We start from the raw sequence: 230,686 nt of genomic DNA, 5'->3' as shown, positions 1-230,686 counted from the left end.
CGAGTCCACTAACACCTCGGAAGCCGTCGACAATTTATGATGCGCAGAGCGAAGGATGCCGATGCGTCGTTGTATAACCGGGCTGTCCAGCTCAATACAGGTTGCGCCAAGTTCGGTCATCTGCGTGCGGCAGAGCGCGGGTACTGCGCTGCCGCCTAGTCCGTTCGCCACCAGTCGCCCGATGGTCACCAGTTGATGGCTCTCCAGTGCAACCTCCAGCGAATGACCACTTTGTACCAGTTGTTCTTCCAGCATCAGACGTACGGCTGAAGGTCGTTGCAGTGTAATGAAATCCAGCGTCAGCAGTTCCTTCCATGTAATTCGCTCCCGGCCTGCGAGTCGACACGTCGGAGGCACAATAGCGATAAACCTGTCCATACCGAGCGGCGTGAAATGGAGGTGACCTGAATAGTCCGGCTCGAAGGCGATCCCCATTTCCACCCGCCCTTCACTCACCATTTCGATGACCTGCTCGTTAATGACATCGTGAACCGTCACATTGATACCGCCATAACAGTCACGAAAGGTTTTGAGTACCGGTGGCAGCACATTAGTGGCAAACGATGGCATTGCCGCAATAGAAATTTTGCCACGTTGCAGCGTAAAGCGCTGACGCATCGCTTCTTCCGTATTTTCCCAGTCTGCAAGCAGTTGCCGCCCCATCGTCAGTAGTGTTTCTCCCTCCTGCGTCAGGGTCACTTTACGGGTAGTTCTCAGCAGTAAAGCTCCTCCCAGCGAATCCTCCAGTCCTTTAATCGCCAGACTCAACGCTGGCTGTGACATATTCAGCCGTTCGCTGGCATGAGCAAAATTCAGAGTGTGAGCTACCGCTAAAAACGCGCGTAACTGTTTGATGCTCATTCTCATTTCTCATTCCTTTAACTTGTTGAATACCTTTAATTAACATTAAATTGATAAAAAAACCCAATGAGTGAGTCACAAATTTAAAATTAACAAATCATTTTTCACCCCCAATGATGTCGGCAAGGACAACTGGAGGGGCAAGTGTATGGCTGGACTGGATAAACGGGTCGCCACCTGGCAAGAAGCGCTGGAAGGACTGACCGATAACATGACGCTGCTGGCTGGCGGGTTTGGCTTATGTGGTATTCCCGAGAATCTGATCGCTGAAGTTCGTCGTCGGGAGGTTCAGGGACTCACGGTCGTGTCTAACAACTGTGGTGTAGATGGTTTTGGCCTCGGCGTACTGCTCGAAACCCGCCAGGTACGCAAAGTGGTGGCTTCCTACGTTGGTGAAAATGCGCTGTTTGAGAAGCAGGTACTCAGCGGTGAGCTGGAAGCGATTCTGACGCCACAGGGTACGCTGGCAGAGCAGTTGCGCGCGGGCGGCGCGGGGATCCCGGCTTTCTTCACCGCAACCGGATACGGCACTCCCGTGGCTGAAGGTAAAGAAGTTCGCGAGTTTGCCGGACGTCCGTACATCATGGAACAGGCGATAACCGGAGATTTCGCGCTGGTAAAAGGCTGGAAAGCCGACTGGTACGGCAACGTTATATACCGCCATACCGCACAGAATTTTAATCCGTTGATGGCGGCTGCCGGGCGCATCACGGTCGTCGAAGTTGAAGAGATTGTTCCTCCCGGAGAGCTGGATCCCGCGGCAATTCACACCCCCGGAATTTTTGTTAACCGCATTATTCAGGGCAAGTTTGAAAAACGCATTGAGCAACGCACCCTACGGCACAAAGGAGCCTGACCATGTTAACGCGTGAACAAATGGCGATGCGTGTCGCCCGCGAGCTGCGCGACGGCTATTACGTCAATCTGGGTATTGGTATTCCGACCCTGGTAGCGAATTACATCCCCGACGGTATGGACGTGATGCTGCAATCGGAGAATGGTCTGCTCGGGATGGGGCCGTTTCCCACCGAAGATGAACTGGATGCCGACATGATCAATGCCGGGAAACAGACTGTTACGGCGCGTAAAGGCGCGGCGATTTTCGACTCGGCGCAATCCTTCGCCATGATCCGCGGCGGTCATGTCGACCTGACGGTGCTCGGTGCATTTGAAGTGGATACCAACGGCAATATTGCGTCATGGATGATCCCCGGAAAAATGGTGAAAGGCATGGGCGGCGCGATGGATCTGGTGGCTGGCGCAGAAAACATCATTGTCGTGATGACGCATGCTTCCAAAAGTGGCGAATCCAAGCTGCTTCCTGCCTGTACCCTGCCGCTGACCGGCGTTGCCTGTATTAAACGCGTGCTGACCGACCTGGCTCTGCTGGAAATCGCTGACGGCGCGTTCATTCTGCGCGAGCGTGCCCCTGGCGTCAGCGTGGACGACATTGTCGCCAGAACCGCAGGCAAACTGGTCGTCCCCGATCACGTGCCTGAAATGCAATTTAACTGAGGAACTGACCATGCAGGATGTTGTTATTGTCGCAGCAACGCGTACGCCGATTGGCAGTTTTCATGGTGCGCTGGCTCCGCTTTCTGCCGTTGATCTAGGGACCGTCGTCATTCGTGCCCTGCTGGAGAAAACCGGCGTAGCGCCAGATCAGATTGACGAAGTTATCCTCGGCCAGGTACTGACCGCAGGTTGCGGTCAGAATCCGGCCAGACAGACTGCGTTACGCGCCGGATTGCCGGTTACCACGCCCGCGATAACCATTAATCTGCTGTGCGGCTCAGGTTTGAAAGCGGTACATCAGGCTGTACAGGCCATACGTTGTGGCGATGCGGAAATCGTGATCGCCGGAGGCCAGGAAAGCATGAGTAATGCCCCTTATTTTCTCGACGGCGCTCGTGCAGGTTTACGTCTCGGCCATGCCAGCCTGAAAGACAGCGTGGTTCATGACGGACTGTGGGATGCGTTCAATGACTATCACATGGGGATTACTGCTGAAAACCTGGCCGATAAATTTGCCATCAGCCGTGAGCAACAGGATGCCTTTGCCCTGCTCTCCCAGCAGAAAGCAGCGGCGGCTATCGAGGCTGGTCGTTTCGCCGCAGAAATTACCCCGGTCAGCGTCCCGCAAGGAAAAAACACACCGCGTCTGGTAGATAGCGATGAGCAGCCTCGCCCGAATACCCAGGCCGACAAACTGGCGCAGCTTAAACCGGCTTTTCGTCCCGGTAATGGCACGGTAACGGCAGGCAATGCGTCATCCTTAAACGATGGTGCGGCGGCGGTGATGCTGATGAGTGCAGCCAAAGCCGCGCAACTGAACCTTCCGATTCTTGCTAGGGTTACTGGCTATGCCGTTTCGGGCGTTGATCCGTCAATCATGGGTATTGGTCCGGTCGAGGCATCGTTGCAGTGTTTGAAACGCGCAGGCTGGACGCTGGATGACGTGGATCTTATCGAAGCTAACGAAGCATTTGCCGCGCAGGCGTTGGCAGTCGGCGAATCCCTGAACTGGAATAGTAACAAAGTGAACGTCAACGGTGGCGCAATTGCGCTTGGTCACCCGATTGGCACATCCGGGTGCCGCATTCTGGTAACCCTTCTGCACGAAATGACTCGCCGCAATGCGACCAAAGGTCTGGCGACGCTGTGCGTCGGCGGTGGTCAGGGTGTGGCGCTGACGGTTGAACGTCCGACAGGAGCACAGCATGCAGACTAATCACATCAGCGTATTGGGTGCCGGTTTAATGGGTGTCGGCATCGCTACCCACTTCGCCCGTTTTTCCCATGATGTCTGGCTTTTCGATACTGATAACAGCAGGATTAATGAAATTACCGCTGTTGCCAACGGCATACTGGATGAGCTCATTGCGACCGACCAGTTTCCCGCCGATGACAAAGAGCAGGTTCTCAGCCGGTTGCACGGAACTACCTCTCTACAGGATATCGCCGCATCGGGATTACTGATTGAGGCTATCCCTGAACGGATTGAACTCAAGCATGCGTTGTATGCGCAACTGGAAGCACTAATAGCACCAGATGCCATTATTGCCAGTAACACCAGTGGCCTGCCGCCCGATGCGCTGGCAGAGAACCTTATTCACCCGGAGCGATTACTGATCGCCCATTTCTGGCACCCACCGCACTTTATTCCCTTAGTTGAAATCGTTCCTGGCTCGGCAACCAGGACAGAATATCTCAGCGAATTACAACAACTGCTGGTCTCGATGCAGCTTGAGGCTGTGGTACTCGACCGTGCTGCGCCAGGTTTTGTCGGCAACCGCCTGCAGTTTGCCTTACTGCGTGAAGCGCTGCATATCGTCAAGAGCGGCATTGCCAGCGCAGAGGTAGTGGATCAGGTAATGCGAGCCTCACTCGGACGCCGCTATGCGATGGTCGGTCCGCTGGAAGCCGCTGATATGACCGGGCTGTCCACCGTGCAGGACATTTGTCGCCACCTGCTACCGGAACTGGCCACCGGCAGTGACATGATGTCACTTGTCGCTGACAAGGTTGCCCGCGGTGATACCGGTTTGCGCAGCGGTCAGGGATTCTATCGCTGGGATGATTCGCGCAAGGAGTACATCCAGCAACGCCGGGAACATCAGCTGCGCTTTGCGCTGAAGCCATAACGTCTCTTTCTGTACCCCACTATAATAATAAGGAGTCATGATGAGTGTATTAATCGCCCTGGCAGCATTGGGCCTGCTGATGCTGGCAGCCTATCGCGGATACAGTGTCATCCTGTTTGCCCCCATCGCGGCATTAGGCGCTGTCCTGCTCACCGAACCGAGCGCCGTCGGCCCCGCCTTTACCGGCCTGTTTATGGAAAAAATGGTCGGTTTTGTGAAGCTTTACTTCCCGGTGTTCTTACTGGGAGCAGTATTTGGCAAGTTAATCGAGTTATCTGGTTTTTCCCGATCCATCGTCGCCGCGGCGATCAACATTCTGGGCCGTCGTCACGCCATTCCGGTGATTGTACTGGTGTGTGCGTTGCTGACTTACGGCGGTGTGTCGCTGTTCGTAGTGGCCTTTGCGGTGTATCCGTTTGCGGCTGAGTTGTTCCGTCAGAGCAATATTCCCAAGCGTCTGATCCCGGCAACCGTCGCGCTGGGCGCATTCTCATTCACTATGGATGCTTTGCCCGGTACGCCGCAGATCCAGAATATTATCCCGACCAGCTTTTTTGGTACTAACGCCTGGGCCGCACCCTGGCTGGGGCTCATAGGTTCGCTATTTATCATTTTTGTCGGCCTGGTCTATCTCGAGCGCCAGCGGCGCAAAGCTCAGACAAAGAACGAAGGCTATGGCACCGAGCTGCTTAACGAACCGGAAACACCGGATAACATTAACCTGCCTAATCCAGTCATTGCGATTTCCCCGCTGATTCTGGTGGGTGTATTTAACCTGCTGTTTACCCGTTGGATCCCGGTCTGGTATGGCACCAGTCATCAGCTGGAGCTTCCTGGCCTGGCCAAGCCAATCACGACTGAAGTCGGGAAAATTACCGCTATCTGGGCAGTAGAGGCCGCGCTGATTTCAGGGATCCTGTTAGTAGTGATTTTTGGTTATCGCAACATCAAAGGCCGCCTCGCCGAAGGAAGCAGAACGGCTGTCGGCGGCGCGATTCTGGCGGCAATGAATACCGCATCAGAATACGGTTTTGGCGCGGTGATCGCCGCCCTGCCTGGTTTTCTGGTGTTGTCCAAAGCGCTGGCGGCCATTCCTGATCCACTGCTCAATGAAGCCATCAGTATTACCACCCTCGCCGGGATCACCGGCTCGGCATCCGGCGGGATGAGCATTGCATTAGCGGCAATGTCAGACACCTTTATCGCTGCCGCACATGCTGCCAACATTCCGTTGGAAGTCTTTCACCGCGTCGCCTCTATGGCCAGCGGTGGCATGGATACCCTGCCGCATAACGGCGCGGTAATTACGCTGCTGGCCATCACAGGCTTGAGCCATCGCCAGGCGTATGGCGGGATCTTCGCCATCACCGTGATCAAAAGTCTGGCCGTGCTGTTTGTGATCGGCGTCTTCTACACCACCGGAATTGTTTAAGGAGAATCACCATGAACTTAACGGGAAAAACAGCCCTGGTTACCGGATCGACCAGCGGTATTGGATTAGGTATTGCGCAGGTTCTGGCGAAAGCCGGGGCCACTTTGATTCTCAACGGCTTTGGTGATGTTGAGGCGGCAAAAGACGCCGTGGCGCAGTATGGCAAAACACCAGGGTATCATGGTGCTGATCTCAGCGATGAAGCGCAAATTGCCGCGATGATGCACTACGCCGAAAGCGAGTTTGGCGGCGTGGATATTCTGGTCAATAACGCCGGGATCCAATATGTCTCACCGGTCGAGACATTCCCTGTAGACAAATGGAATGCAATCATTGCCATCAACCTGTCCTCCGTTTTTCACACTACGCGCCTGGCGCTTCCCGGTATGCGTGAACGCAACTGGGGACGCATTATTAATATCGCCTCGGTGCATGGGCTGGTGGCCTCAAAAGAAAAATCGGCCTACGTCGCGGCGAAGCACGGCGTGGTCGGCCTAACCAAAACCATAGGACTGGAAACGGCGCAGACTGGCGTAACCTGTAATGCGCTGTGCCCTGGTTGGGTCCTGACCCCGCTGGTACAACAGCAGATCGACAAGCGCATTGCCGAAGGCGCAGATCCGGAAGCGGCACGTAACGCGCTGCTCGCGGAGAAGCAGCCTTCACGTGAGTTTGTCACGCCCGAACAACTGGGTGAGCTCGCGCTGTTCTTGTGTTCAGATGCTGCGGCGCAGGTTCGCGGTGTGGCATGGAATATGGATGGCGGTTGGGTGGCACAGTAAGTTATGTATGCCGGATGCGGCGTCGCATCCGGCCTGCATCCGTCAGGACTTCAACTGATAATCCAGGGTAATTTCTGCGTTCAGAACCTGTGACACCGGACATCCGGCTTTCGCCTTCTGGATGATGCCGTCAAATGTTGCTGCATCGATCCCTGGCACGGCAACCTCACTGTGTAATGCCACTTTGGTTATCGCAAAACCCGCATCCACTTTATCCAGAGAAACATCGGCAGTGGTATCAATAGCGTCTGGCGTAAAACCCGCTTCGCCCAGCATTAACGAAAGCGCCATTGAGAAGCAGGCAGCATGTGCAGCGCCAATCAGTTCTTCCGGGTTGGTGCCTTTCGCGCCTTCGAATCGCGTATTAAACCCATAGGGTTGCTGGTTCAGCACCCCACTTTCGGTAGACACGGTTCCTTTCCCACGCTTAATGTCGCCTTCCCAGTGCGCCTGACCTTTCTTATGGATAGTCATTACTGCTCTCCTGTGTTGTCGTCGGAGTTACAAGTATAGGACGCTGAGGCAAAAGCATGTGTCAGATTGGAATGTTCTGCATTCCCTGCTTAAGCATTGACCTTTCAGAGAAAATGACCGACCATCCAGAAAGCCGTTTTTTTATACATCGGCTTTCTATCAGGTTGTATTTCGTCCGATCTTACGCGGACTCGCCCTTGAAACCAGTAACAGGATTAAGGAGTTAGAATGAAATCGAACCGTCAGGCCCGTCATATTCTTGGACTGGACCACAAAATCTCCAATCAACGTAAAGTCGTAACCGAAGGCGACAAATCCAGCGTGGTCAATGCTCCAACCGGAAGAAAACGCCGCGCTGACAGCAAGTAATTTCCTGCACGACATACGGATTAACGAGATAAACACCATTGCAACCGCAGTGGTGTTTTTGCTTATAAAACCCCTTAACCCATTCACAATGCTTTATACTTCGCCCGTTTCCCTGGCAGACAGGCCACATACGATCATAAAGAGTGCCAGGGACGGTTATTCAAAAAAGAGTGAGTGACATGGAAAACGAAACTAAAAAACTGCGTTCCCTTTATATCCCTTACGCTGGCCCGGTACTGCTGGAGTTTCCCCTGCTAAACAAAGGGAGTGCTTTCAGTGTGGAAGAACGACGTAACTTCAACCTGCTGGGGTTACTGCCGGAAGTCGTCGAGACGATTGAAGAACAAGCCGATCGTGCCTGGATCCAATATCAGGGATTCAAAACGGAAATCGACAAACATATCTACCTGCGCAATATCCAGGACACCAACGAAACCCTGTTCTATCGGCTGGTGAATAACCATCTTGATGAGATGATGCCCGTCATCTACACCCCAACGGTAGGTGCTGCCTGTGAGCGTTTTTCTGAGATCTATCGCCGTTCTCGCGGTGTATTTATCTCTTACCAAAACCGCCACAACATGGACGATATCCTGCAAAACGTCCCAAACCACAATATTAAAGTCATCGTCGTTACTGACGGGGAACGTATTCTGGGTCTTGGCGATCAGGGTATCGGCGGGATGGGCATTCCTATCGGTAAACTGTCGCTGTATACCGCCTGTGGCGGCATTAGTCCGGCCTACACTTTGCCGGTAGTGCTGGATGTCGGTACCAACAACCAGCAACTATTGAACGATCCGCTGTATATGGGCTGGCGCAATCCGCGTATTACTGACGATGAATACTACGAATTTGTCGACGAGTTCATCCAGGCCGTGAAGCACCGCTGGCCGGACGTGCTGCTGCAGTTCGAAGACTTCGCACAGAAAAACGCCATGCCGTTGCTGAACCGCTATCGCGATGAAATTTGTTCGTTCAACGATGATATTCAGGGTACCGCGGCGGTAACCGTAGGGACGCTGATTGCCGCCAGCCGTGCGGCAGGAAGCCAGTTGAGTGAACAAAATATTGTGTTCCTCGGCGCAGGCTCTGCCGGGTGCGGGATTGCCGAGCAGATCATCGCACAAATCCAGCGTGAAGGATTAAGCGAAGAAGCGGCCCGCCAGCGCGTATTTATGGTCGACCGTTTCGGTCTGCTGACTGACAAAATGCCGAACCTGCTTTCCTTCCAGACCAAACTGGTGCAAAAACGCGAGAATCTGCAGCACTGGGATACGCAAGAAGATGTGCTGTCGCTGCTCGACGTGGTTCGCAACGTTAAGCCGGACATTCTGATCGGTGTTTCCGGGCAAACGGGTCTGTTTACCGAAGAGATTATCCGCGAGATGCACAAGCATTGTCCGCGCCCGATCGTCATGCCGCTTTCTAACCCGACGTCGCGCGTGGAAGCCACGCCGCAGGATATTATTGCCTGGACTGAAGGTAATGCCCTGGTCGCCACCGGTAGTCCGTTTGCTCCGGTAGTCTGGAAAGATAAGACCTACCCAATTGCCCAGTGTAATAACGCCTATATCTTCCCGGGTATTGGTCTTGGCGTCATTGCCTCTGGCGCATCGCGTATTACCGATGAAATGCTGATGTCTGCCAGTGAAACGCTTGCGCAGTACTCACCGCTGGTACTGAACGGCGAAGGTCTGGTGTTGCCGGAGCTGAAAGATATTCAGACCGTTTCTCGCGCTATTGCGTTTGCCGTCGGGAAAATGGCCCAGCAGCAAGGTGTGGCGGTGAAAACGTCTGCCGAAGCGCTGCAACAGGCGATTGACGAGAATTTCTGGCAGGCAGAATATCGCGACTACCGTCGTACTTCTATTTGACGGTTTTACCCGGCGGCGCCTGCCGCCGGGTGTTCAAAGCTTGCGCGAATCCATAACTTACGATTACACTTTCATCATCGATTAACATTCTGAAAAATAAAAGGAGGTAATTATGCTGTACTGTGAACGTTTCATCGCTTCACATACATTTGGCGATCGCCAGAGCTCAAGCGTTATCGGTATCGTGCTGCGATAACTTCTGCTTGAGCGAAGCTAACTTCTAAATCCCCTTCTCTCGGGCTTACCGGGTTATCGTCAGCGATGTTTGACGAGGCGTTTTCACGCCTGTAACTCTTGAGTAAGCAACAATGAGCACATTACTAACCGCACAATCCTTACACGTTGATACGGCATTCGGCGCGCTTTTCGACGATCTCACCTTTACCCTTAAAAAAGGCGACCGCATTGGGCTAATTGGCTATAACGGCTGTGGCAAAAGCACGTTATTAAAACTGTTGGATGGCACAATTACGCCCACCAGCGGATTAATTGCGCAGGCCAACCACTGTCATCTAGCCCGCGTGGAACAACATTTGCCGGACGACATTCTCCCGCTAACGCTACAGGAGGCGGTTCTTGCCCAGCTTCCCGAACATGAGCGCGCAGCTCAGCAGTGGCGGGTTGAATCGCTTCTCGCTGAAATGGGCTTTACACCGGACAATTTGCATCTTACAACGCGAACTCTAAGTGGTGGGCAGCACACGCGGCTGCTGTTAGCGCGTGCGCTGATGCGTAATCCTGATCTCTTGTTGCTGGATGAACCGGGTAACCATCTGGATTTACCGACATTGCTATGGCTGGAGCAGTTCTTACAGAAGTGGTCCGGTAGTTTTGTGGTGGTATCTCACGATCCGCAGTTACTGGATGCCGTTACCCATGGAACCTGGATCCTGCGCGATCGCACCCTGCACGCTTTTGATCTGCCCTGTAGCGCGGCGCGCCAGGCCCTTGTCGACCGGGACGTCAGCGATGCACTACGCTATAAAGCTGAGCAAAAAGAGATTGACCGGGTCGCCGCCAGCGCCAAACGGCTGGCCACATGGGGACGGGTTTACGACAACGAAGATTTGTCCCGCAAAGCCAAACAGATGGAAAAACAGGTGCTGCGCCTGAAAGACAGTCAGACGGAAGTGACTGCAGGAAGTCAGTGGACACTAACATTACAGGGGGATGCTTTGCGTGCAGACCGTTTGTTGGAGATGACTCACCTGTCGGTCTCGCCGGCGCCAGATGCTGCAACGCTGTTTTCTATCGAAGGTATCAGAATCAAAAGCGGTGACCGCGTGGCGATTGTTGGCCGTAACGGTTGTGGAAAATCATCGCTGTTACGGCTTATCTGGCAGCAATACCAGTCGCAGATGGCGTCCCGTTCACTGGTGTTACACCCTCGTGTCACGCTAGGGTATTACGACCAGACACTGCATCAGCTCGCGGATGACGATTCGTTGTTTGATGCGCTGGAGCCGTTTGCCCCACAGCCTGATGTTCGCAAGATGGCGTTGATTAGTGCGGGCTTTCCGTGGATCCGTCACCAGCAGTTAGTCAGCACGTTAAGCGGTGGCGAGCGTTCTCGACTGCTGTTTGTCGGGCTGACACTCGCCCGCTATAGCCTGTTGATGCTTGATGAGCCGACCAACCATCTGGACATGGAAGGCAAAGAGGCGCTGGCAAAAACGCTGCAGAGCTTTAGCGGTGGCGTGTTGCTGGTCAGTCATGATCGTCACCTTATCAGCCAAAGCTGTAACCGGTTTTGGTTTATCGATGATGGTGAACTCAGCGAATGGCACGATCTGGAAGCGATTAGCGCACGCATTCAGGAAACCGCTGATGAAATAAGCGCCAGTAAAACCCGGGTAAAAGTGGTGCCAGAAATGAGTCCTGACAGCGATGCTGTACTGGAACAGCTTCTGGAACTGGAACAACGACTGGCCTACGATCTCGCGCGCAAGCCAAAACACCAGAAGCCGCAACTTCAGGCGCAATGGCGTAAGGAGATTGAACGACTGAATTCACAACTTGAGTAAACATATTGCCGGATAAGCAAACTTATCCGGCTTACATGTGCAAATGCTCGTGTAGGCTGGATAAGGCAGTAAGCCACCATCCGGTTATTCCTGCGTAGTGCTTTCCAGATATTCCCTGACCTGCTTTTCCTTTTAACCCGTTAACGGCACTATTTTACAAAATAGTGCCCCGTAATGTTGCGTTTAATGGAACACTAATGATAGCGTTCCTCCAGAAGGAACAAGGAAGGCATGAATGATCGTGAACTTCAGGCACAAAGGATTGCGCGACTTGTTTCTTCATGGGCGAACATCAGGCGTTATGGCAGAGCATGTCCGGCGATTACGGCACCGGCTCGCTGTTATTGATGCGGCAAGCAGGGTTACAGACATCAATATGCCCGGTTATAGACTCCATCCCCTGACGGGCGATCGTGGTGGAATATGGGCAATTTCTGTTTCAGGCAACTGGCGCATTACGTTTGAATTCGTCAATGGCGACGCGTACATACTGAACTACGAGGACTATCATTGATGAAAATGGCAAATCATCCCCGTCCGGGAGATATTATTCAGGAAGCGTTGGACGAGCTGAACGTCAGTCTGCGCGAGTTTGCCAGAGCAATGGGGATTGCACCTTCAACTGCAAGCCGGTTGTTAACCGGAAAAGCAACGTTAACACCTGAAATGGCGATCAAACTTTCTGTCGTGATCGGCAGTTCTCCGGAAATGTGGCTCAACCTGCAAAATACCTGGAGCCTCGCACAAGCAAAAAAAAGCGTGGATATTTCACGTCTGCGCAAGCTTACCGTTCAATAATGCACGCTTTATGCTGCAACAGCAGACCGGATAAGCTTGCGCTATCCGGCATGGCATTATTGCTGAGGTTTTTTCTCTTTCCAGGCATCCCAGGCCTGTTTGATTTCTTGCCTCGCCGCGGCGGCGTCGTTAAAACCGTTTAGCTCAACCTTCTTGCGCCCTTCCGGCAGTTCTTTGTACACGCGGAAGAATGACTCCAGCCGTTGCACTTCGATTTTTGGCAGATCGCTCAGTTCGTTGATGTCGTCATAGGTCGGGTCAATTTTACTGGCCGGTACCGCGACAATTTTGTCGTCCTTCTCACCGCCGTCGATCATCTTCAACACGCCAATGGCACGCAGCTTAATCAATGTTCCCGGTGCCAGCGGCGCACGGGTATAGAAAATAACATCCAGTGGGTCACCGTCACCCGCCAGAGACTGGGTAAGTGAGCCATAGTTAGCCGGATAGGCAACCGGCATCGACTGGAATCGATCGGCAACAATAAAGCCGGTTTTAGCATCGGTTTCATATTTAATGATCCCACCTGCCGGGATTTCGGTCACGGCATAAAACTCTTGCGGGTTATTTTCCGGCTGAGGAAATTCAAGGATGTTCTGCGCCTGAGCTGACGCACAAAGAAACAGGCTAACTGCGAGTAATTTTTTTACCAGAAGCATTGTCTTTTACTCTCTATTATTGGAAAGACAACACCTTACGTTTCACAGATGACACAAACATGACGTTTTTTTGGCAAAAAAATGGCGCTACATCGGTAGCGCCATTTTTATCAGCAGAACGTTAATAGGCTATTTCAACCCTTCCTCGTTCTCTTTTTTCGCCTCTTCGCGTTCAACTTCGCGATACCAGCGCGGGTGATGCTTCTTCGCCCAGCGGCGGCTGACCTTCCCTTCGACCATGCCTTTAATCGATCCTTTCACCCAAAATGCCATGTACATATGGATAAGGATGGCGTGCATTAAAATAATGCCTGCCGCGGCGTGGATCAGCAGGCTGTAGCGCACAACCTGCATCGGGAAGAACTGCGCGAAGTACGGACGCCAGATAATAATACCGGTGATCAACAGCACAAAAATCATGCTCATGATTGACCAGAACATCATTTTCTGCCCGGCATTGTACTTACCGACGTCCGCCACTTTGTGTTCATTGCCCTTCAGCACTTCCACAATGTTTTTCAGCCACGGAATGTCTTTCTTATCCGGGATGTTGTGGTGAACAAAACGAACGAACATGAACATCAACGCGACGAAGATCAGCAGACCGAAGAACGGGTGCAAAATGCGCCCCATCTGCGGCGTACCGAAGGTTTGCGTCAGCCATTGCAACGTCGGGAAGAAAAACGAAATCCCCGACAGTGCGACCAGGAAGAAGCAGATCACCACCGTCCAGTGACAGGCGCGGTCGATAAATTTCGTGCGCACAATCATTTTCGACTTACTCATGATGATCCTCCTCGTCGTCGTCCACTTCCTTATTCGGGCCAATACCAATGTAGTGGTAAATCAGTCCGGCGAAGGTGGCGATAAATCCGGCGGCGGCCAGCGGTTTCAGCGCACCTTTCCACAAGTTGATAGAAGTATCAATCTGCGGATCCTTCGGCAAACCGTGGTACAACTCCGGCTGGTTGGCGTGATGCAGAACGTACATAACGTGTGTTCCACCCACACCCTGCGGGTTGTAGACACCAGCATGTTCGAAACCACGTGCTTTCAGTTTTTCCACACGCTGCTCGGCCATTTCCAGCATCTCTTGCTTGGTGCCGAAATGTATCGCCCCGGTCGGACAGGTCTTCACGCAGGCAGGTTCCTGCCCAACGCTGACGCGATCCACGCACAGCGTACATTTATACACGCGGTTATCCTCTTTATTGAGGCGCGGAATATTAAATGGACACCCGGCAATACAGTACCCGCAGCCGATACAATGCTCTGACTGGAAATCAACAATCCCGTTGGCGTACTGGATGATTGCTCCGGCAGACGGGCATGCCTTCAGGCAGCCCGGATCTTCACAGTGCATGCAACCGTCTTTACGAATCAGCCATTCCAGCTTGCCGTTCTGTTCAGTTTCGGTAAACCGCATCACCGTCCAGGACTTGGCGCTGAGATCGGCGGGGTTGTCATACACCCCGACGCAATGACCCACTTCGTCGCGGATATCGTTCCACTCTGAACATGCCACCTGACAGGCTTTACAGCCTATACAGGTGGAAACGTCGATCAGTTTCGCGACTTCTGCTTTGTAATCACGTGCCTGAGGCGGCGGCGTGATGGAGTTTGTTGCGGACCTTTTAATGATGTCCTGCGTTTCCATAGACATATGTTCGCCCCCTTACGCCTTCTCGATGTTAACTAAAAACGCTTTGTATTCCGGCGTTTGCGAGTTTGCATCACCGACATTCGGCGTCAGGGTGTTGGCGATAAAGCCTTTACGCGCGACTCCTTCAAAGCCCCAGTGAATTGGGATCCCCACCGTTTCGACCTGCTGACCATTAACATGCAAGGTGCGCAGGCGACGCGTGACTACCGCAACTGCACGAATAAATCCGCGTTTGCTGCTGACCTTCACATAGTCACCGTTGGCAATACCTTTTGCTGCCGCCAGCGTTTCGCTGATTTCCACAAACTGCTCTGGTTGGGCAATCGCATTCAGCAAGGCATGCTTAGTCCAGGTGTGGAAATGTTCGGTCAAACGGTAGGTCGTACCGACGTACGGGAAGTCCTGTTTATTCCCCATACGCAACGCATCCGCTTCGTACAGACGCGCAGCCGGGTTGGAGATAACGTTCGGGTGCAGCGGGTTAGTTCCCAGCGGCGTTTCCATCGGCTCGTAGTGTTCCGGGAACGGCCCTTCCGCCAGCTTATCGATGGCGAACAGACGACCCAGCCCTTCCGGTTGCATGATAAACGGATTGGTACCACTGCCCGGTGCTGCGTTGTTGAAGTCAGGGATGTCGTTGCCTGTCCACTTCGTCCCGTTCCACTTGATCAACATGCGTTTTGGATCCCACGGTTTACCCTGCGGATCCGCCGAGGCGCGGTTATACAGTACGCGACGGTTCAGAGGCCATGCCCATGCCCAACCCAACGTATTACCCAGCCCTGACGGGTCGGCATTATCGCGGTTAGCCATCTGGTTACCCTGCTCAGTCCAGCTACCGGTATAAATCCAGCAGGAGGATGCCGTAGTACCATCATCACGCAGGAGCGCAAAGCTGTTGAGCAACTGACCTTTCTTCGCAACCAGCACGCCGTTGGCATCATAAAGATCTTCCAGCGCATAGCCGTTATTCTCTTTCGCCACCTCTTCAGAATGCGGCTCGTCTGGTTGCTTATAGTTCCAGCTCATTTTCAGCACAGGCTCGACGCCCTTACCACCTTCAGTGCGATACATCTCGCGCAGACGATGATAAATACCGGCCAGAATCTCGCCGTCATTGCGGGCTTCGCCCGGTGCGTCCTGACCTTTCCAGTGCCACTGCAGCCAGCGACCGGAGTTGGCAATTGAGCCGTCTTCTTCTGCGAAGCAGGTTGATGGCAGACGGAACACTTCGGTCTGGATCGATGCCGGATCGACATCATTAGAATCGCCGTGGTTTTGCCAGAACGTTGAGGTCTCAGTTACCAGCGGATCGATAATCACCAGATATTTCAGTTTGCTCAGCGACTGAACCACTTTGTTTTTGTCCGGGAAGGACGCAACCGGGTTAAAGCCCTGACAGATATAGCCGGTAACTTTCCCGCTATCCATCATGTTGAAGTATTTGATGACGTCGTAGGACTGATCCCACTTCGGCAGCCACTCAAAACCCCAGTCGTTCTCTTTCTGCGCTGCATTGCCGTAGAAAGATTTCATCAGGCTAACGAAGAACTTCGGATAGTTGCCCCAGTAGTTAACCTGTTCGGCCAGCGTTGCTTTTGGTGTGTTCGCCGCCAGATAGGTTTGCAGATCCGCCTGCTTCTCTGACGGCAGCGTCAGATAGCCTGGCAGGCTGGTAGAGAGCAGACCTAAGTCAGTTAACCCCTGAATATTGGAGTGACCACGTAAGGCGTTTACGCCACCACCGGCCATCCCCATGTTACCGAGCAGCAACTGGATCATCGCCATGGTGCGGATGTTCTGCGCCCCTACGGTATGCTGTGTCCAGCCCAGCGCGTACAGGAAGGTCGTGGTACGGTCGGCTGCACTGGTGGAGGCCAGCACTTCACACACTTTCAGGAAGTCGGCTTTCGGCGTTCCGCAGATGTTTTCCACCACATCAGGCGTGTAGCGGGAAACGTGCTGTTTCAGCAGATTCCACACACAGCGCGGATGGCTCAATGTTTCATCACGTTTCGCGTAGCCGTTTTCATCGAACTGGTAGTTCCAGGACGATTTATCGTATTGACGTTTTTTCGCGTCGTAACCGCTGAACAGACCGTCTTCAAAAGCAAAATCATCCCGCACCAGCAGACTGGCGTTGGTGTAGTGCTTAACGTATTCAGCGTTGATTTTGTTATTTTCAATCAGGTACAGCAACACGCCGGAAAGGAACGTAATGTCCGTACCGGAACGAATCGGCGCATAGATATCCGCAACCGAGGCTGTACGTGTAAAACGGGGATCGACAACAATCAGCGTGGCATCATTGTTGTTTTTGGCTTCCATCGCCCAGCGGAATCCCACCGGATGTGCTTCAGCGGCATTACCGCCCATCACCATTACGACGTTAGCGTTTTTGATATCAACCCAGTGGTTGGTCATCGCACCGCGACCAAATGTTGGAGCAAGACTTGCTACCGTTGGTCCGTGTCAGACGCGCGCCTGGTTGTCTACAGCCAGCATGCCAAGTGAGCGCACAAATTTTTGCGTCAGCATGCCGGTTTCATTACTTGCCGCAGATGCACACAGCATCCCGGTTGAAAGCCAGCGGTTTACCGTTACGCCCTGCTCATTCTTCTCAATAAAGTTGGCGTCGCGGTCAGCTTTCATTAGTTTTGCAATGCGGGAGAATGCTTCATCCCAGCTAATGCGTTGCCATTTATCGGAGCCCGGAGCGCGATATTCCGGGTAGCGCAGACGATTCTCGCTGTGCACATAATCCAGTAATCCTGCGCCCTTAGGACAGAGTGCCCCACGGCTTACCGGATGATCCGGATCCCCTTCGATATGGTAAATCGACTCTTTGGCGTTTTTTGCTCCATCACCCAGGCTATACATTAATAGCCCGCAACCTACGGAACAGTATGTGCAGGTGTTTCGGATCTCTTTCGCACGTAACAGTTTATAGTTTCGTGCCTGAGCCAGTGCCATCTTGGGTGCGAAACCCAATGCAGCAACTGTTGTTCCCGCCATACCGCCCGCGCAGATTTTAAAGAATTGTCTGCGGCTGACGTCCATTGCTTTCCTCTTTTTTGCAGGGATGCGTACACTGACATCCTCAAGTTGCACTGAAAGCGGCAACCAGGAAGATGGCGTGTACAACTTCGCGACGAAACTATCAGCTATATCCATAATTTTTTTGCGTCAAATCAATAACGAAACGGTTCCGCTACTAAATAGTGCAGTTTGTTTAACCTTCGTACCCCCAAGGGGTTAGGCAAAAGGTAATTAGTTGGCGTGTTTTAGTGTAAAGGTGCTATAAATTTCAGCTTCATTTTCGCCAGTACCGTGGACTGAAATTCAGCATGACAAAACAAAAAGCAACGTTAATTGGGCTCATTGCCATTGTGTTATGGAGCACGATGGTAGGACTGATTCGTGGGGTTAGCGAAGGACTCGGGCCTGCAGGTGGTGCCGCGATGATCTTCTCATTAAGTGGTCTCCTGCTTATTTTTACTGTCGGATTTCCAAATATCCGCAAAATTCCTGTTCGTTATTTAATCGCCGGTAGCGTACTTTTTGTCAGCTATGAAATATGTCTGGCGCTGGCATTAGGATATGCCGCAACCCGACATCAGGCTATCGAGGTAGGAATGGTCAATTATCTCTGGCCAAGCCTGACAATATTGTTTGCCATATTGTTCAATGGTCAAAAAACAACCTGGTTGGTAATCCCCGGATTAATTGTCGCATTGACCGGAGTCTGTTGGGTATTAGGTGGTGATAATGGACTCAAACCTGGTGAAATTATCAACAATGTTGCGACCAGCCCACTCAGTTATTTCCTCGCTTTTCTCGGTGCATTTATCTGGGCAACATATTGCACAGTGACCAATAAATATGCGAAGGGTTTTAATGGTATTACCGTGTTCGTTTTACTTACGGCAACGAGTTTGTGGGTTTATTATTTTATCACTCCTCAACCAGAAATGGTTTTCAGCACTCCAGTGACCATTAAGCTGTTTACCGCAGCATTAACGTTAGGATTTGCCTATGCAGCGTGGAATATTGGTATTTTACACGGCAACGTGACGGTGATGGCCGTTGGTTCATATTTCACCCCGGTACTGTCGTCTGCACTCGCGGCCGTATTACTCAGCGCCCCACTTTCGTTTTCGTTCTGGCAAGGCGCACTGATGGTCTGTGCTGGTTCCTTGCTTTGCTGGTTAGCAACACGTCGCGCCTGAAAAAGAAGCTGGGCTTTCAGAACCCGGCTACACTATAATCAAATTATGGATAATTAACGTTCATTTAGCTTGCATTTAATGTTTGCATTTGTTTAATTAAATGTTAAATATGTGATTTATTAATCAATAGTCGAAAGTATTGCAATATGAACAATATTCTTTCGCATGCATATATTACACAACCGAAACTAACGTTAATTAAACCATATGCTCCTCAATAGTCCCCCAGGTAAATATATATATCCAGACAAGTCACATATATCGACTAATACAATCAGTTGTATTATGTAGATCTGGATCACACAAATTCAAATATTCCGTAATATTATGAAACTTATTATTGAACTCATACCACAACGTCATTTAAAAATGGTTTGCCATTGACGAACACCTTCGTTTAGCAATGGTTTAGGAATCACACCAAGAAAAAATTATAAGGATTATTTAGAATGAAACTTAAATTAGTTGCAGTGGCAGTGACTTCCCTGTTGGCAGCAGGTGCGGTAAACGCAGCTGAGATTTATAACAAAGACGCAAACAAACTGGATCTGTACGGTAAAGTTCACGCTCAGCATTACTTCTCTGATGACACCAGCAGCGATGGTGACAAAACTTATGCGCGTCTGGGCTTCAAAGGCGAAACTCAGATCAATGACCAGCTGGTCGGGTTTGGTCAGTGGGAATATGAATTTAAAGGTAACCGTTCTGAAAGCCAGGGCTCTGAAGCAGACAAAACCCGTCTGGCATTCGCTGGTCTGAAATTCGCTGAATACGGTTCTTTCGACTACGGCCGTAACTACGGTGTAGCATACGACATCGGCGCATGGACCGACGTTCTGCCTGAGTTCGGTGGTGATACCTGGACCCAGACTGACGTCTTCATGACTCAGCGTGCTACCGGCGTAGCTACTTACCGTAACACTGACTTCTTCGGTCTGGTTGAAGGTCTGAACTTTGCAGCTCAGTACCAGGGCAAAAACGATCGTACAGATGAAGTTGAAGCGAACGGCGACGGTTTCGGTCTGTCTACTACTTATGAATACGAAGGCTTTGGCGTAGGTGCTACCTATGCGAAATCTGATCGTACTGACCGTCAGGTTAGCAATGGTACCAACGGACTTTACGCTTCTGGTCAGAATGCTGAAGTCTGGGCTGCTGGTCTGAAGTATGATGCAAACAACATCTATCTGGCGACCACCTACTCCGAAACTCGTAACATGACTACATTCGGTAAAATCGACGGTATCGCTAACAAAGCTCAGAACTTTGAAGCTGTTGCTCAGTACCAGTTCGATTTCGGCCTGCGTCCGTCCATCGCTTACCTGAAATCCAAAGGTAAAGATCTGGGCGTTTATGGCGACCAGGATCTGGTTGAATACATCGATGTCGGTGCAACCTACTACTTCAACAAAAACATGTCCACCTTCGTTGATTACAAAATCAACCTGCTGGATGACACTAACTTCACCAAAAATGTTGCACAGATCAGCACTGACAACGTTGTGGCTGTTGGCCTGAACTACCAGTTCTAATTTTGTTGTAGCCTGAATGCAAAGCCAGTCCACTTCGGGCTGGCTTTTCTCTTGAAGTAGACTCGGTCATAAGGAGTATGCCGTGCAGACGTTCACAGGTCGTTGTCTTTGCGGACAAAGTCATTTTACCGTTAACGTCGAAATGCTTGATGTCTATGCCTGCCACTGCACGCTATGCCAGAAGTGGTCAGGAGGCATCGCCATGTATCTGGAAGCCAGTGGTCATCCGCTGATGTCGCCAGAGTCAATCGAACCTTCGCACTTTCCCTCTTCAACGCGTGGAGAACGTTTTTTCTGTTCAGGTTGCGGCTGCCCACTGTGGTTTACGCTGACCGACAGCGATCGCTATTTTATTCCGTGGACGTTACTCGAACTTAACGAGGTAGATCGCCGCCGCCTGATTTTAGCGGCAGAAATCTATACTGAAACACAACCTGCGTTCTGGAGACTGACGGGGCAATATGCTCGTCTGAGTGGAAAAGAAGTCGAAGAGATGGATTACCCCTGTCATCTAGCCCACTAGTTATTGACTATTCACCTTCGCCAGACTGAACCACATCCCTACCGCTAACACGATAAGCATGCTGCCAGCGCTGCTCAATGCCACGCTGTGAGACCAGGTAAACGCTTCTCTGGCAGCTGCAAGCAACGCGTCACTCAGGGAAGGTGGAAGCGAATGCGCTAATTGCACCGCCTCGCCCATTGATGATGAAGCGCGCTCCAGTTCCTGCGGATTAAGTCCGGCAGGTGGCAGAATCGATGCGGAAAAACTGCGACTCAGCAACAAACCAAAAATAGCGATCCCCAGTCCGGCACCCAGTTCATAGGCCATAGTTTCGATCGCCCCTGCTGCTGCCGCTTTTTCAGCCGGGGCTGCCGCCATAATAGCTGCGGTTGAAGCCAATAGCGCACTGGCGGCACTGAAACCCAGTAAGGCCATTAAAATCCAGGCTTGTATCTGCTGGGAGCTGAAATCTGTCATTGCCAGTCCGTAAAAGCTGACTGCGCTCAGCGCCATACCTGCCGTTGCTACGCAGCGTAATCCCAGACGTGATACCAACATTCCGGCGATCGGTCCGCTGAATCCGCTCGCCAGCATCACCGGCAACATAAACAGCCCCGCCTGATACGGTGTTAAACCGTGAACAAACTGCAACTCCTGAGCCATCAACAGCTCAAAACCTACCAGCGTTATCATCGCGGTCATGGCCATCACAACGCCGCTAAGGATAATGCGATGCGTAAATAGACGCATATCAATCATTGGGCGCGAAGCAGCAAGCTGGATGCGAACAAACTGCATCAGCAACAGGGCGCCAACCAACAACGTCAGTACAATCACACCGGTCGCGATATGTCCTTTTAACGCAGTTTTGGCGCTATAAACCAGCAACAAGATAGCGACAATCAACATTATCGCATGACCGAAATTTAGCGACTGATCGCGACGTCCTGCCTGGCGCGGAACGTAACGCGCGGTCAATGCCATCACGACCAGAACAATCGGGACATTTATTAAGAATACAGATCCCCAGTAGAAGTGCTCCAGCAGCATGCCGCCGACTAACGGACCAAATGCCGCACCACCGGAACCCACTGCCGCCCAGACACCGAGGGCCATATTGCGGTGGCGTTGCTCGGCAAAGGTCGCACGAATGCCGGCAAGCGTCGCCGGTACGATCATCGCCGCACCGATGGCCAGCACCGCTCTGGTGGCGATGAGCCAGCCGGCAGTAGGTGCAAACGCTGCGGCCAGCGACGCCAGACCAAATAACCCTCCACCCAATAGCAGCAGGCGTTTAAAACCGATGCGATCGCCCAGAGCCCCCATCGGCAAGACCATCCCTGCCATTACCAGGGAATAAATATCGATGATCCACAGTAGCTCGTTACCACTGGCACCCAGCGTCATACTTAGCGTGGGCGCGGCAACGTGCAGCACCGTTGCATCAATCGCAACAGGGATGTAGACCAGCACAATAATCACTAACGTTAACCACTGACGAAACATAAAAATCCCTTCAAACTGAAACTGGACACATGTCCAGCTTTGGCGATCCTACGGAAAATTGAACACATGTCCAACTTTTTTTGTTAGACTGCGAACAACACAGGTACTGGAGGGTGTATGAGCTATTTGAATCGAGATGAACGTCGGGAAGTGATCCTGCAGGCAGCCATGCGAGTGGCGCTGGAGGAAGGTTTTACTGCCATGACGGTGCGACGAATAGCCTCAGAGGCTAACGTGGCAACTGGTCAGTTACACCACCACTTTACCTCCGCCGGTGAACTCAAATCCCTGGCTTTTGTTCGACTGATTCGTACTCTGCTCGATGCTGAACTGGTGAGTGAAGACGCTAGTTTTCGCGAGCGACTGCATTCGATGCTCGGCAGCGAGGAAGGTGGGTTCGAGCCTTACATCAAGCTCTGGCGCGAAGCGCAAATCCTGGCGGATAAAGATCCTGAAATCAAAAGCGCCTATCTACTGACGATGCGAATGTGGCACGAAGAGACAACGGCTATCATTATCCGCGGCCAGCAGGCCGGCGAATTTTCCCGCGCACCGGATGCCGCTGACGTCGCCTGGCGTTTAATCGGTCTGGTCTGTGGTCTTGATGGCATGTATGTGCTGGGTATTGCGGAAATGGCCGATCCCGCCTTCACGCGGCATCTGGATCGTATGATAACTCTGGAACTATTTAGCTGAATTAATAGATGAGTTAACAATACATCTTTTTAAGTTTACAATTAGTAACACTTAAACAACGCGTTATTTCCCCATCACACCGCGCTATTGCACTTTTTTATCTATTCTTTCAGTCAATATTCCTAAAACTTTTCAATAGTTTCTAAAAAGAGCTCGCGCGGCTCTTCCTCTGCCTATTTCTTTTTTTCATGAACGACGTGTGCATGTGAGGACAATATGGCACTACAAAATGAGAAAAATAATCGTTATCTTTTAACTGACTGGAAACCTGAAAACCCCGCATTTTGGGATAATAAAGGTAAACATATAGCCCGGAGAAACCTCTGGATATCAGTAAGTTGCCTGCTGCTTGCCTTCTGCGTCTGGATGTTATTTAGCGCCGTGGCAGTGAATTTAAATAAAATTGGCTTTAATTTCACTACCGATCAACTCTTTTTATTAACCGCATTACCTTCCCTCTCTGGTGCAATATTACGCGTCCCCTACTCCTTTATGGTGCCTATATTTGGTGGTCGCCGCTGGACGATTTTCAGCACTGTAATTCTTGTTATTCCTTGTCTGTGGCTCGGATTTGCCGTGCAAAACACATCTACTCCGTTTGGCGTATTTATTGTTATTGCACTGATGTGTGGATTTGCTGGCGCCAACTTTGCCTCCAGCATGGGCAATATTAGTTTTTTCTTCCCAAAAGCCAAACAAGGCAGCGCGTTAGGCGTTAACGGCGGTCTCGGTAACCTGGGCGTCAGCGTAATGCAATTGATCGCGCCACTGGTTATTTTTCTGCCCATTTTTACCTTTTTGGGCGTACAGGGCGTACCACAGCCTGATGGCTCATTACTGTCGCTGGCTAACGCAGCGTGGATTTGGGTTCCATTGCTGCTGCTCTCAACGTTGGCGGCAGGTATGGGGATGAATGACATCGCTAGCTCAAAGGCTTCTATCGCCTCTCAGTTACCGGTCCTCAAGCGCTTTCATCTTTGGCTGTTAAGCCTGCTGTACCTCGCTACCTTCGGGTCATTTATCGGCTTTTCAGCAGGATTTGCCATGCTGGCGAAAACCCAGTTCCCCGACGTGAATATTCTGCAACTGGCGTTCTTCGGCCCGTTTATCGGCGCTCTGGCGCGTTCTGCAGGCGGCGTTATTTCTGACAAATTTGGCGGCGTACGGGTGACATTAATCAACTTCATGTTTATGGCGTTGTTTAGCGGCCTGCTGTTTCTCACCTTGCCCGGTTCAGGCTCGGGGAGTTTCACCGCCTTCTACCTCGTGTTTATGGGACTGTTCCTGACCGCAGGACTGGGGAGCGGATCGACCTTCCAGATGATTGCGGTGATCTTTCGCAAAATCACAATTTACCGGGTGAAACTGCGCGGAGGCACTGAAGAACAGGCCCAGCGTGAAGCGGTAACAGATACCGCCGCCGCGCTTGGGTTTATCTCCGCTATTGGCGCGGTTGGCGGTTTTTTCATCCCAAAAGCGTTTGGCTCATCCCTGGCGCTGACCGGATCTCCCGTTGGCGCTATGAAAATATTTTTAGTGTTTTACATCGTCTGCGTGCTGGTGACCTGGCTGGTCTATGGCCGCAAATCACAAAAAAAATAACAACGAACATACCGCAGGATCGAATGCTTTTGTCGGCCGGATAAGACCTTAGCCGCCCACAATTTCCTGATAGCAACGCTCTCGCGACTCATCAGGCCAGCAGTTCGGTTCACTGTCGGCAAAATTATCGGAGCAGGAGAAATGTCATGAGTAAACTGTTGGATCGCTTTCGCTACTTTAAACAAAAGGGCGATACGTTTGCCGATGGTCACGGACAAGTGATGCACAGCAACCGGGACTGGGAAGACAGCTATCGCCAGCGCTGGCAGTTCGATAAAATCGTACGCTCAACCCACGGCGTCAACTGCACCGGCTCATGCAGCTGGAAAATCTACGTAAAAAACGGACTGGTCACCTGGGAAACACAGCAGACCGACTATCCGCGCACCCGTCCTGATCTGCCCAACCATGAGCCACGAGGCTGCCCTCGTGGGGCAAGTTATTCCTGGTATCTCTATAGCGCTAACCGTCTGAAATACCCACTGGTGCGTAAACGCCTGATTGAACTGTGGCGCGATGCCCTCTCCCGCCAGCCGGATCCAGTGCTGGCCTGGGAATCCATTATGAACGACCCGCAAAAGTGCCAGAGCTACAAACAGGTACGTGGACGCGGTGGGTTTATCCGGTCAAACTGGAAAGAGCTAAATCAGCTTATTGCTGCCGCCAACGTCTGGACAGTGAAAACTTACGGCCCGGATCGGGTCGTTGGGTTTTCGCCAATTCCGGCTATGTCGATGGTTTCTTACGCAGCCGGAACGCGCTATCTCTCGCTTATCGGCGGGACCTGTCTGAGCTTCTACGACTGGTATTGCGATTTGCCTCCCGCATCGCCGATGACCTGGGGAGAGCAGACCGATGTACCGGAATCCGCCGACTGGTATAACTCCAGCTACATTATCGCCTGGGGTTCCAACGTCCCGCAGACCCGTACGCCAGATGCACACTTCTTCACGGAAGTGCGCTACAAAGGCACCAAGACAATTGCTATTACGCCGGACTACTCGGAAGTTGCCAAGCTGTGCGACCAGTGGCTGGCTCCGAAGCAAGGTACCGACAGCGCGCTGGCGATGGCGATGGGCCACGTGATCCTGAAAGAATTCCACCTCGACAAACCCAGCGACTATTTCCTGAATTACTGCCGTCGTTATACCGATATGCCGATGCTGGTACTGTTGAATGCCCGTGAAGACGGTAGCTATGTCCCGGGCCGGATGATGCGTGCCTCCGATCTCGTCGATGGACTGGGTGAAAGCAATAACCCGGAATGGAAAACGGTTGCCTTTAACAGCGCCGGTGAACTGGTGGTGCCAAACGGTTCGATCGGTTTTCGCTGGGGAGAAAAAGGTAAGTGGAACCTCGAGGCGCTGGCTGCAGGCACGGAAACCGAACTGTCCTTGTCGTTGCTCGGTCAGCACGACGAAGTTGCCGGGGTGGCCTTCCCCTATTTTGGCGGTAATGAAAACCCACACTTTCGTAGCGTCAAGCAGGAGCCGATACTGGTGCGTAAGCTGCCGGTAAAACACCTTACGCTTGCCGATGGCACACTTTGTCCGGTAGTCAGCGTTTACGATTTGGTGCTGGCAAATTACGGCCTCGATCGCGGTCTGGATGACGCTCACAGTGCTCATGATTACACCGAAATCAAAGCCTATACCCCGGCCTGGGGCGAACAAATTACCGGTGTGCCAGCCCGCCATATCGAACAAATCGCCCGGGAGTTTGCGGATACCGCACACAAAACCCACGGTCGATCGATGATTATCCTCGGTGCCGGCGTCAACCACTGGTATCACATGGACATGAACTACCGTGGGATGATTAACATTCTGGTGTTTTGTGGCTGTGTCGGTCAAAGCGGCGGTGGCTGGGCGCACTACGTTGGTCAGGAAAAGCTACGTCCGCAAACCGGTTGGCTGCCGTTGGCCTTTGCGCTTGACTGGAACCGTCCACCGCGTCAGATGAACAGCACCTCGTTTTTCTACAATCACTCCAGCCAGTGGCGTTATGAAAAAGTCACTGCTCAGGAACTGCTCTCCCCGCTGGCTGATGCGTCGAAGTTTACCGGACATCTGATTGACTTCAACGTACGCGCCGAGCGCATGGGCTGGTTGCCCTCCGCGCCTCAGCTCAACCTAAATCCGTTAACCGTAAAAGCGAAGGCAGAACAGGCAGGCTTGTCACCTGCGGATTACACCGCACAGGCACTGAAGTCGGGGGATATCCGCATGGCCTGCGAGCAACCAGACAGCGGTAAAAACCATCCTCGTAACCTCTTCGTCTGGCGTTCAAACCTGCTCGGCTCCTCAGGTAAAGGGCATGAATACATGCTCAAATATCTGCTTGGTACGGAAAGCGGTATTCAGGGTGAAGCGCTTGGCTCAAGCGAGGGTATTAAACCTGAAGAGGTGGAGTGGCAATCGGCGGCTATCGAAGGCAAGCTCGATCTGTTGGTGACGCTGGATTTCCGGATGTCGAGCACCTGCCTGTTTTCAGACATCGTGTTGCCTACCGCCACCTGGTATGAAAAAGACGATATGAACACCTCGGATATGCATCCGTTTATTCACCCGCTGTCGGCGGCGGTTGATCCCGCCTGGGAATCAAAAAGCGACTGGGAGATTTATAAGGACATCGCCAAAGTGTTCTCAGAGGTGTGTGTTGGACATCTGGGACAGGAAACCGACGTGGTGTTGCAACCGCTGCTGCATGACTCCCCGGCAGAACTGTCGCAACCGTTTGATATTCAGGACTGGCGCAAAGGCGAATGCGAACTTATTCCGGGTAAAACGGCACCCAATATTGCCGTCGTGGAACGGGACTACCCCGCCACTTACGAACGCTTCACATCGCTTGGGCCATTGATGGACAAGCTGGGTAACGGCGGAAAAGGTATCTCCTGGAACACCCAGACGGAAGTCGATTTCCTCAGCAAGCTCAACTACACCAAGCGTGAAGGCGCGGCAAAAGGTCGCCCGCTGATTGACACCGCGCTGGATGCTTCCGAAGTGATCCTGGCGCTTGCGCCGGAAACGAATGGTCAGGTGGCGGTGAAAGCCTGGCAAGCGCTGGGCGCAATGACCGGGCGTGACCATACGCATCTGGCGCTAAACAAAGAAGACGAAAAGATCCGTTTTCGCGACATTCAGGCGCAACCGCGCAAAATTATCTCCAGCCCGACCTGGTCAGGTCTTGAAAGCGAGCATGTCTCTTATAACGCCGGCTATACCAACGTTCATGAGCTGATCCCGTGGCGCACGCTGTCTGGCCGCCAGCAGTTGTATCAGGACCATGCGTGGATGCGCGCCTTCGGCGAGAGTCTGGTGGCCTACCGTCCGCCAATCGACACCCGCAGCGTGAGTGAAATGCGCGAAATTCCGCCAAACGGTTTCCCGGAAAAAGCGCTGAACTTCCTGACACCACACCAGAAATGGGGTATCCACTCCACCTACAGTGAAAACCTGTTGATGCTTACGCTGTCGCGCGGTGGTCCGATTGTCTGGATCAGTGAAACCGATGCTAAAGAGCTGGGTATTGAGGATAACGACTGGATTGAAGCCTTTAACGCCAACGGTGCACTGACTGCCCGCGCGGTGGTTAGCCAGCGCGTGCCGCCCGGGATGACGATGATGTACCACGCTCAGGAGCGGATCATGAATATTCCTGGCTCTGAAGTTACCGGAATGCGCGGCGGCATTCATAACTCCGTGACCCGCGTGTGCCCGAAACCCACGCACATGATCGGCGGCTATGCGCAACTGGCTTACGGCTTCAACTATTACGGCACGGTCGGCTCTAACCGCGATGAGTTCATCATGATTCGAAAAATGAAAAATATTAACTGGCTGGATGATGAAGGTCGCGATCAGGTACAGGAGGCGAAAAAATGAAAATACGCTCACAGGTAGGCATGGTTCTTAATCTGGATAAATGCATTGGCTGCCACACCTGCTCCGTCACCTGTAAAAACGTCTGGACCGGACGTGAAGGTATGGAATATGCGTGGTTCAACAACGTCGAAACCAAACCGGGTATTGGTTATCCGAAAAACTGGGAAGACCAGGACGAGTGGCAAGGCGGCTGGGTTCGCGACGTTAACGGTAAGATAAGACCGCGTCTGGGCGGTAAGATGGGCGTCATCACTAAAATCTTCGCCAACCCTGTCATTCCGCAAATCGATGATTACTACGAACCGTTCACCTACGACTATCAGCATTTGCATAGCGCGCCAGAGAGCAAAAATCAGCCCACCGCCCGCCCGCGTTCGCTAATTGATGGCAAACGAATGGACAAAATTATCTGGGGGCCAAACTGGGAAGAACTGCTTGGCGGGGAATTTGAAAAACGCGCCCGTGACCGTAACTTCAAGGCGATACAAAAAGAAATGTACGGTCAGTTTGAAAACACCTTCATGATGTATCTGCCGCGCCTGTGCGAACACTGTCTGAACCCCAGTTGCGTGGCAACCTGCCCGAGCGGCGCGATTTACAAGCGTGAAGAAGATGGCATTGTGTTGATCGACCAGGATAAATGTCGCGGCTGGCGCTTGTGTATCAGCGGCTGCCCATACAAAAAAATCTACTTTAACTGGAAGAGTGGCAAGTCAGAAAAATGCATTTTCTGCTACCCGCGTATTGAATCCGGTCAGCCAACGGTATGTTCGGAAACCTGCGTCGGACGTATTCGCTATCTCGGCGTGCTGCTGTACGACGCAGACCGTATTGAAGAGGCGGCCAGCACTGAACATGAGACCGATCTCTATGAACGCCAGTGCGATGTGTTCCTCAACCCTAACAATCCGGCGGTAATTGAGGAAGCACTGAAACAGGGGATCCCACACAACGTCATCGAGGCGGCCCAGCGGTCACCGGTCTACAAAATGGCGATGGACTGGAAGCTGGCACTGCCGCTGCACCCTGAATACCGCACCCTGCCGATGGTCTGGTATGTGCCGCCGTTGTCACCGATTCAGTCAGTCGCAGACGCCGGTGGCCTGCCGCACAATGGCAATATTCTGCCGGCCGTCGAGTCGCTGCGTATTCCGGTGCAGTACCTTGCCAATATGCTCAGCGCCGGAGATACCGGCCCGGTACTGCGCGCGCTGAAACGTATGATGGCAATGCGTCACTATATGCGTTCGCAAACAGTAGAAGGCGTAACGGATACCCGCGCTATTGAAGAAGTGGGTTTAAGCGTTGAGCAGGTCGAAGAGATGTATCGCTATCTGGCCATTGCTAACTATGAAGACCGCTTCGTGATCCCAACCAGCCACCGTGAAATGGCTCGCGATGCCTTCCCGGAGAAAAACGGCTGCGGCTTTACCTTTGGCGACGGCTGTCACGGTTCCGACACCAAATTCAACCTGTTCAACAGCAGCCGCATTGATGCTATCGATATCACCGAAGTGCGCGATAAAGCGGAGGGTGAATAATGCAAATCCTTAAGATTATCGGACTGCTGATGGAGTATCCGGACGAATTGCTATGGGAATGCAAAGACGATGCTCTACAACTGATCGCCAGCGATGCGCCAGTGCTTACCAGGTTTACAACGGAACTGCTAAACGCTCCGTTACTCGATAAACAAGCTGAATGGTGCGAGGTGTTTGACCGGGGCCGCGCCACCTCGCTTTTGCTGTTTGAACATGTGCATGCTGAATCTCGCGATCGCGGCCAGGCGATGGTTGACCTGCTGGCTCAGTACGAAAAGGTGGGGCTACAACTCGACTGTCGGGAACTGCCGGATCACCTGCCATTGTATCTGGAGTATTTAAGCGTTTTGCCTGAAGCCGAAGCCAGAGAGGGATTACAGAATGTGGCGCCAATCCTGGCGTTGCTTGGCGGTCGCCTGAAGCAGCGAGAGGCACCATGGTATCAGCTGTTTGACGCCCTGCTGACTTTAGCAGGAAGTCCGCTTTCAAGTGACAGTGTCACCAAGCAGGTGGGTGCGGAATCCCGGGATGATACCCGTCAGGCGCTGGATGCGGTCTGGGAAGAAGAACAGGTGAAGTTCATTGAGGATAACGCCACTGCCTGTGACAGTTCACCGTTACAAAACTATCAACGACGCTTTAGCCAGGACGTCGCCCCCCAGTATGTCGACGTCAGTGCGGGAGGCCCGAAATGATACAGTATCTGAACGTCTTTTTTTACGACATCTACCCGTATCTGTGCGGCACGGTGTTTATCCTTGGCAGTTGGCTACGCTACGACTACGGGCAATATACATGGCGCGCCTCCTCCAGCCAGATGCTCGATAAGCGCGGCATGGTGCTTTGGTCGAACCTGTTCCATATCGGCATTCTGGGGATCTTCTTCGGTCATCTGTTCGGCATGCTAACCCCGCACTGGATGTACGCCTGGTTCCTGCCTGTTGCAGTCAAACAGCAAATGGCAATGATTGCAGGGGGCCTCTGTGGTGTGCTGACGCTGGTTGGTGGAGCTGGTTTGCTGGTTCGTCGTCTGACAAACTCGCGAATTCGCGCCACCTCATCCACAGCCGATATTCTGATCCTGTGCGTATTGCTGATTCAGTGTATTCTCGGCCTGACCACTATACCGTTCTCCGCTCAACATCCTGACGGCAGTGAAATGCTGAAACTGGTAGGCTGGGCACAGTCAGTGGTGACCTTCCAGGGGGGCGCGTCTGCGCATCTGGATGGTGTCGCATTGATCTTCCGTGTACATCTGGTATTAGGCATGACCATCTTCCTGCTGTTCCCGTTCACCCGTCTGGTCCATGTGTGGAGCGCGCCGGTTGAATATTTTACCCGTCGCTATCAGATCGTTCGTTCTCGCCGCTAATGCTCTGCGATGCCCGGTGGTGCTTGCACTAACCGGGCATACGTTAGCCATACGAATTTTTGCACGCTATGATGCTTCTCCATCCCAGGGAGAACATCAATGAAACCACAGATTTATCACGTCGATGCCTTTACCTCTGAACCTTTTCGCGGCAATTCAGCGGGGGTTGTATTGCATGCTGATGGCCTGAGCGATACGCAGATGCAGCTGATCGCGCGGGAGTTGCGTCATTCAGAAACGGCATTCATGCTCTCCAGCGATGACAGTGATGTCCGGATTCGCTACTTTACCCCCACAATCGAAGTACCCATCTGCGGACACGCCACCGTCGCGGCTCACTATGTGCGGGCGAAAGTGCTCGGTCTGGGAGATACCACCGTCTGGCAGACTTCTCTGGCCGGTCGTCATCGGGTTGAAATTCACGCTGAAGGCGGCGATCACCGTATCACTCTGGAACAGGGTGCGCCGGTTTTCGAGCCTCCGTTGGAAGGCGAAACGCGTGCGGCAATCATCAGCGCCCTGCACCTGACTGAAAGCGATATGCTGCCAGGGGTACCTGTTCAGGTGGCCTCCACTGGTCATTCAAAAGTAATGATCGCACTGAAGCCAGAGGTCGATATCGATGCCTTGTCCCCGAACCTGTCGGCATTAACAGCACTCAGCCAGCAAATTGGCTGCAACGGTTTCTTCCCGTTCCAGATCCGTCCTGGGAAATACGAAACTGATGGTCGCATGTTTTCACCCGCGATCGGTATTGTGGAAGATCCAGTGACGGGCAATGCCAACGGTCCGATGGGAGCATGGCTGGTTCACCATAATCTGATGGCGCATGACGGAAAATTATTGCGCGTCCAGGGGCATCAGGGTCGCGCGCTGGGACGCGACGGCATCGTCGATATTGCGGTGACCATCCGCGATAACCAACCAGAAAAAGTGACTATCTCTGGTGCTGCGGTGATCCTGTTTCATGCCGAATGGGCGATTAATCTCTGACGAAACAGATAAGCCGGATAAGGTGTTACCCTGTCATCCGGCTATATTCCGCTTCGCGCTATTTTCCTGCCTCCGGATGGGTATCAAACGCAGCCATCACCGTGGCCAGTTCTGCCTCAGTAAATCCGTGTTTTGCATCGTCAACACCCAGATCAAAGCGTTCCTGCAATAGCATATACAGGCTGGCGACATCGGGTACATTCATCTGCTCGACCGCATGACCGTCCTGGTAATGGGTAAAGTGAAAATTGGTTAACGTCAGCTTACCCCCGTCCGGCAGATGGCGGCACATCAGCAGATGATGACGAAAATGCGATTGTGGCCAGTGTGCTGACCAAAAATTGCCCATCACATAATCGCTCTGGTGCTGCATGACGAGATCAAAGTGGTACATTGATTGCCAGTGTTCATGGTGTCGGAACTGCAGGATCCAGTCCTCCCCCTCCTGAATCAGGCGATACTCACCGTGCGGTGTCTGCTGTTCCAGGTTAGCCTGCAACCGAATAGGCGCCGTCAGCGTTTGTCCGCCAAATCCTACGTCGGCAATCCACTGCTCTCCCTGCAACTCAACCAGTAGCAGGCGATGAGTACGTGGCGGCAGGGTTGATGGATTCGCCAGCACCACACGTCCGAGTAAACTGCGCACCGTAAAACCTGTCTCCCGCAGTGCTCGCTCAAGTACTCCGTTTTGTTCAAAGCAATACCCGCCACGACGAGCGTTCACCAGCTTCTCTTCCAGAGCCAGATCGTCGAGCTGTATCTCTCGCGGTAGCAACACATCCAGATTTTCAAACGGAATAGCGGCGTTGTGCAGTAAATGCAGTCTCTTCAAAGTGTTAATGTCGACTGCTGGCGTACCTGACCAGCCAATACGGGAAAAATAGGCTTTTAAAAAAGGCGTCATATAGCGTTCCTGTTTGTTCAATGTTGTACTTATAACGCATTTTTAATTTTACGCCGGCGATTTTGTGCGCTGGGTCTTGTTGTGGGATGACAAAATCGCTAATACCGTTAATTATGACGCTGTTTTTATCTTTCAGAGGAGTCGCCATGAGTCATTTTCATCCAGTTGAATTGCATCATGCCAGTCGGCTGTTGAATCACGGCCCAACCATTTTGATTACCAGTCGGGACTCGACGACAGAACGCCGTAATGTGATGGCAGCAGCATGGTCAATGCCCGTTGAGTTTGAGCCACCACGCATAGCCATTGTGGTGGATAAGACTGCCTGGTCGCGCGAACTCATTGAACGCAGCGGCATGTTTGGCATTGTTATCCCGGGCGTTGCGGCAACCAACTGGACCTACGCCGTGGGAAGCGTGTCCGGTCGTGAGGAAGATAAATTCAACTGCTACGGTATCCCGGTGATAAATGGTCCAGTGCTTGGCTTACCGGTGATAGAGACAAAATGTCTGGCCTGGATGGAGTGTCGCCTGCTGCCAGCCACATCTGCACAGGAGAAATACGACACCTTGTTTGGCGAAGTGGTTTCAGCCGCAGCGGACGAGCGCGTATTCATCGACGGTCGCTGGCAGTTTGATGATGACAAACTCAATACCCTGCATCATCTGGGTGCAGGCACGTTTATTATTAGTGGGAAACGTATCACTGCAGGCGAGTAATAGTGCATTTACCGATGGCAGTGAACGACTGCCATCCTGGTCTTATTTAATCTAAAGCCTAATAATCCCCCCCTTCCTTGCCGATTCATTAACGCCAGTTATAGTTAATCTTGCACTAACCCAAATATCTATTCAAAACACTATCCGTAAAAGCAGCATCCCCCTTAACACTGTACTTCGTGAAGTATCAGAGAGGTTTTACGATGCAACTTAATAGAATCGCGAAATGTTTTATTCTTGCTGGGTTATTAACATCTTTCTCTGTTCCTCTTATGGCCGCAGAAGCACCAAAAGACGCTACTGCATCCACGCAACAAGCTAACAATGCGCTCTACAACCAACTTCCTTTTGACGATAACACTGACTTTACCGATGCCCATAAAGGCTTTATCGCCCCTATCCCCCAGGAAATGATTAAAGGCGAACAAGGCAACGTGATCTGGGATCCGCAGCAGTACACGTTTATTAAAGAAGGTGATAAAGCCCCGGACTCAGTGAATCCCAGCCTGTGGCGGCAGGCTCAGTTAATCAACATCAGTGGCTTGTTTGAAGTAACCGAGGGTGTGTATCAGATCCGTAACCTCGATCTTTCAAACATGACGATTATCGAAGGTAAAGAAGGCATAACCGTTGTCGATCCACTGGTCTCAGCTGAAACAGCTAAAGTCGGTATGGATCTTTATTTTAAAAATCGCGGTAATAAGCCCGTCGTCGCCGTCATTTATACTCACAGTCATGTAGATCACTACGGTGGCGTACGCGGTGTGGTCGACGAAGCGGATGTAAAATCAGGAAAAGTGAAGATCTATGCGCCTTCGGGCTTTATGGAAGCCGCAGTTGCCGAAAATATAATGGCCGGGAACGTAATGAGCCGTCGAGCCAGCTATATGTATGGCAACCTGTTGAAACCTGATACCAAAGGCCAGGTTGGTGCCGGGCTGGGTACCACAACATCTGCGGGTACAGTCACCCTGATTGCACCAACCAATATCATTGAGAAAGACGGGCAAAAAGAGGTTATAGACGGTTTAACCTATGACTTTATGCTGGCGCCAGGCTCAGAAGCTCCATCAGAAATGTTATGGTTTATCGAAGAGAAAAAACTTATTGAATCGGCAGAGGATGTCACACATACCCTGCACAATACCTACTCTTTGCGTGGCGCAAAAATACGTGAACCACTGCCCTGGTCTAAATACATCAATGAAGCCATCGTTCGCTGGGGAGACAAAGCGGAAATCCTGATGGCCCAACACCACTGGCCAACCTGGGGTAATGACAACGTGGTGAAGCTGCTCAAGAGCCAGCGTGACCTGTATCGATACATCAATGACCAGACGCTACGTATGGCGAACGAAGGCCTGACCCGCGACGAAATAGCCGCTAACTTCAAGCTGCCTGATTCACTGGCGCATACATGGGCTAACCGCGGTTACTACGGTTCTGTCAGCCATGATGTGAAAGCTACCTATGTGCTTTATCTCGGCTGGTTTGACGGTAACCCGGCGACGCTGGATGAACTGCCGCCGGAAGACGCCGCGAAAAAGTACGTCGATTATATGGGCGGTGCGGATGCCATACTGCAGAAAGCAAAAACCGACTATGACCAGGGTAACTATCGTTGGGTGGCACAGGTCGTGAGCAAAGTGGTGTTTGCCGATCCGAACAATCAGGCGGCCCGCAATCTGGAAGCTGACGCGCTGGAACAATTAGGATATCAGGCAGAGTCCGGCCCGTGGCGTAACTTCTATCTCACTGGTGCGCAAGAGTTACGTAACGGCGTGGTTAAAGGACCAACCCCAAATACCGCCAGCCCGGATACCGTACGGGCGATGACGCCAGAAATGTTTTTCGACTACCTGGCGGTACATATTAATGGACAGAAAGCCGGTGATGCGAAATCCGTATTCAACATAGACCTCGGTAACGACGGAGGAAAATACAAGCTGGAGCTGGAAAATGGCGTTCTGAATCATACCGCCAATGCTGAAGCGAAAGAGGCTGACACGACTATCACTCTTAGCCGCGATACGTTGAACAAAATCATCCTCAAGGACATAACCCTGAAGCAGGCTGAAGAAAGCGGTGATGTGAAGATAACCGGCGACAGTGCCAAACTCGAGGCTATGCTTGGCTATATGGATAAATTCGAATTTTGGTTCAATATTGTCACACCGTAAATATAATATTAAACGGGCGGCCTTCCCGCCCGTTTAATCTCACATACTGTAGCCCGGTTTTTTTATCAGCGTCGCCATCTGGGGCGCAATTTGCTCATCCCACACAATTTGCCATGCATCCGGCTCAATTTCGGTGAGCGCCACGCTCACCGAGCTCTCTTTACTTTGCAGATGGCGAATGATGACCTCGGTTATATCCGCAGCCAGCGCGGATTTTTGTTCGTCATTCAGGTCGCGGGGAAAACATTTAATATCCACGTGCGGCATAGCAGGTTCCTTATTGTCTGTATTCGGGCAGGTATCTTATGCGGACTCTCGTTCTACCAGATGGAAGCCAACATCAATAATATCGTCATCACGCGCAATATTTTCAATACGGTCGGCAAGCAGCGAGGCGGCACGTTGTCCGATAGCGCGTCGGTCTACGCTGACTGTGGTAATCGAGGGCCGATTGCTGGCGGCAAAATCGAGATCGCCAAAACCAATCACCGCTAAATCTTGCGGGACCCTCAAACCACGGCTTTCTGCCTCCATGATAGCCCCCTGTGCGAGAGTGTCTGAACTACAGACAATGACGTCAAACTCACCCTCGGTAAAAAGCTGGGTCAGGCCACTACGACCAAGGGACAAAGAGGCCGGAAGCGGGACATCCACTTGTGGGACAGAGGAAATCTCATGTCGGCTCAGAACATCGCACAACCCTTGTTTACGCTGACCCGCCCGACGATCGGCCGTCCACAGTAAACCAGGACGACGATAGCCTTTCTTAATGATGTATTCCGCCACTGCCTGCCCCACTTTTTCGTGAGAGAACCCCACCAGCATGTCGACAGGCGTTGGCGTTAAATCCCAGATTTCCACCACCGGAATGGCAGCATTCAGGATCACTTTTTTCAGCTCAGCAGTATGGTGGATCCCGGTGAGTACGATGCCATCAGGCCGACGTGATAACAGTGCAGCCACCAGTTCGGCTTCGGTTTGCTGCGTGTATCCGGCCACACACAACAATATGTGATAACCACGCTCAGCCAGTTCATCACTCAACGACTGGATAGTATCAACAAACATGTTGTTGTTTATTTGCGGCACCACCACAGCAATAAGTTTACTTCGACGTGACGCCAGCCCCCCTGCCAGAGCGTTAGGAATATAGCCCGTAGCGCGCACGGCAAGCATCACTTTTTCTACCGTTTTCGGCCGTACCAGTTGCGGGGTATTCAGTGCCCGACTCACCGTCATAGGAGACAACCCAGCGGTACGGGCAACATCTTCCAGCGTGGGTGCGCGCGAAGGTCTGGAGTTTTTCACTGTCGATGCCCTTGTAAAAATCGCCGATTAAGTTGTGCATTATTCATCATGAAATCAACCAATGCCAGCGGCCTTCTTTTTTACGCTGAGAAAACAGCGGCTTAGCATAGCTTTATCACTTGATAATGTTAACGCAATCATTTGTATTTGTGCATTTTCACACAAAGTATTGGAATGTGACATTACTTACAATAGCACGGCCTTTTATCTCTTGGTTTGTGATCGATTGTTCAAATCAAAAGCAATTCGCTGGCTTAATGATTGCGCCACCATTAAAAATGTTAGCGCAATCATTTATTCATCAACAGGAGAGAATAATATGTCTTTAAGTGCTAATTCCGACGCCGTAACCTATGCCAAAACGGTGAATACTAAAACCGCTGCTGAAACCGGCGATCGTATTGAGTGGGTTAAGCTATCTCTGGCATTTCTTCCGCTGGCAACGCCAGTCAGCGATGCAAAAGTGCTTACGGGTCGCCAGAAACCGTTAACTGAAGTGGCGATTATCATCGCGGAGATCCGCAGTCGTGATGGTTTCGAGGGCGTAGGATTCAGCTATTCCAAGCGTGCGGGTGGCCAGGGGATTTATGCCCACGCGAAAGAAATTGCCGATAACCTGCTGGGAGAAGATCCAAACGATATTGACAAGATCTACACCAAGTTACTGTGGGCAGGCGCTTCCGTAGGTCGTAGTGGAATGGCGGTACAGGCCATCTCCCCTATCGATATTGCTCTGTGGGATATGAAAGCCAAACGCGCAGGCCTGCCGCTGGCAAAACTGTTGGGCGCACACCGCGACTCCGTCCAGTGTTACAACACCTCTGGTGGATTCCTGCATACACCGCTGGATCAGGTGCTCAAAAACGTCGTTATCTCTCGTGAAAACGGTATTGGCGGTATCAAGCTGAAAGTCGGACAACCTAACTGTGCCGAGGATATTCGCCGTTTAACCGCAGTGCGTGAAGCACTGGGCGATGAATTCCCGCTGATGGTGGACGCGAATCAACAGTGGGATCGCGAAACGGCTATCCGCATGGGTCGTAAAATGGAACAATTCAATCTGATCTGGATTGAAGAGCCGCTGGATGCCTACGATGTAGAAGGTCACGCACAGCTTGCCGCCGCGCTTGATACCCCTATTGCCACCGGTGAAATGTTAACCAGCTTTCGCGAGCATGAACAGCTGATCCTCGGTAACGCCAGCGACTTTGTACAGCCAGATGCGCCACGTGTAGGCGGCATTTCACCCTTCCTCAAAATTATGGATCTGGCCGCCAAGCATGGCCGTAAGCTTGCCCCACACTTTGCAATGGAAGTTCACCTGCATCTGTCTGCCGCCTACCCGCTGGAGCCATGGCTGGAACATTTCGAATGGCTGAATCCGTTATTCAATGAACAACTTGAACTGCGCGATGGCCGTATGTGGGTTTCCGATCGTCATGGTCTGGGCTTCAGCATTAGCGAACAGGCGCGACGCTGGACGCAATTAACCTGCGAGTTTGGCAAACGCCCGTAACGTATCTGGCGGGAAATAAAAACCCGCCCTCTTCCCTACATATACGCTCTCAAACCTAATGACAGGAGTGGGTGATGAATACAATAATAAAGCGCACTAAAGTGCGTTACAGCATCCTGATATTTCTATTTCTTGCCACAGTATTTAATTATGCTGACCGTGCGACGTTATCCGTCGTCGCGCCAATTATGAGTAAGGAACTCGGGTTTGATCCCGAAGCCATGGGGCTGGCCTTCTCAGCCTTTGGTATTTCTTACGTTATTATGCAATTACCCGGCGGTTGGTTACTGGACCGTTACGGTTCCCGCCTGGTGTATGGATGCGCATTGATCGGCTGGTCAGTGGTGACCATGTTTCAGGGCACTATCTATCTCTATGCAAGTCCGCTTGTTGTACTGATTATCCTGCGTCTGATGATGGGAGCCATCGAAGCGCCTGCATTCCCGGCCAACAGTCGTTTAAGCGTGCAGTGGTTTCCCAATAGCGAGCGAGGTTTTGTCACATCGGTCTACCAGGCCGCACAATATATTTCGCTAGGTATTATTACGCCGCTGATGACCATTATTTTACATAATCTGAGCTGGCATTTTGTCTTTTATTACATCGGGGCGATTGGCGTTATTCTTGGCATATTCTGGTTGGTTAAAGTCAAAGACCCTATGCACCATCCTAAAGTGAACCAACAGGAAATTGATTATATTCGTGCTGGCGGTGGCGAACCATCGTTGGGAAATAAAAAGGAACCGCAAAAAATCACCCTGGCGCAAATTAAAAGCGTCTGTGTCAACCGGATGATGATTGGCGTTTATATTGGTCAATTCTGTGTCACCTCGATAACCTGGTTTTTCCTGACCTGGTTCCCGACCTATCTGTATCAGGCTAAAGGGATGTCGATCCTCAAAGTGGGATTTATCGCCAGTATCCCTGCGATTGCCGGATTCATTGGTGGATTGCTGGGCGGGGTCTTCTCTGACTGGCTCTTGAAACGCGGCTACAGTCTGACTGTCGCCCGTAAGTTGCCGGTCATCTGCGGCATGTTACTCTCCTGCGTCATCGTTATCGCCAACTATACATCTTCAGAATTTGTGGTTATCGCTGCAATGAGTCTGGCCTTTTTCGCCAAAGGCTTTGGCAATCTTGGCTGGTGCGTACTCAGCGATACCTCGCCAAAAGAGGTGCTGGGCATTGCCGGAGGTGTGTTCAATATGTGTGGCAATATGGCCAGTATTATTACCCCGCTGGTTATCGGCATTATTCTGTCTAATACCCAGTCATTTGATTACGCCATTCTGTACGTTGGTTCAATGGGACTGATTGGCCTGATTTCTTATCTGTTTATCGTAGGGCCGTTGGATCGCATAACGTTGGCACCATCTGCCGCTTAATTTAACCGTATGGCGATATTTCGCCCGCTGTTCCGGGATTTGCACTCCTGCGGAACAGCGTTTTTTTACGATAACACCTTCGACAAGAACTGCTGTGTTCGCGTATGACGAGGATGGTTCAGTACCTGCTCGCTGCTCCCTTGCTCCACGATTTTGCCATCGACCATAAACACGACCTGATCCGCCACTTCCCGGGCAAAACCAATTTCGTGGGTCACAACGACCAGTGTGGTTCCCGATTGCGCCAGTGCTTTAATCACATCAAGCACTTCGCCTACCAGCTCAGGATCAAGCGCAGAGGTTGGTTCGTCAAACAGCATTACACGTGGATTTAACGCCAGCGCGCGGGCAATAGCGATACGTTGCTGCTGCCCACCAGACAAGTGCCGAGACCAGGCATCGGCTTTATGACGCAGCCCAACCGCATCCAGTAATGTCAATGCCCTCTCAGTGGCGGCTTTACGCGACGCCAGCCCGTGCGCAATCGGCGCTTCAATCAGGTTTTCCAGCACGGTTAAGTGTGGGAACAAATTAAAGTTCTGGAAGACATAGCCAACGTTGACGCGCTGGCGCAGGATCTCCGCCTCTTTCAGTTCATATAACCTGTCGCCCTGTCGGCGGTAGCCAATATAGTCGCCATCAATCTGAATAAATCCCTCGTCGACGCGTTCGAGATGGTTAATTGCCCGCAATAGCGTTGATTTTCCCGACCCTGAAGGTCCGAGAATAACCGTTACCGTACCTGGAAGGATCTCAAGAGAAACATTATCCAGCGCTTTATGGCGCCCGAAGTATTTACTGACGCTGGTAATTGAAATATGACCATCAGGCGAGTGGGACATGGACAGCCTCCTGCGACGGGATTTGACGACTACGTTTAACCGCACGGCTCGCGCGAGTGGTATTTATTGCTGAACGTCGCTCGCTGCGTGCCAGTGCGCGCTCGACCAGATGTTGAATGAGCGACAGGACGCTGGTAATGACCAGATACCACACGGCCCCGACCATCAGCAGCGGGATCACTTCCTGCGTGCGGTTGTAGATCATCTGGATGGTATAAAACAGCTCCGGCATCGCCAGCACATAAACCATCGCAGTCCCCTTTGCCAGACTGATAATTTCATTGAATCCTGAGGGTAAAATGGTTCGCAATGCCTGTGGCAGGATGATACGCAGTGTCCGACGCCAGGCTGGAAGTCCCAGTGCGGCGGCAGCTTCATACTGACCGTGATCAACCCCGAGAAAACCGCCACGGATAATTTCGGCGGTATAGGCACTTTGCACCAGCGTCAGGCCAACTACCGCAGTGGAAAACTGACCGAGTACATTGATGGTTTCAAAACTGCCCCACTGAACAGCGGTGAAGGGAATCCCAATCGTCAGCGTGTCGTACAGATAAGAGAAGTTGTACAGGATAATCAGCACCACGATCAGCGGCAACGATCGGAACAACCAGATATATCCCCATGCCAGTCCGTTCAATAGCCAGGACGATGAAAGTCTGGCCAGTGCCAGCAAACCACCAAAAAAAATGCTCAACAACGTGCCGATAAGCGTTAGCAATAACGTTTGCCCAAGGCCGGACAAAATGACCGGATCAAAAAACCAGCGGGCAAATACGCTCCATTCCCAACGGGGATTAAACGCCACCGACTGGATAATCACCGCCAGCACAAACAGGGCCACTATCGCGCCAGCGGTGCGCAGCGGATAACGCGCGGGTACGACTTTGATGGTTTCAGTCGTTTTCATTTTCTCTCCTCAGGCTATTTTTGCCTGACCTGCGATGGTCAACAGTTTGGTAAAGCGCAGTCGTCCATCGAATGGCGGTTGACTGTACTCTTCAGGATCGCGCGCAATATCGAATTGCGGATCGTAGCCCTGGCGTAAATAGAGCTGAACGGCTTCCGGCTGGCGAAACCCCGTCGTCAGGTAGATGCGGCTGTAGCCCGCGAGCAATGCCCTGCGTTCCAGCTCCTGCACAACTCGGCCCGCAAGCCCTTGCTTACGCAGGGTACTTTTGGTCCATATGCGCTTAATCTCTGCGGTATCAGCGTTGTAGGGTTTGTAAGCGCCGGTAGCGATAATTTCGCCGTCGCGTTCCAGCACCACAAAAATCCCCTGCGGTGCCAGATACCATTCGGTTAACTCCACTTCGGCATCACGGGAAAAATAGTCACCATAGCGTGAGGCATATTCGCCAAACAGACCGTTAAGGATCGGCTGCAGCTCCGCAGCTTCTGGCGACACCACGCGGAATTCATCGCTCATACAGGTCTCCTTAATCGCCTAAACCCGCCGGATTAATTTCGGATTGCGGGATACGTTCAACCCCTTCTCCCCAGCGGTTCAGCACTTTGTCATAGTCACCATTGCCAATCACACCGTTAAGCGCGGTTTGTACCGGCTGCACTAAACCGCTGTCTTTTTTCAGCGTTACCGCGATATGCGCCGCCTTCGGCCATCCTCCATCCACGCTGCCGACCAGTTGCGTTTTACCGTTGAGAGCGGCTTTCCAGGCACCGATGACGTTAGGACCAAAATAGGCATCAGCACGGCCTGACTGCAGGGCCAGCGTCTGGGCGGCATCATCTTTGGTATACACCGGAGTAAACGGCTTTAATCCGTTCTTCAGGTTTTCTTCGTTCCACGCCAACAAAATGGCTTCCTGATTTGTGCCGGAACCGACAATAATGCGCAGACCTGCAATATCTTCTGCTTTCTCAATTTTTGTCAGCTGGCTGCCGGTTTTGACATAAAAACCGAGGGAATCTTTGCGATAGGTAGCAAAATCAAACTTCTCTTTGCGCGCCTTGGTCACGGTAATATTGCTGATTGCGGCATCATATTTGCCGGATGTCACGCCCAGCGGCCAGTCTTCCCACGACGTCGGCACGACGTTCAACTCCAGTCCCAGACTGTCGGCAACCAGGCGGGCAATATCGGCTTCACTGCCGATTAGCGTTTTATTGTCATCCGCAAAAACGGTCAGCGGCGGCTGACTCAGCCCGGCAATCGCCACGGTGAATTTGCCCGGTACAGCGAGGCGCAGGTTGGCGGGTAATTGCGCGATCGCCTGCGGGTTTTTCGCCGTATTGATAGGGGTTTTATTGGCTTCCAGGCTGACGCCAGTACCATTAATCGTGACGTCATTTGCCCAGACTGAGGCGCTGAAAGCCAGTGACAGCGCGAGAAGTAATGATTTTTTCTGCATAGCGTTTTTTCTCTTATTGTGTGAGTTTATTGTGTGAATTGATTTGCCGGTGCCGCTAACCCCAGACTTTCGCGCAGGGTTGTGCCAGGGTATTCATAACGGAACAGGCCACGCGCCTGGAGCACCGGAATCACCTGCTCAACAAAGCGTGGGAAGGTATCCGGCGTTCCGCCCTGGATGATAAAACCGTCTGCCGCTTTCTCGTCGAACCACTGCTGTAAGCCATCTGCTACCTGTTCTGGCGTACCGCTAAAACGGGGACGAGGGCTGGCAGCCTCCAGCGCAACCTGCCGCAACGTTAGCCCGCGTTCCCGCGCATTACGCTTGATTTCATCGGTGGTGCTACGAAAGCTGTTTTGACCCAGATCGCCGATATCCGGGAATGGCGCATCCAGTGGATATTGCGCAAAATCGTGATGTTCAAAATAGCGACCCAGGTAATTCAGTGCGTCGGTAACAGAAACCAACGCGGCGGTGGTTTGATATTGCTGCTCAACATCCTGTTCACTGTCGCCAACAATAACGCTGACGCCCTGAAAAATATGCAACTCATCAGGATGACGCCCGGTGAACTCTAATTGGTTTTTTACATCCTGATAAAATGCTTTGGCCTCGGCCAGTGAATCCTGATGGGTAAAAATAGCATCAGCATGCTGCGCTGCTAATTTTTTGCCATCTGCAGAAGCACCAGCCTGAAATATAATTGGGCGTCCCTGCGGTGTGCGGGCAATGTTTAACGGGCCGGCAACCTGAAAATAATCGCCGTGATGATTTAGCGTGTGCAGTTTCTGCGGATTAAAAAATTCACCACTGGCTTTATTACGGATAAACGCGTCGTCTTCCCATGAGTCCCACAGACCTTTCACCACCTGCAAATATTCGTCAGCAATGCGGTAACGCTGGGCATGTTCAGGATGCTGTGCACGGGAATAGTTCTTTGCCGATCCTTCCAGTGGCGATGTCACCACGTTCCATCCGGCCCGCCCCTGGCTGAGGTGGTCGAGGCTGGCAAACTGGCGCGCGGTGGTAAAAGGCTCGCTGTATGATGTCGATACCGTCCCGACCAACCCAAGATTGCGGGTAATACTGGCCAGCGCAGATAATACCGTTAACGGTTCAAATCGATTTAAAAAATGCGGAATAGATTTTTCATTAATATACAGCCCGTCGGCGACAAAAATAAAGTCCAGCTTACCTTGCTCAGCAATTAACGCCGTTTCTTTAACGAATTCAAAATTAATACTGGCATCGGCCTGTGCAGCCGGATGACGCCATGCGGACATATTACCTGACGCACCGTGCAGAATAGTGCCCAGCCGTAGTTGCCGATTTTTAGCCATAGTAGCCCCTTACCCAACAGGTAAAATTAAAGATGTTCGAATGCCGTTTTTGCTAAATGGGCAAAATAATTCGCGGCGGGTTCAATTAATCGTTCGTCCGGATTAAATCCCGGATGGTGTAGTCCATATTCACTGGCGCTACCGATACTGACAAATGCGCCAGGCGTATTTTGTAGATAGACCGCAAAATCTTCGCCCCCCATATGGAGATCGGCTTTGTGCGTGGTATAGCCGGACTTTTTTGCCACGTTGGTGGCAATATCGGCCCAGTATGTGTCGTTGACCAACGCACTCGGTCCGGCATGCCAGATAACATCAATTTGTGCGCCAAAAGCGTGAGCAAATCCGGCGGCGATATCGCTCACTCGCTTTTTGACCTGCTGCTGAACTTCAGTGCGATGTGTCCTGAGCGTCCCTTCCAGCTCGACAAATTCTGGCAGGACGTTCCACGTATTTCCGCCCTGAATCCGGGTCACGCTCAGTACCACTGAATCCAGCGTATTAACCTCTCGACTGGCAACGCTTTGCAATACCGTCACCAACTGGCTGGCGAGCAGAATGGCATCTTTACCTTCGTGTGGACGTGCGGCATGTGCGCCTTTACCCGTAACACGCAGCACAAAGCGATCAACGTTGGCGTAAAAAGCGCCGCCCCGAGTGGCAAACTCGCCTACCGGCAAGCCGGGTTCATTGTGCATGCCAAAAATTGCCGCCACGTTTTGCAGTGCTCCGGCACGGATCAACGTTTTCGCACCACCAAAATTTTCTTCCGCGGGTTGAAACAAAATGCGTACTCGCCCCGGCAAATGGAATTCCTGCTGCTTCAGCAATATTGCCGCACCGAGCATGACGCTGGTGTGGATGTCATGTCCGCAGGCATGCATCACGCCAGGTGTAAGCGAGCGAAACGGAACATCGGCATTTTCTTCTATCGGCAATGCGTCAATATCCGCTCGCAGGGCGATAACTTCTTCTCCCTGACCAATTTCTGCGACCAGACCCGTTTTCAGTTCAAACGGTAAAATAGTGACATCCGCACTGTGCAACCAGTCGCGAATACGGGCCGTCGTCGCCACCTCCTGGAGGGAAAGCTCCGGATGCTGGTGCAGTTCGCGACGCCAGTTAATAAGCTGTGAGGCGAGCGACATCAGGCGACCTCCACGGCTGCATGGGCTTTTGCTAATAAACGCAAAGATGTCAGACGCGCATGACCTTCCGCCACCGGGGTATCGATAATGAACTCATCAATGCCGTAGTGCGTATGCAGATCAGTGAGTTTTTCGATCACTTCCTGCGCAGTACCGTGCAACAACGCCTGCTCGCGTCGGGCAATTTTTCGCGGCGCGCTTCCCGCTTGTGCGGCAAAAGCCAGAGCCTGTTCTTCGCTGGCAACTGTGACGCGTTGGCCATCTTCCAGCTCCACGCCCCAGATCTGCACGTTTTCCGCCAGTTGCGCGGCGATCCCGGCACTGTTTGCCACTATCACCTGTACCGCAACAATCGTTGGGCGAGAGCTGTTGTTTTGCCAGTACGTCAGAACATCTCGCAGTAGTGCTTTGTCACCATTAAGATGTGCAGCGAAGATAAAGTTCCAGTCTGAGTCTGCCGCCAACTGCGCGCTTTGAACGCTGGCTCCCAGAACAAATCCTTCCGGGGGGGTGGGTGGAAGCGGTGTCGGGAACACCGTTTGCGCAGTTTCCTTACCGGTCAGCGACAGCCAGCCATTAAGCTGAGACAGCTGATCAGCAAACGTTCCCTTTTCTGTCTGGTTGATGCCCTGCTGTAACGCCTGTGTTGACAGCGGTAATCCTCCAGGCGCTTTCCCCACACCGAGGTCAACGCGACCCGGAGCCAGTGACGCCAGAAGATTGAAATTTTCTGCCACTTTATACGGACTGTAGTGCTGCAGCATGACCCCACCGGACCCCACGCGGATACGCTGTGTTTGCCCGAGGATCCACGCAATCACCAGTTCTGGCGACGGACTGGCGAGCTGCGGCGTATTGTGGTGTTCCGCTATCCAGAAGCGGTGATATCCCCACTCTTCTGCCAGTTGCGCCAGATGCAGCGTCCTGACAAGGGCAATGGCGGCGGTTTCAGCTTCCCCTACGGGGCTTTTATCAAGAATGCTCAGGCGATATGACATGTTGCAGGCCCATGTTTGTTAACATGTCTTTATTATTAAATTATCAAATAACCATATAGAAACATTTAATTCACATTTGCTCAGCTAAAAAACAGATAACCACCCCTGTTCCCGGCATGGGTAAGATCGCTTCAGAATGGTTTGGTCATTCCTGCACAGGCGTTGGCACGATTCAGAAAAAATGTCTTGTTTTTACTGACTACAAAATATAATAGGGTCTCTATTGAGGGTGAAAATTCAGCGACATCATTGCTTATCAATTTTATTTTTGCGGAACTCGCCGGGGCCTAATTTAATTTAAGTCAGTTTAAGTGACTTTTCAGGTTATGCATTTGTATTTATTGTTTCATATTTATGACAGGACACTAATCACCTGCATTAAAATTTTTATTTGAGATACTTTCGCAGAACTGATGATTAGTAGAGAATGCAGCGTTTCTTATTAAAATGGTTTAAAACGGCTTTTTAATATCCCCTGGTATTAATGCGGGGATCTTTGTATGAATTATACATAACATCATGGGGCTTTTATGAAAAGTAACACGCCCGTTACACAAATTGAGCACGAACTTAACGCTAAAGCGACGCTGCTTTCGACAACGGATAAAGAGAGCCATATTACCTATGCGAACTCCGCCTTTATCGATGCCAGTGGCTTTAACGAAAACCAGCTAATGGGCGAGCCGCATAATATTATTCGCCATCCCGATATGCCCCCTGCGGCCTTCGCTGACATGTGGTACACGTTACAGCACGGGGATAGCTGGACAGGCATGGTGAAAAACCGCCGACAAAATGGCGATCATTACTGGGTCCGTGCAAACGTCACTCCCGTCTGGCACCATGAAAAATTAACCGGCTACATCTCAGTGCGCACAGTTCCTTCGCGAGAAGAAATAACGGCGAGTGAACAACTGTATGAAAAAATAAATAACCAGAAATTTAAAGGCTTTCGTCTTTTTAAAGGCATTGTTATTCGCCGTGGCGCAATGGCATGGGCCTCTATGTTTAAATGGCTGAGTATTAGTCAACGCGTCAATTATGCTCTAGTTATCGTTGCCCTGCTCTCTGTATTATTAATCTTTACCCCAGTGAACGCGTTTATTCAGGCAGGTGGAATGCTGACATTGTTTGTGTTATTTGGTATTTACCTTAAGTATCAAATTTGTCAGCCAGTTAATACTTTGCTTAGCCAAATGAAGAAAGTGGTCTCCGGACGTAAACCCGATAACTGCCATTTAAATCGTGTGGATGAAATCGGGATGTTGATGCGACTGGTTAATCAGTCCGGACTGAATCTGAATTCCCTGGTTGATGACGTCAGTATGCAGATAGCCGGTATTCGCTCTATTAGCCAGCGCGTGTCAAAAGAAGGCATTGCACTGCATACGCGTTCCGAAGAAACGTCTGCGGATCTGCAGCAAACAGCGGCCGCCATTGAAGAGATTGGCAGTGCGGTACAGCAAACCGCAGATACCGCAGCTCAAACCATGACAATGGCCGATAAGACCAGCGTTAATGCGACAGAAGGCGGCGATATCATGAAGCAAACTATCGCCATGATGCAGGCCATTTCACGCGACAATAGCCAGATCGTCGATATCATCGGCGTTATCGACAGTATTGCCTTCCAGACCAATATTCTTGCGCTTAATGCTGCCGTTGAGGCTGCGCGCGCCGGAGAGTCCGGACGCGGTTTTGCGGTGGTGGCGGCTGAAGTACGAAATCTGGCACAGCATTCTGCGTCGGCAGCCAAAGAGATCAAGTTGCTTATCGAGAAAAACGTCGCGAACGTTAACTCCGGCGTGAAAATGGTGGAACAGACGGAAACGCATCTGACAGGCATGATTGGCGACGTGTTACAGATGTCGATGATGATCAAGGACATTAGCCTGGCGACACGGGAACAAACTCAGGCGCTGGATCTGATTAATGATTCAATATCGCGCGTAGGTATCATGACCCATAATAATGCCGAAATGGTGGAGCGCGTGACCGACGCCACCGCTGATTTAACTCAGCGTTCGTCACGTTTACAACAGGCCGTCCAGGTCTTTGGCATATCCGCATAAAAGGTATGACGCTCATCATGGTGACAATCACGATGAGCGTATTTTTTATCCCCTCACAGTCCCCGTCCCTTAATTTTGCTGAATCGAGACCACAGCCCGTCAACTCAGGCCGCAGAAAAAAGCGCTTTCTGGCTGGTCAGGCTTTGCGTCACTTATCAATTGAATGTAGGATGCTCGGCCGACAGTTTTCTCCCTGTAACACAATGAAGGGTAACGCTGTTTTCGCCGCGAGCTGACTTTCGTATGGGTCGCTGCAGGTGCGGCAAAAAGGATTTTGTGAATTTACCAGGCCAACAGGAAAAGTAATGAACACACACAACACGCAAGCCGCGGAACAACATGCGGCAAAACGACGCTGGTTGAATGCTCACGAAGAGGGGTATCACAAAGCGATGGGCAACCGGCAGGTACAAATGATCGCCATCGGTGGCGCCATCGGAACCGGGTTATTTTTAGGGGCGGGTGCACGCTTGCAAATGGCCGGTCCCGCTTTGGCGCTGGTCTATCTGGTATGCGGCATTTTTTCGTTCTTTATCCTTCGCGCACTCGGTGAACTGGTATTGCATCGCCCTTCCAGCGGTAGCTTTGTCTCCTACGCTCGTGAATTTCTGGGCGAAAAAGCAGCCTACGTGGCAGGCTGGATGTACTTCATCAACTGGGCAATGACCGGGATCGTCGATATTACTGCGGTGGCACTGTATATGCACTACTGGGGCGCTTTTGGCGACGTGCCACAGTGGGTGTTTGCCCTCGGCGCGCTGGCAATCGTCGGTACCATGAACATGATCGGCGTAAAATGGTTCGCGGAGATGGAGTTCTGGTTTGCGCTGGTGAAAGTATTGGCCATTGTCATTTTTCTGGTGGTCGGTACGGTTTTTTTAGGTACCGGAAAACCTCTGGATGGTAACACTACCGGCTTTCATCTGATCACCGACAATGGCGGCTTCTTCCCGCATGGTCTGTTGCCTGCTCTGGTGCTGGTGCAGGGCGTCGTCTTTGCTTTTGCCTCCATTGAACTGGTGGGTACAGCCGCCGGCGAATGCAAAGATCCGCAAACAATGGTACCAAAAGCGATTAATAGCGTTATCTGGCGAATTGGTCTGTTCTATGTTGGTTCGGTCGTCCTGCTGGTATTGCTGTTGCCCTGGAATGCTTATCAGGCAGGTCAAAGCCCGTTTGTCACTTTCTTCTCAAAGCTCGGCGTGCCGTATATCGGCAGCATTATGAATATTGTGGTGCTCACTGCGGCGCTCTCCAGTCTTAATTCCGGACTGTACTGCACAGGACGCATTTTACGTTCGATGTCGATGGGCGGTTCTGCACCTAAATTTATGGCTAAAATGAGCCGCCAACAGGTGCCCTGGGCCGGGATCCTCGCCACGCTGGTCGTGTATGTCGTAGGGGTTTTCCTTAACTATCTGGTACCTTCGCAGGTTTTCGAGATCGTGCTTAACTTCGCCTCGCTGGGCATCATTGCGTCATGGGGATTCATCGTAGTATGTCAGATGCGTTTGCGTCGGGCGATTAAAGAAGGTAAAGCGGCAGATGTCAGCTTCAAGTTGCCAGGCGCGCCGTTTACTTCGTGGTTAACGCTCTTGTTCCTGCTGACTGTGCTGGTGCTGATGGCATTTGATTATCCGAACGGTACCTGGACTATCGCGTCATTACCGTTGATTGCCATTCTGTTGGTTGCCGGGTGGTTTGGCGTGCGTAAGCGCGTGGCAGAAATCCACCGCACCGCACCGTAACATTTGCGGGGGAGATCGGATATCCGGCCTCCCCTTTTTTCTGGCGCTTAGTTAGCTTCAATTAACTGAGCAACATCATTGCTGTTAATTTCCCTCGCGTTCCCATCCTGATCGGTATAACTGGTCATCCCTGTGTCTTTATCCAGCTTCGGTTTACCCTGGGTGACAATGGTTTGTCCGCTTTTCGTCGTCATGACGTAATCAGTGGTACAGCCCGCCAGTGTAAACAACATCACACCCGCACAAAGGCAGATAAATGGCTTTTTCATGGTAATCCCGTGTTATTCAGTTAGCCGTAGAGGACGTAGTGTAAGTCCCTGATGTTTGTCAGGCCAGAGATGGGGTGTAACGAGGCGTATCGTGGGGTGTGGATAAATGACTGGAGGGGTTTCCCCCTCCGGGCAATTACAGCGCGATGCGAATAACATCATCCGGCTGAGTCGCTTCCTGCTCGCGTGAAGATTTCTGTTTCACGCTGACATACAAGGTTTTGCCATCACCTGAAAGCGCCAGGCTGTTCGGGAAGGTTGGGGTATCGAATGTTTTGACGACTTTGTAGCTTTTCGCGTCAATCACACTAACTTTACCTGCCTGACGGTGCGTCACGTAGGCTTCGTTACGCGCCGGGTTGAACAGTACGGCCAGAGATTCCGGCGCGGCAACTTTAGCCAGCACGTTGCCGTTACGGGTGTCGATAACCAAAACTTCTGCCGCTTTAGAATCGGTGATAAACGCGCGGTTACCCGCCGTATCCAGGCTCAGGTTGATGAAGAAGTGCTCTTTCCCGTCATCAAGCAGCTTTTTACGGCTGAGAATTTTGTTATCTGCCGTATCGATGGTAATAAACTCGCCATCGGCATTGGTGGTGTACAAGCGTTTGGCCTTACTGTCGATAGCCAGACCGGTGCTCATTTTACCAGTGTTCTGAATAGTGGTTTTCAGTTTGATCGTTTCACCGTCCACAACCCAGATAGCGCTCTCTTTGCCTATTCCGCTAATGTACACCGTGTTGGTAGCATCATCAGCGACCAGTTCACGAGGCTGCAGCGGACGGACATCTTCAGAACGTTTACGATCGTCCAGAACCAGACGCCCTTTCACGTCGCCAGTTTTGGCGTCCAGCGCCGTTACCGCGCTGTTGACGGTGTTACCAAACCATAATGTCTGAGTGGCATTGTTGATCGTGGCACCGAACGGTTTGAGATCGTTATGAATAACCTGGGTCACTTCAAGCGTGACCGGATCAAGACGATAAACCACCCCGCCCTTATCCAGCTTGCGGCTCTGCGATGTGGCAACCCACAGCGCATTTTCTTGCTGGCTGTACGCCATTTCGTAGGCGCCTTTGCCCACGGCTTTGCGCAGCAGTTCTTCCGCAGCCTGCGTGCTAAATGACGATGCAACGAGCAGTGAACCTAACAGTAAAGAACCACGCAGACGCGGTGAAAACAGATGACGTAAAGACATGACGACTCCCTTTGATAAATTCGTATGTTACTGCTTCACATAGCCTCAATGAGCAAAATCATGGTCTTGCTCTTCTTAAGAATGAGAATAGTAATCATTATTTATCTCAAAGTGGAGTGTTAATTCACTTTTTGGCTACAACCTTCTTAATTTCTCCATGAATGATTGCAGGTTATGCTTTTATGAAACAGAGAACAATTTGCCAGGATACATGATGACGTTCACCTCATATCCACTGCTTCTCTACGTGTAATGGAGGCTCATTGTCGCCTCCATTACAACTCTGGCTCCTGGCGCGGAAAATCATCGTTGCGCAATTCATTCGTCAGTGGCGGCCTAACCAATGGAGATTCATCTCTGGCATAGCGCATTTTGTACACGACGCATACGACCCTGTGTTAAATCCTGTCGGCTTTTGTTCTCAAGCGCGTATCACGCTGATTTTGACGGGCGCGTAAAATCGATCTCGATATTTTTAATATTGTTATCTTGCACAGGTAATACGATGAGTTCTCAGCAAATCTCGTCGAAAAATCAATGTATTAAATACAACCATCTTTACTGATTTTCTTTAGTTTCGCCGCATCTGTAAGCCGAATGTTGAAAGTGAAACAAAATTTATACAATCACAGTTAATGAGATGCGTAAGACGAATATGGAATGCTGTTACTGTAAGCAATTAGCTCATGAAATGAAGCTCATCATCATGATGAACACCTGTTCTAAAATTGAAATCACTATAAAATTTAAGATTTTTTGTTTTTTACCGCATTATATATTCATCGACAAATCCGACACTACCATAACAACATCAATGTAAAAATTTTAACATAAAAGGCTACAATATGAACGACCATGTTAATTTCCTTCTTTGTTTGCGAACTTTAATATTAAAACTCTATAAAAATAAAACCGACCTCGATGTCATAATTTTAAAAGAATATGTATTAAATAACTCAAAATATTTCACTGGCACACCTGAAACCATAAGATTTATTGATGAGCTATTCTATCTGTGTGAAGATTTTAAACGTGAAAATATAAAATCATTTTACATCATTTGCTATGATTTATATGTTTCTATTTTAGACAATACAATCATGGATATTTACTTTTTAGGTGAACAAGAAAGTTTCGTTGAATTTAAGAAGAAGATAAGCAAAAAAAATGTAAACTTTATATTCCATGATATAAAAACATATTCTTTTGATAAGAATGTTATCAAAAAAGAATTATCAGAGAGTAAGTTATCAATTTTTGCATATGATTATTCAGGAAGTACTGTTTTTTTAAAAGGCGGGATTGGAAAACCTTTTTCCTGTCATTTACATGAAAACGCAATAAAACCAAGAGAGTTGTCCATCTGGTATGATTTCCTTTCACATCAATACAATAGATTTATAGATCAAAAATTTAACACTGTCATTTTCGGTTCATCATATGCCTTCCATGCATTAACAGATATAAATTCAATACATTCGACAAGCCTTTCTATTCCAGGTCTGGATATAACAAACGCACACGATCTTTACTTTAAAACAAACACCATCAACCCTATAAACAAAACAATATTATGCTTTGGATTCTATGATCTTTACAAGGAGATTAGTAAAGGGAAATCAATTGTCTATACATATGCAAAAGAAAGCATGAATAAATTCAATGATCGACACTATAACTCAATTAAAAAAACAGAAATAAATGACTCAAATGATACATTAATGCATAAATTCAACACGGAATCTATAGATGTTTTCATTGAGAGTATCTACATTAATCAAAGGAACATTAGTGAATGTTCTTGTCATAGTACAGAAAGTATTGCAGAAAAACTATCAACAATGCAACGTGATATAAACACTGAAAAATTTCTAAATGCAGATAAACACTATCTTGACGGACTCGGTATTGTTGCACAACATAATAAATACAAAAAACATGCAGACTCTTTCAAGTTAAACTGTGAAAGAATCATGGATATTAAAAATGCAGCAGAAAATAATAAAAATCATGTTTACATGATAATACCTCCCGTATCAGTAGCCTATATAGAAAATCTTGATGAACAGATAAAAAACGAATGCAAACGTTTTTTCTCTTCCATAGAGTCAAAACATTTTCATATCTTTGATTTTTCTGCCGATAAAGACTTTAACTACACGGAGTTTACTGATGGCCATCATTTAAATATTAATGGAGCTATAAAATTTCGGGAAAAAATCTATTCTGCAGGAGTATTATCGAATAGAGAGTTATAAACATCCAGGATACCCCTAGTTAAGTACGCAGAAACAGGGGCATTATACCTGACAATATAGCCAGCACGAGAGGCTGGATTTAGGGCGCCTATAACTAGTTCCAGCAGAGGCAATATTTTCAATGCCGTAGGCGCCCAATCACCTACCTTAAGTATCATTCATCAGCAAGGCGAATTACGACTTTGCCAAAGTTTTTCCCTGTGAGCAGGCCAATAAACGTTTCCGGCGCATTTTCCAGACCGTCGGTTATTTGTTCACGATACTGGATCTTGCCTTCTTTAACCCACCGCCCCATCTCTTGCTGAAATTCATAAATACGATGGCCGTAATCCTGACTAATGATAAAACCCTGCATCCGAATACGTTTTTTCAATATTGTTGCCATCAACAGCGGTAACCTGTCAGGACCAGTCGGTAACGCCGTCGCGTTATACCCACTGATCAGGCCACAAACAGGGATTCGCGCTGAGGTATTGAGTAACGGCAGAACTGCGTCAAAAACTTTGCCACCCACGTTTTCATAATAAATGTCGATCCCCTGCGGACAAGCCTGCGCCAGCTGTTTTGCGAAATCCTGCGCATGGTGATCGAGACAAATATCAAACCCGAGGACTTCTGTCGCATGGCGACATTTCTCCGCTCCGCCAGCGACACCCACTACCCGACATCCTTTGAGCTTACCGATTTGCCCAACGGTTGCGCCAACAGGTCCGGTTGCCGCCGCAACCACCAGCGTTTCTCCGGCTTTAGGCTGTCCGATATCGAGCAGGCCCATATATGCCGTAAATCCTGGCATGCCGAGCAGGCCAAGCGCCCATGAAGGATGTTCAGGGTTGTCGCCTAATTTTACCAGTCCACTGCCATCGGAAATATCGAAGTCCTGCCAACCGCTGTAGCTCAGGACCCATTCCCCCGTTTTATAGTCAGGATGATTCGATGTGACCACCCGGCTTACGGTGCCTCCTACCATGACTGCACCAATCTCAACCGGAGGAGAGTACGACGGTTCCTCGCTCATGCGGCCACGCATGTAGGGATCAAGAGACAGAAAAACGTTGCGCAGTAAAACCTGCCCTGCACCAGGAGTCGCTACGGTATCCTCTTCAAGCCGGAAATTACCCGGTACTGGCGCACCATGCGGACGTGAAGCCAGTACCCAGCGGCGATTGCGTTGCATTTGTTGACCCATTGATGTTCTCCTCAGCTTTTGGCATGAATCCATCAATAGTAGTTCCCCTCCGGTGGAGATGCTTTCACATTAATTGCCTGCATGGTTTAACCGCACAACCAGGTAAACGCAGGATTGCGAGGTTTCATTGATAAAGCGGCAGTCATTCGGTGGACCGAGTTCCAGGCAATCACCCGCTTTCATTTCATGTCTCGTGTCTCCTTCCACAAACACTAACTCCCCCTGCTGCAACCAGATAAGCTGTCTGGCCTGCACATAGGAAGAGGCTGGCATCGGGATATCACTGCCGGCGGGCAATTCAATCTGCACCAGATCAATGGGCAGATCGCTTCGCGGGGAGACATGGCGGCGCAAATAGTGGCTTTGCGGATCGTGCCAGACAGGCTGATCGGCGAAACGCAGTAGTTTCCCCTCCTGCATTTCAGCACGCGCAATCAGCGTAGACATGCTGATGCCAAAAGCGCCGGACAGTCGTCCCAGCAGCGTTGCTGTTGGACTGCTTTCTCCACGCTCAATTTTATGGATCATCGCCCGCGACACGCCTGCGCGCTCAGCAAGCTCGGTCAGCGACCAGCCGCGAGATTCCCGCTCAACGCGAATTCTTGCACTGATCCGTTGATTTATACTGTCTTCAATAGTATTCATATCGTAATACTATAGTGAACAACGCCTGAGGTTCAACATGTCAATTCGATTCGCCAGCAAAGAAGACTGCACGGCCATTGCAGAAATCTATAATCACGCAGTACTCCATACGGCAGCTATCTGGAACGATCAGACGGTCGATGCCGAAAACCGGATCTCATGGTACGAAGCCCGACAGTTGATGGGATATCCAGTGCTGGTGAGTGAAGAGAATGGCGTGGTTACGGGGTATGCCTCCTTTGGCGACTGGCGTAATTTTGACGGATTCCGCCATACCGTCGAACACTCGGTGTATGTGCATCCGGATCATCAGGGAAAGGGTCTGGGACGGGCGCTACTCAGCAGGTTAATTGATGAAGCCCGCGCATGTGGCAAACACGTGATGGTGGCGGGAATTGAGTCACAGAACGAGGCATCTCTGCACCTGCACAGCACGCTAGGTTTTAAGCTGACCGCGCAAATGCCGCAGGTCGGAACCAAATTTGGTCGCTGGCTGGATTTGACTTTTATGCAACTACAACTGGACGATCGTAGCGAACCGGATGTGCGCGAATGAACCAGACGCTGACACTCTCCTTTCTGATTGCTGCAGGCATCGGTCTGGTGGTGCAAAACACCTTAATGGTGCGTATAACTCAGACCTCATCGACAATCCTTATCGCCATGTTGCTCAACTCGCTGGTGGGGATCGTGCTGTTTGTCAGCATTCTGTGGTTTAAACAAGGTGTGGCCGGATTTGGCGAGCTGGCCTCCAGTGTGCGCTGGTGGACGTTAATTCCCGGATTGCTGGGGTCTTTTTTTGTCTTCGCCAGTATTAGCGGATACCAGAACGTGGGCGCAGCCACCACCATTGCGGTACTGGTTGCCAGCCAGCTGATAGGCGGTCTGGTACTGGATATACTGCGCAGCCACGGCGTACCGCTACGTGCGCTGGTGGGGCCGGTTTGTGGTGCGGTGATGCTGGTAGTTGGCGCCTGGTTAGTGGCGAGACGTTCGTTTTAACTGCCGGATGGCACTACACCGTTCCGGCCTACAAATAACACGAAAATGCAGGCCGGAACCACTCTGTTCGTCAGGGTATCAAAGGATAGTACCGCCTTTGGTCAGTTGTTCACGACGAACTTCCATATCCTCTTTATATTGACGCCCATGGTGCGCGATAGCCGTTCGCAAACGCTGCTGCTGGGTGTAACGCTCTTCCCGGCTTAGCTCTGCATCATCGCTGAGCGCAATCAGCAGTTCATTCATATGCGTAATAACGCTCTCTCCAATGGCGGCGTCGACACGTGCGCTGACCTCATCCAGGTGCGACATACTTTCTCCTTAACACATTAATTTAGTTTTGCTTTTGAAAAATCACTGCCCATCAGACTCACGCTGTATCCGCTGACATTGCTGCGCGTAGCATAAAACGTCTTACCGTTTGCCAGCGCTATCCATGGTGCCTGCTGGTAGAATATCTCTTGCGATTGCTGGTAAAGCGCGGCGCGATCTTCCGGTTTGCTCACCAGTTTCGCCTTTTGAACCAGGGAATTATACTCTTTATCACACCAGCGCGCGGCGTTTGATCCTGTTTTAATACTGTTGCAACCCAACAGTACATCGGCAAAGTTATCAGGATCCCCGTTGTCAGACATCCAGCCAAACAGCGCGGTGTCATGCTCACCCTTGCGCATTCCAGACAGGTATTCTCCCCACTCGTAAGAAACGATTTTCGCCTTTACGCCGACTTTCGCCCAGTCGCTTTGGATCATCTCGGCGATACGACGGGAATTCGGGTTGTACGGACGTTGAACCGGCATTGACCACAGCGTCGCCTCAAAACCGCTCTCCAGCCCCGCCTGCTTCAGCAACGCTTTCGCTTTCTGCGGGTCGTAATCATAATCTTTCAAATCTTTATTGAAGCCCATCATATTCGGTGGGATTGGTGATTTTGCCACCGTGCCAGAACCTAAAAAGACGGCATTGATAATCGCTTTTTTATCGGTAGCGTAGTTCAGCGCCTGACGAACCAGCACGTTATCAAACGGTTTTTTCTCGGTGTTAAACGCCAGATAACCGACGTTCAGCGCATCGACAGAATGCAGTGTCAGGTCGCTATTTTTCTTAATTTCCACAAACTGCACTGGCGCAGGCGCGGGGATAATCTGGCATTCGTTGGTTTGCAGTTTTGCCAGTCGCGTCTGTACGTTTGGCGTAATCGAGAAGATCAGATGCTTCGTCGGCACCTCGCCATCCCAGTAGTTCGGGTTAGCCAGATAGCGGATTTGTGAATCCTGCTTGTACTGTTGCAGCACGTAAGGTCCGGTACCAATCGGCCAGTTATCGACGTTTTCCGGGGTGCCTTTTTTCAGCATTGCATCCGCATATTCAGCGGAAAGAATGGATGCGAAGTCCATCCCCCAGTCGGCCAGAAATGCCGCGTTTGGTTCATTCAGCACAAACTGGACATGGTAATCATCGACCTTCTTCACTTCTTTGATCAACTTGTCCAGCCCGACATCGTTGAAGTACTCATAGTTGCCCTGCGATACTTTGTGATACGGATGATCGGCATCTTTCTGACGTAATACCGAAAAAACAACATCATCAGCATTGAAATCGCGGGTGGGTTTAAAGAATTTATTGCTGTTGAATTTTACGCCCTGACGCAGGGTAAAGGTGTACGTTTTACCGTCCGGTGAAATTGTCCAGTCGGTTGCCAGCGACGGTACAGGGGTATTTTTTACCGGATCAAAATTGATGAGCCGGTTGTACAGCACCTGCGAACTGGCCACAAACGATGGACCGGAACTGGCGATTTGCGGGTTAAATGATTCCGGCGACGCTTCAGAGCAGTAAATAATGGTGTCAGTACTGGCCGCGAATGCAGCGCCGGTTGGTAATACTGCACTGAGTGCCAGCGCGAGCAACGTTTTCCTTGCAGTCATGGTTATAAGCCTTCTTATTTTATTATTAACACGATTATCAGAGCATAGCTGACAAAAACTGACTAATAACAAATCACTATCAGGTTATTCTAATCCGGTGTATTTCGCTGATTAATTCGACAGCACAGGTGGAATAATTTCCGTTAAGTCTTTTTCAGGACGTCAAGATTTTTCCCAATACTCTATGCCATGAAAATTCGCCCCTTTTTGCCTCTCTTCTGACGTTTGCTTGTTTTCATAACCCGTAAAGTAGATGTGTGAAGAAGTCTAAGGGATAACAACGTGGCAAAAACTCTCTTGCGCAGCGGCAATTTGGATGACTATCAGGCCGTGGGCGGCGGCGGTCAGGCCGTTTTTGATTCAGCATTGCAAATTCGTGAAACGCTTCGTTTGCGTAAACAGCAGGCGATGGCGGATTGTCTGGCAATTCCACAAATTAACGACAACGGCGATCGGGTTGACTGGTATTCCCCGATCGAGGGAAAAGCTGTCGCGTGGAAAGCCGCGGATGAAGACACACGTTTGCGGGCAATGCGTTATCTGGGAAGCACCCTGGAAAATGCGGCGGCCCTGAGTCGCAAAAGCCTGCAATCGGGTAAAACCGCACTGCAACTGTTTGGTTCACTGCTCGAAAAAGCGATTCAATTTCCGGGAGAGAACCACGTTTTTCTGGTTGATGGTAAGCCTGTCATTACGTTCTGGGGCTTCGTCAATCTAAACGAAAATACCCGTGATGATGTGCTCGATTGCCTGCGAGTCAGCGATGTTCCCCCGGTCGTGCCTGCCCCGGAGCCAGAGGCTGAAGAAGATGTCACGCCGGAAATCACCTTTGCCGAGGCCGATGCACCGTTGCTGACGCCGGTCGTTGAATTGCCTGAACCTGCCGAACCAGAACCGCAAGCTCCGGTCATCATTAGCGAACCCAAGGTTACACCGCCAACTGCACAAATACAGAGTAAGTCGACACGCCGTCTGCCGTTGTGGAGCCTTCCCGTTGCTGCGGTGATTGTCGCTGCCATAGCCGCTCCACTGTTGTGGAAGCAACAAGCTCCAGCACCAGCTGTAGCGGCTGTTGAGACACCTGTTGAGGTCGCAAGAGTTGACAGTAAACCGTTGCCAGAACTGAGATCGGTGTTGCCGTTGCATCGGGCGGAAGTCACTCCAGCAGCCAAAAATGAAAAACCCGTTGACGGTCCCGTTGTTATTGCCGCCATCCCGAAAGATGCGTTGGTCATGGACGCCAACCAGATGAAAGCGGGTACCACACGTTTCCTTAACGGAAACTGGCGCGTAATGGTCGATGTTAAAGATCCGGTCAGCGGCAAAGCGCCATCACTGCGTTATCAGATCCAGACTAATAAAGGCACTGCACGGGTTGTCCATGGCGACAATATTGTGTGTCGTGCAGAGATTTTCTCTGGCCTGCACCAGTCGGGCGAATTAATGATTAAGAGTCGCGGGAATGCACGATGCACTGACGGCTCGCGTTATCCGATGCCTGAAATCACCTGTAAAGCGGGAACCAACGATGTTGCGGCCTGTACCGCGCGTTATGACGATCACGCTGAGATCCCACTGACTATCAAAAAAATAGGTGCCTGATTTTATGTTGGTCAATCTGTGTGATTACAAACAGAGCGTAACGCTCATCGCTAATAGCGGCGTGCAGTTTCTCGATTTCGGACTGACTCCGCAGGAATCCGCTCACCACGGTCGTTTCGTTCGCAAAACGGCAAACGGCCCACTGCTGAGGCTGGATTTCGATCTCACAACGGGACGCTATACCCTGCCAGGTAACACCGGCGGACAACCTGAGGTGGTGAAGCCGGAAAGTACCCAGACGTTACATTATTCGCTGGACGTACTCGATGGTGTCTGGTTACCCCTGCCGTTCCTGCGTTTTAACCCACCCCGCACGTTTGTCGAAGGCCCGGATAATTGGGCGCGCGTACAAGTGCGAAAGCTGGCGCAGCCAGACAGCGCAGGCAACACCCACCGCGTCACTATCGCGCTGGACAGTCAGCTTGCCGAACACGCACCAGCCGCATTGACGCCAAACGAAAACGACCTGCTTAACGGAACGCGATTTGCGCTGGCCTGGCAGGATAACGAAATTGCAGATTTCCTCGACCAGACCTGGATTGACGGCTGGTTGCGAGAGTCCTTCCTGCATCATGTCACGCAGGAAGAGAGCCGTTCAGAGCAGGAGATCCAACTGGCGCTGCGTAACTTCGAATATCAGGCGCACTGGCTGAATTTGCTGGCACTGTTAGGTGAACAGTTATCTGTCCCGGAAGTGAAGTTGGTCACGCATACCCTCAGCACCCCCGCTATTCCTGTCGATCTCATTTTAGATATCGGCAATACCCATACCTGCGGTGTATTGATTGAAGATCACGGGGATGCCAATGACGGTCTGCGCCAGACTGCTGAACTGCAGGTCCGTTCGTTAAGCGAACCTCAGTTTCTTAACGATCCGCTGTTCACCAGCCGACTGGAGTTTTCCGAAGCGCGCTTTGGTAAGCAGCACTTTTCCGTTGAAAGTGGCCGCGATGACGCCTTTATCTGGCCGTCTATCGTGCGCGTCGGCGATGAAGCCCGAAAACTGGCAATGCAGCGTTTGGGGACGGAAGGCAGCAGCGGGATCTCCAGCCCACGCCGTTATTTATGGGATGAAACGCCCGTTTTACATGACTGGCGCTTTAGTCAGATGAATGGCAAAACCCAGCGCGAACCGCTTGCCACGGCCTTTCCGTTAATGAATCTGATGAACGATGACGGACAACCGCTGTTTAGTCTGCCACAGGATGACCGGCTGCCAGTTTTCTCCCCGCAGTACAGCCGCAGTACGCTGATGACGCATATGTTGTGCGAGATTCTGGCTCAGGCTCTGGGGCAAATTAACAGCGTGGCAACACGTCTGCGCCTCGGATTCCCGGCCTCTCCACGCCAGTTGCGCACGCTGATCCTCACCCTGCCCTCTGCGATGCCAAAACAGGAGCGCGAGATCTTCCGCCTGCGCATGTTTGAAGCGATTGCCCTGGTCTGGAAAGCGATGGGCTGGCACCCGCAGGATGAAGATTTCACCACGCGCAAACAGCAGGAAAAGAGCGTGGTTCCCGTCCCGGAGATCCAGATGGAATGGGATGAAGCCAGCTGCGGACAACTGGTGTGGTTGTATAACGAAGCCATTTCGCATTATGACGGGCACACCGAATCATTCTTTAACGCTCTCTCCCGTCCGGATCGCCAGCCGGAGCCTGATGAAGTCAAAGGTCGCGCGCTGCGCGTCGCATCAATCGACATTGGCGGAGGCACAACGGATATGGCCGTCGTGCATTATCAGCTTGATGATGGCGTTGGCGCGAATGTCAAAATTACGCCGCACCTGCTGTTTCGTGAAGGATTCAAGGTTGCCGGCGATGACATGCTGCTGGATGTGATTCAGCGCTGTGTGTTACCTGCTCTGCAAACCCGGTTACAGCAGGCGGGCGTCACCGATGCCGCCGCACTGCTGGCTACGCTGTTTGGCGATTCGGGGCGCATCGACACCCAGGCAATTTTACGCCAGCAAACGGCGTTACAGCTCTTTATGCCGCTCGGTCATGCTGTGCTCTCCGCCTGGGAGCAGAGCGACATTAACGATCCGGTAGCAGGACTGCATGCCACTTTTGGCGAATTGCTGTCTCAACGTCCAACGCGCAATGTGATGAACTACATTCAACAGGCTATTGATCATGCGCTGCCGTCGGGTTCGCCAGTCTTTGACTTGCTGAGTGTCCCGTTACAGGTACAGTTCAGGCAGCTCCAGGAGGCATTGCTGGCTGGACAATTTACCCTTACTGCCCCACTGCACGCTGTCTGCGAAGCCATTTCACATTATCGCTGCGATATTTTATTAGTCACCGGCAGACCCGCCTGCCTGCCAGGCGTACAAGCGCTGATCCGTCATCTGCAACCGGTACCGGTTAACCGCATGATCTGGATGGACAACTACCGTGTACATGAATGGTATCCATTCAGTCAGCAAGGTCGCATTGGCAATCCGAAATCCACCGCCGCCGTTGGTGCAATGCTGTGTAGTCTGGCGCTGGATCTACGCCTGCCACGCTTTAACTTTAAAGCCGCCGATATCGGTGCGTACTCTACCGTACGCTATCTTGGCGTACTGGATAATACGGTCAATACGCTGCGTGATGAGAACATCTGGTATCACGATATCGATCTCGATAAGCCAGGGGCAAAACTGGATACCCGTCTGCACTTTCCGCTGCGTGGCAACGTGACGTTAGGTTTTCGTCAACTGGCTAACAGTCGCTGGCCCGCCACTCCGCTGTATACGCTCAGTATTAACTCTGCCGAACTGGCGAAAACCATTGCTGGCGATGGCGTCTTAAATGTGCGCTTACAACTACGCGGCGGTACTAAAGAGACAGGCCCGGAATTCTTTGTTCTGAGTGATGCCTGGCTGCAGGATGGCACACCCGTTGCCGCCAATGCCTTAACGTTAAAACTGAATACGCTGGCAGACCGTCGTCATAGCGGCAGCCATTACTGGATTGATAGCGGGAGCGTGTACCTGAAATGAGCAAGATGTTAAATACCGCACAAGCCGCCATCAAATGGGTGACTGAAACACGTCAGCGTACGACACGTCTTGATGATGAAGCGGACGCTCTGTTGGCTCAGCTAACGCTGACGGCAGTTAATGAATCTGCGCTAAATGCGGCATTAACCGCGCAAGGTTGTGTTGGATTATATGGACATTCTCAACCGGCGAAAGCGCATCTGTTATCCGCCCTGTGTAGCAATGACAATGGCAAACTGAACATCACCGCCCCGGACCGTAGTTTTGATTACTTTGCGCATATTAACCCCGGACATGCACCGACCAATATGGCGATCCGTTTTACGCGTAAAGAAAACCCGATTGATAGCGAATGGCCTCTGCGTCTACGGTTGATGAGTGAGGCAGAACTGGTACAACTGTTTATCGCGCAGTTCTGCTCATTACCCGACAACCGCCAGGTTGAGAGGTCAATCATTGAAGCACGACTGGAAAAATGGCAGACGCTGCGCCAGCGTCATCCAGTTCAGGGGGTTTCCGCACAAGATGTGGCGGCAATCGGCCGCTTCTGGCGAAACAGTGTTCCCTCCAGCCAGCAGCAAATTGACGATGCATTATGGCATCACTTTGCCACGCTACTTCCCGCACTGGATCTGACTACCCGGGCACACGCATGGGCGTTGCTGTGGGGGGAACAACCGGAGCTAACGCAGCAATGGCTGGCACTGGCACACACGTTGCAGCAGACCGGTCATGCGCAAGAGATAGCCGCGCCGCTAAGTTTGCTGGTCGACCATTTTGGTTTGCCCGCCGAAAACTTCCTGACCCAGGTAGCATTAACCGGAAGTGATGCACAAAGCGACGTGGTCGTTCATCCCATTGATAATAATCAGTTACTCAATGCGGTCAGCCTCTCGCTGGACTCCCTGGCCCTGCTAACGCGTGAACTGGTACTGACAGTTGAAGACAATGTGCTTGGCAATGTGGATCTGCTGGATATTCCTCTTGCACCTGATACGCACCCGCATCCGTTGTGGCGTGCAAAATTAGGCTGGATGCTGGAACATTACCGCCAGCATCTACAACCGGATGTCTTAGTGATCTGCAATGCCGTATCTACGCGTTCACAGACGCCAGCGATTACCCGAACGCTGCTGGGTTGGGTCAACGATACCCAACCGCTGCATGATGCCGCGTTGCCTGGCGTGGTATGGGCGATTACTCCCCAGGACGCACGTTTTACTACGCAGCAAAACCTGGATGAAGCCGTTCAACAATTAATGGGCAAACCCGGATTACACTGGGGCACGTTGCAGGCACTGGACAAACATAGTGTTCAGCGACTTGTTGAATGGTTGTCTCAGGCAACGTCACCGCACCAGCGCGAGGCCCGATTGACCTCCCTTCGCGAGCAGTACCAGCAGCGCATTCGCGAAACCCTGAACACCTGGCTGAATGTTGCTGATGAGGGATCCGGCGCGAGCGAATCAGTGATCCGCCAGTTACAGGCACAGGCGGCAAAACATGGCGAGCTGTTGGATGGTCTGCTGCCGCCAATGCGCAGTTTTGAGTCTCTGCTACGCATTCAGCAGCCACGGGAAGAACAGGTCAGTGGCTTATTTAATGAAGAGATCGATCTGTTTGCTGAGGTGCAGGACACATCGCATCAGCATGAGAATAAAGAAACCGGATATCAGGCGCATAAAATGTGGGTCAACCATGTACGTCAATGGTGCCGCAATGAGAATAATGCGCGACGTCTTCGCCTGGAACCCCGTACGTTAAGGCAGGTTGCCGACATACTGGTCACGACCAGCTACAGACTGCAGATGCCTCAGCAGTTACAGCGTATTATGCAACGCGAGAACGTCTGCGGGGCACAGTTGCACGCCGATATCGGCGATTTTATTACCTGGCTTGGCTATGCCAACGTAGCAGAGGAAAAGCGGCCAGCCAGCAGGATCCAAAAGGGTACGGCTATTTTTAGCGCGCCGGTGCAACAACCTATGTTCCGTCTGACAAAGCTGGATGAACAGCCACTGCATGGTGCAAGCCGTTATGTTTACGACTGGCTGGTTGCTCTCTACACTCGTGCTAATGAGAATGTGGGCTATCAACATCCTTCAGATATTACTGAGGCAGACAGGAAACAATTGCTCGCCTTGCTCAGTACCTGAAGCGGCGGTAACGCCGCCATCAAAAAAGAGAAAACAGGAGTGCGACGGGAAAACTCATCGGCCATGTCGCCCCAACTAACACCGCACTCAGAAAGCGAATACGCTTTTTATCGCGGGATAGAAACCAGGTGATGATAGCCGCGACTGCGGCCATCACCGCATAAAAAACCAGCATTTTTTGGTACAAAGACATTTGGGGCATCCAGGCCAGAGGGGAAAATCGCGCGCAATATGCTCTTTTTTATGACTCACATCAAGTTTTATTCATTTTTTTCAGAAAAACGCCTGAAAAACCCCCTGTTACCACAATGTTCAGAATGGGTACTATTGCGATTCGTCTTAACCCGTACTATACCCATAGGGGTTAAATCGAAAGGTGGCAAAAATGAATGTTTCCAGTAAAACTGTTGTGCTGATAAATATATTTGCTGCTGTAGGACTTTTCAGCCTGATATCCGTAAGGTTCGGCTGGTTTGCGTGATGTGATTCGTGTTGATTAATTGCAGCGCCTGCTGGCAGAGAGATGGCGTTCTCTCTGCCATTAGTATGTGATCTTCCCACTCCACCGCCATCCCGTAAATTATCCTTAATGCGTAATATCCCTAATCCTTCTGCGGCATTAAATAATAAAACCTGGCAATGTGTGTATGCTGTTCAGTAATGCATTTATGGGGGGAATTTGTGGTTCGGGAACAAGGTCCCGTTTAATGCGAAATTAGTCTGACCTCGCGGATAATTCCAACTTACCGCCGTCCAATGGCGACGAGGCCAGTGGCGCGCATAGTATAGAGACACGTTTGCCAATATTTAGCTATCCGTGCCTCTTTCACTGTTCGCGACTGAAGATTTTACTCGTGTTTGATCATCACATGCCGAACAACCGTGTAATCCTCCAGCCCGTAAACCGACATATCTTTGCCATAACCTGACTGTTTTTGTCCGCCATGCGGCATTTCACTCACCAGCGTGAAGTGGGTATTGACCCAGGTACAGCCATACTGCAGACGAGCACTTACCCGATGTGCGCGACCAACGTCCCGCGTCCAGACAGACGACGCCAGCCCGTACTTCGAATCGTTTGCCCACGCCAGCACCTGTTCTTCGTCATCAAAGACGGTCACGCTAACCACCGGGCCAAAGACTTCCCGTTGAACGATGGCATCTTCCTGCTTCGCCCCTGCCAGCAGCGTCGGAGCAAAATAATAGCCACCTCCCTCCACTTTTTTACCGCCAGTGATGACTTTGATGTGGCCAAGTGCTTTGGCCTCTTCTACTGCTTTTGCCACGCGCTCAAGGTGTGCTTTTGAACTTAATGGCCCCAGTTCTGTTGATTCATCATCCGGCGCCCCGGTTTTCAGGCTGGCGACAGCCGCGCCCAGTTTTTCAACCAGCGCATCATAAATCCCCTTTTGTGCATAGATACGGCAAGCCGCTGTGCAATCCTGTCCGGCGTTGTAATAACCAAACGTTCGCACACCATTAACGACAGCATCCAGATCGGCATCATCAAAAATAATGACTGGCGCTTTTCCACCCAGTTCCATATGTGTGCGCTTAATCGTAGGCGCGGTATGCTGAATGATGTGCTCCCCGGTCACAATGGAGCCCGTCAACGAAACCATACGCACTTTTTCATGTCCGGTCAGCGGATCGCCCACCGTTGCGCCTCTACCGAACAGGACGTTAATGACACCTGCCGGGAAGATATCTTTCGCGTATTCCGCCAGTTTCAGCGCCGTAAGTGGCGTAATTTCTGAAGGTTTGATTACCACGCAGTTACCTGCCGCCAGCGCCGGTGCCAGTTTCCATGCAGCCATCATCAGCGGATAGTTCCATGGGGCAATAGATGCCACCACCCCGAGCGGATCCCGGCGGATCATTGACGTATGCCCTTCCAGATACTCCCCGGCAGCCGACCCGTGCAAGGTACGAGCAGCCCCGGCAAAAAAGCGGAAAACATCCACGATGGCTGGAATTTCATCATTGAGCACACAGTGCAACGGCTTGCCGCAGTTGAGAGACTCCAGCTCAGCAAATGTTCGGGCATTGTTTGCGATGGTATCCGCCAGTTTAAGCAGGAGCTCCGATCGCACTTTCGGCGTGGTTTGTCCCCATGCCGTAAACGCATGGTCCGCAGCGCGAACGGCGGCATCAACCTGCGCAGCCGACGCCTCCGCAATTTCCAGGATAAGCTCTCCGGTCGCAGGGTTGTAAACTGGCTGCTTTTCACCTTCACCGCCGACCAGCTCACCGTTAATCAGTAATAAATGTTGCATAGCAATTTCCCATATTGTCGTTTATTTACCGTTTCCGGCGAGAGTTTCGCCTTCACGCGTTAGCCACCAGGCCCCTAAAATTGGCAGTGTTGTAACCAGCATGACCAGCAATGCCACAACGTTGGTGACAGGAACATCGCGTGGACGTCCCAATTGATTAAGCAGCCATAGAGGAAGCGTTCTTTCATGTCCGGCGGTGAACGTTGTCACGATGATTTCATCAAACGACAAAGCAAACGCCAGCATGCCACCCGCCAACAGTGCCGACGCTAAATTCGGCAATACGACATAGCGGAAGGTCTGCCAGCCGTTGGCACCCAGATCCATCGATGCTTCAACCAGACTCCATGAAGTGCGGCGAAAGCGCGCCACGACGTTGTTAAAAACCACCACCACACAAAACGTCGCATGTCCCACAACGATCGTCAGGAACCCCGGTTCCAGATTGATGGTTTTAAACGCACTCAGCAGCGCCAGGCCAGTAATAATGCCCGGCAATGCAATCGGCAAAAGCAACAACAGCGATATTGCACTCTTGCCAAAAAAGTCCCTGCGCCACAGTGCAGCCGCTGCCAACGTTCCCAGGATCAGGGCGATGGCCGTCGACAGCGCAGCAATTTTAAGTGACAACGTCACTGATTCAAGGATGTCGCTGCGCTGCGCCGCAACGCTAAACCAACGAAGCGTTAACCCCTGGGGTGGAAAACTAAAAGCAGCCTCCTCGGTATTAAAAGCATAGGTGGCAATGATGAGGATGGGAAAGTGCAGAAAAATCACGCCTCCCCATGCAGCCAGTTTGAGTAAAAAAGGTGCGCGTTCAGAGTGCATCGAAAGCTCCCAGACGCTTCACGAACGCCAGATACAGTGCAATTAAGACAATCGGCACCAGGGTGAATGCCGCCGCCATTGGCATATTGCCGATAGCCCCTTGTTGCGAATAGACCATGTTGCCGATGAAGTACCCCGGCGGTCCCACCAGTTGAGGAACAATAAAGTCCCCCAGCGTCAGCGAGAAGGTAAAGATCGATCCGGCCGCAATACCCGGAATCGCCAGCGGAAGCACCACATAACGGAAGGTTTGGCGCGGACGAGCCCCCAGATCAGCCGAAGCCTGTAGTAACGATGGCGGTAACCGCTCCAGCGCAGCCTGTACCGGCAAAATCATAAACGGAAGCCAGATATAGACAAAAACCAGAAAGCGCCCTAATCCCGACGTCGACAGTGTGTTACCCCCGATAGCTGGCAACGTCAGAAAAGCCGTCAGCACTGGCTCCAGCCCAAGATGAGTTAAAAACCACTGCGCCACACCATCTTTTGCCAGCAGCAGCGTCCACGCATAGGCTTTGACGATATAACTGGCCCACATTGGCAGCATCACCGCGATGTAAAAAAAGGCCTTCATCTTGCCGCTGGTGTAACGCGCCATATACCACGCCATCGGAAACGCCAGAATAGCGCTGGCAATAGTGACAGCTACTGCCATCGTCAGCGTTCGCAAAATGATGTCGTAATTTGCCGGATTAAACAGCGCCTGTAGATTGGCCAGCGTCAAATCTGGCGTAACTGACATGGTAAAATCGTCGAAGGTATAAAAACCCTGCCACAATAGCGTCAGTAATGAGCCAAAGTAGACGATTCCGAACCACATCAACGGTCCGAGCAGCAGCAAAAACAACCCAAAGCCCGGATTACGCCAGAAAAAACCCGTTATCTTGCTCAGGTTTGTCGACTGCACAGGTGAATGTAAGACATTCATAGCCATTCACCTCTCCTCAACCAGCGGTACCATCACGTCACGCGACCACGATGCCATCACCTGTTGGCCCGGTGACAGCGTTGCTGGCAGCATTTCCCCTGTCAGGTTTGCCTGACTGACCAGTAATTTTTCACCGCCAGCGAGTTTTAGCTCAAACCGTGTCGCTGCCCCCTGATACTGCACCGCCTGGATAATCCCCCGAGCCTGAACCTCGCCGCCGGAATCGTTTAACCGAATGTGTTCCGGGCGCAGTGAATACATGCCCTGCAGCCCACAAACATTCGCCGACATCGCCGCATCGAAGACATTTGATGTCCCCACGAAACTCGCCACAAAAGGTGTGCGTGGGCGCATATAGAGTTCACGCGGCGAATCCACCTGCTCAATACGACCGTTATTAAACACCGCTACACGATCGGACATCGACAGCGCTTCTCCCTGATCGTGCGTGACAAAAATGAAGGTAATACCAAGAGACTGCTGTAGTTTTTTCAGTTCCAGTTGCATCTGTTCACGCAACTTGAGATCCAGCGCGCCGAGCGGCTCATCCAGTAGCAGAACGCGCGGTTCATTAACCAGCGCACGGGCGATGGCCACACGCTGACGCTGCCCACCGGAAAGCTGTGACGGTTTACGTTCATAAACGAAGCCGAGCGCCACCTTTTCCAGCGCCTCACGGGCCTGAGCATGGCGCTGTTTTTTATCAATACCTTTGACCATCAGCCCGTAGGCCACGTTGTCGAGGATCGACATGTGCGGGAACAACGCATAGTCCTGGAAAACGGTATTGACATCCCGTTCCCAGGGCGGCAAATCGCTGGCCTGTTTACCAAAAATTTTAATTGCGCCGCCAGAGAGCTGTTCGAAGCCAGCTATCAGACGCAGACAGGTGGTTTTGCCGGAGCCGGATGGCCCCAGCATAGAAAAAAATTCACCATCATTAATCGCAATACTGACCCCATCGACTGCACGAACATCCCCGTAAAGTCGTGAGACATTGTCAAATTCCACTGCGTACGTCATAAAACCCCCAGCGGAATTAGCGACCGCCCATAATGGCTATGTAATCCTGCGTCCAGCGACTGTACGGTACAAATTTCCCACCTTCTGCGATGGGCGTTTTCCAGAAAGCGATTTTGTCGAAAAAGCTATACCCATTGGTTTCACAGCCTTTTTCACCCAGAAGTGGGCTAGCTTTACAGCCTTCCGGCACAACAGGCAGAGAACCAAACCAGGCGGCAACATCGCCCTGTACTTTCGGTGTTAATGACCAGTTCATCCATTTGTACGCACAAACCGGGTGTTTCGCTTCGCTGTGCAGCATAGTGGTGTCAGCCCAGCCGGTAACGCCCTCTTTTGGAAATACGGTCGCGATCGGCTGGCCTTCACCTTTCAGGGCGTTAGCCTGATACGGCCAGGCGCTGGAAGCCACGACACCTTCGTTTTTGAAATCACTCATTTGCACGGTGGTGTCATGCCAGTAGCGGTGGATCAATGCATGCTGATCGCTCAGAACCTTAATGACCGCCTGATACTGTTTTTCAGTGAGTTGATACGGGTCGCTGATGCCCAGTTGTGGCTGAGTGGCTTTAACGAACAGCGCGGCATCAGCAATATAAATTGGACCGTCGTAAGCCTGTACGCGCCCTTTATTGCTTTTCCCGTCAGGAAGGTTTTGTTCCACAAACACCACGTTCCAGCTATCCGGCGGTGTCGGGAAGGTTTTGGTGTTGTACATCAGCAGGTTTGGCCCCCACTGATATGGCGTGCCATAGACTTTCCCACCAACGTTAAACCACTCACCTTTTACGACGCGCGGATCGATAGTTTTCCAGTTAGGGATAAGCGCTGTGTTAATAGGTTGAACGCGTTTCCCCATAATCAAACGCAGTGAAGCATCACCTGAAGCCGTTACCAGGTCATAACCGCCTTTTGCCATCAGGCTGACCATTTCGTCTGAGGTGGCCGCTGTTTTCACATTGACCGCACAACCGGTGTCCTTCTCAAACTGTGAGACCCAGTCATATTGTTTATCGGTTTGTCCACGTTCGATATAACCCGGCCAGGCAATAATATCCAGGCGGCCTTCCGGTTTATCTAATGATGTGGGGGGTTCGGCTGCATGGGCTGTCATCAGCGTCATACTGAGGGCACACAGACTACTGAGGGCAAATTGCTTGCTCATAACATCTTACTCCTGTCGAAAAATATTGAGCGGCAGCCTTGCCGTAAATATATGTCCTTTCCTAAAAATAGTCGGGGTGTCGTAAGCGTTCCTGCTGGCGCAAGGAAATTTAATCAGGTTGTGAGCTAACGCTCATTACGTCGTGGGCTCTGGCAGGATGACTAAATCTTCTGTAGTATAGACAAGGAGTTAGATGCGCAGGGGGTAATACCAACAACTATTGATATTTTGTATGGTGGCACTCGATATAAATAACTTTGTGGCCTGGCATTCGTTATTTCGAAAATAAGAACGCACTATTCTTTTATATTGAATAGCACGTTCGGTATTATTTCATCATCTCGCGAATTAATTTCCCGAGCAATTTCACTGCCTGCTCCTCGCGCTCTCCCCAGTTCCATGCGGTATTGAAGCGAAAGAAACGTGTCCAGGTCCCCGATGTTGAGAACATTTTACCTGGCGCAATACTAATATGGTGGGCCAGCGCCTGAGTACTGAGTTCCCCCGCATCGAGTGGCTCGGGCAGTTCCAGCCACAGAAAATAGCCGCTGTCGTTATGGTGAATTTTGACTTCCGCCGGAAGATGACGAAGCAGCGTTTGCCAGGCCTGCTGTTTGCGTTCTGCCAGTTGACGGCGTAACCGACGCAGATGCGCGTCATAACGCCGCGTGGACAGGTAATCCACCAGTGCAAGCTGCATTGGAGAACTGGTTGATAAGGTACTCATCAACTGGAGTCGCTGAATGCGGCGGGCATGTTTTCCTGCGGCAACCCAGCCAACACGAAATCCTGGCACCAGGCATTTCGAAAACGAAGAACAATGCAGCACTCTGTCGCCGTGATCCCAGGCCTTTGCGGGCAACGGTTTTTCACGGCCAAAGTAAAGCTCGCTATAAACGTCATCTTCAATCAGCATGACGTTATATTTTTCCAGCAATGCAATCAGACTGGCTTTTTTCTGTGCGCTGAGCGTAAAGCCAAGCGGGTTTTGACTGTTGGTCATCAACCAGCAGGCTTTTACCGGATACTCCTGTAATGCCAGTTCCAATGCGACAAGGTCGATACCTTCCTTTACATCAGTGGCCACTGAAAGCGCCTTCAGACGCAGTCGTTCCAGGGCCTGCAACGCACCGTAAAAACAGGGGTTTTCGACAATAACCCAATCACCCGGTTCAGTCACCGCCTGCAAACTCAGGTTGAGGGCTTCAAGCGCACCTGCGGTAATCACAATCTCATCGGGCGAAATAGTGATCCCCTGCTGAGCATAACGCCGTGCGATAGCGTGACGCAGTTCAGCATTACCCGGTGGCAGGTTTTCGATAACGCTCATGGCTGTGGCTGTTTTGCTTACCTGCGCCAGCGAACGGTTAAGCTGCTGCAAGGGAAATAAGCGGGGATCGGGGAATGCGGAAGCAAATGGCATAACAGATGCATCCCTACTAGCCTGCAACATATCAAAAATATAGGTATTGATATCCACGGCTTCATCACGCATGACCTGCACTTGCGGTATTGAAACCTCACGCTCGGGACGTGCAGCAACATAGTAACCCGACTGCGGTCGGGCAATGATCCGTCCCTGGCTTTCCAGTAGCTGGTAAGCGTGTCCGACGGTCATAAAACTCATTCCGCTGCTTACCACTTGCTCACGCAAGGATGGCAGGCGATCGCCTGGCTGCCATACGCCAGACGCAATTTGATCGCGAATTTGTTCCGCCAGCCGCTGATACTTTTTCATTTTTCGTCCTGATATCCGGTGTCGGTGATAACCACGATGTATATCAGTTTACATAATCAACTTATTTTTTATAACTGTTATGGTTAAAAAGAACAGTTCTGTTTCTGCCCCCCGCTGTTCCCCAGGCTTAGAATTGCGCTAAATCAATTTTTCCTGCGGAGTTAAGCATGTTCGGTCTTGACGCGTTTCACCTGGCGAGGATCCAGTTCGCGTTTACGGTGTCCTTTCACATTATCTTTCCGGCTATAACTATCGGACTTGCCAGCTATCTGGCGGTACTCGAAGGTCTTTGGCTGAAGACGAAAAATCCGACCTGGCGGTCGCTGTATCATTTCTGGTCTAAAATATTTGCCGTTAACTTTGGCATGGGTGTCGTATCGGGTCTGGTCATGGCTTACCAGTTTGGTACCAACTGGAGCGGCTTTTCTGAGTTCGCTGGCAGTATCACCGGGCCATTACTGACCTACGAAGTGTTAACCGCATTCTTCCTGGAAGCGGGTTTCCTTGGTGTCATGCTGTTTGGCTGGAACAGAGTGGGACCCGGCCTGCACTTCTTTGCCACCTGTATGGTCGCGCTGGGGACCATTATCTCTACCTTCTGGATCCTGGCATCAAACAGCTGGATGCAAACGCCGCAGGGCTACGAAATTGTCAATGGACAGGTAGTGCCAGTGGACTGGTTTGCCGTCATTTTCAATCCTTCATTCCCTTATCGACTGCTACATATGTCCGTCGCAGCATTCCTCAGCAGCGCCCTGTTTGTCGCCGCGTCAGCTGCCTGGCATTTATTACGCGGTAATAACACCCCGGCTATTCGGGCCATGTTCTCCATGGCGCTGTGGATGACATTGATCGTCGCCCCACTCCAGGCGCTGATTGGTGACATGCACGGACTGAATACCCTTAAGCATCAGCCCGCGAAAATTGCAGCCATTGAAGGACACTGGGAAAACCCGCCAGGCGAACCGACTCCACTGCTGCTGTTCGGCTGGCCTGACATGGAGCAGGAACGTACCCGTTACGGGTTGGCTATCCCGGCACTGGGAAGCCTGATCCTTACGCATAGTCTGGACAAACAGGTTCCGGCGTTAAAAGAGTTTCCGAAAGAAGATCGCCCTAACTCCACCATGGTGTTCTGGTCGTTTCGTATTATGGCAGGCTTAGGCATGCTGATGATCCTGCTGGGCGCATTCGCGCTCTGGCTACGCTACAGACAGCGTTTATACACTTCGCGTCCCTTCCTGAGATTCGCGCTGTGGATGGGACCTTCAGGTCTGATTGCAATTCTTGCAGGTTGGGTCACCACCGAAGTGGGACGTCAGCCGTGGGTAGTTTATGGGCTACAACGTACAGCGGATGCGGTTTCCGCGCATGGCGATCTGCATATGAGCATCAGTTTGCTGGCCTTCTTTGTGGTTTACAGCTCGGTCTTCGGCGTGGGTTACAGCTATATGATCCGCCTGATCCGCAAAGGGCCTCAGGAAGATCCGCCGACCATCCCGCCATCAGGCACTCCTGCACGGCCGCTTTCAGCTGCGGTCCTCGATTCGCAACCTGAGGTGCTCCGCTAATGGGTATTGATTTATCAGTTATTTGGTTTGTTATCATCGTGTTCGCCACGCTGATGTATATCGTGATGGACGGTTTTGATCTCGGGATCGGCATTTTATTCCCCGCCATTCAGGATGCTGACGATCGGGACGTGATGGTCAACAGCGTGGCACCGGTATGGGACGGGAATGAAACCTGGCTGGTACTCGGTGGCGCAGGCTTGTTCGGCGCTTTTCCGCTGGCCTATGCCGTGATTGTCGATGCGCTGACCATTCCGTTAACGCTGATGCTCATAGGGTTGATTTTTCGTGGCGTCGCCTTTGAATTCCGTTTCAAGGCTACACCGGCTCACCGACCATTCTGGGATAAAGCCTTTCTGTGCGGCTCAATCCTCGCGACCTTCACCCAGGGCGTTGTTGTTGGTGCTGTTCTCAACGGTTTTTCAGTCACCGGACGCAGCTACAGCGGTGGACCATTCGACTGGCTGACACCTTTCACGCTGTTTTGCGGAGTCGGGCTGGTTGTCGCATATGCTCTGCTCGGAGCAACATGGTTGGTCATGAAAAGCGAAAACCCGTTGCAGGATAAAATGCGCAACGTGGCAAAAAAACTGCTGCTCACACTGCTGGTCGTGATTGCCATTATCAGCCTCTGGACGCCACTGGCACACAGCGCCATTTACGAGCGCTGGTTTAGCCTGCCGAATCTGTGGTTCCTGATGCCAGTACCGGTACTGGTTGCGCTTATCAGTCTGTGGATCTGGCGCACATTGGGCCAGCAAAGCTGCCATGCAGTGCCTTTTGTGCTGACACTCGGCTTGATTTTTCTGGGTTTCAGCGGGTTGGGGATCAGTATCTGGCCGCATATTATTCCACCGTCAATTACCCTCTGGCAGGCTGCGGCACCAGCGCAGAGTCAGGGCTTCATGTTAGTTGGTGCACTGCTGATTATCCCCATAATCCTCGTTTACACCTTCTGGAGCTATTACGTTTTTCGCGGCAAAGTTCAACATGGTGAGGGGTATCATTGATGCAGCAATCGATCTGGAAACGCCTGATGTGGCTGGTGATCCTCTGGGGGGGAAGTGTGCTGGCGCTCGCTGGCGTTGGCATGTTCTTCCGTCTGTTGATGACGGCGGCAGGTTTTAAGTCCTAGGACACTGTGATTCAAGCCGGGTTGTGCTCGCACTTCCCGGAAACTCAAAATTCAAACGATTATTAAACAACTCAGTAATAATTGCCGAGTTTGCGAAACAGATGTTGCCTTTGGTCCGAATAAATATTGAAATAGTCACCAGGCGAAATTATCGCCATTTCTGTTTATTACGTACCAGAGGCTGCATGATGTTTAAGAAAGGGTTAACGGTGTTATTGCTGGCCAGCGCGCTTTTCTCCGGCCAGCTTTTCGCTTCTAATCAGGGACATGAATATCTTCAGGTACAGGATGCCGATCATTTATTACGCCACTCAGCCGACAGCGATGAGTTACGTGTGACGGCGGAAGAGTCCGCCGCCGATCTACGTGAGCATCATCACTGGCTAAAATCACGCAAGCCCGATACACATTTAAGTTAATGCTTAGCCTTTACGTTTTGGCAGCGTTTTCATCAGATCTTCCGGGCTGACAGAAGCTACAACGCTACCCGGCAACGGCATTTTCAGAATGTGATGCTTAATCTTGCCGATAACGTGCATTTCGCACGGTCGGCAATCAAATTTTAGCGTCAGAACTTCATCACCATTGACCAGTTGCATTGGAGTCGCTTTCCAGCTTTTGATATTTCCTTTTGCCTGTTTCGGGCACAGATTGAAGGCAAAACGCAGGCAGTGCTTGGTGATCATTACCGGGACGTCACCTTTTTCTTCATGTGCCTCATAAGCGGCATCAATCAACTGGACACCATAACGGTGATAAAACTCACGCGCTTTATGGTTATAAACGTTCGCCAGAAAACTCAGATGCGTTTGTGGATACACCGGTGCCGGTTCGGAAACAGGTTTACGGCAGCCACGCTGATAACTGGCCAGACGAGCGGCATCCAGCATATCTACAGCTTCACGCCGGAACTGATTGAGTTGCCCGTTCGGTACGAACAGCGCCCCCGGCAAATTGACCTGAATATCGCGGGCGTAATAGAGCGTTTGCCCCAGTTTTGCCAGGCCATCCTGCAAATTACTCAACGCTTTTTCCGCATTGTTAGCTTCTTCAAACAGGCCGTCCAACGTATGGGTAATACTCACGCCCTCTTCACTGGTGAGCGTCAGGATCAACTGCTCCTGCCAGCCGCCCAGCTCAATATCTACCGCCACCCGGCGTTCGCTGGACGTCTTGGTTAACGCTTGTTGCCAGTTATGATCGAGATTGCGGTTCAGCGGATGGTGCGGGCGAACTTTGTGCAGATCGGCAGGCATGTCATTCGGCCAGACCCGATAACGGTTGTGTCCCGTTTTTTCCACCGTATTAGCCCGAAACCCTACCACATCACGTTTAATTAACACGTTCAGGCCATCGCCGTTCGCCAGCGGTTCCGTCACCTCAACATCAAGATGGTCTTTCGCAACTTTCAGCACTTCTCCGACGGGCAGACCTATAAATTTCGGTGAGTCGAAAGCACCGATATCCCCTTTCCGGGCGTTAACAAAATAATCGGTGCTGCCACGGTGGAAAGTTTTTTCCGTGGAGGGAGTAAAGAAATGCTCAGTTCGCCCCGCAGAAGCCCGGGCCAGATCGCCCCGCTCTTCGATTATCGCATCCAGCATCTGCCGATAATGTGCTGTAATGTTTTTCACATAGCTCATATCTTTGTAGCGACCTTCAATTTTGAAGGACCGCACACCCGCATCAATCAACGCGCCGAGATTGGCGGTTTGATCGTTATCTTTCATCGACAACAGATGTTTTTCATATGACACCACGCGGCCCTGATCGTCTTTCAGGGTATATGGCAAGCGACAGGCCTGAGAGCAATCCCCACGGTTAGCACTGCGGCCAGTCTGGGCATGGGAGATATAGCACTGGCCTGAATAAGCCACGCACAGCGCACCATGAATAAAAAACTCAATGGTAGCGTCTGTGGACTGATGAATAGCGCTAATTTGTTCAAGGCTTAATTCCCGCGCCAGTACAATCTGGGTGAATCCGACGTCAGAGAGAAATTTCGCCTTCTCTACACTACGGATATCGCACTGGGTACTGGCATGCAGTTCAATAGGGGGAATATCCAGTTCCAGTATCCCCATATCCTGCACAATTAACGCGTCAACGCCGGTTTGATACAGATCGGTAATTAACCGCTGCGCGGGTTCCAGCTCATCATCATGCAGGATCGTATTCAGCGTCACAAAAATTTTCGCCCCATAACGATGGGCAAAAGGCACCAGATCAGCGATATCTTTCAGGCTGTTGCTGGCATTATGACGCGCCCCAAAACCGGGACCGCCAATGTATACGGCATCTGCGCCGTGTAAAATGGCTTCGCGCGCAATCGCGGTATCACGGGCCGGGCTTAACAGTTCAAGGCGATGAGGTTGCTGACGCATACAGTTGTTACCATCCAATAGCGGCAAAATGGCGGCTATTGTAGTCAGAAGCGCAACGTTTCGGAATAGTTTTCCCGATTAACTGCGCGGGTAATGGATGAGTGAATGAAAGTGAACCGTCTGTTCACTGCTGTTACGATAACTGTGCGCAGTATCTCCGGCAAAACGCACCCCCTCACCGGCTTTTAATGTTCGCCATGCCCCCTCAATGTACATATCGAGCAGGCCATTAATCACTACGACATGCTCAATGACGCCAGTCTCATGTGGGGTAGATTCACTCAGCGCCCCCGGAGCCAATAGGATCGAAAAATGGTCAAAGCAAAGTTGTGGATCCCACGGGAAAAGCGGTGTCACCACCATTGCCTGTTGTTCGGGATCGAATGTGGTCGTGCCGTCGGATTCTGGCGGTGAAATAAAGGTTGAAAATGGGACGTTCAGCCCAGTCGCGATTTTCCACAATGTCGCCACCGTGGGGCTGGATTCATTACGTTCAATCTGCCCCAGCATTGCCTTTGAAACGCCTGTCTCCTCGGCCAGGCGAGAAAGGCTCCATTCTCGCTGGTGGCGCAATGTTCTGAGCGTAGTGGCCAGATATTGAGTTAAATTGTCCATTTTTTCCTCCCTTAATCCCCTTCTGCAAAACAATAGCTTACCACTTGTACGCTATAACGCACAGTGATACAGTGACTGACCGTTATAACGCACACGGAGTCTTTATGCGCGCGCTTTCAATACCTTTACCCACCGTCTTATCCGGTTTCGTTGCCGTTCTGGTCGGCTACGCCAGCTCGGCGGCTATTATCTGGCAAGCGGCAATGTCTGCGGGTGCGACAAGCGCGCAAATCGCGGGCTGGATGACAGCCCTTGGGCTCGCGATGGGCGTTAGCACGCTGGTACTGACACTATGGTATCGCGCTCCGGTATTGACTGCCTGGTCAACACCTGGCGCGGCACTGCTGGTCACCGGTCTGCAAGGCTTAACAATTCAGGACGCGATCGGCGTTTTTATTGTCGCTAATGCGCTAATTGTGCTGTGCGGCGTAACCGGGCTGTTCGCCCGTCTGATGAAAATTATCCCACACTCTCTGGCGTCGGCTATGCTGGCCGGGATCCTGCTACGTTTTGGATTGCAGGCATTCGCCAGTCTCAATAGTGAGTGGGTTCTGTGCGGCAGTATGCTGCTGGCGTGGCTGGTCTTAAAAGTCCTGGCCCCACGTTATACGGTTATCGCCGCGATGCTGGTGGGTATCGTCATTGCTCTGATTAAAGGTGACATTGTCACAAATAGTGTAAGCCTGTCGCCGGTAGTACCTGAGTTTATTGCTCCTCATTTTTCCTTTGCCTACAGCATCAGCGTTGCGATACCGCTATTTCTGGTGACGATGGCATCGCAAAATGCTCCTGGTATCGCCACCATGAAGGCTTCCGGCTACCCATTGCCTGTTTCACCGCTGATTGTTTTCACCGGCCTGCTGGCACTGTTGTTTTCCCCTTTTGGTGTCTATTCCATTTGTATAGCCGCCATCACCGCTGCGATTTGCCAAAGTCCCGAAGCACACCCTGACGCACAGCGACGCTGGTTAGCCGCTGCCGCTGCTGGCGTATTCTATTTGCTGGCGGGGATATTTGGCGGTTCAGTCAGTGGGTTAATGACAGCCCTGCCCGTTAGCTGGATCCAGATGTTGGCTGGTCTGGCGCTGTTGGGGACCATTAGCGGCAGTCTGTACCGGGCATTACATAATGAAACGGAACGGGATGCCGCCATCATCACTTTTCTGGTTACCGCCAGTGGGTTAACGCTATTGGGGATTGGCTCTGCATTCTGGGGATTAGTTGCCGGTGGGTTGTGCTATGCGGTGCTGAGATTAGCGCGCCGCGCGTAACTGCGATGGCGTCTTACCCGTAACCTGTTTAAACCGGTTACTGAAATGGCTTGCCGAACTGAATCCACAGGCCATCGCAATATCCGACAAACTGCGTGAAGAATAGCAGACCAGTTGTTGCGCCAGCGTCATTCGACGCTGCATAACGTACTGGTGCGGTGCCATGTTCATTGACTGACGAAACATTCTGGCAAAGTGAAAATCACTTAACGCCGCTTCGCCTGCCAGATCGCTCAGGGTTATCGGGTAAGCAAGATGTGCCTCAATATAGGCCAGTACGTTTCGCAATGTGACGGGAGCAAGACCTCCCGTGACCGCCGGTGCCCGCCATTGTACATTGCTGTAATGCTGGATCAGGTGCGTTAATAAAAGCGAGGATGCAGCGCTGAGCGTGAGATGATTGGCGGGTTGCTGCCAGTCATTTCCGAGCAAAAACTGGCGGTAAACTGCGGTGATCCCGGGGTCGCTACCAAATGTATGCTCATCCAGTGTGAAACTATATGGACTTTTGTCCCAGACTTTCTCACCCACTTCACGTAAATGTGCGTCCGTACAGTAGAGATGAACAAACGACAGGGCATCACGGATGTCCCAACTCGACTCGCTCTCTTTCGGCATCAGACAGAAACGGTCCGGGCCGCCACCGTTCTTCCAGCCCCCCGCCGTCTTGTGATAGCTCTCGTAGCCATCGGCGACATACAAACTGAGCGTATGGTGATCGCAATATTGTGTGATGGTGTCGCGTTTGTTCGACCAGGCCGCCAGTTGGATCCCTGAATGTAACGCAACCGATTCATGCAACACGGCATTATGTTTGCGTAAGTTTTCAAAGGCATCGTAGGGCTGAGACATACCATCACATTCAAAAGAAGTTAGCAGGCTTTTCAGTCTATCTCAGCTATATGTCGTTAACAGCCTCCTTTTCACGCTTGCGGCAAAAAAAGCGCAAGATTATGCAAGTCCCGCGCAAACAGATGAAAGCCCCCTGACTGATGTCATGACACAGTGTATTTCTGAATAAAAAAAAGAGAGAGGGAGTCGTATGAACGCACTGTTGTACTGTCTGGTCGTGGTGATATGGGGAACCACATGGATTGCAATTTACCTGCAGCAAGGTCCGGTTCCTGCGCCCGTCTCCATCTTCTGGCGTTTTGCCGTCGCCAGCGTAGTGATGATATTGCTCCTGCTGATGAGTGGCAGACTACGCAAGCTTTCCGGTCGCGATCATCTGTTTTGTCTGTTGCAGGGAGGATGCGTTTTTTGCTTCAACTTCTGGTGTTTTTACACCGCTGCTGCCTGGATCAATACAGGGCTGGAATCGGTTATTTTCTCCATGGCCGTGCTGTTCAATGCGATAAATAGCTTCGTATTTTTTGGTCAAAAACCGCCGGTACGCTTCTATATTGCAGCAACTCTGGGGTTAACGGGTATCGTCACGCTGTTCTGGCAAGATTTGGTCAACAGCGGGTTTAATCATTCACTGTTGTTGGGAATTGGCTTAAGTGCTCTGGGGACCTTTGGTTTCTCACTGGGCAATATGATCAGCATGCGCCATCAGAAAAAAGGGCTCGAGATCCTGACCACCAACAGTTGGGCAATGCTGTATGGCACATTATTGATTGCGGCGATTGCTGTGGTGCGTGGTGATAACTTCACGCCGCAGTGGACTTTCAGCTATCTCAGCGCACTGTTGTATCTGGCGATTTTTGGTTCAGTGATTGCCTTCGGCGCCTATTTCACGCTGGTCGGACGCATTGGTCCCAGTAAGGCAGCATACAGCACATTGCTTTTCCCATTGGTGGCGCTCACGCTGTCTACATTGTATGAGGGGTATGTCTGGCAGCTCAATGCGATTGCCGGGTTAGTGCTGATTTTACTGGGGAATCTGGTGATGTTTGCACGACCTGAGGCTCTGGTTGGTAAGTTATTTTACCGTCGCCGTACGGCATAGAAAAAGGCACCATCTGCTTGTTGCAGATGGTGCGTTCATCATTATTTTTTGTTGCTGTTCACGTCAAACATTGAGGCGTCTGTCGCCATGTCATCAACAACTTTTTTCAACGTTTCGAACGCCATTGGCGTGCTTTCGTTGTTCAGGTCTTTACCTTCACCCTGACGTACAACTCTAATCACTGGCTTATTGGTCGCCGCATCGATCAACTCACCCTCGAAATAGAGGTGAGTATCCATTGTGCGGTGCCCTGTTACCATTTGAGTACCTGCTACGACCAGCGCAACCGGGACCACTTCATAGAATTGCAGCCCTTCTTTACTGGTTGCTACACCTGTGATCGCCCCACGGAAAATCAGGCTACGCGGACCTGGGGTCGTAACCAGAGGTTTACGTTTAGCAATAGCGGTCTTCATTTGAGTGTTGGTATAGGTCAGCAACTTATCAAGAACCTGCTGACCTACCTGTGTGGTGGGCTTAGGAATCGGATAATACGTTATCGGGTTATAAACGATATTGTCGTATTTGGATTCATTGAAGTTTGGGTCAACCCAACGGAGTACCGGTTGTCCGGTTGCTGATTTAGTTTCCTTCAGGCCAGAATAATCTTTTAAAAACCCAGAGTATTTATCCGGCTGCGTCACTTTTGACGCACAGCCAGATAACGCCAACAAACCGGTAAGCACTGCAACTTTAAATAAAGTTTGAGTACGCATGAAACGATCCCTTTAGTTTTCGCAATGATGCATAAAAAAGGATAGCAAAACGGATTCATTTTGGATGTACTAAAAATGGTAAGCGTCACACATTTTTATTTCTGCGGTCAGCACGATAAAAAAATGCTGCCCGCAGAGAGAGTTATCTTACCAGGAGGGTCAGGCCGTCTTACGCGCCAGCATTGTCGCAAAGCGCAGTTTAATGCGATTGCCGTTTTCATCTGTGCGGTGAAGTTCACCCACATCTTCGTTATATTTCAGCAGATCCCAACCATTGTAATAACGGCGTAATTCACCTTCTTTAAACGCAAACGGGAAACCGACGGTGCAAGGGAAATCATCAGTGTCCATTGCTGCGACGATCAGGTTATATCCGCCAGGTTTAGTACAACGCTGCATATTTTCGATAAGCCCTGGGATTGTTTTCGCTTCCAGGAACATCATCACAACGGTAGAAAGAATAAAGTCGTATTCGCCGTCAAAGCTCAGCGCATTAAGATCCACAACCTTCGCTTGCAGATTGTTCAACCCTTCAGCAGCCTTGATGCGCTCCAGATTAGCAATGCTCATGGGATTTTTATCCCATGCGGTAACGTCGTAGCCGTTTGCCGCCAGGTAGAGGCTGTTGCGACCATTGCCGCAGCCCAGATCTAACGTTTTGCCTGGCGCAACAATTTTTGCCGCTTCAACAACATCGGAATGCGTGCGGGTTAAATCATATTTTTCCGTAAAGTAGTTTTCGTCGCAAAGGGTCATTATTTATCCTCAGATTTCAGTAATGCAGCACGCTCCGTGCGGATGAGCAGTTTTCCCTGCATCAGCAATACAAACGTACGTACCAGTAATAGTGCAATGATAAAATTGGTAAAAATAAACAGAGGGATCGCCAGAGTATGAAAAAAACCAGACTCACTGCTGTGCCCTAAATGCAGCCCCGTCGTCGCCAGCGCTGACACGCCGAACGAGAAACTCCAGAAAGAGGCATTAAATGGCTGGGACAAATACCACGGCATCAGGCGTAACATGAAAAGAAGCTGCAGCAGGCCATAGCCAAATAACATTTTGGCCAGCGTATCGCCTTCACCGCCATTGACGCTGAGCCAGGCGCTACAGGCGACCAGTGCAGGCGCCAGTTGAATACCCAGTGAAGTGCGTAATACAGCAGGTAGTTCGCCTGAACTACGTAGACGTTGCAGGATAACAGGTTCAAGGCTTAACCATGAGAAGACGCCTGCCCCCAAAAATACCAATCCGGCATCGTTGAAACCCAACGCACCGCAGGCCATGGCGCTGATAAAGTTATTGGCCACGGTCGGCAAATATAACCCCGGCGTTGTTGCTTCCTCTGGATGCGAACCTCTCCAAAGCCCTGCCGTTTGCCAGGCTGCGTACAATAACTGAATCACCACGCCGATACTGAACAATCCCACGGCTAATGGACGATACCAGGGGACAAAGCCAATTGCGACCAGCATCGTTGTGGCAGGGAAAAGACTGACAAAGCTGCTCATCACCGGATGGCGAATTTCTGCCAGCACACTGTGCGGGAATCGCACCAGGCGGGTAAGAAATGCCAGCGTCAACAGACCCCAAATAATCATCGCGAGGATCACCAGACCATCGCCGACCCAGTGGCCGACCGACCATATCTGGCTGGCATATCGCCACGCAAACCCCATACCTATGATGCCCAGTACCATCCCAAAATAACCGGCCGGAAGATTGAGGATCCGATCACTCTCTTTGTTGTTACTCATTTTGTTTATTTTTTAAAGTATATTTGAAATGCATTTTATGGAATTTCTGGCGGTTTAGCCAGCGTGGAAAACTTTGCTACGTTTAACTAAAGTGCGCAACATGGAAATGAGGCTATGACCAAATACTGCCTAAGTGATGAGCCACGCTCCTTCAGTTATCAGGATAATGGCAACAAAAAAAGTGTATTGCTACGCCAGATTATCGCCCTTATTGACTTTAATGACGTTAAAGCCGGGACGCGAGGCGGCTGGATTGACGATGAAAACGTACTGGCACAGAGCGGCAATTGCTGGATTTACGATGAAAATGCGCTGGCGTTCTCCGGTGCGGCGATCTCAGGAAATGCCCGTATTACGCAGGAAAGCATTATCAGAGATGGCGTACAGATTGGTGATGAAGTCTGGATCGATCGCGCTGAGATAAGCCACGGCGCACAAATACGTGACAACGTCACAGTTAAAGATTCTCTCGTTCAGGGAGAGTGTCTGCTGTCCGGCGATGCATGCATTGAGTGTCACTGTGAAATTATCGCGGCCAAAGGATTAACCCGTGAAAGCGACCAGATACTGCAAATCTACGACCGCGCTACCCTCAGCAATTCTCGAGTTGTACATCAGGCGCAGATCTATGGCGAAGCCAGTGTCAGCTACGCGTTTATTGAACACCGTGCTGAAGTGTTTGAATTTGCGCTTATAAAAGGCAATGAGGAAAATAATGTCTGGATTTGCGATTGTGCGAAAGTGTACGGACACGCCCGCATACTAGCCGGAGTTGATGAAGATGCTATTCCGACGTTGCGCTACAGCTCACAAGTGGCAGAGCACGCATTGGTTGAGGGTAACTGCGTTCTGAAACACCACGTGCTGGTCGGCGGTCATGCCGAACTACGCGGTGGCCCGATCCTGCTCGATGACAACATACTTATTGAAGGCCATGTCCGCATCCGGGGAGAAGTGCTCATTGAACATCGCGTTGAAATTAACGGGCAGGCCCACGTCGAGGCGTTTGATGGTAATGCTATTCATCTGCGCGGGCCTAAGGTTATCAACGGCGAACAGCGTATTACGCGCACGCCCCTGGCTGGCTTACTCTGAGGCGTTGTCGATGATTCGGGCATAGAGATTAACATCATGGTACACACCATTAAGAAACTCGGCCTGTTTCATACAACCTTCCAGCGAGAAGCCGTTACGTTGCGCCACCCGATTGCTCTCGGGGTTATTCACCCGGCATTTAATGGTAAAACGTCGGATCTCTCCGCGTTGTGCATAGTGGTGAATAAAGGCCTGTAACGCCCGGGACATAATACCCTGCCCCTGATGAGCTTCATCCAGCCAGTAACCGATATAAGCGGCTTTGTTCAGCGGTTCTACCTGATTAAACGAGATAACGCCCACCACATCTTCATGCTCAAAAATAAGGAACATTTTGGCGTAGCCGCGTTGATGTAACATCATGTTCCCCTGCACGTTCTTACGCGTGTCCTCCTCAGAACCAACAAACTGCGGCCAGTTCAGCGACTGCTGGAGCCATGCCTTATTTTTAACCACCAGTTGATGTAATGGCGTAACATGTTGTTCTTCTACTGCACGCAGTTCCAGCGTTTCACTGACGCTAATAATTTCCGGCATGTATATCTCCTTTGCGATCGTTAAAGGGGCATTTCTGACTGGCACCAGCTGATATTAATCTGATTACCACCTTGAATAACACTTTTTTATGCTGTTACAGCAATCACTTAGAGACAATATACCGCGCATAACCCGCTACTCTATTTCTTCGGGCATCTCCCCGCCGAGGGGGAGCCGTAATGATGACAACAACACCTCTACTATTTTGCTAAGGAGCAAGCATGGCAGCACCTTTGGGCCGTTTAGCACTGATCCCGCTGTTACTGATTACCGCCTGTCACCAGCCCGCCACTGATACACAGGCGAGCCCCGTTCCCTATGCGGTAAGTAAGCAACTGGTCGTGGATAATACCACTCTGGAAATTTCTCGTAGCGCGCTGGAATATAACGTTCACAAAGTTCAGCAACTGCTGGGTGATAAAACCCGCATGTGCGCCATCCTGAAAGGAGATGCTTACGGGCATGACCTCTCGTTAGTGACCCCAATAATGATGCAAAATGGTGTTCAATGTATAGGCGTCGCGAGCAATGAGGAAATCAGCACCGTCCGCCAGTCAGGATTTAAATCGCAGCTCATGCGCGTTCGAAACGCAACAGAAAAAGAGATGCGGCAGGCGGCAGATTTTGATACCGAAGAGTTGATAGGCAACCTGGATATGGCTAAGCGCCTGAGTGCCATTGCCCGGGAGAAAGGAAAAACCATCCGTATTCATCTGGCACTGAACTCTGGCGGTATGTCACGCAATGGTCTGGAAGTCAGTACGGCGGCGGGACTGGAAGAGGCTCGCGCAATTTCAGCCTTACCGGGCCTGAAAATTGTTGGGCTCATGTCGCATTTCCCGGAAGAAGATGCTGCGGTGGTTAAACGCGATCTGGCCCGTTTCAACTCACAATCCGCACAGGTCCTCAAAATCACCGGGCTTAAGCGCGAAGAAGTTACGTTGCATGTCGCTAATACCTTCGCCACGCTGACTGTTCCCGAGTCGTGGTTGGATATGGTGCGTGTCGGCGGAATTTTTTATGGCGATACCATCGCCAGCACTGAATATAAACGTGTGATGACCTTTAAATCTGCAATTGCTTCAGTCAACCATTACCCGAAAGGAAATACCGTTGGGTATGACCGAACGTATACCCTCAAACGCAATTCCGTGCTCGCCAATATCCCGGCGGGTTATGCAGATGGTTACCGCCGCGTATTCAGTAACGCAGGACATGTTCTGATCCGCGGCCAGCGGGTACCTGTGTTAGGCAAAACCTCGATGAATACGCTGATTGTCGATGTGACCGATCTGCCACAGGTTGCTTCAGGTGATGAAGTGGTGTTATTTGGCAAACAAGGGAATGCGCAGGTTAGCGCTGAGGAAGTTGAAGAAATTAGCGGCGCGCTGTTCACTGAAATGTCGATTCTCTGGGGTGCGACAAACAAACGCGTACTTGTCGACTAAGCCCCACAAACAGGAAGGGCTTCCCATTCTTGCGGAAAGCCCTTTTACACAGCGGAGCAGCTCTATTTAGCCCTCACTGACACTCTCTTTTTGCAAAATTTTGAGCAGGTCTTCCTTCAAGTGGAGTTTCTGTTTCTTCAGGCGAACAATATCCAAACTGTATCCCCGACCATCCGAACCTTCCAGTCTGGAAATTTCATGATCAAGGCTGTTGTGTTTTTCGAATAAAGACAGAAAGCGAGGGTTCTCGGTTTTCAGTCGGGAAATAAGGTCTCTGTATTCTGGAAACATACTTTCTCCCTGTTAGTGGTCAAGAACGTGTACAACAAATACACACCCTCAGCTTACCTGGTTAAACCAGGGAAAAATGAGAACAGGATCGAGTAAATAGTGAACAGACGGTTTTGGGAGAGATGACAGATATGGCTCCCCATCAGGAGAGCCACTGGGCACGCAATTAGCGCATTTCGCGGTCGTCAACGTACTGACGTTTATCCGCAGCAGGCGGGAAATACTGATACAGCCAGGTTTCGCTGATAGCATCCCCCTGACAACGCAGGAACATACGCATGTCTACCGGGTCGGTTGAGTCAGATGTCGGATACCAGTCAAACTGAATGCGATAGCCATCAATTGGCTCAACGTAGAGGATCTCAATTTGTTTTGCTTCCCCACTGGAGAGCGTAATGACCGGTTCAATCCCCTTCGGTGCAGCGGCTTTCAGATCTCCACCAACGAAATCAATGGCAAAACGACGCGCCCATTTTTCCGGGTAATGTTCGCCCGGCGCCCATCCTTCCGGGAATCCACCCATACCGGTGCGGGTAGCCAGTACGCGCGCCAGCGGTGAGCGCACAGGTGGTTGAGCACTCCAGTAAAGACGATATTTGAACTCCAGATCGTCACCAGCTTTGATCGATTTATCCGGCTGCCAGAAACAGACAACGTTATCCAGCGTTTCACCCGTGGTCGGGATCTCCATGAGTCCAATGGTGCCCTTACCCCACTGGTTGCGCGGTTCTACCCACAGGCTCGGGCGCTTATTGTACCAACCCATGATGTCCTGATAGTGTGAAAAATCACGATCAAGTTGCAGCAGCCCGAACCCTCTCGGGTTGTTATCGGTGTAGGCATTGAACTGCAACTTTTGCGGGTTATTCAGTGGACGGCAGATCCACTCGCCATTGCCCCGCCACATCGCCAGACGATCGGAGTCATGAATTTGTGGGTGAATGGTGTCGCACATCCGACGTTCATTATTGCCGCAGCTAAACATACTGGTCATCGGCGCAATACCGAGTTGCTTGATGTCTTTACGGGCATAGATGTGATTCTGCACATCCATGATCACCTGTGTCTTCTCACAGTGGATCACGAACTTAAACGCACCGGTCACGCTTGGGCTATCAAGCAGAGCATAAACGGTAAATGAGGTTGCTCCCGGTTTAACCGTTTCGAACCAGAAAGCGGTGAAGTCAGGAAACTCTTCTTTGGTGTCGGTATAAGTATCGACCGCCAGACCGCGCGCCGACAAACCGTACTGATAGGTGTCATCCACAGCGCGGAAATAGCTGGCGCCCAGGAAAGAGACCACGTCGCGACGGGCCAGTTCTGGTGCTTTAAACACGCGGAAGCCCGCGAAGCCAAGGTCAGTTTGCCCTTCCAGCTGTTTAGTATCGACACCCGCATCATTGTATTTGAACAGCTCAGGGCGGAAGTGAATCTCACGCGCCATATGTGTACTACCATCGACCGAGAACATGCGTACACGGCGACGGAAGCCCATTCCTACATGGAAGAACTGCGCGTCGAGCTGACGATTTTCAACGTTATTCCACAGAGACTGCTCTGCGTCATACTGAATGCTGTTGTAAGCCTGAGGCGTCAGTTTAGCCAGCGTGTCAGGTAATGCACGCGGTGCGCCACCCCACGGTTTTTGCGCTAAATCATGAGCCATCGACTGCAGAACGGAAAAATCGAAACGTACGGTTTTTCCGTCAGCAATGTCAGTTTCTGCCGCATAAGCGGCGCGGGAGAAGAGTGATGCAATACCACTGGTTCCGCACACGGCGGCCATTGCCATTGAACCTTTAATAAATCGTCTACGATTCATGCCTGAAAGTGAGTCCTTCTGGTCGTGTAAATGGTCCCGCGCCGGTCTTAATCAGCGGCAAGAGAGTGCAGATTTCTGACCGCTCACTCTAGACAAAATTCATTAATAATCCAATTGTTGGTCGCCGATTATCTGTACAAAATCGAAAATATTTTATGTCGATGAGAACAGACTGAAACCCGTGTAAATCCCATCAGAGCAAACCACATCGCCGTTTGCTTCGTTCTTCTGCCTCCCGATATAGCGCAAACTCATCGTAAACTGCGCAACCAAGCGCCTGCTCAAACGCATCCCGACTGGCGTTGCCGTGCGTACGCGCTTGTGTTTCATTGCCCAGATTAGACTGGAATATTCCCGCAGCGCTGACCGGTAAAAAATCCTCGTAAGTAATAGGTTGGGCCACCAACCAGCCACGCTCGATTAGTGGCTGAGGATCGTCCTCTGGTCGAATTGCCTGACGATGCGCCTCACCCGATGGCGTTAATCGATAGCGGAACCAGGCCAGCCCTTGCTGTCGCAGTAGAAATTCGCTGTCAGGGAAAGCCTTGAACACTTCCTGAAGATGTAACTGATGCGTCAGGTTATCTTTCCCCGTTCCCGCTTTATTCAGGAGTTCGTCATATAACTGCCTGCCTTTTGGCGTCAGCGCTACGCCACGTTGTTCGATCTCACCAAAGCGCGCCGTGTGGGTCCCGCGCATTTCCCCGGCAAACAGCACCGCTTCCTCCAGCGCTTTGAAGCTGGTCTGGCGCAGCAAAATGGGCACATCACGACGCGGAGGTCCTTCGATGAGAATTTTCGGTTCAATACCGCATTCCGGCATCATCGATTGTACGCGGTCAATATCTAACGTACGCGGCGTCAGGTGATTTATGTGGCAACCGGGGAAACACACCACGTCGGCGATCAGCCGGTGTTCGTTATGCAGCGCGTGATAGGTCTCTTCGTCAACCGTGGCATGCTGATGCCAACGGAATGTTTCCAGTGCTTCATGCACAAACTCCCGTGCCTGTGCTGGCGTGAAAGCACCCTGGGCATCAAATTCATCCAGAAGTTCGTGACAACGGCGAGTAAAAATATCGCGCTTCGCGAGGATCTCTGCAGCCCTTTGACGCAACGCTACATTTTCGATTAATTCGAGCCGTAATAATGAAGTAAATACCCGAAACGGATTGCACGAAAGAGATGCGTCGTCAATGGGGCGAAACGCTGTGGAATGAACGGGAACGCCGGCCTGAGAGAGATCGTAATAGCTAACGGGATACATGCCCATAATGGCAAACATTCGCCGCAGTGTGGAGAGTTCCTGTGCAGTCCCCACCCGAATAGCGCCATGGCGCTCGACGTTAAGTCGCGCTAACTCATCCGCATTCGCCAGTTTTTCATGTAGCGTTGGATTATTTTCCAGAACAGCCAGATTCACATCAGCGACAAGTTCCAGCAACGTGCCATACTGCGGGACTTCCTGCTGGTACATTGCTGACATTGCCTGCGAAAATTGTTCCCGAATCTCATCTGCCGTGATGGTGTTCGCCATAATGTCATGCCTCCAGTGAATATTACCTGGAGTGTAGAGAACGCCAGTCAGTCCGGTGGGAAGAATTTACAAAGTGTGATCCCGCATAAATTCCCCCACCCACATCGACGATTAACGGAACTTACTGACGCGGTTTTAAGTGTTTTTCCAGCCACGGTAGCATCTGTTTTTTACGACTTAACATCCCTTCCACCTTGCAGGGTTGCGGCACATCTGAAAGTTCGGTTCCGGCAAACCACAGACTGGTATCGCCCAGATTAATATCGGTCAGCATCAGAACGACCAGTGCAGCATGATTTTCCTCTGCGTAGCGAACCATTTCCTGGCGAAGCTCGTCCAGCACTGCGTCAACCTGGTCTAGTGAATACAGCTCGAGTTGCGCCACACAGACCTGATGCCCATGAATTTTGAACGTTTTAATATCTTTATTGAGAAGTTGCCGGGCACTCATCCCTTCCACGCTGGTTTTGGCAGACAGCAGATCACGGCTGAACGCCTCCAGATCAATCCCCGCCTTATGAGTAAGAGCCTCCACTGCCAGACGATCGTCGGGCGTAGTCGTTGGTGAACGCAGCGTGACAGTGTCACTCAGCACTGCACCTAACAGCAAAATAGCCTCTGCTGGAGAAAGTTGACTACGTACATCATCCGTCATCAACTGCCACAACAGCGTCGCGCTACTGCCTACGGGCTTCACCCAGACTTCCGGCGGCAAACGAGTGATTAATCCACCGAGACGGTGATGGTCGATGATCCCGACAACATTACTCTCTGGAAGCGAATCTGGCCCCTGCGCGGGTTCAGTAAAATCGACCAGCCAGACATCCTGATCGGTCAGAGGAAAGGTCAACAGTTCTGGCAGCGCCAGTCCTGCATGCTTAAAAATAAATTGCGTTTCACGGTTAGCTTCCCCCGCTCGCCATGCCGTTGCTTGCTGACCGCGTAAAGTGAGCCAGCGAGCGGCCATTGTAGCGGTGCAAATTGCATCGCTATCGGGGTTAAGGTGCCCTATTACATGTATCATTAATCAGTGCCTTATGATGAGGAATGTCGTGGAAACGAATGACAGGCAAAGTATAACGACTGGTAACGCCCCCTACCATATTGCTGGCCTGGCTGTACAAAACATAAGCAAAATAAATCAGTTGTAATTAAAACATGATAAATGTTAATAATATTTTGCTATCAGGTTATCAAAAACAAACAACTTCACTTGTCACCGATACGACTCTGTTTTTAACATCGCTTATGGAAAAAAATGGTCTGTTCAATCAGCGCATTCGATTGCGCCACCTTCATACTTTTGTAGCCGTTGCACAACAGGGGACTTTGGGGCGCGCAGCTGAAACCCTCAACCTGAGTCAACCGGCCCTCTCCAAAACACTCAACGAACTGGAGCAACTGACCGGAGCCAGACTCTTTGAACGCGGTCGTCTGGGCGCGCAGCTAACGGTACCCGGCGAACAGTTTCTTACCCATGCGGTAAGAGTGCTTGATGCGCTCAATACTGCGGGTCAGGCGTTAAACCAAAGAGAAGAAGCGCAAAATGATGTTGTCCGTATTGGCGCGCTGCCTACTGCTGCGCTGGGCATTCTGCCCACCGTAATCGGTCAGTTCCATAAACAGCAAATGGAGACCACACTGCAGGTTGCCACGATGAGTAACCCCATGATACTGGCAAGTTTAAAATCAGGGGAAATCGATCTCGGTATTGGCCGTATGGCCGACCCAGAATTGATGAGCGGCCTGAACTACGAATTATTATTTCTTGAGTCATTGAAACTGGTGGTGCGCCCTAACCATCCGCTATTACAGGAAACCATTACATTGAGTCGGGTAATGGAGTGGCCAGTCGTGATCTCACCAAAAGGTACTGCCCCCAGGCAACATGCAGAAGCCTTACTACAAAGCCAGGGTTGTAAAATGCCGTCTGGCTGTATCGAAACGTTGTCAGCTTCACTGTCCCGCCAATTGACGGTTGATTACGACTATGTATGGTTTGTACCTTCCGGCGCAGTACGTGAAGACCTGCGCCAGGCAGCTCTGGTTTCTTTACCAGTTCCAGCCCAGGGTGCAGGTGAACCGATCGGCATACTGACTCGCATCGACACACCTCTTTCCAGCACGGCGCAAACTTTTATTAACGCCATTCGCAAAACTATGCCGCTGTAATCTACTACCTCGTCAGACTCATTCTTTCATGGGTCTGGCCCTTCATCTATAATTATAAGGAATATCAAAATCAATAATTCATTATTCAGCCCTGCTAGATAGATAATAAAACCTACTACATAATGCACCTTTTCAAAAAAATATAAAACAGCGCTTGCAAGCACAGATAAAATTTACCTCACTCCGTGATTCAATACATTTTATCAATGTTGAACCACACTTGTTAGCAAAACACCCTAAATAAAATCCCAAAATCAATTTAAACAAGAAAATATCATTCCCCAATTAATACCCATTATGTAATTATCGCCCCTTGGGAAAACACCGTTAAGGAAAATAAAATGAAACTTTGCTTTTTAAGTGCTGCAGCCATTCTGGTTGCAGGTATTACCACGCAAGCTCAGGCTGCTGACTTAGCAAACATTGATTTCGCGGGAAATATTACAACATCAACCTGCGACGTCAGCATTGATGGGGCAGGCACATCCAAAGAGATTAAACTCGATGATATTACTGTGCCGTCTATGAAAGCAGCCACCAGCACCCCGGCCCAGAAAGCCAGCTTCGGTATAACCGTCAAAAATTGCGCTGCATCGGTAGTCGACGGTGGGAAAGTAAAAGGCCAATTCTCAACGACCGGTAATTATAACAGCACCACTCAGGCACTGTTAAACACCGACCTTTCTGGCGATAAAGATGCAGGTTTCCGGGTTCAGGATACCGCAACCAATACCATCATCGACTTTAAATCCGCATTACCGCAATCCGAAGCAACCTACAGTGCAACCAATGGTGCCGCATTTAACTATACAGTAGGTTATATATATTCAGGTACTGGCACACCAACCATAGGTTCAGTTAAAGCGAATACAACGTTTACAACGACCTACCCTTAATTAGTTATCTTAATATGTTCTCTGTAGCTCCCGCTCAACTGGGGCTACAGAGTCTATACGCAGAAATAAATAACATGCCGATTAAAAACACATTTACCGTAATTATATTTACAACATTTATTTCATTTAGCGCTCCATCAACGGCCAGTATTGTTATTAATGCCACCCGGGTTATCTACCCTTCAGATGCCAAAGAGGCATTAATCAAAATGGTTAATCAGGGGCAACAGCCGCTATTAATCCAGTCCTGGTTAGATGACGGACATGAAGACGTCGATCCACAGGCATTAAATGTGCCGTTTATTGCCTCCCCTCCTGTTAGCCGGGTCGATCCAAAACAGGGTCTTACCGTACGTTTAAACTGGGATGGGCAACCTTTACCGACCGATCGCGAAAGCGTTTACTGGTTTAACGCGCTTGAGATCCCGAAAAAAAATAAAGATGCAGATAAATCAAATCAACTGCAGATAGCGCTTAAAACACGCATCAAGGTATTTTATCGCCCGATTTCCCTTCCCGGCTCACCTGCCGAAGCCATTCAACACCTGCAATGGAGCCTGGCCAATCAAGAAAAACAAGTTTGGGCGACGGCAAAAAACGACTCCCCTTATTTTGTCTCTCTGGTGGGCGCTACGATCACCTCCGGGGGTAAAAAGTACAACATTGAACCTGATATGGTCGCACCGTTTTCCAGCGCTCGCTATGCGGTGAAATCACTGACATCAACTCAGATGGATACCATTTCATGGACTGCCGTCAATGACTACGGCGGCAATGTGGAAGCCACCAAAAAGTAAACGCAGGGATAGCATTAATGCAGACTTCGACACGCCTAATTACTGCTTCTACCTTCATCCTGTTCGGGTTTTGTAAGTCAGTTTTTGCTGATGAAAACTATATTGAATTCAACGACGATTTTATTTTCGGTAATGCCGGGAACAAATCGACGATTAACGTTGCTCAATACGCGCATGGCAACCCGGTAAAAGCCGGGACATATACCGTCTCCGTATCGATTAATGGCAAGGCACAACAGACCACCGCCGTTCAATTTATCGAAAATAACACGCCAAATGCGACGCCCTGTTTAACGCGAACGCTTCTGGAAGAGGCCAGTATTGATATTTCCCGGCTACCGGCAGCAACAGAGGGCGACGCACAGTGCTATGTACTGGCTGACTACTACCCGTCTTCCAGCATCAGTTACGATCCTAATTCACAAGTCTTGATGCTCACAGTTCCTCAGCTTTTTTTAGTGAGCCATCCGGTCGGTTATGTGAACCCTGCGCGTTGGGATTCCGGCATACCAGCAGCGTTACTGACCTGGAACTTTAGTGGCTATCATAGCGAAAATGAAAGTGATACGTCCGACACTGGCTACCTCGGATTAGGATACGGCATTAACCTGGGGGCCTGGCGTTTACGTTCCAGCGGCGCACTGAACTGGGCTAACGACGATACTGCCTCATGGGATAATTACGATCTCTATTTGCAGCGTGACCTACCGCCCATTCGGGCGCAGCTGGAAATGGGTCAGGTCACCTCGATCAGCGAAGCGCTGGATAGCGTGAGCATAAAAGGGGTTCATCTCTATAACGATGAACGCATGGATCCCCGGGATGGTCGTTATGTTCCGGTGATCAATGGCGTGGCAAACAGTAATGCCAAAATCACGGTGCGCCAGCAATCACGTATTATCTATGAAACGACCGTACCGCCGGGGCCGTTTGCGCTGAAAGATTACTATGTGGCAATCAACGGTGCTGACCTGGATGTAACGGTTGAAGAAGCCGATGGTTCGAAGCGCTTTTTTTCCGTACCTTACGCGTCTGTCGCACAGTTGATGACCAAAGGCGAAGTCGACTGGGATTTCGCCACCGGTACCATTGACAATGATTACAGTAATGACACGCCGTGGGTCATCACCGGCAACGGGAATTATGGTCTGAGTGACATCTTCACCCTGTATGGTGGCCTTCAGGTCATGGAAAGTGATTATCAGGCCGGTATGCTGGGGATGGCGCTCAATACCCGGCTAGGGGCGATAGCCTTTGACGCTATCCATTCCCGAGCCTCCCTGGACGATGTTGGCGATTTACAAGGCGAGAGCTATCGGCTGACTTACAGCAATGTTCTGGACACTACCAATACGAACTTCAGCTTAACCGCGTATCGCTACAGCACCAAAGATTACCTCTCGCTAAACGATACACTCTCATTACAGAATAGCATTGCCAATTACGCTGACGAAAACGATCTCAGCTCTGACAACGCGTATCGCAACAATTATCTCCACTCAAAAAATGAGTTTCAGGTTAACGTCAACCAACCTCTGACCGTCAACAACGAAGACTACGGGTCGTTCTATCTCAGCGGTAGCTGGATCAGCTACTGGGGGGGAACCGGCAACACATCACAGTACTCCATCGGCTACAGCAACACCTTCGGTTCAATATCCTGGAACGTATCGTTACAGCGCAGTTACGACGAATGGGGAGAAGAAAACGATAGCCTGTATGTTGGTTTCAATATTCCTTTCGGCAACGGTAACGACAGGCAGCAACCGCTCTTTTCCAATTTGAGCATGGGCGTGAACAGCGATTTCAGCGACAGTAATGGTTTTACCAGCACCGCCAGCGGAAACAGTAAAGACAATAAATGGAACTACAGCCTCAGTACGATGGGTAACCAGAGTAACGGGAGCGACGATACCTATTCTGTGAGTGGCTACTCCACCTACAACGGAACCCGAGGAACCACCAGCCTCTCTGCCAGTGTCGATAAAAACCACAACCAGCAATATTCCCTAAATAATAATGGCGGGTTGTTGCTACACAGCGGCGGCTTAACGCTGTTACCGGGTAATGTCGATACCCAATCCGCCATTGCCTTGATTGAAGCTAAAGGGGCTGACGGGGCTACAACTACCAATGGCTATAGCGAAATCGACCATGCTGGCTATGCCGTCGCTACCAGCCTGACGCCGTATGCAGAAAATACCGTGGGGCTCGATCTGAGTACGGTGACCAGCGATGTGGAAGTGAAAAACACCTCAGCTGCCGTGGTTCCTCGTGAAGGCGCTGTCGTGAAAGTAACTTTTGCTACCGAAGCAGGCCAGTCGGTCTTTGTCACTCTTCGCCGCAGCGATAACAGCTTCATCCCGCTGGGTGCGGATGTACTGAATGAACAAGGTAAGTCGGTTGGGGCGATAGGGCAAGCCGGGCGAGCCTTCTTGCGAGGGATTGAAAATAATGGGCGGTTGAACGTGGTCTGGGGAAATGACAACCAGAGCCGCTGTCATGTTGATTATCACATTCCGCCATCTCCGGTGATGATCGGTAAATCAATTCATCTGGATAGCTTAATTTGTCAGATGCCAGAGTCAGGGAGATAACAATGCGTAATATTCTGTTGGCCTGTTTAATCCTTAATTGCCCTTTTGTTTCAGCGGTTTCTTATGTGACCGTCAATTTTCGAGCTACTTTGCAGACCACAACCTGCAATATCAGTATTGCGGTGGGTTCAAACACCACCGTGAATCAGACTCTTGATTTTGGCGCATTAACGATGTCGCAGATAGAGGCTCAGGGCAGTAATACGCGGAAAGATTTTTCTTTGCAGTATAACGACTGTTATATCACTAGCTCAGGTTCTACGGTCAAACAAACGCTGAACTGGATACAAACGTTACCCAAGGCCAGTGCTTCATGGAGTGGATACTCTACCGAATTAAAAGGTGGGGAAGTGGGCGTTGCTGCCGTGTTGTATCGTACCAGCGATTTAAACACTGCAATTCCACTTGATCCTAATAATAATGAAAAAATAACCTGGAGCAGTACTGAACGCACTAACGCAAAACTCCCTTTAACATTAGTTTTACGGCCAGCATCCTCGTCAACGACGGTTAAAACAGGAATTTTTAACGGTACGTTGACCTTTACCACGATTTATCAGTAGGCGCGAACATGACAGTAAAAAAATATACGCTGGTATTTTTGCTGCTGATGTCCTCTCCATCATGGTCGGATGTCAATAACAGAACCAATACATTAACCCTAAAGGCCGAGATTGTATCCGGAACCTGTGATATTACCGCTTCTGATGTTGATTTAGGCGATCTGAATATCAATGCGTTTTCTGCCGGTGGTAACTGGGCGGGGCTGAGTGCAACATCTCCGGGCAATGTTGCTACCAAACCGCTGCAGGTGAAAGCGCGCTGCGATTCCGGCTCAGCTGAAAAAACGTTGATACTCAGTTTTCAACCACAGAAAGCTCAGCTTAGCGGTAATCAAATATTCCCCAATGAATATACCGGGCCAACAGGCAGGGTAAAGGCAACGTCTGCGGCGGAAAATATCGGTGTAGTCGTTTTTTATGAAAGTACCAATGTGCTGAATAAAGACAACACGTCAGCGGTTAACTTCACCCGGTATATCGGTTCTGAATCGTCATATTCCGAATATACGTTTCAGGCGCGTTATCAAATCATTAATCCGGCAAAACCGGTCACACCTGGCGGGGTGTTAAGCCAGGTAAAAATCAGCGTGAGTTATAAATAATGAATAATCACAATTCAATGCATAAACGTTCAACGGCCAGACGTCTATTTTTTTCTGCGGGGCTATGGGGATTAAGTGTTCTGATAAATTACGTTCAGGCTTTTGAATGTAGTTTCCACCCGGATAATCAAGCTCAAATTCTCAGTGCAGGCACATTGAAAGTGCGTAGTTTCAACCCTACAAATACCAGGCTCACTAGTTTAGGGGAACTCCAGGATGTTAAGATTGGTAAGCTTGAGTGTGGCACCGGTAATGATGGGGCGGACTGGTATGGATGGTCGGAGGCTTCAAATGCGGCAGGCGTTAAATCCAGTCCTTATGGAGAACACAACAGGGCATTTTGGCCGACAAATATCCCAGGGATATATTATTCCGTACGAATTAGTACCGCAGGTGCCAATATAAAAGCTTATTTGCCCCCAGAAACAACAGAAACGCGCCTGTTCGATTATCAAAAAGATGCTACCGATCGTGATATCATCGCAACGATTGAGATCTGGCAATACGGTAGAGTTACCGCTGTGGGCGATGCCCACCCCATTCAAAATGGCTTAATTGGAACATTTCGTGCCGGTTCGCTTGATGAAGGTGACAAAGAAAAGCTGAAAATTAACGTCAACAGCACATCGTTTACCGTTAAATTCGAAACCCCAACCTGCAATTTTACAGCCTCACCAACCACCATTGATTTCGGTGATGTTGGCAATGACAGCCCGCGCAAAACCTTTACCCTGAAAAATAGCGGCTGCGTAAATACCTCTGGGCTTACCCTGAAGCTGACATCAACAAAATCCGCCTATGACAATAAAGGATTAGGGATCCTCGCTAACACTATCGACGCCGCCTCCGGGTGGTGGGCGGCTGGCGGGCGTGGCATAGCTATCTCATACGAACACGGTTCGTCACGAACCTATCTTTCCGCCAATGACAGTAACTCTGAAGTCTCTATTAATTTCGGCGATTTTATTACATCGAAAGATATTCCCATGGCAGCCCTACTCACCTGCACTTCAGATAACAAAAAAACCTGTGATAATTATAAGCCCGGAGCCTTCAGCGCAAGCGGCATCATTGGCGCAACGTACAGGTAACGGTAAATCCGGTAATGCGCAGTGTCGCATTACCGGATTTTATACTGATTAGAACGTTTCCCAGTTATCCATACCTGCCTTCACTGTGCTGGGTGATGAATAAACCGGCGTCGCTGCTGAAAAAGTCGGTTTAATCACACTCCCCTGTAACCGAAATGTACCAACCGCTTCTGTTAAACGCGCCGCCTGTTCTTCCAGTGATGCCGCTGCGGCCGACGCTTCTTCGACCAACGAGGCATTTTGCTGAGTCACCTTATCCATCTCTGAAATTGCCTGACTCACCTGCACAATACCGCGACTTTGTTCGTCGGAAGCCGCCGCGATTTCCAGCATAATATCCGTCACACGTTTAACCGCATCGACAATATCCGTCATGGTGTTACCAGCAGCCACTACCTCGCCAGAGCCCTGGTCTATCAAGCGAACGGATTCGCTGATCAATCCCTCAATCTCTTTTGCCGCCTGGGCGCTACGACTCGCCAGCGTGCGCACTTCGCTGGCCACCACCGCAAAGCCACGTCCCTGCTCGCCCGCCCGCGCGGCTTCGACCGCCGCATTCAACGCCAGAATATTGGTCTGGAAGGCAATGCTGTTAATCACAGCGGTAATCTCAGAGATTTTCTTCGAGCTGGTCGAAATATTACCCATGGTTTTCACTACGCCAGAGACCATTTGCCCGCCACGGCTGGCTTTACCTGAGGCATCTTCCGCCAGTTTGCTGGCATGGTGTGCGTTATCGGCATTCTGTTTCACCGTAGCCGTCAGTTCTTCCATGCTGGCCGCCGTCTCTTCTATGGCTGCAGCCTGCTCTTCAGTTCGTGATGACAGGTCAGTATTTCCCGCCGATATTTCACTGGTGCCGCGGTAGATTTCCTCAGCCCCCTGACGCACCGTACCTACCGTTTGTACCAGCGAACGTTGCATTTTTTGCAGATGATGGCTTAAACGCCCAATTTCACTACGTCCGGTGGGTTCATCCTGCATCGTGAGATCGCCCGTTGATATCTGCTCGATTCGCTGAGCAGCACGCAACAGAGGATGAATGACGGTACGGCGCAGGACAATAAACGTCATTACTGTCAGTGCCAGCGCCAGTACAAATGCACCGAGCATAAATGCCATGCCAAGTTGAGTACGCTGATGGGCCTGCTCACTGAGCAAGTTGGCCCTGGCGGTACGAAGCTCAATGGCTTTCAACAGTACTTTGTTGTAAGCGGAATCCAGCGGTCTGGCCTGCTCATTTTCATGGTTGATAATGGCTTCAAACATCCCGTTTTTAGCGTATTTCAACATAGGTTGCAGGCCGTCGATATAGGCCTTGAAGCTAGTGCCCAGCTCTACATCCAGTGCCTCATCGGCTGGTGTTTTCACCGCGCGAGACATATAAGCCTTAAAACCATCCTGCGATTGCTTAATCCGTTTTTCCGCGTCTGCAATATTGGCTTTCATGTCATCCATTTCAGCAATGCGGCTTGCCGCGCCCGCATGGATCATGTTGATACGCGCAGTACGTAAATGGTTCGAACTGTTAGATAACCCCATCCTGACCTGAATTTCATTCGTTACATCACGCTGATCGCGATCGGCCTGCATAAGGAAATAAGCTGCTAATCCGGAACTTAAAGCGAACAGCAGAAGGATGCCACCGAGAATGGAGGAAAACAGCGGAACCAGTCGGATTTGATGCAGAAAGCCCAGTTTATACTGGGCTTGCATCGATTTAGTGTTGTCCATGACCGTCGACTCTCTTGTAGGGTTAATGCGTGAAAACACGCCCATTAGATAGTCATCGGCAATTCAAGAAGTTTGATTACCGTAAAAAGCGCAACATTCATCACACTTTCACAACATAATTCAAAGAAATTCAGGAAAGTGCCAGCGAAAGGATCCGCTGGCTAATGAATCAGTTATCACCAAAGTGGATCACGGTGCGGATAGACTTGCCCTGATGCATTAAATCGAACGCTTCGTTAATCTGCTCCAGCGGCAAACGATGCGTAATAAAGGGATCGAGCTGAATTTTCCCGCTCATCGCGTCTTCGACCATTCCTGGAAGCTGTGTACGCCCCTTCACGCCACCAAACGCCGAACCGCGCCAGACGCGACCGGTAACCAGCTGAAACGGACGCGTTTTGATCTCTTGACCGGCACCGGCCACACCAATGATGATGCTTTCGCCCCACCCTTTATGACAGCATTCCAGCGCAGCGCGCATTACGTTAACGTTGCCGATACATTCAAAGCTGAAGTCCACGCCACCATCAGTCAGTTCGACAATCACGTCCTGAACGGGTTTCTCGTAATCATTTGGGTTGACGAAATCGGTCGCGCCCATTTCACCTGCCAGTTTGAATTTCTCAGGGTTGGTATCAACCGCTAAAATGCGCCCGGCTTTTGCCTGAACTGCACCCTGAATAACCGCGAGGCCAATACCGCCCAGACCAAATACCGCAACGGTGTCACCTTCTTTGACTTTCGCCGTATTATGTACCGCCCCGATCCCGGTTGTGACGCCACATCCCAACAGGCACACTTTGTCCAGTGGTGCTTCTGGGTTTACCTTCGCCAGGGATATCTCTGCGCACACGGTGTATTCGCTGAATGTACTGGTTCCCATGTAGTGATAAATCGGCTGGCCGTTATAAGAGAAACGAGTCGTACCGTCCGGCATCAACCCCTTACCCTGAGTGGCGCGGACGGCCTGACACAGATTGGTTTTACCGGACTTACAGAACTTACACTCACCGCATTCTGCGGTGTACAGAGGGATCACATGATCGCCCGGTTTCAGGCTGCTGACGCCTTCTCCCACCTCAACCACAATACCGCCACCTTCATGGCCAAGTACCGCCGGGAACACACCTTCCGGATCGTCGCCAGAGAGCGTAAAAGCGTCAGTATGGCAGACGCCGGTATGGGTAATTTTAACCAGCACTTCCCCTTTCTTTGGCGGGGCGACGTCTATCTCAACAATTTTCAACGGTTGGCCGGGGCCAAATGCTACTGCTGCACGTGATTTCATCTGTCTCTTCCCATTATTGCGAGGTGATGGTGTTTATTTTAGATAAGCGCGAAGAAGATGGCCGATTTCAGCCATGCGAATGGCTCGCTGGTCCGGGGTTGTCTCACCACTGACCAGCTCATCTTTCAGGTGAATTTCGACCATTTCGCCCATCAGGCCATTGGACGCGCCGCGTACAGCGGCAATTTGTTGCAGGATAGCCAGACACGGTTCGCCGGACTCCAGCGCGCGTTCAAGTGCATCAACCTGACCACGAATACGACGTACGCGAGTAAGAATACGTTTTTTATCTTCCGGGGAATGCGGCATACGCCCTCCTGTATACTATAGGGGGGTATACTACCATGCATTTAACATTTTTGTAAAAAATATAATCAATTTAATATTAATAGCTTACCAACAATTGCACCTGGAGTTGATTAATGGCAAGACTTACTAACGCAATATTATTGCTGACACACAAATTCAGACGAAAATAAACTGTCAATCAGCAGAGGTGAGCTTGAGGGGGAAAATGATTTTGGCAGCCCAAAAATCGTATTTGTGAGCTGCCGCAAATTAACAGGAAAAATGTTATCTATATGTTATTTCAAATAGCGTCATTCGGATGTCGGGCTAATTCCCGGAATAACGTTTGGATAATTTTACCGCCACGCGGCTCAATAAAGGTTCCAGAATCAACGCCAGCGCCATTTTCAGCGGACGTCGGGCAACGGACTTCACTGCCCAACCGGCAACGCCTGCAGGACCATAGCGGAGCGCGGTAAGAAGTACCAGCTTGCCTGCTAATTTAAAACCAGGCTTCACCCTTTGCCCGGCACGCTGCCAGCGATTGTTCATCTCAATCCTCACAATTGGCGAAAGCGGCTGCGCAATGTGAACGTATCTGAAGTCACATAACGCTCCATTTCGCGTAAACGATTTTCACTTGCGGTCAGTTCACGATCGACGGCATCAAGCAGTTCGCCGCTCGAGGGCTGTTGTTCGCCGAAAGCGACATTGTCTGGCATTGGATCCAGAACGAAAGTCAGCACGATATAAGCCACTATGGTAAAAAAGGCCAGACCAAAGAAGATCGACAAAACAACCAGGATTCGCACCAGCTTCACCGGAACATCAAGATACTGTGCGATACCGGCACAGACCCCACGAACCATACCCTGCTGTGGAATACGCCACAGTTTTTTGTTCAGGTTAACGCCCCCCATTAGCGGTCCCTCCAGTTAGGATGTTCTGCATCAAGGATGTCTTCCAGCGTCTGAATACGTTCACGCATGCGCTGTGCATCATTACTCAATTCCACCAGGCGCTGCTGTTCGCTTTGCGATAACTCGCCACGGCTGGAACGGTTGCTGTAATGCAGCCACAACCAAATCGGTAAAACAAACAGCACAAAGATGGTTAGCGGTATGGCCAGAAATAGCGCGCTCATGTGTACTCCTTACAGGTGATGAGCGGCGGCGCGCTCTGGCGCCGCCAGATGTTATTATTGCTTGTCTTGCTGCATTTTGGCTTTCAACTGCGCCAGCTGCTCGCTGATTTCATCATCTGCTTTCAGATCAGCAAATTGCTGATCGAGAGATTTTTGCTTACCAAAGTTATGGCTTTCAGCTTCGGCTTCCATCTGATCGATGCGGCGTTCAAAAGATTCAAAGCGCGCCATCGCTTCATCCAGCTTACCGCTGTCCAGCTGACGACGAACGTCGCGGGAGGAGCTTGCAGCCTGATGACGCAGCGTCAGCGCCTGCTGACGAGCACGGGTTTCGCTGAGTTTATTTTCCAGCTCGCCAATCTCTTTTTTCATACGTGCCAGCGTGTCATCAACCAGCGTCACTTCATGTTCCAGAGTGGTAATCAAATCAGTTAACTTCTGCTTTTCAATTAAAGCAGAACGCGCCAGGTCTTCTTTCTCTTTGCGCAGCGCCAGCTCCGCTTTTTCCTGCCACTCCGCCTGTTGCGCGGTGGCCAGTTCAATACGGCGAGATAACTGTTTCTTTTCTGCCAGTGCGCGCGCTGAATTCGAGCGAACTTCCACCAGCGTATCTTCCATTTCCTGGATCATTAACCGCACCAGCTTCTGCGGATCTTCAGCCTTTTCCAGCAACGCATTAATGTTGGCGTTCACGATGTCGGCAAAACGAGAAAAAATACCCATAATGTAATCCTCACTTACTGTTCTGATATCGGGCAATGCCCTGCTGATGCTCTAATGCAGCTTGCATGCCAACTTTTTAATTATTTGATTATAAAGAAAATAGTAAATTTTACCTGTTCATGAAATTAGGTTACATTGGTGAATAACACTAACAAATGGTGAATTTCATCATGGCAGGATACAAAGATAACCTTCTTGGCGAAGCTAACAGCTTCATTGAAGTACTGGAGCAGGTTTCTCAACTGGCCCCACTGGATAAACCGGTTTTGGTTATCGGTGAGCGTGGCACAGGGAAAGAGCTGATCGCCAACCGCCTGCACTATCTCTCCTCGCGCTGGCAGGGACCGTTTATCTCCCTGAACTGCGCGGCGCTTAATGAAAACCTACTCGACTCAGAACTGTTTGGCCACGAAGCGGGAGCCTTTACCGGAGCACAAAAGCGCCATCCTGGCCGATTCGAGCGCGCTGATGGCGGGACGCTGTTTCTCGATGAACTGGCAACCGCCCCGATGCTGGTACAGGAAAAACTCCTGCGCGTGATTGAGTATGGGGAACTCGAACGCGTTGGCGGCAGCCAGCCGTTGCAGGTCAACGTACGACTGGTATGCGCGACAAATGCCGATCTGCCACGGATGGTCAGCGAAGGCACTTTTCGCGCGGACCTGCTGGACAGGCTGGCTTTCGATGTAGTGCAGCTCCCTCCCTTACGTGAACGTCAAAGCGACATCATGTTAATGGCCGAGCACTTCGCTATTCAGATGTGTCGTGAAATCGGGTTACCACTGTTTCCAGGATTTAGCGCTCAGGCCAGAGAGACCCTGCTGCACTACCGTTGGCCTGGTAATATACGGGAACTGAAGAATGTCGTTGAGCGATCGGTTTACCGACACGGTACCAGTGATTATCCTCTGGATGAGATTGTGATTGACCCTTTCAAACGCCCCGCCCCCGAAATCCAGCAGTCGGAAACCTCACCAGTTCTGGCACCATTACCTCTCGATCTGCGCGAATTCCAACAGCAACAGGAGAAGCAATTTCTGCAAACCAGTCTTGAGCAGGCCAGATTTAATCAGAAAAAAGCGGCTGAATTGCTCGGACTGACCTACCACCAACTGCGCGCACTGCTTAAAAAACATCAGCTTTAGCAAAAGCCGTCGCCCGAACTGCTCATCAAGCGTAGCGACTTTGGGGTGGCGCTTCGTAATAAGCAGCATTCATCTGTTGGGCGCTGCTCGTGCAAACCAGCAGCGTGCCAGAAATCAACCAACTACAGAGATTATTTTTATTAAAAAATAGCTCTCTGTTACATACTGATTTTAAAGATATTTACTTAAATTCTTCGTTACCTGTCACTTACAAAGCTATGTCTTTGATGATTATTATTTGTCCAAATCATTTATTTACATTACTGTAAAGTAAATAAACAGTTTGTGGAGCGACATATGCTGGCCAGATTTTTTGTTGATAGACCGGTCTTCGCTGCGGTAATGGCCATTTGCATTATGTCGGCTGGCTTGCTCTCACTGTTCACACAATCGGTAGAGCAATATCCTGATATCGCGCCCCCTGGGGTCACTATCACCGCAAACTATCCGGGCGCTTCAGCTGAAACAGTTGAAGACAGTGTGACTCAGGTGATTGAGCAGCAAATTAAAGGGATCGATGGTCTTCTCTACTTCTCTTCCACCAGCAGTTCAGCCGGGCAGGCCCGAATAAGCCTGAGTTTTGCACAGGAGACCGATCCCGATATTGCCCAGGTCCAGGTCCAGAATGCTGTCAATCAGGCAATTACGCGTCTTCCCCAGGAAGTTCAGCAACAAGGGATCACCGTTACAAAGTCTCAAGGGGACAGTCTGATGGTTGTGGCGCTCTATGACCCTTCCCGACAGCTTAGTAATATCGATATCAATGACTTTCTGATCAGTAATCTGCAGGATCCTCTAAGCCGGGTCGATGGCGTCGGGGAAACCACGGTGTTTGGCGCACAATACGCGATGAGAGTATGGCTGGATCCTTATAAGTTAAATAGCTTCGGATTCATGCCTTCTGATGTACAGAGTGCAATTGAAGCGCAAAATGCCCAGGTGACGAGTGGCGAAATTGGTTCCCAGCCAGCCCCTGCGGATCAGTATCTGAACGCAACCGTCACCGTACAGTCTCGCCTTGAAACACCAAAACAATTTGAGAATATCCTCCTTCGTACCAATAGCGATGGTTCCGCAGTTTATTTACGGGATGTGGCAAGAGTTGAGATCGGCGCAGAAAACTATCAGAACCTGACCACGCTCAACGGTTATCCGGCGGCCGGGATATCTATTCAGCTGGCGTCAGGAGCGAATGCATTAACAACGGCTGAAAATGTACGCGCTGAAATAGAGCGCCTGACTCCGCAGTTCCCTCAGGGGGTGATTGCAGCTTATCCCAAGGACAGCACACCATTTGTACTCGTATCGATTGAAGGTGTTATTCATACCCTTCTGGAAGCCATTCTGTTAGTTGTGGTTGTCATGTTCCTGTTTTTACAAAACTGGCGGGCAACACTGATCCCGGCAATCACCGTTCCCGTTGTTATGCTGGGGACTTTCGGAATATTGAGTCTGTTGGGGTACAACATCAATACACTCACGCTTTTTGCCATGGTGTTGGCTATCGGGCTTCTGGTAGACGATACCATTGTGGTGGTCGAAAACGTGGAGCGCATTATGGCATCACAAAAATGCCCCCCCGTAGAAGCGACATTACGTTCGATGAGCGAAATCACCAGCGCTCTGGTAGGTATTGCGTTGGTGCTTTCTGCGGTGTTCATACCGATGGCTTTTTTAGGCGGCTCTGTTGGCATTATTTACCGACAATTTACCGTGACGATTGTGTCTTCAATGATTTTATCCGCTCTGGTTGCGCTAACACTGACTCCGTCACTTTGCGCACATTTGCTTAAACCCGTCCCTCACCAGCAAGGTCGATTTTTTACTTCGCTAAACCGTGGAATTGACAAAGGCCAGAGCGCCTACCTCAGCCTCTTGCAGCGAAGCATATCCCGCCCGGTACGCCTGTATATCCTCGCAGTAATCCTGGTTTTATTAACTATTGGGACTTACCTGAAACTCCCGACCAGTTTTCTGCCGGAAGAAGATCAGGGTTCGGTAATGATTCAATTTGCTCTCCCTGTCGGCTCTCCAATCACACAGACTCAGGCTGTCGGTGATGAAATAAGTCAATATTTTCTCAGGGAGGAAAAGGAAAACCTGAATGTCATCTTTATGGTCACAGGACGCAATAACGCCGGAAGTGGACAAAATGTTGGTATGGCTTTCGCTGAGCTAAAACACTGGGACAAACGCAGTGGTAAACAAAACAGCGCACAGTCCATCATCTCACGTGCTAACCAGTATTTTAAAAGCCACCTGCTGGCATCCATTAACGTAACGGCACCGCCAACGGTACGCGGACTTGGCCAGTCGAGCGGTTTTGAAGTCTGGTTACAGGATCAGGAAGCTAACGGTTATGACGCGCTGCTAAGCACTCAACGGCAGGTCCTGAATCTTGCAGCAGATGACGCAAATCTTTCGGCTGTCAGGATCAACAGCCTTGACGAAAAAGCCCAGCTCAGGGTCGATATCGACAGACATAAAGCGCAGGTTCAGGGGCTAGAGCAAGCAGACATCAATAGTACATTATCCGCCGCATGGGGAGGTGTTTATGTTAATGATTTTATTGACCGGGGACGGGTCAAGCGGGTGTACATGCAAAGTGATGCTGACTGGCGTACTTCGCCAGAGGATATTTCCGCCTGGCACGTACGGGGGAATAACGATTTAATGGCATCTTTTAGCAGCTTTAGTACCCTGCAATGGACCACGGGTCCCCAGATGCTGCAACGCTTTAATGGACTTTCTTCCGTCCAGTTTCAGGGTAATGCAACTGAGGGGGTAAGTTCAGGCTCCGCAATGGACGCGATTGAGGATGTTATACAGAAGTTTGATGGTTTTGGACTCCAATGGAGCGGCCTGTCATATCAAGAACAATTGTCCTCAGGACAAGCCCAGTGGATCTACCTCGCGACCTGTGCCTTTATCTTCCTGTGCCTTGCTGCGCTGTATGAAAGCTGGGCCATCCCACTGGCTGTATTATTAATCATCCCACTCGCCATTTCTGGTGCCGTCTTCGCTACCTGGATCACCGGCTTAACCAATGACATCTATTTTCAGGTTGGCATGCTCACAACCATGGGATTATCCGCCAAGAATGCCATTCTGATCGTTGAATTCGCACAGTCACAGTATCAGAGCGGCAAAGAGGTTGTCACAGCAACACTGGAAGGAGCAAGTTTACGCTTACGACCTATTTTGATGACATCATTGGCATTTGTTGCCGGGGTAATTCCTCTGGTACTCTCCACAGGAGCTGGGGCATCAAGCCGCCTGGAGATTGGCGTCGCCGTTATTGGCGGTATGCTTTCCGGAACATTATTAACCTTACTCTTTGTTCCACTCTTTTTTATTGCTATCCGCAGGGGCATTGAAAGAATGGCTAATCCCCCGGTACTGGTCGAGAGTGAAAAGGAAACGTAACAGTAAATGACTAAACCACAAGGTCGCCCGATGAAAGCCCGTCCTCGCATTCTTGAGGCTGCGCGTGATATTTTCCTCGAGCACGGCATGGATGTTTCGCTTCAAATTATTGCGGAAAAGGCCAATACAACCAGAACAACGCTTTACAGTCACTTTCCGGGAGGAAAGGATCAGCTACTGGTTGAAACCTTTGCTTTTCTGAACGATAAGCTTCAGCCGTCTCTGCAGCAGTTGCTTGACGATAAACAGCATAATTTACCGGAGCTGCTTCTTGGGATCGCCAGGATGATACAAGCCTATTTTTTCTCACCGGCCAATATTCATTTTCAACGACTGCTCATTCAGGTGCTGGTTCAGCGCCCTGAAATCTTTTCCAGCCTTGCGCAGCGCCCTACTGGCCGGATTCGCGATACGCTAGCCCAGGTTCTGGCTCAGTTTCAGACCGAAGGTAAAATTCAACTGGATGATCCCAATCTGCAAGCAACAGCTTTTCTTGGGGCCATTATGGGCTACGCCCTCCCCGCTGCACTTATTGACCAGGCTCCGGTAGATCCGGTGTGGTTGGATAAGCTGGCATTATCCGCTGTGGAGACTTTTCTCAGAGCGTGGCGATTCAATCGTGCGTAAAGAATAAGAACAAAGCAGTTCTGGCGTCACAATTCGGTTGCCGCCTGTTCACTCCCTATTCCCCTCTTGTCATAACCGTTGGCAAAACGCAGACCAGTTCTGTTAAGGCGTATCCTCGTTTATTGCGAGTCAGATAGGGCATGAAAATGCTAAGATAGTTCATGAGGTATATTCAAAGTGGAAAGCTGGTATGAATGTTGACCAGGTCGCGATGTTGAATTCGTGATTACCACCACTACTACCCCCAAACACAAACGGTAATGGCAAATGTCATTAAATATTAGTAAGATAGCTTCTTTATATATAATCCCTTAAAAATTATGCGCCTGGTTTTATCATCTCTGATCGTGATGGCTGGACTTCTGAGTGGTCAGGCAGTTGCTGCGCCTGAGCAGACCGCGCACGCTGATATTCGTGACAGCGGCTTTGTCTATTGCGTCAGCGGGCAGGTCAACACATTCAACCCACAAAAAGCCAGCAGTGGTCTGATTGTCGACACGCTGGCCGCCCAGCTCTATGACCGGCTGCTTGATGTGGATCCTTACACTTATCGACTGGTTCCTGAACTGGCAGAGAGCTGGGAAGTGCTGGACAACGGTGCAACCTACCGTTTCCATCTGCGCCGAGACGTACCGTTTCAAAAGACGGCCTGGTTTACCCCAACACGTAAGCTAAATGCGGACGATGTGGTATTTACCTTCGAGCGAATCTTTGATCGCCAGAACCCATGGCATAACGTAAATGGCAGTAGCTTCCCCTACTTCGACAGCCTCCAGTTTGCCGATAACGTACAAAGTGTGCGTAAGCTGGACAACAACACCGTCGAATTTCGTCTGACCCAACCCGACGCTTCTTTCCTGTGGCACCTGGCAACGCACTACGCCTCCGTCATGTCGGCTGAATACGCCTCAACGCTGGCAAAACAGGATCGCCAGGAATTACTGGACAGGCAGCCTGTCGGCACCGGGCCGTTCCAGCTTTCAGAAAATCGCGCCGGGCAATATATTCGTCTGCAACGTCACGACAATTTCTGGCGCGGTAAGCCTTTAATGCCGCAGGTGGTCGTTGATCTCGGCTCGGGTGGCACGGGGCGTTTATCAAAACTGCTCACCGGAGAGTGCGATGTTCTGGCCTGGCCTGCCGCCAGCCAGCTCAGTATTTTACGTGATGACCCTCGTCTGCGTCTGACGCTGCGACCGGGAATGAACATTGCCTATCTGGCGTTTAATACGGACAAACCTCCACTGAATAATCCTGCCGTTCGTCATGCGCTGGCACTGGCGATCAACAACCAACGTCTGATGCAGTCGATCTACTACGGTACGGCGGAAACAGCGGCATCTATTTTACCTCGCGCCTCGTGGGCTTATGACAACGAAGCTAAAATTACAGAATACAACCCGGCAAAATCTCGCGAACAGCTTAAAGCGCTGGGGCTGGAGAACTTAACGTTACAACTTTGGGTACCCACCAGCTCTCAGGCCTGGAACCCGAGTCCATTGAAAACCGCAGAATTGATCCAGGCAGACATGGCGCAGGTTGGCGTAAAAGTGGTAATCGTCCCGGTAGAAGGTCGTTTTCAGGAGGCGCGATTAATGGATATGAACCATGATCTGACGTTGTCCGGCTGGGCGACAGACAGTAACGATCCTGACAGTTTTTTCCGACCGCTGCTGAGCTGCGCCGCCATTAACTCGCAGACCAACTTTGCCCATTGGTGTGATCCGGAGTTTGATAACGTTCTGCGCAAGGCGCTGTCTTCACAGCAGCTCGCCTCACGCATTGACGCCTATGACGAAGCACAAAATATTCTGGCAAAAGAGCTCCCGATTCTGCCACTGGCATCTTCACTACGCCTGCAGGCCTATCGCTACGACATCAAAGGACTGGTGCTGAGTCCGTTTGGTAATGCCTCCTTTGCCGGGGTTTCCAGGGAAAAGAAAGATGAGGTGAAAAAACCATGATTATCTTCACCCTGCGGCGTTTTTTATTGCTCCTGGTAACCCTTTTCTTCCTGACATTTATCGGGTTTAGCCTGAGCTATTTTACTCCCCATGCACCTCTGCAAGGCGCATCGCTGTGGAACGCCTGGGTATTCTGGTTTAATGGCTTAATTCACTGGGATTTTGGTGTTTCCAGTATCAACGGACAGTTGATTTCAGAACAACTGAAAGAGGTGTTTCCTGCCACGATGGAGTTGTGCATTCTGGCCTTTGGCTTTGCGCTGATGGTAGGGATCCCTATCGGCATGCTGGCAGGCATAACGCGTAATAAATGGCAGGATCGTTGCATCAGTGCTATTGCTCTGATGGGCTTTTCTATTCCGGTTTTTTGGCTGGCGCTACTGCTGACATTACTCTTTTCACTTACGCTCGGTTGGTTGCCGGTATCAGGCCGCTTTGATCTGCTCTACGAAGTCAAACCCGTCACAGGTTTTGCCATTATCGACGCGTGGATCTCCGATTCGCCCTGGCGTGATGAAATGGTGGTCAGTGCAATCCGACATATGGTGCTCCCCGTATTGACGCTCTCCGTCGCGCCAACAACCGAAGTCATTCGTCTAATGCGCATCAGCACTATTGAAGTTTTCGATCAGAACTACGTGAAAGCAGCAGCCACCCGCGGCCTGTCGCGGTTAACAATCCTGAGACGTCATGTGCTGCATAATGCCCTGCCGCCGGTGATCCCGCGTCTTGGTTTACAGTTTTCTACCATGCTGACTCTGGCAATGATTACTGAGATGGTCTTTAGCTGGCCAGGGCTTGGCCGCTGGCTGATTAACGCGATTCGTCAACAGGATTACGCCGCAATTTCTGCGGGCGTTATGGTGATTGGTTCTCTGGTTATTATTGTTAACGTTATCTCTGATATTTTGGGTGCCATGGCTAACCCTCTGAAACATAAGGAATGGTATGCCTTACGATAGCGTATACACCGAAAAGCGCCCGCCCGGTACGCTACGCACCGCCTGGCGCAATTTTTATGGTGATGCTCCTGCAATGGTCGGCCTGTATGGCTGCGCGGGACTGATGATACTGTGTGTTTTTGGTGGCTGGTTCGCACCTTATGGTATCGATCAGCAATTTCTGGGATATCAACTGCTGCCTCCTTCCTGGTCACGCTATGGCGAAGTGTCATTCTTCCTTGGGACTGACGATCTGGGGCGTGACGTGTTAAGCCGCCTGCTTAGCGGCGCGGCTCCTACCGTGGGTGGTGCATTTGTCGTAACGCTCGCCGCCACGCTGTGTGGTCTGGTATTAGGAGTATTAGCCGGAGCAACGCACGGTTTACGCTCCGCCGTGCTGAACCATATTCTGGATACCCTCCTCTCTATTCCTTCACTGCTGTTGGCGATTATTGTGGTGGCGTTTGCCGGACCGCACCTGACTCACGCGATGTTTGCTGTCTGGCTGGCGTTGTTGCCACGCATGGTACGCTCCGTCTACAGCATGGTGCACGACGAGCTGGAAAAAGAGTATGTCATCGCTGCGCGCCTGGACGGTGCCACAACGCTCAATATTTTGTGGTTTGCGATTCTGCCCAATATTACCGCCGGACTTATCACCGAAATCACTCGCGCACTGTCGATGGCGATTCTGGATATTGCCGCACTGGGCTTTCTGGATCTCGGTGCACAGCTCCCGTCGCCGGAATGGGGAGCTATGCTCGGCGACGCACTGGAGTTGATTTACGTCGCGCCGTGGACGGTAATGCTGCCGGGGGCGGCAATTATGATCAGTGTGCTGCTGGTTAACCTGTTAGGTGACGGCGTACGTCGCGCGATTATTGCGGGGGTGGAATAATGCCATTACTGGATATCCGCAACCTGACTATTGAGTTCAGGACCGGCGACGAATGGGTGAAGGCAGTTGACCGTGTTAGCATGACGCTGAATGAAGGCGAGATCCGTGGATTGGTAGGTGAATCCGGATCAGGTAAAAGTCTCATCGCCAAAGCCATCTGCGGAGTAGCCAAAGACAACTGGCGCGTTACCGCCGACCGTATGCGCTTTGACGATATCGATCTGCTGCGTCTTTCCGCTCGTGAGAGACGTAAACTGGTCGGTCATAACGTTTCCATGATCTTTCAGGAGCCGCAATCCTGTCTCGATCCGTCTGAACGTATTGGGCGGCAACTAATGCAAAACATCCCGGCCTGGACCTATAAAGGGCGCTGGTGGCAACGTATTGGCTGGCGTAAACGCCGTGCAATTGAGCTGCTGCACCGTGTCGGGATCAAAGATCATAAAGACGCAATGCGCAGCTTCCCCTATGAGCTGACGGACGGCGAGTGCCAGAAAGTGATGATTGCAATCGCACTGGCTAACCAGCCGCGCCTGCTGATTGCCGATGAACCCACTAACGCGATGGAACCCACGACGCAGGCACAAATTTTCCGTCTGCTGACCCGGCTGAATCAAAACAGCAATACCACCATTTTACTGATCAGCCATGACCTGCAAATGCTTAGCCAATGGGCAGACAAAATCAACGTAATGTACTGCGGACAAACGGTGGAAACCGCCCCCAGTAAAGATCTGGTGACAATTCCGCATCATCCCTATACCCAGGCGTTGATCCGTGCCATTCCTGACTTTGGTAGTCCGATGCCTCACAAAAGCCGACTGAATACCATGCCGGGAGCAATTCCATTGTTAGAGCAATTGCCTATTGGTTGCCGCCTGGGACCACGTTGCCCTTATGCACAACGCGAATGTATTGAAACCCCACGACTGACCGGAGCAAAGAATCATCTCTACGCCTGTCATTTCCCGCTGAACATGGAGAGAGAGTGAGATGGTAGAAACACTGCTCGAAGTACGTAATCTGAGCAAAACCTTTCGCTACCGGACCGGCTTGTTTCGTCGCCAGACCGTCGAGGCCGTCAAGCCCCTGAGTTTTACCCTGCGTGAGCGACAAACTCTTGCCATCATTGGCGAAAACGGCTCAGGTAAATCCACGCTGGCAAAAATGCTGGCGGGGATGGTTGAGCCTACCAGCGGCGAACTGCTGATTGACGATCACCCACTGAAGTACGGCGATTATTCCTTCCGTAGCCAGCGTATTCGCATGATTTTCCAGGATCCCTCAACATCACTTAACCCGCGCCAGCGTATCTCGCAAATCCTCGATTTCCCGCTGCGTCTCAACACCGATCTGGAGCCAGAGCAGCGGCGTAAACAGATTATTGAAACGATGCGGATGGTCGGTCTACTACCCGATCACGTCAGCTACTACCCGCATATGCTGGCCCCTGGGCAAAAACAGCGTCTGGGGCTCGCCCGCGCTCTTATTTTGCGCCCTAAAGTAATCATCGCGGATGAAGCCCTGGCATCTCTCGATATGTCGATGCGCTCACAACTGATTAATTTGATGCTGGAGTTACAGGAAAAACAAGGAATTTCATATATTTATGTAACTCAGCATATTGGAATGATGAAACACATCAGCGATCAGGTACTGGTCATGCATCAGGGAGAAGTTGTTGAGCGCGGTAGTACAGCGGATGTTCTTGCCTCTCCCCTGCATGAACTGACTCGTCGCCTGATTTCCGGGCATTTCGGCGAGGCACTCACTGCGGATGCCTGGCGAAAAGACCGTTAGCAGGACAAATGCCCTCCTCTGCCGGAGGGCTCTTTTTTGCCTTTAATGGTAGACACTTACCGGCATTAGCGCTTCTACATCGGTAAAAGTGATCGATGGGAATACAGTTCCCTGTATCGCCCATACTCCAGCGTTGATGACTTCGTCGATAAACCGGGCATCGTCAATTCCCTCGACCACAACATGATCACAGTATTCCCGGATATTTTTTATGAGAACCGGAAACATGGGCTTTTCTACCTGGGCGAGAAAGAAGTTACGATCCATTTTCACAACATCAAAACCGCCGCTAACCAGCGGATTCGCCCCGACGCAGCCAGACCCCAGATCGCCCAGCCACAATGCATTTGGACCATCACCAAGAGAGTTAATTAACAGATTATTCAGGCATGCTGTATTCGACAAGAATCGTTCTGAGAGTTGCAGAGCAATAAATGGCATTGCATGTAATGCAGATGTAATGACAGGGTCGCCAATCGCCAGAAGCGCCATTTCGTCAATGAGATTAAGCGTGCAGAAAAGGTTATTTTTCTCAAACCAGTCTCGCTTTTGAGCGATTAACTTTATTTGTTCGAGCAGAAAATGACGTTTTTGTTCACCACTCCACGCTGTAATGATGAAATCTGAATGTAACGGGTGAACCGTGTCTGAAGTAAACCGGGTGAGCATCTCAACACCCAGCAACTTATCCATTGTGTCTCTCATCGGTTCCGCGATGAAATGATAGTGCATAAGACCACTCCAATTGATCATAACATCCTGATAATGCACTTCTAATTACAATCAATCAATAATATCGATCAATACATAGATATTGATCGATAAAAACAATATATCATAACGAACTGAATATGGTCATTATTTTTGTTTTAAGAATCTTCTTACATTGATATGTTTATAAACATCGACTAGCGATAAAATCATGTCATTTTAGCTATTCAGGGCCTTAGTACTGTCACCTTGCCGCCCTGTCCTTCGCTGGTTGGATGAGGCAGAACCAGGGGGGAGTGATATACTCCTCACGTGCAATGTATAGCGACAGGCCGCTCATAACTGACTACAACTCTACAGCCCCCTGAAATACTTTTTGCTGCCAGTAACCGTGTGGTGAATCGCAGAGAAAGATCGTGACACAAGGGGCAGAGAGTGGGATATAATTTCAGACCAATTTCGAGTGACCTTGAAATTGCAATCATAACTCATTGATTGCTAAAAAATAAGTAATGACTATAAGGATTAAAGCTATGGGTTTTCTTTCCGGTAAGCGCATTCTGGTGACCGGTCTTGCCAGTAAACTGTCCATCGCATGGGGTATCGCGCAGGCGATGCATCGTGAAGGGGCTGAACTGGCGTTCACCTACCAGAACGACAAACTGAAAGGCCGCGTGGAAGAATTTGCAGCTCAACTGGGTTCCAGCATCGTCCTGCAGTGCGATGTGGCTGAAGACGCCAGTATCGACACCATGTTCGCTGAGCTGGCCAAAACCTGGCCGAAATTCGACGGTTTCGTGCACTCCATCGGTTTTGCACCGGCTGATCAGTTGGATGGCGACTATGTGAATGCTGTCACCCGCGAAGGCTTTAAAATCGCTCATGACATCAGCGCCTACAGCTTTGTTGCGATGGCTAAAGCATGCCGTACTATGCTGAACCCAGGCTCTGCTCTGCTGACTCTGTCCTACCTGGGCGCAGAGCGCGCAATCCCGAACTACAACGTTATGGGTCTGGCGAAGGCTTCCCTCGAAGCGAACGTGCGTTACATGGCTAACGCGATGGGTCCTGAAGGTGTGCGTGTTAACGCAATCTCCGCAGGTCCTATCCGTACTCTGGCGGCATCCGGTATTAAAGATTTCCGTAAAATGCTGGCACATTGTGAAGCGGTTACCCCGATTCGCCGCACTGTTACCATTGAAGATGTGGGCAACTCCGCAGCATTCCTGTGCTCCGACTTGTCTGGCGGTATCTCCGGTGAAGTCGTTCACGTTGACGGTGGCTTCAGCATCGCTGCAATGAACGAACTGGAACTGAAATAATCTTTCAGACCACCTCCATGGGCGGCGTTGCGTCGCCCATGATTTTCCATTCTTCCGCCCTTCTACATTCTGCCATATATACTTTTCTGATATTTATTATCACCTAACAGTCTTTCATCCCCTCATCCGCTTACGCCAGGATAATGCAGCACAAACGATCCGGCGTATGGGTATGACGACGTATCCGGGTCGCCACTTTTTAGACCAAGGATCGCCCATGGAACAACGCCGAATTGAAGGCAAAAGCCACTGGTATCATGAAACTCAGTCCAGCAGGTATCCGCAAGATGCCCTGCCACTGGTGCCTGAAGCCGCGCACGTCGAGGACAGTTTTTTACTGGATTTGACGATACCCGAAGTCGCGCTTTTACCCTTTCAGTCCTGGTTAGAACCTGCACGTAAACTTGCCTGTCATCTTTTCCCTGCTCACGTTACCCAGAGCCAGTTGCATACATTCAGCGCCTATGAACGTATGAGCACCGCTTTAACTGTCGCCCAGGTTTACGGCGTCCAGCGATTGTGTAATCACTATGCGGCGCGTTTAACACCACTTCCAGGCCCGGACTCCTCGCGGGAGAGCAATCACCGGCTAGCGCAAATCACCCAATATGCTCGCCAACTCGCCAGTTCACCCTCCGTTATTAACGCGCGTGCTCGCCAGCATCTGGATGAGGTTGGTCTGACAACCGGCGATATTATTCTGATCAATCAGATAATTGGATTTGTGGGTTTTCAGGCCCGTGCAGTAGCTATTTTTCAGGCATACTTTGGTCACCCTGCTCGCCGGATACCGGGACTTGATGTACAACAATACGCGCTAGCGTCAGCATTTAATGATGCCAATGCAAAATGGTATGCCGCATCCTTCCCGGTCGAATATTGTCCCGCTCGTCAGCAGCCCCCGGATCACTCGCCCCCCGAACTGCGCGCATTGACACCGTTACTGGCTCATTCTCCCGAAATACTGGCGGTACTCAAATCACTGGTCATCAGCTCACTGCGCACTGATGTGCAATCAAGAGCGTTTTCACTGACCACTCTGCTGACTGCACGTATTAATGGCAGCGTTGCCTGCTTTAATGAATACGCACATTCGGTGCATGAAATGGCCGACGTCATCGCTTTACTTCGCGATGAGGAGCGCGAATTACAGCGCTGGGAGCAGCGACATCCAGTTGAGCGCGTAACCCTACAGGCGGTACAATGGCTGACCCGGGCGCCCGATCGTTTTAGCGCCGCACTACTAACCCCGTTACTCGATCAGGGTATCTCTTCAGAACAGGCTATTAACCTACTGGCCTGGAGCGGATTGTGCGGATGGTTGAATCGCTTGAAAATCGCACTGGGCGAGACTCATTAACCGATCCATTTACTGAAAGAGCGCTTGCTGCGCCAGGCAGATTCGCGTAAAACTGTCAGCCGCTCTTTTGGCCACGAAAATAGACAATTATGCTTCAGGACAACCCGCTGCTAGCGCAGCTTAAACAGCAACTACATTCCCAAACGCCACGTGCTGAAGGGGTGGTAAAAGCCACGGAAAAAGGCTTTGGCTTCCTGGAAGTCGATGCACAAAAAAGCTATTTTATTCCACCGCCGCAGATGAAAAAAGTGATGCATGGTGACCGCATTGTCGCGGTTATCCATACGGAAAAAGATCGCGAGTCTGCAGAGCCGGAAGAACTGGTCGAACCGTTCCTGACTCGCTTCGTGGGTAAAGTTCAGGGCAAGAATGACCGTTTGTCCATTGTACCGGATCATCCGTTACTGAAAGATGCAATTCCCTGCCGCGCTGCTCGCGGTGTGGAACACGAATTTAAAGAGGGTGACTGGGCGGTAGCTGAAATGCGCCGTCATCCGCTGAAAGGCGACCGCACCTTCTATGCTGAATTAACTCAGTTTATCACCTTTGCTGACGATCACTTCGTCCCATGGTGGGTCACACTGGCGCGCCATAACCTCGAAAAAGAAGCACCGGATGGCGTGGCCACCGAAATGCTGGATGAAGGTCTGGAACGTCAGGATTTAACTGCTCTCCATTTCGTCACCATCGACAGTGCCAGCACTGAAGATATGGATGATGCGTTGTATGCCGAAGAGCTGGCTGACGGTAAACTGCAATTAACCGTTGCAATTGCCGATCCTACTGCCTGGATTGCTGAAGGCAGCAAACTGGATAACGCGGCGAAAATTCGTGCGTTCACCAACTATCTGCCGGGATTCAATATTCCGATGTTACCGCGCGAACTGTCCGACGACCTGTGTTCCCTGCGCGCTAACGAAGTTCGTCCGGTTCTGGCTTGTCGCATGATTATTGCTGCTGACGGTACGATCGAGGACAACATCACCTTCTTTGCAGCCACTATCGAATCCAAAGCCAAGCTGGCGTATGACAACGTTTCCGACTGGCTGGAAGGCACCGGGGACTGGCAGCCTGAAAACGACGCGATTGCCGGTCAGATCCGTCTGCTACAGCGCATTTGCCTCAGCCGTGGTGAATGGCGTCATAACCATGCTCTGGTATTTAAAGATCGCCCGGATTATCGTTTTGTTCTGGGTGAAAAAGGTGAAGTCCTGGACATCGTGGCTGAGCCGCGCCGCATCGCAAACCGTATTGTGGAAGAGTCCATGATTGCGGCAAATATTTGTGCGGCACGTGTGCTTCGCGACAAACTGGGCTTTGGTATTTATAACGTACACATGGGATTCGATCCGGCGAATGCTGAAGCGCTGGCCGCACTGTTGAAAACCCATGGTATGCACGTCGATGCCGAAGAAGTATTAACCCTGGAAGGCTTCTGCAAACTGCGTCGTGAGCTGGATGCCCAGCCTTCTGGTTTCCTCGACAGCCGTATTCGCCGGTTCCAGTCTTATGCAGAGATTAGCACCGAGCCAGGACCGCACTTTGGGTTAGGTCTGGAAGCATATGCCACATGGACTTCCCCTATCCGTAAGTATGGCGATATGATCAACCACCGCCTGCTGAAGGCTGTTATCAAAGGTGAAACCATCGCTCGTCCGCAGGATGATATCACCCTGCAAATGGCAGACCGTCGTCGCCTGAACCGTATGGCCGAACGTGATGTAGGTGACTGGCTGTACGCGCGTTTCCTGAAGGACAAAGTCGATACCGATATCCGTTTTGCAGCTGAAATCATTGACGTCAGCCGTGGCGGTATGCGCGTTCGTTTAGTCGATAATGGCGCTGTTGCATTTATTCCGGCACCATTCCTGCACGCTGTCCGTGATGAACTGGTATGTAGCCAGGAAAGCGGCACGGTGCAAATTAAAGGTGAAGTGGTTTACAAAGTCACTGACGTGATTGACGTAACTATTGCTGAAGTTCGGATGGAAACCCGCAGCGTTATCGCTCGTCCTGCCGTGTAACAAACATCGATTCAACGGCCTTTTTCTGTAACGAAAAGGCCGTTTTCTTTTTTTCCGCGCAATTAGCTGCCACGCACTACACTTCTTTCATCCAGTCAGAATTATTTTTTCTATTTTCAGCACACTGACTTTGCTTTTTCCTGAATCTGGATTACACATAAATATATAAATAAAACAATACGTTCAGCCATAATCAACCTGTATGAATCATGGCTACCCTTATTTTTGTGGCTGTATGCGCTTTAAACGGGATAGTACACATCATGAAAGACGTTCGGGAGAGGGTTACGTTGTATAGCTATATAGGCACTCACACCCCCTACTGGCGTTTGTCAGAGGATTGCAACATCCTGCATTTTTCTATCGCCGAAGCGACTGATACCGACCAAACCATCGAGCTTTCACCGGAACAAGCCGATCGTATTCGGGAGATGACAGTCATTACGTCCAGCCTGTTAATGACTCTTCCCATTGATGACGATGATATTCCCGTTCACCTGGTCGGACGGAAAATTAATAAACGCGAATGGGCCGGTAGCGCATCCGCGTGGGATGACACCCCTTCTGTTGCGCGCGATCTGGCACAAGGACTCTCTTTTGCTGAACAGGTCGTCTCTGAGGCTAATTCAGTTATCGTTATCCTTGATCGTCAGGGCAATATTCAGCGATTTAATCGATTGTGCGAAGAGTACACCGGGCTAAGAGAGCGCGAAGTGATCGGGCAAAGCGTCTTCACACTCTTTATGAGCCGCCGTGAAGCAGCCGCTTCAAGACGTAACATCGACGTTTTTTTTCGCGAAGGCAATTCGTATGAAGTCGAACGGTGGGTGAAGACCTGTAAGGGTCAGCGCCTGTTTCTGTTTCGCAATAAGTTTGTGCATAACGGCAGCGGTAAGAACGAAATTTTCCTGATCTGTTCAGGTACCGACATCACTGAAGAACGACGCGCTCAGGAGCGTCTGCGCGTGCTGGCGAATACCGATTCCATTACCGGATTACCCAACCGTAACGCAATTCATGAATTGATTAGCGAGGCGATCGACAACGCGGGAGACACCCAGGTAGGTATTGTTTACCTCGATCTGGATAATTTCAAAAAGGTTAACGATGCCTACGGGCACATGTTTGGCGATCAGTTGTTACAGAGCGTGTCGCTGGCAATCCTCAGTTGTCTCGAGGAAGATCAATTATTGGCTCGTTTTGGCGGCGATGAGTTTATTGTCCTTGCCACTAAAACGTCCCAGAGCGCACTGGAGGCCACGGCATCGCGTATTTTGACACGCCTGCGTCTGCCTTTCCGTATCGGCCTTATTGAAGTGTATACCGGATGTTCTATTGGTATTTCCCTCGCCCCTCAGCATGGAAATGATAGCGAAAGTGTAATTCGCAATGCAGATACGGCAATGTATACAGCCAAAGAAGGTGGCCGCGGACAATTTTGCGTATTCTCCCCTGAAATGAATCAACGGGTATTCGAATACCTTTGGCTGGATACCAATCTGCGTAAAGCCCTGGAAAATGATCAATTGCTTATTCATTACCAGCCGAAAATAACATGGCGTGGCGAAGTGCGTAGCGTGGAGGCTCTGGTGCGTTGGCAATCGCCCGAGCGCGGGCTAATCCCACCATTGGAGTTTATCTCTTATGCCGAAGAGTCGGGGCTGATTGTTCCGCTGGGACGCTGGGTTATTCTGGACGTCGTGCGCCAGGTGGCTAAATGGCGTGATAAGGGAATAAATCTGCGTGTAGCGGTAAACGTATCGGCTCGTCAGCTTGCCGACCAGACGCTTTTTACCGATTTGAAGCAGGTGCTTCATGAACTGAATTTTGAATATTGTCCAATCGACGTCGAGCTAACAGAAAGCAGTTTGATTGAAAATGAACAACTTGCACTGTCGGTTATTCAGCAGTTTAGCCAGCTTGGGGCGCAGATTCATTTGGATGATTTTGGGACAGGATACTCATCACTGTCGCAACTTGCCCGCTTCCCACTTGATGCGATCAAACTGGATCAGGCCTTTGTTAGAGATATTCACAAACAATCTATTTCACAGTCGTTGGTACGAGCCATTGTCGCGGTGGCGCAAGCGCTGAATCTACAAGTCATAGCCGAAGGTGTTGAAAGCGCGAAAGAGGACGCCTTTCTGACCAAGAACGGTGTCAACGAGCGTCAGGGCTTTTTGTTCGCCAAGCCAATGCCGGCCGCCGCATTTGAACGCTGGTATAAGCGTTATCTGAATAAAAAGTTGCGTTAAAGCGGAAGGAGTAAACATATTGAATATGGAAAAATGGACATTCCTGGATGGATCATATCTGTATGTAATTACAGAATATATATTATTCTCCAATCGTTCGGGATAATACTATTTTTCCCTTCTCTTTTGTCATGAATTTCTGCATCATGAAATTCTAACTATTTTGACATTAGGATGACGAACATGTCTGATATCGACGCACAGCGTCTGGCCGAACGTATTGATACCGTGCTGGATATCCTCGTTGCTGGCGATTACCACTCAGCCATCCACAACCTCGAGATTCTTAAGGCTGAACTGTTAAATACGGTCAAAGAAGATACAGAATCTTTGTCAAAAAAAGCCAGGGCCCCGTGGGAGATCTGATGGCATCGTTCTCTGTATGTGATTGCTATCATCAGATTTCAGATAACGCAGTCTCCGTTTAATTTCCGATACGATATCGCTATAAAAAATTAATACTATGAATTCCCGACAACAATCTATTTTGCAGATGGTGACCGATAAAGGCCAGATGAGTGTAGCTGAGCTTGCTAAAGTCACCGGCGTTTCAGAAGTGACGATTCGACAGGATCTGAACACACTGGAAAAACAGAGTTATTTACGCCGTGCGCACGGCTTCGCTGTCTCATTGAACAGTGATGATGTAGAAACGCGCATGATGACCAATTTCACGCTGAAACGTGAACTGGCCGAATTTGCCGCATCACTGGTCAATCCTGGCGAATCAGTCTTTATTGAGAATGGCAGCAGTAATGCGCTTCTGGCCAGAACACTTGCGGAACAAAAAGACGTCACCATCATTACGGTCAGCAGCTATATCGCTCATCTGCTCAAAGAAACTCCCTGTGAAGTCATTCTTCTCGGTGGGATCTATCAGAAAAAAAGTGAAAGCATGGTCGGACCGCTAACTCGCCAGTTTATTCAGCAGGTTCACTTTAGTAAGGCATTTATCGGTATTGATGGCTGGCAGGCTGATACCGGCTTTACCGGCCGCGACATGATGCGCTCTGACGTAGTCAATGCTGTGCTGGAAAAAGGTGCAGAGGTGATCGTGCTTACCGACAGCTCAAAATTTGAGGCAATTCACCCTTACACACTGGGTCCGTTAGATCGGTTCAGCCGCGTAGTGACGGATGCAAAACTCAGTGCCAGCGTGCAAATGCAGCTAGAACACTCGGGATTAACGGTAAACATCATTGATACCCAAGCATAATACTTCACCAGATGATTTGTCAGCAGGCAAATCATCTTCTCTCTGAGACTTATCTGACGGTCCAATTAAGACTTTTTACCTGTCGTTAACAGGATAAAGTCGTAAAATTACTATTAGCGATATAACAGGAAGTGACTATCACCTGCGTGATTTAGTTGTCATCCCTGCGCAACATAGTTCACGGAAATATCTTTAATCGTCCTGATATGGCGTATCATTAAAGAGAACTGGATCCCGTGAATCAATAATTCAGGAGAAAGTATTATGTTTGTAACGAGCAAAAAAATGACCGCTGCTGTTCTGGCGATTACTCTGGCAATGTCTCTGAGCGCTTGCTCCAACTGGTCCAAACGTGACCGTAACACCGCGATCGGTGCTGGTGCAGGTGCTATCGGTGGTGCAGTCCTGACGGATGGCAGCACGCTGGGGACGCTGGGTGGTGCTGCGGTAGGTGGTATTATTGGCCATCAGGTGGGTAAATAATCTACTGTTGACTGGCTCGATATAATAAGACGTTTACTTTTCTCAGCTCTGTACCATTAGTTCGTTATTTATAAAAAAGCCACGGTCGAATTCCGTGGCTTTTTTTGATTAACCGCCCGCCAATTTAACTTTCATTCCCTTGGCTTCCAGCAACGATTTTATCAGGTCGCGTTTATCACCCTGAATTTCTATTACGCCATCTTTCACTGCACCACCACAGCCACATTTTTTCTTCAGCTCAGCGGCTAATTTAACCAATTCAGCATCATCCTGATCAATCCCGGTAATCAGGCAAACACCCTTACCTTTCCGACCGCTAGTTTGACGCTGAATACGGACAATGCCATCACCCTTCGGGCGGTCAGGCACCACTTTGGGTTCATCAATACGTCCGGATTCAGTTGAGTAAACCAGGCGAGAATTAGAGTCGTTCATTTATGCACCTCGTTTCAGGGAGGCATTGATCATCTTCAAGGTCTGCGCCGGATCATTCGACTGTGTGACCGGACGACCAATCACCATGTAATCTACACCAGCGGAAAGCGCCTGCTCTGGCGTCATAATGCGGCGTTGATCACCCGCCTCACTACCTGCAGGGCGAATCCCCGGGGTGACCAGTTTAAACGGTTGACCAAACGCTTGCTTGAATCGTACCGCCTCCTGCGCCGAGCATACAACACCATCCAGCCCACAATTCTGGGTTAAACGTGCCAGTCTTTCGGCATGCTCAGCCGGTGACAATGTCACACCAAGATCTTCCAGATCGCTGGCTTCCATACTGGTCAGAACCGTCACTGCAATCAGTAGCGGAGCGTCTTTGCCGAAAGGTACCAATGCTTCACGCGCTGCAGTCATCATGCGTGCCCCGCCTGAAGCATGAACGTTTACCATCCACACACCAAGATCTGCCGCCGCTGCAACGGCATGCGCCGTAGTATTGGGAATATCATGAAATTTCAAATCAAGAAAGACGTCGAATCCACGCTGTTGTAAGTCACGAACCAACTGCGGTCCAAAAAGCGTGAACATCTCTTTGCCCACTTTCAAACGGCAATCACGAGGATCAATTCTGTCGACAAAAGCTAACGCTTTATCGCGGTTATTGTAATCCAGAGCGACAACGACAGGAGAATCAGTAACAGCACGGGAAGAAGATGAAGCAGTAAACGTCATGACCAGACCTTCTTGAAGATGGCGCCGCTTGCGGCACAAAATGGGTAAACGGCGTGCATTCTACCTGCGGTAATAGAAAATTAACAGGCGCGTTTACATTTCTGCGAGGCGATGTGGCACAGGTGTTTGACGCTGTGAATGATAACCACTCATTAGTATGTTGTAACTAAACAAGGCATTTTTTTAAATTACTGTCCATCAAGGCCGCGAATTGGCTTAATGGTTGACCACGAACGGCAGGACGGGCAATGCCAGTACAGCGTATAAGCTGTAAATCCGCATTTATGGCAACGATAGCGTGGCTTACTGCGGATCTGCTCACCGACCATATCGCGCAGAACCATCAGACTTTCTTTGGCGCGCCCTTCTTCCGCTTCATTAAGGTGATAGTCCATCAGCTTATGGAAAACGCGCATTGTGGGATGACGTTGTAACTGGCGGGTAATGTAGATCTGAGCGGTATCACTGCCTTCGCGAGCTTCAAGGATATCAGCCAGCATCAGCTCAGCGGCAGCACCGGTATTTTCCTCAACTGCACGACGCAAAAACTCCGCCCACTCATCATTCTTACCGAGCTGCTGATAGCAACTTTGCAGCATTTCCAGCGTTTCGCTGACCAGCTCTTTATCCTGAGAAATTACGCGTTGCAGGCTTTCGACTGCCTTTGCATATTCCCCATTCATCATATACACGCGCCCCATCATGATGGAAACGCGGGCACTGTTTTTATCGGCCGCAGCCCCTTTTTTCAGCAACGTCATGGCGCGATCCATATCGTCGCTACCCATTTGCTGTAAGGCCAGTTCACAGTAAAAATGCGCGATATCTATACGCTGATTATCTTTGCCGAGTTTGACCAGACGTTCCGCCACATCAATGGCTTTCTGCCATTCGCTGGTTGCCTGGTAAATTTGCAATAATTGCTGCAATGCGCCCACGCGGAAATCCGTTTCATCGGTCAGCTGATTAAACATGTCCTCCGCGCGGTCATATAAACCCGCGGCCATGTAGTCGCGTCCTAATTGCTGAACCGCCAGTAAACGCTGCTCATAGGTCAGCGATGCACTTTCCATAAGAGTTTGATGGATGCGGATTGCACGATCGACTTCACCGCGAGAGCGGAACAGGTTTCCGAGGGTGAGATGAGCCTCAACGGTGCCTGTATCCTCTTTCAGCATATCGAGGAACAAATCCACCGCTTTATCTTGTTGATTGCTGAGGAGGAAGTTAACCCCGGCGACGTAGTCACGCGACAGACGGTTAGCTTCATCCTGCTTTGTTTGTTGCGCACTTCTGCGACCCATATACCACCCATAGGCAGCGGCTACAGGCAAAAGCAGAAACAACAACTCCAGCATAAATATTTATTCCTTCACAACCGACGAGTCGGCAGATACCGCAACGTCGGTCGCAGGCGCAAGCTGGTTTTCCAGTCGTTTGATTTTACGTTCGGCACGCGCAAGAGACACACGAACCTTCAGCCAGAAAAGGCCGCAAATTAACCAACCAATAGCAAAACCTGCAGCAAACAATACAGCAAGCAGCGTAGATATACGATACTCACCCTGAGCCAGCAGATAGTTAAACGTTACCTGTTGATCGTTTTGCGCACCTAATGTCACCGAAATAACAAAAATCGCCAACACCAGTAAGAAAATGAGTAAATATTTCACATTACTTCCCGTTATGTGGTTTGAGCGAATAAATCGTGAACAACTTACCGCGTTAAGCCTTTTAAATTACCATTTTCACGACGAGTGCGAAACGGAAAAGCGCCTTACACGTTATGATTTGAGGGCAAATTTCGAAAAATCAATCGTCGTCAGCTTTCTTGCTCGCGCTCTGCTATTTCCTGCTTCTCTTGCGCAGGCGGTGTTAATGGCCCGCATACCCGCTGTGCAAGCCAGGTTGCCAGTGTCACCAGCAGCCAGGATATCAACGTTGCGACGACTAAATCACGTGGCCAGTGCATTCCCAGAAGCAAGCGGCTGCCCATTACTCCAGTCGCCCAGATGAGCAAGAAAACAATTGTCAGAGTACGTCTACGCGGCCACAACAATCCTACCGCCAGTAAAGCCCAGCTTGCAGCAAACATCGTATGCCCGGAGGGAAAGGCAAATCCCGTTTCTTTTTGCCAGTGCTTACGCAAAAACGTTGGAATATCCTGCTGTCCTGACAGTTGTTCTTTTACTAAGTGCCCACGTTCTTTACGTTTTAAAGTGTAGAACTCATCAACAGGAACATGGTGTGTTTTTTCCAGCCAAATAACAAATGGCCGGGGTTCCTGTACCCGGTCTTTAACCCAGGATTTCACACCCTGGCCCAGTAATATTGCCCCTGCCAGGATAGTAAACAGCATAAGTGCAGCTTTCAGACGAAATCTCAGACACCACAAAAACCAGGCACAGAGAACGACATGCGTAATGATCCCCCAGGGCTGAGTCACCGTTTCTGTTATCCAATATAAGGATTTTAACCACCAGACATTGTGGCCTGGTTGCCATTCCCAACCCGATATCCATACTGAAACAGGCATGATCAGCAACAGTGCGGCTCCTGAGGCGGTCCGCTTTGCAATAGACAGCATTGCATCTCCTTTCGTCGATAAGTCTCACAATCATAACTGAAAAAAGTACGTATCGGGAAAATTGACAATTTTGTGCCATTCCAAAAACGAATGCGTTGTCGCAATTAGGTGAACACCATCGCCTTATGGCAAAATAGCGCAATACAGAAGCCAACAGGCGACGGCACTCAGGGTGCCAGCATAATCTGGAGAAATACATGCAGCTTAAACGTGTGGCAGAAGCCAAACTGCCAACCCCATGGGGTGATTTCCTGATGGTGGGATTTGAAGAACTGGCAACCGGACACGATCATGTCGCACTGGTTTTTGGCGATATCTCAGGCCAGACGCCTGTCCTGGCTCGCGTCCATTCCGAATGTCTTACCGGCGACGCACTGTTCAGCCTGCGTTGCGATTGTGGTTTCCAGCTTGAAGCCGCGCTCACGCATATTGCTGAAGAAGGACGCGGTATTCTGCTCTATCACCGCCAGGAAGGTCGCAATATCGGTCTGCTTAACAAGATCCGCGCCTATGCGCTCCAGGATCAAGGCTATGACACTGTTGAAGCCAACCATCAGCTGGGATTCGCGGCAGATGAGCGAGATTTCACTCTGTGTGCCGATATGTTTAAGCTGTTGGGTGTCGACGAAGTGCGTTTGTTGACCAATAATCCGAAGAAAGTTGAAATCCTGACGGAAGCCGGTATCAATATTGTTGAGCGTGTACCACTGATTGTTGGCCGCAACCCCAAAAATGAACATTATCTGGACACCAAAGCCGCCAAAATGGGTCACTTGTTGAGCGAGTGATTTCACATAATTGTCGAATAATTCGGCATATAAAAAAGCCTGCAGTTAATTTGCAGGCTTTTTCGCATTTTAGTTCAGCATATTACGAATGACATAGTGCAAAATACCGTCGTTCTGGTAGTAGGTTAATTCCGTGGCGGTATCAATACGACAACGACACAAAATCACTTCTTTACTGCCATCTGCCCGCACCATATTCACCGGAATAATTGCACCCGGTTTTATATCTTGCAATTCCGTAATATCAATCACTTCATCACCGGTTAATCCGAGTGTTTTTCGCGTGACGCCTTGTGGGAACTCCAGAGGCAGGATCCCCATACCTATCAGATTAGAGCGGTGAATTCGCTCAAAGGACTCCGCGATAACTACCCGAATGCCCAGCAGACGTGGTCCTTTCGCTGCCCAGTCTCGACTGGAGCCCGAGCCATATTCTTTGCCGGCAATCACGGCTAACGGAACCTTCTCTTGTTGATAACGCATTGCGGCATCGTAAATAGCCACAACTTCTGTCCCCGGCAAATGACGAGTCATTCCCCCTTCAATGCCCGGCACCATTTCGTTACGAATACGAATATTGGCGAACGTACCGCGCATCATCACTTCGTGATTTCCACGTCGTGAACCGTAAGAGTTAAAATCTTTGCGCTCAACGCCGTGGTTCTGAAGATAACGCCCTGCCGGACTGTCCGGTTTAATGCTGCCTGCGGGTGAAATATGGTCAGTCGTCACGGAATCCCCAAGCATCGCCAGGATTCGTGCCCCATGAATATCCTGTACCGGATCCGGTTTAGCCTGCATGCCATCAAAGAATGGCGATAAGCGAATATAGGTCGAGTCGGACTGCCAGCCATAGGTGTCTGCACGGTCAACATTGATGGTTTTCCATTCAGGTGTTCCTTCGAACACTTCCGCATACTCTTTATGGAACATCTCAGTAGAGACCTGTTCAACAGCACGGGCGATTTCCCGTGCAGATGGCCAGATATCTTTCAGATAAACCGGGTCACCATTTCTGTCATGTCCGAGCGGCTCTTTCGTCAGATCAATGTTCATATTTCCCGCCAGCGCATAGGCAACCACCAGCGGCGGCGACGCCAGCCAGTTCGTTTTTACCAGCGGATGAATTCGACCTTCAAAGTTACGGTTGCCGGAAAGTACGGCCCCCACCGTCAGATCACCTTTTTTAATCGCGGTTTCGATTGGGTCAGGTAACGGACCTGAGTTGCCAATACAGGTGGTACAGCCATAGCCAACCAGATTGAATCCCAGCTCATCAAGGTACGGTGTGAGTCTTGCCTGCGCCAGATAATCAGAAACCACCTTTGAGCCTGGTGCCAGCGAGGCTTTCACCCACGGCTGGCGTTTCAGACCGAGTGTGACCGCTTTTTTCGCCAGTAGCCCTGCCGCCATCAATACACTCGGGTTCGAGGTATTGGTACAGGAGGTGATTGCCGCAATAACCACAGCACCGTCCGGCAACTGATATTGATGCCCGTTCAGCACATAATCTACAGGTTGGCGGTCTTTCTGCGAACTATTCACCTCAAGTTCATTGCTTGCCGCAAAAGCTTTCGGGACATCCCCTAATGCAACGCGATCCTGCGGACGCTTTGGTCCCGCCAGGCTTGCTTCCACATCGCCCATGTCCAGTTCCAGAGAGCTGGTAAATACCGGCTCATCACCAGGGTTGCGCCACATCCCCTGCGCTTTGGCATAGGCACCAACCAGTCCAACCTGTTCTTCGCTACGACCGCTCAGCCGCATGTATTCGAGGGTCACGCCATCTATCGGGAAGAAACCACAGGTTGCACCATATTCTGGGGCCATATTCGCAATGGTCGCCCGATCAGCCAACGGTAGGGTATCCAGGCCGTCGCCATAGAATTCCACAAATTTTCCGACCACGCCGTGTTTACGCAACATCTGGGTAACGGTCAGAACCAGATCGGTAGCAGTGATCCCTTCACGTAATTTCCCAACAAGTTTGAAGCCGACAACGTCCGGGATCAGCATCGAAACGGGCTGTCCCAGCATGGCGGCTTCGGCTTCAATTCCACCAACGCCCCAGCCCAGTACGCCAAGGCCATTGATCATCGTGGTATGGGAATCTGTACCGACCAGCGTGTCCGGGTAAGCCACCCACTCGCCATTTTGCAGTTCACTCCAGACCGCTTTTCCCAGGTATTCAAGGTTGACCTGGTGACAGATCCCCGTCCCCGGCGGCACAACACGGAAGCGGCTGAATGCCTGCTGTCCCCATTTCAGAAACACATAGCGCTCGTGGTTGCGCTCCATTTCCAGCCGGACGTTCTCTTCGAAAGCATCATCGTCACCAAAACGATCGACGGTCACCGAGTGGTCAATAACGAGATCAACAGGTGAAAGCGGATTCACTTTTGCCGTATCACCACCCAGGCGCTTAACCGCCTCGCGCATGGCCGCCAGATCAACCACTGCCGGCACGCCAGTAAAGTCCTGCATCAGCACACGAGCAGGTCGATAAGCAATTTCGCGATCGGCATGAGCATTGTTCAGCCATCGCGCCAGAGCATGAATATCTTCTTCAGTAACTGAGTCACCGTCCTGCCAGCGAAGCAGGTTTTCCAGCAAGACTTTAAGTGATTTCGGTAAACGGGTGAGATCACCCAGTGATTTGGCAGCCAAAGGTAAACTGTAGTAGCGGTAGGTTTTATCTTTAACCTGCAATGTGTCCTTACTGGCTTCTCGTAGGGTCGACGACATAGCTCCTCCTTAAATGACAGGGTTGGATCCCCTGATTTTCCTCAGGGTTAGTATTAAAGATAACACAAACAAAATGTAACGCTTTGATAACAACTCGAATTGATAAAAGAGGAGATCAGCAAAATGACCGGGAACTATGCAAAAAGAAATGAACTGTAAAGGAGATATGGAAGTTGCGAATATGCAGCAGAGTACGTTATGCAATCGCTTACACGTTGTTTTTTATCTACGGGATCTGCGACGTCGTATTCGTCCCAAATTCAAAAAGGCAGGTTAATAATAATTATTATGAACTACACATTGATTATTTTTTCTGTTCTTCTTCATCGAACAAATCAATAAATGCCCGCTGTTGTGGTGAGAGCTGCCACGAATCGGGAATATCCATCACATATTCAGTGTTGGTCTCCTTCTCTTGCTCATTATCCTGATGAGATGGCACAGAGGAGGATTGTTGTTCCTGCGCGGACATGGTTATCCCCAAACTTGCCAAATCACGAGCGCTACCACAATCCAGAACACTGCGGAGCCAAGAAAGACCGTGGACCATGCTTTACGTTTCAGCGCGGGATCCCGGCGTTGTGGCTGGTTTCCAGAAGGCATCGCTAACCTCATACTATCGAAATCACTTATCATTTAGGCACCAAACAATTGGTACAATTAATCACCAGATGAGAGAAATCCTAAAGAAAAAGGTGAAAAAAAGCCAGTTAATTTTCGAATCCGGTAAGCTAAATAAATCAATTGTTTGATCGGATATAAATATTTGAAAGGGTTTTTGGCGAGCTTGCTAATTTGACACTACTTTAGCGGGTATTCCCCATAAATAATATACGGTTTATATACCCTATGGATAATCATAAATACATTCAGATTTCCCAGCGGTATCGCTATGCGCTTAGCGATACCGTTGAGGTAACATCCGTTATTATTTCTCTGGCAATTTAATATCTTTAAACATGGCTTCAATGTCATCGTTAGAACGCAATGCAACCGCTGTATCGACCACATCGCGGGTCAGATGTGGCGCAAAACGCTGAATAAAATCATACATATAACTGCGTAAGAACGTGCTGCGACGAAAACCGATTTTAGTCGTGCTATGGCTGAATACATCATGCGCATCGACACGTACCAGGTCAGGATCGGACACAGGATCGACCGCCATGCTGGCGATAACCCCCACACCCAGCCCCAGTCTTACATAGGTTTTGATCACATCGGCATCGGTCGCGGTAAAGACAATGCGTGGCTCCAGACCTGCTCTGTTAAACGCCGTATCAAGCTCCGAACGACCGGTAAAACCAAAGGTGTAGGTTACCAGCGGGTATTGCGCCAGTTCTTCAATAGAAACCGATGATTTACCCGCCAGTGGGTGATCCGGCGTGACGACGATCGAACGATTCCAGTGGTAGCACGGTAACATAACCAGATCGTCGTACAGATGCAGCGCTTCCGTCGCAATGGCAAAATCCGCATTACCTTTCGAAACGGCTTCAGCAATTTGCGTCGGCGACCCCTGATGCATATGCAAAGACACGCGTGGATACCGCTCAATAAAGCCTTTAATCACGTTTGGCAAGGCGTAACGCGCCTGGGTGTGCGTCGTGGCAATGTACAGGGAACCTTTATCCGGCCAGGTATGTTCACCGGCAACGGACTTAATGGCATCCACTTTAGACAGAACTTCTCGAGCAATACGGATGACTTCCTGCCCTGCCGGAGTCACCTGCGTCAGGTGCTTGCCGCTACGGGCAAAAATCTGGATGCCAAGCTCATCTTCCAGCATACGAACTTGCTTACTAATACCAGGCTGAGAGGTATAGAGTCCTTCGGCCGTTGAGGAAACATTAAGGTTGTGGTTAACCACCTCAACAATGTAGCGAAGCTGCTGTAATTTCATATTAAACCATCCAGATTAGCGCCATCAGATCATCGTTTGAGAGCAGGCAGTGTCGCGCTGCTAATACGATTTAATAATAAAAAACTTATTAACTATAACCACTATATCATTTAAATTTGAGCTGTATAGAGATGACAAAAAATAATAACCCTTCAATAAAAAAGGGCCGCTTTCGCGACCCTTTCAGGAGAAATCCAGCTGACAGGCTGTTATTTCTTACCTTCCACCCATTTTCCGTCAACGAAAAACGCCGACCATCCGGTCGCTTTACCGTCTTTCTCAGCGGCAACATACTGCTGCTTAGTTTTACGGCTAAAACGGACCATCGCTTTGTTACCGTCTGGATCAGTCTGCGGTGCATCAGCAAGGTAACGCAGTTTCTCCGGCAGACGATCGCGGAAGCGGTACAGCTCTTCCACTAACGGTGCGCGAGTCTCACGTGATTTCGGGAACGTATTGGCGGCCAGGAAGATACCAGCTGCGCCGTCACGTAACACAAAATACGCGTCCGATTTTTCGCAAGGCAGCTCCGGTAACGGAACGGGATCTTCTTTCGGCGGGGCCACTTCACCGTTACGCAGGATCTTACGGGTGTTTTTACACTCGTCATTAGTACAAGCCATGTATTTACCAAAACGCCCCATTTTCAGGTGCATCTCAGAGCCACACTTCTCACACTCAACGATCGGACCGTCATAACCCTTGATACGGAACTCGCCCTCTTCGATTTCGTAACCGTCGCAAGTAGGATTATTACCACATACATGCAGTTTACGTTTTGGATCGATGAGATAGCTGTCCATCGCCGTGCCACACTTCTGACAGCGACGTTTCGCACGTAAGGCGTTGGTCTCTGCATCGTCGCCTTCCAGCACGTTCAACACTTCGTTTTCTGGCACCAGGTTAATGGTGGTTTTGCAACGTTCTTTCGGCGAAAGTGCGTAACCGGAACAGCCCAGGAAGACACCGGTACTGGCGGTACGAATACCCATCTTACGGCTACAGGTCGGGCAGTCGATGCTGGTCAGTACCATCTGGTTAGGACGCATGCCGCCCTCTTCAGGATCTTTCTCGGCTTTATCCAGTTGCTGAGTAAAATCACTGAAGAAGTTGTCAAGCACACCCTTCCATTCGGCTTCGTGGTTAGCCACCTGGTCGAGACTGTTTTCCATCTGTGCGGTGAAATCGTAATTCATCAGTTCGCGGAAGTTTTCTTCCAGACGATCGGTGACGATTTCGCCCATTTTTTCAGCGTAGAAACGACGGTTCTCAACCCGAACATAGCCGCGATCCTGGATCGTAGAAATGATCGACGCATAGGTGGATGGGCGACCAATCCCGCGTTTTTCCAGTTCCTTAACCAGTGACGCTTCACTGAAACGAGCTGGCGGTTTGGTGAAGTGTTGCGCTGGCGTCAGTTCGATTAGCGTCAGCTCGTCGCCTTTGTCCACTGCAGGTAAAATACGATCTTCATCGCCCTTACGCAGTGCTGGCATAACTTTAGTCCAGCCATCAAAGCGCAGAATACGTCCACGCGCTTTCAGGCGGAAATCACCTGCGCCCACGGTCAGCGTGGTGGAGTCATATTTAGCCGGTGTCATCTGACAGGCAACAAACTGGCGCCAGATCAGCTGATACAGTTTTTGCGCGTCAGCTTCCATATCTTTCAGCGATTCCGCCTGCACGGCGACATCAGAAGGACGGATTGCTTCGTGCGCTTCCTGTGAGTTCTCTTTACTTGCGTACTGGTTCGCACTCTCCGGCAGATATTTTTTGCCAAAATTGTCGCTGATATAATCACGAACCATAGATACAGCATCCTGGCTCAAATTCGTTGAGTCAGTACGCATATAGGTGATGTAGCCTGCTTCATACAAGCGCTGCGCCATCATCATGGTTTTCTTCACGCCGAAGCCCAAACGCGTGCTGGCAGCCTGCTGTAGCGTGGAGGTGATGAACGGCGCACCAGGTTTACTGCTGGTTGGCTTATCTTCACGTTCCAGTACGCTATAACGCGCTTTCTCCAACAAACTTACTGCGGCAAGCGTCTGTTCGCGGTTAACCGGGCGGAACGGTTTATCGTTCTGATGCGTCACTTCCAGCGGCAATGCATCGCCGGATGGCGTGGTGGTATTAGCATCAATTTCCCAGAACTCTTCTGGTACGAATGCCTTGATTTCGCGTTCACGCTCAACGACCAGCCGCACGGCTACCGACTGTACGCGACCGGCAGACAGGCCACGCGCAATCTTTTTCCACAGCAGCGGCGAAACCATATAGCCCACGACACGGTCCATAAAGCGGCGTGCCTGTTGCGCATTAACACGATCAATGTTCAGTTCGCCCGGTTTTTCAAACGCCTGACGAATCGCATTTTTGGTGATTTCGTTAAACACCACGCGACTATAGCGGGTGTCATCGCCCCCGATCACTTCCCGCAGGTGCCATGCAATGGCTTCCCCTTCGCGGTCAAGGTCGGTTGCGAGATAGATGTGGTCGGCCTTTTCAGCCAGTTGTTTCAGTTCAGAAACAACCTTCTCTTTACCAGGCAGCACTTCATAGCGCGCATCCCAGTTGTGCCACGGGTCAACACCCATACGATTGACGAGAGCGCCACGTTCATCCTTTTTGGGCTTTTTAGCCGTTTTGGTGGAGGTTGAGTCGGCGCTCTTTTTAGTTGCTGAGCCACTGGTCGGCAAATCACGGATATGACCGACGCTGGATTTAACCACGTAGTCATTACCCAGATACTTGTTGATCGTTTTGGCTTTTGCCGGGGACTCAACGATGACAAGAGCTTTACCCATATTCACCTTTACCTAATTTGATTCTTCCAGGAATACGCCGCGCGTTGATTCACCTTCCACTGGCGACGAGACATCGATATGGTCTCTGCGTCGGCGGATATCAACCCTTGTACTGATTGCGCGTTCGTAATGTAACTCTCATGTAACTGAGTTAACAGGATTTTTTGCACGAAAACGCTATAGCACGACGGAATGTTGGTCGAATGTCAAGCAAATCTGTTGCCAGATTGACGAAAGCGTCACACTGTACCTGATAAAATGCGTTACGCAACTTTATTAGCATGCAAAAACAAATCTCGCCAGTAACGACACTGTCGTAAAACCACCGTTTTTGTCAGGGAATATTTGCCCAAAAGCCGGGCTCGGCGTAGACTAATGTCCTTGTTTAAGGAGTAAATAATGCATAAAGACACTCAACCCATCGATCGCGAAACACTGCTGATTGAAGCCAACAAAATCATTCGTGAGCATGAGGACACGCTGGCGGGGATTGTCGCCACTGGAGTCACGCAGCGTAATGGTGTGCTGGTTTTCAGCGGAGATTACTTTTTAGACGAGCAAGGGCTACCGACGCCCAAAAGTACAGCTGTGTTTAATATGTTTAAACATCTGGCGCACGTACTTTCTGAGAAGTATCACCTGATCGATTAAAAGCAAAACGCGAGGCACAGGCCTCGCGTTTTCATTTGTATAGTCTTAAAGCTTACATCAGTGGTTTTTGCCCACGCTGCCACCAACGCAGCAATATGCGATCGGCACTTTCAGCCGCACTACCGGTGAAGCGGTCCATCAGCTTTTTACGCTGCATATAGCGAACGTTAAGCACCTCACGACCGTCCATCAGGCTCAGTATCACCTCGTCGCTGGTATTCACCTCATCCACCAGCCCATTTTCCAGCGCCTGTTGTCCAAACCAGTGCTCCCCGGTGGCAACCTGTTCAATATCCAACGTCGGACGCATGCGATGAACAAAATCTTTAAACAACTGATGGGTTTCGTTCAGATCTTCACGGAACTTCTGTCGCCCTTCTTCCGTATTTTCACCGAGCAACGTCAGCGTCCGTTTGTACTGTCCGGCAGTATGTAGCTCAATATCAATGTCTTTGCCTTTCAGAAAACGGTTAAAGTTAGGGATCTGCGCAACAACCCCAATTGAGCCGACAATGGCAAACGGCGCTGAAACAATTTTATCCGCCACGCAGGCCATCATATATCCGCCGCTGGCCGCAACTTTATCCACCGTTACCGTCAACGGGATCTGCTTATCGCGCAGACGCTGTAACTGTGATGCAGCCAGTCCATAACCATGAACCACACCGCCAGGACTTTCCAGACGAACAACCACCTGATCCTGAGGTTTTACTACCGCGAGTACCGCCGTGACCTCTTCGCGTAACGCACTGACTTCGTGGGCATCCATACTACCTTTAAAATCAAGCACCCAGACGCGAGGTTTGTCTGATGATGCACTTTCCCCCAGCTTCGCCTTTGCTTTGGCAGCTTTCGCTTCCAGCTTGTGCTTTTTTTTCTGCGCTTTATGCCACAGTTTTTGCTGATGACCGTCCAACAGGGCCATCGACAGATCCTCTTTCATCTCTTTATATTGCTCACTGAGATTGATGACCCGTAATTCCCCACGCTGACGTTTGCGTTGAGTAGCATTCACAATCAGCATGACAATAACCGCAATTGCCACCACGACAGTGATGATTTTTGCCAAAAACAGCCCATATTCAGACAACAATTCCACGTATCCCACCTTGGTTTAACAACGCTACTTTTGCTCAGTGTACAACAGGCGTGTTTGCTCGTCTTGCTTCATCCATTCGGCAGCAGAATCAGCAAAAAGCATGACAAAGTGTTCATTTTGCGGTGTTATTACCTTTGGCTGATTGAAAAATAGCAGGGTTTAAGGCATAAAGCCGACAAGTTATAGAGAACGGGATGGCCAGAGCGTCGCCGAGGAGTAGCCGTGCATTACCAACCTAAACAAGATCTGTTACACGATCGTATTATTCTGGTCACCGGTGCCAGTGATGGCATCGGACGTGAAGCCGCACTAACCTACGCGCGCTACGGTGCGACCGTTATTCTGCTGGGTCGCAACGAAGATAAACTGCGCCAGGTCGCCCATGCAATTTCCGCTGAAAGTAGCTCTACAGCACTGTGGTTTACGCTGGATCTGCTGACCTGCACTTCTGAAGAGTGTCACCAGCTGGCGCAGCGTATTGCCGCGCATTATCCACGCCTGGATGGCGTTCTGCACAATGCCGGATTACTGGGCGATATCTGCCCTATGAGTGAGCAAAATCCACAGGTCTGGCAGGATGTGATGCAGGTTAACGTGAATGCCACTTTTATGCTGACCCAGGCTCTGTTACCTTTATTACTCCAGTCTGATTCCGGGTCGCTGGTGTTTACGTCTTCCAGTGTCGGTCGCCAGGGACGAGCCAACTGGGGAGCATATGCTACCTCCAAGTTTGCTACTGAAGGAATGATGCAGGTTCTGGCAGATGAGTACCAGAACCGCCATCTGCGTGTTAACTGTATCAATCCCGGCGGTACACGTACCAGCATGCGAGCCAGCGCATTCCCGACAGAAGATCCGCTAAAATTAAAAACACCCGCCGATATTATGCCGCTCTACCTGTGGCTGATGGGCGACGACAGCCGCCGTAAAACCGGTATGACCTTCGACGCCCAACCGGGCCGTAAACCAGGAATAGCCCAATGAGTGAAGAACGCTATCAGCAGCGCCAACAACGCGTAAAAGAGCGGGTTGACGCACGCGTTGCCGCAGCCAGTGATGAACGCGGAATTATTATTGTCTTTACTGGCAACGGTAAGGGGAAAACCACCGCTGCGTTTGGTACCGCCACGCGTGCAGTCGGTCATGGAAAAAAAGTCGGCGTAGTACAATTCATTAAAGGCACGTGGCCGAACGGTGAAAGAAACTTACTGGAACCCCACGGCGTGGAGTTTCAGGTAATGGCGACAGGATTTACCTGGGAAACCCAAAACCGTGAATCAGACACTGCCGCCTGTCTGGCCGTGTGGGAACATGGTAAACGCATGCTGGCCGATCCTGAGCTGGATATGGTGGTACTGGATGAACTGACGTATATGGTGGCATATGACTATTTGCCGCTTGAAGAGGTTCTCAACGCCTTAAATACCCGCCCTTCGCATCAGACGGTCATTATTACCGGCCGTGGATGTCATCGCGATATTCTGGAGTTAGCGGATACGGTCAGCGAGCTGCGCCCGGTTAAGCACGCCTTTGAAGCGGGCGTGAAAGCCCAGATGGGGATCGATTACTAACAGTAGGCCGGATACGCTTACGCCGCATCCGGCTCCACGCTAACGCCTGATGGCGCGTTGCTTATCAGGCCTACTCATGATTAACCGTTGTTGCTGCGACCACCTGGACGACGACTGCTGCCGACCTGGGTGTGGCGCTTAACCGCACGGCGGATCTGGTTCGCTTTCATACGACGTCGATCTTTCTCAACAGCGACTTTCGATGAGGTTTCCGGCTTTAACTCCACCAGCTCACGCAAATAGTTTGTCTGCGCCAGGTCCAGCTCGGTCCAGCCACCACGTGGCAAACCTTTTGGCAGCGGGATATCGCCATAACGCACGCGGATCAAACGACTAACCTGTACGCCTACAGCTTCCCACAAGCGACGCACTTCGCGGTTACGCCCTTCAGTCAACGTAACGTTATACCACTGGTTAATCCCTTCACCACCGCTGAATTTGATCGTTTTAAATGCTGCCGGACCATCTTCCAGTTGCACGCCACGACTCAGATCACGCAGTTTTGCATCATCAACCTGGCCGAACACGCGCACCGCGTATTCACGTTCAACTTCGCGGCTTGGGTGCATCAGACGGTTCGCCAGCTCACCATCGGTGGTAAACAGCAGTAAACCACAGGTATTCACATCCAGACGACCAACTGCAATCCAGCGCGCATCGCGCAGTTTTGGCAAACGGTCAAAAACGGTCGGGCGACCTTCCGGGTCATTACGGGTACACAGTTCACCTTCCGGCTTGTAATACGCCAGAACGCGACAGATTTGCTCCGCAGATTCTTTCACCGAAATCAGATGACCATCGATACGGATTTTCAGACCAGGCGTCACTTCAACGCGATCGCCGAGCGTGGCGATTTTGCCATCAACGCTCACGCGACCCGCTGCAATAATGGATTCAATTTCACGGCGAGAACCGTGGCCAGCGCGCGCCAGCACTTTTTGTAACTTTTCGCTCATAGAGCTTCCTTTAGGTGTCGCCTTCACAGGCGTCTGGTATACTTTCAAAAACAACAAGTTAACAATGATTTTACATCAACTTATTGATATGTAACTATTTTATGGAACACAACATGGCAAACAATATGTCACACAAGCTGTCACACACAATGCTTCGAGGCCGGACATACTACACGAATTTTAGATTAAATGATTCAACTAGTTTTGTTCGTCTTAGTCTAGGCACTGATAGCCGTAAACAGGCTGAAGTGATCATGAACCAGATACGACCTTTTATCCCTCTAGTACAAAACGGGACGATGAGTCTTGATGAATTCAGACGAAGAATGCAGGGTTACCGTACTGCTACAAAGCTGGATTTTGATAACTATCTGCTGCACACCCTTCAAATGGATATTACAGAAGTCAAACGATTACCACAGCTAGGGCACTATCATAAAAGAATCTTCCCAGATTCACCTTTATCCCCTTCAGCTACTGTCGAATCAGCACAAAAGTATGCCGATTTGTGTTTGGAGCGTTTATATAGTGGCGATGACATAGGGGCTAAAGAAGTACTCATGGGATTGCAATCCCTTGATATGTTGGAACAAAAAAAAGGTGGTCTCAGCACCAGTAAACTAGAATTTTCCAGAGATGCCATACCTTGGGCTAAAGAAGTAGCAGGGGAAATAGACATGAACCGTGCTATTGTTTATCAAGCATACAGTGCATTCTACTCTGGAGATCTTACTCAATATCGTCAGATATTAGAAACCCTGCAATCGCAGTTAAAAACGCGTGAACACACAGCGAAATCAACCACAACTTCCATTCAACCTATTGCAGCAACTGCAAAAAATGAACAAAAAAAAGAAACTATTTCCCTTTCTCAAGCTTGGATGCTCTACGTGAAAGAAAAAGGACAAAAGTGGCGCATAAGTGTCGCTAATGAAAACCAGCGTTTCTACGATGTTCTGTACTATGTCGTCGGAAATAAATCTATTGATTCAGTGACAAAGCAGGATATACGTGAGGCACTTAAAATTACAGAAAATCTCCCCAACCGCACCAAATTACCCTACAAACGGTTGACCCTCAAAGAATGTATTGCGTACGACGTTCCTGAAGAAGAGCTACTTAGTAGCCAACATGTCGAAAAACACCTAAAAATCTGGCGCTCATTATTCAGAAAATATCTAGTGGAAACTAAAGATTTCCTAGAGAAATCCCCTACAGACGGGATTTCTTACCAGGTAAGCCCAAATCGAAGGGGTCATTATAATGCAGCCGAACTTGTAAAACTAAAGACAAAGCTGTTTTCACTTTCTGATACTGATTGGCGTAAGTGGTATTTTCTCGCACTAATGTACACAGGTGCACGTCGTGGCGAACTTGCATCAATAAAGAAACAAGACATTCGCAAAGATGATGAAACAGGGCGTTGGTATATTTTCATTGAAGAAGGAAAAACGGATCACGCCCAACGTCAAATTCCATTACACAAAAAGCTAGAAAACGGATTACTTACTTTGATCAACGGTTTGAATGATAACGATTTTGTTTTCAATGGACTACCAAATTACACAACAACAACTGAAGTGTGGGCCAATCTGATGAAGGAACTCAGCATTCCGGATTACGATGACTATGGGTTAAAACGCCGTATTCACAGTTTACGGCATACTTTTATGACGAATTGCATTGCTGCAAAACAACCAATACCACTTATGCAATTCGTTGTCGGACATTCCAGAAACAAAAGCCTAGGGGTAACAGCGTTGTATACCCATCGCCCGCCGCTGAAGGATTTATTATGTATCGTCGATTTTCAGCAATAGTAGCTGTCTGTTTGTACGACAGTAAAATTGATATCTGTCGCTGATTTCAGACTGCGCCAGAACGCATCAATTTATGCCTGTATGTAACCAGAATGTCAGCGCTGCCCACTGATCCAAAGCAAAGCACTTATCAACTGGGAAGTACCTTGTTGGGTTATCGCAAAAACGGCAAAATGGCAGAAGCAAACCCGAAAAATACCGCAGATTAAAAATAATCTTTGCACTGCCACGACTTGTGCGCTATTGTTATCTTGGGATTATATACATCATGTAAACTTTCTTCAAAAAAATTTCATACATCTTTTTACCGTCAGCCTTTATCTGATGGGGTTTGTGTTATCCGTAACCGCTCCGTTTTACGGTGGTCAGATGGTAATAACTTATACGTGTGTGCGTGTACGCGAGGGGTTGTTTATATAAATAACTTATGGGGGTGTTGTGTCAGAAGAAGGATCTATTCAGTCAATGCTCACACAGGCTACGCCTTACACAACCAAAGTTCATACACACGGGCGTTACAGGGTAATCGATGGTGATGTTTTCATTCGTCATGGTTACTCCTACCCGATCAACACCACCGACCAATCTGGTGTTCGCCTTGATATCCTTACCCCTATAGCAGAACAGCTTGATGCAATACTGTCCATCTACAGCCGGGTTTACTTCTCTCGCTTCGATTTACGCTTACCTGAGAGTACCCCAATAGACACAGGCAACAAGTGGGTAAGCGATCTGTTTAAAAAACTACGTGAACGCCTGAAGTCTAAATTAAACAGACCTGAGGGATTAGCAGAACCGATCCTCAACTTTGCTTATGGCTGGGTACGGGAGAAAGAGAAAGCAAAACAGGTGCATTATCATTGCTGGATTGCCCTTCCGCATCGACAGGTCAAACGCCTTGGGACACCCACAAGCGGCATTGCCGGAAGTATTGTTGAAATCTGGATGGGCCTGACGGGTGGTAAAGCAGCGCTGGTGGAGCTGCCAAAAGCAACGGAAAGATATTCGAATCATTACGTTATCGAAAGAAATAGGCCGGAAACGCTAAAAGGTCCCTTCCAGTGGGTATCGTATCTGGCGAAAGAGCGTGGAAAGTATCAGACCGGAAATGGGGATCGGGTCCACTCAACATCAAAATTGAGGGGTGAAAAAATGAAATCGCTAAATCCTTCGTGTAACGCCTCCTGAGCCATTTAAAGAGCATAGCAGTACCTTCGCATTACCCATGCTACAAAAAGCGCTCACGATAGCGCTCATTGCGTTTAACAATGCGTTCTCTGATGCACTACAGCTTAACTTTTAAAAATAGCACCTCATTGTCATCTTTTCAGATGATTTTAAGCTGTTGTGCGGCTCTGCTGGATTTACTGCCGCCGGAATATTTCGGATTAATTGACCCGAAAATAGCCATAATTAAGCCTCACACACTGGCAGGGAAGTATCTGAATCTGAGTGAAGGCAGGTTAAATCTTATGCCTCTTTGATGTTCCAGTTTCGTTTGATTGTAGGTAGGCTTAAATTCAGTGCAAGTGCTGCTTTAGACTGACTCAGTCCCTTAGTTCTGGCTTCCTGTACACGCTGAAAGGTATCTGCCGCAACCGGACGACCTAACTTCTTCCCTTCCTTCCTGGCTCTTACTAATCCCTCTTTTGTGCGTTCAATGATGCGGGATTTTTCGAACTCTGCAAACGCAGAAAACATTTGCAGCATCAACTTCCCTTCCGCGCTGGAAAGGTTACGCACAGGCAGATCCAGTGAAACAACATCAATCCCTTTATCCACCAGCATCGTAATGGTTTGCTGCACGTCGATGTTGTCCCTTCCCAGGCGGTCCAGTTTCAATACTACAAGCTGATCCCCAGCCTCCAGTTTATGAGTCACCATATTGGAAAAGGCTTTACGCTGCATTGCCTGCACTCCTCCTGACACGGTTTCTGATACTACCCTGCTATCTTTCACCGCATACCCAGCCTGACGAATCGCCATAATCTGGTTTTCTGTTGACTGTTCGCTGGTGGACACACGGCAATATGCAAATGTACGGCCCATAATCTCTCCCCTGACTGGTATCAAAAACGGTATCATAATCAACTAATGGTATCATAATGTCAATGATCTAATTTAATGACACCAATTTAGGGTAGGGTTTACTGGTGTCATAAAACGTTCGATTGTTGATACCAGAAGGGCCGGGCCATGAAACAACCCGCTGATATTTGCCAGGGATCGGGGGCGACTTTTACGGGAGGAGGAAACCTGCCTGGCAGATCAGTCTATGGATGTGGTGATGTTTACACTCACTACTCTTTTTTCTGGATGCGTCGGCTATGTAGATCAATCACACTGTCTTCTGATGTGAATCCTTTCAGGCTTTTAAGAATATAATTCCGTTGGGAGGGGGTTAGATCTGGGTGTTCCAGTAAACGTCGTAACGCATCCCGAAAGTTTTGCCACAATCTCTTCTCTTCATCGTCCATTGCCATACCACTCATCAGATTGTTCTTAATCCACATTAGGATAAAAAATCTGATTTGACCACTACTAAAATAAAATATCAGACGATAAAAGTGTAAAAAAAACAGAAGGGTATACCTTTATAATACCAGTATTATCAACGGCTCGGAAGTGTCTAGATTATCCGTGGCGATTCAATTAGTAGTTTTTTCATTACATCCCCACGAATTGAGTTTATTAATTGTGAACCAGTTTACAATGATCCCATTGCTCAGTGCTTCTTGCGATGCGGTCACTAATTGCAAAGTTTCCCAGCGACGGATCATAGGCGTACACTTTGCTTTTATCATCTGCCATCATCAACTTACCGTTAGTTTTCAGCTTTGGCGAGAGCAAGTATGTACCGTTTAAACGGTTAGCTTTGAAGCTATCGACATACAATGTTACCTCGGCACTACCCAACACACGTAAAGCATCGATTCTTCCATTCTGTATCGCTGCAATAGCATACTGACAGAGATACGTTTTAGCAGTTGAAGACGTATTTTTTCCGTCAACCTTAGCTGATGAGGAAGGGGGAGAGGATTTAGGGATTGAACTATGAAGAGAAGTTGACGGGTAAGAGTATGAATAATTTTTATACGTAGTTGATGTGCCTGACCCAATCCGGCACGTTTTTCCAACCGCAATGCACGAATTACCGCATGGAATACCTTTCTTGCAGTTCTTAGCGTGTGCAGAGAATGACAACCCAGCCAATAGAAATGTACCAATGGTTATCCTAACCAACGAAGACCAGCCCATAAACCACCCTTCTTTTAAGATTTTCTCTACATGATACCATACCTAAATTAAGGGAATAGTAGCCAATAAGCCCGTTGGTGGTAATACCGAATACGGGACTATACCAAGGAAGACATTAACAGCCGGGAAAGGTGTACATACATGATGAGAGTCGCGATGTGGCTAATGGCTGTCACACAAGTTAGTAACAACCATTAACCGAAAAACAGTAAACCATTGATTATAAATGATTTAATATTTATCTTGTGCGCCTTCACAGGCGTCGAACAGGAGAATCAACGGCGCCAGTCAGCGCCATTTTAAGGCCGCGTAGTATACCGAGTTGCGCCCTTATAAGAAAGGTTTAACGTCGCCGACGCCTTCACGCAATACCACCGGAGAATCATCGGTTAAATCGATAACCGTTGTCGGCTGCTGCCCGAGATAACCGCCGTGGATAATCAAATCAACCAGCTTCTCCAGACGATCTTTGATCTCTTCCGGATCGGACTCGGTAAATTCACTGCCCGGCAACATCAGCGACGTGGAGAGCATTGGCTCACCCAGCGCCTCCAGCAGCGCCAGCGCGATTGGATTTGATGGTACGCGCAGGCCGATAGTTTTGCGTTTTTCCTGCAGCAGTCGGCGCGGCACCTCTTTTGTCCCTTTCAGGATGAACGTGTAGTTGCCTGGCGTATTGTTTTTAATTAAACGAAAGGCAACGTTATCCACAAAAGAATAGGTCGACAGCTCGGACAGATCGCGGCACATCAGCGTAAAATTGTGCCCATCGGGCAGATGACGGATACGACAAATGCGCTCCATGGCACTTTTATCTTCAATTTTACAGCCTAACGCATAGCCGGAATCGGTTGGATAAACAATCACCCCACCTTTACGCACAATCTCAACGGCCTGGTTGATCAGTCGCTGTTGTGGGTTATCAGGATGAATATAAAAAAACTGGCTCATACTTTCCTCTCTGTAGTCTCGGGCTGTTCCCAAAGCTGCCAGACGCCTTCAACGCCTGCGGGCAACCAGAGTTTACGACCCAATTCAATCCACGGGCATGGCTGATGAAAATCAGACCCTTGTGATGCCCACAACTGATGCTGGCGTGCTAACGTTGCCAGATGGGTACGCTCATTGGGAGACTGTTGACACTGCGCGACTTCCATCGCGTCACCGTGATGTTCAGCAAAATGTGCAACCAGTCTTTTCAGCCACTTAGCGCTAAGATCGTACCGGCCAGGATGAGCCAGCACCGCCTTACCGCCAGAATGATGAATGACATCAATAGCTTGTTCTATTGTACACCACTGCGGCGGAACGTAACCGGTTTTCCCGCGGGCAAGATATTTTTTAAATACATCGGCCATAGTGGTGGCTTTTCCACACTCCACCAGGAAACGCGCAAAATGCCCCCGCGTGACAGCTCCGCCATCAGCCAGACGCAACGCCCCTTCCCATGCTCCCGGAATATGGGCTTTATCCAGTCGTTCAGCAATCAACCGCGCTCGCTGCTGACGACGCTCCGTTTGTTCTGCCAGGAATTCACGCATCATGGGGTGTGCAATATCAATATTCAGACCCACAATATGAATCTCATGATTCTCCCAGACTGTTGAAATTTCAACGCCAGAGATCAGGTTTAACGCTAAACCCGAACGTGAAATTTCTTCTCTTGCCGCCGCAATAGCTGCCGTGGTGTCATGATCGGTGATCGCCAGTGTACCGACTCGCATCTCTACCGCACGGTGTACCAACGCTTCTGGCGTCAATCGTCCGTCGGACGCCGTTGTATGACTGTGCAGGTCGTAAATCACTGCGTAATTCGTGTCGCTCAAGGCGGCTCCCGTTTCTATAAATGTCGTATCACGCTCATCATAGCGGTTCCGACAAATTTACTGAAATCAGGTGTTGACTTTATTCCATCGAACTAGTTAACTAGTACGCAAGTTCACATGAAGAAGGTATCTGAGATGAAAGCAACATTTGTACTGCATGGTTGGTGGCGCACTTCCTGATTTCGGGCAGTGTCTTACGTCTGCAATATGCAACCAGATACCAGGCCCGCTAAATGAGCGGGCTTTTTTTTGAACAAAATTAATGAGAATAACGATGCAAACACAAAAACCGACACTTGAACTGCTGGCCTGTGATGCCGCCTATCGTGAGAATCCGACAGCATTGTTCCATCAGGTCTGCGGCGCTCGCCCGGCGACGTTGTTGCTGGAGTCTGCCGATATCGACAGCAAAAATGATCTGAAAAGCCTGCTGCTGGTCGACAGCGCGTTGCGAATTACCGCTTTAGGTGACACTGTCACCATTCAGGCGTTATCTGCTAACGGTGCATCGCTGCTCCCTCTGTTGGATGCCGCCCTGCCCGCAGGTGTTGACAATGAGAAACAGCCAAACGCCCGCCAGTTGCGTTTTCCGGCCGTAAGCCCATTGCTGGATGAAGATGCCCGCTTATGTTCGCTTTCCGTTTTTGACGCTTTTCGTTTATTGCAGGAACTGGTCAACGTTCCGGCGCAAGAGCGTGAGGCGATGTTCTTCGGCGGTCTGTTTTCCTACGATTTAGTCGCCGGATTTGAAGATTTACCTCAGCTTGAAGCGGGTAACCGTTGCCCTGACTACTGCTTCTACCTGGCTGAAACACTGATGGTCATCGACCACCAGAAAAAAAGCACTCGCATCCAGGCCAGCGTATTCACCCCCAGTGAAGAGGAAAAACGCCGTCTGAATGCGCGTCTGGCACAGCTGAGCCAGCAGTTAACCGAACCTGCGCCGCCGCTACCGGTCACGGATGTACCAGACATGCGCTGCGAGTGCAATCAGAGCGACGAAGAGTTCGGTGCAGTCGTACGTAGCTTGCAAAAAGCCATTCGTGCAGGCGAAATTTTCCAGGTGGTCCCTTCTCGCCGTTTTTCGCTTCCTTGCCCGTCACCACTGGCCGCTTACTATGTGCTGAAGAAGAGCAATCCCAGCCCGTACATGTTTTTCATGCAGGATAATGATTTCACACTGTTCGGTGCATCTCCGGAAAGTTCACTGAAATACGATGCCACCAGCCGCCAGATTGAGATCTACCCGATTGCCGGGACCCGCCCTCGCGGTCGTCGTGCAGACGGAACGCTGGATCGCGATCTCGACAGTCGTATTGAACTGGAGATGCGCACCGATCACAAAGAACTTTCTGAGCACCTGATGTTGGTGGACCTTGCACGTAACGACCTGGCCCGAATCTGTACACCGGGCAGCCGCTACGTTGCTGATCTGACCAAAGTTGACCGCTATTCATTTGTTATGCACCTGGTCTCCCGCGTCGTGGGCGAACTGCGTAACGATTTAGATGTCCTGCATGCTTACCGCGCCTGTATGAACATGGGTACGCTGAGCGGTGCGCCAAAAGTTCGCGCCATGCAGCTTATCGCGGAAGCGGAAGGTCGCCGCCGCGGTAGCTATGGCGGAGCAGTAGGCTATTTCACTGCCCATGGCGATCTGGACACCTGCATTGTGATCCGCTCCGCGCTGGTGGAAGACGGCATTGCCACCGTACAGGCCGGTGCCGGGATTGTTCTGGATTCTGTTCCGCAGTCTGAAGCCGATGAAACTCGTAATAAAGCACGTGCGGTTCTGCGTGCTATCGCTACCGCGCACCATGCACAGGAGACATTCTAATGGCTGATATTCTGCTGCTCGATAACATCGACTCTTTCACCTATAACCTGGCAGATCAGCTGCGTACTAACGGTCATAACGTCGTCATTTACCGTAACCATATTCCGGCACAGACGTTAATTGACCGGTTAGCGACTATGAAAAACCCGGTACTGATGCTCTCGCCAGGCCCCGGTGCGCCAAGCGAAGCAGGCTGTATGCCGGAACTGTTAACCCGTCTGCGCGGTAAGCTGCCGATCATCGGCATTTGTCTGGGACATCAGGCGATTGTCGAAGCCTACGGTGGATATGTGGGTCAGGCTGGTGAAATTTTGCACGGCAAAGCCTCCAGCATTGAGCATGACGGCCAGGCTATGTTCGCAGGTCTGGCGAATCCGCTGCCGGTAGCGCGCTATCACTCGCTGGTAGGCAGTAACGTTCCAGCCGGACTGACCATTAACGCCCACTTTAACGGCATGGTGATGGCGGTGCGCCATGACACCGATCGCGTGTGCGGTTTCCAGTTCCATCCTGAGTCGATTCTCACCACCCAGGGCGCACGTTTACTGGAACAAACGCTGGCCTGGGCGCAACAGAAGCTGGAACAAACCAACATCCTGCAGCCAATTCTGGAGAAACTGTACCAGGCTCAAACGCTCACACAACAGGAGAGCCACCAGCTGTTTTCCGCCGTAGTACGTGGTGAACTGAAGCCCGAACAACTGGCCGCTGCGCTGGTGAGTATGAAAGTGCGTGGTGAGCATCCAAATGAAATCGCTGGTGCAGCCACCGCTCTGCTGGAAAATGCCGCACCGTTCCCGCGTCCGGACTATCTGTTCGCCGATATCGTTGGTACCGGCGGCGACGGCAGCAACAGTATCAATATTTCCACCGCCAGCGCGTTCGTCGCCGCAGCCTGTGGGTTAAAAGTAGCTAAACACGGTAACCGTAGCGTATCCAGTAAGTCTGGATCCTCGGATCTGCTGGCGGCATTTGGCATCAATCTGGATATGAACGCCGATAAATCCCGGCTGGCGCTCGATGAACTGGGCGTCTGCTTTCTGTTTGCGCCGAAGTACCACACCGGTTTTCGTCACGCAATGCCGGTCCGCCAGCAGCTAAAAACCCGCACGCTGTTTAACGTGCTTGGACCGCTGATTAACCCGGCGCATCCGCCGCTGGCGCTGATCGGTGTCTACAGTCCGGAGCTGGTACTGCCGATTGCCGAAACGCTGCGCGTACTGGGATATCAGCGTGCGGCCGTGGTTCATAGCGGCGGAATGGATGAAGTTTCACTGCATGCGCCAACCATCGTAGCTGAGCTGCATGATGGCGAAATCAAGAGTTATCAGCTGACAGCGGATGACTTTGGCCTGACGCCATACCATCAGGAACAGCTGGCAGGCGGCACTCCGGAAGAAAACCGTGACATTCTCAGTCGCTTGTTACAAGGTAAAGGTGAAGCCGCTCACGAGGCTGCTGTTGCCGCGAATGTCGCCATGTTAATGCGCCTGCACGGTGAAGAAGATTTAAAAGCCAATGCGCAAACTGTGATTAATGTACTGCGCAGCGGAGCGGCTTATGACCGTGTCACTGCACTGGCAGCAAGAGGGTAAATGATGCAAACCGTTTTAGCGAAAATTGTCGCAGACAAGGCGATTTGGGTAGACGCCCGCAAACAGCAACAACCACTGGCCAGCTTTCAAAATGACGTTCAGCCGAGCTCCCGTCATTTCTACGATGCGCTGCAGGGGACCCGCACCGCGTTTATTCTGGAGTGTAAAAAAGCGTCCCCGTCAAAAGGCGTGATCCGCGATAACTTCGATCCGGCTCAAATTGCGGGTGTGTATAAACATTATGCTTCAGCGATTTCTGTACTGACCGACGAGAAATATTTTCAGGGAAGCTTTGATTTCCTGCCAATTGTTAGCCGCATCGCACCGCAGCCGATCCTGTGTAAGGACTTTATTATCGATCCTTACCAGATTTACCTGGCGCGTTATTACCAGGCGGATGCCTGTCTGCTGATGTTATCGGTATTAGACGACGAGCAATATCGCCAGCTCTCCGCCGTGGCTCACAGTCTGAAAATGGGCGTACTGACGGAAGTCAGTAACGAAGAGGAACTGGAACGCGCGATTGCACTTGGCGCAAAAGTCGTCGGTATTAACAACCGTGATTTACGTGACCTGTCGATTGACCTGAATCGCACCCGCCAGCTGGCACCGCGACTGGGTCACGGCGTAACCGTCATCAGCGAGTCCGGCATCAATACCTACGGCCAGGTACGTGAACTTAGCCACTTCGCCAATGGTTTCTTGATTGGATCCGCGTTGATGTCCCATGACGATCTCCATGCCGCGGTGCGTCGCGTTCTGCTCGGCGAAAATAAAGTGTGCGGCCTGACCCGGGCGCAGGATGCAAAAGCTGCGTATGAAGCAGGTGCGATCTATGGCGGGTTAATTTTTGTCCCCTCTTCTCCGCGCGTCGTTGGTGTTGAGCAGGCACGTGAGGTCATGGCAGGCGCACCACTACAGTATGTCGGCGTGTTTCGTCATCACGATATTGATGACGTGTGTGTAAAAGTCAAAAATCTGGCGCTCACAGCCGTGCAATTACACGGCAACGAAGATCAGACATATATCGATACGCTGCGCGCCGCATTGCCGGAACACGTGCAAATCTGGAAAGCGTTAAGCGTTGGTGAGTCACTGCCTGCCCGGAGCTATCAACATGTTGATAAATACATTTTCGACAACGGGCTCGGCGGCAGCGGTCAACGTTTTGACTGGACACTTTTAGGCGGACAATCGCTGGATAACGTTCTTCTGGCTGGCGGACTTGGCGCAGATAACTGCGTTGAGGCAGCTAAAACCGGCTGTGCCGGTCTCGATTTCAATTCTGGCGTAGAGTCGCAGCCGGGCATCAAAGACGCTCGTCTTCTGGCTTCGGTCTTTCAAACACTGCGCGCATATTAAGGAAAAGGACATGACAACATTACTCAACCCCTATTTTGGTGAATTTGGTGGCATGTATGTGCCGCAGATTCTGATGCCAGCGCTGCGTCAACTGGAAGAAGCATTCGTCAGTGCGCAGAAAGACCCTGAGTTTCAGGCTCAGTTTACCGATCTGCTGAAAAACTATGCGGGTCGCCCTACTGCACTGACCAAATGCCAGAACATCACCGCAGGCACAAACACCACGCTGTATCTCAAGCGTGAAGATCTGCTGCACGGCGGTGCGCACAAAACCAACCAGGTGTTGGGCCAGGCGTTACTGGCAAAACGCATGGGGAAAACCGAAATCATCGCGGAGACCGGCGCGGGTCAGCACGGTGTTGCGTCTGCTCTCGCCAGTGCTCTGCTGGGCCTGAAGTGCCGCATTTACATGGGTGCAAAAGACGTCGAACGCCAGTCGCCAAACGTCTTCCGTATGCGCCTGATGGGTGCAGAAGTGATCCCGGTACACAGCGGTTCCGCCACGCTGAAAGATGCCTGTAACGAAGCGCTGCGCGACTGGTCTGGCAGTTACGATACCGCGCACTATATGCTCGGTACGGCGGCTGGCCCGCACCCATTCCCAACCATTGTGCGTGAATTCCAGCGCATGATCGGGGAAGAAACCAAAGCGCAGATCCTGGAAAAAGAAGGCCGCCTGCCGGATGCGGTTATCGCTTGTGTCGGCGGTGGTTCAAATGCTATTGGCATGTTTGCTGATTTCATAAACGACGCCAGCGTCGGTCTGATTGGCGTTGAGCCGGGTGGTCACGGAATTGAATCCGGTGAACACGGCGCACCATTAAAGCATGGTCGCGTCGGGATTTACTTCGGTATGAAATCCCCCATGATGCAGACCGAAGAGGGACAGATTGAAGAGTCCTACTCGATTTCCGCGGGCCTGGACTTCCCGTCAGTCGGGCCACAGCATGCTTATCTGAACAGCATCGGTCGTGCTGACTATGTTTCGATTACCGATGACGAAGCGCTGGAAGCCTTTAAAACGCTGTGTCTCCATGAGGGAATTATTCCGGCACTGGAATCTTCTCACGCCTTGGCACACGCATTGAAAATGATGCATGAAAACCCGGAAAAAGAGCAGTTGCTGGTGGTCAATCTCTCCGGTCGCGGCGACAAAGACATTTTCACCGTACACGATATTCTGAAAGCGCGAGGGGAAATCTGATGGAACGTTATGAAAGCCTGTTTACCCAGTTGAAAGACCGCAAGGAAGGCGCTTTTGTCCCTTTCGTCACCCTCGGCGATCCTTCTGTTGAACAGTCACTGAAAATTATTGATACATTGATCGACGCCGGTGCCGACGCGCTTGAACTTGGTATTCCGTTCTCTGACCCACTGGCTGACGGCCCGACAATTCAGGAAGCCACATTACGTGCGTTTGCAGCAGGCGTCACGCCGTCGCAGTGTTTTGAAATGCTGGCGCTGATTCGTCAGAAGCACCCTGCCATTCCTATTGGCTTGCTGATGTACGCCAATCTGGTCTTCAGCAAAGGTATTGACGAGTTTTACGCTCAGTGTGAAAAAGTCGGCGTGGATTCTGTGTTAGTGGCTGATGTGCCAATTGAAGAGTCAGCACCGTTCAGGGCTGCTGCATTACGCCATAACGTTGCACCTATTTTCATCTGCCCGCCGAACGCTGACGACGAACTGTTACAACAGATTGCCGCCAGTGGCCGCGGTTATACCTACCTGCTTTCGCGGGCAGGCGTAACAGGTGCAGAAAATCGGGCAGCGTTACCGTTGCACCATCTGGTCGAAAAATTGAAAGAATACAATGCGCCTCCCGCCTTACAGGGCTTTGGTATCTCTGCGCCTGAGCAGGTAAAAGGGGCGATTGAAGCAGGTGCTGCTGGCGCCATTTCCGGCTCAGCGGTTGTAAAAATCATCGAAAAAAATGTTTCAGCTCCGGAACAGATGCTGTCTGAACTGAAAGCTTTTGCCAGTGCGATGAAAGCCGCCACCCGTCAGTAATTTATAAAGCCGCCAGAACTTCCTCTGGCGGCTTTTATACTTTTGCCAGTTTCATCTTATACATTTCGTTATCCGCATTCTGGATTGCCACATCCAGCTCACCATTAACTTCTGCAATACCCCATGACACCGACAGCGGCACTGTATGACCATCCACCACAAATACGTGGCTGTTGACCTGCCCACTAATACGCTCGGCTATGGCAAGAGCATCACTCGCCTGGGAGCGAAACAGCAGGATCATAAATTCATCCCCACCGGTGCGGATCACGATATCGTGACTGGTTCGGGTGTTAGACAGCATTCTGTTGGCAATAGTTTGCAGCGCACGATCCCCAGCCGCATGGCCCCAGGTGTCGTTGACAGCCTTGAACTTATTACAGTCCAGCAGCACCACTGAACAGTGTGATAAATCCCGTCGTTTGATAATGTCGAGGATCTTGCGATTAAAACAGCCGGTCAGGGCGTCGATATATACCTTGAGATCACTCTCATTAAGCCATGTTTTCAACGAAAAGCTGATCATAATGAAGAAGAATGGCGCCAGGAGAATAACAATCCCGGCCTGGGGATCCCGCACCATAAATCGGCTGAGTGAGATTGAATAATGCAGGGCATATTTTTCTGACAAACTTCTGACCGAGTAGTGGGCGCCATTACATTTTCCGGATAAACAAAGACTCTCCAGGTTGAGTAAATTGACCAGCGCCACGTTAAGTCCCGCCGGGATCCGATACTCAAACGCGTTCGCCAGCGCCTCCTTTAGTTCCGGCTTCGCATGGTCATAAACCAGGTACGCCACAATATGGTCAGTGACTTCTTTACCTGAAAGATCGTAGATATAACTCACCACGCTAAACGCCTTTTCACCGGTAATTTTATCGGTATAAAAGTTCGTTGAACTGAGAGCTTTGTTTTTGACATTTTTTTGCAGTAATCGGGTATAAAAATCGACGGGCGGATAGAAAAAACTGGAAACATCCTTCGCCATCTCAGAATCAGAATAATTGAAGTTACGAGCATCGGCAGGCATAAACCAGTAAAAATAGTCAGCATCCTTGGCGATGATATAACGATGTGCATCGAAGGTCCCCGGATTCAGCTCGTTCACCTTCCCTCGAATAAACTCAGCCGCCGTGTACATACACAGAGCCTGACTACTGATTTTTTTGGCGATAATACTCCCCGATGCCGAATGTACCCGCGCTCGATCGGCATTGATTCCCCATTCGTCCTTATTCCGCGGAACGAATTGCGACATATCGCCACATTGCCCGGCATTTCTGATGTGATGATAGCGTTCCCCAATTGCATCAGAGAGAAGTTCATTGTCGTTAAAAATGTCCATCATGCGCGATTGCAGACGGTTGATCCCTTCACTCGCAGTGGCCATACGTTGTTCGTAAATGATAAACAGGAACAACGAGGTAAATATCAGAGTAATCAGGCCCGATACCAGCAATGCCTGCCTGTTTCTGAGCTTATCCTGCACAATCTTCACGAACCCACCCTGATAGTTAACAGTATGACCAAACCAATTACCCGCTTATATTGTTGCATAACAGCCCTGAGTGCTTGTCAAAGATGTCAATTATTCTGTTACTGATGATAAGGTGAAGTCACACCGTCTCCGAGAGATAAAGTTACAGATTTATTTAAAAAAAGAACATATTTTGTTAACAAAAATCAAGAGTTAGCTATCACCAGCGATCGGACAGACCGCCCGACAATCGCTTACGCCCGCAACATAACCAGTTTCGATTTCACAGACAGGGCTGGCGCTGCAGCGAGAATTTGTTTCAGGCGATAAGTTTGCTTAAAGAGTAGCATTACATTGAAGGGGAAAAGGCCGGATGAGAAGTACAGAACATAAAAAAAGGAGACGGAAGTGCCAGTAATGATGGCGCGGCACTGGCTGGCCAATTCGCATTACCCTCGTGACATAAGTCGTTGGCAATACAGAAAATCAGGGACCAGAATGGGTGCATCCTCTGTCAATACCGCGCCGATTTCCCCTTGCTTTGGTTCCCCCCTAAATTAAACGCTTTGAGAGGGAAGCAGCGGAAGTTGAGACTCAATGATGTCTCAGTTGTCCATTGCTATGTTTAGGTCCTATTCGACCTGCCTCTATCAGAATTTCCTCTATGAGTTCTTCAAGGCACTCCTTTCCATGATGATCACAGACAAGATGCACCTGTCGGGAAATTTCTTCGTGCTTCATACCATCACATAATGCTGCCTTGAGCATTAAGGTGGCCCATCGTTTTGCTTCAGAGTGAGTTAGCATAACCCCTCCCGATATTTGATACCTCTATAAGCGTAGCTGTCTGGGTGTGAATCACCGGACTTTCCTGGCTTCATAAGTCTAGCGGACTCGAAGAAGATCTGCGTATCTGGTGGTATAACGAGGAGAGAGCATTTCTCGCTTCATCTGCCACTGTTGCTGGATCCCCTGCCCGGCGAAATACAACGTCCCTCTGCCCTCTTTAGCATTCAGGTGATCCAGTACCTCCATCAATTTTTCACTGCCTGCACGCGGTGCGTTATCATCAAACAAATTGAGCTGGGCCACGCCCTGGCTGTAAAAATCACCCAGCATGACTCCCGCTTTCTGATAGCGGTATCCAGTTTTCCATATGGCATCCAGGCTTCGTATCGCTGCAGCAATGATATCCCTGCTGTCCTGAGTTGGAGTAAGCAGCTTCACCGATGCACTGTTACTGTAAAACGGTTCATTCAGCGCAAATGGCGAGGTTTTAACGAAAACGGATATGAACCGGCAATACTGATGTTCGCTACGCAGTTTTTCCGCAGCTCGCGACGCATAGCTGCAGATAGCCTGACGCATAGCCTCATATCCGGTGATCCATTCACCAAACGACCGGGAACAGACTATTTCCTGTTTAGCCGGTGCAAATTCTTCCAGCGCCAGACAAGGTTCAGCACGCAATTCACGTACCGTTCTTTCGAGTACGACAGTGAAATGCTTGCGAATAAAACGGATGTCGGTATCAGCCAGATCCAGAACCGTTTTAATCCCCATGCTGTCCAGTTTTTTGCTGATACGGCGACCCACCCCCCAGACTTCATCGACAGGCAATGCAGCCATGAGTTTGCGCTGTCGCTCAAGATTCGATAAGTCCACAACACCGCCCGTCTGCCGCGGCCACTTTTTTGCCGCATGGTTAGCCAGCTTGGCCAACGTTTTGGTCTGGGCAATGCCGACCCCGACAGCGAGGTGAGTGCGCTGTTGTATTGTTGCGCAGATTTCCCTGCCGAAGTCGGTCAGATCACGACAATTCCTTACGCCCGTCAGATCGCAGAACGCCTCATCTATACTGTACATCTCCACGCGGGGGGACAACTCTTCCAGTGTGGCCATCACCCGGAGACTCATATCCGCGTAGAGTTCATAATTACTGCTAAAACACACTACTCCGCAGCGGCGAAACAAATCCTTTTGTTTGAAATATGGATCGCCCATTTTTACCCCAACGGCTTTTGCTTCAGGACTTCGGGCTATAACACAGCCATCGTTGTTTGACAGAACGACAACCGGCCTTCCCTTCAAATCTGGCCGGAATGCCGTCTCACACCTGGCATAAAACGCGTTCACATCAACCAGTGCAAACATGATTAGACAGTCGCTTTTACGATAAACGTCACCACACCAAAGACATCCAGCGTCTCCTCGCTACCCAGCAGAATGGGAGCGTAGGCGCTGTTCTCCGGTTTAAGCATAACTGTCGGGTGAAGTTGCAGACGTTTAACCGTGAATTCACCATCGATAGCAGCAATAACAATATCGCCATGAACTGCTTTTCTGGAACTGTCGACGACCAGCAAATCACCATTACTGATCCCTGCCCCAATCATGGAATCCCCGGAAGATTTTACAAAATACGTTGCGCTGGGGTGACGCACTAACAACTCATTCAGGTCAATACGCTTCTCAACATAGTCCTGAGCTGGCGAGGGGAATCCGCAGGGCACATGGTCACTGAATAGCGGGAAGCTTTTGATTTCGCGGAGTTCCGCAGGCTGGAAAAACAACATGATGATCTGCCTTCACAATAACTGTATTTATATACAGTAGTATTTTATGGAAAACAGATCAAGAAAGGGATGTCCATGCTGATTTTGCCTGCTGCAGGCTTAACGATATTGCGGTTCATCCTGTCGCATTTTTGCAATCAAGTTACCGAGTTTTTCCTGTTGATTACCATCATCATCGAAGTTATCTGCCGCTAACCATTTTTCGTAGGCGATGCGCAACGCAGGATACTCACCGTCAATGATTGAATACCAGGCGGTGTCACGGTTGCGCCCGCGGTACACAACGGCCTGGCGGAAAATGCCTTCAAATCGGAAGCCGAAGCGTTCTGCCGCCGCTCGGGACGGAGCATTGAGTGAGTCGCACTTCCATTCCAGCCGGCGATAACGGAGCTCCTCAAAAACATAGCGAAGCAGCAGCGCCATAACCTCCGTAGATATACGCGTACGCTTCATGCGCGGCGAATAGGTCACATAGCCGACCTCAATGACCCCGTTAGCGGGATCAATCCGCATAAGTGCAACCGTACCAGACGGCTTGCCGCTGGCCTTATCAATCACAGCGTAATGCAGCGGATCGCGCAACGTTTCGGCACTCTGCAGACTGGTGCGGTAGGATACTTCACTCTCGAAAGGTCCTGACGGCAGATAGGTCCAGTCGCGCTCATCCGGCGCTTCGCAGTATGCCTCATAAAGATCAGCTGCATGACGTTCAGCGCTGATGCGTTCAAGCCGACAATAGCGACCTTCCAGTGATTTTTCACCGGGAATTTTCGCGCCACTCCAGCCAGAGAGTTCGGCGCCGACAGGCTGGTTAAAGCGATTCATTATATTAGTCATGGTGACGATCAGCTCCTTTGAGACGGGATCATTAACAGAGTCAGAGGATGAAATAATTGTGGTATCCTGAAAAGAGCCACGGCTTTAGTTTTTGATAGGTCCACGACATATGTTTGATATCACCGCCCCTCTGACGCCGGGGGCAATCTCCCCAGGCGGTGAACCGCTATCTCTGCAAAAACAGCTTACAGAGCGTATTCAGCAGGCGATTCTGAGTGGCCACCTGCCAGCGGGCTCGAGCCTGATATCATCCCGAACGCTGGCAAAAGAGCTCGGTGTATCGCGGAATACCGTTGTGAACGTTTATGAACACCTGGCAGCAGAAGGGTATATTCTGGCCGATCGCCAGGGCACTCGTGTGGCATCCCTGTCAGGCGCCGACCGCAAAAACGTCTCCCCGGTATCGCCGGACACGCCCGCAGTCCGTCTGGCTGATCGCCTCAGACCGATTCTGGAAACCCCGTTACAACCGGTACACGATGCACTGTTATCTCCCGGCATGCCCGCAATCAGGGAATTTCCGCTGGCTGCCTGGCGACGCTCCCTTGACCGGGCGGTCAGACAGTTGCAATCCCACTCGCTGGGCTATAGCGAACCGGCAGGCGAACGCACTCTACGAGAAGCGATAGCAACGCATCTGTATGTTGCGCGCGGAGTGCGTTGCGATGTTTCCCAGATAATCGTGACCGAGGGAGCAAAACAGGCGCTGGAGCTTTGCGTAACGCTGCTGACAGATCCTGGCGATACGGTCTGGATGGAAGACCCCGGCTATCGTGGGGCAAAGGCAGCATTCTCTGCTGGTAATTTGCATACGGTATTGATGGCGGTGGACGAAGAAGGTATACGCGTACCAAAGGATGCATGGACGACCCATACACCAAGGCTAATTTATACCTCCCCTGCCCATCAATATCCCACCGGGGCGGTGATGTCCGTCGCCAGACGACTGGCGCTGATTTCAAAAGCCAGCCGCACCGGAGCATGGTTGATAGAAGACGACTACGATGGCGACTTCAGGCACTCTGGCGGACCGATAGCCAGCATGCAGGGACTCGTATCACATACGCCTGTACTCTACATCGGCTCGTTCAGTAAGACGATGTTTCCCTCCTTAAAGCTGGGATTCCTTGTACTTCCTGCGCGCGTAATGGCACAGGCAAAAACGGTATTGAATGAAATTCTCCGAAATGGCCAACAATTGCAGCAGATGGCTATGGCTGATTTCATGAAAAGTGGAGAGTTTGGCCGACATCTGGGGCGGATGCGACGACTCTACCGCGAGCGCCAGCGTATTTTACGCGAGGCGCTGATAGCCGACTTTTCACCAGATCAGATTCTCGGGGGTAAATCAGGAATGCACCTGACGCTGAAGCTGGCAGCGGGAGATGATGACAAAAGGATCGCTGAATTAGCCCACCAGCATGGTCTGGGCGTTCAGGCTTTGTCATCATTCTGTACGAGGCCCGGCGCGGTTTCTGGTCTTGTGATTGGCTACGGAAATACCTCCAGTAACGATATTCCGGCGGCGATCGGCATGCTTACAGACCTGATTAAACAAGGGCGGAACGTCAAAACATGCCGCAGTTAAGCGTGAGCGTACGTAACATCCAATTTAAACCTTATGATGCCTGAGTGTGACGCACAGGGAATGCGGGGAGTACCGCATTCTGTAGTACTCGTCCGGCATCAGAAGAGAAAGTTAGTGTCTCACCCACGATTTGTGTTTCAACAATTCTCCCGTCGTCCATCACCATCACCCGATGGCAAAAACGTTCGACAAGGCGTAAATCATGGGTAATAAACAGGCAGGCAGTGCCAAACTGCTGTTGCAGTTTTTTGAGCAAGCGAATTACGCCAGCTTGCAGCACCAGATCAAGGTTAGACACCGCTTCGTCCAGAATTAATAGCTTAGGCTCAACGCTCAACGCCCGTGCGAGACATACACGCTGTAGCTGACCACCGCTGAGCTGTGGCGGACGTTTGTCGAGTATGCTGTCGTCCAGATCAACCGCTTTAAGCATTTCGTTTGCACGCGCGAGTTGTTCTGTTTTACTAAGTGATAGCAGGTGGCGCATGGGTTCACGTAAAATATCACGTACGGTTTTACGTGGGTTAACGGCACTAATGGAGTCCTGAAATACCATCTGAATATCCCGGCGAAATGCTTTTTGCTTTGTCCGATTCAACCGGGTGAATGGCTCTCCCCGCCAACTGACGCAACCCTGAGTCGGAGATTCTAAACCAACAAGCAAACGTGCCAGTGTGCTTTTGCCACAACCACTGCGCCCCAGCAAAGCAACCGTTTCACCGCTTTTAAGTGTTAATGAAACATCCTTTAATACAGACTGATGCTGGTGTCTGCCGCTCAAATTCGCATGGGCATACTGATGTGAAATACCCGTGACCGTCAGTAGTGTCATAAGACTAACTCCATGCCGTACAAAGCAAGATGTGCAGAAACCAGATTACGCGTGACGGCGTGTTGAGGCGTCCGAAACAGAGTTTGAACGTCGCCGTACTCAACGATATTGCCATGATCCATTACCGCCACCTCGTCGGCCAGTCGCGCCACTACGCCCATATCATGGGTCACCAGCAGCATCCCTGGCGCACGGGTTTGCATAATGCTGTCCAGCAAATCGAGAATGCGCGCTTGCGCGACCACGTCCAGATCGGTTGTCGGTTCATCTGCCACAATAAACGGCGCGTCACACAGCACCGCCATTGCAATCATCATGCGTTGCAACATACCACCACTCATTTCAAAGGGATAAAGAGTGAGAACACGAGCGGCATCCTCTAACCCCACGGCCTCCAGAGTCGTGATAAGCGTGGCATCATCTGCAGGTTTCCCAAGCACGATGCAGGTTTCCCGCGCATGTGCAGCCATGGTTCGCAGCGGATTAAATGCGCTGCGTGGGTTCTGCATAATTGTCGCAACTTTTACACCACGCAGATCGCCAGGGGAAACCGGTTTACCATCTGCAAGAACGGCTCCCGCAGTTTGATGGACACCTGGCGGAAGAATGCCGAGCGCGGCGGCACAGGTTAGCGATTTTCCGCTTCCACTTCCCCCTACCAGTGCCAGTACACGTCCGCGTTTAAGCGACAGTGACACGCCGTTGACCAGCGGTTTCTCTGCATGCAGAACAAGATTTTGCAGCTCAATTTGTTGTGGCATCAGTGGGCATGCTCCGTGACGAGATGGGGATCCAGATGATCACGCAGTGCATCCCCCACCAGATTGAAGGCCATTACGCTGATAAACAGCGCCAACCCTGGCCAGAACATTTGTAGCGGCTGAGTCCAGATATACTGGCGAGCGTCGTTGATCATGACACCCCATTCGGCAGTTGGCGCGGTCACACCGAGGCCAAGAAATGACATTCCCGCCACGTGCAGCATCATATGACCAATATCCAGAGTTGCCAGGACGAGCAATGAGGGGATCACCGCTCCGGCCAGATGGTCGATAAATATTCTGACATTACCGGCGCCGGAAAGTCGGGAAGCGAGCACAAATTCACGTTGGCGTAAGGAGATAACCAGGCTACGTACCATTCGTGCATACCATGCCCAATGCGACAGAGCGATAGCTATAATGACATTGGTCAGTCCTGTACCCAGCACACCGACGAGGAAAAAAGAGAGGATTGAAGTCGGAAAAGTCATAAACATATCCGCGACACGCATTGTGGCCTGATCGACACGGCCGCCAATCAATCCTGCGCTTCCTCCGACGATCAGCCCCAATGTCAGTACCAGAATTAAACAGGCCATGACCGAACCGAGCGACACCCGGGTTGCTGCCAGCAAGCGGGAGAAGATATCGCGCCCCAGATGATCAGTCCCCAGCCAATGCTGGCTATCGGGGGCTAACAGACGCGATGGCAAATCAATTGACTGCGGATCATAGGGTAACCACCACTGGCTGGTAAGCGCAATCACAGCCAGCAAAACAATAACGATCAGTGCCAGACGTACCGACCAGCGCGAAGAGAGGTAAAAGTTCAAGAATGCGCTCCTTCATGACGGCGAATACGTGGATCTACTGCGGCATTCAGTAAATCAACCACCAGATTACAAACAACAAATACCACCACCATAATTAGCGTAAAGCATTGGATCACCGGATAATCACGGTTGAAAATTGCCGATACGGCATAACGTCCAACGCCTGGCCAGGCAAAGATATTCTCAATAATCATCGTTCCACCAATCAATTCGCCAATGTGCATTCCCACAGCGGTGATCATCGGTAACGAGGCATTACGCAGAATATGACGGCGTTCGATTTGCTTCTCGTTCAGGCCGCGCAGACGCGCCCAGGTAACATGACGCTGCCCGGCAACCTCTAGCATGCTTGCACGCAGCAAGCGGGCATTAATCGCCAGCGACATAAAAGCAATCGACACAGCAGGAAGAATGATGTACTGCCAGCCGCCGTAGCCCAGCGCGGGCAGCCACTTCAAATAAACCGAGAAGAACATGACCAGCAGAAAAGCGAGCCAGAAGTTGGGCATTGATACACCAAGAAAGGCGATTATCCGCACAACAAAATCTGGCAGGCGGTCGCGATGACGAGCAGCCCAAATTCCCAACGGTACAGAAGTTAGCAGGATCAGTACCAGTGCAGCGCCCGCCAGCTGTAAAGTGGCAGGCAGAAAGTGCATCACATCATCCAGCACCGGGCGCTGAGTAGCAAAAGAGATACCAAAATCCAGATGCACGGCCTTCCACAGCCAGCGACCGTACTGCACAATGAGTGGTTGATCCAACCCAAGCATGACTCGTGTGGAAGCCACCATATCAGGCGTTGGGGGCAGGTTAGATAAACGTAAGTAATCAAGTGCCGGGTCGCCGGTTCCCAAACGCAACATTAAAAAGATAACCACTGACGCGGCGAAAATCATCGGAATCAGCAGCAGAATTCGCCGTATAGCATAACGCAGCATCAGTGTTTCACCGGTTTTATCTGTTCAAACGGGATTTCCGAGGCAATCGGTGCGTAAGGGATCTCCCCCAGGCCAGGTTTAGCGACCACCATCATCGACATATAACTGATTGGTAAGTAAACCGCTTCATTATGCAAACGGGTCAGAATGTCACGATACAGCTCCTGACGCTGAGTTTTATCTGTGGAAATCAGCACGTCACCAATCTCTTTGTCGATTTGCGCTTTGTCGGGAAGACCAAGCTGGGCCTGGTAGTCAGCATGGGATGGTACACGCATTGAACTCATGAAAGCATGTGGATCATACGGCGCCCCCCAGGTGCGATTGAAAATCATACCAAAGCGACCATCGCGCTGACGGGCGTATATACTGCTCTCCTCTTCCCCGACCAGAGCAACATCCACACCAATCTGGCGCATATTTGCCTGCATAATCTCAGACATTGATTTGCTGAGCGCATCGGTGCCGACATAGGCCAGTTCGATATGTAACGGTTGACCGGCTTTTTCTCGAATTGTTTTTCCGGCGGGCAGAGTCCAGCCAGCTTGTTCCAGCAAAGATTTTGCGTGCTGTGGATCGTATTCGCGCGGCTTCAAACCGATGTTGGCGTAAGGGACGGATGGCGCAAACAGCGTATCTGCTACCTGCTGAGTACCGTACAACGCATTTTTTATCAGCGTTTTTTTATCAACTGCATAATTTAATGCTTCACGCACAGCCAGTTCATTAGTTGGTGCTTTTGCTGAGTTGAGCGCCAGCATCACGGTTTCAACAGGTGCTGAAAGCTGCGTTCTGTATTCAGGGTTCTGACTGAAGCGTGCGAAGGTATCAAGAGGCAGTAGCCCTTCATTTCCATATAACAGATCGATATTACCTGTTTCAAAAGCGACAGCCCGTGTGGTTGGATCCGGGATTACTTTGACAGTAACCTTTTGAATTTGAGGTTTTCCACCCCAGTAATGCTCATTGCGCACCAGCACATCATACTGGTTGAGTTTCGATTCTTTCAGCACCCAGGGCCCGGTGCCAACCGGCGCTTTAATTCCGTTCAGGGTTTCGTTATTTTTAAACTGAGAAGGTGCAATAAAACGGAAAGGTCGCGGCAGGGTCAACTCTTGCAGGAAAGGATAGTACGCATCCTTCAGTGTGATTTGCAGTTCATTTTTACTTAACGCTTTAACATCCGTGATTTGATTGGTTAACTCCAGCCAGGCATGCCGTTTACGGTTATCCAGTACTGCGCGGAAGTTTTCCACTGCGGCCTGAGCATCAAATTCTTCACCGTTAGAGAATTTAACATCATCACGTAAGTTGAAAGTCCAGGTTTTACCGTCTTCCGAGTGACTCCAGCTTTTTGCCAGCCACGGAATTACCGAACCATCCGCCTGATATTTCACCAACGGCTCATAAACCATGCTCTGAGCAAACATCTGGTTAGGTGTATAAAGATGTGGGTTTAACGGCCCCACATTCACCGGCCATGCAGTGGTGATTTCATCGGAGGCTGCTGCCTGTGCAAAAAAAGGCGCGCATGCCAGCAGCGCTATGAGTGTGCGGTTTAGTCTGGACAAGATGGTGCCCCCGAAGACGATAGATGTAAGTTAAAAAAGTATGATGATTTTAGTAATTCATCATACTTTTTAATTGTTCGGGATCAATGCCAGGATAAATAAGCTTTTCGTTATCAATAAATTTTGTTGGGAAGTAGCAGGAAATTCGCGACTGGCTACGACAGCGACATGTGGGAAAGAATAGAGAAAACTGGTCGGTAAAAGGCCTTCATATCGCCTGGCTATCATCAAGATCACAAATCAGAACCAAATCGTCGTATGGGTTAAGTGAGAAGTCCGCAATCAATAATGCCCCTGCGAGATACCACCATCACAACTGAGAATGATTATCGTTATTGATTTTCCTTTCGATCTTGTTAGCATGCTGCTTGCGGATGGAACGTTGTTAACTACAGGAGCGGAGCCTTATGGAATCAGGGATGACACTCAAATACTATCTTAAAAATAGTGTGTGGAGCGTAATAGTAATTGGTGTATTTTTCTATTCCTGGATGAACAACCCCGAGAGTGAGTTGACATATCAGTTATTCCTCGCTGTGTTGATTAACTCGTTTTTATTCCCTTTTTCAAAGTATATTATTGAAAAAACCGCCCTTTTGTTTTCAAAAAAAGAATTCTGGCAACGAGACTTCTTCACTAGCTCCACAGGTGGCAGTTTAGTCGTTATTTTTGAATTTTTCTGTTTTATCCTGACAATTCCAGTTTGCATATTATTTTTAGCAGTGAAATCTGTTAAAACCCTTTCAAAATTATGAGATTTTAATGCTTAAATGTCTCGGTCTCTTAATCAAATGGGGAGCCGGTCATAAAAGGCTCACCGGCTAAAGCGGTGAGCTCGTTTGGTTATTAACGTATCACACTAACATTTTCCAGTTTCACTGGATTTTCAGGTTTATCTCCCAATTGCTGAGTAACCGGCACGAAGACGTTGAGATCTTGCAGCCAGGCAAGTTTGTCACGACTTCCCGGTTGCCCTTCATTAGTTGCATGACACTCCACTAATAGATATTTCCCACTAAACTCAGGTGCAATGCTATGTGCATCTCCCTCTTCCGTTACGTCGCAACGTAGCGCTGATGCAGTGACTTTCTTATTGGAGTCAATACTGTCCCATTGAGCCTGATATTGTTGACCAGCCACTAACGGGAAACGCAGGTCCGTCTGCAATGTGTTAAGCAATGTAGTGCTACTACTAATAGACATGGTGAACTTCAGCTGTAGCTGATTACCCAGAGTTAAACGTTGCACCGTCCAGATACCATAATCTTCCAGCTTGCGTATATATCCATCCGGTTGTGCATCCAGTTGTACTTTGGTCTTGCCAAGCGCACTAACTTCGGTATAACGAATCTGTTTAAAGCGAGGAATCGCCCATGGTTTGATCAATGACTGAGTCTGGTGCTCAATAGCAGCAGACAGAGGGAATTTATTCAGCCACTGCGGATTATTATTACTCAGTTCGGGCATTGATGGCCCCATCAATGTTGAGGCTTGCTTGTTAGCGGCGGGTATAAAATGCCCTTCGGCTTTGAATGATTTCCCCGCGGGTAACTGGCAGAGTTGCTCAAAGCGTTGTGCCTTTTGCGTGTTAATTTTGAAGTCACTCTTACGACGGACAATATCAGCAGTGATAAGTGAGTCCGTAACGCGACCCTCACTGTCGAAGTTCATTAACGCTACAGCATCTCCTTGATGCGTTTTACAATTATATAAGTAATGCTCAATCTTTAATTCCAACGGTGCATCATAAGGCGGTTCCCAGATGATATCAGCAAAGTCATACCCCATACGTACCGACAAAATATCACCAATGCGCTGGATGTTATTAACATCGACAAGTTCGGTAATGCCGACTGTATCCGTGGGAGATAATCTTTCCCAGATTGCATCTTTTATCGGTAGCTGGCAAACCGCGCGTATATCCTCTTCTGTCATTTGCTTATCATCTTGAGCAGGAGCATAACGGAGGTAACTGTTGCCGTAATAGCGAGCTTTGGTAAATCCCTCCTCATTCAATAAATCCTTGTAGAGAAGCTGTGCCTTACCCTGTTTACAATCAACGGAACGCCATTGCTGAGCCGTTTTTCCGTTATTGAAGTTTAGCGACACCATATAATTCACACGATCGTGAATTCTGGTTACAGACAAGGGGTTAACACCACCACCTATCAATGCAGGTTTATCAGTAGCCTGAACGAGAGAAAACGGCAACAGCGCCAGAAAACAAAGTGGACGCACTAAAGGTCGAATACAATACATATATGTTCCTTCATATATTGATTAAGAAATAAAGGTATCGGCATCAAGGGATAAATTATTAGTCTGACGCATCCTATCACTAAACTCGCGTGAGGATAGTGACGGACGCTCCTGGCACTTATCAGCCCTGGTGAGGTAGCGCACCGTTATGGAGGTATCGGCAGTGGAGGTGCAAATCCTTTCATGCGGACAATAATCTCCTTTAAGAACCCACATCTACGAAACCGGAGAAACGCTTAAACAGAAAAACGCCCCACTTACCGCTAAAGATAATGACTTCCTGCAGACAAAGGATGTTGCTGGCCATCATCACAGGGCAGCGGTTGGCCGATCTTTGTAATATGAAATGTTCAGATGTCCGAGATAGTCACCTCTTCGTTGAACAAAGCAAACAGGTGCAAAAATCACGACACCTTTAAAGTGACACTGTAACAAGACCAACATTTCTCTTGAGGATGTGATCGCTCAGTGCCGGGACAGGATACTTAGCCCGTATTTACTCCACCACCAGAGCCCTTGTTCTTTCCATGAGCAACGTTCTTTGGCTGAAAGGATATCCAGTGAGCAAGGGATCGACATACAAATTTTGTTAGGTCATCGCAGTAAAGCAATACGTGAACATTACAACGATACACGTGGGAAAGAGTGGGTAAAACTGGCCGGTAAACGACCAGTTTTACAGAGGAGTTTTGCAGAAGAGATTAAAAACGATAACCCGCAGAGAACATAAACACCCACGGATCGAGGCGCACACTGTCATGCTGCTGAGCACCAGCCAGTTTATAGCTCGCGGTGGTATCGATATCCATGTACCACACAGACATGTTAATCAACCAGTCACGATCGATCAGATAATCCATACCCACCTGCCCCGCTGCGCCCCAGGAGTCTTTCAGGCTCAGGTCCGATAATCCGGTTTCTTTGCCGTTATTATTAAATCCTTCGTCGAAGAAAGTGGTGTAGTTAACACCGACACCAACATAAGGACGCAGTTTGCTGCTGGAGTCACCAAAGTACCACTGCGCCATTAACGTCGGTGGTAAGTGATGAACGGTCGCAATATCCCCCGTCGTTGCCGTTCCGATTTTATGACGGAACGGCGTCGCTGCCAGCAATTCAACACCAATATTGTCAGTTGCCATATAGGTGAATGTCAGTCCCAACTGAGTGTTATTGCTGACATCAAAGCCGCCTAAGCTTCCCAGCGTACCACCCGCGCCTTCCGTTGGTCTTACTGTTGCAGAACCTGCACGAATAAAGAACTCCCCGGCTTCATGCGCAAATGCGTTTCCAGAGAGAAGAGTTGTTAAAGCCAATGCTGCAACTGTTAATTTTTTCATGTCCGCTCCATCGTTATGGTTATAAAAGCGGAGTGAATATACCTACAATGGAGTAATAAATGATCTAACACAGATCACATTGAGGCCAGTAATTTAACATTTATTGATCCAGATTAAGTTAGAACTTACATTCAAAATCCAGGTTAAATTAATTCAGATCAATTTTGATATATTTTCGCCACGCAAGTATTTTCGCCCGTATGCTGTACAGAGAACACACAACGTTGTTGCAGGGTGCTGAAGTCATAGCCAAAAATTACCGGAGCTTTACAAAGATATGCTTTTCAATACATCTTGCGATGCTGCCACTGTAGAGTTATCCAGGGTACAATTGCCCGCAAATGAACACCTGCAAAACTCAAGGAGAGTGCATGTCTATCACGGCGAAATCCGTTTACCGTGACACGGGAAACTTTTTCCGTAATCAATTTATTACCATCTTGCTGGTATCGTTATTGTGCGCGTTTATCACAGTGGTGTTAGGGCATGCCTTTTCTCCCAGCGACGCACAGATTGCGCAACTCAGCGAAGGAGATCAGTTAACCAGCAGCGTGGGTCTGTTTGATCTGGTGCAAAACATGACGCCAGAACAACAGCAAATCCTGTTACGCGCGTCTGCAGCATCGACATTTTCTGGACTTATTGGTAATGCCATCCTCGCGGGCGGCGTCATTCTGATGATTCAGTTGATTTCAGCAGGCCATCGGGTCAGCGCATTACGCGCCATTGGTGCCAGTGCACCGGTATTGCCCAAGCTGTTTATTCTGATTTTTCTGACTACCTTGCTGGTGCAAGTCGGTATTATGCTGGTTGTCGTCCCCGGCATTCTGCTGGCTATTCTGCTTGCCCTCGCGCCAGTGATGATGGTTCAGGATAAAATGGGTGTCTTTGCGGCCATGCGCAACAGTATGCGTCTGGCATGGTCTAATATGCGACTGGTAGCGCCTGCAGTAATCGGTTGGCTGTTGGCAAAAACGCTGCTGTTGCTGTTTGCGCCAAGTTTTGCAGTACTAACGCCGAACGTTGGCGCGGTGCTGGCGAATATGCTGAGCAATATGATTTCTGCCGTGCTGCTGATCTATTTGTTCCGCCTGTATATGCTGATTCGCCAGTAAACCCTGAACGCATCCGGCCTTCCTGGCCGGTGCTTTTTTGATTACGGAATTGAAGAATGAAGCAGTTTCTTGATTTTTTACCGCTGGTTGTCTTTTTCGCTTTTTATAAGCTCTACGACATCTATGCGGCGACTACAGCGCTCATTGTCGCTACCGCAGTGGTTTTGATTTACAGTTGGGTCCGCTATCGCAAGGTCGAGAAGATGGCGTTAATCACTTTTGTTCTGGTTGCCGTATTTGGCGGCCTGACCATTTTCTTCCACAACGATGAATTCATTAAATGGAAGGTAACTGTGATTTATGGTCTGTTTGCTGGCGCGCTGTTATTTAGCCAGTGGGTGATGAAAAAACCGCTGATTCAGCGCATGTTAGGCAAAGAGTTGACGCTGCCACAGCCGGTATGGTCAAAGCTTAACTTAGCCTGGGCCGTCTTTTTCATCCTGTGCGGCCTTGCAAATATCTACATCGCATTTTGGCTACCACAAAACATTTGGGTCAATTTCAAAGTATTTGGTTTGACCGCGCTAACGCTGTTCTTCACGCTGCTGAGCGGAGTTTATATTTACCGCCACCTGCCGCAGGAAGACAAATCGTAATATCTTTCGCCAGATCTGCGGATCTGGCGAATTTTCATCCGGAAGCATTCCTCATTGCCATATCCCCTCTTTTCCACTGCTCTGCACACCGCATCAGCTCTGTTCTCAGCCCGCAAATCATAGTAGCATCGCGCCTGTAATCTTTCTCTACAGTCGGTTCTACAATGACAACAACGAATAACACCCCTCAGGGTGAACTGGTTTTACGCACTCTGGCCATGCCTGCTGATACAAATGCTAACGGCGATATTTTTGGCGGCTGGCTGATGTCACAGATGGATATTGGTGGCGCTATTCAGGCCAAAGAGATCGCACATGGCCGTGTGGTGACGGTGCGAGTTGAAGGAATGAGTTTTTTGCGCCCGGTTGCCGTGGGTGATGTAGTCTGCTGCTATGCACGTTGCGTGAAACGCGGCACTACTTCGATCAGCATTAATATTGAAGTCTGGGTAAAGAAAGTGGCGTCAGAGCCTATCGGTCAGCGCTATAAGGCTACTGAAGCCCTGTTTATCTACGTAGCGGTTGATAAAGACGGCAAGCCTCGTCCGATACCGGTTCAGGCGTAATACAAAAAAGCCTCCAATGGAGGCTTTTTTGTTTGTTTTTCTTACTCTATTTGCGTGGTGCCATTCATTCGGAAGACAATGTTCACCACCAAGCCAGATCCAGGTTTTCCTGCCTCATAGCGCCATCTGCGCATCGCATTCTTCACTTCACGCTCAAACATATTGGCAGGCTGTGCGGAAAGCACCTCCACATTCTCCACCCGACCATCTGATGTGACGTCAAATTTAACTTTTACGCGGCCTTCAATACGCAGGGCCTGCGCACGCGGCGGATACTGCGGTTGATTACGGCTCAACGCACGCGGACCAGCGGGTACGCTCACTGCAGGTTTACTGGTTGCCGGCGCGGTACTGGTAGTCGGACGAGCAGGCGCTGTATTTTCAAACAGCGAAGCCGTACGTGGTTCAGCCGGTTTAACGTCACGCTTCGGCTGTTCTTGTACCTTTTTCACCGGTTTTGGTTTCGGTTTTGGTTTAGGCTTCGGTTTCTCAATCACTACCGGCGCCTCTTTCGGTGGCTCCGGGATTGGCTCAGGTTCCGGTTCAGGCTCCACGACAGGTTCCGGCGGCGGCTGAACTACCTGAGGTGGTTCGAGATCGGCTGGCGCAACCATTGTGATGGAGATTGGCTGCGCAGGCGCAGGCAGTTCAATAACCTGATGTACCGAGGTATACAGCAGACCTGCCACTACAGCACCGTGAATGCCGACGGAAAGTAACGTCGGCCAGGGAAAGCGACGAGGTAAATCAAGGGTCATTGAAGTCATAATCGTTTCAGTTAAAAAACCAGGCCCTGATTTTAAATGCAAATAGCAATCATATTCAATAAGGCCAGTGAAGTAAGCGGCATTTAAAACGCAATTTCATGTAAATAAACCATCATTATAATGTGGTCTTAACAAATCGGTTATCTTTACGTTGCAGTTACCAGACCTTTCCAATAACGTAATTAACGACTTTTACCGATTAAGGAGCTCTTCCCGTGCTGTACGTTATTTATGCTCAAGATATCGCCGACTCTCTCGAAAAACGTCTTTCCGTGCGTCCAGCTCATCTGGCTCGTCTACAGCTTCTCCATGACGAAGGTCGTCTTCTGACCGCAGGCCCAATGCCGGCAGTTGACAGCAACGATCCGGGAGCTGCGGGATTTACGGGTTCAACAGTGATTGCCGAATTTGAATCTTTAGAAGCAGCACAAGCGTGGGCTGAAGCGGACCCGTACGTGGCAGCAGGGGTCTATGCACAGGTTTCAGTGAAGCCGTACAAAAAAGTATTTTGATTTAGAAAGAAAGCGATAGAAATACATTGGGCACCACTGGGGTGCCCTTTTTCGATCAGATTCCGTGGATCGCAAACAGTAACGAGTTACGTTGATGGTTGAGAATACACTTTCTGATGGTATGGATACGCATATTACGACGCGATTGTCCTTCAAGCCAACGCGCTTTACGGCGGCTGGCCTGACGCTGCATCCGCCAGCGCCCCACTTCCGTTCTACTACGCTTCATGTTAACTACTCTTCCAGTCACAGAGTGGGCATTATACCGCCAGACCGAACGCAGACCAGTGGTTTTCCCGTGTTTTTATTTGCCAGATGAATCTTGATGCGTAAACTCTTAACAATACGCTTTCAAAAGGATTTTTAAATTTATGACAACCTTCTACACGGTGGTGAGTTGGCTGGTCATTCTGGGATACTGGGTACTCATTGCTGGCGTAACATTACGCATTCTGATGAAGCGACGCGCAGTACCCTCAGCAATGGCCTGGCTTTTGATCATCTATATTCTGCCATTAGTAGGGATCATTGCTTATTTGTCCTTTGGTGAACTCCACCTCGGTAAGCGCCGCGCCGAACGGGCCAGGGCGATGTGGCCTTCAACGGCCAAGTGGCTGAACGATCTCAAAGCTTGTAAGCATATTTTTGCTCAGGAGAACAGCAGCGTCGCCGCATCTTTATTTAAGCTGTGCGAACGACGTCAGGGAATTGCAGGTGTTAAGGGGAATCAGCTTCAGCTTCTCACCAGTTCTGACGACGTTATGCAGGCGCTTATCCGCGACATACAACTGGCACGGCATAATATTGAGATGGTGTTTTACATCTGGCAACCTGGCGGTATGGCCGATCAGGTCGCTGAATCATTAATGGCGGCAGCACGTCGGGGGATCCACTGTCGTTTGATGCTGGATTCCGCAGGCAGCGTGGCCTTCTTCCGTAGCCCGTGGGCCGCCATGATGCGTAACGCCGGCATCGAAGTTGTCGAGGCGCTGAAAGTTAACCTGATGCGTGTCTTTTTGCGCCGCATGGACCTGCGCCAGCACCGTAAAATGGTCATGATCGATAATTACATCGCTTATACCGGCAGCATGAACATGGTGGATCCACGTTTCTTTAAACAGGATTCAGGTGTCGGCCAATGGGTTGATCTGATGGCGAGGATGGAAGGCCCGGTAGCGACAGCCATGGGGATCGTCTACTCCTGTGACTGGGAAATTGAGACCGGTAAGCGCATTTTACCACCGCCACCTGATGTCAATATTATGCCTTTTGAGCAGGCCAGCGGACACACGATTCACACCATTGCGTCAGGTCCGGGTTTTCCTGAAGATTTAATTCATCAGGCTTTATTGACCGCTGCGTATTCCGCACGCGAATATTTAATTATGACCACGCCCTACTTCGTCCCCAGCGACGATCTGTTGCACGCCATCTGTACGGCGGCACAGCGTGGAGTCGATGTCAGTATTATTCTTCCCCGCAAGAATGACTCAATGTTGGTGGGTTGGGCAAGCCGGGCATTTTTCACCGAACTGCTGGCTGCTGGCGTCAAAATTTACCAGTTTGAAGGCGGCCTGTTACACACCAAGAGCGTGCTGGTCGATGGCGAGTTGAGTCTGGTCGGTACTGTGAACCTGGATATGCGTAGTCTGTGGCTGAACTTTGAAATCACGTTAGTGATTGACGATGCCGGGTTTGGTGCCGATCTTGCAGCGGTACAGGACGATTACATCTCCCGTTCCCGCCTGCTTGATGCGCGTTTATGGGTAAAACGACCACTCTGGCAGCGGATCACCGAGCGACTGTTTTACTTCTTTAGCCCGTTGCTGTAAAACGTGCCCAAGAGACGGTAAACAGGTAGTCATTATGGATATGGATTTGAACAATCGCCTGACTGAAGATGAAACGCTTGAGCAGGCTTATGATATTTTTCTCGAACTGGCAGCAGACAACCTTGATCCTGCTGACATCATTCTGTTCAATTTGCAATTTGAAGAGCGTGGCGGCGCAGAATTATTTGACCCGGCGGAAGACTGGCAGGAGCACGTCGATTTTGACCTGAATCCTGACTTTTTTGCCGAAGTAGTGATCGGTCTGGCCGATACCGAAGATGGTGAGATTAACGATATTTTCGCGCGCGTTCTGTTATGCCGCGAAAAAGATCACAAACTCTGCCACATTCTCTGGCGCGAATAATCAAACAAAAAAGCTGCTCTCGCAGCTTTTTTTATTTAATCAGGCAGTTTACTTCCACAGCGATTACAAAATTGTGCGCTGTGTTCGTGCTGGCTCTGCTGGCACTGAGAGCATTTACGTTGATTCTGGCGATGTTGAAACGCACTGCTCATATGCGTCGTAATCAACCCCGTCGGTATCGCAATCACCGAATAACCAATCAAAATAAGCACCGACGCTACCATGCGACCTAATGGCGTATGTGGAGTGATGTCGCCATACCCCACCGTCGTTACCGTCACTATTGCCCAGTAGACCGACGCATTCAGCGTAGTAAAGCCATATTTTGGCCCTTCAATAAGGTACATCAACGCGCCGAAAATAATCATCAGAATGGCAATAAATGAATAGAACAGGATCAGCTGATGACGCGCACTTTTGATGGCACTCCAGAATACGCGCAATGATGGCATAAAGCGCAGGAGTTTGAGGATACGCAGCACACGAATGGCACGCATCGCTCGCCAGGCAAAAACATAATTAAGACTGATTTCAGGCCATAGCCACATCACATACAGCGGTAATATGGTGGCCAGATCAATAATTCCCCAAAAGCTAAACACGTATTTAGCCGGATTAGCCCAGCAGCACAATCGAAGCAGGTATTCGATTGTGAAAACCAAGGTAATAAATATCTCCAGCCAAACGAAAGAACGCCATTCATCAAAAGTTAAATGGTATTGCGTCCCAACGCCTGACTCAACGAAGATAACAATGACGCTGAGCAACGCAAACAGCGCACACATGCCTTCAAAACGACGGCCTGAACGCGTGTTTAAATCGAATAATTTACGATAGAGCGCACGCCGGACAGAAGACACTAAGCCAGACACATTCACCTCACCTGAAAGAAGGGCTGACTTTTGTCAGCCCTCTCGATTATAGCGGGTCTACTTTCAGGCAGGAAACCGCATGGCGGAAACTCCCCTCAAGAACCGGCCGCGTTTTCGCACATTCAGGTCCGGCAATCGGGCAGCGCGTGCGGAACACGCAACCTGACGGAGGATTAATCGGTGACGGCAGTTCGCCTTCCAGCAACTGGATAGTCTTGTTCCTTTCCAGATCAGGGTCGGGAATTGGCACCGCCGACATCAGGGCTTTGGTGTAAGGATGCAGCGGATTATGGTACACCTCATCATAAGTGCCTAATTCCACCGCATGCCCCAGATACATCACCAGCACGCGATCGGAAATGTGTTTAACCACTGCCAAATCGTGGGCAATAAAGATTAACGACAATCCCATTTCACGCTGTAGCTGTTGCAGCAGGTTTACCACCTGCGCCTGAATTGACACGTCCAACGCGGAAACCGGTTCATCGCAAATAATCAGCTTCGGCTCAAGGATAAGTGCGCGAGCAATACCGATACGCTGGCATTGTCCGCCCGAAAACTCATGCGGGTAACGGTTAATCAGGTTTGGCAGCAAACCGACCTTCATCATCATAGCCTTCACGCGATCGCGAACTTCCTGACCAGGCAGACCAGGATGATAAGTTCGTAGCGGTTCGGCAATAATTTCGCCAATGGTCATACGCGGATTTAATGATGCCAGCGGATCCTGGAAAATCATCTGAATGTCGCTGCGTACTTCCCGCCACTCATCAGGCTTCATACCCAGCAGATCTTTACCCAGCCAGGCAACCTTGCCATCGGTGGCTTTCACCAGGCCGATAATCGCCCGCGCAAACGTCGATTTACCACAACCGGACTCACCCACTACGCCTAACGTTTCACCTTCATACAGTCGCAGGGTTACGCCATCAACTGCCTTCAGGGTTTTCGATGGCTGCCAAAACCACTGTTTACCGTCTTTGATATCGAAATGGACTTTGAGGTCGGCTATTTCGAGGAGCACTTTACGTTGTTCAGTAACCGCTGTCATACCAGTTCCTCCACCGGTTTAAAGCAGGCGCGCAGACGGCCCGGACTAAACTCTTCCAGTGGCGGAGCACTGCTACAAATTTCCATAGCATGCGGACAACGTGGCTGGAACGGACACCCTTTTGGCAAACGCAACAGGTTTGGTGGATTGCCCGGGATAGTCAGCATCTCTTCGCCTTCAGCATCCAGGCGCGGCACCGCATTGAGCAAGCCGATAGAATACGGATGAACGGGCTTATAAAAGACATCGCGCGCGCTGCCATATTCCATGGTACGCCCGGCATACATCACCAGAACCTTGTCGCAGATACCCGCGACCACACCCAGGTCGTGGGTGATCATAATGATCGCGGTATTGAATTCACTTTTAAGCTCATTCAGTAGCGTCATTATTTGTGCCTGAACCGTCACATCCAGCGCAGTAGTCGGCTCATCAGCTATCAGTAGCTTTGGCCGACAGAGCAGCGCCATGGCAATCATCACACGCTGGCGCATCCCGCCGGAGAATTCATGCGGATACATTTTCATGCGCTTGCGTGCTTCCGGCATTTTTACCGCATCCAGCATTCTGACGGATTCTTCAAAGGCTTCCGCTTTACTCATGCCTTTGTGTAGCATCAGAACTTCCATTAACTGCTCCCCGACCCGCATATACGGATTCAGAGAGGTCATCGGGTCCTGAAAGATCATCGAAATTTGCTCGGCACGCAGTTTGTTCAGCTCGCGCTCGGGTAAATTCAGAATTTCACGCCCGTTAAATGTTGCAGAGCCACCAATGCGGCCATTCGCCGCCAGCAATCCCATCAGGGCAAACGCCGTTTGTGATTTCCCTGAACCAGACTCTCCCACAATGCCCAGCGTTTCACCGGCACGCAGCGTGAAGTTCAAATCGTTTACCGCAGTTACGTCACCATCAGGGGTTTCAAACGTCACGCGAAGGTCTTTAACGTCCAGCAGTGCGTTAGCCTTTTGTTGCGCGAGCGGCACGGTTGAGGTTTCAATTACGCTCATGGCAGCACTCCTTAACGGTCTTTCGGATCGAGGGCATCACGCAAGCCATCGCCAATAAAGTTGAAACAGAACAAAGTGACCACCAGGAAACCTGCCGGGAACAACAGCAGCCACGGAGAGACTTCCATCGAGTTAGCGCCATCGCTTAGTAGTGCGCCCCAACTGCTTAACGGTTCCTGAGTACCTAAGCCGAGAAAGCTCAGGAAGGATTCAAACAGGATCATGCTTGGTACCAGTAGCGAAGCGTAAACCACCACCACACCCAACACGTTCGGCACAATGTGACGGATAACGATACGCACGGTAGACACCCCACCCACCTGCGCCGCTTCGATAAACTCCTTGCGCTTCAGACTCAGGGTTTGGCCACGCACGATACGTGCCATATCCAACCAGGATACCATCCCAATCGCCACAAAAATCAGCAGGATATTCTGTCCAAAGAAGGTGACCAACAAAATCACGAAGAACATAAACGGGAAGGAGTTGAGAATTTCCAGCAGACGCATCATTACAGAGTCAATTTTGCCGCCCAGATAACCCGACAGCGACCCGTACAATGTGCCCACAATCACCGCCACCAGCGCCGCAGCAATCCCAACCATCAGCGAGATACGCCCGCCAATCGCCACACGCACCAGCAGATCGCGTCCTGAGGAGTCAGTACCGAAATAGTGTCCGGACTCTGTATCCGGCGCGCTGGACATCATTCCCCAGTCGGTATCGAAGTAGGTAAACTGCGACAACATAGGCGCCAGCGTTACAAAGAGCGCAATGATGACCAGCACTATCAGGCTTGCCACCGCCGCGCGGTTATGCATAAAGCGTCGACGAGCATCCTGCCAAAGGCTGCGACCTTCGACCTCCAGCTTTTCACTGAAATTCTCCAGTGTCTCGCTGTTTTTCTTACTTAACATCATAGCGAGCTCCAGTATCAGTAACGAATTTTCGGGTCGATAACGGCATACAGCACATCGACAATCGCATTAAACACGATGGTCAGCGCCCCCACCAGGATGGTCAGACTCAATACCAGCGAGTAATCGCGGTTCAGCGCGCCATTCACGAACAACTGTCCAATACCTGGTAAGCCATAAATAGTTTCAATAACCATTGAACCGGTAATAATACCGACGAATGCCGGGCCCATATAGGACAGTACGGGCAACAGCGCGGGTTTTAATGCGTGGCGGAAAATAATGCGTCGCATCGGCAGCCCTTTGGCTCGCGCAGTACGAATAAAGTTAGAGTGCAACACTTCAATCATCGAGCCGCGAGTAATACGGGCGATACTGGCGATATAAGCGAGTGATAACGCCACCATCGGCAGGATCATGAATTTCAGCGCCCCACCGTTCCAGCCTCCGCCGGGTAACCATTTCAGCGTTATCGCAAATATCATGACTAATAAGGGAGCAACAACGAAACTGGGGATCACCACCCCGGTCATCGCTACCCCCATTACCGTGTAATCCCAGCGGGTATTTTGCTTCAATGCGGCAATCACACCAGCACTCACCCCGATAACAACCGCGAGAATAAAGGCGGCAGCACCCAACTTCGCAGAAACCGGAAAGCTTGAAGCGACCAGGTCATTAACCGTGTAGTCTTTATATTTAAATGAGGGTCCAAAATCACCATGCGCCAGTTGCTTCAGGTAGCTGAAGTACTGTGTCGAGATCGGGTCATTAAGATGGTATTTAGCTTCAATATTCGCCAGAACTTCTGGCGGCAGCGCGCGCTCCCCGGTGAAAGGACTTCCCGGTGCAAGGCGCATCATAAAGAATGAAATCGTAATAAGAATAAACAGCGTCGGAATCGCTTCCAGACAGCGGCGTAATATAAATTTCAACATTGCCCGTACCTTCTGGCGTGTGCCTTTACACCTCTTTCACCCAAACGTCATGGCAAAGAGGTGTTTATAGTTCAATGAAAAAAGACACTGTGGGGCAAAAAAAGATTGCCCCACGTCTTGCCATTAATGCTTGATAATATACAAGTCTTTAACGTGGATATTATCCATCGGGTCTTTACCGGAGTATCCGCCTACCCATGGTTTCACCAGGCGGGCGTTAACATAGTAATAAACCGGTACAATCGCAGAGTCGGCATCAAGCTGCTGTTCTGCTTTCGAATACAGCTCACTACGCTGCGCTTCATCCGTAGCTTTCAGAGTATCTGCAATCAGCTTGTCAAATGCAGGGCTCTTATAGTGGACGGTGTTGTTGGAGCTGTCAGACAGCACCATATTCAGGAAAGAGGTCGGCTCGTTGTAATCCGCACACCAGCCTGCACGCGAAACATCATAGTTGCCCTGATGACGCGTATCGAGGAAGGTCTTCCACTCCTGGTTTTCCAGCTTCACGTTTGCGCCCAGATTTTTCTTCCAGATAGATGCCGCAGCGATAGCCAGTTTCTTATGCAGATCAGAGGTGTTATACAGCAGATCGAAGGTCAGTGGTTTTTCAGCAGTGAAGCCTGCTTCAGCCAGCAGTTTTTTAGCTTCTTCGTTACGTTTTTCCTGTGACCATTTGAACCACTCTGGTTCAACCAGTTTCGCGCCATCGGTATATGGCGGTGTAAAGCTATAAGCCGGTAGATCGCCCTGGTTTTTCACTTTGTTGACGATAATGTCACGATCCAGCGCCAGCTTCAGTGCGGTACGAACACGAACATCATTGAACGGTGCTTTCTGGTTGTTAATTTCGTAATAGTAGGTACACAGATACGGATCAACGTGAACTTCGTTCGGGATCTCTTTTTTCAGCTTCTGGAATAACTCAATCGGCATGTTGTTATAGGTCATGTCGATTTCACCACTGCGATAGCGGTTAACGTCAGTGACTTCAGAGGAAATAGGCAGGTAGGTTACCTGGTTAATAACCGTTTTATCGTTGTCCCAGTAGTTGGTATTACGCTCAAGCACAATGCGTTCGTTAACTACCCAATCTTTCAGTTTGTATGAACCGTTAGAAACGATGTTAGCTGGCTGGGTCCATTTATCACCAAATTTTTCAACAACGGCTTTAGGGACTGGTGAAACGGAAGAGTGAACAAGCAGTTTATAAAAATAAGGAACTGGTTCACTAAGGGTCACTTCAAAGGTATGGTCATCAACCGCTTTTACACCGAGGTCTGTTACCGGCTTTTTACCGGCGATAATATCATCAATATTGACAATATGACCGTACTGCAAATAACTGGCATACGGTGATGCGGTATTCGGATTGGCCAGACGCTGCCAGCTATAGACGAAATCTTGTGCAGTAACAGGTGTTCCGTCAGACCATTTTGCGTCTTTACGCAGATGGAATGTCCAGACTTTAAAATCTTTATTTTCCCATTTCTCAGCCACGCCTGGTGATGGTTTGCCATCAACGTCACTGATTAATAAACCTTCGAATAAGTCACGGTTAATGTTGGATTCCGGTACACCTTCGATTTTATGTGGATCGAGTGACTGAACTTCCGAGCCATTATTACGCACCAGCGTCTGTTTTTCAGCAAGCTGAACACCAGCTGGCACAACTGCCGCCGTAGCAACATTCCCGGCTATTAGCGCAGTTAGGATCCCCGCAGCTACTAAACTTTTTTTTGTGATGTTAGACATTGTGTTTGTACTCCCTCATTATTATGGCTGGTTTTATAACCAGACTGTTAATCCTGTTAGGATTCCTGTACAGCACCGGAGATTTTCTGCCGTCAGGTGGTTTATTGTTTACTGCTCGCTATCACCGACTTTATTTATTCTGGCGATTCGTACGACCGCCTTGCGTCGATTATCTACGTACCTCCCCTGCCGGAAGCACGCTACTACTTTTGCTGTGAGAAACTAATTGAAAATTATTCTCATCAACGTGAAATCTTCTGCAAAATACCTGGCCGGAAAGTACCAAATGCGTTTCTTAACCGCCAATACATTTTACAGATTTGTTAACCAATTCTCTTTTATCGAAAATAAATCGCACTAAAAAGAGTCTCAACAAAAGAGAAGCTTTAGAATAAAAACAAAAAAATCAACCAGATACGACGAATTCACAGTAAACAACCCTGTCCGGTCTCTGCTTGACGTCAAAATGTACATAAAATTAACAATTGGTTATTAATTAGCACATTCATCTAAAATAGATGCTGAAATAACTAATAACATTTCGATAATCCTACAGCAAGCCCCAGAGTATGATGTTAATAAAATAACAATGACTCCGCAGCTCAACCGTAATGCCTTTAAAATAATTATCTTTAAAATCAATACATAATGTAAATATACGCAACCAGCCGCTTCAATCATTCCAGTGCTGGTTTTCAACTTTAGTGAGAGGTTTTACTAATAATGAAAAGAAACGGAGCTGGAATCAGCTCCGTTTGCGGTAAACAAACTCGTCAGGCAAGCAAGCCAGGGAAGATGGATTTGATCCCGGTGACAATGAATTCGATACCCAATGCCATAAGCAATAACCCCATAATTCGCGTAATGACGTTGATACCTGTTTGCCCCAGCAGGCGAACCAGCCAGGGTGCCATGCGGAAAAGTCCCCAACAACACAAGGCAAACAACGCAATTGCTACAAAGAAACCGAACAGGTTTATTGCACTGTGATAACGAGTTCCCCAGACGATGGTTGAACTTATCGCCCCCGGCCCCGCCATCAACGGCAATGCCAGCGGGACAACACCGATACTTTCACGTATGGCGGTCTCTGATTTTTCCTGTTTGTTTTGCTTATCTTCCCCGAGTTTTCCGCTGATCATCGACATCGCAATGGTGACAACCAGAATCCCACCGGCAATCCTGAACGAATCAATCGAAATACCGAAGAGTTGTAGAATACCGTCACCAAGGAACAAAGAGATCCACAGGATGATAGCAACTGACAGGTTCGCCGTGAGGTTTGTTTTATTACGCGCCGCAGCGGTTTGGTAGCTGGTCATGCTGATGAAAACAGGGATGATCCCTACGGGGTTGACCAACGCAAATAACCCAATGAAAAATTTAAAATAAACAGGAAAATCAAATAGCGTTTGGATCACGGTTAGCTCCGAAGCGTTAGCCGGATAAAAATGAGTCATAAAAATTGATTAAAACCGCGCTGAAGATACGCCTTTTAGCAGCATAGTTCACCTTCTATCTGTGTATATGTGTGTAAACACGCTACCATTACTCAGTGTTATTAATATGTATTAAATATGATAATGTTACACCCATCCATCACATCAATTTATTAACACTTACCGATAAACGCTAAAAGGGCCTGCTGAAAGGTGTCAGCTTTGCGTAATTTTGATCCAGATCACGCAATTACTACTCAGAAGTGAGTAACCTTGCTTACGCCACCTGGAGGTAACGCGTTAGAGTTAAATGACGCTAGCGTATAAGCTCTTTTAGTAAATCAATGTAAATGGACGTTAATTAACCGTTTGATTTTCAAAACGTTACACAAATTTTCGTCGATCTGTCTATACTCTCGTATCGAGCAGATGATTTACTAAAAAAGTTTAACATTATCAGGAGAGCATTATGGCTGTTACTAATGTCGCTGAACTTAACGCACTTGTAGAGCGCGTAAAAAAAGCCCAGCGTGAATATGCCAGTTTCACTCAAGAACAAGTCGACAAAATCTTCCGCGCCGCCGCTCTGGCTGCCGCAGATGCTCGAATCCCTCTCGCGAAGATGGCCGTTGCCGAATCCGGCATGGGTATCGTCGAAGATAAAGTGATTAAAAACCACTTTGCTTCCGAATACATCTATAACGCTTATAAAGATGAAAAAACCTGTGGTGTCTTAGCTGAAGACCACACCTTCGGTACTATCACTATTGCTGAACCTATCGGCATCATCTGCGGTATCGTACCAACTACTAACCCGACTTCTACCGCTATCTTCAAATCGCTGATCAGCCTGAAGACCCGTAACGCCATCATCTTTTCTCCGCACCCACGTGCTAAAGATGCAACCAACAAAGCAGCTGATATTGTTCTGCAGGCTGCTATCGCTGCTGGTGCACCGAAAGATCTGATCGGCTGGATCGATCAACCTTCCGTTGAACTGTCTAACGCCCTGATGCATCACCCGGACATCAACCTGATCCTTGCGACCGGTGGTCCAGGCATGGTTAAAGCAGCATACAGCTCTGGTAAACCGGCAATCGGCGTAGGCGCAGGTAACACTCCTGTTGTTATCGACGAAACGGCTGATATCAAACGTGCTGTTGCATCTGTACTGATGTCCAAAACCTTCGATAACGGCGTAATCTGTGCTTCCGAGCAGTCCGTTGTGGTTGTTGATTCTGTCTATGACGCTGTTCGCGAACGTTTCGCCAGCCACGGCGGCTACATGCTGCAGGGCAAAGAGCTGAAAGCTGTTCAGGATGTTATCCTGAAAAATGGCGCGCTGAATGCTGCTATCGTTGGTCAACCGGCATACAAAATTGCTGAGCTGGCAGGTTTCTCAGTACCGACTACCACCAAGATTCTGATTGGTGAAGTTAAAGTTGTTGATGAAAGCGAACCGTTTGCACACGAGAAACTGTCACCAACGCTGGCAATGTACCGTGCTAAAGACTTCGAAGACGCTGTTGAGAAAGCAGAAAAATTGGTTGCAATGGGCGGTATCGGTCACACCTCGTGCCTGTACACTGACCAGGACAACCAGCCAGAACGCGTTGCTCACTTCGGTCAGATGATGAAAACCGCGCGTATCCTGATTAACACCCCTGCTTCTCAGGGTGGTATCGGTGACCTGTACAACTTTAAACTCGCGCCTTCCCTGACTCTGGGTTGTGGTTCCTGGGGTGGTAACTCCATCTCTGAAAACGTTGGTCCTAAGCACCTGATCAACAAGAAAACCGTTGCTAAGCGAGCTGAAAACATGTTGTGGCACAAACTTCCGAAATCTATCTACTTCCGTCGTGGCTCACTGCCAATCGCACTGGATGAAGTGATTACCGATGGTCACAAACGTGCTCTGATCGTGACCGACCGCTTCCTGTTCAACAACGGTTACGCTGATCAGATCACCTCCGTTCTGAAAGCTGCTGGCGTTGAAACTGAAGTGTTCTTTGAAGTTGAAGCTGACCCGACTCTGACCGTTGTTCGCAAAGGCGCTGAGCTGGCTAACTCCTTCAAACCAGACGTTATCATTGCGCTGGGTGGTGGTTCCCCGATGGACGCCGCGAAGATCATGTGGGTAATGTACGAACATCCGGAAACCCACTTCGAAGAACTGGCGCTGCGCTTTATGGATATTCGTAAACGTATCTACAAGTTCCCGAAAATGGGTGTGAAAGCGAAAATGATCGCTGTCACTACCACTTCCGGTACGGGTTCTGAAGTAACGCCGTTTGCGGTTGTTACTGACGATGCAACCGGTCAGAAATATCCGCTGGCAGATTACGCTCTGACCCCGGATATGGCGATTGTCGACGCCAACCTGGTGATGGATATGCCGAAGTCTCTGTGTGCTTTCGGTGGTCTGGATGCTGTAACTCACGCTCTGGAAGCTTACGTTTCCGTGCTGGCTTCTGAATTCTCCGATGGCCAGGCTCTGCAAGCGCTGAAACTGCTGAAAGAAAACCTGCCAGCGTCCTACCATGAAGGTTCTAAGAACCCGGTAGCTCGTGAACGTGTACACAGTGCAGCGACTATTGCCGGTATCGCGTTTGCTAACGCCTTCCTGGGCGTATGTCACTCAATGGCGCACAAATTGGGTTCTCAGTTCCACATTCCTCACGGTCTGGCGAACGCCCTGTTGATCAGCAACGTTATCCGCTATAACGCGAACGACAACCCAACTAAGCAGACTGCATTCAGCCAGTACGACCGCCCTCAGGCACGTCGTCGCTACGCTGAAATCGCAGATCATCTGGGTCTGAGTGCTCCGGGCGACCGTACAGCAGCAAAAATCCAGAAACTGCTGGCATGGCTGGAAGAAATCAAAGCTGAGCTGGGTATTCCTAAGTCTATCCGTGAAGCTGGCGTTCAGGAAGCTGACTTCCTGGCACACGTTGACAAACTGTCTGAAGATGCGTTTGATGACCAGTGTACCGGTGCTAACCCGCGTTATCCGCTGATTTCTGAACTGAAACAGATCCTGATGGATACTTACTACGGTCGTGAATACAACGAAGGTGAAACTGTCGCTAAAACAGAAGTAACTGCTGCGCCAAAAGCTGAGAAAAAAGCGAAAAAATCCGCTTAATTCCCACGCATAAATTTTAGCATTACCATAAACGGTCCCGATGGGACCGTTTTTTTTCGTCTGAATCTTACAAATTCAAACGGTTCTGGCATCAGACATTGCAGGTCAATGGCACTAACAGAAAATCGTACATAGAAGGCGAGAACGGCGTCAGAAGAGAGAGTATGGTCAGGGTAGACCAATAGACCTACCCAGGGTGTATCAGCGCTTATGATCGCTTGAGGGATTAATTGTGGCTGTGTCGTTCCTGAATGGCCGTTAAAGAGCCTTCAGACTGCGCTTCTTTATAATGCTTGCGGCATACCGATACATAACGCTCATTCCCGCCTATTACGACCTGCTCGCCCTCATTAAAAGGTCGCCCAGCCTGATCAAGTCGTAATACCATGCTCGCCTTGCGGCCACAGAAGCAAATGGTCTTTAATTCAACCAGCTTATCTGACCATGCGAGCAGGTATTCGCTGCCACCAAATAATTCACCACGAAAATCGGTGCGTAAACCGTAACATAAAACAGGAATATCGAGCTGATCGACCACCTCTGATAATTCATAAACCTGTTGTCGTGTCAAAAACTGAGACTCGTCCACCAGCACACAATGTATTCTTTGCTGCGCATTCTCCGCACGAATCTCTTCGAACAATGATGAATTTTGGTTAAACAATTTTGCAGGTGACGACAGTCCTATACGTGAACTTACTTTTCCCGCACCAAAGCGATCATCAATTTCCGCTGTATATACAACAGCACGCATACCGCGTTCCTGATAATTGTACGAAGATTGCAGCAATGCAGTCGACTTACCTGCATTCATTGCAGAATAGTAAAAATATAGCTGTGCCATTGACCGTAAGCCCTCACCTGGGGAAATAAATATGCGCAGGATTGTAGCATAACTCGCAAACTTGTCGGTGTTCGTCGTCACCAGAAGGTATAAAAGAGCGGACACTCATCACCCTCCTCCCCCTAAATAATGTGGGTACAGTAAGTGTTCGCGGGAGCATTCTTAAGTGTGTAATGGTGTAAATGCGCACAACCAAAGTGCAAGTGACATGAAGTATGACGCGTATATACACACTCTTTCACAAATAGTGCTAACAAAATTCATCAATGCTACTTATCGTCACAGATCAATAAAGAACCCTTGCTCTTATTGTTATTGCCACTCGCTGTGACAACATCGTAATAGCGAATTTCCGTAAGCAAAACTAATACAAAAGGTTGAAATTGCTGCAAAGAGATACTATTACAACACGGTAAAAATGTGACCTGAATCCTGAATTTTTACTCTCCCCTGATGAGAAGCCCCCTCACCAATAAGCCTTTTTTATGCCGTTCATCAGGTAAAATTTAAGACTGGAGAATAAATAATGATACTAAATAAAGCGCAATTTTGAATTCCTTACATTCCTGGCTATTGCACAACTGAATTTATAGCTCTATTATTAGCTCAACAAACCACCCCAATATAAGTTTGAGATTACTAAAATGAGCGAAGCACTTAAAATTCTGAACAACATCCGTACTCTTCGTGCGCAGGCAAGAGAATGTACTCTGGAAACGCTTGAAGAAATGCTGGAAAAATTAGAAGTTGTCGTTAGCGAGCGTCGCGAAGAAGAAAGCGCTGCCGCTGCTGAAGTTGAAGAGCGTACTCGTAAACTGCAACAATATCGTGAAATGCTGATTGCTGACGGTATTGACCCTAACGAACTGCTGAATAGCATGGCTGCTGTTAAATCTGGCACCAAAGCTAAGCGCGCAGCACGTCCGGCTAAATATAGCTATGTAGACGAAAATGGTGAAACCAAAACCTGGACTGGTCAGGGTCGTACACCGGCTGTGATCAAGAAAGCAATGGAAGAACAAGGTAAACAACTGGACGATTTCCTGATCAAGGATTAATTCAGAATTAGTTTGCTTAAAATCCCGCCTGTGGCGGGATTTTTTTTATCTGTACTTCGTACAACACCCCACCCGGATTAGGTATAAAAAAACGGCGCTGGATTAACAGCGCCGTTTCGTCCTGATTAATACCGGACTGTTACTTCTTAATACCCATCTCGTCTTCGAGCCAGGCTTTAAATTCAGCGCCAAGCGTATTATGGCGAATACCATATTCAACGAACGCCTGCATATAACCTAGCTTATTACCACAGTCATGGCTTTTGCCCTTCATATGGTAGGCTTCAACTGTTTCTTTTTCAATCAGCATATCGATGGCATCGGTCAACTGAATTTCATCACCGGCTCCCGGAGGTGTTTTTGCCAGCAGAGGCCAGATATCTGCGCTGAGAACATAACGTCCGACAACAGCAAGATTAGAAGGTGCAACATCGGCTTTTGGTTTTTCAACTACACCAACCATCGGTACGCTTTCACCCGGTGTTAATTCAACGCCTTTACAATCAACAACACCGTAAGCCGTCACATCCGCTACAGGTTCCACCATAATCTGACTGCTGCCAGTTTCATCGAAACGGTGGATCATTTCAGCGAGGTTATCGCGGGATAAATCAGATTCGTATTCATCAAGAATAACGTCTGGCAGAATGACCGCAACGGGTTCATCGCCAACAACCGGATGCGCGCACAATACCGCGTGACCCAGACCTTTAGCCAGCCCTTGACGAACTTGCATAATAGTCACGTGTGGCGGGCAAATAGATTGAACCTCTTCGAGAAGCTGACGTTTTACACGTTTTTCCAGCATAGCTTCAAGTTCAAAGCTTGTATCGAAGTGGTTTTCAATTGAATTTTTAGACGAATGAGTCACCAGCACAATTTCAGTGATACCCGCAGCAATACATTCGTTTACGACGTACTGAATTAATGGCTTATCAACCAGTGGAAGCATCTCTTTCGGGATTGCTTTCGTAGCCGGTAGCATCCTGGTTCCTAATCCCGCTACCGGGATAACGGCCTTTTTGACTTTTGAATTTAGGGCAGCCATTTAAAACTCTCCTGGACTGTTCATGTATTGAACGTGTTCATTAATCTGTATCGCATCCGAGTATATCAGTACCGCGACAAGCATCAGGTCTGAAAAGGACGCGGGTCGGAATAATTAAGACAATTACCAATAAATCTGGCGCTGATAGTAGCACTCACGCAGACAAGGAGGTGAAGTAATTTTATTCTCCTCCTATTCGATTGTTCATTCCGCAGACAACATCAGACGCAGACGTCCTCCAGCCCCCCAAATTTGGCACTGCCAGGACTCACAGCGTTGACTTAGCTGGTTAAGATAAGTATTACCTAATGTCCCCAGGGGAACACCATTACTGATTTGTACGTGATGTGAGCCTGTATTTAATGTCGCATTCAGACCCGCGGATACCAGTATCAGATTTTTTAATCCACTATGATAATACCCCACCAGCAACGGAAACTGACCCGGTAAGTTGGCCTGTCGCAGCAGATGGTTAACCTGTTTCAATAATGTTCCCAGTTCCGGCAACCGTTGATTTTGATGTGCCAGTTGTTCCTGCAGCAGTCCATTAAACAATGCACGCAATAACAGTGCGGCCAAAACACCATTGTCCCCCGCTCGAGTCACATCCAGACAATAGAAAGCGAGGTCGTGGTCTGACAGCGGCGCGATATCAAGCACCAACCCCGGTTGGTCGGCGGCAACCAGTTGTCGATAATTAATTCGACATTGAGAGATAACTTGCTGAACCGGAGGCTGTAACTCCTGCAGCAGTTTTGCAGCAGCCGCAGGGTCATCTACCATTGCATCCCAGTCACGGAACAACCGCTCCTCTTCTTCTACACGCGAGTTAAACATGTTGGGATAGAGACACGCAAAGACCGTTTCACGCAGGCGGTTGAGGTCCTTTACTGGCTTTAGCAGTACATCATCCACTCCGAGTCGCAGCGCTTTGGCAATATCAGCCATATTTTCCGTTGCAGAGATAACCAGAATCGGCGTTTGATCGCCGCGATTACGCAAATATTCGACCAGTTTAAGACCGTTCATTCTCGGCATAGCAAGATCGCAGATCATCAAATCAGGTGTGAAGTGTCCAAGTAACTCCAGCGCATCAAGCCCATCGCCTGCTACAGCCGTTGTCGCTCCCAAAGAGGAAAACCATGAATCCAGAAGCGAGCGAAATACAGGCTCATCTTCAACAATAAGAATCTGTTTTCCGACCAATGGCTGCGTCATATTCTCCCCCCTGACTGGCTTTAATAAATAGTGGCATGCTATTGCTACTCACGCCTGTCAGAATTTACTTAAGTGTTGATAAAAAATGCGTTAAACGTTGGTCTTCACCAGGGGCAAAAGTTCATCCATTTTCTTCTCTACCGCTAACTGCCCGGCAGCAATCGCGGCGCTCGCGCGGTGAAAATCCAGCGTGGATATTTGCGGACAAAATGGCTGAATAAGGATATCTGGCGGATCACCGGCCATGCGGTTGCGTTTAAGACGGTTTTCCAGAACCTGAATTGAGGTCGTCATGATCTCCATCGCCGTCGGCGCGGTTACTGCACGTCGCGCAGTAATATTACTCAACCGCTCTTTCAGGCGAGCATGCCACGAAAGCTCATCATCACTCGACTCTGTGTCATTGCTGACGTTGAAGGAGAGCAGATCTTGTTGCATGAGATGCGCATCATGTTGCAGATCGACTGCAATGACGATATCAGCGCCCATCGCTCGCGTGAGAGAGACTGGCACGGGGTTAACTACTGCGCCATCAACCAACCAGTAGCCATTATGTGCAACCGGAGACATCAGGCCAGGAATACTGCAGGAGGCTCGGACTGCAAGGTGCAAGTCACCTTCCGTAAACCATAGCTCCCGGCCAGTACTCAAATTGGTCGCAACAGTTGCAAAACGGCGAGAGCATTGTTCGATGGCTTCCACCGGCATGACATTACGATACTGGTTAAATACCCGTTCACCGCGCAGTAATCCCCCCCTGCGCCACGAGAGATCCATCAGACGTAACACATCCCAGTAGCTAAATGAGCAGACCCACTGCTCAAGGGCGGGTAATTTGTTGCAAGCGTAGGCGGCCCCGACCAGCGAACCGATGGAACACCCTGCCACAATATCAATATCAATGCCCATGTGTTTAAGGGCCTTAATCACACCGATGTGCGACCAGCCTCGTGCTGCGCCGGAACCTAGCGCCAGCCCAATTTTAATTTTTCTCATTGTACCTACAGACTTCCCCTGGCTTGCAGACGTAGCAACATCGCCACGGCTCAGTTAACATAGTGCCACCGTGGCGTTTTTACGCCGTTTTTTTATTCCAGGGAGTAATTTGTGTCTCAGCTTTGTCCCTGTGGTAGCGCTGTCGAGTATAGCCTATGTTGCTACCGTTATGTGTCCGGCGCGCAAGTAGCACCTACGCCGTCACACCTCATGCGTTCTCGTTACTGTGCTTTTGTGATGAAAGACGCAGATTACCTGATTAAAACCTGGCACCCGGACTGTAATGCAGCCGCTTATCGGGATGATATTATCGCAGGGTTTGCCCATACCGAATGGCTCGGACTGACCATTTTTGAACAGGCGACGTCAGACACAGACAATGTCGGATATGTCAGCTTCGTTGCGCGTTTTTCTGAACAGGGGAAAACAGGCGCAATTATCGAGCGATCTCGTTTTTTAAAGGAAAACGGCCAGTGGTATTATATTGATGGTACGCGCCCTCAACCAGGCCGAAACGATCCCTGCCCTTGCGGGTCAGGTAAAAAATTTAAAAAGTGCTGCGGCTAGCCAATGCCCGACAGCGCATCAATGATGCAAACATTCTCAACAGGATTACCCCGGCAATGCATTCACAACAACGTAAAGTTCTTCGCACTATCTGTCCCGATCAGAAAGGTTTGATCGCACGGATCACCAATATTTGTTACAAGCATGAACTGAACATCGTGCAAAACAATGAATTTGTTGACCATCGCACCGGGCGCTTTTTTATGCGCACGGAACTGGAAGGTATTTTTAATGACGTCACGCTACTGACCGATCTGGACAGCGCCTTACCAGAAGGTTCAATTCGCGAACTAACGCCGGCAGGACGTCGCCGCATTGTTATATTGGTCACCAAGGAAGCACATTGTCTGGGTGACCTGTTAATGAAAGCCAATTATGGCGGACTCGATGTTGAAATTGCTGCGGTTATTGGCAACCACGATACGCTGCGTTCTCTGGTTGAGCGTTTTGATATTCCCTTTGAGCTGGTCAGCCACGAAGGATTAACACGCGAAGAACACGATCAGAAAATGGCCGATGCCATCGACGCACATCAGCCAGACTATGTTGTATTGGCGAAATATATGCGTGTTTTGACCCCAGAATTTGTTTCACGCTTTCCGAATAAGATCATTAATATTCACCACTCGTTCCTGCCAGCCTTTATTGGTGCACGTCCGTACCATCAGGCTTATGAGCGCGGTGTTAAAATTATCGGTGCAACGGCTCACTATGTGAATGATAACCTCGATGAAGGTCCAATTATTATGCAGGACGTGATTCATGTGGATCACACCTATACCGCAGAAGATATGATGCGTGCGGGCCGCGACGTAGAAAAAAATGTTTTAAGCCGGGCCTTGTATCAGGTTCTGGCCCAGCGAGTCTTTGTCTACGGTAACCGAACGATTATTCTGTAATCGATTGATAATTAAATTGGTTACCTTTACATCTTTACGCGTAAAAATCAGGCAACCAGTTCTTTTTTATCAACGGAATACTTTACAGCGGCGCGTCATTTGATATGATGCGCCCCGCTTCCCACCGGAAGCAGGCCAGTACAAGCATTACCCCGTGGTGGGGTTCCCGAGCGGCCAAAGGGAGCAGACTGTAAATCTGCCGTCATCGACTTCGAAGGTTCGAATCCTTCCCCCACCACCATTTCAAAGTATCGTCCTACAATTTGAATTACCCCTGGTGGGGTTCCCGAGCGGCCAAAGGGAGCAGACTGTAAATCTGCCGTCATCGACTTCGAAGGTTCGAATCCTTCCCCCACCACCATCACTTCCCTGAAGCACAATAACCAACTCAAAAACTGCTGCTTAATGTTCTGCCCTTGGGGAAGGACGAGAATCTTCGACTAAGGTTCGATTCGAGCGTAGCGAGAAAGCGTTGCCGCAGGCAACGACCCGAAGGGCGAAGCGCGCAGCGCTGAGTAATCCTTCCCCCACCACCATTTTCTTCTGAAAGCATCTTCCCCAAATAGAGCCACACTGCCTTACATTCTGCCCGTCCAGCATGACCTTATCATACCTATAACGTCCCTGTTCTGTAGGTCGAATAAGCGAACCGCTCTCCGACAATGCAGATGTCCCCCATAAAAAAACCCCGCCGAAGCAGGGTTTTGTCTTACGGAAATAACGGATTAGTGACGTGCGCGCACAATCTGGTATTTACGCGTCAGATACTCGACAGGAACACTCCAGATATGCACCAGACGCGAGAACGGGAACAACAGGAACAACGTCATACCGAGCACCAGGTGCATACGGAAGATGAACGCCACACCGTCCAGATATTGAGAAGCGCCGCCGTGGAAAGTCACCACGGACTGTGCCCAGTTCACCAGCTTCATCATCTCGCTGCCGTCCATATGCTGGGCAGAGAATGGGATAGTCAGCAGACCCAACGCACACTGGATAACCAGGACAGATAGCACCAGAATATCCGCGCCAGTAGTGGTTGCGCGTACGCGTGGGCTGAACAGACGGCGTTCAAGCAGTAATACGCCCCCCACCAGGCACATCACACCGGATGCACCGCCAGCAAACATTGCCATCTTTTGTTTTACTTCCAAAGGCAGCCACGCTTCGTACATCCAGTGCGGCGTCAGCATACCAAGGAAGTGACCAGCGAAAATACCCAGGATCCCGATGTGGAACAGGTTTGACGCCAGGTTCATTCCTTTACGATCCAGCATCTGGCTGGAAGCCGCGCGCCAGGTGTACTGACCGTAGTCATAACGCAGCCAACTACCAATCAGGAAGACAGAACCCGCGATGTACGGATAGATGTCAAAGAAGAACGTATTCAGGAAGTGCATTATTGCTGTCCTCCGGTGGTGATATTCAGGTACTGCGGCGCAACGGCCCCGGCAAAACGACGCTGGTGAGCGGAGATTTCAGATTCGCCGCACCCCTGGTCGGCAAAGAATTTCACCTGCTCTTCTTCCCAGACCGCATCCAGCGCCTGCGGAGTGTCGTCACGAACTTCATCCGCAATTTTTTCAGCCACTTTGTTGCTGTCGATAGCAGCGTTAGCCAGTTTCAACAACAGATCGAACAGCACGGCGTAGCGGCTCTCGCGCTGTTGCAGACGCGCACTGAGCAGCGCCAGAATCGGTGCGATATCCTGCAAGCCGCCCAACGCGTCTTCCTTCGGCAACTGAGCCAGATATTCCAGATATAACGGAAGATGATCTGGCAGCTCGCGGCTGTCGAGCTGCAAACCGTGTTGCTCGTACTGAGCCATCAGGTCTACCATCGCCTGGCCGCGATCGCGGGATTCTCCATGAACATGTTCAAACAACAGCAGAGAGGTTGCACGACCACGGTCGAACAGCTCGCTGTAGCTTGCCTGCACATCCAGCATATCCTGCGCGGTTAAATCACGCAGGAAGACGCCCAGGGTCTGAGCATCCTCTTTGTCCAGGTTCTCAGATGATGCGAGTGCATCGAAAAGTTCCTGCTGATGCTGCCACAGGGCAGCATCCGGGTATTCGAGCAGGCGCGAAACAATGACGAGTTCAATCATTGGTGCGGCTCCGTTTTACTGGTCACATCGACAGCATCGATGCGGCGGCTGTTGAACAGATTGAATTTTGTGTCAGAACCATGACAACCATCACCAAAGCTAAAGCCGCAACCCCCTTTCTCCGGGAACGCTTCGCGCGCCAGTTCACGATGGCTGCTCGGCACGACGAAACGATCTTCGTAGTTAGCAATCGCCAGGTAACGATACATCTCCTGTGCCTGAGCTTCAGTCAGTCCGACCTCTTCCAGCGCACGGGTGTCGACTTTACCGTCAACCGTTTCCGCACGTTTGTAGTGACGCATCGCCAGCATACGTTTCAGTGCCAACAGCACCGGCTGGGTATCGCCGGCAGTCAGCAGGTTTGCCAGGTACTGAACCGGAATACGCAGGCTGTCTACATCCGGCAGAATGCCATTGCTGCCCAGTTCGCCCGCGTCAGCCGCTGACTGAATCGGTGACAATGGCGGCACATACCAGACCATTGGCAATGTGCGATACTCCGGATGTAGCGGCAGTGCCAGTTTCCAGTCCATCGCCATTTTGTACACCGGAGACTGCTGTGCCGCGTCAATCACGCTCAGTGGGATGCCATCTTTCAGCGCCTGTTCAATGATCGCCGGATCGTTCGGATCGAGGAATACATCCAGTTGACGCTGGTACAGGTCTTTCTCGTTTTCCGTGCTTGCCGCGCTTTCAATCGCGTCCGCGTCATACAACAGCACGCCGAGGTAGCGAATACGACCTACGCAGGTTTCGGAACAAATGGTCGGCTGACCAGCTTCGATACGCGGGTAGCAGAAAATGCATTTCTCGGATTTGCCGCTCTTCCAGTTGAAGTAGATTTTTTTGTACGGACAACCTGTGATGCACATACGCCAGCCACGGCACTTATCCTGGTCAATCAGTACGATACCATCTTCTTCACGCTTGTAGATGGCGCCGCTTGGGCAGGTCGCCACGCACGCCGGGTTAAGGCAATGCTCACACAGACGCGGCAGATACATCATGAAGGTGTTCTCGAACTGACCGTACATCGCCTTCTGCATGTTCTCGAAGTTTTTGTCTTTCGACAGCTTCTCAAACTCACCACCCAGATCATCTTCCCAGTTCGGACCCTTGGTGATTTTATCCATACGCTTGCCGGTGATCAGCGAACGAGGACGAGCAATCGGCTGCGCCTTGCTGTCAGCTGGCGTGTTATGCAGCGTCTGGTAGTCGAAATCAAACGGTTCGTAGTAATCATCCAGGCCCGGCAGGTGCGGGTTGGCAAAGATTTTACCCAGAAGCATCGCGCGGTTACCCATACGCGGCTGCAGTTTGCCGTTGATCTTACGAACCCAACCGCCTTTCATTTTCTCCTGGTTTTCCCAGTCAGTTGGGAAACCGGTACCCGGCTTGGTTTCAACATTGTTGAACCACGCATACTCGGTCCCTTCACGGCTGGTCCAGACGTTTTTACAGGTGACTGAGCAGGTATGACAGCCGATGCACTTATCGAGATTCAGCACCATGCCGACTTGTGAACGAATTTTCATTTTACGCTCTCCTGTACCTGGTCATTGCCTTCGCCATCCAACCAGTTAATGTTCTTCATCTTACGTACAACCACGAACTCATCACGGTTTGAACCTACGGTACCGTAGTAGTTAAAGCCGTATGCCAGGTGCGCATAACCGCCAATCATATGGGTCGGTTTCGGCGTAATGCGGGTCACCGAGTTATGGATACCACCACGTTGACCGGTAATTTCAGAGCCAGGCAGGTTAACGATACGTTCCTGTGCGTGGTACATCATGGTCATCCCGGCAGGAACACGCTGGCTTACTACAGCACGAGCGGTCAGCGCACCATTGCTGTTGAAGACTTCAATCCAGTCGTTGTCTTCAATACCAATCTCTTTGGCATCCTCTTCACTCATCCATACAACCGGACCACCGCGGCCTAAAGTCAGCATCAGCAGGTTGTCACTGTAGGTGGAGTGGATACCCCACTTCTGGTGTGGCGTCAGGAAGTTGAGCGCTTTTTCCGGGTTGCCATTGGATTTCTCACCCATCACCTCTTTCACCGAACGGGTATCGATTGGCGGACGATAGACCAGCAGGCTTTCGCCGAAGTCGCGCATCCACTGATGATCCTGATACAGTTGCTGGCGACCCGTCAGCGTACGCCATGGGATCAGCTCGTGAACGTTGGTATAACCGGCATTGTAAGAAACGTGTTCATCTTCCAGGCCAGACCATGTCGGGCTGGAGATAATTTTGCGCGGCTGCGCCTGAATATCACGGAAGCGGATTTTCTCGTCTTCTTTATTGAGCGCCAGGTGCGTATGGTCCCGACCGGTAAACTCGCTCAGCGCCGCCCATGCTTTGACGGCTACCTGGCCGTTAGTTTCCGGGGCCAGTGTCAGAATCATCTCTGCCGCATCAATCGCCGTATTCAGCATAGGCTGGCCTTTAGCCGGACCTTCTGCCTTGGTGTAATTGAGCTTACGCAGCAGATCCATTTCACTCTGGGTGTTCCAGGCAATCCCTTTACCACCGTTACCGACTTTATCCATCAGCGGGCCAATAGAGGTGAAACGCTCGTAGGTGGCCGGATAATCACGCTCAACGGTCATGATGTGCGGTGCAGTTACGCCTGGTATCAGATCACATTCGCCTTTCTTCCAGTCTTTTACATCCAGCGGCTGCGCCAGTTCGGCGGCAGAATCGTGCTGGATAGGCAGTGTAACCACATCAGTTTCTTTACCGAGATGGCCAACACAAACTTCAGAGAATTTCTTCGCGATGGCTTTATAGATTTCCCAGTCGCTTTTCGATTCCCATGCCGGGTCAACGGCGGCAGACAACGGATGAATAAACGGATGCATATCCGAGGTATTCATGTCGTCTTTTTCGTACCAGGTCGCGGTTGGCAGCACGATGTCGGAATAGAGGCAGGTGCTTGACAGACGGAAGTCCAGCGTCACCACCAGATCCAGTTTGCCGTCGAGACCGTTATCCTGCCATTCCACTTCTTCCGGCTTCACACCGCCCTGTTTGCCCAGATCAAGCCCCTGAATACCGTGCTCGGTACCCAGCAGGTACTTCAGCATATATTCATGGCCTTTACCGGATGAGCCCAGCAGGTTTGAACGCCAGATAAACAGGTTACGTGGATGGTTTTTACCGTTTTCCGGCTGCTCGGCCGCAAAGCGAATAGTGCCCTCTTTCAACGCTTTGACGGTGTAGTCTACCGGTGTCATTCCGGCTTTTTCCGCTTCATCGGCGATACGCAGTGGGTTAGTGCCTAACTGCGGTGCAGACGGCAACCACCCCATACGTTCTGCGCGAACGTTGAAATCAAGCAGATGGCCGGTGTAACGGGATTTATCCGCCAGCGGTGACAGCAGTTCTTGCGCCGTAACCGACTCGTAGCGCCATTGGCTGGAGTGGTTATAGAAGTACGAGGTGCTGTTCATATGGCGCGCCGGACGTTGCCAGTCCAGACCAAACGCCAGTGGCTGCCAGCCAGTCTGCGGACGCAGTTTTTCCTGGCCGACGTAGTGTGCCCAACCGCCACCGCTCTGGCCGACACAGCCGCAGAACACCAGCATATTGATCAGACCACGATAGTTCATATCAAGGTGATACCAGTGGTTCAGACCCGCACCGACGATAATCATCGAACGACCGTGCGTTTTATCCGCGTTATCGGCAAATTCACGCGCGATACGGACGATCTGTGAGCGGGAAACACCGGTGATTTTTTCTGCCCACGCTGGGGTATACGCTTTGATGTCATCGTAACTGGTCGCGCAGTTTTCATCGTTCAGACCGCGTTCCAGACCGTAGTTAGCCATGGTCAGATCGTAAACGGTAGTCACCAGTGCAGTAGAACCATCTGCCAGATGCAGGCGTTTCACCGGCAGTTTATGCAGCAGAACATTTTCCAGTTCGACTTTATTGAAGTGTTCTGTACCTTCACCGCCGAAGTACGGGAAACCAACTTCAGCGATATCATCCTGACTACCCAGCAGGCTGAGCTGCAGTTCGGTTTCTTCACCAGACGTGCCGTCACGCTGCTCAAGATTCCATTTGCCTTTTTCGCCCCAACGGAAACCGATTGAGCCGTTTGGCGCGACCATATCGCCGTTGGTATTAATCGCGACAGTTTTCCATTCCGGGTTGTTTTCCTGACCCAGAGAATCAACAAGATCCGCAGCACGCAGCATACGGCCCGCAGCATAGTAGCCGTCACGCTCTTCAAGCATTACCAGCATCGGCATGTCGGTATAACGACGCACGTAGTCGGTAAAATACTGGCTCGGATTATCGAGGTGGAACTCACGCAACATAACGTGGCCCATCGCCAGTGCCATCGCGGCATCGGTACCCTGCTTCGGCGCCAGCCACAAGTCGCACAGCTTGGCGATTTCTGCATAGTCCGGCGTAATCGCAACGGTTTTGGTGCCTTTGTAACGAACTTCCGTGAAGAAGTGGGCGTCCGGAGTACGGGTCTGCGGAACGTTAGAACCCCAGGCGATGATATAGCTGGAGTTGTACCAGTCAGCAGATTCAGGTACGTCGGTCTGTTCACCCCAGGTCTGTGGAGACGCAGGCGGCAGGTCGCAGTACCAGTCGTAGAAGCTCAGGCAGGTACCGCCAATCAGGGACAGATAGCGTGCGCCGGAAGCGTAAGAAACCATCGACATTGCCGGGATCGGAGAGAAACCAGCGACACGGTCAGGACCGTAGGTTTTGACCGTGTAAACGTTGGAAGCCGCAATCAGCTCATTCACTTCCTGCCAGGAAGAACGGACAAACCCACCACGACCACGCGCTTGTTTGAAGCTTTTTGCTTTATCGGCGTCTTCAATGATGGATGCCCATGCGTCTACCGGATCGCTGTGCAGTCTTTTCGCTTCACGCCACATCTTCATCAGACGTTTGCGCATCAGCGGATATTTGAGACGGTTAGCGCTGTAGAGATACCAGGAATAGCTCGCACCGCGCGGGCAGCCGCGTGGTTCGTGGTTCGGCAGATCAGGACGGGTACGCGGGTAGTCAGTTTGCTGAGTTTCCCAGGTCACCAGACCATTCTTCACGTAGATTTTCCAGCTGCATGAACCGGTGCAGTTTACCCCATGGGTTGAGCGCACGACTTTGTCATGCTGCCAACGCTGGCGGTATCCATCCTCCCAGTCCCTGTTAGTATCGAGAAGCTGGCCGTGCCCATCGGCAAAGGTTTCGCCCTTCTGTTTGAAGTAGCGAAACCGGTCCAGGAATTTACTCATCGGTTGTCTCCTGTAGGAGCCTGACGGCTCTCTGATAAATCGACATTGCTTGATTGCCTGCGAAGTTAACGCTCTGAAAGCACGTAGGAATTGATAACGATCAAGGCAGACAGGGATGAAAAATGAAGGTTAATTTTCATATACCCCCTAAGTGGGATATTTTTATTGAATCTAACTTATTGATATTAAATAATATTATTAATAACACTCATCATACAAATGTTAATTTCTTTACAAGCGGGTATTAAGGGGTATGCCCCCTGCCTGGCATATTGCATGCACACTATCTCAGGCGGTCACCTTGAAATAATTCATTAGTATGTTGTAACTAAAACCAGACAAAAAAAAGCGCGGTCTAACACCGCGCAATGGATAATCAATTGTTACTTTTTTACTTTTTAGAATGCCGTCCGTATACCACCCAGGTGATTACCACGCAGGCGACATAGAAGATTAGAAAGACTTTCATCGCCCCCACAGGCGAACCGGTTAACGCCAGAGAAGTACCAAATGCTTTTGGAATAAAAAAGCCGCCAATTGCGCCAATGGCTGAGATAAAGCCCAACGCTGCCGCTGTATCAGTTGCCGCTTCACGCATCGCTTTCTCTTCAGAACCACCTTCCGCTTTAACCCTGTCCATCGTCAGCTTACGGAAGATGACAGAGATCATCTGGAAGGTAGAGCCACTGCCCAGACCGGCTGTCAGGAACAACGCCAGGAACACGACGAAGAAGGCCATAAAGTTGCCACCCTCACCGTTTACAGGCAAGGTCAGGAACAGCAAGGCGCTGAAAACTGCCATCAGTACAAAGTTCACCAGCGTAACGCGCGTCCCGCCCAGTCGGTCAGAGATTGCACCGCCCGCAGAACGAGCCAGGGCACCAATCAGCGGACCAAAGAAGGCGTAATGCAGGATCTGCACATCCGGAAACTGAGTTTTTGACAGCATCGCGAAACCGGCAGAGAAGCCGATGAAGGAGCCAAAGGTCGCCAGATACAGCAGGCTCATAATCCACAGATGCCCACGTTTCAGCACCGGAAGTTGCTCTTTCAGCGACGCTTTCGAGGTTGCCAGTTCGTTCATACCGAACCATGCCGCCAGTGTGAACACCGCCAGGAACGGTACCCAAACCCATGCAGCGTTTGCCAGATACAATTGCGTGCCATCCGGTTGTTCCACGCCATGACTGCCAAATACGGCGAAAATGGACAACGAAACCACCAGCGGCGCAACCAGTTGCATCACGCTGACGCCCATATTGCCCAAACCGCCATTCAGACCCAGCGCACCACCCTGTTTCTGTTTTGGAAAGAAGAAACTGATGTTTGCCATGCTGGAAGCAAAGTTTGCACCCGCAAAACCGCACAACAAGGAGATCACAATAAAGGTACTAAAAGGCGTGGTGGTATCCTGCACGGCAAAACCTAACCATACGCAAGGGATGATCAGGATACCGGTGCTGAATGCCGTCCAGCGGCGTCCACCAAATAGTGGAACCATAAAGGAGTACGGTACGCGCAACAGTGCGCCGGAAACCGATGGTAACGCCGTCAGCATAAACAGCTGTTCAGTTGTGAAGTCGAAACCGACCTTCGGCAGATTCACCGCAACAGCGCTGAATAACATCCACACACAAAACGCCAGCAGCAGACAAGGGACGGAAATCCACAGGTTACGGCTGGCAACTCGTTGACCACGCTGTTGCCAGAAGACGGGATCTTCCGGCCGCCATTCTGTAATTACAGCTCCAGATGCCCTTTCCGGGGCAGATGAGTGACTCATAGACACCTCTGATACTTGTTTCGATGCCTGCCACATTAGGGTTTACAGCCGGTGGTAAGTTGATATAAATCAAAGGAAAAGGTGTCATTATTGATGCTTAAAATTTATCATTACCCCAAATGAGTAGCTAACATCGGTAAAAAAGATGTGGTTTTTCACGCTTCTGTCGCACGCTACTCCCCTCTGTCAGGAATCGCTCCCACCAGTGGCAATTAAGGGGTAGCCCGTTTGAGGTATGGGTATACTCCAGTGTATAGCTGAGAATAACGCCACTGCCTGCAGCAGAATCGTCATTCAATAAGGTTTTCTGCTCAATGAAAACCCGAAGGAAGAAGTCACCATGTTTAAACGTTGTCTCTCACCGCTTACGCTGGTCAACCAGGTGGCGCTTATTGTTTTACTGTCCACTGCTATTGGCGTGGCGGGTATGGCTGTCTCCGGCTGGCTGGTTCAGGGGGTTCAGGGCAGCGCCCATGCGATCAACAAAGCGGGTTCACTGCGAATGCAAAGCTATCGCCTGCTGGCAGCGGTGCCACTGGATGCCGACGACCAACCGCTGCTGGAAGAGATGGAAAAAACCGCGTTTAGCCCGGAACTGACTCGCGCCGCGCTCCGTGACGGGCAACAGGAACAGTTGAAAGCATTGCAGAATTACTGGCACACCGAACTGGCGCCAGGGCTCGCGCATGCACAAAATGGCGCAGCGGTGGCCGGGGACGTTTCACGTTTCGTGACAGGGTTGGATCAACTGGTCACGGCCTTCGACCACACCACCGAACTGCGTATTGAACGCGTGGTCATGCTGCATCGCCTGATGGCGATATTTATGGCATTGCTGCTGGTCTTCACCATTATCTGGCTACGCGTGCGCCTGTTGCAGCCGTGGAAACAACTACTGGCGATGGCTCGTGCAGTCAGTCAGCGCGACTTCACCCAACGCGCACATATCAGTGGCCGTAATGAAATGGCCGCACTGGGATCGGCACTGAATAATATGTCAGAGGAACTGGCCGAAAGTTACGCGGTACTGGAACAGCGGGTCCAGGAGAAAACAGCAGGTCTGGAACATAAAAATCAGATCCTCTCTTTCCTGTGGCAAGCTAATCGTCGTCTGCACTCCCAGATACCACTTTGTGAACGCCTTTCCCCGGTACTCAACGGCCTGCAAAATTTAACATTACTGCATGATATTGAACTGCGGGTTTACGATCTGGAGGATGAAGATAACCATCAGGAGTTTACCTGTCAGTCTACTGTCAGCTGTGATGAAAAAGGGTGTCACCTGTGTCCACGCGGCATTCAACCCGCAATTGACGGGGGAATTACGCTGAAATGGCGGCTAACCGATGCACATACCCAGTACGGTATTCTGCTCGCCACCTTGCCATACGGACGCCATCTCAGCCACGACCAACAGCAACTGGTGGACACGCTGGTTGAACAACTGACCGCTACGCTGGCGCTGGACAGGCACCAGGAGCGCCAGCAGCAGTTGATTGTTATGGAGGAGCGTGCCACCATTGCTCGCGAACTGCATGATTCTATTGCACAATCTCTCTCTTGTATGAAAATGCAGGTCAGTTGCTTGCAGATGCAGGGTGACGCGCTACCAGAAAACAGCCGCGAGCTGTTGAGTCAAATACGTAACGAACTGAACGCCTCGTGGGCGCAGTTGCGTGAACTGTTAACCACCTTCCGTTTGCAGCTAACGGAACCTGGATTGCGGCCTGCGCTGGAAGCCAGCTGTCAGGAATACAGCGCCCGCTTTGGCTTTACGGTGAAGCTGGATTATCAATTGCCGCCACGTCTGGTGCCTTCCCATCAGGCGATCCACTTGCTGCAAATTGCCCGCGAAGCCCTGAGTAATGCCCTTAAACACTCCCAGGCCGATGACGTTATCGTGACGGTGGTGCAAAATGGCAAGCAGGTCAAGCTGACTGTACAAGATAACGGCTGCGGCGTACCGGAAAACGCCGAACGCAGTAACCACTACGGCATGATAATAATGCGTGACCGTGCGCAGAGCTTGCGCGGCGATTGCCGCGTTCGCCGTCGCGAGACAGGCGGTACTGAAGTTACTGTCACTTTTATTCCCGAAACAAACTTCACAGATGTCCAAGGAGATACCCATGAGTAATCAGGAACCGGCAACCATCCTGTTGATCGACGATCATCCGATGCTACGAACCGGTGTAAAACAGCTTGTCAGCATGGCGCCCGATATTACCGTGGTCGGTGAAGCCAGTAATGGCGAGCAGGGTATCGAGCTGGCTGAATCCCTTGATCCGGATCTGATTCTGCTGGATCTGAACATGCCCGGAATGAACGGTCTGGAAACACTCGATAAGTTGCGAGAAAAATCACTTTCCGGCCGCATCGTGGTTTTCAGCGTATCTAACCATGAAGAAGACGTTGTTACCGCACTGAAACGCGGCGCAGATGGCTATCTGCTAAAAGACATGGAACCGGAAGATCTGCTGAAAGCGTTGCAGCAGGCAGCAGCAGGTGAAATGGTACTAAGCGAAGCCCTGACACCTGTTCTGGCTGCCAGTCTGCGGGCGAACCGTGCGACTTCCGACCGGGACGTTACCCAGTTGACGCCACGCGAGCGCGACATTCTGAAGCTGATCGCCCAGGGCCTACCAAACAAGATGATTGCCCGTCGTCTGGACATCACCGAAAGCACGGTAAAAGTGCATGTTAAGCATATGCTGAAGAAGATGAAACTCAAATCACGCGTTGAAGCAGCGGTGTGGGTGCATCAGGAACGTATATTCTGATAATGAGTTCCTGAAGTATTTTAACGAGGATCATTTTCCGACACGGTGATGAACGGTTCGGCCAGCGATAGCGTGATCTCATTGGAAGAGACACGCTGGCCCTGCCCGTCTTCCACTACCACTGACAACCGCCAGCGGTTTGTTGCCCCTTCGCTACCGTCCCACTTCGGCATAATAATCGTCCAGCCTTCCGCACTGCGGGTATTTGTCCCGGCCGTTAAGCTCAGTGCCTGCGTATCCCCCTGCCACGCCAGATGGCGAATACCATGCAGACTACGGACCTCAAGCTTCAGTACCACCGTTTCACCCGGTTTGAGATCCCAGGGCGGCGTTGCCAAAAAGATGGAAAGAGATTTGCGTTGGCGATATTCCATCGTTGGCAGATTATCACGTTGCGGAAAGTCATAACGACTGCCACGCAGTGACTGGCTGCTCGCCACTTCACTGACCATCAGCTGTTTTTTCAGCGGGACGCCAAAACGATAATTGAGGTTTAATCCAAGGTTATTTTGACTCACTCCACTTTCCCCCTGCTTGTGCTGTGCGGTCAATGTTATCAGTGGGACCGGCGTATAGCTTAGCCCCAGTTTGACCGCTACAGGGTTGTGGTATCCGGCTCCGGAATGAAACAGATCCACCCGATCGCCGAAATATTGTTCAACGCTGACACTGGTATTGAGGTGCTCATAAAATGGCACCCGCATCAGCGCGGTAAGGTCATACCCACGCGCCATCCGCTGCTCTTGCGTCGCTGAACGCTCCTGCCAGGCAGAGAACGGTTGATAGTAATTCGCGGATAAGCGCAGATACTCTCCCCACGCTTCTGCCCCCAATCCGCCCCGGGACAGATTTTCATCCAACAGGTTATCGTAAAAGGTGTTGTAGCCCAGCAACCAACCGTCCCGCACCCAGCGTTGTCCGATACCCACATTACTGACTAATCCCTCATCCTGTTGAGTCAGCCCCAACTGGCTCCAGGTAAGGTAACGCTGATTATCCTGCCAGGGTATAAACCAGTTACCACGACTGCCGCTAAAACTGCCCTCATTATCAATCTGGAGCCCAACGCTGGCTCTTCCCCAGGGAGAAAGCCATGATTCAAGCTGCTGATTAACCTGTTCACTCACCGTGTCACGCACCTGGCCAAACGCGAACTGCTTCGCCTGCTCGCCCGTATCAAGCCCGTTGTCGGTCATACTGGCTTCGCCAAACGCTTTAACCATTTCAGCAAAATGCTTTTCTCCTGCCCTGGACTCCGGTGCCATGCCAAGGTCAGGCAGACCATCATTATTATTGTCGAAAGGGTTTTCAGCTTTCTGAAGAAAGGAAGGGTGTGCGCTGGCAATACCGCCTGCCGGCGGCAAGAGTAGGAGGAGATACAGCGGACTACAGACTATACGGCTCAAAACGTCAGTTGTTTCTTACATCAATAAATTACAGCGGCATACATATCCTAAACCATAGCGTTTTCACGCAATATTTGCAGCCCTGCTCTCTCTTTTCAGGATTATCCCTGGACGAAAAGTACTTGTGACCCGCCCCTTCACTCATGCTTCCTTTTCCATACAAACAACACGGAGTAACATAGATGCTGATGAGTAATCCTGTCCCCTGACAACCGGAGTCAAAATGCAAAAGATTGTGATCATCGCGAACGGTGCGGCCTATGGAAGCGAATCGTTATTCAATAGTCTGCGTCTGGCCATTGCGCTGCGTGAACAGGAGAGTAGCCTGGAGCTACGTCTGTTTTTGATGTCGGACGCAGTGACAGCTGGGTTACGAGGGCAAAAACCTGCGGAAGGCTACAATATTCAGCAAATGCTGGAGATTCTGACCGCGCAAAATGTGCCGGTAAAACTCTGCAAAACCTGTACCGATGGACGCGGGATCACCGCGTTGCCATTAATCGACGGAGTGGAAGTCGGTACGCTGGTAGAACTGGCACAGTGGACGCTGGCGGCAGATAAGGTTCTGACCTTCTGATTCGCTAAGTTTCAGGCAAGCGCACTACCAGGAGCAGCTATTCCCCGATTTAATCTTACATGGGCGTGGTTTCACTGAAAGTTAGCACGCCCTTTCAACGCTTCTGAGGGATTTTGTCATTTTTGTTTAATCGTTATGCCATTTTTTGATCAAAATCAGCATCCTGTTACTCCCCCTTTGGTGTTATGCAATGAGTGAAATGTGAACAACATCACGCAGCACTTTCGAAAGAGAGTACGTTGTTTTCAAGAACGGGGTGAAAAATGGCATTAGTGAAGGCAAGTTTAAAGTTATTTGGTGGAGATACGGTGGTTGTGCGCTGCTCTGAGCGCTGTTACATCCACCTGATGAGCGAGAAAAATCACGTCAAAGACATGCAGACTGACATTTTAAGCGTGCAGGATCGTGATAACGCGTGGCTGACCGTACCGTACACAGGCGTCTGGAATGTGCTGATCGACAGTCACAGCCAGTCGCTGGAGCACTCAATCAGTTATATTGCAGCCTGATTGTAAAAGGCCCGATAGCGCATACGCTTATCGGGCATCTTACAGGTAACCGGGGCCTCGCTTACGCATATCCTGGTCGCATAACTCCTTCCGGCAGATCCTCACCCAACAATCTTTTGACGGTTATCACCAGATCGTTAAGACAATCATCCTTCATTCCCAATCTGGAAAGCTCTTGTTCCAGCGAGAACAAATACTGTGCGTTAGTCCCTAATGGCCCACTGGCGGCAGCGATAAGCGGCGCGATGACCTGCGCTCGGGTATCGGACTCAAACAGTGGGTGACGCGGATCCATAATAAAGACCAGCGCATTGACCGTCCTGCCATCATCCAGCGCCAGCTGACACCAGGTTGGAAGATAACAGCCAGTAATCATTTCACGCTTCCACAGCAAGGAAAGCTCTTGTTCCAGGGTGGCATCCGGTAAGCGATATGCGACACCGGTCGTGCGCCCGCCCTCCTTCAGAGCCAGCATACGTCCTGGCTGACACGCCGTTCCTCGCCCCGCCGTCAGACGCAGACAAAAAGCCCGATGCCAGCCAACCAACGTCCCGGTACAGGACTCTTCAAACTCTAAAGCCGGGTTCCACATCAACGATCCATAACCAAAGATCCACACCGGTCCATCATCAGGTCGGCAAGAGAGCGTGGCTGCCAGTGAGGCTGCCCGTTGTTCCGCTGACCAGAGTAGTGATTCTTCAATTGTACCAAATGCCGTTTTACAGTCGGCATTCAACAAAAAATCACGCGTTAACACCTTACACCTCCGCCACTGCGACTTCCCTGCGACAACTTTTGACGCCTTCCGGGCTTTTTTACTGCTCATTTTGAAACCAATACCAGGACAATAGGCAATTCACCGACAGCTTGCAAGACAACAAAGGCTCAACGGCACTTTATATCCTGTTCCGATGACCCCGATTGTCCGAGTATTTGCATCATCACCATTGTCAATTTTTGTGCTCAATGGAAGCTAACACTTTGTTATTTAAAAACTCTATCAACAAGATAAACGATTTTACTCACTTTGAGGCAAAAACTGACTCATGCCGTAAAATTACGTAAAAACAGATCGGAAATACCGAGAGATCTGTTATTTTTTACATTCTTTAATACATTTATAATTATAAATACCTGCAGAGATGGAGAATTAATTAAATGACACATGCACATGAGGCGGTTAAAACCCGCCACAAGGAGACCTCGCTCGTCTTCCCGATTTTGGCGCTGGTAGTCCTGTTCTTATGGGGGAGCAGTCAGTCACTACCAGTGGTCATCGGCATTAATGCTCTTGCCCTTGTTGGTATATTAAGCAGCGCTTTTAGCGTTGTCCGTCATGCTGACGTATTAGCCCACCGTCTGGGCGAACCTTATGGCTCGTTAATCCTGAGCCTTTCGGTAGTTATTCTTGAAGTTAGTTTAATTTCCGCATTAATGGCAACTGGTGATGCCGCACCGACGCTAATGCGCGATACGCTCTACTCCATCATTATGATTGTTACCGGCGGTCTGGTCGGTTTTTCATTACTGCTGGGTGGACAAAAATTTGCCACTCAGTATATGAACCTGTTTGGAATTAAGCAGTATTTAATTGCTTTGTTCCCGCTGGCTATTATTGTGTTGGTCTTCCCGATGGCATTGCCGGAAGCAAACTTCACTACCGCGCAAGCGCTGCTGGTAGCGTTAATCTCTGCGGCAATGTATGGCGTATTTCTGCTGATTCAGACCAAAACACACCAGAGCTTGTTTATTTACGAGCATGAGGATGAAAGCGACGACGACGATCCGCATCACGGTAAACCATCAGCACACAGCAATATGTGGCATGCTGCCTGGCTCATCATCCATTTAATTGCGGTCATCGCCGTGACCAAAATGAATGCCAATCCTCTGGAGACTCTGTTAACTGAGCTGAATGCACCGGTCGCCTTTACCGGTTTCCTGGTTGCTCTGTTGATCCTCTCCCCGGAAGGGCTGGGAGCACTAAAAGCGGTGCTCAGCAATCAAGTACAGCGTGCGATGAATTTGTTCTTCGGCTCAGTATTAGCCACCATCTCACTGACGGTACCGGTGGTGACACTAATTGCATGGGCGACGGGGAACGATCTGGTATTTGGCTTAGGCGCGCCAGAGATGATAGTGATGGTTTCTTCGTTGGTGCTGTGCCATATTTCCTTCTCAACGGGGCGCACTAACGTGCTAAACGGTGCGGCACATCTGGCACTTTTCATCGCCTATCTGATGACGATATTTGCCTGACCGTGTAAAAAAGCCCGATAAGCGTTAACGCATATCGGGCTTACATGCCTGGTTTTGCAGACCGGATAAAACGCTCAGGCGTGTTATCCGGCAGACAAAAACCGCAGTTTAGTTTTCAGTATCCAGTTCGTCGAAACTTTTCACCAGATCATCAATCGCTTTAATCTGCGTCAGGAACTGTTCCAGCTTCGCCAGCGGCAGCGCGGACGGACCATCACATTTCGCATTCGCTGGATCCGGGTGTGCTTCAATAAACAGACCTGCCAGACCTACCGCCATACCAGCGCGCGCCAGTTCGGTAACCTGCGCACGACGACCGCCGGAAGCAGCGCCAAACGGATCGCGGCACTGCAGTGCGTGAGTGACGTCAAAAATAACCGGAGAGTTGCCGGAAACTTTTTTCATCACGCTAAAGCCCAGCATATCCACAACCAGGTTGTCGTAACCAAAATTGGCACCACGATCGCACAGAATAACTTTATCGTTACCGCCTTCATGGAATTTATCCACGATGTTACCCATTTGACCAGGGCTTACGAACTGCGGTTTTTTCACGTTGATAACGGCACCGGTCTTCGCCATGGCTTCCACCAGATCGGTCTGACGAGCAAGGAATGCCGGAAGCTGAATTACATCCACAACGTCAGCAACTGGCTGTGCCTGGCTGGCTTCATGAACGTCGGTGATCACTTTTACGCCAAAAGTTTGCTTCAGTTCCTGGAAGATTTTCATCCCTTCTTCAAGGCCTGGTCCACGGTATGAGTGGATGGAAGAACGGTTGGCTTTATCAAAGGAGGCTTTGAACACGTAAGGGATACCCAGTTTTTGAGTAACGGTTACGTAGTGCTCACAAATGCGCATCGCCAGATCGCGGGATTCCAGCACGTTCATTCCGCCAAACAGCACGAACGGCAGGTCATTTGCCACGTTGATGTCGCCAATGCTAACCACTTTTTGTTTCATAGGATCGCCTTAAACGGTAGGTAAAGTGTCATTAATCAATGCAATACAATTTGTTTGTGCGAAATAGTATTGATCTGCGCACGGATCATTTCGCTGATCGGGTCTTCCGGACACTGCTCAACGAAATAACTTAAATCATTTAATGCAACATGTTCACATTCCAGTTGCGCGTAAATCAATCCGCGATCGCGTATTTCATACGGGTCTTCAGGATTAAACTGCAATAACGCTTCGCTGGCGCGTAGTGCCAGCTCCATTTGACGCTCTTCCATTAGCGAAGATTTCAGCGTATCGAGCAGTTTGCGGATCACTTCCGCATTATCCGCTTCATCCAGATCTTCGTTAAATAACTCAGCAACCGGGCTGATATTCCCCTTCAGCCACACTTCCAGAGTGTGCTCATTTAACGTTTCGCCATTGAACGGATTGATCAGCCACATTTCGCCATCCAGCGATTCAATACGCAGAATTAACTGCGTCGGGAAAATCACCGGGACCAGCGGGAGATCAAGCCGATTGGCAATCCACAATAAGATTGCGCCAAGCGACACGGCGCTACCCTGGCGATTTTTCAGAACCTGGTCGAGCCATAGTGCATCAGAAAGACGATAGACGCCGCGGGTATCCGTAAACCCCCATTCGCCGTAAAAAAGTGCCAGCAGTTTTTCCAGTTGCTCATCCTGAGACAGGAGCTGGCTAATTTCTTCATGCGCCAGACTTGCCAGACGTTCCAGTTCGGCATAGACAGACTGTGTAGGGAAATCCAGGCGGATAGATTCCGATGCCAGGATCATTCCTTCGCACAATGGCGCTTTATTAAATTCGAAATCAGCTAACGACCTCATGACTTACCCCAGTAACGGTATTTTTGTGGTGGCGAGTTTAATGATGATGTACAGCACCACCAGCGCCAGCGGAAAAGCGATTAATCGCGCCTGCTGGCTGCGCGCCCGACGATAATCGAGCGCAATAAAACCCAAAACGATGTAAATGATAACCCCAAACAGCTTTTCAGTCAGCCATGTCCCCTGCCCGGTGAATGGCAGGATGTGCGTTTTAACGATCAACGCCACGCCGCTAAGTAATAAAACGGTATCAATGATCGGTGGCACAATACGCGACCAGCGCGCAGATGCAAGGCGTCCGTCGGTATAACGCCACCAGAAACGTAACGTTAACAGACCGACAGAAAGCGCGATGCTGATAAGATGAATGCTAAGTAGCACGCTGAATGTAGTCATAATGCGGTGTGTCCGAACGTAATTCGTTCGTTGCCGCCGTAGTCGCGACAGGTTTCAACAGCCTGGTAACCCGCGCGAAGAAAAGCATCGCGCACTGCCTGCCCCTGCTGCCAGCCATGTTCCAGTAACAGGTAACCACCGGGAATTAATACGCTGCGCGACTGGTCGATGATATGCACAATATCTGCAAGACCATGATCGCCCGCCACCAGTGCTGATAACGGCTCAAAGCGCACATCGCCTTGCGCCAGGTGCGGGTCCTGCTCATCGATATACGGCGGATTGCTGACAATCATGTCAAACTGTTCCCCCTGCAGGGCGCTAAACCAGTTGCTTTGCAATACGCGAACATTACTGACGGTCAGGTGCTGTGCGTTACGCGTCGCCAGATCAACAGCATCTGGCATGCGGTCAACTGCAGTTACCGCGCAATCCGGGCGCTCGGTAGCCAACGCCAGCGCAATTGCCCCCGTGCCGGTACCCAAATCAAGAATACGACACGGCGAGGCCGGTAGACGCGCCAACGCCTGTTCAACCAGACATTCGGTATCCGGGCGCGGTATTAGCGTTGCCGGAGAAACAAACAGCGGCAGCGACCAGAACTCGCGAATACCGGTCAAGTGCGCCACAGGCTCTCCCCGCTGGCGGCGCGCCACCAGAGAGTCCAGCTGTTCACGCTGCGCCCCGGTTAATTCCGTTTCGCCAAATGCCAGAATAAAAGTCCGCCCCTTGCCAGTGACATGCTCGAGTATGATCTCGGCGTCACGGCGCGGGCTTTCGCTGTCCTGTAATTGGCTTATCGCCTCACGCAGCCAGTGCTGATAGTCCATTAATCCTGCTCGGACAATGCCGCCAGTTGGTCGGCTTGATATTCCTGGACAATTGGCTCAATGAGCATGTCCAGCTTACCTTCCATCGCTTCGTCCAGACGGTAAAGCGTCAGATTGATGCGATGGTCTGTCACGCGCCCCTGCGGGAAGTTATAGGTGCGGTTACGATCGCTGCGATCGCCGCTACCCAAGAGGTTACGACGCTCAGAAGCTTCTGCCTGCTGACGTCTTGCCACTTCGGCTGCACGAATACGCGCCCCCAGTACCGACATCGCTTTCGCTTTGTTTTTATGCTGCGAACGTTCGTCCTGGCACTCCACCACAATACCGGTCGGCAAGTGGGTAATACGGATTGCCGAGTCGGTGGTGTTAACGTGCTGACCACCCGCACCCGATGAACGGAAGGTGTCAATACGCAAATCGGCCGGGTTGATGTCCGGCAGTTCGGCCTCTGGCAGTTCTGGCATCACCGCTACCGTACAGGCGGAGGTATGAATACGCCCCTGCGATTCAGTGGCCGGTACGCGCTGTACACGGTGGCCACCAGACTCGAACTTCAGACGACCATACACACCGTCGCCGCTCACCTTGGCAATAATCTCTTTGTAACCGCCATGTTCACCTTCATTGGCGCTCATGATCTCGACGCGCCAACGGCGTGATTCAGCGTAACGGCTGTACATACGGAACAGATCGCCGGCAAACAGTGCGGCCTCATCGCCGCCGGTACCCGCGCGAACTTCCAGGAACGCGTTGCGTTCATCATCCGGATCTTTTGGCAGCAGCAGAACCTGCAGATGCTGTTCCAGCTGTTCACATTTTTCTTTTGCTTCGCGCAGTTCATCCTGCGCCATCTCACGCATTTCAGGATCGTCGAGCATCATCTGTGCCGTTTCGATATCATCCTGAACCTGTTGCCAGTCCGTAAAACAGCGAGATACATCGCTTAATTGGGCATATTCGCGCGACAATGCACGAAAGCGTTCCTGGTCTGCGATAGTTCCCGCATCGCCGAGCAGCGCCTGAACTTCTTCATGGCGTTCATGCAGGGCTTCCAGTTTGGCAACGATAGAAGGCTTCATAGGCGTAAATGCACCCTGTAAAAAATGAGATTGGTGTGCTGCTACTCCAGCCCGAGGCTGTCGCGCAGAATATTCAGGCGTTCACTATCCCCGTCACGGGCAGCCTGTTGAAGTGATTTGGTTGGTGCATGGATCAGGCGGTTAGTCAGTTTCCAGGCCAGATCCTGCATAATAGCTTGCGCATCACCGCCCTGTTCAAGAGCAGCCAACGCTTTGGCGGTCAGTTCATCACGAACCTGTTCTGACTGACTGCGGTATTCGCGGATGGTTTCACTTGCGCTCTGGGCGCGCAGCCAGGCCATAAACTCGCTGGTTTCCTGCTCAACGATCGTCTCAGCCTCCACTGCCGCCGCTTTGCGCTGCGCCAGGTTATGCGAAATGATACTTTGCAGGTCGTCAACGCTATACAGGTAGGCGTTAGACAGTTTGCCAACTTCTGGTTCAACATCGCGCGGTACAGCGATATCGACCAGCAGCATCGGCTGATTGCGGCGATTTTTAAGCGCGCGTTCCACCATTCCTTTACCGATAATCGGTAGTGGGCTGGCTGTGGAACTAATAATGATATCGGCGTCCTGCAAACGCTCGTCGATTTCACTCAGTGAGATCACCTCGGCACCGACCTCATCTGCCAGAACCTGTGCGCGTTCACGCGTGCGGTTGGCAATAATCATCTTCTTCACTTTGTGTTCACGCAGATGACGCGCCACCAGCTCGATGGTTTCACCTGCGCCGACCAACAGCACGGTCACCGTGGAAAGAGATTCAAATATCTGACGCGCCAGTGTACAGGCGGCAAAAGCAACGGATACCGCGCTGGCGCCGATATCGGTTTCAGTTCGAACGCGCTTGGCAACCGAGAAGGATTTCTGGAACATGCGTTCCAGCGCACTGGCATTCAAGTGACCTTTTTGCGAATCCGCAAACGCTTTTTTCACTTGACCCAGTATTTGTGGCTCACCGAGCACCAGCGAATCCAGGCCGCTGGCAACACGCATCAAATGGCTGACTGCGTCGTTGTCCTGGTGCCAGTAAAGGCTGCTGCGCAGATCGTCTTCATTCAGATTATGGTATTCACACAACCAACGAATCAGCGCCTCTTGCAGGTTATCCTGCTCCTCGACGCTGAGGTAAAGCTCCGTACGGTTACACGTCGACAGCACCACCCCGCCCTGCACCATTGGCTGCGCAAGCAGGCTGTCCAGCGCCTGATCGAGCGTGTCCGGCGAAAACGTTACGCGTTCTCGCAGCGATACAGGTGCCGTTTTATGGTTAATACCAAGCGCTAAAAGGGTCATGTGTGCGGGAATAGTACCAGCGTTGATAAGGTTAGACTGGGGGCATCATACAGGATGCGTGCGGTCAATAAAAGAGACAGCCCCTTTTGGAGTAATAGCTTACGGTTTAAATTAAGATAACGTGAACGTAGACGATATACCCGCTCGGCGCTAGCATTAAGGGTTATAACTGCAACCGATGGCAAGATTTTGCCGGATGGCTAAAAATTAGCCTTATCCGGCCTACGGGTTGAGTTTGTAGGCCTGATGAGTCGTAGCGCCATCAGGCAATTATTGCACCGTACTACAAGGATTTGTCATCATTATGACCCTGCCTGATTTTCGCTTGATCCGCCTGCTGCCGCTGGCAAGTCTGGTCCTCACCGCCTGTACGCTCAACGCGCCGAAAGGTCCTGGCAAAAGCCCCGACTCCCCAGAATGGCGTCAACACCAGCAGGAAGTGCGCGCACTACATCAGTATCAGACGCGCGGCGCGTTTGCCTACATTTCCGACCAGCAGAAAGTCTATGCCCGCTTTTTCTGGCAGCAAACCGGTCAGGATCGCTATCGTCTTTTGTTGACTAACCCACTGGGCAGCACCGAACTGGAGCTGAATGCCCAGCCAGGCAATGTAGAGCTTGTCGATAACAAAGGTAAGCATTACACCGCTGACGACGCCGAAGAGATGATCGGTAAATTGACCGGAATGCCAATTCCTTTAAACAGTCTGCGTCAGTGGATCCTCGGTCTGCCTGGCGAGGCTACTGATTACAAACTCGATGAGAAATACCGTCTGAGTGAAGTGAACTACAGTCAGGACGGTAAGAACTGGAAAGTGGTCTATAGCAGCTATGACAGTAAAACGCAGCCCGCTATGCCCGCTAATATGGAACTGTCGGACGGCGCTCAACGCATTAAGTTGAAAATGGATAACTGGATTGTGAAATGATGACCCACTGGCCCTCCCCGGCAAAGCTGAATCTGTTTTTGTACATTACTGGACAACGTGCAGATGGTTACCACACGCTACAGACGCTGTTCCAGTTTCTCGATTATGGTGACGACATCACTATTGATGTGCGTAGCGACGGTGAAATTCACCTGCTAACCGCAGTTGAAGGCGTGGAGCATGAAGATAACCTAATCGTTCGCGCAGCACGTTTACTGATGAAAACCGCCGCTGGGAGTGGGCGCCTGCCCACAGGAAGCGGCGCTGACATCAGTATTAAGAAACGTCTGCCGATGGGCGGCGGTCTTGGAGGTGGCTCATCGAATGCCGCTACCGTGCTGGTTGCGCTAAATCATCTTTGGGGTTGTGGGCTGTCACAAGATGAGCTGGCGGCGATTGGATTAATGTTAGGCGCCGACGTACCGGTATTCGTGCGCGGACAAGCCGCTTTCGCCGAAGGTGTAGGCGAAGTCCTTACACCGGTTAATCCCCCCGAAAAATGGTATCTGGTCGCCCATCCTGGCGTCAGCATTCCAACACCGGTTATTTTTAAAGATCCGCAACTGCCACGCAACACGCCAAAAAGGTCAATAGAAACGTTACTAAAATGTGAATTCAGCAATGATTGCGAGGTTATCGCAAGAAAACGTTTTCGCGAGGTTGATGCAGCGCTTTCCTGGCTGTTAGAATACGCGCCGTCGCGCCTGACTGGTACAGGGGCTTGTGTCTTTGCTGAATTTGACACAGAGTCCCGTGCTCGCCAGGTGCTTGAGCAAGCCCCGGAATGGCTCCAAGGCTTTGTGGCGAAAGGTGTCAACCTCTCCCCATTGCACAGAGCGTTACTTTAAATCATTCGGGTTTCAGGAAAATGGTAAGATGGCGAATCCCCGGAAGCATACAAAATGTGACGGTGTGAATCATTGATGCCAGGAGACATGAAACGTGAATGACGATGAGTAAGCCGGGCAAGCTGAGTTGCGGTGACAACGTCACCCTGTTCCAGACGTTGCATCGCGCTCTTTAATACACCGCCTGGAGAGGATACTGCCTGGCCCGCACAGTTTTCGGCAGATTCTTTCCACCAATGGACGCATGCCTGAGGTTCTTCTCGTGCCTGATATGAAGCTTTTTGCTGGTAACGCCACCCCGGAACTAGCACAACGTATTGCCAACCGCCTGTACACTTCACTCGGCGACGCCGCTGTAGGTCGCTTTAGCGACGGCGAAGTCAGCGTACAAATTAATGAAAATGTACGCGGTGGTGATATTTTCATCATCCAGTCCACTTGTGCCCCTACTAACGACAACCTGATGGAATTGGTCGTTATGGTCGATGCTCTGCGCCGTGCTTCCGCAGGCCGTATCACCGCCGTTATTCCTTACTTCGGCTATGCACGTCAGGATCGTCGCGTACGTTCCGCTCGTGTACCGATTACCGCAAAAGTCGTCGCGGACTTCCTGTCCAGCGTTGGCGTTGACCGCGTCCTCACCGTTGACCTGCATGCTGAACAGATCCAGGGCTTCTTTGATGTACCGGTTGATAACGTATTCGGTAGCCCAATTCTGTTAGAAGACATGCTGCAGCTGAATCTGGACAACCCAATTGTGGTTTCTCCGGACATCGGTGGCGTCGTGCGTGCCCGTGCTATCGCTAAGCTGCTGAACGATACCGATATGGCTATCATCGATAAACGTCGCCCACGTGCGAACGTTTCTCAGGTGATGCACATCATTGGTGACGTAGCAGGTCGTGACTGCGTGCTGGTTGATGATATGATCGATACCGGCGGTACGCTGTGCAAAGCAGCAGAAGCGCTGAAAGAACGTGGTGCAAAACGCGTATTCGCTTACGCTACCCACCCGATCTTCTCAGGCAATGCGGCAAACAACCTGCGCAACTCTGTGATTGATGAAGTCGTTGTCTGTGACACCATTCCACTGACTGATGAAATCAAAGCACTGCCGAACGTGCGTACGTTGACCCTGTCGGGTATGCTGGCCGAAGCGATTCGTCGTATCAGCAACGAAGAATCCATCTCTGCTATGTTCGAGCATTAATCGAGCCCGGCTCAAAAACCCGCTGCGGCGGGTTTTTTTATCTGCAACATTTATTTGTATGACTTATGCCTCCTTCACCTGCCATTTAGTTGACAGATGATGCGCTCATGGATGAAACATTATTGTGAACAGATTATTTTCCTCACATGTGATGCCTTTCCGCGCTCTCATCGACGCTTGCTGGAAAGAAAAATATACCGTCTCACGCTTTACCCGTGATTTGATCGCCGGGATAACCGTTGGGATCATTGCTATCCCGCTGGCGATGGCACTGGCAATTGGCAGCGGCGTTGCGCCACAGTACGGCTTGTATACCTCAGCCGTTGCTGGGATTGTTATTGCCCTCACCGGGGGGTCACGCTTTAGCGTTTCTGGTCCGACCGCCGCCTTCGTGGTGATCCTGTATCCGGTATCGCAGCAGTTCGGATTGGCAGGCCTGTTGGTTGCCACGCTCATGTCCGGGATATTTCTGATCCTTTTCGGCCTCGCCCGCTTTGGTCGCCTGATTGAATATATCCCCGTGTCTGTCACCTTAGGTTTTACGTCCGGTATTGGTATCACCATCGGTACCATGCAGATTAAAGACTTTCTTGGTCTGCAAATGGCTCATGTACCGGAGCACTACCTGCAAAAGGTAGGTGCACTGTTTATGGCATTACCGACCATCAACCTCGGCGATGCCGCTATTGGTGTGGTCACGCTTGGGATCCTGATTTTCTGGCCTCGTCTGGGGATCCGTCTGCCAGGCCATCTTCCTGCACTGCTGGCCGGTTGTGCGGTGATGGGCATTGTTAACCTGATGGGCGGCCATGTGGCGACCATCGGTTCTCAGTTCCACTATATTCTGGCTGACGGTTCCCAGGGTAACGGTATCCCACAACTGTTGCCGCAACTGGTATTGCCGTGGAACCTGCCAGATTCAGACTTCACGCTAAGCTGGAGTTCATTACAGGCACTGTTACCCGCGGCTTTCTCTATGGCGATGCTGGGGGCAATTGAATCCCTGTTGTGCGCCGTGGTGCTCGACGGTATGACCGGAACCAAACACAAAGCCAACAGTGAACTGATTGGTCAGGGTCTGGGGAATATTGTCGCACCGTTCTTTGGCGGCATAACGGCTACCGCTGCTATTGCCCGCTCTGCGGCTAACGTCCGTGCCGGGGCAACCTCACCAGTTTCCGCAGTCATCCACGCAATTCTTGTGATCCTCGCTCTGCTGGTGTTAGCGCCGTTGCTCTCCTGGTTACCCCTCTCGGCAATGGCTGCACTGCTGTTGATGGTGGCGTGGAACATGAGCGAAGCCCATAAAGTGGTGGATCTGCTGCGCCACGCACCGAAAGACGACATCATCGTCATGCTGATGTGTATGTCGCTGACAGTTCTGTTCGATATGGTGGTCGCCATCAGCGTCGGTATCGTTCTTGCCTCCCTGTTGTTTATGCGCCGTATTGCCCGCATGACACGTCTGGCACCAGTGAACGTAGTTGTACCGGATGATGTGCTGGTACTGCGCGTGATTGGCCCACTGTTCTTTGCCGCAGCTGAGGGACTATTTACCGATCTCGAGTCTCGTATTGAAGGCAAACGCATTGTGGTGCTGAAATGGGACGCTGTACCGGTACTGGATGCTGGTGGCCTTGACGCCTTCCAGCGTTTTGTAAAACGTCTTCCGGAAGGCTGTGAATTACGCATCAGCAATCTGGAATTCCAGCCGCTGCGCACGATGGCGCGCGCGGGCATCCAACCGATCCCGGGCCGTCTGGCATTCTTCCCGAACCGCGACGCAGCGTTGGCGGATATTTAATGTTCATCTGTTACCGGCATGCTCTTGCCTGCCGGTAACACTTCTCTTCTGTAAACACGTCTGAGTTGTTATCATCATCTCTCCTGCTCTCTGACGATACCTGTAGCCATGAAATCTGACTCTACATTTGTCTATCGCGAAATCACCGAGACTGATATTCCAGCCGTGCAATCGTTTATTATCCGGCATCTGAATCTCTATTTTAATGCCAACAGGCCACTCCCCGACTCAAGTCAGGATGTGTTAGCGTTACGTTCACAATACATTCACCAGCCACGAAATCTGTTGATCGGCGTATGGGATGAACAACAACAGCTTATCGCCACGCTGGCGGTATGCCAGTACGATGACAGAATATCGACATTACGTGGGCGTTATAATTTATCTACAACCGCTGAGATTTGTCGTTGTTACGTTGAACAAAATTATCGTCGCCAGGGAATAGGCGGTCAGTTAGTTTCATTGGCAGAACAATTTTGCCTGCGTCAACAATATAAAACACTCTACCTGCACACCCATCATTTTTTACCTGGCGGTTATCCGTTTTGGCTACGCCATCATTTCACCGAGTTTTTAGATGAAGGTGGAGAACAACAAATTGTGCATATGGAGAAATATGCTATCGGAATGTGACATTGTGCAAATAATTAAATAATTGTGCATCCGCACTATTAATTCCGGTCATTTTTATCGCAGCAAAATTAATTGATCAGAATCAAATAATTCTCATTTAATTTATCTGATATTCACCATCAACATAGAACACACTAAAAAATATTCTCATAACACTATGTTTTTAAAGGAATTAACAATAGCAAAACAAATACCCCTACTTATTCAAGCGGTTGACGCGATAATTGGATGCCGATACATTCGCCGATGACAGTATTTCAGAATGTACTTATTATTTTGAAACGGAATATGGTGCGGATTATTTCAATCTTATGCCATAGCTGCCCCCGCAACTGTAAGCGGATACAGAATATCTTCGTATGGTAATAAATCACCATAGGTCACTGTAAAGATTTATTTATGGGAAGGCCAATATTCTGATTGCCGCGAGCCAGGAGACCTACTGTCAAGGTTGTATACATTGAGTGGACGGGATGGTCCATGGGGTGATTTATTTGACGAACTAATGATCGTGATTCCTGACCTGGTAGACGAGAATATACTTTTTTTTCATATTATCTTGTCTGTACATCATGATTCGATGTCATCTATCGTCATGCGCCTGTCCCGAAATTATATACCAGACGATCAGATTCTGGCATGAAAGGGACAATTATAATGCACGTTGACATTACCTCTTCTTATTCCAAACTTTCACTTCTGGCCTTGACTGGCGCAGCACTTTTCCTGGCCAGTAATATGGCTTCTGCGGCCAAAACAGAATATCCACTGACTATCAAAAACTGTGGCCGGGATATTACTTTTAATAAAGCTCCCCAGCGAGTTACCACCGTAGGGCAAAATAGTACTGAAATACTCTATTCTCTGGGTCTGGCCGATCGCGTTGTCGGAACGTCACTCTGGTTCGGTCCCGTCCCGGAACAGTACAAGGCGGTGAATGATAAAATTGCGGTCATTGCACAGAACATCCCGAGCTTTGAAGGGATTATTGCTAAAAAGCCAGATTTAGTAGCCAGCCAGTTTGAATGGCAAATTGGCCCTGCCGGTACGGTCGCGTCCTACGAGCAATTCAGCGAATTGAAAGTTCCGGTTTATACCGCTCCCGCCGATTGTGCCAAAGATAACGAAGACGGTGGAGATGGTGTACGTAAGGGGATGTTTGATATTGCCATGGTTTACCAGGAAGTCGCAGATCTGGCAAAAATTTTCGATGTTCAGGACAAAGGTGATGAACTGATTGCCAGCCTCAAAGCACGTGAGGCTGCGGCAAAATCCAAAATTACCGGTATGGACAACAACGTTTCCGCCGTCTTTTGGTTCTCCAGCGCCGATCTGCAACTTGACCCGTATGTCGCAGGAAAATTTGGCCCCGCCGCGTGGATCGCCCAATCACTTGGGGTGAAAAACGTCATTGATTCCGCCGAAGAGTGGCCAACTGTAGGCTGGGAGACCATCGCCAAAGCGGATCCATCGGTTATCGTTCTGGGCGAAATGGGACGTCGCCGTTTCCCGGCTGATGACTGGAAAGTCAAAATGGAATACCTCAAGTCTGATCCTGTCACCAGCCTGATCCCGGCGGTTAAAGAAAACCACCTGCCAGTGATCGACGTGCAAACCATGAATGCCGGGATAAGAACTATCGATGGTCTTGAGAAACTCGCTGATGCGCTGGTGCAGTACGGCCTGGCACATCCAAAAGCCACTCATTAATCCTCGTCGAGCGTTATGCCTTTTGCAGGCATAACGCCCTTTTGTACTCAGGGCAGCCGTAAAATAATGAGTGAATTACGCAGGACGCGCCAGGCCATTCGTCAATTAACAAACCGGGCAGTGCTACACAGCCTGTGGGTCAGTGTGGTGATGTGTGGCGTTCTTCTGGCAGGGATCTCCATCGGTGAAACATTTATTCCGTGGCAGCACGTTATCCATACGCTGGCAAACCGACTGTTTGACACCCAGTATATGGTGGACGCGTTGGATGCCGGGATTATCTGGAACTACCGTCTGACTCGCGCGCTGGTTTCCGCCTGTTGCGGCGCATGTCTGGCGGTTTCCGGGGTAGTGTTACAGTCACTGCTACGTAATGCGCTGGCCGAACCCTATCTGCTGGGGATTTCCGCCGGAGCGTCAACCGGAGCCGTGCTCATTGCATTAACCGGACTGGGTGCAGGGATCGTCAGCATGTCTCTCGGCGCCTTTATCGGCGCCTTGACGGCGTTTTTGTTTGTCGCACTGCTGGCGATGGCTGCGCGGGGAAAACACGGTTCCGCCACCACGCAAATCATTCTCGCCGGGATTGCCAGCTCACAGTTGTTCAATGCCATCACTTCACTGATTATCACCCGCTCAGCCAATGCCGAGCAGGCTCGCGGCATTATGTTCTGGCTACTGGGCAACCTTAGCGGCGTTCGCTGGCCAGATGTGGTTCTGGCTATCCCAACTGCGCTGGTCGGCATAATTATCTGCTTTTGCTACGCCCGCCATCTTGATGCATTTTCCTTTGGCGCTGAATCGGCCGCATCGCTGGGTATTCCGGTTAAACGCACCCGCGTCGTACTGATTACCGCAGTGACGGGAATGACGGCCATTATGGTATCGATTGTAGGCGCTATTGGTTTTGTCGGGCTGGTCATTCCTCATGCCGCCCGTTTACTGGTGGGAAACCAGCATCACCGCTTATTGCCCGTAAGCGCCTTTATTGGCGCTATTTTTCTCATCGTGGCGGATGTCATCTCCCGAACCCTGCTTCCAGGGCAAGTGTTGCCAATCGGCGTGATCACCGCCCTGGTCGGCGCTCCCGCATTTTCACTCATATTGATACGAGGGAATCCGAGCAAATGACCGTTAACCCATGCTTTACATCACCTCTACGCAGAGCGAATGCGGCTAATCATGTGGTTTGCGCGCAAAATCTGCACTGGGAAGTGAAAGGCAAGGCAATTGTAAATGATGTCTCTTTTCAGGTTTCTCCCGGGGAGTTTGTTGGGATTATCGGCCCCAATGGTTCCGGGAAAACATCACTGATTTCGCTTCTGGCCGGTTTACTGAAACCCTCCGCAGGCAAGGTTTTGCTGAACAACAAAGACGTTCACCGCTATTCGCGGCGCCATTTGGCGCAAAAAGTGGCTCTTGTTGAACAACAGGCAGAAACCAGCGAGCGTCTTACCGCCATTCAGGCCGTTTCTCTTGGCCGCACACCATTTCTAAGCCTGTTGTCGCCATGGTCGCGTTCTGACGATGAGATTGTGCAAGCGATGCTGGAAAAAGTCTCCATGCAAAACGTACAGCATCGCTGCTGGCATACATTCTCCGGGGGCGAACGCCAGCGCCTGCATATAGCCAGGGCGTTGGCGCAACAACCGCAGGTACTGCTGATGGATGAGCCGACAAATCATCTCGATATCCAACATCAGATTGGCCTGCTCAACCTTGTCAAACGCGAGAAACTTACCGTTATTGCTGCCCTGCACGACCTGAATCATGCCGCAATGTTCTGCGATCGCATCATGGTGATGAAAGCCGGACAACTGGCGATGCAGGGCAATCCTTCTGCAGTGTTCACCCGAGAAAACCTTAACTGCTGGTTTGGCATCGATGCAATTGTCGAACGTCCACCTGATGGGGCGAGCTGCTTCATCCGCTACCAACGACCAGCGTAAATACCAAAGGAACTGATATGAAATGTATTAAGCAAAGTCTGCAAATCCTGTGCCTGTTAGCCTTCACCTCCACGGCTTTTGCACAAACGCATGAAGTGCTGATGAAAAACCGAGGTGCTGGTGGGCCAATGGTCTACGAGCCGGACTATCTGGCGATCCAACCGGGCGATAGCGTGAAGTTTATCCGCAAACATAAGAGCCACAATGCAGCCTCGATTGCCGAACTCTCACCCGCAGGCTATCCCGGTTTCATTGGCAAAATAGATGAAGAGATTGAAGTCAAATACGACAACGCAGGCTTCTACGGCATCAAATGCTCACCCCACTATGCCCAGGGCATGATCATGCTGATCAAAGTCGGTGACGCCGTATTGCCCGACAGCTACCGCGCGTTTAAAGCACCGGGCCTTGCGGATAAACGCTTTCAGGATATTTATACCCGCATCGATAAACAGTAACGCCACGATAAAGGGAGAATACTGGTGGTGGATAAAAAACCCGATAGTGAAACGATCCAGACCGAGCGACGTGACTGCCTGTGCAAACTGACAAAATTTGTCGGCGCGGCGGGTGTCACTGCCGCCGTCTGGCCGCTCATCTCAGCACTGGGCCCGGATGATAAAACCGAGGCAGAAAATGAGCCAATTGAGGTCTCTCTTGCAGGCGTAGCAGCAGGCCAGACAGTGAAGCGTATCTGGCAGGGAAAACTGATCCTCATTCACCACCGAACTCCGCAAGAGATTGCAGCGGCGCAACAGGCAGATAATCGATTACTGCTGGCTCCTCAGGCAGATAGCGAACGGGTTACAGCGGCACATCCACAGTGGCTGGTTATACAGGGCTATTGCCCTCACGCGGGGTGTGTTCCTAACGCCAACCCCAGTGGCCAGGGATGGATCTGTCCGTGTCATGGTTCAGAGTTTGATACCTCCGGACGTGTGACGCGCGGTCCGGCCACTGCGAATCTGGCAATCCCGGACTATACCTTGTCTGCCGATGGTCTGAGCGTACGTATTGGTGCAAAGGATGCCTGATATGAGCACTTCTGATATAACGACGTCATGGCGCAACTTTCAGTTGCGCCTTCCGCTTCCCCGCTCCGTTTCCGGGCTGTGGGTATTTGCTATCGGTTTGATATTGCTGGTGATGCTGGGTGTCCAAATCCTGTCGGGCATTGTACTGGCAATGTTCTACGTACCTACGGCGGAGTCCGCATTTGATTCCATTATTCATATTATGCGTTCAGTCAGGCACGGTGAACTGGTGCGCAACATGCATGCAACTGGCGCTTCACTCTTTTTCTTTGCCTGTTATTTGCATATTTTCCGCGCGATGTATTACAACGTTTACCGCAAACCCTATCTGAAGATGTGGACCATCAGCGTGACATTATATGTGCTACTGATGATCACTGCTTTTCTGGGCTATAGCCTTATTTGGGGGCAAAAAAGCTACTGGGCCGCCACGGTTATTACCAGTTTTGCCCGGGCAATTCCGTTTATCGGGGATTCGCTGTATACCTATTTAGTCGGTGGATATGCGCCCGGTACACCAACACTTGGGCGTTTTTATGTGCTTCACTTTATTATTCCATTCGCGATTGTCGCGGTGACGATATGGCATGTACGCACCGTTCAGTCGGCTTTTGCCCATGCGATGAAGAAAACATTTTCCGCACAAGAGTCTCAACGGCTGCTGTTTGATTTTCGCGTCACCGAGAGCGATGCCATTAAACTCACTCTCTTTTTAATGTTGTTTACCTGGTTTCTCTTCTTCGCGCCCCATTATCTCAGCAGCGCCGATAACTTTATTCCCGCCGACCCGACAGTCACGCCGACCATCGTCGCACCGGAATGGTACTTTCTGCCCTTCTTCTCTATTTTGCGCTGCTTTCCCAATGAGCTGGCGGGTATTACTGCGATGTGCGCCTCGGTACTGATTTTCTATTTTCTCCCCTGGCTGGATACGTCACGTGCGCGGTTTCGCAACTATAGCAAGCTGGTTAAAGTCAGCTTCTGGATTTGGGTAGGCAACGCCTTCTTTTTAGGCTGGCTGGGATCAAAAGCGCTGGTTGGTCCGGATTTAGTTGATGGGTTTAATCATGACGAGGGCTGGATCCGTGCAGCATCTCAGCTTTCAACGCTGGTCTATTTCGCATGGTTTCTGATTGTTCTGCCGTGTCGACGCTTACTGGAAAAACAGGACTGACATTATGGGCCGATTTTTAACGTACACCACCCTCAGTCTGGGTCTGTTCTTCAGCAACGTACTCAGTGCGCAGCAACCGCCACCGCAGACGTGGTCTTTTAGCGGTGCGAACGGCAAATACGACACAGAGCAGTTACGACGCGGTCTGCAGGTTTACGAAGAAAAATGTCGGGCCTGCCACAGCATGAAATATCTGACGTTCCGAACGCTGACCAAACCGGGAGGGCCGGAGCTGAGTCAGGCTGAAGCTAAAACAATGGCGAGCGGTTACGTCTTTGCAACCGTGGAGGACGACGGGCAACCCGGCGAACGGGATGGCAATCTGAATGATGTCTTTGCTTCCCCTTATCTCAATGAGCAGGAAGCCAAATACCTCAACAATGGCGCGCTGCCGGTAGATTTGAGCTATATCGTTCGGGCACGAACCTACGATCGCGGATTTCCACAATTTTTACTGGATGCGTTTATTCCTTATTCCGAACAAGGGGCTGATTATATTTATGCATTGCTGACGGGGTATGTTCCCGATGATCCTGAGATGAAGGCTAACCGGTATTTCCCGGGCGGGATTATCAATATGCCAAAACCACTGACAGACGGTGAGGTAATCTGGGCTACGCAAACACACATCCCCCAAACGGAAGAACAGTACGCACGCGATGTCACCGCATTTCTGGCGTGGGTAGCCGATCCGCAGCTGGAGTCGAGAAAGCATCAGGGAATGTATGCTATGGGATATCTGGCGGTTGTTTTGGCGCTAGTCGCGTTATTACAGCGTATCCGTTCCCGCTCGCGCAGAAACAAGGCGAACTAACAACCAGTCAGCATAAAGCTGACTGGTCTACAATAACGTCACCGCTTAGCTGTGGCGTTGGCTGTTATTCCGGCGACAGCGTTTGTCGTAATGACGAACCCACCAGTAGCGGTCGCTGATTTGTTCATGCCCACCGACGCGGGCCCCCGCCAGCCAGAGAACACCACCAACAAAAATACTGAGCACAGCACCATGTGCGAAAAACTGTGGCAGATTAAATTGCGGCAACTGATTTAAAATAGAATAGCCAACACCGACAACCATCACCACCAACCCTAAAGCCATGAGCACGTTACCGAGTAACGAAGCATTTTTGCGTTTCATGTGTCACCTCCGGAACTTTGGGTTGCTACAGGGAATACCCCTAATCCTTATGTGTAAAGTATAGACAACACTGCCGTTTGCATGTGCGGGAGCGATCACAATTACAAACACCAATGCAACAAAACTTTACAAATAAGCTACTGAACAACCTCATTTTCTAATAGTCCATTTAGGCAATTATTCAGATTTTGCAGTTACGCACGCAGTTTTTTGTCAAGCGCACCGACAGACAGTAAACTACACGCCGGTTATAGACACACTCAGGACAAAATACGTGACGATTAAATTGATTGTCGGCCTGGCGAACCCCGGCGCAGAGTATGCGGCAACGCGACATAATGCAGGCGCATGGTACGTCGATCTACTGGCAGAGAGATTACGAGCCCCCCTGCGCGATGAGCCGAAATTCTTCGGTTACACCTCCAGAGTGACGCTCGAAGGTGAAGATGTCCGTTTGCTGGTGCCGACCACATTTATGAATCTGAGCGGCAAGGCCGTCGGCGCGATGGCCAGTTTTTATCGCATTAACCCCGATGAAATTTTAGTCGCCCACGACGAATTGGATCTGCCCCCGGGCGTCGCAAAATTTAAGCTTGGCGGTGGTCATGGTGGGCACAATGGCCTGAAGGACATCATCAGCAAGTTAGGCAATAACCCGAACTTTCATCGTTTACGCGTCGGAATTGGCCATCCTGGCGATAAAAACAAAGTTGTCGGCTTTGTTTTAGGTAAACCGCCTGTTTCAGAACAGAAGTTAATTGATGAAGCTATTGACGAAGCGGCTCGTTGTACCGAGATTTTATTCAAAGATGGCCTGACGAAAGCAACGAGCCGCTTACATACCTTTAAAGCTCAATAAGCAGTGATGTGCGGCATTTTTCTCGCGTGCTGTGTATAATAGGCAGAGTTATTTACTTTTCTACAATCTGTTTTCTATAACAGGTTGAATATCAAAAGATTAAGGTGATTTAAACATGGGATTCAAATGCGGTATCGTCGGTTTGCCAAACGTAGGCAAATCCACCCTGTTCAACGCGCTCACAAAAGCGGGTATTGAAGCGGCAAACTTCCCGTTCTGTACTATCGAGCCGAACACCGGTGTTGTTCCGATGCCCGATCCGCGTCTGGATCAACTGGCCGAAATCGTAAAACCACAGCGTATCCTGCCAACCACAATGGAATTTGTGGATATCGCGGGCCTGGTAAAAGGCGCGTCCAAAGGTGAAGGTCTGGGCAACCAGTTCCTGACCAACATCCGTGA

Annotated in this window: 210 protein-coding genes, 2 tRNA genes, 1 other RNA gene, 1 pseudogene, 1 riboswitch and 1 other annotated feature (2 of these 216 running past the window's edge); of the genes and pseudogenes, 111 read left to right on the top strand and 103 right to left on the bottom strand. The window is 50.4% G+C overall.

Annotated elements, in window-relative coordinates:
- Positions 1 to 867 carry the 5' portion of a LysR family transcriptional regulator gene (locus OGX98_RS20085; RefSeq protein WP_045442929.1) on the bottom strand. The gene continues 24 nt to the left of window position 1, outside the view, so 867 of the gene's 891 nt are visible here — the first part of the coding sequence; the start codon lies at positions 865 to 867; its stop codon lies off the left edge, out of view.
- A gap of 142 nt (positions 868 to 1,009) precedes the next feature.
- Here OGX98_RS20085 and OGX98_RS20080 point away from each other — a divergent pair, with 142 nt between their 5' ends.
- From OGX98_RS20080 to OGX98_RS20055, 6 genes are read left to right on the top strand one after another with little or no spacing between them, the layout of a single operon-like run.
- Complete coding sequence (locus OGX98_RS20080) at positions 1,010 to 1,717, top strand: CoA transferase subunit A (RefSeq protein ID WP_048221441.1); 708 nt, start codon at positions 1,010 to 1,012, stop codon at positions 1,715 to 1,717.
- 2 nt (positions 1,718 to 1,719) lie between these two features.
- Entirely contained in the window at positions 1,720 to 2,376 is a 657-nt protein-coding gene (locus OGX98_RS20075) for a CoA transferase subunit B (RefSeq protein ID WP_045442935.1), read from the top strand.
- Positions 2,377 to 2,386: 10 nt separating this feature from the next.
- On the top strand, positions 2,387 to 3,592 hold the full coding sequence (locus OGX98_RS20070) for an acetyl-CoA C-acetyltransferase (RefSeq protein WP_286595835.1): 1,206 nt from the start codon (positions 2,387 to 2,389) through the stop codon (positions 3,590 to 3,592).
- Positions 3,582 to 4,505 carry a 3-hydroxyacyl-CoA dehydrogenase family protein gene (locus OGX98_RS20065; protein WP_286595834.1) on the top strand — a complete coding sequence of 308 codons (924 nt, stop codon included), beginning with the start codon at positions 3,582 to 3,584 and terminating at the stop codon, positions 4,503 to 4,505. The genes OGX98_RS20070 and OGX98_RS20065 overlap by 11 nt, the downstream gene beginning before the upstream one ends.
- A gap of 37 nt (positions 4,506 to 4,542) precedes the next feature.
- The gene (locus tag OGX98_RS20060; protein WP_200013285.1) at positions 4,543 to 5,937 is read left to right on the top strand and encodes a GntP family permease; all 1,395 of its coding nucleotides are present in this window, start codon (positions 4,543 to 4,545) and stop codon (positions 5,935 to 5,937) included.
- 11 nt (positions 5,938 to 5,948) lie between these two features.
- Positions 5,949 to 6,719 carry a 3-hydroxybutyrate dehydrogenase gene (locus OGX98_RS20055; protein ID WP_136345509.1) on the top strand — a complete coding sequence of 257 codons (771 nt, stop codon included), beginning with the start codon at positions 5,949 to 5,951 and terminating at the stop codon, positions 6,717 to 6,719.
- A 42-nt stretch (positions 6,720 to 6,761) separates the two neighbouring features.
- On the opposite strand, the gene osmC is transcribed toward OGX98_RS20055, so the two are convergent.
- The gene (osmC, locus tag OGX98_RS20050) at positions 6,762 to 7,193 is read right to left on the bottom strand and encodes a peroxiredoxin OsmC (protein ID WP_048221436.1); all 432 of its coding nucleotides are present in this window, start codon (positions 7,191 to 7,193) and stop codon (positions 6,762 to 6,764) included.
- 228 nt (positions 7,194 to 7,421) lie between these two features.
- Between osmC and sra the strand changes: the two genes are divergently transcribed.
- From sra to OGX98_RS20025, 5 genes are all read left to right on the top strand, one after another.
- Positions 7,422 to 7,562 (top strand): stationary-phase-induced ribosome-associated protein, encoded by a 141-nt coding sequence (sra, locus tag OGX98_RS20045; RefSeq protein ID WP_045442952.1) that lies wholly within the window; start codon positions 7,422 to 7,424, stop codon positions 7,560 to 7,562.
- A gap of 179 nt (positions 7,563 to 7,741) precedes the next feature.
- On the top strand, positions 7,742 to 9,439 hold the full coding sequence (maeA, locus tag OGX98_RS20040; protein ID WP_048221435.1) for a malate dehydrogenase: 1,698 nt from the start codon (positions 7,742 to 7,744) through the stop codon (positions 9,437 to 9,439).
- A 308-nt stretch (positions 9,440 to 9,747) separates the two neighbouring features.
- The gene (locus OGX98_RS20035) at positions 9,748 to 11,463 is read left to right on the top strand and encodes an ABC-F family ATP-binding cassette domain-containing protein (RefSeq protein WP_286595833.1); all 1,716 of its coding nucleotides are present in this window, start codon (positions 9,748 to 9,750) and stop codon (positions 11,461 to 11,463) included.
- Between the two features lie 235 nt (positions 11,464 to 11,698).
- Positions 11,699 to 11,977, top strand: coding sequence for a type II toxin-antitoxin system RelE/ParE family toxin (locus OGX98_RS20030; protein ID WP_048221433.1), 279 nt, complete (start codon positions 11,699 to 11,701; stop codon positions 11,975 to 11,977).
- Positions 11,977 to 12,261 carry a HigA family addiction module antitoxin gene (locus tag OGX98_RS20025; RefSeq protein ID WP_045442967.1) on the top strand — a complete coding sequence of 95 codons (285 nt, stop codon included), beginning with the start codon at positions 11,977 to 11,979 and terminating at the stop codon, positions 12,259 to 12,261. Before OGX98_RS20030 ends, OGX98_RS20025 begins: the two co-directional genes overlap by 1 nt.
- A 56-nt stretch (positions 12,262 to 12,317) precedes the next feature.
- On the opposite strand, the gene OGX98_RS20020 is transcribed toward OGX98_RS20025, so the two are convergent.
- From OGX98_RS20020 to fdnG, 4 genes are all read right to left on the bottom strand, one after another.
- Complete coding sequence (locus tag OGX98_RS20020; RefSeq protein WP_045442970.1) at positions 12,318 to 12,920, bottom strand: inorganic diphosphatase; 603 nt, start codon at positions 12,918 to 12,920, stop codon at positions 12,318 to 12,320.
- A 129-nt stretch (positions 12,921 to 13,049) separates the two neighbouring features.
- Positions 13,050 to 13,706 (bottom strand): formate dehydrogenase-N subunit gamma, encoded by a 657-nt coding sequence (fdnI, locus tag OGX98_RS20015; RefSeq protein WP_045442973.1) that lies wholly within the window; start codon positions 13,704 to 13,706, stop codon positions 13,050 to 13,052.
- Positions 13,699 to 14,583 (bottom strand): formate dehydrogenase N subunit beta, encoded by an 885-nt coding sequence (fdnH, locus tag OGX98_RS20010; RefSeq protein WP_045442976.1) that lies wholly within the window; start codon positions 14,581 to 14,583, stop codon positions 13,699 to 13,701. The genes fdnI and fdnH overlap by 8 nt, the downstream gene beginning before the upstream one ends.
- 12 nt (positions 14,584 to 14,595) lie before the next feature.
- Positions 14,596 to 17,643, bottom strand: a complete 3,048-nt coding sequence (fdnG, locus tag OGX98_RS20005) for a formate dehydrogenase-N subunit alpha (RefSeq protein WP_136345514.1) — start codon at positions 17,641 to 17,643, stop codon at positions 14,596 to 14,598.
- Positions 17,644 to 17,930: 287 nt separating this feature from the next.
- Between fdnG and yddG the strand changes: the two genes are divergently transcribed.
- The 3 genes from yddG (at position 17,931) to OGX98_RS19990 (ending at position 20,867) form a co-directional block, all read left to right on the top strand.
- Positions 17,931 to 18,812, top strand: coding sequence for an aromatic amino acid efflux DMT transporter YddG (gene yddG, locus OGX98_RS20000; protein WP_045442981.1), 882 nt, complete (start codon positions 17,931 to 17,933; stop codon positions 18,810 to 18,812).
- A 449-nt stretch (positions 18,813 to 19,261) separates the two neighbouring features.
- Positions 19,262 to 20,344, top strand: a complete 1,083-nt coding sequence (gene ompD / locus OGX98_RS19995; protein WP_286595830.1) for a porin OmpD — start codon at positions 19,262 to 19,264, stop codon at positions 20,342 to 20,344.
- Between the two features lie 82 nt (positions 20,345 to 20,426).
- Positions 20,427 to 20,867 (top strand): GFA family protein, encoded by a 441-nt coding sequence (locus OGX98_RS19990; RefSeq protein ID WP_045442987.1) that lies wholly within the window; start codon positions 20,427 to 20,429, stop codon positions 20,865 to 20,867.
- On the opposite strand, the gene OGX98_RS19985 is transcribed toward OGX98_RS19990, so the two are convergent.
- Positions 20,868 to 22,355 (bottom strand): MFS transporter, encoded by a 1,488-nt coding sequence (locus OGX98_RS19985; RefSeq protein ID WP_045442990.1) that lies wholly within the window; start codon positions 22,353 to 22,355, stop codon positions 20,868 to 20,870.
- A 117-nt stretch (positions 22,356 to 22,472) separates the two neighbouring features.
- On the opposite strand from OGX98_RS19985, the gene OGX98_RS19980 reads away from it, so the two are divergent.
- From OGX98_RS19980 to OGX98_RS19950, 7 genes are all read left to right on the top strand, one after another.
- Positions 22,473 to 23,051, top strand: a complete 579-nt coding sequence (locus tag OGX98_RS19980) for a TetR family transcriptional regulator (RefSeq protein WP_045442993.1) — start codon at positions 22,473 to 22,475, stop codon at positions 23,049 to 23,051.
- A gap of 216 nt (positions 23,052 to 23,267) precedes the next feature.
- Positions 23,268 to 24,653 (top strand): NarK family nitrate/nitrite MFS transporter, encoded by a 1,386-nt coding sequence (locus OGX98_RS19975; protein WP_045442996.1) that lies wholly within the window; start codon positions 23,268 to 23,270, stop codon positions 24,651 to 24,653.
- 146 nt (positions 24,654 to 24,799) lie between these two features.
- Complete coding sequence (locus tag OGX98_RS19970) at positions 24,800 to 28,540, top strand: nitrate reductase subunit alpha (RefSeq protein WP_286595828.1); 3,741 nt, start codon at positions 24,800 to 24,802, stop codon at positions 28,538 to 28,540.
- On the top strand, positions 28,537 to 30,081 hold the full coding sequence (gene narH / locus OGX98_RS19965) for a nitrate reductase subunit beta (RefSeq protein ID WP_286595827.1): 1,545 nt from the start codon (positions 28,537 to 28,539) through the stop codon (positions 30,079 to 30,081). The genes OGX98_RS19970 and narH (OGX98_RS19965) overlap by 4 nt, the downstream gene beginning before the upstream one ends.
- A complete protein-coding gene (gene narW, locus OGX98_RS19960; RefSeq protein WP_225760930.1) occupies positions 30,081 to 30,776 on the top strand; it encodes a nitrate reductase molybdenum cofactor assembly chaperone in 696 nt (231 codons plus the stop codon). Before narH (OGX98_RS19965) ends, narW begins: the two co-directional genes overlap by 1 nt.
- Positions 30,773 to 31,453 (top strand): respiratory nitrate reductase subunit gamma, encoded by a 681-nt coding sequence (narI, locus tag OGX98_RS19955; protein ID WP_045443008.1) that lies wholly within the window; start codon positions 30,773 to 30,775, stop codon positions 31,451 to 31,453. The genes narW and narI (OGX98_RS19955) overlap by 4 nt, the downstream gene beginning before the upstream one ends.
- A gap of 99 nt (positions 31,454 to 31,552) precedes the next feature.
- The gene (locus OGX98_RS19950; protein ID WP_286595826.1) at positions 31,553 to 32,446 is read left to right on the top strand and encodes a PhzF family isomerase; all 894 of its coding nucleotides are present in this window, start codon (positions 31,553 to 31,555) and stop codon (positions 32,444 to 32,446) included.
- 58 nt (positions 32,447 to 32,504) lie between these two features.
- Here OGX98_RS19950 and nhoA read toward each other — a convergent pair whose 3' ends face one another.
- Positions 32,505 to 33,350, bottom strand: coding sequence for an N-hydroxyarylamine O-acetyltransferase (gene nhoA / locus OGX98_RS19945; protein ID WP_045443015.1), 846 nt, complete (start codon positions 33,348 to 33,350; stop codon positions 32,505 to 32,507).
- A gap of 146 nt (positions 33,351 to 33,496) precedes the next feature.
- Here nhoA and OGX98_RS19940 point away from each other — a divergent pair, with 146 nt between their 5' ends.
- Together OGX98_RS19940 and OGX98_RS19935 are read left to right on the top strand one after the other, a co-directional pair.
- Positions 33,497 to 34,069 (top strand): flavin reductase family protein, encoded by a 573-nt coding sequence (locus OGX98_RS19940; RefSeq protein ID WP_200010810.1) that lies wholly within the window; start codon positions 33,497 to 33,499, stop codon positions 34,067 to 34,069.
- 203 nt (positions 34,070 to 34,272) lie between these two features.
- Entirely contained in the window at positions 34,273 to 36,249 is a 1,977-nt protein-coding gene (locus OGX98_RS19935) for an alkyl/aryl-sulfatase (protein WP_045443020.1), read from the top strand.
- Positions 36,250 to 36,288: 39 nt separating this feature from the next.
- Here OGX98_RS19935 and pptA read toward each other — a convergent pair whose 3' ends face one another.
- Together pptA and OGX98_RS19925 are read right to left on the bottom strand one after the other, a co-directional pair.
- Positions 36,289 to 36,516 carry a tautomerase PptA gene (gene pptA, locus OGX98_RS19930; protein WP_284096821.1) on the bottom strand — a complete coding sequence of 76 codons (228 nt, stop codon included), beginning with the start codon at positions 36,514 to 36,516 and terminating at the stop codon, positions 36,289 to 36,291.
- Between the two features lie 36 nt (positions 36,517 to 36,552).
- Positions 36,553 to 37,488, bottom strand: a complete 936-nt coding sequence (locus OGX98_RS19925; RefSeq protein WP_045443026.1) for a LacI family DNA-binding transcriptional regulator — start codon at positions 37,486 to 37,488, stop codon at positions 36,553 to 36,555.
- Between the two features lie 388 nt (positions 37,489 to 37,876).
- Between OGX98_RS19925 and OGX98_RS19920 the strand changes: the two genes are divergently transcribed.
- Together OGX98_RS19920 and OGX98_RS19915 are read left to right on the top strand one after the other, a co-directional pair.
- On the top strand, positions 37,877 to 39,073 hold the full coding sequence (locus OGX98_RS19920; RefSeq protein WP_045443029.1) for an L-talarate/galactarate dehydratase: 1,197 nt from the start codon (positions 37,877 to 37,879) through the stop codon (positions 39,071 to 39,073).
- 74 nt (positions 39,074 to 39,147) lie between these two features.
- Positions 39,148 to 40,458 carry an MFS transporter gene (locus tag OGX98_RS19915; RefSeq protein ID WP_045443032.1) on the top strand — a complete coding sequence of 437 codons (1,311 nt, stop codon included), beginning with the start codon at positions 39,148 to 39,150 and terminating at the stop codon, positions 40,456 to 40,458.
- A 65-nt stretch (positions 40,459 to 40,523) separates the two neighbouring features.
- On the opposite strand, the gene OGX98_RS19910 is transcribed toward OGX98_RS19915, so the two are convergent.
- Genes OGX98_RS19910 through OGX98_RS19885 form a run of 7 tightly spaced genes read right to left on the bottom strand, consistent with a single transcriptional unit; the run spans position 40,524 to position 47,158 of the window.
- Positions 40,524 to 41,300, bottom strand: coding sequence for an amino acid ABC transporter ATP-binding protein (locus OGX98_RS19910; protein ID WP_200010830.1), 777 nt, complete (start codon positions 41,298 to 41,300; stop codon positions 40,524 to 40,526).
- The gene (locus OGX98_RS19905; RefSeq protein ID WP_225760936.1) at positions 41,284 to 42,210 is read right to left on the bottom strand and encodes an amino acid ABC transporter permease; all 927 of its coding nucleotides are present in this window, start codon (positions 42,208 to 42,210) and stop codon (positions 41,284 to 41,286) included. Before OGX98_RS19905 ends, OGX98_RS19910 begins: the two co-directional genes overlap by 17 nt.
- A 9-nt stretch (positions 42,211 to 42,219) precedes the next feature.
- Positions 42,220 to 42,729, bottom strand: a complete 510-nt coding sequence (locus OGX98_RS19900; protein ID WP_045443040.1) for a GNAT family N-acetyltransferase — start codon at positions 42,727 to 42,729, stop codon at positions 42,220 to 42,222.
- A gap of 10 nt (positions 42,730 to 42,739) precedes the next feature.
- Positions 42,740 to 43,672: an ABC transporter substrate-binding protein gene (locus tag OGX98_RS24125; protein WP_045443043.1), complete on the bottom strand. Its 933-nt coding sequence runs from the start codon at positions 43,670 to 43,672 to the stop codon at positions 42,740 to 42,742.
- Positions 43,673 to 43,698: 26 nt separating this feature from the next.
- Positions 43,699 to 45,012 carry an LLM class flavin-dependent oxidoreductase gene (locus OGX98_RS24120; protein ID WP_502873567.1) on the bottom strand — a complete coding sequence of 438 codons (1,314 nt, stop codon included), beginning with the start codon at positions 45,010 to 45,012 and terminating at the stop codon, positions 43,699 to 43,701.
- Positions 45,013 to 45,038: 26 nt separating this feature from the next.
- A complete protein-coding gene (locus OGX98_RS19890) occupies positions 45,039 to 46,160 on the bottom strand; it encodes an amidohydrolase (RefSeq protein WP_045443050.1) in 1,122 nt (373 codons plus the stop codon).
- A complete protein-coding gene (locus tag OGX98_RS19885) occupies positions 46,160 to 47,158 on the bottom strand; it encodes an MsnO8 family LLM class oxidoreductase (RefSeq protein ID WP_286595824.1) in 999 nt (332 codons plus the stop codon). Before OGX98_RS19885 ends, OGX98_RS19890 begins: the two co-directional genes overlap by 1 nt.
- Positions 47,159 to 47,688: 530 nt before the next feature.
- Here OGX98_RS19885 and OGX98_RS19880 point away from each other — a divergent pair.
- Entirely contained in the window at positions 47,689 to 49,230 is a 1,542-nt protein-coding gene (locus tag OGX98_RS19880; protein ID WP_286595823.1) for a methyl-accepting chemotaxis protein, read from the top strand.
- 305 nt (positions 49,231 to 49,535) lie between these two features.
- The gene (gene ansP, locus OGX98_RS19875) at positions 49,536 to 50,978 is read left to right on the top strand and encodes an L-asparagine permease (protein ID WP_045443068.1); all 1,443 of its coding nucleotides are present in this window, start codon (positions 49,536 to 49,538) and stop codon (positions 50,976 to 50,978) included.
- 47 nt (positions 50,979 to 51,025) lie between these two features.
- Here ansP and OGX98_RS19870 read toward each other — a convergent pair whose 3' ends face one another.
- The gene (locus OGX98_RS19870; RefSeq protein WP_045443071.1) at positions 51,026 to 51,247 is read right to left on the bottom strand and encodes a YgdI/YgdR family lipoprotein; all 222 of its coding nucleotides are present in this window, start codon (positions 51,245 to 51,247) and stop codon (positions 51,026 to 51,028) included.
- Between the two features lie 136 nt (positions 51,248 to 51,383).
- Entirely contained in the window at positions 51,384 to 52,445 is a 1,062-nt protein-coding gene (gene yncE / locus OGX98_RS19865) for a 7-bladed beta-propeller protein YncE (RefSeq protein WP_200010839.1), read from the bottom strand.
- Positions 52,446 to 53,290: 845 nt separating this feature from the next.
- Between yncE and OGX98_RS19860 the strand changes: the two genes are divergently transcribed.
- Positions 53,291 to 54,703 carry a hypothetical protein gene (locus OGX98_RS19860; RefSeq protein WP_286595822.1) on the top strand — a complete coding sequence of 471 codons (1,413 nt, stop codon included), beginning with the start codon at positions 53,291 to 53,293 and terminating at the stop codon, positions 54,701 to 54,703.
- A 154-nt stretch (positions 54,704 to 54,857) separates the two neighbouring features.
- On the opposite strand, the gene curA is transcribed toward OGX98_RS19860, so the two are convergent.
- Positions 54,858 to 55,892, bottom strand: coding sequence for an NADPH-dependent curcumin/dihydrocurcumin reductase (curA, locus tag OGX98_RS19855; protein WP_286595820.1), 1,035 nt, complete (start codon positions 55,890 to 55,892; stop codon positions 54,858 to 54,860).
- Positions 55,893 to 55,961: 69 nt separating this feature from the next.
- Positions 55,962 to 56,537, bottom strand: a complete 576-nt coding sequence (locus OGX98_RS19850) for a helix-turn-helix domain-containing protein (RefSeq protein ID WP_200010845.1) — start codon at positions 56,535 to 56,537, stop codon at positions 55,962 to 55,964.
- A gap of 37 nt (positions 56,538 to 56,574) precedes the next feature.
- Between OGX98_RS19850 and OGX98_RS19845 the strand changes: the two genes are divergently transcribed.
- Positions 56,575 to 57,093 (top strand): GNAT family N-acetyltransferase, encoded by a 519-nt coding sequence (locus tag OGX98_RS19845; RefSeq protein ID WP_045443085.1) that lies wholly within the window; start codon positions 56,575 to 56,577, stop codon positions 57,091 to 57,093.
- Positions 57,090 to 57,539 carry a DMT family transporter gene (locus OGX98_RS19840; RefSeq protein WP_048221419.1) on the top strand — a complete coding sequence of 150 codons (450 nt, stop codon included), beginning with the start codon at positions 57,090 to 57,092 and terminating at the stop codon, positions 57,537 to 57,539. The genes OGX98_RS19845 and OGX98_RS19840 overlap by 4 nt, the downstream gene beginning before the upstream one ends.
- Before the next feature lie 78 nt (positions 57,540 to 57,617).
- On the opposite strand, the gene OGX98_RS19835 is transcribed toward OGX98_RS19840, so the two are convergent.
- The gene (locus OGX98_RS19835; RefSeq protein ID WP_048221418.1) at positions 57,618 to 57,851 is read right to left on the bottom strand and encodes a YdcY family protein; all 234 of its coding nucleotides are present in this window, start codon (positions 57,849 to 57,851) and stop codon (positions 57,618 to 57,620) included.
- Positions 57,852 to 57,868: 17 nt separating this feature from the next.
- The gene (locus OGX98_RS19830) at positions 57,869 to 59,467 is read right to left on the bottom strand and encodes an ABC transporter substrate-binding protein (protein ID WP_286595819.1); all 1,599 of its coding nucleotides are present in this window, start codon (positions 59,465 to 59,467) and stop codon (positions 57,869 to 57,871) included.
- Between the two features lie 282 nt (positions 59,468 to 59,749).
- Between OGX98_RS19830 and OGX98_RS19825 the strand changes: the two genes are divergently transcribed.
- The 3 genes from OGX98_RS19825 to OGX98_RS19815 are packed head-to-tail and all read left to right on the top strand — an operon-like array spanning position 59,750 to position 66,211.
- A complete protein-coding gene (locus tag OGX98_RS19825; RefSeq protein ID WP_045443096.1) occupies positions 59,750 to 61,069 on the top strand; it encodes an SrfA family protein in 1,320 nt (439 codons plus the stop codon).
- Between the two features lie 4 nt (positions 61,070 to 61,073).
- On the top strand, positions 61,074 to 64,055 hold the full coding sequence (locus tag OGX98_RS19820; protein WP_048221415.1) for a virulence factor SrfB: 2,982 nt from the start codon (positions 61,074 to 61,076) through the stop codon (positions 64,053 to 64,055).
- A complete protein-coding gene (locus OGX98_RS19815) occupies positions 64,052 to 66,211 on the top strand; it encodes a virulence factor SrfC family protein (protein ID WP_286595818.1) in 2,160 nt (719 codons plus the stop codon). The genes OGX98_RS19820 and OGX98_RS19815 overlap by 4 nt, the downstream gene beginning before the upstream one ends.
- Before the next feature lie 19 nt (positions 66,212 to 66,230).
- On the opposite strand, the gene OGX98_RS19810 is transcribed toward OGX98_RS19815, so the two are convergent.
- Complete coding sequence (locus OGX98_RS19810; RefSeq protein WP_136345510.1) at positions 66,231 to 66,404, bottom strand: GhoT/OrtT family toxin; 174 nt, start codon at positions 66,402 to 66,404, stop codon at positions 66,231 to 66,233.
- A 192-nt stretch (positions 66,405 to 66,596) separates the two neighbouring features.
- On the opposite strand from OGX98_RS19810, the gene yncL reads away from it, so the two are divergent.
- A complete protein-coding gene (gene yncL, locus OGX98_RS19805; protein WP_071828932.1) occupies positions 66,597 to 66,692 on the top strand; it encodes a stress response membrane protein YncL in 96 nt (31 codons plus the stop codon).
- A 367-nt stretch (positions 66,693 to 67,059) separates the two neighbouring features.
- Here the strand turns inward: yncL and patD are convergent, their stop codons facing one another.
- From patD to OGX98_RS19775, 6 genes are all read right to left on the bottom strand, one after another.
- On the bottom strand, positions 67,060 to 68,487 hold the full coding sequence (gene patD, locus OGX98_RS19800; RefSeq protein WP_225760944.1) for an aminobutyraldehyde dehydrogenase: 1,428 nt from the start codon (positions 68,485 to 68,487) through the stop codon (positions 67,060 to 67,062).
- 21 nt (positions 68,488 to 68,508) lie between these two features.
- Positions 68,509 to 69,315: an ABC transporter permease gene (locus OGX98_RS19795; RefSeq protein WP_045443109.1), complete on the bottom strand. Its 807-nt coding sequence runs from the start codon at positions 69,313 to 69,315 to the stop codon at positions 68,509 to 68,511.
- Positions 69,305 to 70,249 (bottom strand): ABC transporter permease, encoded by a 945-nt coding sequence (locus OGX98_RS19790; RefSeq protein WP_048221413.1) that lies wholly within the window; start codon positions 70,247 to 70,249, stop codon positions 69,305 to 69,307. The genes OGX98_RS19795 and OGX98_RS19790 overlap by 11 nt, the downstream gene beginning before the upstream one ends.
- Positions 70,250 to 71,266, bottom strand: coding sequence for an ABC transporter ATP-binding protein (locus OGX98_RS19785; protein WP_284096830.1), 1,017 nt, complete (start codon positions 71,264 to 71,266; stop codon positions 70,250 to 70,252).
- A gap of 16 nt (positions 71,267 to 71,282) precedes the next feature.
- Positions 71,283 to 72,428 carry a putative ABC transporter substrate-binding protein YdcS gene (ydcS, locus tag OGX98_RS19780; RefSeq protein WP_045443119.1) on the bottom strand — a complete coding sequence of 382 codons (1,146 nt, stop codon included), beginning with the start codon at positions 72,426 to 72,428 and terminating at the stop codon, positions 71,283 to 71,285.
- A gap of 328 nt (positions 72,429 to 72,756) precedes the next feature.
- The gene (locus tag OGX98_RS19775) at positions 72,757 to 74,166 is read right to left on the bottom strand and encodes an aminotransferase-like domain-containing protein (RefSeq protein WP_045443122.1); all 1,410 of its coding nucleotides are present in this window, start codon (positions 74,164 to 74,166) and stop codon (positions 72,757 to 72,759) included.
- 167 nt (positions 74,167 to 74,333) lie between these two features.
- Here OGX98_RS19775 and OGX98_RS19770 point away from each other — a divergent pair, with 167 nt between their 5' ends.
- The 4 genes from OGX98_RS19770 to OGX98_RS19755 all read left to right on the top strand — a co-directional run bounded on the left by OGX98_RS19770 (position 74,334) and on the right by OGX98_RS19755 (position 77,291).
- The gene (locus OGX98_RS19770; RefSeq protein WP_045443300.1) at positions 74,334 to 75,737 is read left to right on the top strand and encodes a cytochrome ubiquinol oxidase subunit I; all 1,404 of its coding nucleotides are present in this window, start codon (positions 74,334 to 74,336) and stop codon (positions 75,735 to 75,737) included.
- On the top strand, positions 75,737 to 76,747 hold the full coding sequence (cydB, locus tag OGX98_RS19765) for a cytochrome d ubiquinol oxidase subunit II (protein WP_286595816.1): 1,011 nt from the start codon (positions 75,737 to 75,739) through the stop codon (positions 76,745 to 76,747). The genes OGX98_RS19770 and cydB overlap by 1 nt, the downstream gene beginning before the upstream one ends.
- A complete protein-coding gene (locus OGX98_RS19760) occupies positions 76,747 to 76,872 on the top strand; it encodes a DUF2474 domain-containing protein (protein ID WP_071828945.1) in 126 nt (41 codons plus the stop codon). Before cydB ends, OGX98_RS19760 begins: the two co-directional genes overlap by 1 nt.
- 188 nt (positions 76,873 to 77,060) lie before the next feature.
- Positions 77,061 to 77,291 (top strand): DUF2554 family protein, encoded by a 231-nt coding sequence (locus tag OGX98_RS19755; RefSeq protein ID WP_200011080.1) that lies wholly within the window; start codon positions 77,061 to 77,063, stop codon positions 77,289 to 77,291.
- A gap of 3 nt (positions 77,292 to 77,294) precedes the next feature.
- Here the strand turns inward: OGX98_RS19755 and rlhA are convergent, their stop codons facing one another.
- Both rlhA and OGX98_RS19745 read right to left on the bottom strand, forming a co-directional pair.
- On the bottom strand, positions 77,295 to 79,256 hold the full coding sequence (gene rlhA, locus OGX98_RS19750; protein WP_048221409.1) for a 23S rRNA 5-hydroxycytidine C2501 synthase: 1,962 nt from the start codon (positions 79,254 to 79,256) through the stop codon (positions 77,295 to 77,297).
- Between the two features lie 78 nt (positions 79,257 to 79,334).
- Positions 79,335 to 79,871, bottom strand: coding sequence for a helix-turn-helix domain-containing protein (locus OGX98_RS19745; RefSeq protein ID WP_045443321.1), 537 nt, complete (start codon positions 79,869 to 79,871; stop codon positions 79,335 to 79,337).
- 104 nt (positions 79,872 to 79,975) lie between these two features.
- Here OGX98_RS19745 and OGX98_RS19740 point away from each other — a divergent pair, with 104 nt between their 5' ends.
- Complete coding sequence (locus tag OGX98_RS19740; RefSeq protein ID WP_286595815.1) at positions 79,976 to 81,142, top strand: benzoate/H(+) symporter BenE family transporter; 1,167 nt, start codon at positions 79,976 to 79,978, stop codon at positions 81,140 to 81,142.
- Here the strand turns inward: OGX98_RS19740 and OGX98_RS19735 are convergent.
- Entirely contained in the window at positions 81,125 to 81,994 is an 870-nt protein-coding gene (locus OGX98_RS19735; protein WP_045443327.1) for a helix-turn-helix domain-containing protein, read from the bottom strand. The two genes, OGX98_RS19740 and OGX98_RS19735, sit on opposite strands and share 18 nt — an antisense overlap.
- Before the next feature lie 190 nt (positions 81,995 to 82,184).
- On the opposite strand from OGX98_RS19735, the gene OGX98_RS19730 reads away from it, so the two are divergent.
- Complete coding sequence (locus OGX98_RS19730) at positions 82,185 to 83,093, top strand: DMT family transporter (RefSeq protein ID WP_286595813.1); 909 nt, start codon at positions 82,185 to 82,187, stop codon at positions 83,091 to 83,093.
- Between the two features lie 41 nt (positions 83,094 to 83,134).
- Here the strand turns inward: OGX98_RS19730 and OGX98_RS19725 are convergent, their stop codons facing one another.
- The 3 genes from OGX98_RS19725 to tehA form a co-directional block, all read right to left on the bottom strand.
- Positions 83,135 to 83,809 (bottom strand): DUF3313 domain-containing protein, encoded by a 675-nt coding sequence (locus OGX98_RS19725; protein WP_045443332.1) that lies wholly within the window; start codon positions 83,807 to 83,809, stop codon positions 83,135 to 83,137.
- Between the two features lie 159 nt (positions 83,810 to 83,968).
- Entirely contained in the window at positions 83,969 to 84,565 is a 597-nt protein-coding gene (gene tehB / locus OGX98_RS19720; protein ID WP_045443345.1) for a tellurite resistance methyltransferase TehB, read from the bottom strand.
- Positions 84,565 to 85,566 (bottom strand): dicarboxylate transporter/tellurite-resistance protein TehA, encoded by a 1,002-nt coding sequence (tehA, locus tag OGX98_RS19715; RefSeq protein ID WP_045443348.1) that lies wholly within the window; start codon positions 85,564 to 85,566, stop codon positions 84,565 to 84,567. The genes tehB and tehA overlap by 1 nt, the downstream gene beginning before the upstream one ends.
- 114 nt (positions 85,567 to 85,680) lie before the next feature.
- Here tehA and ydcK point away from each other — a divergent pair, with 114 nt between their 5' ends.
- Complete coding sequence (gene ydcK / locus OGX98_RS19710) at positions 85,681 to 86,661, top strand: YdcK family protein (RefSeq protein ID WP_286595812.1); 981 nt, start codon at positions 85,681 to 85,683, stop codon at positions 86,659 to 86,661.
- On the opposite strand, the gene rimL is transcribed toward ydcK, so the two are convergent.
- Positions 86,653 to 87,198 carry a 50S ribosomal protein L7/L12-serine acetyltransferase gene (gene rimL, locus OGX98_RS19705; RefSeq protein WP_045443362.1) on the bottom strand — a complete coding sequence of 182 codons (546 nt, stop codon included), beginning with the start codon at positions 87,196 to 87,198 and terminating at the stop codon, positions 86,653 to 86,655. The genes ydcK and rimL overlap by 9 nt on opposite strands.
- A 221-nt stretch (positions 87,199 to 87,419) precedes the next feature.
- Between rimL and alr the strand changes: the two genes are divergently transcribed.
- Positions 87,420 to 88,646, top strand: coding sequence for an alanine racemase (alr, locus tag OGX98_RS19700; protein WP_045443365.1), 1,227 nt, complete (start codon positions 87,420 to 87,422; stop codon positions 88,644 to 88,646).
- Between the two features lie 66 nt (positions 88,647 to 88,712).
- Here the strand turns inward: alr and OGX98_RS19695 are convergent, their stop codons facing one another.
- From OGX98_RS19695 to OGX98_RS19680, 4 genes are all read right to left on the bottom strand, one after another.
- Entirely contained in the window at positions 88,713 to 88,937 is a 225-nt protein-coding gene (locus OGX98_RS19695; RefSeq protein ID WP_045443368.1) for an HP1242/YdcH family protein, read from the bottom strand.
- A gap of 166 nt (positions 88,938 to 89,103) precedes the next feature.
- Positions 89,104 to 90,759, bottom strand: a complete 1,656-nt coding sequence (locus OGX98_RS19690; protein WP_075261773.1) for a glucan biosynthesis protein D — start codon at positions 90,757 to 90,759, stop codon at positions 89,104 to 89,106.
- Between the two features lie 193 nt (positions 90,760 to 90,952).
- Positions 90,953 to 92,296, bottom strand: a complete 1,344-nt coding sequence (gene hglS / locus OGX98_RS19685; RefSeq protein WP_286595810.1) for a 2-oxoadipate dioxygenase/decarboxylase HglS — start codon at positions 92,294 to 92,296, stop codon at positions 90,953 to 90,955.
- 121 nt (positions 92,297 to 92,417) lie between these two features.
- Entirely contained in the window at positions 92,418 to 93,320 is a 903-nt protein-coding gene (locus OGX98_RS19680) for a manganese-dependent inorganic pyrophosphatase (protein WP_286595809.1), read from the bottom strand.
- A 224-nt stretch (positions 93,321 to 93,544) separates the two neighbouring features.
- Between OGX98_RS19680 and OGX98_RS19675 the strand changes: the two genes are divergently transcribed.
- From OGX98_RS19675 to OGX98_RS19645, 7 genes are all read left to right on the top strand, one after another.
- Positions 93,545 to 94,468: a LysR substrate-binding domain-containing protein gene (locus OGX98_RS19675; protein ID WP_286595886.1), complete on the top strand. Its 924-nt coding sequence runs from the start codon at positions 93,545 to 93,547 to the stop codon at positions 94,466 to 94,468.
- A 341-nt stretch (positions 94,469 to 94,809) separates the two neighbouring features.
- Positions 94,810 to 95,364: a fimbrial protein gene (locus OGX98_RS19670; protein ID WP_048221402.1), complete on the top strand. Its 555-nt coding sequence runs from the start codon at positions 94,810 to 94,812 to the stop codon at positions 95,362 to 95,364.
- A gap of 74 nt (positions 95,365 to 95,438) precedes the next feature.
- Positions 95,439 to 96,161, top strand: coding sequence for a fimbrial chaperone (locus OGX98_RS19665; protein ID WP_075261772.1), 723 nt, complete (start codon positions 95,439 to 95,441; stop codon positions 96,159 to 96,161).
- Positions 96,162 to 96,178: 17 nt separating this feature from the next.
- Positions 96,179 to 98,758, top strand: a complete 2,580-nt coding sequence (locus OGX98_RS19660; protein WP_286595808.1) for an outer membrane usher protein — start codon at positions 96,179 to 96,181, stop codon at positions 98,756 to 98,758.
- 2 nt (positions 98,759 to 98,760) lie between these two features.
- Positions 98,761 to 99,321 (top strand): fimbrial protein, encoded by a 561-nt coding sequence (locus tag OGX98_RS19655; RefSeq protein ID WP_048221400.1) that lies wholly within the window; start codon positions 98,761 to 98,763, stop codon positions 99,319 to 99,321.
- A gap of 8 nt (positions 99,322 to 99,329) precedes the next feature.
- Complete coding sequence (locus tag OGX98_RS19650) at positions 99,330 to 99,923, top strand: fimbrial protein (RefSeq protein WP_286595807.1); 594 nt, start codon at positions 99,330 to 99,332, stop codon at positions 99,921 to 99,923.
- Positions 99,923 to 101,014 carry a fimbrial protein gene (locus tag OGX98_RS19645; RefSeq protein WP_286595806.1) on the top strand — a complete coding sequence of 364 codons (1,092 nt, stop codon included), beginning with the start codon at positions 99,923 to 99,925 and terminating at the stop codon, positions 101,012 to 101,014. The genes OGX98_RS19650 and OGX98_RS19645 overlap by 1 nt, the downstream gene beginning before the upstream one ends.
- A gap of 48 nt (positions 101,015 to 101,062) precedes the next feature.
- Here the strand turns inward: OGX98_RS19645 and OGX98_RS19640 are convergent, their stop codons facing one another.
- From OGX98_RS19640 to pspA, 7 genes are all read right to left on the bottom strand, one after another.
- Positions 101,063 to 102,748, bottom strand: a complete 1,686-nt coding sequence (locus OGX98_RS19640; RefSeq protein WP_286595804.1) for a methyl-accepting chemotaxis protein — start codon at positions 102,746 to 102,748, stop codon at positions 101,063 to 101,065.
- Between the two features lie 169 nt (positions 102,749 to 102,917).
- Positions 102,918 to 104,036: an S-(hydroxymethyl)glutathione dehydrogenase/class III alcohol dehydrogenase gene (locus tag OGX98_RS19635; RefSeq protein WP_045443407.1), complete on the bottom strand. Its 1,119-nt coding sequence runs from the start codon at positions 104,034 to 104,036 to the stop codon at positions 102,918 to 102,920.
- Positions 104,037 to 104,069: 33 nt separating this feature from the next.
- Positions 104,070 to 104,345 carry a metal/formaldehyde-sensitive transcriptional repressor gene (locus OGX98_RS19630; RefSeq protein WP_045443410.1) on the bottom strand — a complete coding sequence of 92 codons (276 nt, stop codon included), beginning with the start codon at positions 104,343 to 104,345 and terminating at the stop codon, positions 104,070 to 104,072.
- 306 nt (positions 104,346 to 104,651) lie between these two features.
- A complete protein-coding gene (gene pspD, locus OGX98_RS19625; RefSeq protein ID WP_045443419.1) occupies positions 104,652 to 104,876 on the bottom strand; it encodes a phage shock protein PspD in 225 nt (74 codons plus the stop codon).
- An 8-nt stretch (positions 104,877 to 104,884) separates the two neighbouring features.
- Positions 104,885 to 105,244 carry an envelope stress response membrane protein PspC gene (gene pspC, locus OGX98_RS19620; protein ID WP_136345572.1) on the bottom strand — a complete coding sequence of 120 codons (360 nt, stop codon included), beginning with the start codon at positions 105,242 to 105,244 and terminating at the stop codon, positions 104,885 to 104,887.
- Positions 105,244 to 105,468 (bottom strand): envelope stress response membrane protein PspB, encoded by a 225-nt coding sequence (pspB, locus tag OGX98_RS19615; protein ID WP_045443425.1) that lies wholly within the window; start codon positions 105,466 to 105,468, stop codon positions 105,244 to 105,246. Before pspB ends, pspC begins: the two co-directional genes overlap by 1 nt.
- A gap of 54 nt (positions 105,469 to 105,522) precedes the next feature.
- Complete coding sequence (pspA, locus tag OGX98_RS19610) at positions 105,523 to 106,191, bottom strand: phage shock protein PspA (protein WP_045443428.1); 669 nt, start codon at positions 106,189 to 106,191, stop codon at positions 105,523 to 105,525.
- Between the two features lie 155 nt (positions 106,192 to 106,346).
- On the opposite strand from pspA, the gene pspF reads away from it, so the two are divergent.
- The 8 genes from pspF (at position 106,347) to sapF (ending at position 116,992) form a co-directional block, all read left to right on the top strand.
- Entirely contained in the window at positions 106,347 to 107,336 is a 990-nt protein-coding gene (gene pspF / locus OGX98_RS19605; protein WP_190284561.1) for a phage shock protein operon transcriptional activator, read from the top strand.
- 297 nt (positions 107,337 to 107,633) lie between these two features.
- Complete coding sequence (locus tag OGX98_RS19600) at positions 107,634 to 110,762, top strand: multidrug efflux RND transporter permease subunit (RefSeq protein WP_200010909.1); 3,129 nt, start codon at positions 107,634 to 107,636, stop codon at positions 110,760 to 110,762.
- Between the two features lie 6 nt (positions 110,763 to 110,768).
- Positions 110,769 to 111,389 carry a TetR/AcrR family transcriptional regulator gene (locus OGX98_RS19595; RefSeq protein ID WP_045443435.1) on the top strand — a complete coding sequence of 207 codons (621 nt, stop codon included), beginning with the start codon at positions 110,769 to 110,771 and terminating at the stop codon, positions 111,387 to 111,389.
- A gap of 320 nt (positions 111,390 to 111,709) precedes the next feature.
- The gene (gene sapA / locus OGX98_RS19590; protein WP_286595803.1) at positions 111,710 to 113,353 is read left to right on the top strand and encodes an ABC transporter substrate-binding protein SapA; all 1,644 of its coding nucleotides are present in this window, start codon (positions 111,710 to 111,712) and stop codon (positions 113,351 to 113,353) included.
- Complete coding sequence (sapB, locus tag OGX98_RS19585) at positions 113,350 to 114,315, top strand: peptide ABC transporter permease SapB (RefSeq protein WP_045443441.1); 966 nt, start codon at positions 113,350 to 113,352, stop codon at positions 114,313 to 114,315. Before sapA ends, sapB begins: the two co-directional genes overlap by 4 nt.
- A complete protein-coding gene (gene sapC / locus OGX98_RS19580) occupies positions 114,302 to 115,192 on the top strand; it encodes a peptide ABC transporter permease SapC (RefSeq protein ID WP_048221390.1) in 891 nt (296 codons plus the stop codon). Before sapB ends, sapC begins: the two co-directional genes overlap by 14 nt.
- Positions 115,192 to 116,184, top strand: a complete 993-nt coding sequence (sapD, locus tag OGX98_RS19575) for a peptide ABC transporter ATP-binding protein SapD (RefSeq protein ID WP_045443447.1) — start codon at positions 115,192 to 115,194, stop codon at positions 116,182 to 116,184. The genes sapC and sapD overlap by 1 nt, the downstream gene beginning before the upstream one ends.
- A 1-nt stretch (position 116,185) precedes the next feature.
- Complete coding sequence (gene sapF, locus OGX98_RS19570) at positions 116,186 to 116,992, top strand: peptide ABC transporter ATP-binding protein SapF (protein ID WP_048221389.1); 807 nt, start codon at positions 116,186 to 116,188, stop codon at positions 116,990 to 116,992.
- A gap of 42 nt (positions 116,993 to 117,034) precedes the next feature.
- Here the strand turns inward: sapF and OGX98_RS19565 are convergent, their stop codons facing one another.
- Positions 117,035 to 117,724 (bottom strand): EAL domain-containing protein, encoded by a 690-nt coding sequence (locus OGX98_RS19565; protein ID WP_045449640.1) that lies wholly within the window; start codon positions 117,722 to 117,724, stop codon positions 117,035 to 117,037.
- Between the two features lie 512 nt (positions 117,725 to 118,236).
- Between OGX98_RS19565 and fabI the strand changes: the two genes are divergently transcribed.
- The 7 genes from fabI (at position 118,237) to osmB (ending at position 126,363) form a co-directional block, all read left to right on the top strand.
- Positions 118,237 to 119,025, top strand: coding sequence for an enoyl-ACP reductase FabI (fabI, locus tag OGX98_RS19560; RefSeq protein WP_045443452.1), 789 nt, complete (start codon positions 118,237 to 118,239; stop codon positions 119,023 to 119,025).
- A gap of 217 nt (positions 119,026 to 119,242) precedes the next feature.
- The gene (locus tag OGX98_RS19555) at positions 119,243 to 120,385 is read left to right on the top strand and encodes a carboxymuconolactone decarboxylase family protein (RefSeq protein WP_286595802.1); all 1,143 of its coding nucleotides are present in this window, start codon (positions 119,243 to 119,245) and stop codon (positions 120,383 to 120,385) included.
- 89 nt (positions 120,386 to 120,474) lie between these two features.
- Positions 120,475 to 122,409 (top strand): exoribonuclease II, encoded by a 1,935-nt coding sequence (locus OGX98_RS19550; RefSeq protein ID WP_048221387.1) that lies wholly within the window; start codon positions 120,475 to 120,477, stop codon positions 122,407 to 122,409.
- A 263-nt stretch (positions 122,410 to 122,672) separates the two neighbouring features.
- Positions 122,673 to 124,664 carry a cyclic di-GMP phosphodiesterase gene (gene pdeR, locus OGX98_RS19545; protein WP_045443460.1) on the top strand — a complete coding sequence of 664 codons (1,992 nt, stop codon included), beginning with the start codon at positions 122,673 to 122,675 and terminating at the stop codon, positions 124,662 to 124,664.
- Positions 124,665 to 124,847: 183 nt separating this feature from the next.
- Positions 124,848 to 125,030 (top strand): YciZ family protein, encoded by a 183-nt coding sequence (locus tag OGX98_RS19540; protein ID WP_045443463.1) that lies wholly within the window; start codon positions 124,848 to 124,850, stop codon positions 125,028 to 125,030.
- Between the two features lie 97 nt (positions 125,031 to 125,127).
- Positions 125,128 to 125,880 (top strand): DNA-binding transcriptional regulator YciT, encoded by a 753-nt coding sequence (gene yciT, locus OGX98_RS19535; RefSeq protein WP_045443466.1) that lies wholly within the window; start codon positions 125,128 to 125,130, stop codon positions 125,878 to 125,880.
- A gap of 264 nt (positions 125,881 to 126,144) precedes the next feature.
- Complete coding sequence (gene osmB, locus OGX98_RS19530) at positions 126,145 to 126,363, top strand: osmotically-inducible lipoprotein OsmB (RefSeq protein ID WP_045443469.1); 219 nt, start codon at positions 126,145 to 126,147, stop codon at positions 126,361 to 126,363.
- Positions 126,364 to 126,471: 108 nt separating this feature from the next.
- Here the strand turns inward: osmB and yciH are convergent, their stop codons facing one another.
- The 5 genes from yciH to pgpB form a co-directional block, all read right to left on the bottom strand.
- Positions 126,472 to 126,798 carry a stress response translation initiation inhibitor YciH gene (yciH, locus tag OGX98_RS19525; RefSeq protein WP_045443472.1) on the bottom strand — a complete coding sequence of 109 codons (327 nt, stop codon included), beginning with the start codon at positions 126,796 to 126,798 and terminating at the stop codon, positions 126,472 to 126,474.
- Complete coding sequence (pyrF, locus tag OGX98_RS19520) at positions 126,799 to 127,536, bottom strand: orotidine-5'-phosphate decarboxylase (protein WP_286595801.1); 738 nt, start codon at positions 127,534 to 127,536, stop codon at positions 126,799 to 126,801.
- 188 nt (positions 127,537 to 127,724) lie between these two features.
- Entirely contained in the window at positions 127,725 to 128,894 is a 1,170-nt protein-coding gene (gene lapB, locus OGX98_RS19515) for a lipopolysaccharide assembly protein LapB (protein WP_045443489.1), read from the bottom strand.
- Positions 128,895 to 128,900: 6 nt separating this feature from the next.
- Positions 128,901 to 129,209: a LapA family protein gene (locus OGX98_RS19510; protein WP_006684318.1), complete on the bottom strand. Its 309-nt coding sequence runs from the start codon at positions 129,207 to 129,209 to the stop codon at positions 128,901 to 128,903.
- Between the two features lie 149 nt (positions 129,210 to 129,358).
- On the bottom strand, positions 129,359 to 130,123 hold the full coding sequence (pgpB, locus tag OGX98_RS19505; protein ID WP_045443494.1) for a phosphatidylglycerophosphatase B: 765 nt from the start codon (positions 130,121 to 130,123) through the stop codon (positions 129,359 to 129,361).
- A 197-nt stretch (positions 130,124 to 130,320) separates the two neighbouring features.
- Between pgpB and ribA the strand changes: the two genes are divergently transcribed.
- A complete protein-coding gene (gene ribA / locus OGX98_RS19500) occupies positions 130,321 to 130,911 on the top strand; it encodes a GTP cyclohydrolase II (RefSeq protein WP_005126450.1) in 591 nt (196 codons plus the stop codon).
- Between the two features lie 69 nt (positions 130,912 to 130,980).
- Here ribA and acnA read toward each other — a convergent pair whose 3' ends face one another.
- The 5 genes from acnA to topA form a co-directional block, all read right to left on the bottom strand.
- Complete coding sequence (gene acnA, locus OGX98_RS19495) at positions 130,981 to 133,656, bottom strand: aconitate hydratase AcnA (RefSeq protein ID WP_286595800.1); 2,676 nt, start codon at positions 133,654 to 133,656, stop codon at positions 130,981 to 130,983.
- A gap of 304 nt (positions 133,657 to 133,960) precedes the next feature.
- The gene (locus OGX98_RS19490; protein WP_190284562.1) at positions 133,961 to 134,128 is read right to left on the bottom strand and encodes a YciX family protein; all 168 of its coding nucleotides are present in this window, start codon (positions 134,126 to 134,128) and stop codon (positions 133,961 to 133,963) included.
- 2 nt (positions 134,129 to 134,130) lie between these two features.
- Entirely contained in the window at positions 134,131 to 134,271 is a 141-nt protein-coding gene (locus OGX98_RS19485) for a YmiA family putative membrane protein (RefSeq protein ID WP_223306996.1), read from the bottom strand.
- A 313-nt stretch (positions 134,272 to 134,584) separates the two neighbouring features.
- Positions 134,585 to 135,559 carry an HTH-type transcriptional regulator CysB gene (gene cysB, locus OGX98_RS19480; protein ID WP_045443507.1) on the bottom strand — a complete coding sequence of 325 codons (975 nt, stop codon included), beginning with the start codon at positions 135,557 to 135,559 and terminating at the stop codon, positions 134,585 to 134,587.
- 209 nt (positions 135,560 to 135,768) lie between these two features.
- Positions 135,769 to 138,366, bottom strand: coding sequence for a type I DNA topoisomerase (topA, locus tag OGX98_RS19475; protein ID WP_045443510.1), 2,598 nt, complete (start codon positions 138,364 to 138,366; stop codon positions 135,769 to 135,771).
- A 399-nt stretch (positions 138,367 to 138,765) separates the two neighbouring features.
- Between topA and OGX98_RS19470 the strand changes: the two genes are divergently transcribed.
- Positions 138,766 to 139,017 (top strand): YciN family protein, encoded by a 252-nt coding sequence (locus OGX98_RS19470; RefSeq protein ID WP_003020616.1) that lies wholly within the window; start codon positions 138,766 to 138,768, stop codon positions 139,015 to 139,017.
- A gap of 52 nt (positions 139,018 to 139,069) precedes the next feature.
- Here OGX98_RS19470 and sohB read toward each other — a convergent pair whose 3' ends face one another.
- A complete protein-coding gene (sohB, locus tag OGX98_RS19465) occupies positions 139,070 to 140,116 on the bottom strand; it encodes a protease SohB (protein WP_045443515.1) in 1,047 nt (348 codons plus the stop codon).
- Between the two features lie 222 nt (positions 140,117 to 140,338).
- On the opposite strand from sohB, the gene OGX98_RS19460 reads away from it, so the two are divergent.
- Complete coding sequence (locus tag OGX98_RS19460) at positions 140,339 to 141,100, top strand: YciK family oxidoreductase (protein ID WP_048221383.1); 762 nt, start codon at positions 140,339 to 140,341, stop codon at positions 141,098 to 141,100.
- A complete protein-coding gene (cobO, locus tag OGX98_RS19455) occupies positions 141,097 to 141,687 on the top strand; it encodes a cob(I)yrinic acid a,c-diamide adenosyltransferase (protein ID WP_048221382.1) in 591 nt (196 codons plus the stop codon). The genes OGX98_RS19460 and cobO overlap by 4 nt, the downstream gene beginning before the upstream one ends.
- An 80-nt stretch (positions 141,688 to 141,767) precedes the next feature.
- On the opposite strand, the gene rluB is transcribed toward cobO, so the two are convergent.
- Positions 141,768 to 142,643, bottom strand: a complete 876-nt coding sequence (rluB, locus tag OGX98_RS19450; protein ID WP_045443524.1) for a 23S rRNA pseudouridine(2605) synthase RluB — start codon at positions 142,641 to 142,643, stop codon at positions 141,768 to 141,770.
- A gap of 113 nt (positions 142,644 to 142,756) precedes the next feature.
- On the opposite strand from rluB, the gene OGX98_RS19445 reads away from it, so the two are divergent.
- On the top strand, positions 142,757 to 144,463 hold the full coding sequence (locus tag OGX98_RS19445; protein ID WP_063940817.1) for a tyrosine-type recombinase/integrase: 1,707 nt from the start codon (positions 142,757 to 142,759) through the stop codon (positions 144,461 to 144,463).
- Positions 144,464 to 144,928: 465 nt separating this feature from the next.
- On the top strand, positions 144,929 to 145,651 hold the full coding sequence (locus tag OGX98_RS19440) for a YagK/YfjJ domain-containing protein (RefSeq protein ID WP_115601973.1): 723 nt from the start codon (positions 144,929 to 144,931) through the stop codon (positions 145,649 to 145,651).
- 282 nt (positions 145,652 to 145,933) lie between these two features.
- On the opposite strand, the gene OGX98_RS19435 is transcribed toward OGX98_RS19440, so the two are convergent.
- From OGX98_RS19435 to rnm, 4 genes are all read right to left on the bottom strand, one after another.
- Positions 145,934 to 146,512, bottom strand: coding sequence for a recombinase family protein (locus OGX98_RS19435; protein ID WP_049025820.1), 579 nt, complete (start codon positions 146,510 to 146,512; stop codon positions 145,934 to 145,936).
- A 642-nt stretch (positions 146,513 to 147,154) separates the two neighbouring features.
- Complete coding sequence (locus OGX98_RS19430; RefSeq protein WP_080470555.1) at positions 147,155 to 147,721, bottom strand: hypothetical protein; 567 nt, start codon at positions 147,719 to 147,721, stop codon at positions 147,155 to 147,157.
- Between the two features lie 330 nt (positions 147,722 to 148,051).
- A complete protein-coding gene (locus OGX98_RS19425; RefSeq protein WP_045443527.1) occupies positions 148,052 to 148,672 on the bottom strand; it encodes an L-threonylcarbamoyladenylate synthase in 621 nt (206 codons plus the stop codon).
- Positions 148,669 to 149,547 (bottom strand): RNase RNM, encoded by an 879-nt coding sequence (gene rnm / locus OGX98_RS19420; RefSeq protein ID WP_200042262.1) that lies wholly within the window; start codon positions 149,545 to 149,547, stop codon positions 148,669 to 148,671. The genes OGX98_RS19425 and rnm overlap by 4 nt, the downstream gene beginning before the upstream one ends.
- Before the next feature lie 135 nt (positions 149,548 to 149,682).
- Here rnm and trpL point away from each other — a divergent pair, with 135 nt between their 5' ends.
- The 6 genes from trpL to trpA all read left to right on the top strand — a co-directional run bounded on the left by trpL (position 149,683) and on the right by trpA (position 156,351).
- Complete coding sequence (gene trpL / locus OGX98_RS19415; RefSeq protein WP_012905981.1) at positions 149,683 to 149,727, top strand: trp operon leader peptide; 45 nt, start codon at positions 149,683 to 149,685, stop codon at positions 149,725 to 149,727.
- Positions 149,704 to 149,798, top strand: a sequence feature (Trp leader region). (Overlaps the previous gene by 24 nt.)
- Before the next feature lie 23 nt (positions 149,799 to 149,821).
- The gene (locus tag OGX98_RS19410) at positions 149,822 to 151,384 is read left to right on the top strand and encodes an anthranilate synthase component 1 (RefSeq protein WP_284096852.1); all 1,563 of its coding nucleotides are present in this window, start codon (positions 149,822 to 149,824) and stop codon (positions 151,382 to 151,384) included.
- Positions 151,384 to 152,979, top strand: coding sequence for a bifunctional anthranilate synthase glutamate amidotransferase component TrpG/anthranilate phosphoribosyltransferase TrpD (trpD, locus tag OGX98_RS19405; RefSeq protein ID WP_045443535.1), 1,596 nt, complete (start codon positions 151,384 to 151,386; stop codon positions 152,977 to 152,979). Before OGX98_RS19410 ends, trpD begins: the two co-directional genes overlap by 1 nt.
- Before the next feature lie 3 nt (positions 152,980 to 152,982).
- Positions 152,983 to 154,341, top strand: coding sequence for a bifunctional indole-3-glycerol-phosphate synthase TrpC/phosphoribosylanthranilate isomerase TrpF (trpCF, locus tag OGX98_RS19400; RefSeq protein WP_045449642.1), 1,359 nt, complete (start codon positions 152,983 to 152,985; stop codon positions 154,339 to 154,341).
- Positions 154,342 to 154,351: 10 nt separating this feature from the next.
- A complete protein-coding gene (gene trpB, locus OGX98_RS19395) occupies positions 154,352 to 155,545 on the top strand; it encodes a tryptophan synthase subunit beta (RefSeq protein ID WP_045443538.1) in 1,194 nt (397 codons plus the stop codon).
- Positions 155,545 to 156,351 (top strand): tryptophan synthase subunit alpha, encoded by an 807-nt coding sequence (trpA, locus tag OGX98_RS19390; RefSeq protein WP_045443540.1) that lies wholly within the window; start codon positions 155,545 to 155,547, stop codon positions 156,349 to 156,351. The genes trpB and trpA overlap by 1 nt, the downstream gene beginning before the upstream one ends.
- A gap of 34 nt (positions 156,352 to 156,385) precedes the next feature.
- Here trpA and OGX98_RS19385 read toward each other — a convergent pair whose 3' ends face one another.
- From OGX98_RS19385 to OGX98_RS19370, 4 genes are all read right to left on the bottom strand, one after another.
- The gene (locus OGX98_RS19385) at positions 156,386 to 157,852 is read right to left on the bottom strand and encodes a GGDEF domain-containing protein (RefSeq protein WP_286595799.1); all 1,467 of its coding nucleotides are present in this window, start codon (positions 157,850 to 157,852) and stop codon (positions 156,386 to 156,388) included.
- 864 nt (positions 157,853 to 158,716) lie between these two features.
- Entirely contained in the window at positions 158,717 to 159,985 is a 1,269-nt protein-coding gene (locus OGX98_RS19380; protein ID WP_286595798.1) for a Y-family DNA polymerase, read from the bottom strand.
- Positions 159,986 to 159,987: 2 nt separating this feature from the next.
- Positions 159,988 to 160,407, bottom strand: a complete 420-nt coding sequence (locus tag OGX98_RS19375; protein ID WP_045443549.1) for a translesion error-prone DNA polymerase V autoproteolytic subunit — start codon at positions 160,405 to 160,407, stop codon at positions 159,988 to 159,990.
- 99 nt (positions 160,408 to 160,506) lie between these two features.
- Positions 160,507 to 161,244: a GNAT family N-acetyltransferase gene (locus OGX98_RS19370; RefSeq protein WP_286595797.1), complete on the bottom strand. Its 738-nt coding sequence runs from the start codon at positions 161,242 to 161,244 to the stop codon at positions 160,507 to 160,509.
- Between the two features lie 109 nt (positions 161,245 to 161,353).
- On the opposite strand from OGX98_RS19370, the gene pdxR reads away from it, so the two are divergent.
- On the top strand, positions 161,354 to 162,832 hold the full coding sequence (pdxR, locus tag OGX98_RS19365) for a MocR-like pyridoxine biosynthesis transcription factor PdxR (RefSeq protein ID WP_048221375.1): 1,479 nt from the start codon (positions 161,354 to 161,356) through the stop codon (positions 162,830 to 162,832).
- 31 nt (positions 162,833 to 162,863) lie between these two features.
- On the opposite strand, the gene nikE is transcribed toward pdxR, so the two are convergent.
- The 5 genes from nikE to nikA are packed head-to-tail and all read right to left on the bottom strand — an operon-like array spanning position 162,864 to position 167,773.
- Complete coding sequence (gene nikE, locus OGX98_RS19360) at positions 162,864 to 163,664, bottom strand: nickel import ATP-binding protein NikE (protein WP_286595795.1); 801 nt, start codon at positions 163,662 to 163,664, stop codon at positions 162,864 to 162,866.
- Positions 163,661 to 164,425, bottom strand: coding sequence for a nickel import ATP-binding protein NikD (nikD, locus tag OGX98_RS19355; protein WP_286595794.1), 765 nt, complete (start codon positions 164,423 to 164,425; stop codon positions 163,661 to 163,663). Before nikD ends, nikE begins: the two co-directional genes overlap by 4 nt.
- A complete protein-coding gene (gene nikC / locus OGX98_RS19350; protein WP_045443564.1) occupies positions 164,425 to 165,258 on the bottom strand; it encodes a nickel ABC transporter permease subunit NikC in 834 nt (277 codons plus the stop codon). Before nikC ends, nikD begins: the two co-directional genes overlap by 1 nt.
- A complete protein-coding gene (gene nikB / locus OGX98_RS19345; protein WP_045443567.1) occupies positions 165,255 to 166,199 on the bottom strand; it encodes a nickel ABC transporter permease subunit NikB in 945 nt (314 codons plus the stop codon). The genes nikC and nikB overlap by 4 nt, the downstream gene beginning before the upstream one ends.
- Positions 166,199 to 167,773 (bottom strand): nickel ABC transporter substrate-binding protein, encoded by a 1,575-nt coding sequence (gene nikA, locus OGX98_RS19340; RefSeq protein WP_048221373.1) that lies wholly within the window; start codon positions 167,771 to 167,773, stop codon positions 166,199 to 166,201. The genes nikB and nikA overlap by 1 nt, the downstream gene beginning before the upstream one ends.
- 404 nt (positions 167,774 to 168,177) lie before the next feature.
- Between nikA and OGX98_RS19335 the strand changes: the two genes are divergently transcribed.
- Entirely contained in the window at positions 168,178 to 168,525 is a 348-nt protein-coding gene (locus OGX98_RS19335) for a colicin E1 family microcin immunity protein (RefSeq protein WP_045443573.1), read from the top strand.
- 91 nt (positions 168,526 to 168,616) lie between these two features.
- Here the strand turns inward: OGX98_RS19335 and OGX98_RS19330 are convergent, their stop codons facing one another.
- Both OGX98_RS19330 and ompW read right to left on the bottom strand, forming a co-directional pair.
- Complete coding sequence (locus OGX98_RS19330; protein WP_048221372.1) at positions 168,617 to 170,029, bottom strand: hypothetical protein; 1,413 nt, start codon at positions 170,027 to 170,029, stop codon at positions 168,617 to 168,619.
- Positions 170,030 to 170,730: 701 nt separating this feature from the next.
- Entirely contained in the window at positions 170,731 to 171,369 is a 639-nt protein-coding gene (gene ompW / locus OGX98_RS19325) for an outer membrane protein OmpW (protein WP_045443588.1), read from the bottom strand.
- A 256-nt stretch (positions 171,370 to 171,625) separates the two neighbouring features.
- On the opposite strand from ompW, the pseudogene OGX98_RS19320 reads away from it, so the two are divergent.
- The 4 genes and pseudogenes from OGX98_RS19320 to yciA all read left to right on the top strand — a co-directional run.
- A pseudogene (locus tag OGX98_RS19320) lies at positions 171,626 to 171,712 on the top strand (YkgJ family cysteine cluster protein); the annotation flags it as partial.
- A 28-nt stretch (positions 171,713 to 171,740) separates the two neighbouring features.
- On the top strand, positions 171,741 to 172,484 hold the full coding sequence (locus tag OGX98_RS19315) for a YciC family protein (protein ID WP_286595792.1): 744 nt from the start codon (positions 171,741 to 171,743) through the stop codon (positions 172,482 to 172,484).
- A gap of 56 nt (positions 172,485 to 172,540) precedes the next feature.
- Positions 172,541 to 173,080 (top strand): septation protein A, encoded by a 540-nt coding sequence (locus OGX98_RS19310; RefSeq protein WP_045443592.1) that lies wholly within the window; start codon positions 172,541 to 172,543, stop codon positions 173,078 to 173,080.
- A 164-nt stretch (positions 173,081 to 173,244) separates the two neighbouring features.
- Complete coding sequence (yciA, locus tag OGX98_RS19305; protein ID WP_048221371.1) at positions 173,245 to 173,646, top strand: acyl-CoA thioester hydrolase YciA; 402 nt, start codon at positions 173,245 to 173,247, stop codon at positions 173,644 to 173,646.
- Between the two features lie 41 nt (positions 173,647 to 173,687).
- Here yciA and tonB read toward each other — a convergent pair whose 3' ends face one another.
- The gene (gene tonB, locus OGX98_RS19300) at positions 173,688 to 174,404 is read right to left on the bottom strand and encodes a TonB system transport protein TonB (RefSeq protein WP_045449648.1); all 717 of its coding nucleotides are present in this window, start codon (positions 174,402 to 174,404) and stop codon (positions 173,688 to 173,690) included.
- Between the two features lie 224 nt (positions 174,405 to 174,628).
- On the opposite strand from tonB, the gene OGX98_RS19295 reads away from it, so the two are divergent.
- Positions 174,629 to 174,925, top strand: a complete 297-nt coding sequence (locus OGX98_RS19295) for a YciI family protein (RefSeq protein ID WP_003020675.1) — start codon at positions 174,629 to 174,631, stop codon at positions 174,923 to 174,925.
- 55 nt (positions 174,926 to 174,980) lie between these two features.
- Here the strand turns inward: OGX98_RS19295 and OGX98_RS19290 are convergent, their stop codons facing one another.
- Complete coding sequence (locus OGX98_RS19290; RefSeq protein WP_135322069.1) at positions 174,981 to 175,154, bottom strand: YciY family protein; 174 nt, start codon at positions 175,152 to 175,154, stop codon at positions 174,981 to 174,983.
- 142 nt (positions 175,155 to 175,296) lie between these two features.
- Between OGX98_RS19290 and cls the strand changes: the two genes are divergently transcribed.
- A complete protein-coding gene (gene cls, locus OGX98_RS19285; protein ID WP_045443598.1) occupies positions 175,297 to 176,757 on the top strand; it encodes a cardiolipin synthase in 1,461 nt (486 codons plus the stop codon).
- 34 nt (positions 176,758 to 176,791) lie between these two features.
- Entirely contained in the window at positions 176,792 to 177,121 is a 330-nt protein-coding gene (locus OGX98_RS19280) for an HI1450 family dsDNA-mimic protein (protein ID WP_003020691.1), read from the top strand.
- A gap of 35 nt (positions 177,122 to 177,156) precedes the next feature.
- Here OGX98_RS19280 and OGX98_RS19275 read toward each other — a convergent pair whose 3' ends face one another.
- From OGX98_RS19275 to ychE, 7 genes are all read right to left on the bottom strand, one after another.
- Positions 177,157 to 177,993: an ion transporter gene (locus OGX98_RS19275; protein ID WP_048221370.1), complete on the bottom strand. Its 837-nt coding sequence runs from the start codon at positions 177,991 to 177,993 to the stop codon at positions 177,157 to 177,159.
- A 46-nt stretch (positions 177,994 to 178,039) separates the two neighbouring features.
- Positions 178,040 to 179,044: a murein tripeptide/oligopeptide ABC transporter ATP-binding protein OppF gene (oppF, locus tag OGX98_RS19270; protein WP_045443601.1), complete on the bottom strand. Its 1,005-nt coding sequence runs from the start codon at positions 179,042 to 179,044 to the stop codon at positions 178,040 to 178,042.
- Positions 179,041 to 180,054 carry a murein tripeptide/oligopeptide ABC transporter ATP-binding protein OppD gene (gene oppD / locus OGX98_RS19265; protein WP_225760973.1) on the bottom strand — a complete coding sequence of 338 codons (1,014 nt, stop codon included), beginning with the start codon at positions 180,052 to 180,054 and terminating at the stop codon, positions 179,041 to 179,043. Before oppD ends, oppF begins: the two co-directional genes overlap by 4 nt.
- 11 nt (positions 180,055 to 180,065) lie before the next feature.
- On the bottom strand, positions 180,066 to 180,974 hold the full coding sequence (gene oppC, locus OGX98_RS19260) for an oligopeptide ABC transporter permease OppC (RefSeq protein ID WP_045443607.1): 909 nt from the start codon (positions 180,972 to 180,974) through the stop codon (positions 180,066 to 180,068).
- A gap of 14 nt (positions 180,975 to 180,988) precedes the next feature.
- The gene (oppB, locus tag OGX98_RS19255; protein ID WP_005126405.1) at positions 180,989 to 181,909 is read right to left on the bottom strand and encodes an oligopeptide ABC transporter permease OppB; all 921 of its coding nucleotides are present in this window, start codon (positions 181,907 to 181,909) and stop codon (positions 180,989 to 180,991) included.
- Between the two features lie 123 nt (positions 181,910 to 182,032).
- Entirely contained in the window at positions 182,033 to 183,664 is a 1,632-nt protein-coding gene (gene oppA, locus OGX98_RS19250; protein ID WP_048221368.1) for an oligopeptide ABC transporter substrate-binding protein OppA, read from the bottom strand.
- A 773-nt stretch (positions 183,665 to 184,437) separates the two neighbouring features.
- The gene (gene ychE, locus OGX98_RS19245; protein WP_045449650.1) at positions 184,438 to 185,085 is read right to left on the bottom strand and encodes an NAAT family transporter YchE; all 648 of its coding nucleotides are present in this window, start codon (positions 185,083 to 185,085) and stop codon (positions 184,438 to 184,440) included.
- A 487-nt stretch (positions 185,086 to 185,572) separates the two neighbouring features.
- On the opposite strand from ychE, the gene adhE reads away from it, so the two are divergent.
- Positions 185,573 to 188,251 (top strand): bifunctional acetaldehyde-CoA/alcohol dehydrogenase, encoded by a 2,679-nt coding sequence (gene adhE, locus OGX98_RS19240; RefSeq protein ID WP_045443611.1) that lies wholly within the window; start codon positions 185,573 to 185,575, stop codon positions 188,249 to 188,251.
- 226 nt (positions 188,252 to 188,477) lie between these two features.
- On the opposite strand, the gene tdk is transcribed toward adhE, so the two are convergent.
- On the bottom strand, positions 188,478 to 189,095 hold the full coding sequence (gene tdk / locus OGX98_RS19235; protein WP_225761304.1) for a thymidine kinase: 618 nt from the start codon (positions 189,093 to 189,095) through the stop codon (positions 188,478 to 188,480).
- Positions 189,096 to 189,739: 644 nt separating this feature from the next.
- On the opposite strand from tdk, the gene hns reads away from it, so the two are divergent.
- Positions 189,740 to 190,153, top strand: coding sequence for a histone-like nucleoid-structuring protein H-NS (gene hns, locus OGX98_RS19230; protein ID WP_006684280.1), 414 nt, complete (start codon positions 189,740 to 189,742; stop codon positions 190,151 to 190,153).
- Positions 190,154 to 190,292: 139 nt separating this feature from the next.
- Here hns and galU read toward each other — a convergent pair whose 3' ends face one another.
- From galU to rssA, 3 genes are all read right to left on the bottom strand, one after another.
- Positions 190,293 to 191,201: a UTP--glucose-1-phosphate uridylyltransferase GalU gene (galU, locus tag OGX98_RS19225; RefSeq protein ID WP_045443617.1), complete on the bottom strand. Its 909-nt coding sequence runs from the start codon at positions 191,199 to 191,201 to the stop codon at positions 190,293 to 190,295.
- Between the two features lie 204 nt (positions 191,202 to 191,405).
- Positions 191,406 to 192,419: a two-component system response regulator RssB gene (gene rssB, locus OGX98_RS19220; RefSeq protein ID WP_045443620.1), complete on the bottom strand. Its 1,014-nt coding sequence runs from the start codon at positions 192,417 to 192,419 to the stop codon at positions 191,406 to 191,408.
- A 90-nt stretch (positions 192,420 to 192,509) separates the two neighbouring features.
- The gene (gene rssA, locus OGX98_RS19215) at positions 192,510 to 193,415 is read right to left on the bottom strand and encodes a patatin-like phospholipase RssA (RefSeq protein WP_045443623.1); all 906 of its coding nucleotides are present in this window, start codon (positions 193,413 to 193,415) and stop codon (positions 192,510 to 192,512) included.
- A gap of 111 nt (positions 193,416 to 193,526) precedes the next feature.
- Here rssA and OGX98_RS19210 point away from each other — a divergent pair, with 111 nt between their 5' ends.
- From OGX98_RS19210 to OGX98_RS19190, 5 genes are all read left to right on the top strand, one after another.
- Entirely contained in the window at positions 193,527 to 193,982 is a 456-nt protein-coding gene (locus OGX98_RS19210; protein ID WP_045443627.1) for a YchJ family protein, read from the top strand.
- A 56-nt stretch (positions 193,983 to 194,038) separates the two neighbouring features.
- Entirely contained in the window at positions 194,039 to 194,881 is an 843-nt protein-coding gene (gene purU, locus OGX98_RS19205; protein WP_045443630.1) for a formyltetrahydrofolate deformylase, read from the top strand.
- Positions 194,882 to 195,037: 156 nt separating this feature from the next.
- Positions 195,038 to 195,122, top strand: a tRNA-Tyr gene (locus OGX98_RS19200).
- 35 nt (positions 195,123 to 195,157) lie between these two features.
- Positions 195,158 to 195,242, top strand: a tRNA-Tyr gene (locus OGX98_RS19195).
- A 44-nt stretch (positions 195,243 to 195,286) separates the two neighbouring features.
- Positions 195,287 to 195,417, top strand: a non-coding RNA gene (locus tag OGX98_RS19190) — RtT sRNA.
- Between the two features lie 189 nt (positions 195,418 to 195,606).
- On the opposite strand, the gene narI (OGX98_RS19185) is transcribed toward OGX98_RS19190, so the two are convergent.
- The 5 genes from narI (OGX98_RS19185) to OGX98_RS19165 form a co-directional block, all read right to left on the bottom strand.
- Positions 195,607 to 196,284 carry a respiratory nitrate reductase subunit gamma gene (narI, locus tag OGX98_RS19185; RefSeq protein WP_286595788.1) on the bottom strand — a complete coding sequence of 226 codons (678 nt, stop codon included), beginning with the start codon at positions 196,282 to 196,284 and terminating at the stop codon, positions 195,607 to 195,609.
- Entirely contained in the window at positions 196,284 to 196,994 is a 711-nt protein-coding gene (gene narJ / locus OGX98_RS19180; protein ID WP_286595786.1) for a nitrate reductase molybdenum cofactor assembly chaperone, read from the bottom strand. Before narJ ends, narI (OGX98_RS19185) begins: the two co-directional genes overlap by 1 nt.
- The gene (gene narH, locus OGX98_RS19175) at positions 196,991 to 198,529 is read right to left on the bottom strand and encodes a nitrate reductase subunit beta (protein ID WP_045443641.1); all 1,539 of its coding nucleotides are present in this window, start codon (positions 198,527 to 198,529) and stop codon (positions 196,991 to 196,993) included. The genes narJ and narH (OGX98_RS19175) overlap by 4 nt, the downstream gene beginning before the upstream one ends.
- On the bottom strand, positions 198,526 to 202,269 hold the full coding sequence (locus tag OGX98_RS19170) for a nitrate reductase subunit alpha (protein WP_225760975.1): 3,744 nt from the start codon (positions 202,267 to 202,269) through the stop codon (positions 198,526 to 198,528). The genes narH (OGX98_RS19175) and OGX98_RS19170 overlap by 4 nt, the downstream gene beginning before the upstream one ends.
- A gap of 391 nt (positions 202,270 to 202,660) precedes the next feature.
- Positions 202,661 to 204,052, bottom strand: coding sequence for a NarK family nitrate/nitrite MFS transporter (locus tag OGX98_RS19165; RefSeq protein ID WP_045443647.1), 1,392 nt, complete (start codon positions 204,050 to 204,052; stop codon positions 202,661 to 202,663).
- 340 nt (positions 204,053 to 204,392) lie between these two features.
- Here OGX98_RS19165 and narX point away from each other — a divergent pair, with 340 nt between their 5' ends.
- Positions 204,393 to 206,189, top strand: coding sequence for a nitrate/nitrite two-component system sensor histidine kinase NarX (gene narX, locus OGX98_RS19160; RefSeq protein ID WP_045443650.1), 1,797 nt, complete (start codon positions 204,393 to 204,395; stop codon positions 206,187 to 206,189).
- On the top strand, positions 206,182 to 206,832 hold the full coding sequence (narL, locus tag OGX98_RS19155) for a two-component system response regulator NarL (protein ID WP_045443652.1): 651 nt from the start codon (positions 206,182 to 206,184) through the stop codon (positions 206,830 to 206,832). The genes narX and narL overlap by 8 nt, the downstream gene beginning before the upstream one ends.
- A 20-nt stretch (positions 206,833 to 206,852) precedes the next feature.
- On the opposite strand, the gene OGX98_RS19150 is transcribed toward narL, so the two are convergent.
- A complete protein-coding gene (locus OGX98_RS19150) occupies positions 206,853 to 208,238 on the bottom strand; it encodes a YchO/YchP family invasin (protein ID WP_502873566.1) in 1,386 nt (461 codons plus the stop codon).
- Positions 208,239 to 208,461: 223 nt separating this feature from the next.
- Between OGX98_RS19150 and OGX98_RS19145 the strand changes: the two genes are divergently transcribed.
- Together OGX98_RS19145 and OGX98_RS19140 are read left to right on the top strand one after the other, a co-directional pair.
- Positions 208,462 to 208,815, top strand: coding sequence for a DsrE/DsrF/TusD sulfur relay family protein (locus tag OGX98_RS19145; RefSeq protein WP_045443655.1), 354 nt, complete (start codon positions 208,462 to 208,464; stop codon positions 208,813 to 208,815).
- A 263-nt stretch (positions 208,816 to 209,078) separates the two neighbouring features.
- Positions 209,079 to 209,324 (top strand): DUF1883 domain-containing protein, encoded by a 246-nt coding sequence (locus tag OGX98_RS19140; RefSeq protein ID WP_286595784.1) that lies wholly within the window; start codon positions 209,079 to 209,081, stop codon positions 209,322 to 209,324.
- A gap of 61 nt (positions 209,325 to 209,385) precedes the next feature.
- Here the strand turns inward: OGX98_RS19140 and OGX98_RS19135 are convergent, their stop codons facing one another.
- Positions 209,386 to 210,081 (bottom strand): gamma-glutamylcyclotransferase, encoded by a 696-nt coding sequence (locus OGX98_RS19135; RefSeq protein ID WP_045443661.1) that lies wholly within the window; start codon positions 210,079 to 210,081, stop codon positions 209,386 to 209,388.
- Positions 210,082 to 210,482: 401 nt separating this feature from the next.
- On the opposite strand from OGX98_RS19135, the gene chaA reads away from it, so the two are divergent.
- Positions 210,483 to 211,583, top strand: coding sequence for a sodium-potassium/proton antiporter ChaA (gene chaA, locus OGX98_RS19130; protein ID WP_045443664.1), 1,101 nt, complete (start codon positions 210,483 to 210,485; stop codon positions 211,581 to 211,583).
- A 108-nt stretch (positions 211,584 to 211,691) separates the two neighbouring features.
- On the opposite strand, the gene kdsA is transcribed toward chaA, so the two are convergent.
- From kdsA to hemA, 6 genes are read right to left on the bottom strand one after another with little or no spacing between them, the layout of a single operon-like run.
- Positions 211,692 to 212,546: a 3-deoxy-8-phosphooctulonate synthase gene (gene kdsA / locus OGX98_RS19125; protein ID WP_003020772.1), complete on the bottom strand. Its 855-nt coding sequence runs from the start codon at positions 212,544 to 212,546 to the stop codon at positions 211,692 to 211,694.
- Between the two features lie 35 nt (positions 212,547 to 212,581).
- Entirely contained in the window at positions 212,582 to 213,391 is an 810-nt protein-coding gene (gene sirB1, locus OGX98_RS19120; protein ID WP_045443670.1) for an invasion regulator SirB1, read from the bottom strand.
- A gap of 3 nt (positions 213,392 to 213,394) precedes the next feature.
- A complete protein-coding gene (sirB2, locus tag OGX98_RS19115; RefSeq protein WP_045443673.1) occupies positions 213,395 to 213,787 on the bottom strand; it encodes an invasion regulator SirB2 in 393 nt (130 codons plus the stop codon).
- The gene (gene prmC / locus OGX98_RS19110; protein ID WP_045443676.1) at positions 213,784 to 214,617 is read right to left on the bottom strand and encodes a peptide chain release factor N(5)-glutamine methyltransferase; all 834 of its coding nucleotides are present in this window, start codon (positions 214,615 to 214,617) and stop codon (positions 213,784 to 213,786) included. The genes sirB2 and prmC overlap by 4 nt, the downstream gene beginning before the upstream one ends.
- Positions 214,617 to 215,699 (bottom strand): peptide chain release factor 1, encoded by a 1,083-nt coding sequence (gene prfA, locus OGX98_RS19105; RefSeq protein WP_045443679.1) that lies wholly within the window; start codon positions 215,697 to 215,699, stop codon positions 214,617 to 214,619. Before prfA ends, prmC begins: the two co-directional genes overlap by 1 nt.
- Positions 215,700 to 215,740: 41 nt before the next feature.
- The gene (gene hemA / locus OGX98_RS19100) at positions 215,741 to 216,997 is read right to left on the bottom strand and encodes a glutamyl-tRNA reductase (protein WP_045443682.1); all 1,257 of its coding nucleotides are present in this window, start codon (positions 216,995 to 216,997) and stop codon (positions 215,741 to 215,743) included.
- Positions 216,998 to 217,301: 304 nt separating this feature from the next.
- Between hemA and lolB the strand changes: the two genes are divergently transcribed.
- From lolB to OGX98_RS19040, 12 genes are all read left to right on the top strand, one after another.
- On the top strand, positions 217,302 to 217,925 hold the full coding sequence (lolB, locus tag OGX98_RS19095; protein WP_045443685.1) for a lipoprotein insertase outer membrane protein LolB: 624 nt from the start codon (positions 217,302 to 217,304) through the stop codon (positions 217,923 to 217,925).
- Positions 217,922 to 218,773, top strand: a complete 852-nt coding sequence (ispE, locus tag OGX98_RS19090; RefSeq protein WP_286492671.1) for a 4-(cytidine 5'-diphospho)-2-C-methyl-D-erythritol kinase — start codon at positions 217,922 to 217,924, stop codon at positions 218,771 to 218,773. The genes lolB and ispE overlap by 4 nt, the downstream gene beginning before the upstream one ends.
- A 262-nt stretch (positions 218,774 to 219,035) precedes the next feature.
- Positions 219,036 to 219,983, top strand: a complete 948-nt coding sequence (gene prs / locus OGX98_RS19085) for a ribose-phosphate diphosphokinase (protein ID WP_001518537.1) — start codon at positions 219,036 to 219,038, stop codon at positions 219,981 to 219,983.
- A 124-nt stretch (positions 219,984 to 220,107) separates the two neighbouring features.
- Positions 220,108 to 221,787 carry a C4-dicarboxylic acid transporter DauA gene (dauA, locus tag OGX98_RS19080; protein ID WP_071828963.1) on the top strand — a complete coding sequence of 560 codons (1,680 nt, stop codon included), beginning with the start codon at positions 220,108 to 220,110 and terminating at the stop codon, positions 221,785 to 221,787.
- A 108-nt stretch (positions 221,788 to 221,895) separates the two neighbouring features.
- Complete coding sequence (locus OGX98_RS19075) at positions 221,896 to 222,420, top strand: GNAT family N-acetyltransferase (protein WP_045443697.1); 525 nt, start codon at positions 221,896 to 221,898, stop codon at positions 222,418 to 222,420.
- Positions 222,421 to 222,653: 233 nt separating this feature from the next.
- A riboswitch (cobalamin riboswitch) is annotated at positions 222,654 to 222,881 on the top strand.
- A 196-nt stretch (positions 222,882 to 223,077) separates the two neighbouring features.
- Positions 223,078 to 224,130, top strand: coding sequence for an ABC transporter substrate-binding protein (locus OGX98_RS19070; protein WP_048221362.1), 1,053 nt, complete (start codon positions 223,078 to 223,080; stop codon positions 224,128 to 224,130).
- A gap of 66 nt (positions 224,131 to 224,196) precedes the next feature.
- Positions 224,197 to 225,261: a FecCD family ABC transporter permease gene (locus OGX98_RS19065; RefSeq protein WP_045443703.1), complete on the top strand. Its 1,065-nt coding sequence runs from the start codon at positions 224,197 to 224,199 to the stop codon at positions 225,259 to 225,261.
- Positions 225,258 to 226,079, top strand: a complete 822-nt coding sequence (locus OGX98_RS19060; RefSeq protein ID WP_048221361.1) for an ABC transporter ATP-binding protein — start codon at positions 225,258 to 225,260, stop codon at positions 226,077 to 226,079. The genes OGX98_RS19065 and OGX98_RS19060 overlap by 4 nt, the downstream gene beginning before the upstream one ends.
- Positions 226,080 to 226,096: 17 nt before the next feature.
- Entirely contained in the window at positions 226,097 to 226,537 is a 441-nt protein-coding gene (locus OGX98_RS19055) for a pseudoazurin (protein WP_200011004.1), read from the top strand.
- Between the two features lie 24 nt (positions 226,538 to 226,561).
- Positions 226,562 to 227,113, top strand: a complete 552-nt coding sequence (gene petA / locus OGX98_RS19050) for a ubiquinol-cytochrome c reductase iron-sulfur subunit (RefSeq protein WP_353622283.1) — start codon at positions 226,562 to 226,564, stop codon at positions 227,111 to 227,113.
- Position 227,114: 1 nt separating this feature from the next.
- A complete protein-coding gene (locus OGX98_RS19045; protein WP_286595780.1) occupies positions 227,115 to 228,287 on the top strand; it encodes a cytochrome b N-terminal domain-containing protein in 1,173 nt (390 codons plus the stop codon).
- 4 nt (positions 228,288 to 228,291) lie between these two features.
- Positions 228,292 to 229,101, top strand: a complete 810-nt coding sequence (locus tag OGX98_RS19040; RefSeq protein WP_048221357.1) for a cytochrome c1 — start codon at positions 228,292 to 228,294, stop codon at positions 229,099 to 229,101.
- 45 nt (positions 229,102 to 229,146) lie between these two features.
- On the opposite strand, the gene ychH is transcribed toward OGX98_RS19040, so the two are convergent.
- Positions 229,147 to 229,425, bottom strand: a complete 279-nt coding sequence (gene ychH / locus OGX98_RS19035; RefSeq protein ID WP_045443721.1) for a stress-induced protein YchH — start codon at positions 229,423 to 229,425, stop codon at positions 229,147 to 229,149.
- Between the two features lie 274 nt (positions 229,426 to 229,699).
- On the opposite strand from ychH, the gene pth reads away from it, so the two are divergent.
- Positions 229,700 to 230,284 carry an aminoacyl-tRNA hydrolase gene (pth, locus tag OGX98_RS19030; RefSeq protein WP_016153302.1) on the top strand — a complete coding sequence of 195 codons (585 nt, stop codon included), beginning with the start codon at positions 229,700 to 229,702 and terminating at the stop codon, positions 230,282 to 230,284.
- 115 nt (positions 230,285 to 230,399) lie between these two features.
- On the top strand, positions 230,400 to 230,686 hold the 5' end (the start) of the coding sequence (gene ychF / locus OGX98_RS19025) for a redox-regulated ATPase YchF (RefSeq protein WP_200011009.1). 808 nt of this gene lie beyond the right edge of the window; the window shows 287 of its 1,095 coding nt (coding positions 1-287); it begins with the start codon at positions 230,400 to 230,402; the stop codon falls past the right edge of the window.

The organism is Citrobacter sp. Cm046, assembly GCF_030333065.1.
GTDB lineage: Bacteria > Pseudomonadota > Gammaproteobacteria > Enterobacterales > Enterobacteriaceae > Citrobacter > Citrobacter murliniae.
The sequence above is the reverse complement of the archived record's forward strand: the minus strand, read 5'-3'. Positions and strand labels throughout refer to the sequence as shown.

Excerpts from the sequence above, each read along its gene's own strand:
- OGX98_RS19785 (WP_284096830.1), bottom strand. The coding sequence starts at position 71,266 with ATGACGTACGCAGTGGAATTTGACAATGTCTCACGACTTTACGGGGAT.
- OGX98_RS19730 (WP_286595813.1), top strand. The coding sequence starts at position 82,185 with ATGAACGCACTGTTGTACTGTCTGGTCGTGGTGATATGGGGAACCACA.
- oppF (WP_045443601.1), bottom strand. The coding sequence starts at position 179,044 with ATGACAGCGGTTACTGAACAACGTAAAGTGCTCCTCGAAATAGCCGAC.
- chaA (WP_045443664.1), top strand. The coding sequence starts at position 210,483 with ATGACACATGCACATGAGGCGGTTAAAACCCGCCACAAGGAGACCTCG.
- acnA (WP_286595800.1), bottom strand. The coding sequence starts at position 133,656 with ATGTCGTCGACCCTACGAGAAGCCAGTAAGGACACATTGCAGGTTAAA.
- OGX98_RS19375 (WP_045443549.1), bottom strand. The coding sequence starts at position 160,407 with ATGTTGTTTTTCCAGCCTGCGGAACTCCGCGAAATCAAAAGCTTCCCG.
- OGX98_RS19870 (WP_045443071.1), bottom strand. The coding sequence starts at position 51,247 with ATGAAAAAGCCATTTATCTGCCTTTGTGCGGGTGTGATGTTGTTTACA.
- pspA (WP_045443428.1), bottom strand. The coding sequence starts at position 106,191 with ATGGGTATTTTTTCTCGTTTTGCCGACATCGTGAACGCCAACATTAAT.
- OGX98_RS19660 (WP_286595808.1), top strand. The coding sequence starts at position 96,179 with ATGCAGACTTCGACACGCCTAATTACTGCTTCTACCTTCATCCTGTTC.
- OGX98_RS19640 (WP_286595804.1), bottom strand. The coding sequence starts at position 102,748 with ATGGACAACACTAAATCGATGCAAGCCCAGTATAAACTGGGCTTTCTG.
- yncL (WP_071828932.1), top strand. The coding sequence starts at position 66,597 with ATGAATGTTTCCAGTAAAACTGTTGTGCTGATAAATATATTTGCTGCT.
- OGX98_RS20030 (WP_048221433.1), top strand. The coding sequence starts at position 11,699 with ATGATCGTGAACTTCAGGCACAAAGGATTGCGCGACTTGTTTCTTCAT.
- OGX98_RS19060 (WP_048221361.1), top strand. The coding sequence starts at position 225,258 with ATGACCGTTAACCCATGCTTTACATCACCTCTACGCAGAGCGAATGCG.
- OGX98_RS20060 (WP_200013285.1), top strand. The coding sequence starts at position 4,543 with ATGATGAGTGTATTAATCGCCCTGGCAGCATTGGGCCTGCTGATGCTG.
- adhE (WP_045443611.1), top strand. The coding sequence starts at position 185,573 with ATGGCTGTTACTAATGTCGCTGAACTTAACGCACTTGTAGAGCGCGTA.
- ydcS (WP_045443119.1), bottom strand. The coding sequence starts at position 72,428 with ATGAGCAAGCAATTTGCCCTCAGTAGTCTGTGTGCCCTCAGTATGACG.
- OGX98_RS19890 (WP_045443050.1), bottom strand. The coding sequence starts at position 46,160 with ATGTCGCTCGCCTCACAGCTTATTAACTGGCGTCGCGAACTGCACCAG.
- yciA (WP_048221371.1), top strand. The coding sequence starts at position 173,245 with ATGACAACAACGAATAACACCCCTCAGGGTGAACTGGTTTTACGCACT.
- OGX98_RS19045 (WP_286595780.1), top strand. The coding sequence starts at position 227,115 with ATGAGCACTTCTGATATAACGACGTCATGGCGCAACTTTCAGTTGCGC.
- OGX98_RS19595 (WP_045443435.1), top strand. The coding sequence starts at position 110,769 with ATGACTAAACCACAAGGTCGCCCGATGAAAGCCCGTCCTCGCATTCTT.
- OGX98_RS19490 (WP_190284562.1), bottom strand. The coding sequence starts at position 134,128 with ATGTCCGCGCAGGAACAACAATCCTCCTCTGTGCCATCTCATCAGGAT.
- oppD (WP_225760973.1), bottom strand. The coding sequence starts at position 180,054 with ATGAGCGTAATTGAAACCTCAACCGTGCCGCTCGCGCAACAAAAGGCT.
- OGX98_RS19740 (WP_286595815.1), top strand. The coding sequence starts at position 79,976 with ATGCGCGCGCTTTCAATACCTTTACCCACCGTCTTATCCGGTTTCGTT.
- OGX98_RS19040 (WP_048221357.1), top strand. The coding sequence starts at position 228,292 with ATGGGCCGATTTTTAACGTACACCACCCTCAGTCTGGGTCTGTTCTTC.
- sirB2 (WP_045443673.1), bottom strand. The coding sequence starts at position 213,787 with ATGACTACATTCAGCGTGCTACTTAGCATTCATCTTATCAGCATCGCG.
- OGX98_RS19630 (WP_045443410.1), bottom strand. The coding sequence starts at position 104,345 with ATGCCGCATTCCCCGGAAGATAAAAAACGTATTCTTACTCGCGTACGT.
- narX (WP_045443650.1), top strand. The coding sequence starts at position 204,393 with ATGTTTAAACGTTGTCTCTCACCGCTTACGCTGGTCAACCAGGTGGCG.
- OGX98_RS20065 (WP_286595834.1), top strand. The coding sequence starts at position 3,582 with ATGCAGACTAATCACATCAGCGTATTGGGTGCCGGTTTAATGGGTGTC.
- oppC (WP_045443607.1), bottom strand. The coding sequence starts at position 180,974 with ATGATGTTAAGTAAGAAAAACAGCGAGACACTGGAGAATTTCAGTGAA.
- OGX98_RS20080 (WP_048221441.1), top strand. The coding sequence starts at position 1,010 with ATGGCTGGACTGGATAAACGGGTCGCCACCTGGCAAGAAGCGCTGGAA.
- OGX98_RS19310 (WP_045443592.1), top strand. The coding sequence starts at position 172,541 with ATGAAGCAGTTTCTTGATTTTTTACCGCTGGTTGTCTTTTTCGCTTTT.
- lapB (WP_045443489.1), bottom strand. The coding sequence starts at position 128,894 with ATGCTGGAGTTGTTGTTTCTGCTTTTGCCTGTAGCCGCTGCCTATGGG.
- OGX98_RS24125 (WP_045443043.1), bottom strand. The coding sequence starts at position 43,672 with ATGCAGAAAAAATCATTACTTCTCGCGCTGTCACTGGCTTTCAGCGCC.
- OGX98_RS19670 (WP_048221402.1), top strand. The coding sequence starts at position 94,810 with ATGAAACTTTGCTTTTTAAGTGCTGCAGCCATTCTGGTTGCAGGTATT.
- ompD (WP_286595830.1), top strand. The coding sequence starts at position 19,262 with ATGAAACTTAAATTAGTTGCAGTGGCAGTGACTTCCCTGTTGGCAGCA.
- trpA (WP_045443540.1), top strand. The coding sequence starts at position 155,545 with ATGGAACGTTATGAAAGCCTGTTTACCCAGTTGAAAGACCGCAAGGAA.
- nhoA (WP_045443015.1), bottom strand. The coding sequence starts at position 33,350 with ATGACGCCTTTTTTAAAAGCCTATTTTTCCCGTATTGGCTGGTCAGGT.
- OGX98_RS19540 (WP_045443463.1), top strand. The coding sequence starts at position 124,848 with ATGTCTGATATCGACGCACAGCGTCTGGCCGAACGTATTGATACCGTG.
- galU (WP_045443617.1), bottom strand. The coding sequence starts at position 191,201 with ATGGCTGCCCTAAATTCAAAAGTCAAAAAGGCCGTTATCCCGGTAGCG.
- narH (WP_286595827.1), top strand. The coding sequence starts at position 28,537 with ATGAAAATACGCTCACAGGTAGGCATGGTTCTTAATCTGGATAAATGC.
- OGX98_RS19380 (WP_286595798.1), bottom strand. The coding sequence starts at position 159,985 with ATGTTTGCACTGGTTGATGTGAACGCGTTTTATGCCAGGTGTGAGACG.
- sirB1 (WP_045443670.1), bottom strand. The coding sequence starts at position 213,391 with ATGAGGTCGTTAGCTGATTTCGAATTTAATAAAGCGCCATTGTGCGAA.
- OGX98_RS19650 (WP_286595807.1), top strand. The coding sequence starts at position 99,330 with ATGACAGTAAAAAAATATACGCTGGTATTTTTGCTGCTGATGTCCTCT.
- trpCF (WP_045449642.1), top strand. The coding sequence starts at position 152,983 with ATGCAAACCGTTTTAGCGAAAATTGTCGCAGACAAGGCGATTTGGGTA.
- oppB (WP_005126405.1), bottom strand. The coding sequence starts at position 181,909 with ATGTTGAAATTTATATTACGCCGCTGTCTGGAAGCGATTCCGACGCTG.
- hglS (WP_286595810.1), bottom strand. The coding sequence starts at position 92,296 with ATGGCGAACACCATCACGGCAGATGAGATTCGGGAACAATTTTCGCAG.
- OGX98_RS20025 (WP_045442967.1), top strand. The coding sequence starts at position 11,977 with ATGAAAATGGCAAATCATCCCCGTCCGGGAGATATTATTCAGGAAGCG.
- OGX98_RS19850 (WP_200010845.1), bottom strand. The coding sequence starts at position 56,537 with ATGAATACTATTGAAGACAGTATAAATCAACGGATCAGTGCAAGAATT.
- OGX98_RS19880 (WP_286595823.1), top strand. The coding sequence starts at position 47,689 with ATGAAAAGTAACACGCCCGTTACACAAATTGAGCACGAACTTAACGCT.
- OGX98_RS19885 (WP_286595824.1), bottom strand. The coding sequence starts at position 47,158 with ATGTCATATCGCCTGAGCATTCTTGATAAAAGCCCCGTAGGGGAAGCT.
- pspB (WP_045443425.1), bottom strand. The coding sequence starts at position 105,468 with ATGAGCGCGCTATTTCTGGCCATACCGCTAACCATCTTTGTGCTGTTT.
- yciT (WP_045443466.1), top strand. The coding sequence starts at position 125,128 with ATGAATTCCCGACAACAATCTATTTTGCAGATGGTGACCGATAAAGGC.
- hemA (WP_045443682.1), bottom strand. The coding sequence starts at position 216,997 with ATGACCCTTTTAGCGCTTGGTATTAACCATAAAACGGCACCTGTATCG.
- OGX98_RS19675 (WP_286595886.1), top strand. The coding sequence starts at position 93,545 with ATGGAAAAAAATGGTCTGTTCAATCAGCGCATTCGATTGCGCCACCTT.
- rssA (WP_045443623.1), bottom strand. The coding sequence starts at position 193,415 with ATGAGAAAAATTAAAATTGGGCTGGCGCTAGGTTCCGGCGCAGCACGA.
- fdnH (WP_045442976.1), bottom strand. The coding sequence starts at position 14,583 with ATGTCTATGGAAACGCAGGACATCATTAAAAGGTCCGCAACAAACTCC.
- OGX98_RS19410 (WP_284096852.1), top strand. The coding sequence starts at position 149,822 with ATGCAAACACAAAAACCGACACTTGAACTGCTGGCCTGTGATGCCGCC.
- rssB (WP_045443620.1), bottom strand. The coding sequence starts at position 192,419 with ATGACGCAGCCATTGGTCGGAAAACAGATTCTTATTGTTGAAGATGAG.
- fdnI (WP_045442973.1), bottom strand. The coding sequence starts at position 13,706 with ATGAGTAAGTCGAAAATGATTGTGCGCACGAAATTTATCGACCGCGCC.
- OGX98_RS20055 (WP_136345509.1), top strand. The coding sequence starts at position 5,949 with ATGAACTTAACGGGAAAAACAGCCCTGGTTACCGGATCGACCAGCGGT.
- OGX98_RS19970 (WP_286595828.1), top strand. The coding sequence starts at position 24,800 with ATGAGTAAACTGTTGGATCGCTTTCGCTACTTTAAACAAAAGGGCGAT.
- purU (WP_045443630.1), top strand. The coding sequence starts at position 194,039 with ATGCATTCACAACAACGTAAAGTTCTTCGCACTATCTGTCCCGATCAG.
- OGX98_RS19735 (WP_045443327.1), bottom strand. The coding sequence starts at position 81,994 with ATGTCTCAGCCCTACGATGCCTTTGAAAACTTACGCAAACATAATGCC.
- OGX98_RS20020 (WP_045442970.1), bottom strand. The coding sequence starts at position 12,920 with ATGCTTCTGGTAAAAAAATTACTCGCAGTTAGCCTGTTTCTTTGTGCG.
- rluB (WP_045443524.1), bottom strand. The coding sequence starts at position 142,643 with ATGAGCGAAAAGTTACAAAAAGTGCTGGCGCGCGCTGGCCACGGTTCT.
- OGX98_RS19775 (WP_045443122.1), bottom strand. The coding sequence starts at position 74,166 with ATGAAAAAGTATCAGCGGCTGGCGGAACAAATTCGCGATCAAATTGCG.
- OGX98_RS19055 (WP_200011004.1), top strand. The coding sequence starts at position 226,097 with ATGAAATGTATTAAGCAAAGTCTGCAAATCCTGTGCCTGTTAGCCTTC.
- prmC (WP_045443676.1), bottom strand. The coding sequence starts at position 214,617 with ATGGACTATCAGCACTGGCTGCGTGAGGCGATAAGCCAATTACAGGAC.
- OGX98_RS19935 (WP_045443020.1), top strand. The coding sequence starts at position 34,273 with ATGCAACTTAATAGAATCGCGAAATGTTTTATTCTTGCTGGGTTATTA.
- OGX98_RS19335 (WP_045443573.1), top strand. The coding sequence starts at position 168,178 with ATGGAATCAGGGATGACACTCAAATACTATCTTAAAAATAGTGTGTGG.
- pspD (WP_045443419.1), bottom strand. The coding sequence starts at position 104,876 with ATGAACAATCGCTGGCAGCGTGCCGGGCAAAGGGTGAAGCCTGGTTTT.
- ydcK (WP_286595812.1), top strand. The coding sequence starts at position 85,681 with ATGACCAAATACTGCCTAAGTGATGAGCCACGCTCCTTCAGTTATCAG.
- alr (WP_045443365.1), top strand. The coding sequence starts at position 87,420 with ATGGCAGCACCTTTGGGCCGTTTAGCACTGATCCCGCTGTTACTGATT.
- rimL (WP_045443362.1), bottom strand. The coding sequence starts at position 87,198 with ATGCCGGAAATTATTAGCGTCAGTGAAACGCTGGAACTGCGTGCAGTA.
- OGX98_RS19330 (WP_048221372.1), bottom strand. The coding sequence starts at position 170,029 with ATGTATTGTATTCGACCTTTAGTGCGTCCACTTTGTTTTCTGGCGCTG.
- OGX98_RS19145 (WP_045443655.1), top strand. The coding sequence starts at position 208,462 with ATGCAAAAGATTGTGATCATCGCGAACGGTGCGGCCTATGGAAGCGAA.
- tonB (WP_045449648.1), bottom strand. The coding sequence starts at position 174,404 with ATGACCCTTGATTTACCTCGTCGCTTTCCCTGGCCGACGTTACTTTCC.
- OGX98_RS19425 (WP_045443527.1), bottom strand. The coding sequence starts at position 148,672 with ATGAGCCAGTTTTTTTATATTCATCCTGATAACCCACAACAGCGACTG.
- OGX98_RS19600 (WP_200010909.1), top strand. The coding sequence starts at position 107,634 with ATGCTGGCCAGATTTTTTGTTGATAGACCGGTCTTCGCTGCGGTAATG.
- OGX98_RS19910 (WP_200010830.1), bottom strand. The coding sequence starts at position 41,300 with ATGTCCCACTCGCCTGATGGTCATATTTCAATTACCAGCGTCAGTAAA.
- OGX98_RS19315 (WP_286595792.1), top strand. The coding sequence starts at position 171,741 with ATGTCTATCACGGCGAAATCCGTTTACCGTGACACGGGAAACTTTTTC.
- OGX98_RS19070 (WP_048221362.1), top strand. The coding sequence starts at position 223,078 with ATGCACGTTGACATTACCTCTTCTTATTCCAAACTTTCACTTCTGGCC.
- pspF (WP_190284561.1), top strand. The coding sequence starts at position 106,347 with ATGGTGAATTTCATCATGGCAGGATACAAAGATAACCTTCTTGGCGAA.
- OGX98_RS19915 (WP_045443032.1), top strand. The coding sequence starts at position 39,148 with ATGAATACAATAATAAAGCGCACTAAAGTGCGTTACAGCATCCTGATA.
- prfA (WP_045443679.1), bottom strand. The coding sequence starts at position 215,699 with ATGAAGCCTTCTATCGTTGCCAAACTGGAAGCCCTGCATGAACGCCAT.
- cobO (WP_048221382.1), top strand. The coding sequence starts at position 141,097 with ATGAGTGAAGAACGCTATCAGCAGCGCCAACAACGCGTAAAAGAGCGG.
- OGX98_RS19280 (WP_003020691.1), top strand. The coding sequence starts at position 176,792 with ATGGATATGGATTTGAACAATCGCCTGACTGAAGATGAAACGCTTGAG.
- OGX98_RS19975 (WP_045442996.1), top strand. The coding sequence starts at position 23,268 with ATGGCACTACAAAATGAGAAAAATAATCGTTATCTTTTAACTGACTGG.
- sapB (WP_045443441.1), top strand. The coding sequence starts at position 113,350 with ATGATTATCTTCACCCTGCGGCGTTTTTTATTGCTCCTGGTAACCCTT.
- tehA (WP_045443348.1), bottom strand. The coding sequence starts at position 85,566 with ATGAGTAACAACAAAGAGAGTGATCGGATCCTCAATCTTCCGGCCGGT.
- ansP (WP_045443068.1), top strand. The coding sequence starts at position 49,536 with ATGAACACACACAACACGCAAGCCGCGGAACAACATGCGGCAAAACGA.
- OGX98_RS19550 (WP_048221387.1), top strand. The coding sequence starts at position 120,475 with ATGCTTCAGGACAACCCGCTGCTAGCGCAGCTTAAACAGCAACTACAT.
- osmC (WP_048221436.1), bottom strand. The coding sequence starts at position 7,193 with ATGACTATCCATAAGAAAGGTCAGGCGCACTGGGAAGGCGACATTAAG.
- nikD (WP_286595794.1), bottom strand. The coding sequence starts at position 164,425 with ATGCCACAACAAATTGAGCTGCAAAATCTTGTTCTGCATGCAGAGAAA.
- OGX98_RS19840 (WP_048221419.1), top strand. The coding sequence starts at position 57,090 with ATGAACCAGACGCTGACACTCTCCTTTCTGATTGCTGCAGGCATCGGT.
- narI (WP_045443008.1), top strand. The coding sequence starts at position 30,773 with ATGATACAGTATCTGAACGTCTTTTTTTACGACATCTACCCGTATCTG.
- curA (WP_286595820.1), bottom strand. The coding sequence starts at position 55,892 with ATGGGTCAACAAATGCAACGCAATCGCCGCTGGGTACTGGCTTCACGT.
- OGX98_RS19985 (WP_045442990.1), bottom strand. The coding sequence starts at position 22,355 with ATGTTTCGTCAGTGGTTAACGTTAGTGATTATTGTGCTGGTCTACATC.
- osmB (WP_045443469.1), top strand. The coding sequence starts at position 126,145 with ATGTTTGTAACGAGCAAAAAAATGACCGCTGCTGTTCTGGCGATTACT.
- fabI (WP_045443452.1), top strand. The coding sequence starts at position 118,237 with ATGGGTTTTCTTTCCGGTAAGCGCATTCTGGTGACCGGTCTTGCCAGT.
- OGX98_RS19165 (WP_045443647.1), bottom strand. The coding sequence starts at position 204,052 with ATGAGTCACTCATCTGCCCCGGAAAGGGCATCTGGAGCTGTAATTACA.
- OGX98_RS19755 (WP_200011080.1), top strand. The coding sequence starts at position 77,061 with ATGTTTAAGAAAGGGTTAACGGTGTTATTGCTGGCCAGCGCGCTTTTC.
- pyrF (WP_286595801.1), bottom strand. The coding sequence starts at position 127,536 with ATGACGTTTACTGCTTCATCTTCTTCCCGTGCTGTTACTGATTCTCCT.
- cysB (WP_045443507.1), bottom strand. The coding sequence starts at position 135,559 with ATGAAATTACAGCAGCTTCGCTACATTGTTGAGGTGGTTAACCACAAC.
- tehB (WP_045443345.1), bottom strand. The coding sequence starts at position 84,565 with ATGACCCTTTGCGACGAAAACTACTTTACGGAAAAATATGATTTAACC.
- sra (WP_045442952.1), top strand. The coding sequence starts at position 7,422 with ATGAAATCGAACCGTCAGGCCCGTCATATTCTTGGACTGGACCACAAA.
- OGX98_RS20075 (WP_045442935.1), top strand. The coding sequence starts at position 1,720 with ATGTTAACGCGTGAACAAATGGCGATGCGTGTCGCCCGCGAGCTGCGC.
- narL (WP_045443652.1), top strand. The coding sequence starts at position 206,182 with ATGAGTAATCAGGAACCGGCAACCATCCTGTTGATCGACGATCATCCG.
- oppA (WP_048221368.1), bottom strand. The coding sequence starts at position 183,664 with ATGTCTAACATCACAAAAAAAAGTTTAGTAGCTGCGGGGATCCTAACT.
- OGX98_RS19900 (WP_045443040.1), bottom strand. The coding sequence starts at position 42,729 with ATGAGCGATGAATTCCGCGTGGTGTCGCCAGAAGCTGCGGAGCTGCAG.
- yncE (WP_200010839.1), bottom strand. The coding sequence starts at position 52,445 with ATGTCTTTACGTCATCTGTTTTCACCGCGTCTGCGTGGTTCTTTACTG.
- OGX98_RS19470 (WP_003020616.1), top strand. The coding sequence starts at position 138,766 with ATGCATAAAGACACTCAACCCATCGATCGCGAAACACTGCTGATTGAA.
- OGX98_RS19555 (WP_286595802.1), top strand. The coding sequence starts at position 119,243 with ATGGAACAACGCCGAATTGAAGGCAAAAGCCACTGGTATCATGAAACT.
- kdsA (WP_003020772.1), bottom strand. The coding sequence starts at position 212,546 with ATGAAACAAAAAGTGGTTAGCATTGGCGACATCAACGTGGCAAATGAC.
- narH (WP_045443641.1), bottom strand. The coding sequence starts at position 198,529 with ATGAAAATTCGTTCACAAGTCGGCATGGTGCTGAATCTCGATAAGTGC.
- pptA (WP_284096821.1), bottom strand. The coding sequence starts at position 36,516 with ATGCCGCACGTGGATATTAAATGTTTTCCCCGCGACCTGAATGACGAA.
- OGX98_RS19940 (WP_200010810.1), top strand. The coding sequence starts at position 33,497 with ATGAGTCATTTTCATCCAGTTGAATTGCATCATGCCAGTCGGCTGTTG.
- OGX98_RS19430 (WP_080470555.1), bottom strand. The coding sequence starts at position 147,721 with ATGGGCTGGTCTTCGTTGGTTAGGATAACCATTGGTACATTTCTATTG.
- pdxR (WP_048221375.1), top strand. The coding sequence starts at position 161,354 with ATGTTTGATATCACCGCCCCTCTGACGCCGGGGGCAATCTCCCCAGGC.
- trpB (WP_045443538.1), top strand. The coding sequence starts at position 154,352 with ATGACAACATTACTCAACCCCTATTTTGGTGAATTTGGTGGCATGTAT.
- OGX98_RS19835 (WP_048221418.1), bottom strand. The coding sequence starts at position 57,851 with ATGTCGCACCTGGATGAGGTCAGCGCACGTGTCGACGCCGCCATTGGA.
- OGX98_RS19815 (WP_286595818.1), top strand. The coding sequence starts at position 64,052 with ATGAGCAAGATGTTAAATACCGCACAAGCCGCCATCAAATGGGTGACT.
- patD (WP_225760944.1), bottom strand. The coding sequence starts at position 68,487 with ATGCAACATTTATTACTGATTAACGGTGAGCTGGTCGGCGGTGAAGGT.
- OGX98_RS19370 (WP_286595797.1), bottom strand. The coding sequence starts at position 161,244 with ATGACTAATATAATGAATCGCTTTAACCAGCCTGTCGGCGCCGAACTC.
- OGX98_RS19170 (WP_225760975.1), bottom strand. The coding sequence starts at position 202,269 with ATGAGTAAATTCCTGGACCGGTTTCGCTACTTCAAACAGAAGGGCGAA.
- OGX98_RS19440 (WP_115601973.1), top strand. The coding sequence starts at position 144,929 with ATGCTCACACAGGCTACGCCTTACACAACCAAAGTTCATACACACGGG.
- rlhA (WP_048221409.1), bottom strand. The coding sequence starts at position 79,256 with ATGCGTCAGCAACCTCATCGCCTTGAACTGTTAAGCCCGGCCCGTGAT.
- tdk (WP_225761304.1), bottom strand. The coding sequence starts at position 189,095 with ATGGCACAGCTATATTTTTACTATTCTGCAATGAATGCAGGTAAGTCG.
- OGX98_RS19760 (WP_071828945.1), top strand. The coding sequence starts at position 76,747 with ATGCAGCAATCGATCTGGAAACGCCTGATGTGGCTGGTGATCCTCTGG.
- OGX98_RS20070 (WP_286595835.1), top strand. The coding sequence starts at position 2,387 with ATGCAGGATGTTGTTATTGTCGCAGCAACGCGTACGCCGATTGGCAGT.
- narI (WP_286595788.1), bottom strand. The coding sequence starts at position 196,284 with ATGCACTTCCTGAATACGTTCTTCTTTGACATCTATCCGTACATCGCG.
- OGX98_RS19795 (WP_045443109.1), bottom strand. The coding sequence starts at position 69,315 with ATGCACTCTGAACGCGCACCTTTTTTACTCAAACTGGCTGCATGGGGA.
- narW (WP_225760930.1), top strand. The coding sequence starts at position 30,081 with ATGCAAATCCTTAAGATTATCGGACTGCTGATGGAGTATCCGGACGAA.
- sapA (WP_286595803.1), top strand. The coding sequence starts at position 111,710 with ATGCGCCTGGTTTTATCATCTCTGATCGTGATGGCTGGACTTCTGAGT.
- OGX98_RS19290 (WP_135322069.1), bottom strand. The coding sequence starts at position 175,154 with ATGAAGCGTAGTAGAACGGAAGTGGGGCGCTGGCGGATGCAGCGTCAG.
- OGX98_RS19820 (WP_048221415.1), top strand. The coding sequence starts at position 61,074 with ATGTTGGTCAATCTGTGTGATTACAAACAGAGCGTAACGCTCATCGCT.
- maeA (WP_048221435.1), top strand. The coding sequence starts at position 7,742 with ATGGAAAACGAAACTAAAAAACTGCGTTCCCTTTATATCCCTTACGCT.
- OGX98_RS24120 (WP_502873567.1), bottom strand. The coding sequence starts at position 45,012 with ATGGCTAAAAATCGGCAACTACGGCTGGGCACTATTCTGCACGGTGCG.
- OGX98_RS19665 (WP_075261772.1), top strand. The coding sequence starts at position 95,439 with ATGCCGATTAAAAACACATTTACCGTAATTATATTTACAACATTTATT.
- ompW (WP_045443588.1), bottom strand. The coding sequence starts at position 171,369 with ATGAAAAAATTAACAGTTGCAGCATTGGCTTTAACAACTCTTCTCTCT.
- pspC (WP_136345572.1), bottom strand. The coding sequence starts at position 105,244 with ATGGGGGGCGTTAACCTGAACAAAAAACTGTGGCGTATTCCACAGCAG.
- OGX98_RS19790 (WP_048221413.1), bottom strand. The coding sequence starts at position 70,249 with ATGGCTATGAATGTCTTACATTCACCTGTGCAGTCGACAAACCTGAGC.
- OGX98_RS19655 (WP_048221400.1), top strand. The coding sequence starts at position 98,761 with ATGCGTAATATTCTGTTGGCCTGTTTAATCCTTAATTGCCCTTTTGTT.
- OGX98_RS19745 (WP_045443321.1), bottom strand. The coding sequence starts at position 79,871 with ATGGACAATTTAACTCAATATCTGGCCACTACGCTCAGAACATTGCGC.
- sapF (WP_048221389.1), top strand. The coding sequence starts at position 116,186 with ATGGTAGAAACACTGCTCGAAGTACGTAATCTGAGCAAAACCTTTCGC.
- OGX98_RS19725 (WP_045443332.1), bottom strand. The coding sequence starts at position 83,809 with ATGCGTACTCAAACTTTATTTAAAGTTGCAGTGCTTACCGGTTTGTTG.
- pgpB (WP_045443494.1), bottom strand. The coding sequence starts at position 130,123 with ATGCTGTCTATTGCAAAGCGGACCGCCTCAGGAGCCGCACTGTTGCTG.
- OGX98_RS19770 (WP_045443300.1), top strand. The coding sequence starts at position 74,334 with ATGTTCGGTCTTGACGCGTTTCACCTGGCGAGGATCCAGTTCGCGTTT.
- cydB (WP_286595816.1), top strand. The coding sequence starts at position 75,737 with ATGGGTATTGATTTATCAGTTATTTGGTTTGTTATCATCGTGTTCGCC.
- narJ (WP_286595786.1), bottom strand. The coding sequence starts at position 196,994 with ATGATTGAACTCGTCATTGTTTCGCGCCTGCTCGAATACCCGGATGCT.
- OGX98_RS19645 (WP_286595806.1), top strand. The coding sequence starts at position 99,923 with ATGAATAATCACAATTCAATGCATAAACGTTCAACGGCCAGACGTCTA.
- OGX98_RS19925 (WP_045443026.1), bottom strand. The coding sequence starts at position 37,488 with ATGACGGTGAGTCGGGCACTGAATACCCCGCAACTGGTACGGCCGAAA.
- cls (WP_045443598.1), top strand. The coding sequence starts at position 175,297 with ATGACAACCTTCTACACGGTGGTGAGTTGGCTGGTCATTCTGGGATAC.
- OGX98_RS20035 (WP_286595833.1), top strand. The coding sequence starts at position 9,748 with ATGAGCACATTACTAACCGCACAATCCTTACACGTTGATACGGCATTC.
- hns (WP_006684280.1), top strand. The coding sequence starts at position 189,740 with ATGAGCGAAGCACTTAAAATTCTGAACAACATCCGTACTCTTCGTGCG.
- trpD (WP_045443535.1), top strand. The coding sequence starts at position 151,384 with ATGGCTGATATTCTGCTGCTCGATAACATCGACTCTTTCACCTATAAC.
- OGX98_RS19435 (WP_049025820.1), bottom strand. The coding sequence starts at position 146,512 with ATGGGCCGTACATTTGCATATTGCCGTGTGTCCACCAGCGAACAGTCA.
- OGX98_RS19565 (WP_045449640.1), bottom strand. The coding sequence starts at position 117,724 with ATGCACTATCATTTCATCGCGGAACCGATGAGAGACACAATGGATAAG.
- OGX98_RS19075 (WP_045443697.1), top strand. The coding sequence starts at position 221,896 with ATGAAATCTGACTCTACATTTGTCTATCGCGAAATCACCGAGACTGAT.
- yddG (WP_045442981.1), top strand. The coding sequence starts at position 17,931 with ATGACAAAACAAAAAGCAACGTTAATTGGGCTCATTGCCATTGTGTTA.
- OGX98_RS19690 (WP_075261773.1), bottom strand. The coding sequence starts at position 90,759 with ATGAATCGTAGACGATTTATTAAAGGTTCAATGGCAATGGCCGCCGTG.
- OGX98_RS19905 (WP_225760936.1), bottom strand. The coding sequence starts at position 42,210 with ATGAAAACGACTGAAACCATCAAAGTCGTACCCGCGCGTTATCCGCTG.
- OGX98_RS19140 (WP_286595784.1), top strand. The coding sequence starts at position 209,079 with ATGGCATTAGTGAAGGCAAGTTTAAAGTTATTTGGTGGAGATACGGTG.
- OGX98_RS19445 (WP_063940817.1), top strand. The coding sequence starts at position 142,757 with ATGGCAAACAATATGTCACACAAGCTGTCACACACAATGCTTCGAGGC.
- OGX98_RS19860 (WP_286595822.1), top strand. The coding sequence starts at position 53,291 with ATGAACGACCATGTTAATTTCCTTCTTTGTTTGCGAACTTTAATATTA.
- sapC (WP_048221390.1), top strand. The coding sequence starts at position 114,302 with ATGCCTTACGATAGCGTATACACCGAAAAGCGCCCGCCCGGTACGCTA.
- OGX98_RS19695 (WP_045443368.1), bottom strand. The coding sequence starts at position 88,937 with ATGTTTCCAGAATACAGAGACCTTATTTCCCGACTGAAAACCGAGAAC.
- yciH (WP_045443472.1), bottom strand. The coding sequence starts at position 126,798 with ATGAACGACTCTAATTCTCGCCTGGTTTACTCAACTGAATCCGGACGT.
- OGX98_RS19810 (WP_136345510.1), bottom strand. The coding sequence starts at position 66,404 with ATGTCTTTGTACCAAAAAATGCTGGTTTTTTATGCGGTGATGGCCGCA.
- lolB (WP_045443685.1), top strand. The coding sequence starts at position 217,302 with ATGACCCTGCCTGATTTTCGCTTGATCCGCCTGCTGCCGCTGGCAAGT.
- OGX98_RS19830 (WP_286595819.1), bottom strand. The coding sequence starts at position 59,467 with ATGACTGCAAGGAAAACGTTGCTCGCGCTGGCACTCAGTGCAGTATTA.
- OGX98_RS19680 (WP_286595809.1), bottom strand. The coding sequence starts at position 93,320 with ATGATACATGTAATAGGGCACCTTAACCCCGATAGCGATGCAATTTGC.
- OGX98_RS19845 (WP_045443085.1), top strand. The coding sequence starts at position 56,575 with ATGTCAATTCGATTCGCCAGCAAAGAAGACTGCACGGCCATTGCAGAA.
- pdeR (WP_045443460.1), top strand. The coding sequence starts at position 122,673 with ATGAAAGACGTTCGGGAGAGGGTTACGTTGTATAGCTATATAGGCACT.
- OGX98_RS19920 (WP_045443029.1), top strand. The coding sequence starts at position 37,877 with ATGTCTTTAAGTGCTAATTCCGACGCCGTAACCTATGCCAAAACGGTG.
- topA (WP_045443510.1), bottom strand. The coding sequence starts at position 138,366 with ATGGGTAAAGCTCTTGTCATCGTTGAGTCCCCGGCAAAAGCCAAAACG.
- OGX98_RS19950 (WP_286595826.1), top strand. The coding sequence starts at position 31,553 with ATGAAACCACAGATTTATCACGTCGATGCCTTTACCTCTGAACCTTTT.
- sapD (WP_045443447.1), top strand. The coding sequence starts at position 115,192 with ATGCCATTACTGGATATCCGCAACCTGACTATTGAGTTCAGGACCGGC.
- ychH (WP_045443721.1), bottom strand. The coding sequence starts at position 229,425 with ATGAAACGCAAAAATGCTTCGTTACTCGGTAACGTGCTCATGGCTTTA.
- ispE (WP_286492671.1), top strand. The coding sequence starts at position 217,922 with ATGATGACCCACTGGCCCTCCCCGGCAAAGCTGAATCTGTTTTTGTAC.
- OGX98_RS19980 (WP_045442993.1), top strand. The coding sequence starts at position 22,473 with ATGAGCTATTTGAATCGAGATGAACGTCGGGAAGTGATCCTGCAGGCA.
- OGX98_RS19065 (WP_045443703.1), top strand. The coding sequence starts at position 224,197 with ATGAGTGAATTACGCAGGACGCGCCAGGCCATTCGTCAATTAACAAAC.
- nikE (WP_286595795.1), bottom strand. The coding sequence starts at position 163,664 with ATGACACTACTGACGGTCACGGGTATTTCACATCAGTATGCCCATGCG.
- nikB (WP_045443567.1), bottom strand. The coding sequence starts at position 166,199 with ATGCTGCGTTATGCTATACGGCGAATTCTGCTGCTGATTCCGATGATT.
- ribA (WP_005126450.1), top strand. The coding sequence starts at position 130,321 with ATGCAGCTTAAACGTGTGGCAGAAGCCAAACTGCCAACCCCATGGGGT.
- OGX98_RS19485 (WP_223306996.1), bottom strand. The coding sequence starts at position 134,271 with ATGAGGTTAGCGATGCCTTCTGGAAACCAGCCACAACGCCGGGATCCC.
- OGX98_RS19635 (WP_045443407.1), bottom strand. The coding sequence starts at position 104,036 with ATGAAATCACGTGCAGCAGTAGCATTTGGCCCCGGCCAACCGTTGAAA.